This window comes from Nocardioides abyssi, from assembly GCF_030412915.1.
In the GTDB taxonomy this organism is placed as follows: Bacteria; Actinomycetota; Actinomycetes; order Propionibacteriales; family Nocardioidaceae; genus Nocardioides; species Nocardioides abyssi.
In genome coordinates this window covers 1-224714 of the sequence record NZ_JAUHJR010000004.1, presented here as the reverse complement: position 1 = coordinate 224714, position 224714 = coordinate 1, and the positions used below count along the sequence as shown (strand labels likewise).

At 72.9% G+C, this 224714-nt stretch carries 220 protein-coding genes, 2 tRNA genes, 1 pseudogene and 1 riboswitch (1 of these 224 running past the window's edge); of the genes and pseudogenes, 104 read left to right on the top strand and 119 right to left on the bottom strand.

Annotation, left to right across the window (positions count from 1 at the left end; all coding sequences use genetic code 11):
* Positions 1-2140, top strand: the 3' portion of a protein-coding gene (ppsA, locus tag QWY29_RS11945) for a phosphoenolpyruvate synthase (RefSeq protein ID WP_300961111.1). 278 nt of this gene lie to the left of the window's left edge; 2140 of the gene's 2418 nt are visible here — the last part of the coding sequence; its start codon lies beyond the left edge, outside the window; its stop codon occupies positions 2138-2140.
* A 48-nt stretch (positions 2141-2188) separates the two neighbouring features.
* On the opposite strand, the gene mnhG is transcribed toward ppsA, so the two are convergent.
* From mnhG to QWY29_RS11915, 6 genes are read right to left on the bottom strand one after another with little or no spacing between them, the layout of a single operon-like run.
* A complete protein-coding gene (gene mnhG, locus QWY29_RS11940) occupies positions 2189-2554 on the bottom strand; it encodes a monovalent cation/H(+) antiporter subunit G (RefSeq protein WP_300961110.1) in 366 nt (121 codons plus the stop codon).
* A complete protein-coding gene (locus QWY29_RS11935; protein ID WP_300961109.1) occupies positions 2554-2859 on the bottom strand; it encodes an MrpF/PhaF family protein in 306 nt (101 codons plus the stop codon). The genes mnhG and QWY29_RS11935 overlap by 1 nt, the downstream gene beginning before the upstream one ends.
* The gene (locus tag QWY29_RS11930) at positions 2856-3443 is read right to left on the bottom strand and encodes a Na+/H+ antiporter subunit E (protein ID WP_300961108.1); all 588 of its coding nucleotides are present in this window, start codon (positions 3441-3443) and stop codon (positions 2856-2858) included. Before QWY29_RS11930 ends, QWY29_RS11935 begins: the two co-directional genes overlap by 4 nt.
* Positions 3440-5143, bottom strand: coding sequence for a Na+/H+ antiporter subunit D (locus QWY29_RS11925; protein ID WP_300961106.1), 1704 nt, complete (start codon positions 5141-5143; stop codon positions 3440-3442). Before QWY29_RS11925 ends, QWY29_RS11930 begins: the two co-directional genes overlap by 4 nt.
* Entirely contained in the window at positions 5140-5685 is a 546-nt protein-coding gene (locus QWY29_RS11920; RefSeq protein ID WP_300961104.1) for a Na(+)/H(+) antiporter subunit C, read from the bottom strand. The genes QWY29_RS11925 and QWY29_RS11920 overlap by 4 nt, the downstream gene beginning before the upstream one ends.
* Positions 5682-8570, bottom strand: a complete 2889-nt coding sequence (locus QWY29_RS11915) for a Na+/H+ antiporter subunit A (RefSeq protein WP_300961102.1) — start codon at positions 8568-8570, stop codon at positions 5682-5684. The genes QWY29_RS11920 and QWY29_RS11915 overlap by 4 nt, the downstream gene beginning before the upstream one ends.
* A gap of 214 nt (positions 8571-8784) precedes the next feature.
* Between QWY29_RS11915 and QWY29_RS11910 the strand changes: the two genes are divergently transcribed.
* Both QWY29_RS11910 and QWY29_RS11905 read left to right on the top strand, forming a co-directional pair.
* Complete coding sequence (locus tag QWY29_RS11910; RefSeq protein WP_300961100.1) at positions 8785-10545, top strand: GMC oxidoreductase; 1761 nt, start codon at positions 8785-8787, stop codon at positions 10543-10545.
* Positions 10542-11000 (top strand): hypothetical protein, encoded by a 459-nt coding sequence (locus tag QWY29_RS11905; RefSeq protein WP_300961098.1) that lies wholly within the window; start codon positions 10542-10544, stop codon positions 10998-11000. The genes QWY29_RS11910 and QWY29_RS11905 overlap by 4 nt, the downstream gene beginning before the upstream one ends.
* Positions 11001-11171: 171 nt before the next feature.
* On the opposite strand, the gene QWY29_RS11900 is transcribed toward QWY29_RS11905, so the two are convergent.
* Positions 11172-11768: a hypothetical protein gene (locus tag QWY29_RS11900; RefSeq protein ID WP_300961096.1), complete on the bottom strand. Its 597-nt coding sequence runs from the start codon at positions 11766-11768 to the stop codon at positions 11172-11174.
* Positions 11769-11987: 219 nt separating this feature from the next.
* Here QWY29_RS11900 and QWY29_RS11895 point away from each other — a divergent pair, with 219 nt between their 5' ends.
* Together QWY29_RS11895 and QWY29_RS11890 are read left to right on the top strand one after the other, a co-directional pair.
* Positions 11988-14615 (top strand): GNAT family N-acetyltransferase, encoded by a 2628-nt coding sequence (locus tag QWY29_RS11895; protein WP_300961093.1) that lies wholly within the window; start codon positions 11988-11990, stop codon positions 14613-14615.
* 109 nt (positions 14616-14724) lie between these two features.
* Positions 14725-15153, top strand: a complete 429-nt coding sequence (locus QWY29_RS11890) for a pyridoxamine 5'-phosphate oxidase family protein (RefSeq protein WP_300961091.1) — start codon at positions 14725-14727, stop codon at positions 15151-15153.
* 42 nt (positions 15154-15195) lie between these two features.
* On the opposite strand, the gene QWY29_RS11885 is transcribed toward QWY29_RS11890, so the two are convergent.
* The 3 genes from QWY29_RS11885 to QWY29_RS11875 form a co-directional block, all read right to left on the bottom strand.
* The gene (locus QWY29_RS11885) at positions 15196-15735 is read right to left on the bottom strand and encodes a VOC family protein (protein ID WP_300961089.1); all 540 of its coding nucleotides are present in this window, start codon (positions 15733-15735) and stop codon (positions 15196-15198) included.
* A gap of 169 nt (positions 15736-15904) precedes the next feature.
* Positions 15905-16216, bottom strand: coding sequence for a TraR/DksA family transcriptional regulator (locus QWY29_RS11880; protein WP_300961086.1), 312 nt, complete (start codon positions 16214-16216; stop codon positions 15905-15907).
* A gap of 161 nt (positions 16217-16377) precedes the next feature.
* Positions 16378-16545 (bottom strand): hypothetical protein, encoded by a 168-nt coding sequence (locus QWY29_RS11875; RefSeq protein ID WP_300961084.1) that lies wholly within the window; start codon positions 16543-16545, stop codon positions 16378-16380.
* 664 nt (positions 16546-17209) lie between these two features.
* On the opposite strand from QWY29_RS11875, the gene QWY29_RS11870 reads away from it, so the two are divergent.
* From QWY29_RS11870 to QWY29_RS11835, 8 genes are all read left to right on the top strand, one after another.
* Positions 17210-17929, top strand: a complete 720-nt coding sequence (locus QWY29_RS11870; RefSeq protein WP_300961367.1) for a VIT1/CCC1 transporter family protein — start codon at positions 17210-17212, stop codon at positions 17927-17929.
* Between the two features lie 161 nt (positions 17930-18090).
* Positions 18091-18426, top strand: coding sequence for a cupin domain-containing protein (locus tag QWY29_RS11865; RefSeq protein ID WP_300961081.1), 336 nt, complete (start codon positions 18091-18093; stop codon positions 18424-18426).
* Between the two features lie 604 nt (positions 18427-19030).
* Positions 19031-20251, top strand: coding sequence for an MFS transporter (locus QWY29_RS11860; protein WP_300961077.1), 1221 nt, complete (start codon positions 19031-19033; stop codon positions 20249-20251).
* A gap of 80 nt (positions 20252-20331) precedes the next feature.
* Entirely contained in the window at positions 20332-24030 is a 3699-nt protein-coding gene (locus tag QWY29_RS11855; protein WP_300961075.1) for a nitrate reductase subunit alpha, read from the top strand.
* A complete protein-coding gene (narH, locus tag QWY29_RS11850; RefSeq protein WP_300961073.1) occupies positions 24030-25775 on the top strand; it encodes a nitrate reductase subunit beta in 1746 nt (581 codons plus the stop codon). Before QWY29_RS11855 ends, narH begins: the two co-directional genes overlap by 1 nt.
* On the top strand, positions 25772-26497 hold the full coding sequence (narJ, locus tag QWY29_RS11845; protein ID WP_300961071.1) for a nitrate reductase molybdenum cofactor assembly chaperone: 726 nt from the start codon (positions 25772-25774) through the stop codon (positions 26495-26497). The genes narH and narJ overlap by 4 nt, the downstream gene beginning before the upstream one ends.
* Positions 26497-27228, top strand: a complete 732-nt coding sequence (narI, locus tag QWY29_RS11840; RefSeq protein WP_300961070.1) for a respiratory nitrate reductase subunit gamma — start codon at positions 26497-26499, stop codon at positions 27226-27228. The genes narJ and narI overlap by 1 nt, the downstream gene beginning before the upstream one ends.
* Positions 27229-27254: 26 nt before the next feature.
* Complete coding sequence (locus tag QWY29_RS11835; protein ID WP_300961069.1) at positions 27255-27545, top strand: cupin domain-containing protein; 291 nt, start codon at positions 27255-27257, stop codon at positions 27543-27545.
* A gap of 120 nt (positions 27546-27665) precedes the next feature.
* Here QWY29_RS11835 and QWY29_RS11830 read toward each other — a convergent pair.
* Positions 27666-27754 (bottom strand) — tRNA-Leu (locus tag QWY29_RS11830).
* Between the two features lie 78 nt (positions 27755-27832).
* On the opposite strand from QWY29_RS11830, the gene QWY29_RS11825 reads away from it, so the two are divergent.
* Positions 27833-29167 carry a M20/M25/M40 family metallo-hydrolase gene (locus QWY29_RS11825; RefSeq protein WP_300961067.1) on the top strand — a complete coding sequence of 445 codons (1335 nt, stop codon included), beginning with the start codon at positions 27833-27835 and terminating at the stop codon, positions 29165-29167.
* Between the two features lie 14 nt (positions 29168-29181).
* On the opposite strand, the gene QWY29_RS11820 is transcribed toward QWY29_RS11825, so the two are convergent.
* Both QWY29_RS11820 and QWY29_RS11815 read right to left on the bottom strand, forming a co-directional pair.
* Positions 29182-29400 carry a DUF5703 family protein gene (locus tag QWY29_RS11820; protein ID WP_300961066.1) on the bottom strand — a complete coding sequence of 73 codons (219 nt, stop codon included), beginning with the start codon at positions 29398-29400 and terminating at the stop codon, positions 29182-29184.
* 5 nt (positions 29401-29405) lie between these two features.
* Positions 29406-30353 carry an aldo/keto reductase gene (locus QWY29_RS11815; RefSeq protein ID WP_300961065.1) on the bottom strand — a complete coding sequence of 316 codons (948 nt, stop codon included), beginning with the start codon at positions 30351-30353 and terminating at the stop codon, positions 29406-29408.
* 74 nt (positions 30354-30427) lie between these two features.
* On the opposite strand from QWY29_RS11815, the gene QWY29_RS11810 reads away from it, so the two are divergent.
* On the top strand, positions 30428-31252 hold the full coding sequence (locus QWY29_RS11810) for an undecaprenyl-diphosphate phosphatase (protein ID WP_300961064.1): 825 nt from the start codon (positions 30428-30430) through the stop codon (positions 31250-31252).
* Between the two features lie 44 nt (positions 31253-31296).
* On the opposite strand, the gene QWY29_RS11805 is transcribed toward QWY29_RS11810, so the two are convergent.
* Both QWY29_RS11805 and corA read right to left on the bottom strand, forming a co-directional pair.
* Positions 31297-31653, bottom strand: coding sequence for a hypothetical protein (locus QWY29_RS11805; RefSeq protein WP_300961062.1), 357 nt, complete (start codon positions 31651-31653; stop codon positions 31297-31299).
* Positions 31654-31700: 47 nt separating this feature from the next.
* Complete coding sequence (gene corA, locus QWY29_RS11800) at positions 31701-32681, bottom strand: magnesium/cobalt transporter CorA (RefSeq protein ID WP_300961060.1); 981 nt, start codon at positions 32679-32681, stop codon at positions 31701-31703.
* 42 nt (positions 32682-32723) lie between these two features.
* Here corA and QWY29_RS11795 point away from each other — a divergent pair, with 42 nt between their 5' ends.
* From QWY29_RS11795 to mshC, 4 genes are read left to right on the top strand one after another with little or no spacing between them, the layout of a single operon-like run.
* Positions 32724-33458, top strand: a complete 735-nt coding sequence (locus QWY29_RS11795) for a histidine phosphatase family protein (RefSeq protein ID WP_300961058.1) — start codon at positions 32724-32726, stop codon at positions 33456-33458.
* Between the two features lie 58 nt (positions 33459-33516).
* A complete protein-coding gene (locus QWY29_RS11790) occupies positions 33517-34095 on the top strand; it encodes a DUF3090 domain-containing protein (protein WP_300961055.1) in 579 nt (192 codons plus the stop codon).
* Positions 34092-34871 (top strand): SCO1664 family protein, encoded by a 780-nt coding sequence (locus QWY29_RS11785; RefSeq protein WP_300961053.1) that lies wholly within the window; start codon positions 34092-34094, stop codon positions 34869-34871. Before QWY29_RS11790 ends, QWY29_RS11785 begins: the two co-directional genes overlap by 4 nt.
* A 48-nt stretch (positions 34872-34919) precedes the next feature.
* Entirely contained in the window at positions 34920-36158 is a 1239-nt protein-coding gene (gene mshC, locus QWY29_RS11780) for a cysteine--1-D-myo-inosityl 2-amino-2-deoxy-alpha-D-glucopyranoside ligase (RefSeq protein WP_300961051.1), read from the top strand.
* 224 nt (positions 36159-36382) lie between these two features.
* Here mshC and QWY29_RS11775 read toward each other — a convergent pair whose 3' ends face one another.
* The gene (locus QWY29_RS11775) at positions 36383-37246 is read right to left on the bottom strand and encodes a PAC2 family protein (protein WP_300961049.1); all 864 of its coding nucleotides are present in this window, start codon (positions 37244-37246) and stop codon (positions 36383-36385) included.
* A 181-nt stretch (positions 37247-37427) separates the two neighbouring features.
* On the opposite strand from QWY29_RS11775, the gene metH reads away from it, so the two are divergent.
* The 5 genes from metH to QWY29_RS11750 all read left to right on the top strand — a co-directional run bounded on the left by metH (position 37428) and on the right by QWY29_RS11750 (position 44428).
* Positions 37428-41108, top strand: a complete 3681-nt coding sequence (metH, locus tag QWY29_RS11770; protein ID WP_439117424.1) for a methionine synthase — start codon at positions 37428-37430, stop codon at positions 41106-41108.
* Positions 41108-41800, top strand: coding sequence for an HAD family hydrolase (locus tag QWY29_RS11765; RefSeq protein WP_300961044.1), 693 nt, complete (start codon positions 41108-41110; stop codon positions 41798-41800). The genes metH and QWY29_RS11765 overlap by 1 nt, the downstream gene beginning before the upstream one ends.
* Positions 41801-41918: 118 nt before the next feature.
* Positions 41919-42413, top strand: coding sequence for a hypothetical protein (locus QWY29_RS11760; RefSeq protein ID WP_300961042.1), 495 nt, complete (start codon positions 41919-41921; stop codon positions 42411-42413).
* 87 nt (positions 42414-42500) lie between these two features.
* Positions 42501-43805: a sensor histidine kinase gene (locus QWY29_RS11755; protein WP_300961040.1), complete on the top strand. Its 1305-nt coding sequence runs from the start codon at positions 42501-42503 to the stop codon at positions 43803-43805.
* A complete protein-coding gene (locus tag QWY29_RS11750) occupies positions 43802-44428 on the top strand; it encodes a response regulator (protein WP_300961038.1) in 627 nt (208 codons plus the stop codon). The genes QWY29_RS11755 and QWY29_RS11750 overlap by 4 nt, the downstream gene beginning before the upstream one ends.
* Here QWY29_RS11750 and QWY29_RS11745 read toward each other — a convergent pair.
* Positions 44425-45402 (bottom strand): RecB family exonuclease, encoded by a 978-nt coding sequence (locus QWY29_RS11745; protein ID WP_300961036.1) that lies wholly within the window; start codon positions 45400-45402, stop codon positions 44425-44427. The genes QWY29_RS11750 and QWY29_RS11745 overlap by 4 nt on opposite strands.
* A gap of 62 nt (positions 45403-45464) precedes the next feature.
* Here QWY29_RS11745 and QWY29_RS11740 point away from each other — a divergent pair, with 62 nt between their 5' ends.
* From QWY29_RS11740 to arc, 3 genes are all read left to right on the top strand, one after another.
* Positions 45465-46643 (top strand): site-2 protease family protein, encoded by a 1179-nt coding sequence (locus tag QWY29_RS11740; protein WP_300961033.1) that lies wholly within the window; start codon positions 45465-45467, stop codon positions 46641-46643.
* Positions 46644-46653: 10 nt separating this feature from the next.
* Positions 46654-47613, top strand: coding sequence for a tRNA (adenine-N1)-methyltransferase (locus QWY29_RS11735; RefSeq protein WP_300961031.1), 960 nt, complete (start codon positions 46654-46656; stop codon positions 47611-47613).
* A gap of 98 nt (positions 47614-47711) precedes the next feature.
* Positions 47712-49490, top strand: a complete 1779-nt coding sequence (gene arc, locus QWY29_RS11730) for a proteasome ATPase (protein WP_300961028.1) — start codon at positions 47712-47714, stop codon at positions 49488-49490.
* Positions 49491-49716: 226 nt separating this feature from the next.
* On the opposite strand, the gene QWY29_RS11725 is transcribed toward arc, so the two are convergent.
* A complete protein-coding gene (locus tag QWY29_RS11725; RefSeq protein ID WP_300961026.1) occupies positions 49717-50340 on the bottom strand; it encodes a class I SAM-dependent methyltransferase in 624 nt (207 codons plus the stop codon).
* A 40-nt stretch (positions 50341-50380) separates the two neighbouring features.
* Between QWY29_RS11725 and dop the strand changes: the two genes are divergently transcribed.
* The 13 genes from dop (at position 50381) to QWY29_RS11660 (ending at position 63830) form a co-directional block, all read left to right on the top strand.
* On the top strand, positions 50381-51889 hold the full coding sequence (gene dop / locus QWY29_RS11720) for a depupylase/deamidase Dop (RefSeq protein ID WP_300961024.1): 1509 nt from the start codon (positions 50381-50383) through the stop codon (positions 51887-51889).
* Positions 51890-51906: 17 nt separating this feature from the next.
* Positions 51907-52104: a ubiquitin-like protein Pup gene (locus QWY29_RS11715; protein WP_300961022.1), complete on the top strand. Its 198-nt coding sequence runs from the start codon at positions 51907-51909 to the stop codon at positions 52102-52104.
* 3 nt (positions 52105-52107) lie between these two features.
* Positions 52108-52977 carry a proteasome subunit beta gene (gene prcB / locus QWY29_RS11710; RefSeq protein WP_300961020.1) on the top strand — a complete coding sequence of 290 codons (870 nt, stop codon included), beginning with the start codon at positions 52108-52110 and terminating at the stop codon, positions 52975-52977.
* Positions 52974-53756 carry a proteasome subunit alpha gene (prcA, locus tag QWY29_RS11705; protein ID WP_300961017.1) on the top strand — a complete coding sequence of 261 codons (783 nt, stop codon included), beginning with the start codon at positions 52974-52976 and terminating at the stop codon, positions 53754-53756. Before prcB ends, prcA begins: the two co-directional genes overlap by 4 nt.
* A 269-nt stretch (positions 53757-54025) precedes the next feature.
* On the top strand, positions 54026-55387 hold the full coding sequence (pafA, locus tag QWY29_RS11700) for a Pup--protein ligase (RefSeq protein WP_300961015.1): 1362 nt from the start codon (positions 54026-54028) through the stop codon (positions 55385-55387).
* Between the two features lie 118 nt (positions 55388-55505).
* On the top strand, positions 55506-56408 hold the full coding sequence (locus QWY29_RS11695) for an FKBP-type peptidyl-prolyl cis-trans isomerase (RefSeq protein ID WP_300961013.1): 903 nt from the start codon (positions 55506-55508) through the stop codon (positions 56406-56408).
* Positions 56409-56463: 55 nt separating this feature from the next.
* Positions 56464-57462 (top strand): helix-turn-helix transcriptional regulator, encoded by a 999-nt coding sequence (locus QWY29_RS11690; protein WP_300961011.1) that lies wholly within the window; start codon positions 56464-56466, stop codon positions 57460-57462.
* Entirely contained in the window at positions 57459-58589 is a 1131-nt protein-coding gene (locus QWY29_RS11685) for a WYL domain-containing protein (RefSeq protein WP_300961009.1), read from the top strand. The genes QWY29_RS11690 and QWY29_RS11685 overlap by 4 nt, the downstream gene beginning before the upstream one ends.
* Positions 58586-58864, top strand: coding sequence for a Sec-independent protein translocase subunit TatA (gene tatA / locus QWY29_RS11680; protein ID WP_300961006.1), 279 nt, complete (start codon positions 58586-58588; stop codon positions 58862-58864). Before QWY29_RS11685 ends, tatA begins: the two co-directional genes overlap by 4 nt.
* A gap of 12 nt (positions 58865-58876) precedes the next feature.
* Positions 58877-59719, top strand: a complete 843-nt coding sequence (gene tatC / locus QWY29_RS11675; RefSeq protein WP_300961004.1) for a twin-arginine translocase subunit TatC — start codon at positions 58877-58879, stop codon at positions 59717-59719.
* Positions 59716-60135 carry a hypothetical protein gene (locus tag QWY29_RS11670; protein ID WP_300961002.1) on the top strand — a complete coding sequence of 140 codons (420 nt, stop codon included), beginning with the start codon at positions 59716-59718 and terminating at the stop codon, positions 60133-60135. Before tatC ends, QWY29_RS11670 begins: the two co-directional genes overlap by 4 nt.
* Positions 60136-60159: 24 nt before the next feature.
* Positions 60160-61041 carry a diacylglycerol kinase gene (locus QWY29_RS11665; protein WP_300961000.1) on the top strand — a complete coding sequence of 294 codons (882 nt, stop codon included), beginning with the start codon at positions 60160-60162 and terminating at the stop codon, positions 61039-61041.
* Entirely contained in the window at positions 61038-63830 is a 2793-nt protein-coding gene (locus QWY29_RS11660; protein ID WP_300960998.1) for a DEAD/DEAH box helicase, read from the top strand. The genes QWY29_RS11665 and QWY29_RS11660 overlap by 4 nt, the downstream gene beginning before the upstream one ends.
* Before the next feature lie 204 nt (positions 63831-64034).
* On the opposite strand, the gene QWY29_RS11655 is transcribed toward QWY29_RS11660, so the two are convergent.
* Both QWY29_RS11655 and QWY29_RS11650 read right to left on the bottom strand, forming a co-directional pair.
* Positions 64035-64688: an SDR family oxidoreductase gene (locus QWY29_RS11655; protein WP_300960996.1), complete on the bottom strand. Its 654-nt coding sequence runs from the start codon at positions 64686-64688 to the stop codon at positions 64035-64037.
* Positions 64689-64725: 37 nt separating this feature from the next.
* The gene (locus tag QWY29_RS11650; protein WP_300961366.1) at positions 64726-65628 is read right to left on the bottom strand and encodes a 5'-3' exonuclease; all 903 of its coding nucleotides are present in this window, start codon (positions 65626-65628) and stop codon (positions 64726-64728) included.
* Positions 65629-65745: 117 nt separating this feature from the next.
* Here QWY29_RS11650 and QWY29_RS11645 point away from each other — a divergent pair, with 117 nt between their 5' ends.
* Positions 65746-66231: an Lrp/AsnC family transcriptional regulator gene (locus QWY29_RS11645; RefSeq protein ID WP_300960994.1), complete on the top strand. Its 486-nt coding sequence runs from the start codon at positions 65746-65748 to the stop codon at positions 66229-66231.
* A 22-nt stretch (positions 66232-66253) separates the two neighbouring features.
* Here the strand turns inward: QWY29_RS11645 and QWY29_RS11640 are convergent, their stop codons facing one another.
* The 6 genes from QWY29_RS11640 to QWY29_RS11615 all read right to left on the bottom strand — a co-directional run bounded on the left by QWY29_RS11640 (position 66254) and on the right by QWY29_RS11615 (position 72985).
* Positions 66254-66556, bottom strand: a complete 303-nt coding sequence (locus QWY29_RS11640) for a putative endonuclease domain-containing protein (protein WP_300960993.1) — start codon at positions 66554-66556, stop codon at positions 66254-66256.
* Positions 66557-67095: 539 nt separating this feature from the next.
* On the bottom strand, positions 67096-68502 hold the full coding sequence (locus tag QWY29_RS11635; protein ID WP_300960992.1) for a KamA family radical SAM protein: 1407 nt from the start codon (positions 68500-68502) through the stop codon (positions 67096-67098).
* Between the two features lie 59 nt (positions 68503-68561).
* A complete protein-coding gene (locus QWY29_RS11630; protein ID WP_300960990.1) occupies positions 68562-69158 on the bottom strand; it encodes a GNAT family N-acetyltransferase in 597 nt (198 codons plus the stop codon).
* Complete coding sequence (locus QWY29_RS11625) at positions 69155-70774, bottom strand: amidohydrolase (RefSeq protein WP_300960988.1); 1620 nt, start codon at positions 70772-70774, stop codon at positions 69155-69157. The genes QWY29_RS11630 and QWY29_RS11625 overlap by 4 nt, the downstream gene beginning before the upstream one ends.
* On the bottom strand, positions 70771-72246 hold the full coding sequence (locus QWY29_RS11620) for an AMP-binding protein (RefSeq protein ID WP_300960986.1): 1476 nt from the start codon (positions 72244-72246) through the stop codon (positions 70771-70773). The genes QWY29_RS11625 and QWY29_RS11620 overlap by 4 nt, the downstream gene beginning before the upstream one ends.
* Entirely contained in the window at positions 72239-72985 is a 747-nt protein-coding gene (locus QWY29_RS11615; protein WP_300960984.1) for an enoyl-CoA hydratase/isomerase family protein, read from the bottom strand. The genes QWY29_RS11620 and QWY29_RS11615 overlap by 8 nt, the downstream gene beginning before the upstream one ends.
* Positions 72986-73097: 112 nt before the next feature.
* On the opposite strand from QWY29_RS11615, the gene QWY29_RS11610 reads away from it, so the two are divergent.
* The 5 genes from QWY29_RS11610 to QWY29_RS11590 all read left to right on the top strand — a co-directional run bounded on the left by QWY29_RS11610 (position 73098) and on the right by QWY29_RS11590 (position 78711).
* Positions 73098-73703, top strand: a complete 606-nt coding sequence (locus QWY29_RS11610) for a TetR/AcrR family transcriptional regulator (protein ID WP_300960982.1) — start codon at positions 73098-73100, stop codon at positions 73701-73703.
* A 40-nt stretch (positions 73704-73743) separates the two neighbouring features.
* Positions 73744-75432 (top strand): long-chain-fatty-acid--CoA ligase, encoded by a 1689-nt coding sequence (locus QWY29_RS11605; RefSeq protein WP_300960980.1) that lies wholly within the window; start codon positions 73744-73746, stop codon positions 75430-75432.
* A 425-nt stretch (positions 75433-75857) separates the two neighbouring features.
* Complete coding sequence (lnt, locus tag QWY29_RS11600) at positions 75858-77420, top strand: apolipoprotein N-acyltransferase (protein WP_300960978.1); 1563 nt, start codon at positions 75858-75860, stop codon at positions 77418-77420.
* Between the two features lie 23 nt (positions 77421-77443).
* Positions 77444-78172 carry a polyprenol monophosphomannose synthase gene (locus tag QWY29_RS11595; protein ID WP_300961365.1) on the top strand — a complete coding sequence of 243 codons (729 nt, stop codon included), beginning with the start codon at positions 77444-77446 and terminating at the stop codon, positions 78170-78172.
* The gene (locus QWY29_RS11590) at positions 78169-78711 is read left to right on the top strand and encodes an FxsA family protein (RefSeq protein ID WP_300960976.1); all 543 of its coding nucleotides are present in this window, start codon (positions 78169-78171) and stop codon (positions 78709-78711) included. Before QWY29_RS11595 ends, QWY29_RS11590 begins: the two co-directional genes overlap by 4 nt.
* A gap of 50 nt (positions 78712-78761) precedes the next feature.
* Here QWY29_RS11590 and QWY29_RS11585 read toward each other — a convergent pair whose 3' ends face one another.
* From QWY29_RS11585 to QWY29_RS11570, 4 genes are all read right to left on the bottom strand, one after another.
* Positions 78762-79148, bottom strand: coding sequence for an RNA polymerase-binding protein RbpA (locus QWY29_RS11585; RefSeq protein ID WP_300960975.1), 387 nt, complete (start codon positions 79146-79148; stop codon positions 78762-78764).
* A gap of 170 nt (positions 79149-79318) precedes the next feature.
* Positions 79319-80680 carry an MFS transporter gene (locus tag QWY29_RS11580; RefSeq protein WP_300960974.1) on the bottom strand — a complete coding sequence of 454 codons (1362 nt, stop codon included), beginning with the start codon at positions 80678-80680 and terminating at the stop codon, positions 79319-79321.
* Positions 80677-81501, bottom strand: coding sequence for a glycerophosphodiester phosphodiesterase family protein (locus QWY29_RS11575; RefSeq protein ID WP_300960972.1), 825 nt, complete (start codon positions 81499-81501; stop codon positions 80677-80679). Before QWY29_RS11575 ends, QWY29_RS11580 begins: the two co-directional genes overlap by 4 nt.
* A 23-nt stretch (positions 81502-81524) precedes the next feature.
* Positions 81525-83057 (bottom strand): UDP-N-acetylglucosamine 1-carboxyvinyltransferase, encoded by a 1533-nt coding sequence (locus QWY29_RS11570; RefSeq protein WP_300960970.1) that lies wholly within the window; start codon positions 83055-83057, stop codon positions 81525-81527.
* A gap of 100 nt (positions 83058-83157) precedes the next feature.
* Between QWY29_RS11570 and QWY29_RS11565 the strand changes: the two genes are divergently transcribed.
* Together QWY29_RS11565 and QWY29_RS11560 are read left to right on the top strand one after the other, a co-directional pair.
* Complete coding sequence (locus QWY29_RS11565; protein WP_300960969.1) at positions 83158-84189, top strand: zinc-dependent alcohol dehydrogenase family protein; 1032 nt, start codon at positions 83158-83160, stop codon at positions 84187-84189.
* Positions 84186-85877, top strand: a complete 1692-nt coding sequence (locus QWY29_RS11560) for an alkaline phosphatase D family protein (protein ID WP_300960968.1) — start codon at positions 84186-84188, stop codon at positions 85875-85877. The genes QWY29_RS11565 and QWY29_RS11560 overlap by 4 nt, the downstream gene beginning before the upstream one ends.
* Positions 85878-85924: 47 nt before the next feature.
* On the opposite strand, the gene QWY29_RS11555 is transcribed toward QWY29_RS11560, so the two are convergent.
* Positions 85925-86065, bottom strand: coding sequence for a hypothetical protein (locus tag QWY29_RS11555; RefSeq protein ID WP_300960966.1), 141 nt, complete (start codon positions 86063-86065; stop codon positions 85925-85927).
* A 183-nt stretch (positions 86066-86248) separates the two neighbouring features.
* Here QWY29_RS11555 and QWY29_RS11550 point away from each other — a divergent pair, with 183 nt between their 5' ends.
* Positions 86249-87055, top strand: coding sequence for an alpha/beta fold hydrolase (locus QWY29_RS11550; RefSeq protein WP_300960965.1), 807 nt, complete (start codon positions 86249-86251; stop codon positions 87053-87055).
* 91 nt (positions 87056-87146) lie between these two features.
* Here QWY29_RS11550 and QWY29_RS11545 read toward each other — a convergent pair whose 3' ends face one another.
* From QWY29_RS11545 to QWY29_RS11525, 5 genes are all read right to left on the bottom strand, one after another.
* Complete coding sequence (locus tag QWY29_RS11545) at positions 87147-88334, bottom strand: alcohol dehydrogenase catalytic domain-containing protein (protein WP_300960964.1); 1188 nt, start codon at positions 88332-88334, stop codon at positions 87147-87149.
* Between the two features lie 166 nt (positions 88335-88500).
* Entirely contained in the window at positions 88501-90210 is a 1710-nt protein-coding gene (locus QWY29_RS11540) for a dolichyl-phosphate-mannose--protein mannosyltransferase (protein ID WP_300960962.1), read from the bottom strand.
* Between the two features lie 71 nt (positions 90211-90281).
* On the bottom strand, positions 90282-91097 hold the full coding sequence (locus QWY29_RS11535; protein WP_300960961.1) for an SDR family NAD(P)-dependent oxidoreductase: 816 nt from the start codon (positions 91095-91097) through the stop codon (positions 90282-90284).
* Positions 91098-91155: 58 nt separating this feature from the next.
* Positions 91156-91482 carry a hypothetical protein gene (locus QWY29_RS11530; protein ID WP_300960960.1) on the bottom strand — a complete coding sequence of 109 codons (327 nt, stop codon included), beginning with the start codon at positions 91480-91482 and terminating at the stop codon, positions 91156-91158.
* Between the two features lie 92 nt (positions 91483-91574).
* Complete coding sequence (locus QWY29_RS11525) at positions 91575-92759, bottom strand: putative glycoside hydrolase (RefSeq protein ID WP_300960958.1); 1185 nt, start codon at positions 92757-92759, stop codon at positions 91575-91577.
* A gap of 166 nt (positions 92760-92925) precedes the next feature.
* On the opposite strand from QWY29_RS11525, the gene QWY29_RS11520 reads away from it, so the two are divergent.
* The 4 genes from QWY29_RS11520 (at position 92926) to QWY29_RS11505 (ending at position 98238) form a co-directional block, all read left to right on the top strand.
* Positions 92926-93537: a sulfite oxidase-like oxidoreductase gene (locus QWY29_RS11520; RefSeq protein WP_300960956.1), complete on the top strand. Its 612-nt coding sequence runs from the start codon at positions 92926-92928 to the stop codon at positions 93535-93537.
* Positions 93534-94256, top strand: a complete 723-nt coding sequence (locus QWY29_RS11515; RefSeq protein ID WP_300960955.1) for an FAD-binding oxidoreductase — start codon at positions 93534-93536, stop codon at positions 94254-94256. Before QWY29_RS11520 ends, QWY29_RS11515 begins: the two co-directional genes overlap by 4 nt.
* 75 nt (positions 94257-94331) lie before the next feature.
* The gene (locus tag QWY29_RS11510) at positions 94332-96593 is read left to right on the top strand and encodes a catalase (protein ID WP_300960954.1); all 2262 of its coding nucleotides are present in this window, start codon (positions 94332-94334) and stop codon (positions 96591-96593) included.
* Positions 96594-96792: 199 nt separating this feature from the next.
* Positions 96793-98238: an MFS transporter gene (locus tag QWY29_RS11505; RefSeq protein ID WP_300960952.1), complete on the top strand. Its 1446-nt coding sequence runs from the start codon at positions 96793-96795 to the stop codon at positions 98236-98238.
* Here the strand turns inward: QWY29_RS11505 and QWY29_RS11500 are convergent.
* Positions 98225-99013 (bottom strand): sortase domain-containing protein, encoded by a 789-nt coding sequence (locus tag QWY29_RS11500; RefSeq protein ID WP_300960950.1) that lies wholly within the window; start codon positions 99011-99013, stop codon positions 98225-98227. The genes QWY29_RS11505 and QWY29_RS11500 overlap by 14 nt on opposite strands.
* A 45-nt stretch (positions 99014-99058) precedes the next feature.
* Between QWY29_RS11500 and QWY29_RS11495 the strand changes: the two genes are divergently transcribed.
* The 5 genes from QWY29_RS11495 to QWY29_RS11475 are packed head-to-tail and all read left to right on the top strand — an operon-like array spanning position 99059 to position 102310.
* Positions 99059-99280 (top strand): hypothetical protein, encoded by a 222-nt coding sequence (locus QWY29_RS11495; RefSeq protein WP_300960948.1) that lies wholly within the window; start codon positions 99059-99061, stop codon positions 99278-99280.
* On the top strand, positions 99277-99726 hold the full coding sequence (locus QWY29_RS11490; RefSeq protein WP_300960946.1) for a hypothetical protein: 450 nt from the start codon (positions 99277-99279) through the stop codon (positions 99724-99726). Before QWY29_RS11495 ends, QWY29_RS11490 begins: the two co-directional genes overlap by 4 nt.
* A complete protein-coding gene (locus QWY29_RS11485; RefSeq protein WP_300960945.1) occupies positions 99723-100565 on the top strand; it encodes an aldo/keto reductase in 843 nt (280 codons plus the stop codon). The genes QWY29_RS11490 and QWY29_RS11485 overlap by 4 nt, the downstream gene beginning before the upstream one ends.
* Positions 100566-101621, top strand: a complete 1056-nt coding sequence (locus QWY29_RS11480) for an alanine racemase (protein ID WP_300960943.1) — start codon at positions 100566-100568, stop codon at positions 101619-101621.
* A gap of 23 nt (positions 101622-101644) precedes the next feature.
* On the top strand, positions 101645-102310 hold the full coding sequence (locus QWY29_RS11475) for a peptidylprolyl isomerase (RefSeq protein ID WP_300960941.1): 666 nt from the start codon (positions 101645-101647) through the stop codon (positions 102308-102310).
* A gap of 16 nt (positions 102311-102326) precedes the next feature.
* Here QWY29_RS11475 and aqpZ read toward each other — a convergent pair whose 3' ends face one another.
* The 3 genes from aqpZ to QWY29_RS11460 form a co-directional block, all read right to left on the bottom strand.
* Positions 102327-103085 carry an aquaporin Z gene (gene aqpZ, locus QWY29_RS11470; RefSeq protein ID WP_300960940.1) on the bottom strand — a complete coding sequence of 253 codons (759 nt, stop codon included), beginning with the start codon at positions 103083-103085 and terminating at the stop codon, positions 102327-102329.
* 98 nt (positions 103086-103183) lie between these two features.
* The gene (locus QWY29_RS11465; RefSeq protein WP_300960939.1) at positions 103184-103651 is read right to left on the bottom strand and encodes a hypothetical protein; all 468 of its coding nucleotides are present in this window, start codon (positions 103649-103651) and stop codon (positions 103184-103186) included.
* Positions 103652-103689: 38 nt separating this feature from the next.
* The gene (locus tag QWY29_RS11460; protein WP_300960937.1) at positions 103690-104607 is read right to left on the bottom strand and encodes an oxidoreductase; all 918 of its coding nucleotides are present in this window, start codon (positions 104605-104607) and stop codon (positions 103690-103692) included.
* Between the two features lie 108 nt (positions 104608-104715).
* Between QWY29_RS11460 and QWY29_RS11455 the strand changes: the two genes are divergently transcribed.
* Positions 104716-105000, top strand: coding sequence for a Fe-S cluster assembly protein HesB (locus QWY29_RS11455; RefSeq protein WP_300960936.1), 285 nt, complete (start codon positions 104716-104718; stop codon positions 104998-105000).
* Positions 105001-105135: 135 nt separating this feature from the next.
* Positions 105136-106134: an NADP-dependent oxidoreductase gene (locus tag QWY29_RS11450; protein ID WP_300960934.1), complete on the top strand. Its 999-nt coding sequence runs from the start codon at positions 105136-105138 to the stop codon at positions 106132-106134.
* 136 nt (positions 106135-106270) lie between these two features.
* On the opposite strand, the gene QWY29_RS11445 is transcribed toward QWY29_RS11450, so the two are convergent.
* Positions 106271-106474 carry a hypothetical protein gene (locus QWY29_RS11445; protein WP_300960933.1) on the bottom strand — a complete coding sequence of 68 codons (204 nt, stop codon included), beginning with the start codon at positions 106472-106474 and terminating at the stop codon, positions 106271-106273.
* Between the two features lie 22 nt (positions 106475-106496).
* Positions 106497-107237: an AfsR/SARP family transcriptional regulator gene (locus tag QWY29_RS11440; protein ID WP_300960932.1), complete on the bottom strand. Its 741-nt coding sequence runs from the start codon at positions 107235-107237 to the stop codon at positions 106497-106499.
* Between the two features lie 164 nt (positions 107238-107401).
* Here QWY29_RS11440 and QWY29_RS11435 point away from each other — a divergent pair, with 164 nt between their 5' ends.
* The 3 genes from QWY29_RS11435 to QWY29_RS11425 are packed head-to-tail and all read left to right on the top strand — an operon-like array spanning position 107402 to position 109799.
* Positions 107402-108319: a manganese catalase gene (locus QWY29_RS11435; RefSeq protein WP_300960931.1), complete on the top strand. Its 918-nt coding sequence runs from the start codon at positions 107402-107404 to the stop codon at positions 108317-108319.
* Between the two features lie 37 nt (positions 108320-108356).
* Complete coding sequence (locus tag QWY29_RS11430; RefSeq protein WP_300960929.1) at positions 108357-109502, top strand: putative manganese transporter; 1146 nt, start codon at positions 108357-108359, stop codon at positions 109500-109502.
* Between the two features lie 24 nt (positions 109503-109526).
* Positions 109527-109799: a hypothetical protein gene (locus QWY29_RS11425; RefSeq protein WP_300960928.1), complete on the top strand. Its 273-nt coding sequence runs from the start codon at positions 109527-109529 to the stop codon at positions 109797-109799.
* Here QWY29_RS11425 and QWY29_RS11420 read toward each other — a convergent pair.
* Both QWY29_RS11420 and QWY29_RS11415 read right to left on the bottom strand, forming a co-directional pair.
* Positions 109689-110414 (bottom strand): hemerythrin domain-containing protein, encoded by a 726-nt coding sequence (locus QWY29_RS11420; RefSeq protein ID WP_300960926.1) that lies wholly within the window; start codon positions 110412-110414, stop codon positions 109689-109691. The genes QWY29_RS11425 and QWY29_RS11420 overlap by 111 nt on opposite strands.
* Before the next feature lie 300 nt (positions 110415-110714).
* Positions 110715-112439 (bottom strand): SpoIVB peptidase S55 domain-containing protein, encoded by a 1725-nt coding sequence (locus QWY29_RS11415; RefSeq protein ID WP_300960924.1) that lies wholly within the window; start codon positions 112437-112439, stop codon positions 110715-110717.
* A gap of 156 nt (positions 112440-112595) precedes the next feature.
* Here QWY29_RS11415 and pepN point away from each other — a divergent pair, with 156 nt between their 5' ends.
* The 5 genes from pepN to QWY29_RS11390 all read left to right on the top strand — a co-directional run bounded on the left by pepN (position 112596) and on the right by QWY29_RS11390 (position 120326).
* Positions 112596-115049 carry an aminopeptidase N gene (gene pepN / locus QWY29_RS11410; protein WP_300960923.1) on the top strand — a complete coding sequence of 818 codons (2454 nt, stop codon included), beginning with the start codon at positions 112596-112598 and terminating at the stop codon, positions 115047-115049.
* Positions 115046-115882 carry a formate dehydrogenase accessory sulfurtransferase FdhD gene (locus QWY29_RS11405; RefSeq protein WP_300960922.1) on the top strand — a complete coding sequence of 279 codons (837 nt, stop codon included), beginning with the start codon at positions 115046-115048 and terminating at the stop codon, positions 115880-115882. Before pepN ends, QWY29_RS11405 begins: the two co-directional genes overlap by 4 nt.
* Positions 115883-115963: 81 nt before the next feature.
* Positions 115964-117133, top strand: a complete 1170-nt coding sequence (locus QWY29_RS11400; RefSeq protein ID WP_300960921.1) for an exonuclease SbcCD subunit D — start codon at positions 115964-115966, stop codon at positions 117131-117133.
* Positions 117130-120006 (top strand): AAA family ATPase, encoded by a 2877-nt coding sequence (locus QWY29_RS11395; protein ID WP_300960919.1) that lies wholly within the window; start codon positions 117130-117132, stop codon positions 120004-120006. The genes QWY29_RS11400 and QWY29_RS11395 overlap by 4 nt, the downstream gene beginning before the upstream one ends.
* 131 nt (positions 120007-120137) lie before the next feature.
* Complete coding sequence (locus QWY29_RS11390; RefSeq protein WP_300960918.1) at positions 120138-120326, top strand: hypothetical protein; 189 nt, start codon at positions 120138-120140, stop codon at positions 120324-120326.
* Positions 120327-120412: 86 nt separating this feature from the next.
* Here QWY29_RS11390 and QWY29_RS11385 read toward each other — a convergent pair whose 3' ends face one another.
* Complete coding sequence (locus QWY29_RS11385; protein WP_300960917.1) at positions 120413-121102, bottom strand: sulfotransferase family protein; 690 nt, start codon at positions 121100-121102, stop codon at positions 120413-120415.
* Positions 121103-121206: 104 nt separating this feature from the next.
* Here QWY29_RS11385 and QWY29_RS11380 point away from each other — a divergent pair, with 104 nt between their 5' ends.
* The 3 genes from QWY29_RS11380 (at position 121207) to QWY29_RS11370 (ending at position 124914) form a co-directional block, all read left to right on the top strand.
* A complete protein-coding gene (locus QWY29_RS11380; protein WP_300960916.1) occupies positions 121207-122748 on the top strand; it encodes a TldD/PmbA family protein in 1542 nt (513 codons plus the stop codon).
* Position 122749: 1 nt separating this feature from the next.
* Positions 122750-124144: a metallopeptidase TldD-related protein gene (locus tag QWY29_RS11375; RefSeq protein WP_300960915.1), complete on the top strand. Its 1395-nt coding sequence runs from the start codon at positions 122750-122752 to the stop codon at positions 124142-124144.
* 68 nt (positions 124145-124212) lie between these two features.
* On the top strand, positions 124213-124914 hold the full coding sequence (locus QWY29_RS11370; protein WP_300960913.1) for a DUF6281 family protein: 702 nt from the start codon (positions 124213-124215) through the stop codon (positions 124912-124914).
* Between the two features lie 46 nt (positions 124915-124960).
* On the opposite strand, the gene QWY29_RS11365 is transcribed toward QWY29_RS11370, so the two are convergent.
* The gene (locus QWY29_RS11365) at positions 124961-125428 is read right to left on the bottom strand and encodes a YdeI/OmpD-associated family protein (RefSeq protein WP_300960912.1); all 468 of its coding nucleotides are present in this window, start codon (positions 125426-125428) and stop codon (positions 124961-124963) included.
* A gap of 194 nt (positions 125429-125622) precedes the next feature.
* On the opposite strand from QWY29_RS11365, the gene QWY29_RS11360 reads away from it, so the two are divergent.
* Positions 125623-126141, top strand: coding sequence for a hypothetical protein (locus tag QWY29_RS11360; protein WP_300960911.1), 519 nt, complete (start codon positions 125623-125625; stop codon positions 126139-126141).
* Positions 126142-126181: 40 nt separating this feature from the next.
* Here the strand turns inward: QWY29_RS11360 and QWY29_RS11355 are convergent, their stop codons facing one another.
* From QWY29_RS11355 to QWY29_RS11330, 6 genes are all read right to left on the bottom strand, one after another.
* Positions 126182-127552 carry a serine hydrolase domain-containing protein gene (locus QWY29_RS11355; RefSeq protein ID WP_300960910.1) on the bottom strand — a complete coding sequence of 457 codons (1371 nt, stop codon included), beginning with the start codon at positions 127550-127552 and terminating at the stop codon, positions 126182-126184.
* Positions 127553-127565: 13 nt separating this feature from the next.
* Complete coding sequence (gcvP, locus tag QWY29_RS11350) at positions 127566-130454, bottom strand: aminomethyl-transferring glycine dehydrogenase (RefSeq protein ID WP_300960909.1); 2889 nt, start codon at positions 130452-130454, stop codon at positions 127566-127568.
* 71 nt (positions 130455-130525) lie between these two features.
* Positions 130526-130637: riboswitch (glycine riboswitch) on the bottom strand.
* Positions 130638-130743: 106 nt separating this feature from the next.
* On the bottom strand, positions 130744-131343 hold the full coding sequence (locus QWY29_RS11345; protein WP_369292657.1) for a MerR family transcriptional regulator: 600 nt from the start codon (positions 131341-131343) through the stop codon (positions 130744-130746).
* Positions 131344-131547: 204 nt separating this feature from the next.
* The gene (locus QWY29_RS11340; protein ID WP_300955136.1) at positions 131548-132015 is read right to left on the bottom strand and encodes a bifunctional nuclease family protein; all 468 of its coding nucleotides are present in this window, start codon (positions 132013-132015) and stop codon (positions 131548-131550) included.
* 52 nt (positions 132016-132067) lie between these two features.
* The gene (gene ftsR, locus QWY29_RS11335; protein WP_300960907.1) at positions 132068-132820 is read right to left on the bottom strand and encodes a transcriptional regulator FtsR; all 753 of its coding nucleotides are present in this window, start codon (positions 132818-132820) and stop codon (positions 132068-132070) included.
* An 11-nt stretch (positions 132821-132831) separates the two neighbouring features.
* Positions 132832-133359 (bottom strand): double zinc ribbon and FHA domain-containing protein, encoded by a 528-nt coding sequence (locus QWY29_RS11330; RefSeq protein ID WP_300960906.1) that lies wholly within the window; start codon positions 133357-133359, stop codon positions 132832-132834.
* A 306-nt stretch (positions 133360-133665) separates the two neighbouring features.
* Between QWY29_RS11330 and QWY29_RS11325 the strand changes: the two genes are divergently transcribed.
* Positions 133666-134343 (top strand): TasA family protein, encoded by a 678-nt coding sequence (locus QWY29_RS11325; protein WP_300960905.1) that lies wholly within the window; start codon positions 133666-133668, stop codon positions 134341-134343.
* Positions 134344-134448: 105 nt separating this feature from the next.
* Here QWY29_RS11325 and gcvH read toward each other — a convergent pair whose 3' ends face one another.
* The 7 genes from gcvH to QWY29_RS11290 all read right to left on the bottom strand — a co-directional run bounded on the left by gcvH (position 134449) and on the right by QWY29_RS11290 (position 139990).
* Positions 134449-134835: a glycine cleavage system protein GcvH gene (gene gcvH, locus QWY29_RS11320; protein WP_300960904.1), complete on the bottom strand. Its 387-nt coding sequence runs from the start codon at positions 134833-134835 to the stop codon at positions 134449-134451.
* Positions 134836-134886: 51 nt separating this feature from the next.
* Entirely contained in the window at positions 134887-135633 is a 747-nt protein-coding gene (locus QWY29_RS11315; protein WP_300960903.1) for a DUF881 domain-containing protein, read from the bottom strand.
* Positions 135626-135958, bottom strand: a complete 333-nt coding sequence (locus QWY29_RS11310) for a small basic family protein (protein WP_300960902.1) — start codon at positions 135956-135958, stop codon at positions 135626-135628. Before QWY29_RS11310 ends, QWY29_RS11315 begins: the two co-directional genes overlap by 8 nt.
* A complete protein-coding gene (locus tag QWY29_RS11305; protein ID WP_300960901.1) occupies positions 135955-136854 on the bottom strand; it encodes a DUF881 domain-containing protein in 900 nt (299 codons plus the stop codon). The genes QWY29_RS11310 and QWY29_RS11305 overlap by 4 nt, the downstream gene beginning before the upstream one ends.
* Positions 136847-137395 carry a cardiolipin synthase ClsA gene (gene clsA / locus QWY29_RS11300; protein WP_439117423.1) on the bottom strand — a complete coding sequence of 183 codons (549 nt, stop codon included), beginning with the start codon at positions 137393-137395 and terminating at the stop codon, positions 136847-136849. The genes QWY29_RS11305 and clsA overlap by 8 nt, the downstream gene beginning before the upstream one ends.
* A 133-nt stretch (positions 137396-137528) precedes the next feature.
* Positions 137529-138599, bottom strand: coding sequence for a hemolysin family protein (locus QWY29_RS11295; RefSeq protein ID WP_300960899.1), 1071 nt, complete (start codon positions 138597-138599; stop codon positions 137529-137531).
* Positions 138596-139990: a hemolysin family protein gene (locus tag QWY29_RS11290; protein WP_300960898.1), complete on the bottom strand. Its 1395-nt coding sequence runs from the start codon at positions 139988-139990 to the stop codon at positions 138596-138598. Before QWY29_RS11290 ends, QWY29_RS11295 begins: the two co-directional genes overlap by 4 nt.
* 331 nt (positions 139991-140321) lie before the next feature.
* Here QWY29_RS11290 and QWY29_RS11285 point away from each other — a divergent pair, with 331 nt between their 5' ends.
* The 3 genes from QWY29_RS11285 (at position 140322) to QWY29_RS11275 (ending at position 144223) form a co-directional block, all read left to right on the top strand.
* Positions 140322-141818, top strand: a complete 1497-nt coding sequence (locus QWY29_RS11285; protein WP_300960897.1) for a DUF1800 domain-containing protein — start codon at positions 140322-140324, stop codon at positions 141816-141818.
* Between the two features lie 5 nt (positions 141819-141823).
* On the top strand, positions 141824-143083 hold the full coding sequence (locus tag QWY29_RS11280; RefSeq protein WP_300960896.1) for a DUF1501 domain-containing protein: 1260 nt from the start codon (positions 141824-141826) through the stop codon (positions 143081-143083).
* Between the two features lie 90 nt (positions 143084-143173).
* Positions 143174-144223, top strand: coding sequence for an NAD(P)H-dependent amine dehydrogenase family protein (locus tag QWY29_RS11275; RefSeq protein ID WP_300960895.1), 1050 nt, complete (start codon positions 143174-143176; stop codon positions 144221-144223).
* A 189-nt stretch (positions 144224-144412) separates the two neighbouring features.
* Here the strand turns inward: QWY29_RS11275 and QWY29_RS11270 are convergent, their stop codons facing one another.
* The 5 genes from QWY29_RS11270 to QWY29_RS11250 all read right to left on the bottom strand — a co-directional run bounded on the left by QWY29_RS11270 (position 144413) and on the right by QWY29_RS11250 (position 147474).
* Positions 144413-145615 carry a mechanosensitive ion channel family protein gene (locus QWY29_RS11270; RefSeq protein WP_300960894.1) on the bottom strand — a complete coding sequence of 401 codons (1203 nt, stop codon included), beginning with the start codon at positions 145613-145615 and terminating at the stop codon, positions 144413-144415.
* Between the two features lie 109 nt (positions 145616-145724).
* Positions 145725-145928 (bottom strand): hypothetical protein, encoded by a 204-nt coding sequence (locus tag QWY29_RS11265; RefSeq protein ID WP_300960892.1) that lies wholly within the window; start codon positions 145926-145928, stop codon positions 145725-145727.
* A gap of 309 nt (positions 145929-146237) precedes the next feature.
* Positions 146238-146381, bottom strand: a complete 144-nt coding sequence (locus tag QWY29_RS11260; RefSeq protein WP_300960891.1) for a hypothetical protein — start codon at positions 146379-146381, stop codon at positions 146238-146240.
* A gap of 5 nt (positions 146382-146386) precedes the next feature.
* A complete protein-coding gene (locus tag QWY29_RS11255; protein WP_300960889.1) occupies positions 146387-147142 on the bottom strand; it encodes a spermidine synthase in 756 nt (251 codons plus the stop codon).
* Complete coding sequence (locus tag QWY29_RS11250; protein WP_300960888.1) at positions 147139-147474, bottom strand: YnfA family protein; 336 nt, start codon at positions 147472-147474, stop codon at positions 147139-147141. The genes QWY29_RS11255 and QWY29_RS11250 overlap by 4 nt, the downstream gene beginning before the upstream one ends.
* Before the next feature lie 72 nt (positions 147475-147546).
* On the opposite strand from QWY29_RS11250, the gene QWY29_RS11245 reads away from it, so the two are divergent.
* Positions 147547-147834 (top strand): DUF1330 domain-containing protein, encoded by a 288-nt coding sequence (locus QWY29_RS11245; RefSeq protein ID WP_300960887.1) that lies wholly within the window; start codon positions 147547-147549, stop codon positions 147832-147834.
* A gap of 16 nt (positions 147835-147850) precedes the next feature.
* Here QWY29_RS11245 and QWY29_RS11240 read toward each other — a convergent pair whose 3' ends face one another.
* Positions 147851-148141, bottom strand: a complete 291-nt coding sequence (locus tag QWY29_RS11240; protein WP_300960885.1) for a hypothetical protein — start codon at positions 148139-148141, stop codon at positions 147851-147853.
* Between the two features lie 580 nt (positions 148142-148721).
* Between QWY29_RS11240 and QWY29_RS11235 the strand changes: the two genes are divergently transcribed.
* Positions 148722-150152 (top strand): sensor histidine kinase, encoded by a 1431-nt coding sequence (locus QWY29_RS11235; protein WP_300960884.1) that lies wholly within the window; start codon positions 148722-148724, stop codon positions 150150-150152.
* A gap of 74 nt (positions 150153-150226) precedes the next feature.
* Positions 150227-150373, top strand: coding sequence for a hypothetical protein (locus QWY29_RS11230; RefSeq protein ID WP_300960883.1), 147 nt, complete (start codon positions 150227-150229; stop codon positions 150371-150373).
* 11 nt (positions 150374-150384) lie between these two features.
* Here the strand turns inward: QWY29_RS11230 and QWY29_RS11225 are convergent, their stop codons facing one another.
* Positions 150385-151995, bottom strand: coding sequence for a hypothetical protein (locus QWY29_RS11225; protein ID WP_300960882.1), 1611 nt, complete (start codon positions 151993-151995; stop codon positions 150385-150387).
* Positions 151996-152212: 217 nt separating this feature from the next.
* Between QWY29_RS11225 and QWY29_RS11220 the strand changes: the two genes are divergently transcribed.
* The 6 genes from QWY29_RS11220 (at position 152213) to QWY29_RS11195 (ending at position 157871) form a co-directional block, all read left to right on the top strand.
* Positions 152213-153103 carry a hypothetical protein gene (locus QWY29_RS11220; RefSeq protein WP_300960880.1) on the top strand — a complete coding sequence of 297 codons (891 nt, stop codon included), beginning with the start codon at positions 152213-152215 and terminating at the stop codon, positions 153101-153103.
* A 1038-nt stretch (positions 153104-154141) separates the two neighbouring features.
* Positions 154142-154681 carry a F0F1 ATP synthase subunit B gene (locus tag QWY29_RS11215; protein ID WP_302266643.1) on the top strand — a complete coding sequence of 180 codons (540 nt, stop codon included), beginning with the start codon at positions 154142-154144 and terminating at the stop codon, positions 154679-154681.
* 407 nt (positions 154682-155088) lie between these two features.
* Positions 155089-155712, top strand: a complete 624-nt coding sequence (locus tag QWY29_RS11210; RefSeq protein ID WP_300960878.1) for a DsbA family protein — start codon at positions 155089-155091, stop codon at positions 155710-155712.
* A complete protein-coding gene (locus QWY29_RS11205) occupies positions 155709-156479 on the top strand; it encodes a vitamin K epoxide reductase family protein (RefSeq protein WP_300960876.1) in 771 nt (256 codons plus the stop codon). Before QWY29_RS11210 ends, QWY29_RS11205 begins: the two co-directional genes overlap by 4 nt.
* A 13-nt stretch (positions 156480-156492) precedes the next feature.
* Complete coding sequence (locus tag QWY29_RS11200; RefSeq protein ID WP_300961362.1) at positions 156493-157278, top strand: cytochrome c biogenesis CcdA family protein; 786 nt, start codon at positions 156493-156495, stop codon at positions 157276-157278.
* Complete coding sequence (locus QWY29_RS11195) at positions 157275-157871, top strand: TlpA family protein disulfide reductase (RefSeq protein ID WP_300960874.1); 597 nt, start codon at positions 157275-157277, stop codon at positions 157869-157871. The genes QWY29_RS11200 and QWY29_RS11195 overlap by 4 nt, the downstream gene beginning before the upstream one ends.
* Before the next feature lie 309 nt (positions 157872-158180).
* On the opposite strand, the gene QWY29_RS11190 is transcribed toward QWY29_RS11195, so the two are convergent.
* The 6 genes from QWY29_RS11190 to resB form a co-directional block, all read right to left on the bottom strand.
* Positions 158181-159164, bottom strand: a complete 984-nt coding sequence (locus QWY29_RS11190) for a M56 family metallopeptidase (RefSeq protein WP_300960872.1) — start codon at positions 159162-159164, stop codon at positions 158181-158183.
* On the bottom strand, positions 159161-159526 hold the full coding sequence (locus QWY29_RS11185; protein WP_300960870.1) for a BlaI/MecI/CopY family transcriptional regulator: 366 nt from the start codon (positions 159524-159526) through the stop codon (positions 159161-159163). Before QWY29_RS11185 ends, QWY29_RS11190 begins: the two co-directional genes overlap by 4 nt.
* Complete coding sequence (locus QWY29_RS11180) at positions 159523-161568, bottom strand: bifunctional copper resistance protein CopD/cytochrome c oxidase assembly protein (protein ID WP_300960868.1); 2046 nt, start codon at positions 161566-161568, stop codon at positions 159523-159525. The genes QWY29_RS11185 and QWY29_RS11180 overlap by 4 nt, the downstream gene beginning before the upstream one ends.
* A gap of 89 nt (positions 161569-161657) precedes the next feature.
* Entirely contained in the window at positions 161658-162368 is a 711-nt protein-coding gene (locus QWY29_RS11175; RefSeq protein WP_300961361.1) for a copper resistance protein CopC, read from the bottom strand.
* A 211-nt stretch (positions 162369-162579) separates the two neighbouring features.
* The gene (gene ccsB / locus QWY29_RS11170; RefSeq protein WP_300960866.1) at positions 162580-163545 is read right to left on the bottom strand and encodes a c-type cytochrome biogenesis protein CcsB; all 966 of its coding nucleotides are present in this window, start codon (positions 163543-163545) and stop codon (positions 162580-162582) included.
* Positions 163545-165275, bottom strand: coding sequence for a cytochrome c biogenesis protein ResB (resB, locus tag QWY29_RS11165; protein ID WP_300960864.1), 1731 nt, complete (start codon positions 165273-165275; stop codon positions 163545-163547). The genes ccsB and resB overlap by 1 nt, the downstream gene beginning before the upstream one ends.
* Before the next feature lie 38 nt (positions 165276-165313).
* Here resB and lnt (QWY29_RS11160) point away from each other — a divergent pair, with 38 nt between their 5' ends.
* Positions 165314-167122, top strand: coding sequence for an apolipoprotein N-acyltransferase (gene lnt / locus QWY29_RS11160; protein ID WP_336621843.1), 1809 nt, complete (start codon positions 165314-165316; stop codon positions 167120-167122).
* A 536-nt stretch (positions 167123-167658) separates the two neighbouring features.
* Here the strand turns inward: lnt (QWY29_RS11160) and QWY29_RS11155 are convergent.
* The 3 genes from QWY29_RS11155 to QWY29_RS11145 all read right to left on the bottom strand — a co-directional run bounded on the left by QWY29_RS11155 (position 167659) and on the right by QWY29_RS11145 (position 169371).
* Positions 167659-168132, bottom strand: a complete 474-nt coding sequence (locus tag QWY29_RS11155; RefSeq protein ID WP_300960862.1) for a DUF3093 domain-containing protein — start codon at positions 168130-168132, stop codon at positions 167659-167661.
* Between the two features lie 118 nt (positions 168133-168250).
* Positions 168251-169138, bottom strand: coding sequence for a VldE C-terminal domain-containing protein (locus QWY29_RS11150; protein WP_300960861.1), 888 nt, complete (start codon positions 169136-169138; stop codon positions 168251-168253).
* Positions 169135-169371, bottom strand: a complete 237-nt coding sequence (locus QWY29_RS11145; RefSeq protein ID WP_300960859.1) for a hypothetical protein — start codon at positions 169369-169371, stop codon at positions 169135-169137. The genes QWY29_RS11150 and QWY29_RS11145 overlap by 4 nt, the downstream gene beginning before the upstream one ends.
* 502 nt (positions 169372-169873) lie before the next feature.
* On the opposite strand from QWY29_RS11145, the gene QWY29_RS11140 reads away from it, so the two are divergent.
* The 4 genes from QWY29_RS11140 to QWY29_RS11125 all read left to right on the top strand — a co-directional run bounded on the left by QWY29_RS11140 (position 169874) and on the right by QWY29_RS11125 (position 173015).
* Entirely contained in the window at positions 169874-170248 is a 375-nt protein-coding gene (locus QWY29_RS11140; protein ID WP_300960857.1) for an ArsR/SmtB family transcription factor, read from the top strand.
* Entirely contained in the window at positions 170245-171114 is an 870-nt protein-coding gene (locus QWY29_RS11135; RefSeq protein ID WP_300960856.1) for a cation diffusion facilitator family transporter, read from the top strand. The genes QWY29_RS11140 and QWY29_RS11135 overlap by 4 nt, the downstream gene beginning before the upstream one ends.
* A gap of 131 nt (positions 171115-171245) precedes the next feature.
* Positions 171246-172127, top strand: coding sequence for a cation diffusion facilitator family transporter (locus QWY29_RS11130; protein ID WP_300961357.1), 882 nt, complete (start codon positions 171246-171248; stop codon positions 172125-172127).
* A gap of 159 nt (positions 172128-172286) precedes the next feature.
* Positions 172287-173015, top strand: a complete 729-nt coding sequence (locus QWY29_RS11125) for a methyltransferase family protein (RefSeq protein ID WP_300960854.1) — start codon at positions 172287-172289, stop codon at positions 173013-173015.
* 15 nt (positions 173016-173030) lie between these two features.
* Here QWY29_RS11125 and QWY29_RS11120 read toward each other — a convergent pair whose 3' ends face one another.
* The 9 genes from QWY29_RS11120 to QWY29_RS11080 all read right to left on the bottom strand — a co-directional run bounded on the left by QWY29_RS11120 (position 173031) and on the right by QWY29_RS11080 (position 180003).
* Positions 173031-173693, bottom strand: coding sequence for a TlpA disulfide reductase family protein (locus tag QWY29_RS11120; protein WP_300961356.1), 663 nt, complete (start codon positions 173691-173693; stop codon positions 173031-173033).
* Positions 173693-173974, bottom strand: coding sequence for a hypothetical protein (locus QWY29_RS11115; protein ID WP_300960853.1), 282 nt, complete (start codon positions 173972-173974; stop codon positions 173693-173695). Before QWY29_RS11115 ends, QWY29_RS11120 begins: the two co-directional genes overlap by 1 nt.
* Before the next feature lie 2 nt (positions 173975-173976).
* Positions 173977-175467: a hypothetical protein gene (locus QWY29_RS11110; RefSeq protein WP_300960851.1), complete on the bottom strand. Its 1491-nt coding sequence runs from the start codon at positions 175465-175467 to the stop codon at positions 173977-173979.
* Positions 175467-175706 (bottom strand): hypothetical protein, encoded by a 240-nt coding sequence (locus QWY29_RS11105; RefSeq protein ID WP_300960850.1) that lies wholly within the window; start codon positions 175704-175706, stop codon positions 175467-175469. Before QWY29_RS11105 ends, QWY29_RS11110 begins: the two co-directional genes overlap by 1 nt.
* A gap of 358 nt (positions 175707-176064) precedes the next feature.
* Entirely contained in the window at positions 176065-176637 is a 573-nt protein-coding gene (locus QWY29_RS11100) for a vitamin K epoxide reductase family protein (protein ID WP_300960848.1), read from the bottom strand.
* Positions 176638-176763: 126 nt separating this feature from the next.
* On the bottom strand, positions 176764-177501 hold the full coding sequence (locus QWY29_RS11095; RefSeq protein WP_300960847.1) for a DsbA family protein: 738 nt from the start codon (positions 177499-177501) through the stop codon (positions 176764-176766).
* A gap of 193 nt (positions 177502-177694) precedes the next feature.
* On the bottom strand, positions 177695-178441 hold the full coding sequence (locus QWY29_RS11090) for a cytochrome c biogenesis CcdA family protein (RefSeq protein WP_300961355.1): 747 nt from the start codon (positions 178439-178441) through the stop codon (positions 177695-177697).
* Positions 178442-178500: 59 nt separating this feature from the next.
* Positions 178501-179181, bottom strand: a complete 681-nt coding sequence (locus QWY29_RS11085) for a TlpA family protein disulfide reductase (RefSeq protein ID WP_300960846.1) — start codon at positions 179179-179181, stop codon at positions 178501-178503.
* 198 nt (positions 179182-179379) lie between these two features.
* The gene (locus QWY29_RS11080) at positions 179380-180003 is read right to left on the bottom strand and encodes a hypothetical protein (RefSeq protein ID WP_300960844.1); all 624 of its coding nucleotides are present in this window, start codon (positions 180001-180003) and stop codon (positions 179380-179382) included.
* Between the two features lie 293 nt (positions 180004-180296).
* Between QWY29_RS11080 and QWY29_RS11075 the strand changes: the two genes are divergently transcribed.
* From QWY29_RS11075 to QWY29_RS11040, 8 genes are all read left to right on the top strand, one after another.
* Positions 180297-180830 (top strand): DUF6153 family protein, encoded by a 534-nt coding sequence (locus QWY29_RS11075; RefSeq protein ID WP_300960842.1) that lies wholly within the window; start codon positions 180297-180299, stop codon positions 180828-180830.
* A gap of 108 nt (positions 180831-180938) precedes the next feature.
* Entirely contained in the window at positions 180939-181649 is a 711-nt protein-coding gene (locus QWY29_RS11070) for a DUF305 domain-containing protein (RefSeq protein ID WP_300960841.1), read from the top strand.
* Between the two features lie 489 nt (positions 181650-182138).
* A complete protein-coding gene (locus QWY29_RS11065) occupies positions 182139-182354 on the top strand; it encodes a hypothetical protein (RefSeq protein WP_300960840.1) in 216 nt (71 codons plus the stop codon).
* 89 nt (positions 182355-182443) lie between these two features.
* On the top strand, positions 182444-182842 hold the full coding sequence (locus tag QWY29_RS11060) for an ArsR/SmtB family transcription factor (protein WP_300960839.1): 399 nt from the start codon (positions 182444-182446) through the stop codon (positions 182840-182842).
* Complete coding sequence (locus QWY29_RS11055; RefSeq protein WP_300960838.1) at positions 182839-184809, top strand: heavy metal translocating P-type ATPase; 1971 nt, start codon at positions 182839-182841, stop codon at positions 184807-184809. The genes QWY29_RS11060 and QWY29_RS11055 overlap by 4 nt, the downstream gene beginning before the upstream one ends.
* Positions 184806-185345, top strand: a complete 540-nt coding sequence (gene lspA, locus QWY29_RS11050; protein WP_300960836.1) for a signal peptidase II — start codon at positions 184806-184808, stop codon at positions 185343-185345. Before QWY29_RS11055 ends, lspA begins: the two co-directional genes overlap by 4 nt.
* 119 nt (positions 185346-185464) lie before the next feature.
* A complete protein-coding gene (locus tag QWY29_RS11045) occupies positions 185465-186055 on the top strand; it encodes a cadmium resistance transporter (RefSeq protein ID WP_300960835.1) in 591 nt (196 codons plus the stop codon).
* A gap of 13 nt (positions 186056-186068) precedes the next feature.
* Positions 186069-186644: a M48 family metalloprotease gene (locus tag QWY29_RS11040; RefSeq protein WP_300960834.1), complete on the top strand. Its 576-nt coding sequence runs from the start codon at positions 186069-186071 to the stop codon at positions 186642-186644.
* A gap of 653 nt (positions 186645-187297) precedes the next feature.
* On the opposite strand, the gene QWY29_RS11035 is transcribed toward QWY29_RS11040, so the two are convergent.
* Positions 187298-187600, bottom strand: a complete 303-nt coding sequence (locus QWY29_RS11035) for a hypothetical protein (RefSeq protein ID WP_300960833.1) — start codon at positions 187598-187600, stop codon at positions 187298-187300.
* A gap of 37 nt (positions 187601-187637) precedes the next feature.
* A pseudogene (locus QWY29_RS11030) lies at positions 187638-187979 on the bottom strand (heavy metal translocating P-type ATPase); the annotation flags it as partial.
* 149 nt (positions 187980-188128) lie between these two features.
* Between QWY29_RS11030 and QWY29_RS11025 the strand changes: the two are divergent.
* Positions 188129-188392: a hypothetical protein gene (locus QWY29_RS11025; protein WP_300960832.1), complete on the top strand. Its 264-nt coding sequence runs from the start codon at positions 188129-188131 to the stop codon at positions 188390-188392.
* Between the two features lie 83 nt (positions 188393-188475).
* Complete coding sequence (locus QWY29_RS21070; RefSeq protein WP_369292658.1) at positions 188476-188925, top strand: restriction endonuclease; 450 nt, start codon at positions 188476-188478, stop codon at positions 188923-188925.
* On the opposite strand, the gene QWY29_RS11020 is transcribed toward QWY29_RS21070, so the two are convergent.
* The 4 genes from QWY29_RS11020 to QWY29_RS11005 form a co-directional block, all read right to left on the bottom strand.
* Positions 188888-189130, bottom strand: coding sequence for a hypothetical protein (locus QWY29_RS11020; RefSeq protein WP_300960831.1), 243 nt, complete (start codon positions 189128-189130; stop codon positions 188888-188890). The two genes, QWY29_RS21070 and QWY29_RS11020, sit on opposite strands and share 38 nt — an antisense overlap.
* 140 nt (positions 189131-189270) lie before the next feature.
* Positions 189271-189723, bottom strand: a complete 453-nt coding sequence (locus QWY29_RS11015) for a hypothetical protein (RefSeq protein WP_300960830.1) — start codon at positions 189721-189723, stop codon at positions 189271-189273.
* A gap of 72 nt (positions 189724-189795) precedes the next feature.
* A complete protein-coding gene (locus QWY29_RS11010) occupies positions 189796-190317 on the bottom strand; it encodes a hypothetical protein (protein ID WP_300960829.1) in 522 nt (173 codons plus the stop codon).
* Positions 190298-190687: a hypothetical protein gene (locus QWY29_RS11005; RefSeq protein WP_300960828.1), complete on the bottom strand. Its 390-nt coding sequence runs from the start codon at positions 190685-190687 to the stop codon at positions 190298-190300. The genes QWY29_RS11010 and QWY29_RS11005 overlap by 20 nt, the downstream gene beginning before the upstream one ends.
* Before the next feature lie 311 nt (positions 190688-190998).
* On the opposite strand from QWY29_RS11005, the gene mobF reads away from it, so the two are divergent.
* The 3 genes from mobF to QWY29_RS10995 are packed head-to-tail and all read left to right on the top strand — an operon-like array spanning position 190999 to position 194627.
* Complete coding sequence (gene mobF / locus QWY29_RS11000) at positions 190999-192906, top strand: MobF family relaxase (RefSeq protein WP_300960826.1); 1908 nt, start codon at positions 190999-191001, stop codon at positions 192904-192906.
* Between the two features lie 60 nt (positions 192907-192966).
* The gene (locus QWY29_RS21065; RefSeq protein ID WP_369292656.1) at positions 192967-193422 is read left to right on the top strand and encodes a helix-turn-helix transcriptional regulator; all 456 of its coding nucleotides are present in this window, start codon (positions 192967-192969) and stop codon (positions 193420-193422) included.
* A 26-nt stretch (positions 193423-193448) separates the two neighbouring features.
* Positions 193449-194627, top strand: a complete 1179-nt coding sequence (locus tag QWY29_RS10995) for a tyrosine-type recombinase/integrase (protein WP_300960825.1) — start codon at positions 193449-193451, stop codon at positions 194625-194627.
* A 158-nt stretch (positions 194628-194785) separates the two neighbouring features.
* On the opposite strand, the gene QWY29_RS10990 is transcribed toward QWY29_RS10995, so the two are convergent.
* From QWY29_RS10990 to QWY29_RS10855, 28 genes are all read right to left on the bottom strand, one after another.
* Positions 194786-194859: transfer RNA gene (locus QWY29_RS10990), tRNA-Pro, on the bottom strand.
* Between the two features lie 68 nt (positions 194860-194927).
* Positions 194928-196262, bottom strand: coding sequence for a ribosome biogenesis GTPase Der (gene der / locus QWY29_RS10985; protein ID WP_300960824.1), 1335 nt, complete (start codon positions 196260-196262; stop codon positions 194928-194930).
* Positions 196259-197026 carry a lysophospholipid acyltransferase family protein gene (locus QWY29_RS10980; RefSeq protein ID WP_300960823.1) on the bottom strand — a complete coding sequence of 256 codons (768 nt, stop codon included), beginning with the start codon at positions 197024-197026 and terminating at the stop codon, positions 196259-196261. The genes der and QWY29_RS10980 overlap by 4 nt, the downstream gene beginning before the upstream one ends.
* Entirely contained in the window at positions 197023-197730 is a 708-nt protein-coding gene (gene cmk / locus QWY29_RS10975; protein WP_300960822.1) for a (d)CMP kinase, read from the bottom strand. The genes QWY29_RS10980 and cmk overlap by 4 nt, the downstream gene beginning before the upstream one ends.
* Positions 197731-197741: 11 nt before the next feature.
* Positions 197742-198842, bottom strand: a complete 1101-nt coding sequence (locus QWY29_RS10970; protein ID WP_300960821.1) for a prephenate dehydrogenase — start codon at positions 198840-198842, stop codon at positions 197742-197744.
* Positions 198835-199218 (bottom strand): chorismate mutase, encoded by a 384-nt coding sequence (aroH, locus tag QWY29_RS10965; RefSeq protein ID WP_300960820.1) that lies wholly within the window; start codon positions 199216-199218, stop codon positions 198835-198837. The genes QWY29_RS10970 and aroH overlap by 8 nt, the downstream gene beginning before the upstream one ends.
* A gap of 111 nt (positions 199219-199329) precedes the next feature.
* Complete coding sequence (locus tag QWY29_RS10960; protein ID WP_300960819.1) at positions 199330-199770, bottom strand: VOC family protein; 441 nt, start codon at positions 199768-199770, stop codon at positions 199330-199332.
* Between the two features lie 10 nt (positions 199771-199780).
* Complete coding sequence (locus QWY29_RS10955; protein WP_300960817.1) at positions 199781-200575, bottom strand: helix-turn-helix domain-containing protein; 795 nt, start codon at positions 200573-200575, stop codon at positions 199781-199783.
* 40 nt (positions 200576-200615) lie between these two features.
* Positions 200616-201374 (bottom strand): pseudouridine synthase, encoded by a 759-nt coding sequence (locus tag QWY29_RS10950; RefSeq protein ID WP_300960816.1) that lies wholly within the window; start codon positions 201372-201374, stop codon positions 200616-200618.
* Positions 201371-202126, bottom strand: a complete 756-nt coding sequence (gene scpB / locus QWY29_RS10945) for an SMC-Scp complex subunit ScpB (protein ID WP_336621842.1) — start codon at positions 202124-202126, stop codon at positions 201371-201373. Before scpB ends, QWY29_RS10950 begins: the two co-directional genes overlap by 4 nt.
* Positions 202119-202979: a segregation and condensation protein A gene (locus tag QWY29_RS10940; RefSeq protein ID WP_300960815.1), complete on the bottom strand. Its 861-nt coding sequence runs from the start codon at positions 202977-202979 to the stop codon at positions 202119-202121. The genes scpB and QWY29_RS10940 overlap by 8 nt, the downstream gene beginning before the upstream one ends.
* Positions 202980-202986: 7 nt before the next feature.
* Entirely contained in the window at positions 202987-203388 is a 402-nt protein-coding gene (locus tag QWY29_RS10935; RefSeq protein WP_336621841.1) for a hypothetical protein, read from the bottom strand.
* Positions 203385-204290, bottom strand: coding sequence for a ParA family protein (locus QWY29_RS10930; RefSeq protein WP_439117420.1), 906 nt, complete (start codon positions 204288-204290; stop codon positions 203385-203387). Before QWY29_RS10930 ends, QWY29_RS10935 begins: the two co-directional genes overlap by 4 nt.
* 330 nt (positions 204291-204620) lie before the next feature.
* Positions 204621-204911, bottom strand: coding sequence for a GNAT family N-acetyltransferase (locus QWY29_RS10925; RefSeq protein ID WP_300960812.1), 291 nt, complete (start codon positions 204909-204911; stop codon positions 204621-204623).
* A 95-nt stretch (positions 204912-205006) separates the two neighbouring features.
* Entirely contained in the window at positions 205007-206833 is a 1827-nt protein-coding gene (locus QWY29_RS10920; RefSeq protein ID WP_300960811.1) for a glycoside hydrolase family 15 protein, read from the bottom strand.
* Positions 206826-208241, bottom strand: a complete 1416-nt coding sequence (gene zwf, locus QWY29_RS10915; RefSeq protein WP_300960810.1) for a glucose-6-phosphate dehydrogenase — start codon at positions 208239-208241, stop codon at positions 206826-206828. The genes QWY29_RS10920 and zwf overlap by 8 nt, the downstream gene beginning before the upstream one ends.
* A gap of 165 nt (positions 208242-208406) precedes the next feature.
* Complete coding sequence (locus QWY29_RS10910) at positions 208407-211013, bottom strand: DEAD/DEAH box helicase (protein WP_300960809.1); 2607 nt, start codon at positions 211011-211013, stop codon at positions 208407-208409.
* Positions 211013-211954 (bottom strand): site-specific tyrosine recombinase XerD, encoded by a 942-nt coding sequence (gene xerD, locus QWY29_RS10905; RefSeq protein ID WP_300960808.1) that lies wholly within the window; start codon positions 211952-211954, stop codon positions 211013-211015. The genes QWY29_RS10910 and xerD overlap by 1 nt, the downstream gene beginning before the upstream one ends.
* Positions 211955-211980: 26 nt before the next feature.
* Positions 211981-213096 carry an alanine dehydrogenase gene (ald, locus tag QWY29_RS10900; RefSeq protein ID WP_300960806.1) on the bottom strand — a complete coding sequence of 372 codons (1116 nt, stop codon included), beginning with the start codon at positions 213094-213096 and terminating at the stop codon, positions 211981-211983.
* A gap of 73 nt (positions 213097-213169) precedes the next feature.
* Complete coding sequence (locus tag QWY29_RS10895) at positions 213170-213778, bottom strand: NUDIX domain-containing protein (protein ID WP_300960804.1); 609 nt, start codon at positions 213776-213778, stop codon at positions 213170-213172.
* A 243-nt stretch (positions 213779-214021) separates the two neighbouring features.
* Complete coding sequence (gene pyrG / locus QWY29_RS10890) at positions 214022-215719, bottom strand: CTP synthase (protein ID WP_300960802.1); 1698 nt, start codon at positions 215717-215719, stop codon at positions 214022-214024.
* Positions 215720-215750: 31 nt separating this feature from the next.
* Positions 215751-216644 (bottom strand): copper transporter, encoded by an 894-nt coding sequence (locus tag QWY29_RS10885; RefSeq protein WP_300960801.1) that lies wholly within the window; start codon positions 216642-216644, stop codon positions 215751-215753.
* Entirely contained in the window at positions 216641-217825 is a 1185-nt protein-coding gene (gene steA / locus QWY29_RS10880) for a putative cytokinetic ring protein SteA (RefSeq protein WP_300960800.1), read from the bottom strand. Before steA ends, QWY29_RS10885 begins: the two co-directional genes overlap by 4 nt.
* A gap of 270 nt (positions 217826-218095) precedes the next feature.
* Positions 218096-219862 carry a DNA repair protein RecN gene (gene recN / locus QWY29_RS10875; protein ID WP_300960799.1) on the bottom strand — a complete coding sequence of 589 codons (1767 nt, stop codon included), beginning with the start codon at positions 219860-219862 and terminating at the stop codon, positions 218096-218098.
* A gap of 1 nt (position 219863) precedes the next feature.
* Positions 219864-220772, bottom strand: a complete 909-nt coding sequence (locus tag QWY29_RS10870) for an NAD kinase (protein WP_439117422.1) — start codon at positions 220770-220772, stop codon at positions 219864-219866.
* A 32-nt stretch (positions 220773-220804) separates the two neighbouring features.
* Positions 220805-221644 (bottom strand): TlyA family RNA methyltransferase, encoded by an 840-nt coding sequence (locus QWY29_RS10865; protein ID WP_300960797.1) that lies wholly within the window; start codon positions 221642-221644, stop codon positions 220805-220807.
* 4 nt (positions 221645-221648) lie between these two features.
* Positions 221649-221891, bottom strand: coding sequence for a hypothetical protein (locus QWY29_RS10860; protein ID WP_300960796.1), 243 nt, complete (start codon positions 221889-221891; stop codon positions 221649-221651).
* Between the two features lie 10 nt (positions 221892-221901).
* Positions 221902-222915 carry an HAD-IIA family hydrolase gene (locus QWY29_RS10855; RefSeq protein WP_300960795.1) on the bottom strand — a complete coding sequence of 338 codons (1014 nt, stop codon included), beginning with the start codon at positions 222913-222915 and terminating at the stop codon, positions 221902-221904.
* 47 nt (positions 222916-222962) lie between these two features.
* Between QWY29_RS10855 and QWY29_RS10850 the strand changes: the two genes are divergently transcribed.
* Entirely contained in the window at positions 222963-224084 is a 1122-nt protein-coding gene (locus QWY29_RS10850; protein ID WP_300960794.1) for a DUF1015 family protein, read from the top strand.
* Here the strand turns inward: QWY29_RS10850 and QWY29_RS10845 are convergent.
* Positions 224062-224436: a single-stranded DNA-binding protein gene (locus QWY29_RS10845; protein ID WP_300960793.1), complete on the bottom strand. Its 375-nt coding sequence runs from the start codon at positions 224434-224436 to the stop codon at positions 224062-224064. The genes QWY29_RS10850 and QWY29_RS10845 overlap by 23 nt on opposite strands.
* Positions 224437-224714: the final 278 nt, after the last annotated feature.

Here is a 224714-nt window from a genome sequence, read left to right as displayed (position 1 = left end):
CGTGGTGGGCCAGCCGTTCCCCGAGGACCTCGAGGCCGACATCCGCAGCGCGTTCGAGCGGCTCGCCGCGGAGTCGGCGGGCGAGGGCGGCGAGGAGCCGTCGTTCGCCGTGCGCTCCTCGGCCACGGCCGAGGACCTCCCCGACGCGTCGTTCGCGGGCCAGCAGGAGACCTTCCTCAACGTGCGCGGGATCGACGCGGTGCTGACCGCGATCCGCGAGGTCTTCGCCTCGCTCTACAACGACCGGGCGATCGCCTACCGGGTGCACCACGGCTTCGCGCACGCCGACGTCGCTCTGTCGGCCGGCGTCCAGCGGATGGTCCGCTCCGACCTCGCGGCCTCCGGCGTGATGTTCACGATGGACACCGAGTCCGGCTTCACCGACGCGGTGTTCGTGACGTCGGCGTACGGCCTGGGCGAGGGCGTCGTGCAGGGCGCGGTGAACCCCGACGAGTTCTACGTCTACAAGCCGGCGCTGCGGGCCGGCCGGCCGGCGGTGCTCAAGCGCAGCGTGGGCGGCAAGGCGACCAAGATGGTCTACACCGATGACGCCACCGTGGGCCGCACGACCGAGTTCGTCGACGTCGCCCCGGCCGAGGGTCGGCTGCTGTCGCTGACCGACGACGAGGTGCAGGAGCTGGCCCGCCACGCGCTGACCATCGAGGAGCACTACGGGCGCCCGATGGACATCGAGTGGGGCAAGGACGGCCTCGACGGCCAGCTCTACGTGCTGCAGGCGCGCCCCGAGACCGTGCAGTCGCGGCGCACCGGCGCGCTCGAGCGTTACAAGATCGACCGCGCCGTGACCAAGGACGCCGACGTGCTCGTCGAGGGCCGTGCCATCGGCCAGAAGATCGGCGCCGGAGCCGTCCGCGTGCTGACGTCGGTCGACGACATGCACGAGTTCAACTCGGGGGAGGTGCTGGTCGCCGACATGACCGACCCCGACTGGGAGCCGATCATGAAGCGCGCCTCGGCCATCGTCACCAACCGCGGCGGGCGCACCTGCCACGCGGCGATCATCGCCCGCGAGCTCGGCATCCCGGCGGTCGTCGGCACCGGCAGCGCGACCAAGGACCTCGCGGACGGCCGGGCCGTCACGGTCTCCTGCGCCGAGGGTGACACCGGCCTGGTCTACGACGGCGAGCTGGACTTCGACGTCGAGCGCACCGAGCTGGACTCGATGCCCGACATCCCGGTCAAGATCATGATGAACGTCGGCACCCCCGAGCAGGCGTTCGCGTTCTCCCGGCTGCCGCACGCCGGCGTGGGGCTGGCGCGGCTGGAGTTCATCATCAACCGGCAGATCGGGATCCACCCCAAGGCGCTGCTCGACCTCGCCCGCGACCCCGAGTCGCTCCCGGCCGACCTGCGCGCGGAGGTCGAGGAGCTCACGGCGGCGTACGCCGGTCCGCGGGAGTTCTTCGTCCAGCGCGTCGCCGAGGGCGTGGCGACCATCGCCGCGGCGTTCGCGCCGGAGCCGGTCATCGTGCGAATGAGCGACTTCAAGTCCAACGAGTACGCCAACCTCGTCGGCGGCGAGCGCTACGAGCCCGACGAGGAGAACCCGATGATCGGCTACCGCGGCGCGTCGCGGTACCTCTCGGAGGAGTTCGCGGAGTGCTTCGCGATGGAGTGCGAGGCGCTGCGGCACGTGCGCGACGAGATGGGGCTGACCAACGTCAAGATCATGATCCCGTTCGTCCGCACCACCAAGGAGGCGGCCGGCGTCATCGACCTGCTCGGCACCCACGGCCTCGAGCGCGGCAAGAACGACCTGCAGGTCGTGATGATGTGCGAGATCCCGTCGAACGCCGTGATCGCCGACCAGTTCCTCGAGCACTTCGACGGCTTCTCGATCGGCTCCAACGACATGACCCAGCTGACGCTCGGCCTCGACCGCGACTCGGCCCTGGTCGCGGAGTCCTTCGACGAGCGTGACCCGGCCGTGCTGTACATGCTCGAGCTGGCCATCAAGGCCTGCAAGGCGCAGGGCAAGTACGTCGGCATCTGTGGTCAGGGTCCCTCGGACCACCCCGACCTGGCGCGGTGGCTGCTCGACCAGGGGATCGAGTCGATGTCGCTGAACCCCGACACCGTCGTGGACACCTGGCTGCACCTGGCCAAGGCCCAGGACTGACCTGGGCGCCCCGCGGCGCGTCCCGTGGCGCGCCCCGTGGCCTGGGGGTCACGGGGCGCCGCGGGGCTCCTCGTGGGCGTCGCCGTCGCTGAGCTCGTCGACGACCAGCAGGTCGTCGCGGACCTGGCCGGCGCGGAACGACGCCCGGCCGACCATGTGGCTGGAGACGACGCTGGTGGCCATCTGCAGGAGCACCACGAGCAGCAGCATCCCGACGACCGCGGGGTCGCGCAGGCTCAGCGACAGGCCGATGACGACGAGCACGGTGCCGAGCACCTGCGGCTTGGTCGCTGCGTGCATCCGGCTCAGCAGGTCCGGCATCCGCACCTGGCCGATCGCGGCGATCAGCGTCAGCACGGCGCCGAGCAGGATGCAGACGGCGGCGAGCACGTCCACGGGGGTCGTCCAGCTCATCAGGACCTCCCGGTGAAGCGCTCGTCGTCGCCGGTGCCCGGGCGCAGGTCGTCGCTGCGGCTGGCGTAGCGGGCCACGCTGACGGCGCTGACGAACCCGCAGCCGGCCAGCACGACCAGCACCGGCAGGGCGTACGTCGACCCGCTGCTGGCGCTGTAGAGCGCGATCGCGCAGACCGTCACCGCGACGAGGACGTCGAGGGCGACGCTGCGGTCGAGGATGGTCGGGCCCAGGGTCATCCGGACCACGAGCAGGAGCGCAGCGACCAGCAGGATGCCGGCGGCCACCGCCAGGACGACGTTCATCGGCCGACCTCCTCGGGGGCGTCAGGGGCGTGAGGGGCTACCGGGGCATCGGGCGGCAGCGCGCGCAGCACGCGCTGCTCCAGGTCGAGCGCGTCGCGGCGGAAGGCCTCGACGCTCGCCGCGTCGGGCACGTCGAGCACGTGGAGGTAGAGCGTGTGGGTCGACCGCCGCGCCTCGACGACCACCGAGCCGGGGATGAGCGAGAGCATCGAGGCCACCAGCGTCATCACGAAGTCCGAGGAGCTCTCCAGGTCGACCGCCACGACCGCGTTGCGCACCGGGCGGCGGCGCAGCACCACCCCGGAGACCTGGAAGCTCGCGCGCACCACGTCGACGAGGAAGCGACCGACCAGCCGCGCCAGGGCCAGCGGTCGCACACCGGAGGCCAGGTCGATCGGCGGGAGCGGGAACGCGAGGCACACCAGCACCGCCACCAGCACGCCGCCGATGACCAGCAGGGGCGTGACCTCGCCCCACATCGCCAGCCACACCAGCGTCAGCCACAGCACCGCCAGCGGCTGCACGGCGCGGTGGCGGGCCGGCCGGGTGCTCCCGTCGCGCCGGGTGCGCAGGACCGGGCTCACCGGTCCTCACCCGTCAGCACCGAGGTCAGGTAGGGCTCGCGGTCGTGCAGGTCGGTCGCGGCCCGGTCGCAGAAGGCGTAGAGCGGACCGGCCACGACGCTGAGCAGCACGCTGAGGGTCACCAGTGCGGCCGCCGGCGCCAGCATGCCGCCAGGGGAGTGGCGGTTGTCCTCGCCGGCCTCGATCAGGGTGTAGAAGTCGCGGTCGGGCATGTCGTCGTCGCCGAGCCGTCGCGCCTGCTCGATGTCGGCGCGGGACACCGTGCCGCCGGCGGTGTGGACGTGGCCGCGGTGCTCGTGGACCGCACGGGTGTCGTGCCCGGGCACCGGCTCGCCGTCGGGGTCGTCGGTCGCGCCGATCGCCTCGAGCGCCTCGTGGGCCTCCTTCGGCGAGCGCCAGAAGGCGACCGCCCACGTCTTGGAGACGGCGTACAGCGTCAGCAGGCTCGTCAGGGCGCCGCCGGCGACCAGCGTCCACGCCAGCGCGGAGCCGTCGGACTGCGCGGCCTGGAAGAGCCCGACCTTGCCGATGAAGCCGGAGAACGGCGGGATGCCGGCGAGGTTCATCGCCGGGATGAAGAACAGCACCGCCAGCAGCGGCGCGATCCGCGCCAGGCCACCGATCCGCATCAGCGCGGTGCTCCCGGCCCGGCGCTCGACCAGGCCCAGCACCAGGAAGAGCGCGGTCTGGATGGTGATGTGGTGGACGACGTAGAACGTCGTGCCGGCGGTGCCCTCGCGGCTGCCCAGGGCGACGCCGAGCACCAGGTAGCCGATGTGGCTGACCAGCGTGAAGGACAGCATGCGCTTGATGTCGGACTGTGCGACGGCGCCGAGGATCCCGATGAGCATCGTGAGCAGGGCCGCCCACAGCAGCAGGTCGGTCAGCGGGCTGTCGGGGAAGAGCAGGGTCTGCATCCGCAGGATCGCGTAGATGCCCACCTTGGTCAGCAGGCCCGCGAAGACGGCGGTCACCGGCGCCGGTGCGGTCGGGTAGCTGTCGGGCAGCCAGAACGACAGCGGGAAGACCGCCGCCTTGATCGCGAACGTCGTCAGCAGCAGCAGCTGGATCATCAGCGAGACGTGGTCCGGCAGCTCCTCGAGCCGGTCGGCGAGGTCGGCCAGCGTCAGGGTGCCGGTCGCGGCGTAGGTGACCGCGAGGCTGATGAGGAACAGCGTCGAGGACAACAGGTTGACCAGCACGTAGATCGTGCCGGCCCGGATCCGCGTGGCGGTGCCGCCGAGGGTCAGCAGCACGTAGCTGGCGAACAGCAGCATCTCGAAGCTGACGAACAGGTTGAACAGGTCGCCGGCGAGGAACGCGTTGGCCACGCCGGCCACCAGCACGAGGAACGTCGGGTGGTAGACCGAGAGCGGCGCGCCCTCCTCGTCCTCGGTCATGCCCTGGCTGACGGAGTACGCCAGGACCGCCAGCGTCACGATCGCGCTGACCAGCAGCATCAGGGCGGCGAGCCGGTCGGCGACCAGCACGATGCCGAGCCGCTCGGGCCAGGCGCCGATCCAGACCGTCTGCGGACCGTGCTGGTCGGCTTGCACGAGCAGGACCCCGGCGACCGCCACCACGCCGCCGAGCACGGCCAGGCTCAGCCACCGCTGGATGTGGGGGTGCCGGCCCAGGGCCAGCGAGACGCCGGCGCCCAGGATCGGGAGGAGGACGGGAAGGGGGACCAGGGCGTTCACGAGCCGGACCTCTCGGTCTCGGCCGCGTCGGCGCGCAGCGGGTCGCTCTCGGCGGGGTCGCCGGTGCGGGGGTCGAGGCCGACCGGGTCGTCGTCGGGCCCCTGCCCCGGGTCGCCGCTGGAGTCGTCGCCCGGGAAGTCGGAGGTGGTGGCGGTGTACGCCTCGGAGGTGACGTCGATGGTCGCGAGCCGGCGCACGGTGGCGTCCTCCACGTCGTCCTGGACGTCGTCGTGGCCGTTGAGCTGCCAGCTGCGGTAGGCCATGGCGAGCACGAACGCCGTCGTGGCCATCGTGATGACGATGGCGGTGAGCACCATGGCTTGGGGGAGCGGGTCGGCGATGCCGGTGCCGTCGCCGTCCTCGCCGACGATCGGCGCCTTGCCGGCCGGGCCGCCGGCCACGAGGAACCCCAGGCTCACGCCGTTGCCGATCATGACGAGGCCGACGAGCACGCGCGAGAGGCTGCGCTCCAGGAGCAGGTAGACGCCGCTGCCGAGGAGCACAGCGGAGATGACCACCAGGGTCAGGTTGACGTCGGTCACGCGGTGCTCGCCTCCTCGGTCTCGCGCAGGGCGCGCTGGATGTCGCGGTCGATGTGGGACCCGAGCGCGCGGAGCAGGTCGAGGACCAGTCCGACGACGACGAGGTAGACGCCGATGTCGAAGCCGACCGAGGTCACCAGGTGGAGCTTGCCGAGCGGGCCGAGCGGCACGTCGAAGACGGCCGACTGCAGCACCTCGCCGCCGAAGGCCATCGGGATGACGGCCGCCAGCGCGGCGATCGCGAGCCCGGACCCGATGAGCCGCCCCGCGTCGACGGGGGCGGCCTCGTTGAGCTCGTAGCGGCCGCCGGCCAGGTAGCGGACCACCAGCGCCAGGCCGGTGGTCATGCCCGCAGCGAAGCCGCCGCCGGGCGCGTTGTGGCCGGCCAGCAGCAGGTAGATCGAGATGACGACGAGGGTGTGGAAGACCAGCCGCGTCATCACCTCGAAGATGATCGAACGCTTGTCCGGCGGCAGGGTCCGCGACCCGGGCAGCCAGGCGCGGCGGCCGGGCGCGGTCGGGACCTTCGTGACCGAGTCCGGGTAGGGGATCTCGTGGACGCGTCGGATCTCCGAGCCGCGGGTGTTGATGAAGATCAGGCTGGCGACGCCGGTGGCGGCGGTGATGAGGACCGCGATCTCGCCGAGGGTGTCCCAGGCGCGGGTGTCGACCAGGATCACGTTGACGATGTTCTTGCCGCCGCCGTAGTCGACCGCCTCCTGCGGCAGGGCCACGGAGACCGGGTCGGCGGTGCGGGCGGCGGCCGCGACGAGCAGGAAGCCGGCGCTGACCAGGCCGACGGCCACGCCGATCACGGCGCGGACGTAGCGCTGGCGGCTCAGCGGACGGTCGGTGAAGTACTCCGGCAGCCGCCGCAGCGCCAGCACGAAGACCACGACGGTCAGGGTCTCGACCAGCGCCTGGGTCAGCGCGAGGTCCGGCGCCCCGTGGACCACGAAGAGCAGCGCGGTGCCGTAACCGGTCACCCCGACGAGCAGCACGGCGCGGATCCGGCGACGCGAGCGGGCGGTCATGATCGCGGCGACGACCACCACGACGCCGATCACCGCCTGCACCGGGGTGTCCCAGGCGCGGATGCGCAGGTCGCCCAGGCCGCGGAGCATGACCGACCCCGGGACGACGACGACCACGACCAGGATGATGCCGAGGTACGCCGCCGCCGAGCCGCGCTGCACGACACCGGTCAGCTCGACGGCTGCGCGGTCCAGCAGGCGCATGCCGCCGCGGTAGCTGCGCTCGAGGCTCCAGTCGTGGACGAAGCGCGCCTGCAGCTGGGCCACCGGTCGGCGGGCGACGAAGAGCGCGCCGCCGACGACGAGCGAGACGAGGGTGAGCAGCAGCGGCGTGCCGACGCCGTGCCACAGCGTCAGCTCCGGCTCGTGGGCGCCGGGGGGCAGCGTGTCGGCGTGCCCGGCGAGGGCCTCGGTCAGCGGGTGGCCGAGGAAGCCGAGCACCAGCGTCAGCGCCGCCAGCACGACCGGCGCCGCGACGAAGGCCGGGGACGGGCGGTGGACCTCGGCCGGCTCGCCCGCGCACACCTCGAGGTGGTCGCCGAAGGCGCCCCACACGAAGCGGGCGGAGTACGCCGCGGTGAGCACCGAGCCGAGGACGACGCCGGCCACGAGGAGCCAGCCGCTCAGCTGGCCCATCCCGGTGCCGTCGCCCTCCTTGGCCACGTCGAGGAGCGCGACGAGGACGCTCTCCTTGGCGACGTACCCCAGCAGCGGCGGGAGGCCGGCCATCGACGCCGCGGCGATCGTGGCCGCGACCGCGAGGACGGGCATCCGCCGGCCCAGGCCGCTGAGCCGGCGCAGGTCGCGGGTGCCGGTGCTGTGGTCGATGATGCCGACGGTGAGGAACAGCGTGGCCTTGAACAGCGCGTGGGCCAGCAGCAGCGCGAGGCCGGCCATGACCGCGCTGCGGGTGCCGGTGCCGAGCACGAGCACCAGGAAGCCGAGCTGGCTGACGGTTCCGTAGGCGAGCAGCAGCTTGAGGTCGTGCTGGCGCAGGGCGCGGACGCCGCCGAGCACCATCGTCGCGACGCCGAGGGTGAGCAGCACCGCGCGCCACCCGGCGACGCCGGCGAAGGCGGGGGCGAGGAGCGCGACGAGGTAGACGCCGGCCTTGACCATCGACGCCGCGTGCAGGTAGGCGCTGACCGGGGTCGGCGCCGCCATCGCGGCGGGCAGCCAGAAGTGGAAGGGGAGCAGCGCGGACTTGCTGATCGCGCCGATGAGCAGCAGGTGCACCGCGACGGTCACCGCGGTGCCACCGGGCGGATCGGCGAGGATCTCGCTGATCCGGAACGTGCCGGCCTGGTTGCCGAGCACGATCGCGCCGACGAGCATCACCAGGCCGCCGAAGGTGGTCACGACCAGGGCCTGGATCGCGGCGCGGCGGCTGCTGCGGCGATCGGAGTCGTGCCCGATGAGCAGGAACGAGAAGACGGTGGTGAGCTCCCAGAAGACGTAGAGCACCAGGAGGTCGTCGGCCAGGACCAGGCCGAGCATCGCGCCGATGAAGGCCACCAGGACGCCGGCAAACCTCGGCACGCCGGTGTCGTCGTCGTCGAAGTACCACGCGCAGTAGGCGAGGACGAGCGCACCGATCCCCAGCACGATGAGCGCCATCACCCACTGCAGGGTGCTCATCGCGAACGCGAGGTCCATGCCGATCGAGCCGACCCAGGGGTGGACCTCGACCGTCGTGCCGCCGTGGAGCACGTCGGGCGCGCGCCACGCGACGTACCCGGTGCCCGCGAGGGGGACCAGGGCGAGCGCGAGGAAGGAGCGGGGCCCGGTGCGGAGCACCACCCACGGGGACAATGCTGCTGCCGCGAGCAGAGCGGCGATCAGCAGCAGCACAGGGGGGGGTCCTCCCGGGTGGTCCGGCGGCGGGGTGGAGCAGGGGTCCGGTGCCCCCCAGGTTACGGGCGCACGCCTGGTGGTCCGGACCGCAGCGGTCCCGCCGGACCGAAGATGGGTGGTGGACCCCACGTGCGGAGGGCTGCGCCGCGGCCCCGACGAGACGCCCGTCACGCCGCCGGTGGGCGGGCACGGCGACCGGTAGCCTCCGGCCGTGACGAGCGCGAGCACGATCAGCGGCCCTCCCGACCGCGCGGCCCAGGGACCCGTGGGCGGACCGGCAGGCGGGTCGGCAGGCGGACCGGCGGAGCCGGCGTACGACGCCGACGTGGTCGTCGTCGGCAGCGGCTTCGGCGGTGCGGTGTCCGCGCTGCGGCTGACCGAGGCCGGCCACCGCGTGGTCGTGCTGGAGAAGGGCCGCCGGCTCTCCGAGGACGACCTGCTGCGCGCCCGCCGCGACCCGCGGGCCTACCTGTGGCAGCCGTCGGTCGGCATGCGCGGGTTCTTCTGGCAGCGGATCTTCCGCCACATGGCGATCATCGGCGGCACCGGCGTCGGCGGCGGCTCGATCGTGTGGGCCGGCGTGCTGCTCGAGCCGGGCGACGACTTCTACGCCGCGCCCGCGATGACCGCCCTCGGCGTCGACTGGCGCCGCGACCTCGCGCCGCACCTGGCCCGCGCCGCGCGGATGCTCGGCCGGGTCCGCAGCCCCCACCTCGGGCCGATGGACGACCACCTCCGCGCGGCCGCCGAGGCGGTGGGCGCGGGCTCGACCTTCGGGCCGGTGCCGGTGGCGATCCACTTCGGCCACGAGGGCGTCACCGAGCCGGACCCGTTCTTCGGCGGGGAGGGGCCCGACCGCACCGGCTGCCGGCTGTGCGGCGAGTGCCTGCTCGGCTGCCCCTACGGCTCGAAGAACCAGCTGACCCGCAACTACCTCCACCTCGCCGAGCGGTACGGCGCCGAGGTCCGCGCCGAGCAGGAGGTGCACGCTCTCGAGCCGCTGCCGGTCGGTGGCTACCTCGTCCGCACCCGCCACCCGTGGCGGCGTGGCGGGGAGTCGGTCGTCCGCGCCCGCCGGGTCGTGCTCGCCGCCGGTGTCCTCGGCACGCTCGAGCTGCTCCACCGCTGCCGCGACGAGCTCGGCACGCTCCCGCACGTCTCCCCGCGGCTGGGCGAGCACGTCCGCACCAACTCCGAGGCCCTCACCGCGATCCTCCAGCCGCCGGGCGAGGACCTCTCGCGCGGACCGACGATCTCCAGCGACTTCCACCCCGACGAGCGGACGCACACCACCCAGAACCGTTACGTCGGCGGCTGGCACATGCGCTTCCAGGTCGGCCCGTTGGTCGACGACGAGCGGCCGGGCCGCCGGGCACGCCGGACGCTCGCGGCGCTGGCCGCCCGGCCCGGCGCGCAGGCCCGGCTGCTGGCCGCCCGCGGGTTCCTCCAGCGGCTGACCGTGCTGACGACCATGCAGCACCACGACAGCGAGCTCGCGCTCGACCTGCGCCGCTCGCCGCTGCGGCCGTGGCGGCGGGTCCTGCGCTCCCGGCTCACCGGCGGCACGCGCCCGCCGAGCTACCTGCCGGTGGCCAACGAGGTCACCCGCGCGTTCGCCGAGTCCTCCGGCGGCCGGCCGCTCAACCTGCTCGGCGAGTCCGTCGGGGGGCTCTCGATCACCGCGCACATCCTCGGCGGCGCCGTCATGGGCGCCGACCGCGAGCACGGCGTGGTCGACGCCGACCACGAGGTGCACGGCCACCCGGGGCTCTTCGTCGCGGACGCGAGCGTCATCCCGGCCAACCTGGGGGTCAACCCGTCCCTGACGATCACGGCGCTGGCCGAGCGGTTCGCCGAGCGGTTCGCGGCCCGCTTCCCCGCGGCGGTCGCCGGCGGCGTACGACGGGTGCCGGTGGACGCCCGCCCCGCCCCCGGGGAGCCAGCGGCAGCCCCGGCGGAGGTGACCCCATGACGCACTCGGTCCGCTCGCTGCGCCGCGCCTGGTCCGGGCTGCGCCCGCTCGCGCCCGAGGAGGTGCTGGCCGGCGACCTGCGGGCCTCGTTCGTGGCGCCGCTGCGCACCGTCGCACCGCGCGGTCTCGGGCTCATCGGCCTGCGCGCCTGGCACGGCAAGCGCTTCCGCCGCGAGGGCACCGCGCTGGTCGGCGTCAACCTCGTGCGCCGCGATGGTGCGCTGGTCGAGACCCTGCCGATGACCGTGCACCTGGGCGTCTCGCTGCTCGACGGGCTGCCGGCGGTCGTCGTTTCCTACCCACGGTCCGCGCCGCGGCCCTGGCCGTGGGTCCGCGACGAGCTGCGTGCCCTGCCCGACGGGACCGTCGTGGGGATGACCGTCGTCGACCTGCCGGGGCTGCGGTCGCTCGGCGGCACGCCGTTCCTGCTGGTCCCCGGCGGCGGCGCGACCTGATCCGGACCGAGGAAGGTCGCGGAACGGCCGCGGCAGCGACTGGCGTGGCGACCAGCGCGGCGACCAGCGCGGCGACCACAGGACCCGAGCACGCGAACGCCCCGACGCCTCAGGGCGTCGGGGCGTTGCTGTGTCGGGGCGTTGGTGTGTCGGGAGGTTGGTGTCGAGAGGTCAGCGGAGGACGGGGTAGCGGCGGACGAGGCCGGTGCGGGCCCAGGTCCTGCCGAGGCCCCAGGTGTCGCCGGCGGCGAGGGCGCCGAGGACGACGAGGGTGGCGGCGGCGAGGAGGTGGTCGTCGAGGACCGGGTGGTTCTCCGGGGGCAGGACGACGGTCCACATCAGCACGTAGAGCAGGGCGCCGGCGGCTGCGGCGACGCGCATGCCGATGCCGAGGGTGAGGGCGAGGCCGATGCCGAGGAGGCCGACCATGAAGAGGGTGTCGGCCCACCAGGCGCCGGCGATGTTGTTGTAGAGGTCCTTGAAGGGGCCGTCGGCGCCGAAGGCGAGGAAGCCCTCGGTGGGGCTGCCTCCGTTGACCCAGGCGGCGTCGCCGAAGCGGTCCACGGCGCCGGTCTCGTCGCGGCCGGTGCCGAAGCCGAGGGCGAGGAGCTTGTCGAGGAAGGCCCACAGGAAGGTGAGGCCGAAGCCGATGCGGGTCACGGCCAGCGCGCGGGCGGCGAACGGCGTGACGACGCGGTCGGTGGTGCTGACGTCGGTGCCGCCGACGGGCGCGGTGCTGCGGTCGTGGCGGTGTGCGGTGCTGCTCATGTCGGGACCTCGTCGTTCGTCGGGGCGGGCTCGTGCCTGCAGCACCAGCGTGCGCCGACGCCGTCGGGGCGGCCAGGGTCCGAGGTCATCGAGAGGCACGGGACGAAGGTCCCCCTCCGCCGGAGGCCTGTCCGTCGGAGCCCGGATGACCGATGCTGGTGCGATGGCAGACGCGCGCCGACCACGGTCCCGCACCTCGACGCCCGGGCGGACCTCGACGTGACCGTCCCGTCCGAGACCTGGGAGCCCGCCGACGTCCTCCTCGCCGACGGCTGCGTCGCGGTCGTCCGCCCGCTGACCGCGGCGGACGGGCCCGCCCTGCACGCGCTGCACGAGTCGGTCTCGGTCGAGGCGATCCGGCTCCGCTTCTTCAGCCCGTCGCGCGTGGCGGCGCACCGGTACGTCGATCACGTCCTCGCCAGCCCGTCCACCCTCGCGCTCGTCGCCGAGACCGGCGGCGAGCTCCTCGGCCTGGCCACCGCCGAACCGTTCGGGGTCGGCCGGGCGGAGGTCGCCTTCCTGGTCGGTGACGCCGCCCGCGGCCGTGGCGTGGGGACCCTCCTGCTCGAGCACCTCGCCGCGCTCGCGTCCTTCCGGGGGGTCACGGCCTTCGAGGCCGACGTGCTGATGGAGAACCACGCGATGCTCAGCGTGTTCTCCGCGACCGGGCGAGTGGAGGGGCGCGCCTCGGACAGCGGCGTCGTGGTGCTCACGCTCGGGACCCGGGCCGGGGCGCAGGCGACCGCCCGCTCGGACGAGCGTGAGTTCCGTGCCGAGGCCCGGTCGCTCGCGGCTCTGCTGCAGCCACGGGCCGTCGCGGTCGTGGGCGCCGGGACGACCCGGCTGGGCTCCGCGGTGCTGCAGGCTGTCCGCCGCGGCGGGTTCGCCGGTCGCGTGGTCGCCACCCACCCGACGGCGACGCAGGTGGACGGCGTGCCGGCCCACCCGTCGCTGGCAGCGGCCGGGCCCGGGATCGACCTCGTGGTGGCCAGCGCTCCCATGGACACCCTGCCCGACCTGGTCCGGGACGCTGCAGCGGCCGGGGCGCGCGCCGTGGTGGCGCTCCCGACCGACGACGTGGCCGCCGGTGCCGAGCACGACGCCGGGCACGATGCGGCCGTAGCCCGCCGACGGCTCGTCGCCGCCGCCCGCGCCGCCAGCGTCCGGCTGGTGGGCCCGGGCAGTCTCGGCGTGCTGCTCAACGACCCGGCCGTGCGGCTCAACGCGACCTTCCAGGACGTCGTGCCGCCCACCGGCGGACTGGCGCTGGTGAGCCAGTCCGGCGGCGTCGGGATCGCGCTGCTGCGTCGCGCCGCGGAGCGCGGCGTCGGGGTCCACTGCCTGGTCTCGCTCGGGGAGAAGGCGGACGTGTCCAGCAACGATCTGCTGGCCGCGTGGTACGAGGATCCGCAGGTTCGCGCGGCGGGGTTGTACCTGGAGTCCTTCGGCAACGCCGCCCGGTTCGCCCGCTTCGCGCGGCGGTTCGCGCTGCGCAAGCCGCTGCTGGCGGTGCTGGGCGGTCGGTCCCGCGGCGACGGTGGCGGGGTGGGCGTCGACGCGTTGTTCGCGCAGGCGGGGGTGATCGGGTGCCGGAGCACCGCGGAGCTGCTCGGCGTCGCGGCCCTCCTCGCGGAGCAGCCCCTTCCGCGCGGGGCACGGGTCGCCGTCCTGACGAACGCCGGAGGCATGGGCGCCCTCCTCGCGGACGCCGCGGCGGACGCCGGGCTCGACCTGTGTCAGCCGTCGCCCGCGCTGCAGGATCGCCTGGGTGCGCTCGTCGGGTGCAGGGCGGCCGCCACCAACCCGATCGACGCCGGAGCCGCCGGGTCCGCCGAGGTGCTGGGCGACCTGCTCGACGAGCTGCTCGGGTCCGGCGAGGTCGACGCCGTGGCGGTGGCTCCCGTGGCGACCGGACTCACCGACCTCCCGGCGGTCTCGGCGGCCCTGCTCGACGCCCGGGCCCGGCACCCCGACCTCCCGGTCGTCGGCGTGCCGGTGGGCGTACCGCTCGACGGGGCGGCGCCGGGTCCGGGGATCACGGAGTACGACGGCCCGGGCCCGGCGATGGAGGCGCTCGCGCGGGTGGCCCGGTACGCCGCGTGGACGCGCGAGGAGGCGGCGCGGGACACGCCGGCGACGGCGCCCGCGGAGGCGGCCGCGGCGAGGCGGACTGCTCGCGAGCTGCTGGGTCGGCGAGGCAGTGCCTGGCTGGACGGGTCGGACGCGGCGGCGTTGCTGGCGTCGTACGGCCTGGCGTCGGTCGGGGTCCTCGCCCGATCGGCCACCGCCGCCGCACGCAGCGCCTCGGAGGTGGGTCTCCCGGTGGCCGTGAAGGTCGTGGACGCGGGCACCGTGAAGCGGACCGAGGCCGGGCTGGTCCGCACCGGTCTGCGGACCGCGCGCCAGGTGCAGGAGGCGTTCCGGGACTTCCGCGCCGCGGTGGACGGGGCGTGCGAGGTGCTGGTGCAGCCGATGGTGTCCGGCGCGGAGGTGGCGCTCGGCGTCGTGCGCGACCCCGTGCTCGGACCGCTGGTCACCCTCGCCGACAGCGGGGCGTCCCGCGACCGCGACACGACGTTCCTGCTGCCGCCGGTCACCGCAGCTGAAGCACGGCGGGCCGTCGGCTCCCGGCGGTCGGCGACGGACGGCGACGACCTCGACGTCCAGGTCGGGCTCGTCCTGGCGCTGGGCCGGCTCGCGGTCGACGTGCCGGAGGTGGCTGCGCTGCAGCTCGACGCCGTCGTGGACGGTCCGGCCGGGTGCACGGTGGTCGACGCCAAGGTGCGCCTCGCGACCCCGGTGGGGCCCGACGCCGGCGCACCCCGGCAGCTCCGCCGGGCGGACTGAGACGACCCGTCGGGACCTTCGGCCCTGCCGCGGCGGCTCGCGCAGGCGCACGCTGGAGGTCGAGGCCGGCGCACGGGTCCCGGCCACTCGAAGCCACAGGGAGGCAACGATGACCAGGTCGGACCAGGGGACAGCCACGGCGGAGCGGCTCGCCACCGAGGAGTGCTGGGCGCTGCTGGAGTCGGAGACGTTCGGGCGCCTGGCGTACCGCCTCGTCGACGAGGTCCACCTCGTGCCCCTCGACTACGCCGCCGACGGGCACGCGATCCACCTGCGCACCGGGTCGGGCAACAAGCTGCTCGCGGCGGCCCTCGAGTCGGACGTCGCCCTCGAGACCGACTGGCGAGGCGACGGCACCGCGTGGTCCGTGGTGGTCCGCGGGCGGCTGCGCCGGCTCGAGCCGGGGGAGCAGGCCGCGGTCGCACCGCCGGCCCGGCCGTGGCTGGACGAGGTGCCCCACGAGGTGGTCGAGCTGGTCCCCACGAGCGTCGAGGGCCGGCGGTTCACGTGGCCGCCGGAGGTCGCAGCGACGCGCTGAGCGTCACCGCCGGCCGGCGGGCCGTGACGGTGGCCGCGGTCCTCAGGCGTCGGCAGCGGCCCGCTCGAGCTCAGCCACGTCGATCTTGCCCATCTGCAGCATCGCCTCCATCGCGCGGCGGGCACGACCGGGGTCGGGGTCGTCGAGCAGCTCGTTGAGCCGGCGGGGGACGACCTGCCAGGACAGGCCGAACCGGTCCTTCAGCCAGCCGCACGGGCCGGGCTCGCCCCCGTCGGCGAGCAGGTCGTCCCAGAGCCGGTCGACCTCGGCCTGGTCCCCGCACTCCAGCACGAAGGACACCGCCTCGGAGAAGGTGAAGTCCGGGCCGCCGTTAAGGCCCTGCACCCGCCGGCCGACCAGGGTGAGGTCGACGACGAGCACCTGCCCGGCCGGGCCGGCCGGGGTGTCCGCGGGCGACCGCCACACCTTGTCGACGCGGCTGTCGGGCAGCCGGTCGGCATAGAACTCCGCAGCCTGCTCGGCGTCACCGTCGAACCACAGGCACGGGTACATCTCCATGGTCGTCGCGGCGCCCGCCGCGCCGGCCGCCTCGCTGGTCGCTCGGACCGTCTGCTGTGCCATCGTCCCTCCCGGGGTCGTGGACCGCCCCGCGCTCCCGGACCGGACGTCCGGGCCGTCGTGCGACGGTCCCGACAAGGTCGACCCCGTCACCGCGCCGGACTCATCGCGCCCTTGGGCGGGTGGCCGGACCGCGGGCGGGAAGGACGTCGACCCCTGACCCGGGCCCCGCTCAGACGGTGCTGCGGATGCAGGTGCCGCAGCGCTCGGTCCAGGGGCACCGGCGCAGGTCCTGCAGCGCGACCAGGCGGCCGCAGGCGACGCACTCGCCGTACGTCCCGGCGTCCAGGCGGTCGAGCGCCGCGTGCACCTGCCCGAGGATGCGCTGCACGCTCGCGCGGTGGGCGGCCTGCACGACGTCCTCGTCGACACCGGGCGGCGGGAGCGCACCGAGCTGGTGGGTGCGACGGTAAGCCGCCCGCAGCAGCTCCGAGCGCAGCTCGTCGAGGTACGCCCGCTGGGCGCCCACCGGCTTGAGCGTCATGCCGTCACCTCCCGCGTGCGGTCGTCCGCCGGGTCCGGGACGGGGGAGGGTGCGTCGCCGGGCAGCGGCGACGTCGAGGTCGTGTTCATGGGTGCTCCTGGACAGCCGTGGGAGCGCGCCGGTGGTCCGGGCGCGCTGGAGGGCGTGGACGCCGGGTGGCGTCAGAGCTGGGCGGGCGGGGCGCGGTCGACGCTGCGGCGCAGCACGTCGAGGCCGCGGATGCCGCGGGCGACCTCGCCGAGCGCGATCGCGAGGAGGGCGGGGCCCGACGGGACGTGCGACGGCCCGACCGTGACCGCCTGCGCCACCGCCTCGACCGTCCCGACCATGCCGGGACCATAGGCCGCGCCTCGGGGGAAAGCCACTCGTGCCGTAGGCGCCGCAACCGGAGCCGGGTCTCGTCCAAGTGCTGGTCTCGTCCGAGGGGGAGTGGCGCCCCGTCCAGTGGGTTCGGGCCCACGGCCGGCTCGACCGACACCGGGCCCCGGAGACGACAGACGTCCCCGGGCCGTCGCGGTCGAGCCGCGACGTACGGCCCGCCGAGGCGGACCGGCCCGGGGACGTCCGTCCCTGCTACTTCTTGGCCTTCTTCTTCGTGACCTTCGCGGTCGGCTTGCTCCTGACGGTCGTGGTCGCGTGGCCGACCTTGGTGACGGTGACCGTGACGGTGAGGCCCCAGCCCGTCGAGCCGCACCCGTCGACAGCGTCGGAACGAAGTGCCTTCGCGGCCTCTCATCCAAGGACTGAACCGAAGACCGAGTCCTGATCTCGCTGTTGCCGCGTCAGGTGCCCGGGGTGGGTTCCCGTCGAGGCCGGCTCCTCGGCCACTCCGATGACAGCGTTCCTGCGCGGCCGTCGCGTCACCCGTCCGCGGAACCCCGCCGGCGTCGAGTCCCGGACACGTGCGCCGGACCGACGGCGCCTAGCTGGTCAGGCGCTGGCCGCAGGTGGTGGTCACCGCCACCGCCCGCGGCCAGGATGGGGCCCGTGAACATGTCCGACGCCGCCCCTCGTCCCGCAGAGCCGCACGACCCCTCGATCAATGCACGGCTGAACGCGCTTCGGGCCGCGGTGCTCGGCGCGAATGACGGCATCGTCTCGACTGCGGGCCTGGTCATGGGTGTTGCTGGCGCCACGAACGATCGCGGCACGATTGCCGTCGCTGGGCTCGCAGGCCTGGTGGCCGGCGCGATGAGCATGGCGGCGGGTGAGTACGTCTCGGTCAGCACCCAGCGCGACACCGAGCGGGCACTCATCGCCCAGGAGTCGCGCGAGCTGCGGGAGGCGCCCGAGGACGAGCTCGCCGAGCTCGCCCGGCTCTACGAGCACAAGGGTCTCTCTCCCACGCTCGCCCACGACGTGGCGGCCGAGCTCACCGCGGTCGATCCGCTGCGCAGCCACCTCGAGGTGGAGCTGGGGATCGACCCGGACGATCTCACGAACCCGTGGCACGCCGCGTGGGCGTCGATGGCCAGCTTCGTCGTCGGTGCGGCACTGCCACTGCTGACCATCCTGCTGTTCCCGGCGGACCTCCGGGCCCCCCTGACGGTGATCGCCGTCGGTGTCGCGCTGGCCGGCACGGGATACACCGCCGCGCGGGCCGGCGGTGCTCCGCCGCAGCGCGCTGTGCTCCGAAACGTCGCCGGGGGACTGCTCGCCATGGGCATCACCTACGGCGTCGGCACCGTCGTCGGCGGCGCCGGCCTCGTCTAGCTGAGCGCCGCCCGCCGCGGTGGCAGATCTCAGAGAGGTTCTCCACGCGCCGCTCGCGGCACACCGGCTCATCTCGACGGAACTGCGCTGAACGCGGCAGGAGCGGGACGACCTCCCGCGTAGGGCTTGTGGTTGCTGGTGGCGAGCGATGATAGTGACATATGAGCCTGGACCCAGCGGTGTCCAATCATGATGTCTACAAGGTCGTCTTCGAGAACGAACGAGTCCGTGTTCTCGAGTATCGCGACGAACCTGGGCACCGGACGACGCCGCACGAGCACCCGGACAGCGTGATGCACACCATCACGTCCTTTCGCCGTCGGCTGATCGCTCATGGCGAGGAGCGCGAGGTGGACATGCCAGCCGGCTTCACGGGGTGGTTGCCGGCCCAGGAGCATGCGGGCGAGAACATCGGAAACACCCCCACGCACGTGTTGTTCGTGGAGCTCAAGGACGTTGGTGCCGCGGAAGCGACGGAGCACCTCGGTCCGGCCTAGACGAGACGGGCGCGGTCCGCCGATCGCTCTGACCTGCAGGCCGGAGCGCAGTGAGGGGTGCCGGCGAGGCTCTCCGGGTCCAGCGAGACTCAGGACCGGCCGGGCCGATCGATCAGCCCGCGAACCCAGTAGAGGAGCTCGAAGCACTCTGTCCGGTGGATCAGGTCCACGTGTTGCAACGACCGGCTGAGTGGACCCCCTCGCCGCGACCTAGAAGTGGGGACCAGCACCATCCGAGTGCCGCGGACCCGCAGGTGGTCGCTCCCGGCGCAGCTGCCCGGTCCACTGGTCGCGGCGCTCGAGCGGCGTTCTGGCGCTGGTGTTCGCGGAGACCGCCACACCCTGGCTGGGAGACGCGAGGACGACGCGCGCTCGCCGGCGGGATCGCCGTTCGACCCTCGGAAGGTCGGTGGATCGCTGGCTGGTGGGACGCGCTGGCTCCACCACCCGACAGGGCGCAACCGCCCGTGCGAGCACCCGTGACCTCTGCTCGGGCACGACGCGACCACGGTCCCTGCGCGTCCGACACGCAGAACCGCAAGGCTGGACATCTGACGGTCGAGTGGCCAAGGTCACAACCGGGAGGAAAAGGATGGCAACTGCGATGACGACCCCTCGGCGCCGGCAGGGCACCACGTCTCCACTGCTGATGCTGGTCCTGGCGACCGTCGGGTTCGCCGTGAACTTCTGGGCCTGGGCGTTGGTGAGCCCGCTGGGGCCCATGTTCCGCGACCAGGGCACGCTCGGCGAGCTGTCGGAGTCCGACGTCGCTCTGCTGGTCGCGGTCCCGGTGATCGTCGGATCGCTCGGGCGGATCCTGGTCGGGGCCCTGACCGACCGCTACGGCGGCCGGGTGATGTTCCCGCTCGTCTCGGCGGTGACCATCGTGCCGGTCCTCTTCATCGGCTTCGTCGCCCTCGATTCGTACACCCTGCTCCTGGTGGGCGGCTTCTTCCTCGGGATAGGCGGCACCGCCTTCGCGGTCGGCGTCCCCTTCGTGAACGCGTGGTTCCCGCCGGAACGCCGAGGACTGGCCGTCGGCGTGTTCGGCGCCGGCATGGGTGGCACCGCCATCAGCGCCCTGACGACGGTGAAGCTCTACACCGACGTCGGCGACCAGGCCCCGTTCCTCATCACCGCCGTGGTGCTCGCCGTGTACGCCGCCATCGCCTGGCTGGTGCTGCGTGATGCTCCCGGCCGCGTGGTGCCGACCACGAGCCTGGTTGCCCGACTGAGCGCGAACGCCCGCCTCGCCATCACCTGGCAGGCCTGCGTGCTGTACGCGGTGGCGTTCGGCGGCTACGTCGCCTTCTCCGTCTACCTACCGGCCTACCTGAAGACCGCTCACGGACTCACCGCCGCGGACGCCTCGAACCGGATGGCCGGCTTCGTGGTCATCGCGGTCGTCATGCGCCCCGTCGGCGGGTGGCTCTCCGACCGGTTCGGGTCCATCCCGGTGCTGTCGGCGGGGTACGCCATCGTCGTGGTCTGCGCGGCCATCTCCGCAGGAACTCCGCCGCTCGACGGTGCCGGCACCGTCGCCTTCCTGGCCATGGCCGGGGCCCTCGGGGCCGGCAGCGGAGCCACCTTCGCGCTGATCGCCCAGGTGACCGAGCCCGCCCGCGTCGGCGGTGTCACGGGCCTGGTCGGCGCTGCCGGCGGACTCGGAGGGTTCGTGCCGCCGTTGGTCATGGGCTACGTCTACGGCCGCACCGACTCCTACGCCATCGGCTTGATCCTGCTCTCGGTGACCGCCGCACTGACCCTGGTGCTGACGCTCACCGTCGTCCGTCGTACCGCTGCTACGGGAGGAGCCACCGCGTGACCACCGAGACGACCCCCGAGACGACCCCCGATACGACTCCCGGTAGGACCCCTCATTCCAGCAAGGGGACGGGAGGGGGATTGGACGGTGGTCTGGCCGATGCCCTCGTGCGTACTCGACGCTACTTCACCAAGGGCACGGTCTCGGACGACCTGCGCACCTTGACCAAGGCCGGTGGACGCGAGGCCGACGCGTTCTACCGGGACCGGTGGAGCCACGACAAGGTGGTGCGCTCGACGCACGGCGTGAACTGCACCGGGTCGTGCTCGTGGAAGGTCTACGTCAAGGACGGCATCATCACCTGGGAGACCCAGCAGACCGACTACCCCTCGGTCGGCCCGGACTCGCCGGAGTACGAGCCGCGCGGCTGCCCCCGCGGTGCGGCGTTCTCCTGGTACACCTACAGCCCGACGCGAGTGCGTTACCCCTACGTCCGCGGCGTGCTGCTGCAGATGTATCGCGAGGCCAAGAAGCAGCACGGTGATCCGGTCGAGGCGTGGGCTCACGTGGTCGACCACCCGATGCGCGCCAAGGCGTACAAGTCCGCACGTGGCAAGGGCGGCCTGGTCCGCGCCACGTGGGAGGAAGCGACCGAGATGGCCGCCGCCGCCTACGTGCACACCATTCGCAAGTGGGGCCCGGACCGCGTGGCCGGCTTCTCGCCGATCCCTGCGATGTCGATGGTCTCCCACGCGTCGGGCGCCCGGTTCACCTCCATGCTCGGCGGTTCGATGCTGTCGTTCTACGACTGGTACGCCGACCTCCCGGTGGCCTCGCCGCAGATGTTCGGCGACCAGACCGACGTGCCGGAGTCCGGCGACTGGTGGGACGCCGGTTACCTGGTGATGTGGGGCTCGAACGTCCCGGTCACCCGCACGCCGGACGCCCACTGGATGACCGAGGCGCGCTACCGCGGCCAGAAGGTCGTCGTCGTCTCGCCCGACTACGCCGACAACGTCAAGTTCGCCGACGAGTGGCTGGCCATCGCGCCCGGCACCGACGGCGCGCTCGCGATGGCCATGGGCCACGTCGTGCTCAAGGAGTTCTTCGTCGACCGGCAGGTGCCGTCCTTCGTCGACTACACCAAGCGGTTCACCGACCTGCCGCACCTGGTGGCCCTCGAGCGGGTGTCCACCGACGAGGCGGGGGAGGGTTCCTATCGGCCGGGCAAGATGCTGACCGCGGCCGATCTGGTCGAGCATGCCGGGGCCGAGAACGCCCACTTCAAGACCGTCCTGATCGACGCGCGCACCGACCAGCCGGTAGTCCCGAACGGCTCGCTCGGTCACCGGTTCGGTGAGGAGGGAGCGGGTCGGTGGAACCTCGACCTCGGCGACGTCGACCCCCGCCTCTCCCTGCTCCAGGACGGCGGCGAGGCCGTGCTGGTCGAGCTGCCGCGCTTCGACGACCTCGACGGGACCCCCGACTCGTTGCCGCGGGGCGTGCCGGTGCGCCGCATCGGTGACCACCTGGTGACCACGGTCTACGACTTGATGCTCGCCCAGTACGGCGTGGCGCGCGACGGCCTCCCCGGTCGTTGGGCGGCGGGGTACGACGACGCGGCGGCGCCGTACACGCCGGCCTGGCAGGAGGCGATCACCGGCGTCCCGGCCCAGGCCGCCGCCCGGATCGGGCGTGAGTTCGCGCAGAACGCAGAGGAGTCGGGCGGCCGGTCGATGATCCTCATGGGTGCCGGCACCAACCACTACTTCCACTCGGACACGATCTACCGCGGGTTCCTGGCGCTCACCACGCTGACCGGCTGCCAGGGCGTCAACGGCGGCGGGTGGGCCCACTACGTCGGCCAGGAGAAGTGCCGGCCGGTGACGGGGTGGGCCCAGCTCGCGTTCGGATTGGACTGGGTCCGCCCGCCGCGGCAGATGATCCACACCGCCTACTGGTACCTCCACACCGACCAGTTCCGCTACGACACGTTCCCCGCCGACCAGGTCGCCGCGAAGACCGGCAGCGGACGGTTCGCCGGCATGAGCACCGCCGACATCATCGCCAAGAGCGCGCGGATGGGCTGGATGCCGTCGTACCCGACCTTCGACCGCAACCCGCTGGACCTGGCGGACGAGGCGGCCGCGCAGGGGCGGTCGGTCGTCGATCATGTCGTCGACCAGCTGGCTTCGGGCGACCTGCGGTTCGCGGCGGAGGACCCCGACTCGCCGGAGAACTTCCCGCGAGTGCTCGCCATCTGGCGGGCCAACCTGCTCGGTTCGTCCGGCAAGGGCAGCGAGTACTTCCTCAAGCACCTGCTCGGCACCGACAGCTCGCTGCGGGCCACCGAGGCATCCGAGCCTGAGCGACCTGCGGAGGTCGCCTGGCACGCCGAGGCGCCGGAGGGCAAGCTCGACCTGCTCCTCACCCTGGACTTCCGGCAGACGTCCACCACGCTGTTCTCCGACATCGTGCTGCCGGCCGCCACGTGGTACGAGAAGCACGACCTCAACACCACCGACATGCATCCGTTCGTGCACTCGTTCAACCCGGCGATCGCCCCGCCCTGGCAGACCCGCACCGACTGGGACGCCTGGCAGACCATCGCGACGAAGTTCAGCGAGCTGGCCGCGGTCCACCTGGGCACCCGCAAGGACGTCGTGGCGGTGCCGCTGCTGCACGACACCGCGGACGCGATGGCCAACCCGCACGGCGTCGTGCGCGACTGGAAGCTCGGCGAGTGCGACCCGGTGCCGGGCGTGACGATGCCGAAGATCGTCGAGGTCGAGCGCGACTACGCCGCGATCGGCGCGCAGATGCAGGCGCTGGGCCCCCTGATGGAGAAGCTCGGCGCCACGACGAAGGGCATCACCTACGACGTGACCGCGTCGGTCGACTACCTCCGGCACAAGAACGGTGCCGTGCGGGGTGGGCCGGCCGACGGACGGCCGTCGCTCAAGCGCGAGATCCACGCGTGCGAGGCGATCCTCGCGCTGTCGGGCACCACGAACGGCCACCTCGCGACCCAGGGCTTCAAGACGCTGGAGAAGCGCACCGGCACCCTGCTGCACGACCTGGCCGCCGAGCACGAGGGCAAGCAGATCACCTTCGCGGACACCCAGGCGGCGCCGGTCCCGGTCATCACGTCGCCGGAGTGGTCGGGCTCGGAGAGCGGTGGGCGCCGCTACTCGCCGTTCACCATCAACGTCGAGCGGCTCAAGCCGTGGCACACGCTGACCGGCCGGCAGACGTTCTACCTCGACCACGACTGGATCCAGGAGATCGGCGAGTCACTGCCGGTCTACCGGCCACCGCTGAACATGGGCGCCCTCTTCGCCGAACCGGACCTCGGCAGCACCGGCGAGGCGATGGGGGAGCGGACCGTCACCGTGCGTTACCTGACCCCCCACAACAAGTGGTCGATCCACTCGGAGTACCAGGACAACCTGTTCATGCTCTCGCTCTCACGCGGCGGGCAGACGATCTGGATGAGCGACAAGGACGCCGCCAAGGTCGGCGTCGAGGACAACGACTGGATCGAGGCGGTCAACCGCAACGGCGTCGTCGTCGCTCGCGCCATCGTCTCCCACCGGATGCCGGCAGGGACGGTCTACATGCACCACGCCCAGGACCGGCTCATCGACGTCCCCCTTGCGGAGACATCCGGCAAGCGCGGTGGGATCCACAACTCGCTGACGCGAATCCTGGTGAAACCCAGTCACCTCATCGGCGGCTACGCCCAGCTCGCGTTCGCGTTCAACTACCTCGGCCCGACCGGCAACCAGCGTGACGAGGTCACGGTCATCCGCAAGCGGAGCCAGGAGGTGACCTACTGATGAAGGTCATGGCGCAGATGGCGATGGTCATGAACCTCGACAAGTGCATCGGGTGCCACACGTGCTCGGTGACCTGCAAGCAGGCGTGGACCAACCGCACCGGGACCGAGTACGTCTGGTTCAACAACGTCGAGACCCGGCCCGGCCAGGGCTACCCCCGCACGTACGAGGACCAGGAGGAGTGGAAGGGCGGCTGGGAGCTGAACAAGCGCGGCCGGCTCAAGCTCAAGGCGGGCGGCCGGTTCCGCAAGCTGGCCACGATCTTCTCCAACCCCAAGATGCCCTCCATACAGGACTACTACGAGCCCTGGACCTACGACTACTCGACGCTGACCGACGCGCCGGCGCAGGAGCACACCCCGGTGGCCCGCCCGAAGTCCCTGCTGTCGGGCAAGGACATGAAGGTCGAGTGGTCCTCGAACTGGGACGACAACCTCGGCGGCTCGAAGGCCACCGGCGAGCACGACCCGATGCTGGCGAAGATCGGCGACAAGGTGAAGCTCGAGTTCGAGCAGACCTTCATGTTCTACCTGCCGCGCATCTGCGAGCACTGCCTGAACCCCTCGTGCGCCGCGTCCTGCCCCAGCGGGGCGATCTACAAGCGCTCCGAGGACGGCATCGTGCTGGTCGACCAGGACCGTTGCCGAGGCTGGCGCATGTGCGTGTCGGGCTGCCCCTACAAGAAGGTGTACTTCAACCACCGCACCGGCAAGGCCGAGAAGTGCACCTTCTGCTTCCCGCGTATCGAGGTCGGCCTGCCGACCGTGTGTTCCGAGACCTGCGTGGGTCGCCTGCGCTACATCGGGCTCATCCTCTACGACGCCGACAAGGTGCTGGCGGCCGCCGCCACCGAGGACGAGCACGGCCTCTACGACGCTCAGCGAGAGGTGTTCCTGGACCCGAACGATCCGGAGATCCAGCGCGAGGCGGAGAGGGCAGGCATCCCGCGCGACTGGGTGAAAGCGGCGCAACGGTCCCCGATCTACGCCCTGATCAACCGGTTCGAGGTCGCGCTGCCGCTGCACCCGGAGTACCGCACGATGCCGATGGTCTGGTACATCCCGCCGCTCTCGCCGGTCGTCGACGTCGTCCGTGACACCGGCGAGGACGCCGAGGACAAGGGCAACCTGTTCGCCGCCATCGACGCGCTCCGCATCCCGATCGAGTACCTCGCCGAGCTCTTCACCGCCGGGGAGGTCGAACCGGTCGACCGGGTGCTGAAGAAGCTGGCAGCGATGCGGTCCTACATGCGCGACATCAACATGGGTCGCGACCCGAATGGCGAGATCCCCGCGGCGGTCGGCATGAGCGAGGAGGAGATGTACGACATGTACCGCCTCCTCGCCATCGCCAAGTACGACGAGCGGTACGTCATCCCGCCCGCGCATGCCGAGCAGGCGCACGCGCTGGAGGAGATCGCCACCGAGTGCGCAGTCTCGGAGTACGGCGGCGGACAGCAAGGTCCGTTCGGCGAAGGATCCGGGGCGCTGACCCCCATCGCGGTGGAGAACTTCCAGATGCTCCAGGAACGGCAGACCTCCGACACCCTCGCGTCGCCGGCCGACAAGGCGGCCCGCGTGAACCTCCTCAACTGGGACGGCAAGGGCTCGCCGGCCGGACTGTTCCCGCCACGTCCGGACGGACCAGGGCCGGTCGAGGACACCGGTGCCCCCGACACGAGCGACGAAGGTGCCACCGGCCCGGGCGGGACCGGAGGGCTCACCGGAGGGGCTGACCACCGATGAGGTCCCGCACGGCCCTCGGCGCTCCCACCGCCCTGGATGCCCGCCAGCAGGGCCTCACCTGGCAGGTGGCGTCGATCCTGTTGGACTACCCGGACGAGGAGCTGGTCGAGCGGTTGCCGGTCTTCCAGGAAGCGACGCGACACCTACCGCCGGCCGTGGCGGCACCACTTCGGACCTGCGTCGAGCAGCTCGACGGCGTCGGTCTGACCGATCTCGAGGCCGACTACGTCGAGACCTTCGACAACCGGCGTCGGCACAACCTGTTCCTGACCTACTTCGCGCACGGTGACACCCGCAAACGGGGGATGGCGCTGCTGAGGTTCAAGCAGACCTACGTGGCTTCCGGCTTCGATCTCACCGACGCCGAGCTGCCGGACCACCTGTGCGTCGTCCTGGAGTACGCCGCCACCATCGACGCCGAGCGGGGGCGGCAGCTGATGCTCGACCACCGCGCCGGGCTCGAGCTGCTACGGATCTCGCTCGGCGAGGCCGGCTCCCGGTGGGCGGGTGCCGTCGAGGCCGTCACCGCGACGCTCCCGCCGCTGCGGGGCGACGAGCGCGAGGCGGTCCGGCGTCTTGCGGCCGAGGGTCCGCCCGAGGAGGAGGTGGGGCTGACGCCGTACGCCACCCCGGGCTTCGACCCCGGACCGGCGGCGCCCGACGGTCCCACGATGCTGCCGATGCCGGCGTTCCCGGCCCCGTCGACGAGAGGGGTCCACTGATGGACGTCTTCTTGTGGGTCATCGTGCCCTACCTGTGCCTCGCGGTCTTCGCCGTCGGCCACTTCTGGCGCTACCGCTACGACAAGTTCGGCTGGACCACCCGGTCCTCCCAGCTCTACGAGGACCGGCTGTTGCGGTGGGGCAGCCCGTTGTTCCACTTCGGCATGCTCGGCGTGGTCGGCGGGCACGTCATCGGTCTGCTGGTGCCGCGGTCGTGGACGGCCGCCGTGGGGATCGACGACCACCTGTACCACTACATCGCCGTCATCGGGGGGCTCGCCGCCGGCGTCGCGTGCGTCGTCGGGATGGTCATCCTGATCTACCGTCGCCGCACCGTGGGCCCGGTCTTCTCCGCCACCACCGTGATGGACAAGGTCATGTACGCGTTCCTCTTCGTCGTGATCGTGCTGGGCATGTGGAACACCATCGCCGGCTCGATCTTCGCCATCGGCGGGGAGTACCACTACCGCGAGGGCGTCTCGGTCTGGTACCGCTCGTTCCTCGCGTTCCAGCCCGACGCCTCCCTGATGGCCGAGGCGCCGCCCGGTTTCCGGCTGCACGCGATGACGGCGTTCCTGCTCTTCGCGCTGTGGCCGTTCACCCGCCTGGTGCACGTCTTCAGCGCGCCGGTCGGTTACCTGACCCGCCCCTACATCGTCTACCGAAGCCGCGACGAGACCGCGTACAGCAACCGCGCGCCGCGCCGCGGCTGGGACCGGATCTCGCAGTGAGCACCCTTCGATGATCGAGGACCACCATGGACACCACCTCCCTTGACACGCTCGCCGACGAGCACCTCGCCAAGGCCCGTGAGCACAGCGCCGGTCGCAGTGCCCACACCGTGTACGGCGGACAGGGTCACGCTCTGCGGCAGACCCTCATCGCGCTCGTCGCGGGCCGCCGCCTGGGCGAGCACGAGAACCCGGGCGAAGCCACGCTGTACGTCGTGCGCGGCAGGGTGGCCCTGCACGCGGGCGAGGAGACGTGGGAAGGCTCCGCGGGCACCCATGTCGTCATCCCGCAGCAGCACAGCGGCGCCCGGAGGTGATGGCGCCGGTTGCGCTTGGTAGTGCCGGCCGGTCCGGTATGTGCGTCTCTCCAGAAACGACGAATCCCACCGCACGACCTGCCTTTCAGCAGGCCACGCGGTGGGATCGGTCCCACTGACTGGTGTCCGAGGGGGGACTTGAACCCCCACGCCCTAATACGGGCACTAGCACCTCAAGCTAGCGCGTCTGCCAATTCCGCCACCCGGACGAGTGCGGAGAAAAAGTACTACAGAGGTGACGTCCCGACCGAATCGGGCCCCTCACAGGCCGGTGTCATGCTGGGCCCATGACGAGCTCCGAGGCGTCCGACCAGCAGCGCTCCTACGACCCCGCTGCCGAGGTCGTCGAGCTGTGCCGGGACCTGATCCGCATCGACACCTCCAACTACGGCGACGCCGAGGGCCCGGGGGAGCGGAAGGCGGCCGAGCACGTGGCGACGCTGCTCGACGAGGTCGGCATCACCTGCGAGGTCATCGAGTCCGAGCCGGGCCGGACCTCCCTGGTCGCCCGGTGGGGCGGGGCCGACCCGAGCCGCACCGACGCGCTGCTGCTCCACGGCCACCTCGACGTCGTGCCCGCGGCGGCCGAGGACTGGCAGGTCCACCCGTTCTCCGGCGAGGTGCAGGACGGCTACGTGTGGGGCCGCGGCGCGGTCGACATGAAGGACTTCGACGCGATGCTGCTCTCCGTCGTCCGCGCCCGGCAGCGCGCCGAGCAGGTGCCGGACCGGCCGGTGGTGCTCTGCTTCACCGCCGACGAGGAGGCCGGCGGCCACAAGGGCGCCCAGGTCATCGTCGACGAGCACGCCCACCTGCTCGAGGGCGTGACCGAGGCGGTCGGCGAGGTGGGCGGCTTCTCCGCCACGGTCCGCGGCCGCCGCGTCTACCTCATCGAGGCGGCCGAGAAGGGCATGGCCTGGATGAAGCTCACCGCCCGCGGCCGCGCCGGCCACGGCTCGATGATCAACACCGACAACGCCGTCACCCGGCTCACCGGCGCCGTCGCGCGGATCGGCGCGCACCAGTGGCCGGTGCGGCTGACCCCGACGATGGAGGTGCTGCTGGCCACCGTCGCCGACCTGGCCGGCACCGAGGCCACGCCGGAGAACGCGCCCGCCCTCATCGAGGAGTTCGGCGGTGCCGCCCGCATGCTCGGCGCGGTCATCAGCAACACGACCAACCCGACGATGCTCTCGGCCGGCTACAAGGTCAACGTCATCCCGACCGAGGCCACGGCGTACGTCGACGGGCGCTTCCTGCCCGGGTTCGAGGACGAGTTCTTCGCGACGCTGGCCGAGCTGACCGGCGAGGGCGTGGAGATCGAGCACGTCTCGCACCAGCAGCCCTGGGAGACGCCGTACGACGGGGACCTCGTCGCCGCCATGACCCGCTCGCTCCTCGCCGAGGACGACGAGGCGATCGTCGCGCCGTACCTCATGAGCGGCGGCACCGACGCCAAGCACTTCCGCAGGCTGGGCATGCGTTCCTACGGCTTCGCGCCCCTGCGCCTGCCCGCCGACCTCGACTTCACCGCGCTGTTCCACGGTGTCGACGAGCGGGTGCCCGTCGACGCGCTGGAGTTCGGCGCGCGGGTCTTCGACCGGTTCCTCGACCAGGTCTGAGGGCCGGCCCGCCCTCAGGCGGTGCGGATCGCCCGGATGATCCGGCGGCGCAGGATCACCCGGCGGGTGCCGTCGGCGGTGATCCGGACGCGGTCGAGCTCCCAGCCGCCGTGCTCGGCGCGCTCGACCAGCAGCTTGGTGACGACGTTGCGGGAGAACTCGCGGGAGAACGTGACCTTGTCGAACTCCCACTCGACCCCGCGGTTCAGCGGCAGACGGTGGACCCGGGACATGCCGCTCATTCTCCGGACACGTCGTCGAGGGCCGCGACGATCTCGGCTGGCAGGACGAGCCCGTCGGTGCCCAGCGCGCCCCGCAGCTGGGCCGCGGTGCGCGCACCGACGATCGGGGCGGTGACGCCGGGCTGGTCGCGCACCCAGACCAGGGCGACCTCCAGCGGCGTCCAGCCCAGGCCGTCGGCCGCGCGCGCGACGGCCTCGACGATGCCGGCGGAGCGGTCGTCGAGGTAGGTGCCGACGAAGCCCGCGAAGTGCGAGGAGGCGGCGCGGGAGTCCGACGGCGTGCCGGAGCGGTACTTGCCGGTCAGCACCCCACGGCCCAGCGGCGACCAGGGGAGCACCCCGAGGCCCAGCGCCTCGCACGCCGGGAGCACCTCGGCCTCGACGGCGCGGTTGAGCAGGGAGTACTCCACCTGGGTCGAGGCGATGACGGCCCGCCCGGGGACGGCCCGCTGCCAGGTCGCGGCCTGGGCGGTCTGCCAGCCGGTGTAGTTCGAGACCCCGACGTACGACGCCCGCCCGGTCGAGACCGCGAGGTCGAGCGCCGACAGCGTCTCCTCCAGCGGCGTCTCGTCGGACCAGATGTGCACCTGCCACAGGTCGACGTGGTCGACGCCGAGCCGCTTGAGCGACCCGTCGAGGGTGGTGAGCAGGTGGCCGCGGGAGGTGTTGTACTCCCGGCCGCCCCGCCGCGCGCTGATCCCGGCCTTGGTGGCCAGCACGACCTCGTCGCGGGGGACCACGTCACCGAGCAGCGAGCCGATGAGCTCCTCGGACGCGCCGCCGCCGTACCCGGCCGCGGTGTCGAGCAGCGTGCCGCCCGCCTCGGCGAACGCCACGAGCTGGTCGCGCGCCTCGTGCTCGTCGGTGTCGCGACCCCACGTCATCGTGCCCAGCCCCAGGCGCGAGACCTTCAAGCCGGTGGCACCCAGAGACCTGTGCTGCATGCCGACAAGGTAGTGGGCGACGTCTCGTGCGCCGCGTCCGGCTCGCGGGTGCGGTGTCCGTAGGATCGACGCCCGTGTGGGACTTCCTCCAGGCCGTCGTGCTGGGCACGATCCAGGGACTGACCGAGTTCCTCCCGATCTCGAGCAGCGCGCACCTGCGGATCTTCCCCGAGCTCTTCGGGTGGGGCGACCCGGGTGCGGCGTTCACCGCAGTGATCCAGATCGGGACCGAGCTGGCCGTCCTCATCTACTTCCGCCACGACATCTGGCGCATCGCGTCGGCGTGGCTGCGCTCGCTGGTCAGGCCGGAGTACCGCGGCAGCCTGGACGCCCGGATGGGCTGGTTCATCATCATCGGCTCGCTGCCGATCGTCCTGCTGGGCATCGCACTCAAGGACGTCATCGAGTCCGACTTCCGCAGCCTGTGGATCATCGGCACCACGCTCATCGTGCTCGGTGTCGTGCTGGGCGTCGCCGACCGGATGAGCGCGTCGAACAAGACGATCAAGCAGATGAACCTGCGCGACGCCGTCCTCATGGGCCTGGCCCAGGCGTGCGCGCTCGTGCCCGGCGTCAGCCGCTCCGGCGCGACGATCTCGATGGGCCGCGTCCTGGGCTACGAACGCGAGGCCGCCACCCGCTACGCCTTCCTGCTCGCCATCCCTGCCGTCGTCGGCGCCGGCCTCTTCGAGCTCAAGGAGATCCCGCACGGCGACAACACCTACGGGTGGGGACCGACGATCACCGCGACGATCGTCTCCTTCGTCGTGGGGTACGCCGCCATCGCCTGGCTCCTGCGGTACGTCTCGACCCGCTCCTACGCGCCGTTCGTGCTCTACCGCGTCGGGCTCGGCGCGGTGGTGCTCGTCCTCGTCGGCACGGGCGTGCTGGCCGCCTGACCTCCGGGCTGCCCGACCTCCGGGCCGCTCGGGCGGTCGGTAGGTCAGCCGCAGTCGCCGCCGCCCGATCCGCCGCAGTCCCCGCCCGCGCCGCCGGCGTCGACGGGCCCGCCCGCGAACCACGCGCTGCCGCTCGTGCGCCCGCCCGCCGCGCCCGCGCCCCGGCCGGGCAGCGGGGTCACGACGGCGTAGACCAGCACGGCGGCGATGCCGGCGCCCAGCAGACCGAGCAGCGACACCTGCACCACCCGGGCAGTGTCGTCCGCGGTCGCCGCCGCCCACGTGCAGCCGGCCAGCACGACCACGACGAGCAGGGCAGCCAGCGCCCAGGCCGCGCGGGGCCGGGCTGCGGTGCCGATCCCCGTGCCGGTGGCGGTGGCGGTGTCGCGCAGGTCGTCCATGACCAGAGTGTGCGCCGGGTGCCGGCCGTTGACCAGGGGTTCGACGGCTACAACCAGCCGGACCGCTTGAAGAACACCCACAGCACCGCCGAGGACCCGACCATCAGCGACAGGGCGAACACGTAGCCGAAGGTCCAGTGGAGCTCGGGCATGTGGTCGAAGTTCATGCCGTAGACGCCGGCGATGAGCGTCGGTACGACGACCAGGGCGGCGCCTGCGGAGATCTTGCGCATGTCGTCGTTCTGCTGCACCGAAATCCGGGCCACCTGGGCGTCGAACGCCGAGGACAGCAGGGTCTCCAGGTTGTCGACGACCTCGCCGACCTGCGAGAGGTGGTCGAGCACGTCGCGGAAGAACGGCGCCGCCGTCGTGTCGATCCCCTCGACCTCGCCCGCGGCCAGGCGGCGCATCGGCTCGCGCAGCGGCTGGACGGCCCGGCGGACCTCGGCGATCTCGCGCTTGAGCACGTAGATGCGGACCGAGTCGTCGGAGCGCGTGGGGGAGAAGACCGAGTCCTCGACCTCGTCGACGTCCCGCTCCAGCTCGTCGGCGACCTCCCGGTAGGCGTCGACGACGGTGTCGCACACGGCGTACACGACCGCGGAGGGACCGTGGTCGAGCACCGCCTGCCGCGACTCGAGGTACTGACGGGCCGACTGGAGCTCCGAGCCCTCGCCGTGCCGGACGGTGACGACGAAGTCGGGCCCCACGAACAGGTTGATCTCGCCGGTCTCGACCGCGTCGTCGGCGTCGACGTACCAGAGCGTCTTGAGCACGAGGAAGAGGCTGTCGTCGTAGTGCTCGAGCTTCGGCCGCTGGTGGGCCTTGACGGCGTCCTCCACGGCGAGCGGGTGGAGGCCGAAGGCGGCGGCGACCTTGGCCAGCTCCTCCGCGTCGGGCTGGTGCAGGCCGACCCAGACGAAGTCGCCCTCCTCGCGCACCTGCTGGCGCAGCTGCTCGTAGTCGTGGGCGCCGCAGTCGGCGGCCACCCGCGAGCCGTGTCGGTAGAGCGCGCTGTCGACGATCACGCCCGGAACGGTACGACGTGGCGACCAGTAGGGTTCGACGCCATGGCCACCGTGATCCTCGTCCGCCACGGCCGGACGACCGCCAACGCGAGCGGCATGCTCGCCGGTCGGATGCCCGGGGTGAAGCTCGACGCGACCGGTCAGAAGCAGGCCGCCCGCGCCGGGGAGCGGATGAAGGACCTGCCGGTGCACGCGATCGTCAGCAGCCCGCTCGAGCGGTGCCGCCAGACCGCCAAGGCGATCATGGGCGCCCAGAGCCCGCCGCTGACGCTGGTGACCGAGAAGGGCATCACCGAGTGCGACTACGGCGAGTGGCAGGGCCGGCAGCTGCGCGACCTGGCCAAGGAGAAGCTCTGGTCGACCGTGCAGTCCCAGCCGTCGGCGGCGGAGTTCCCCGGCGGTGAGTCGCTGGCCGCGATGCAGGCGCGGGCCGTCGCCGCCGTACGCCGCCACGACGCCGCCGTCGAGGCCGCCCACGGCGCCGGCGCGGTCTGGGTCGCCGTCAGCCACGGCGACATCATCAAGTCCGTGCTGGCCGACGCCCTCGGCATGCACCTCGACCTCTTCCAGCGGATCAACATCGACCCCGCGTCGATCTCGATCGTCCGCTACACCGGCACCCGGCCCTACGTGCTGGCCACCAACACCCACTCCGGGGACCTGTCCTGGCTGGCCCAGAAGCCGGCCCGCAAGGCCCGCACGGGCAAGCGGGCGGCCACCGCCCCGGACGCCGGTGCCGCCGTCGGCGGCGGTGCCGGCCCCTCCGTCGCCTCCTGAGGATCCGGTGGGCGGCCACCGCCCGCGCGGTGCTGGGACGGCCTCATAGGGTGGAGACATGGCACCACTCGTCCACGGGTTCGACCCGCCGGAGCGCTTCGTCACCGGCACCGTCGGGCCTCCGGGGTACCGCACGTTCTTCCTCCAGGCCCGCAGCGGCGTCAAGCTCGTCAGCGTCGCGCTGGAGAAGCAGCAGGTGGCGGCCCTTGCCGAGCGCATCGACGAGCTGCTGGACGAGGTCATGGGCAGCGAGCGCAACACCGCGATGATCCCGGCGGTCGCGCCGCTGGACCTCGAGGACGCCGAGCCGCTGGAGCAGCCGATCGAGGAGGAGTTCCGCGCCGGCACGATGACGCTGTCGTGGGACCCCGACGACGAGCGGGTCGTGATCGAGGTCTTCCCGTTCACCGAGGCCGCCGTGGTCTCGCCCGACCAGGTCGACGAGGACTTCGAGGAGCCCGAGCCCGACGAGGTGCTGCTGGTCCGCATCCCCGCGGGGCTCGCGCGGGCGTTCGTCAAGCGCACCGAGCAGGTGCTCGAGGCCGGCCGTCCGTCCTGCCCCTTCTGCGGGCTGCCGATCGACCCCGACGGCCACCTGTGCGTCCGGGCCAACGGGTTCAAGCGCCGCGACCCGTGACCACCGCCGACGACACCGGCGTGGACCTGCTCGGCGACGAGCTGGTCCTGCACGGCCGGATCATGCCGGCCAGCAACGCGACGTTCCTCGGCGCGATCGGGGACGTCAAGGTCGTCTACAAGCCGGTGGCGGGGGAGCGGCCGCTGTGGGACTTCCCCGACGGCGACCTGGCCTCGCGGGAGGTCGCGGCGTACGCCGTCTCCGAGGCCACGGGGTGGGACGTCGTCCCCGAGACCTGGCTGCGCGAGGGACCGCACGGCCTCGGGATGGTGCAGCGCTGGTGCGAGCCCGACCCCGAGCAGGCGGCGGTGGAGATCGTCGCGCACGGCGAGGTGCCGCCGGGGTTCCTCCACGTCTTCGACGGTGTCGACGGCCGCGACCTGCCGGTCAGCCTGGTCCACGAGGACACCGCGGCGCTCCGGCGGATGGCGGTCTTCGACGTGGTCGTCAACAACGCCGACCGCAAGGGCGGCCACGTGCTCGAGATGGCCGACGGGCACCGCCACGGCGTCGACCACGGCATCGCATTCCACCACGAGCACAAGCTGCGCACCGTGCTGTGGGGCTGGCTGGGCGAGCCGCTGCGCGACGAGGACGTCGAGGTCGTCAGCCGGGTCCGCGCCGCGCTGGGCGGGTCCCTCGGTGACACCCTCGCCCCCCTGCTCACCGACCGGGAGATCACCGCGCTGGAGCGGCGCTGCGCGCGCCTGCTCGACCGCGGCGTGATGCCCGCCCCGCACGGCGAGATGCCCGCGATCCCGTGGCCGCCGTTCTGACCCGACCGCTCGTCGGGGCGCGGCCCCCGGGTCGTTAGGCTGCGGACCATGCGCGCCTGGCCGTCCCCGGAGGTCCCCACCCTGCCCGTGAAGGGTCCCGAGGTGTCGGTCCACGACACCGCGACGGGCGCGCTCGTCGCGACCACCCCGGAGGGGCCCGCACGCATGTACGTCTGCGGGATCACGCCGTACGACGCCACCCACCTGGGCCACGCCGCGACGTACGTCGGCTTCGACCTGCTCAACCGCGCCTGGCGCAACGCCGGCCACGAGGTCCGCTACGTGCAGAACGTCACCGACGTCGACGACCCCCTGCTCGAGCGCGCCACCAAGGTCGGCACCGACTGGGTCGAGCTGGCGGAGCGCGAGACCGAGCTGTTCCGCCAGGACATGACCGCCCTGCGGGTGCTCGCGCCCGACGAGTACATCGGTGCGGTCGAGTCCATCCCGCTCGTGCTCGACGTGATCGAGCGGCTCCAGGCCGCCGGCGCGGTCTACCGCGTCGAGGACGACCTCTACATGTCGGTGACCGCCGACCCGGCCTTCGGGCAGGAGTCCGGCTGGGACCGCGAGACGATGCTGCGGATCTACCCCGAGCGCGGCGGCGACGTCGACCGGCCCGGCAAGAAGGACCCGCTCGACTGCGTCGTGTGGCGCGGTGAGCGCGAGGGCGAGCCCTCGTGGCCCAGCCAGTTCGGCCCCGGCCGGCCCGGCTGGCACGTCGAGTGCACCGCGATCGCGCTGGAGCACCTCGGCGGCGCCTTCGACGTGCAGGGCGGCGGCAGCGACCTGGTCTTCCCGCACCACGAGATGTGCGCCGGCCACGCCCAGGTCGTCGACCCCGGCACCCCGTTCGCCCAGACCTACGTCCACGCCGGGATGGTCGCCTACGACGGCGAGAAGATGTCGAAGTCGCGCGGCAACCTGGTCTTCGTCTCCGCCCTGCGCAACAGCGACGTCGACCCGATGGCGATCCGGCTCGCGCTGCTGCGCCACCACTACCGCGCCGACTGGGAGTGGACCGACGCCGAGCTCTGGGACGCCGTCGACACCCTCGCCGACTGGCGCCGCGCTCTCGCACTCGGCGCCGGCGCCCCCGCCGCCCCGGTCGTCACCGAGGTGCTCGAGGCGCTCGCCGCTGACCTCGACGCCCCTCGCGCCGTCGCCGCCGTCGACCGCTGGGTCCGCGCCACCCTCGGCACCGACGGCCTCGCCGACACCAGCGACCCCGACGCCGCCGTCTCGATCATCGCCGTGCTCGACGCTGCGCTGGGGCTGTCCGTCTGAGCGTCGCCGGGCGGCCGGAGGGGGTGCAGGAGTCACCGGTTAACCGGTGACCCCTGCACATATCGGGGTAGATCTGCCCCGATATGTGCAGGACTGCCCCGATATGTACGGCGACTGCGCGACGACTGCGCGACGGCAGCGCGACGGTCGGCGAGCCGCCGCGGACACGTCGGCCACTCGACGTACGCCGTGCGGGCGCCGCCGTCAGCACCCAGCGGCGGGGATCAGCCCGCGCCGCCGCCGGGCTCGTCACCACGCCGCTTGAGGTACCGCTCGAACTCCCGGGCGATCGCCTCGCCGGAGGCCTCGGGCAGGTCGGTCGTGTCGCGGGTCTCCTCGAGGGCGCGGACGTAGTCGGCGACGTCCTCGTCGTCCTCGGCGAGCTCGTCGACGCCGCGCTCCCAGGCGCGGGCGTCCTCGGCCAGGTCGCCGAGGGGGATCGAGACCTCGAGCAGGTCCTCGAGCTGGCCGACGAGCGCGAGGGTGGCCTTGGGGCACGGCGGCTGCGCGACGTAGTGCGGGACGGCCGCCCAGTAGGAGACGGCGGGGATGTCGAGGCGCACGCAGGCGTCCTGGAAGACCCCGACGATGCCGGTGGGCCCCTCGTAGGTCGACTGCTCGAGCTTGAGCCGATCGACCAGGTCGGGCTCGGTCGCGGTGCCGGTGACGGGGATCGGCCGGGTGTGGGGGGTGTCGGCGAGCAGCGCGCCGAGCGTGACGACCAGCTCGCCGCCGAGGTCGTCGCAGGCGGCGAGCAGCTCGGCGCAGAACTGGCGCCAACGCATGTTGGGCTCGATGCCGCGCACGAGGATGACGTCGCGGTCCAGGTCCGGGGGAGAGGCGATGGCGATCCGGGTGGTGGGCCAGGTGATCCGCCGGTGGCCGAGCTCGTCGGTGCCGACCACGGGCCGGTTGACCTGGAAGTCGTAGAACTCCTCGGGGTCGATCGCGCCGACGACGCGCGCGTTCCAGACCTCCATGAGGTGGTCGACGACCGACGACGCGGCGTCGGCGGCGTCGTTCCAGCCCTCGAAGGCGGCGATGACCACGGGGTCCACCAGGTCGGGCAGGTCGTCGATCTCGATCACCCATCCAGGGTAGTCACGGCCCGGGATTTCACCGGTCGCGACGCCCGGTGCCACGATCTGAGAACCCTGTCCAGCACTCGGACGCTCTTCCTACGCTGGACGCCCCTGCCCGGAAGGAGCTGGCGTGCCCGATCTTGCACCGCCGAACCACCGACCCGACGCCACCGAGGCGCTGACCGCGATGCTGCGGGAACGGGTCATGGTGATCGACGGCGCCATGGGCACCGCGATCCAGCGTGACCGTCCCGACGAGGCCGGCTACCGCGGTGAGCGGTTCGCCGACTGGCCCAGCGACGTCGTCGGCAACAACGACCTGCTCACGATCACCCAGCCGCAGATCATCGAGGCCATCCACCGCGAGTACCTCGAGGCCGGGGCCGACGTGCTGGAGACCAACACCTTCAACGCCAACGCGATCTCGCTCGGCGACTACGGCATGGAGGAGCTCGCCTACGAGCTCAACCTGGAGTCCGCCCGCCTGGCCCGCCGGGCGTGCGACGCCGTCGAGACCCCCGACAAGCCGCGGTACGTCGCCGGCGCGCTCGGTCCGACCACGCGCACGGCCTCAATCTCGCCCGACGTCAACGACCCGGCCACCCGCAACGTGACCTACGACCAGCTCGTGGCGGCGTACACCACCGCCGCCCGCGGCCTCGTCGACGGCGGCGCGGACCTGCTCGTGGTCGAGACGATCTTCGACACCCTCAACGCCAAGGCCGCGATCTTCGCCCTCGAGACGCTCTTCGAGGACCTCGGCCGCCGGTGGCCGGTCATCATCTCCGGCACGATCACCGACGCCTCGGGCCGCACCCTGTCGGGGCAGACGACCGAGGCGTTCTGGAACTCCGTGCGCCACGCCCGTCCGCTCGCGGTCGGCCTCAACTGCGCGCTCGGCGCGAAGGAGATGCGCCCCTACATCGCCGAGCTCAGCCGGGTCGCGGACACGTTCGTGAGCTGCTACCCCAACGCGGGCTTGCCCAACGCGTTCGGCGAGTACGACGAGGCCGCGGAGGAGACCGCCGCCGTCGTCCGCGAGTTCGCCGAGGCCGGCTTCGTCAACCTCGTCGGGGGCTGCTGCGGCACCACCCCCGCCCACATCGGCGCGATCGCCGGGGCCGTCGAGCAGGCGACCCCGCGAGAGGTGCCGACCGCCCGCCCGGCCATGCGGCTCTCGGGCCTCGAGCCGTTCACGATCGACGAGGACTCGTTGTTCGTGAACGTCGGCGAGCGCACCAACATCACCGGCTCGGCCCGCTTCCGCACGCTGATCAAGGACGGCGACTACGACACCGCCCTGTCGGTCGCCGCGCAGCAGGTCGAGAACGGCGCGCAGGTCATCGACATCAACATGGACGAGGGGATGATTGACGGCGTCGCCGCGATGGACCGCTTCACCAAGCTGGTGGCCAGCGAGCCCGACATCAGCCGCGTGCCGGTCATGGTGGACTCCTCGAAGTTCGAGGTGATCGAGGCCGGGCTGAAGAACGTGCAGGGCAAGGCGATCGTCAACTCGATCTCGATGAAGGAGGGCGAGGAGTCGTTCCGCGCCCACGCCCGGCTGTGCCGCAAGTACGGCGCCGCCGCGGTCGTCATGGCCTTCGACGAGGACGGGCAGGCCGACGACCTCGAGCGCCGCAAGGCCATCTGCGGGCGGGCCTACCGGATCCTCGTCGACGAGGTCGGCTTCCCGGCCGAGGACATCATCTTCGACCCGAACGTCTTCGCCGTCGCGACGGGCATCGAGGAGCACGCGTCGTACGGCCTGGACTTCATCGAGGCCACCCGCTGGATCAAGGAGAACCTCCCCGGCGCGAAGGTCTCCGGCGGCATCTCCAACGTCAGCTTCTCCTTCCGCGGCAACAACCCGGTGCGCGAGGCGATCCACGCGGTCTTCCTCTTCCACGCCATCCGCGCCGGGCTCGACATGGGCATCGTCAACGCGGGCGCGCTGGTGGTCTACGACCAGGTCGAGCCGGAGCTGCGCGAGCGGATCGAGGACGTCGTGCTCAACCGGCGTCCCGACGCCGCCGAGCGGCTGCTCGAGATCGCCGAGTCGCACAACCGCAAGGGCGAGGCCGCGGAGGCGACCGCCGAGGAGTGGCGCTCGCTGCCGGTCGGCGAGCGGATCACCCACGCGCTGGTCAAGGGCCTCGACACCCACGTGGAGGCCGACACCGAGGAGCTCCGCCAGGAGATCGCGGCCCGCGGCGGCCGCCCGATCGAGGTGATCGAGGGGCCGCTGATGTCCGGGATGGACGTCGTCGGCGACCTCTTCGGCGCCGGCAAGATGTTCCTGCCGCAGGTGGTGAAGTCGGCGCGGGTCATGAAGAAGGCCGTCGCCTACCTCATCCCGTTCATCGAGCAGGAGAAGCTCGACAACCCCGAGCTCGCGACCGCCAAGGACACCAACGGCACCATCGTCATGGCCACCGTCAAGGGCGACGTCCACGACATCGGCAAGAACATCGTCGGCGTGGTGCTGCAGTGCAACAACTTCGAGGTCATCGACCTCGGGGTGATGGTGCCGGCGCAGAAGATCCTCGACACCGCCGCCGAGGTCGGCGCGGACGTCATCGGGCTCTCCGGGCTGATCACCCCGTCGCTCGACGAGATGGTCTCCGTCGCGACCGAGATGCAGCGGCTGGGCCTGAAGATCCCGCTGCTCATCGGTGGCGCGACCACCTCGCGCGCCCACACCGCGGTCAAGGTGGACCCGCGCTACGACGCCCCGGTCGTCTGGGTCAAGGACGCCTCGCGGTCGGTGCCGACCGTCGCCTCGCTGCTCCACCCCGAGCGCCGCGTGGGGCTGCTCGCCGACCTCAAGGCCGACTACGACTCGCTCCGTGCGCGCCACGCGACCAAGCAGGACCGGCCCCAGCTGACCTACGCCGACGCGTGCGCCAACGCGACGCCGATGGACTGGGAGGGCTACGTGCCGCCCGCACCCAAGCAGGCCGGCGTGCACGTGCTCGACGACTACGACCTCTCCGAGCTGCGGGCCTACATCGACTGGCAGCCGTTCTTCAACGCCTGGGAGATGAAGGGGAAGTTCCCCGACATCCTCAACAACCCCACCACCGGCGAGACCGCCCGCAAGCTGTACGACGACGCGCAGGCCATGCTCGACCGGATGGTCGAGGAGAAGTGGGTCACCGCCCGCGGGGTCTACGGCTTCTTCCCGGCCAACGCCGAGAGCGACGACGTCGTGGTGTGGGACGACGACGAGCGGCGCAGCCGCCGCACGGTGCTGCACCAGCTGCGCCAGCAGGGCGAGCACCGCGCGGGCATCCCCAACCGGTCGCTCGCCGACTACATCGCCCCCGTCGACACCGGTCTCGCCGACCACGTCGGCGCGTTCGCGGTGACGGCCGGGATCGGGCTGCCCGAGCGGGTGCAGCAGTTCCGCGCGGACCTCGACGACTACAGCGCGATCCTCCTCGAGGCGCTCGCCGACCGGCTCGCCGAGGCGTTCGCCGAGCGGCTCCACGAGCGGGTGCGCACCGAGCTGTGGGGCTACGAGCCGGCCGAGGCGCTGACCAACGAGGACCTCATCGCCGAGCGGTACGCCGGCATCCGGCCCGCACCGGGATACCCCGCGTGCCCCGACCACACCGAGAAGCAGACCATCTGGGACCTCCTCGACGTGGAGGCCGGCACCGGGATCCAGCTCACCGAGTCGATGGCGATGTGGCCCGGGGCCTCGGTCTCCGGGATCTACTACAGCCACCCGCAGTCGCAGTACTTCGTCGTCGGCCGGCTCGGCCGCGACCAGGTGGCGGCGTACGCCGAGCGCAAGGGATGGACGCTCGCCGAGGCCGAGCGCTGGCTCTCGCCGAACCTCGGCTACGACCCGGAGGACTGATGGGCGGCCCCACGCGTCCCGCAGCCGTGCTGTGGGACATGGACGGCACGCTCGTCGACACCGAGCCGTACTGGATCGAGACGGAGTTCGCGCTCGCCGAGCGCTTCGGCGGCAGCTGGTCGCAGGAGCACGCGCTCGCGCTGGTCGGCAACGACCTGCTCGTCTCGGCCCGCTACATCCGAGAGCACATGCCGCTCGACCTGCCGCCCGAGGAGATCGTGGAGCTGCTGCTCGACGGCGTCGTGGAGCGGGTACGCCGCAGCGTGCCGTGGTGCCCGGGTGCGCGCGAGCAGCTGGTCGCCCTGGCGGAGGCCGGCGTGCCGTGCGCGCTGGTGACGATGTCGTGGACCCGCTTCGTCGAGCCGATCCTCGAGCAGCTGCCCGAGGGCACGTTCGGGGTGGTCGTGACCGGGGACCGCGTGACCCACGGCAAGCCCCACCCCGAGCCGTACCTCACCGCCGCCGCACGGCTGGGCGTCGACCCCGCCGACTGCCTGGCGGTCGAGGACTCTGCGACGGGAGCGACGTCGGCGGGGGCCGCCGGCTGTGAGGTGCTCGTCGTCCCCAACCACGTCGCCGTGCCGCCGGGGGAGCGGCGCTCGTTCGCCTCCTCCCTCGCCGGGCTCGACCTGGACGCCGTCTGGCACGCCGCCCGGTCGGGCCGGCGCGTGACCATCCCCGCCGCACGCTGAGCCCGCGTAGGCCTTCGTGGTCCTAGTACCTCCGGGCAATGGCGAGGTGCCCGCCGGCCACGCCAGGATGGTGCCTGCTTCGGGGGCGCTGGACTCCCAGCGCCTGGGAGAGGTCCACATGTTCGTCCGTCGCAGTCCCGCCATCGTGCTCGGCCTCGTGCTGGGTGCAGCGGCCCTCGTTCCCGCTCCGGCGGTGGCGAGTGATGGCGGGGCTGCGGAGGACGGGACCCCCGTCCAGAGCACCGTCGTCGCCGACGGCCTCATCCCGACGCCCGGGGCCGACGGCCTTCCGGCCAAGCGGCTGAAGGACACCCAGGACAGTGCGTGGGGCAACTGCCAGGGCAGCAGCAAGGTCAAGCTGCGCACTACAGTCATGAGCAACGCCGAGATCGAGGTCGTCGGCGTGGTCTTCAGCGACGACGACGACGTGTGGTCCTGGAAGTTCAAGCACAACGGTGACTTCTCGTTCATGGGCGAGGTCAAGGCCAAGGACGCGGACCGGTCCTTCCGCATCGTCCGCTTCATGCTCGACCTCAGCGGTGCGGACGACGTGCTCTTCCGTGCGCAGAACGACAAGACCGGCGAGGCCTGCAAGGTCCAGGCCACGGTCTGACGCCGGCCAGGCGGCTGCCTATCCTGTGCGCGCGCCGTCCGGCGCGTAGCGAGAGGTGGCGTGGTGCGGATCCTGCGCAGTCCGGTCGTGCAATTCGTGCTGTTCGCCGTCGTGACGATGGTCGTCATCATCGCGAGCACGAACGCCATCGCGCGTAGCGTCGCCGAGGACGAGGCGATCGCCGAGGCGCGGAACACCACCGAGGTGCTGGCGAGGTCCGTCGTCGAACCGGCACTCGAGGACGCGAAAGATCGAATACTGCAGGGCACACCGCGCGGTTCCGACCTCTTCCTGCAGTTCGCCAGGCGCACGCTCGTCAAGGCGCTGGACGTGCAGAACCCCCTAGCGGTCCGTTTCAACATGTGGCTCGAGGACGGCTACCTGCTCTACTCCAACCAGGGCGGCATCGCCAGCCAGTCCTTCGAGATCGGCCCTGACCGTCGACGCGTCCTCCGTGAGGGCGGTACCGGTTATGAGATCGCGAACCCCAACGACCCGGAGAACTCCGGCCCGAGAGGGCCGGTGTACCCCGAGGTGGGCTTGGCAGAAGAGGACCTCGTGCGTGTGTACACGCCGGTCGAAGTTCGAGGGCAACGGCTCCTCTTCGAGGTCTACTACTCCCTGAACCGGATCCAGGAGCGACGTGGCGAGATCCTGCTGCCGTTCCGGTGGATCACCATCGCCTCCCTGGCCGGGCTGCTCGTCATCGTCACCCCGATCCTCTGGCTCCTAACCCGCCGCCTGACCCGGGCCGGCGAGGAGCGCGAGCGCCTGCTGGTGCACGCGGTCGACGCCTCCGACGCCGAGCGGCGACGCATCGCCCGCGACCTGCACGACGGCGTGGTGCAGGACATCGCCGGCACGACGTTCTCCGTCACGGCCCTGTCCCGCGACCCGGCGGTCCCCGAGCAGGCGCGCGCGACCCTGGACGGCGCGGGCGACAACCTCCGCGACAGCCTGCGCGCGCTGCGCTCCCTCCTGGCCGAGATCCACCCGCCGGACCTCCACGCCGACGGGCTGGAGCCGGCCCTCGGCGACCTCGTCGCGCCCGCCACCAACGCGGGCATCCAGGCGTCGGTCGACGTCAGCGGGGTCGACGGGGCCTCGGACGCGGCCGTCGCCCTGGTCTGGCGCGTCGCCCAGGAGGCGGTGCGCAACGCGCTGCGCCACTCGCAGGCGACGACCGTGGCGGTCACCGTGCGCAGCGTGGACAGCCGGCTGCGGCTCGAGGTGGTCGACGACGGGATCGGCTTCGACCCCGCGGTCTCCGGCCCCGACCGCTACGGTCTCAAGGGCCTGCGCAGCCTGGTCAAGGACATCGGTGGGGAGATCGACGTGATCTCCGCGCCCGGCGCCGGCACGACCGTCCGGATGGAGGTGGCCCAGCAGTGAGCAGCACGCCGATCCGCGTGGTCCTGGTGGACGACCACGCCGTCATCCGCGCCGGCATGGCGCAGCTCCTGGCCGGCACCGACGACATCGAGGTCGTCGGCCAGGCCGAGAACGGCGAGCGCGCCCTCGAGGTCGTCCGCGAGACCGACCCCGACGTGGTGCTGATGGACCTCCAGATGCCCGGCGTCGACGGCGTGACCGCCACCCGCAACATCAAGGCCGCCGGGCTGCGCTCGGACGTGCTGGTGCTGACCTCCTACTCCGACAGCGAGCGGATCGTCGGCGCGCTCGACGCCGGCGCCGTCGGTTACCTGCTCAAGGACGCCGACCCCGACGACGTGCTCGCCGGGATCCGGTCGGTCAGCCGGGGCGAGTCGCCGATCCACCCCCGGGCGGCGCGTGCGCTGCTCGGCGTGCGGTCCGCGCCGCCGCAGGTGCAGCTGACCAGCCGGGAGACCGAGGTGCTGGGCCTGGTCCGCGAGGGGCTCGCCAACAAGCAGATCGCTCGCCGGCTCGACATCAGCGAGCGGACGGTCAAGGCGCACCTCACGTCGGCCTTCGCCCGGATCGGCGTCGTCGACCGCACCCAGGCGGCCCTGTGGGCGGAGCGCAACGGGCTCTAGGCGCCGGACGGCGCCCCAGGATCCACGGCCGCGGCAGAGTCACTGACAACGACATCACCGACAGCCGTCTCGCTGACGACGGCATCCCCGACGGCCACCCCACCGACGCCGGCGTCGCGCACGACGGGCTCGGGCAGCGGGGGAGGAGTGCCGCCCCACTCCGGGCAGAGCGACCGGTGCTGGCACCAGTCGCACAGGCGGCTGCGCCGCGGTCGCCAGTCACCGGTCTCCTCGGCCGACCGGATCGCCCGCCAGATCGCCTCGACCTTGCGCTCGGTCGCGAGCAGGTCCTGCTCGTCGGGGCGGTAGCGCAGGATCTCGCCGTTGCCGAGATAGACCAGCTGGAGGACCGCGGGCACGACCCCGCGGGTGCGCCACACGACGAGGGCGTAGAACTTCATCTGGAACAGCGCGCGCGCCTCGAACCCCGCGGCCGGCGAGCGCCCGGTCTTGTAGTCGACGATGCGGATCGAACCGTCCGGTGCGACGTCGACCCGGTCGACGAATCCGCGCAGCAGGAGCTTGGAGTCCAGGAGGCTCTCGACGTACAGCTCGCGCTCGGCCGGCTCCAGGCGCTGGGGGTCCTCGAGGGTGAAGTAGCGCTCCAGCACCGTCGCGCACGACGCGAGCCAGCGGGTGAGGTCCGGGCCGTCCTCGCCGAGCATCTCCGCCACGTCGGGGCACTCCGCGCGCAGCCGCTCCCACGCCGGCTCGAGCATGGCGTGGGCCTGCTCGGGCGTCCGCTCGACCGCGGGCAGGTCGAAGAGGTCCTCCAGCACCTTGTGCACCACGGTGCCGCGCACCTGGTCCGGCGACGGCGGCTCGGGCAGGCGGTCGACGGTGCGGAACCGGTAGAGCAGCGGGCAGGTCAGGAAGTCGCCCGCGCGACTCGGGGAGAGCGCGCCGAGCACCTCGACGCCGTCGACGGGCGTCGAGACCCACTCGGCGGGTGACGGGGCCTGCTGCACGCTCATGGGCGAGACCCTAGGCGAGCCCACGGACAGTCGCGTCGTGACCGCCCCGATACGCTGAGGTGGTGGCCGACCCCGAACCTCCCGGCGACGGCCGGGCCACCCGAGACAGCCGCCCGACCGGTCCCGCGCGCCGCCCGCCCGGCACCTTCAAGGTCGGCACCATCGCCGGAGCCGACGTCCTCGTGTCGTCATCGTGGTTCATCGTGGCCGCGCTCATCGCCGTGGTCATCGCGCCCCGGGTGGAGCAGGTCGAGCCGGGCCTCGGCGCGCTGAAGTACGTCGCCGGGCTGGCGTTCGCGGTCGTCCTCTACCTCTCGGTGCTGCTCCACGAGGCCTCGCACGCGGTGATGGCCCAGCGCTACGGCTACCCGATCAGCTCGATCACGCTGCACTTCCTCGGCGGCATGACCGCGATCGAGGCAGAGACGACCAAGCCGAAGCAGGAGTTCGCGATCGCCGTGGTCGGCCCGCTGACTTCGCTGGCGGTCGGCGCGGCGGCGTTCGGTCTGTGGTTCGTCACGCCCGACGGCCTGCTGCGCCTCGCGGTGGAGGGCCTGGCGATCGCCAACCTCCTCGTCGGCGTCCTGAACCTCGTCCCGGGCCTCCCGCTGGACGGCGGCCGGGTGCTCAAGGCGGCCGTGTGGGGCGCGACCAAGGACCCCCACCGCGGCACGATCGCCGCGGGCTGGGGCGGCCGCGTCACGGCCGTGCTGGTGCTGCTCTGGCCGCTCGCGCTCGAGCCGCTCCTCGGCGTCCGCGCCGAGCTGCTCGACTTCCTGCTCGCGTTCGTCGTCGGCCTCTTCCTGTGGACCGGGGCGACCGCGGCGATCACCTCGGCCCGGGTGCGCCGACGGCTCCCGCACCTGGTCGCGCGCGACCTCGCTCGCCGCACGCTCGCGGTGCCGGCCGACCTGCCGCTGGCCGAGGCGGTCCGTCGCGCCCAGGACGCCCACGCGGGCAGCCTGGTCACCGTCGACACCGACGGCAGCCCGCTCGGCCTGGTCAACGAGGCCGCCCTGCTCGCGACCCCGGAGGAGCGCCGCCCCTGGCTGGCGACGTCCACCGTCGCCCGCACCATCGAGCCGGGGCTGCGCCTCCCGGTGGGCCTCGCCGGCGAGGAGCTGGTGCGCGCGATCAGCCGCACGCCCGCCACCGAGTACCTCCTGCTCGAGGACGACCGTGTCTACGGCGTCCTGGTCACCGCCGACGTCGATCGCGCGTTCCGCGAGGGTCGCCACTAGGGTTCCGCGCATGTCCGACGCCCTGCCCGACGTGAGCCGTGACGCCTGGTCGGGGGTCCACCGCGGACCCCTCCGCGAGGGGGAGTGGGTGCGGCTGACCGACCAGAAGGGCCGCCGGCACAACTTCGAGCTGGTCCCCGGCAAGCGCTTCTTCTCCAACCGCGGCCACCTCGAGCACGACGAGCTGATCGGCCGCGAGGAGGGCTTCACCGTCACCTCCTCGGCCGGCGGCGAGTACCTCGTGTTCCGGCCGCTGCTCTCGGAGTTCGTCGTCTCGATGCCCCGCGGTGCCGCGGTCGTCTACCCCAAGGACGCCGCGCAGATCGTCGCGATGGCCGACATCTTCCCCGGCGCGCACGTCGTCGAGGCCGGCGTCGGGTCCGGCGCCCTGACCTGCTCGCTGCTGCGCGCTGTCGGCCCGTTCGGCAAGGTCTCCTCCTACGAGCGGCGCGAGGAGTTCGCCGAGGTCGCCCGCAAGAACGTCACCCAGTTCTTCGGCGCCCCCGACGGGCAGACCCACCCCGCCTGGCAGCTCACCCTCGGCGACCTCGCCGAGGCGCTGCCGGCCTCCGGCGAGCGCTGCGACCGGATCATCCTCGACATGCTCGCGCCCTGGGAGTGCCTCGACGCCGCCGCGGACGCCCTGGTCCCCGGCGGGATCGTGTGCGCGTACGTCGCCACGACCACCCAGCTCTCGCGGTTCGTCGAGACCGTGCGGCTCCACGGCGGGTTCACCGAGCCGCAGCCGTGGGAGTCGCTCGTGCGCGACTGGCACGTCGAGGGCCTCGCGGTCCGGCCCGGTCACAAGATGATCGGCCACACGGCGTTCCTGGTGACCGCGCGCCGGATGGCCCCCGGTCAGCGACCGCCGCTGAAGAAGCGCCGCCCCGCGCCGGGTGCCTACGGACCCGACTACCAGGGCCCGCGGCCCCCGGGCGTGCCGGTCGAGGAGACCCCCGCGGAGGACTGACGCGCGCACCGCGTCCGAATCGTGACCCTCGCGGCGATTCGCCCCCTTCCGTCCTCGGGATCCGCGGGTAGGGTCGCTCACCACGAGGAGGTGCGCCGATGACATCCGACATCCCCAGCTCGGGCAGCCGCGCTCAGGACGGTCCCAGCCCCGAGGAGCTCGCGAGCCACGTCCGGTTCCTGGAGGCCGAGGTGACCGACCTCCGCCGCCGGCTGAGCGACTCGCCCTCGCACCACCGTGGCCTGGAGCTCCGGCTCGCCGACGCCCAGCGCTCGCTCGCTGCCGTCACGTCGCAGAACGAGCGACTCGCCAGCACCCTGCGCGAGGCGCGCGACCAGATCATGAAGCTCAAGGAGGAGGTCGACCGGCTCGCCCAGCCGCCGGCCGGCTTCGGCACCTTCCTGGCCCGCAACGAGGACGACTCGGTCGACGTCTTCACCGGTGGTCGCAAGCTGCGCGTCAACGTCAGCCCCACCGTCGACCTCGACACGCTGAGCCGTGGCCAGGAGGTCATGCTCAACGAGGCGCTCAACGTCGTCGCCGCGCTCGAGTTCGAGCAGGTCGGCGAGGTCGTGATGTTCAAGGAGGTGCTCGCCGACGGCGAGCGCGCCCTGGTCATCGCCAACGCCGACGAGGAGCGCGTCGTCCGCCTGGCCGAGCCGCTGCGCGGCGAGACCATCCGGGCCGGAGACAGCCTGCTGCTCGACTCCCGCGCCGGCTACGTCTACGAGAAGGTCCCGAAGTCGGAGGTCGAGGAGCTCGTCCTCGAGGAGGTCCCCGACATCGCCTACGAGTCGATCGGCGGCCTCGGCGGCCAGATCGAGCAGATCCAGGACGCGGTCGAGCTGCCGTACCTCTATCCCGAGCTCTTCCGCGAGCACCAGCTCAAGCCCCCCAAGGGCGTGCTGCTCTACGGCCCTCCCGGCTGCGGCAAGACGCTGATCGCCAAGGCGGTGGCCAACTCTCTGGCCAAGAAGGTCGCCGCGCGGCACGGGACCGACGGGACGGGCCAGGAGGTCAAGTCCTACTTCCTCAACATCAAGGGCCCCGAGCTGCTCAACAAGTACGTCGGCGAGACCGAGCGCCACATCCGCCTGGTCTTCCAGCGGGCCCGCGAGAAGGCCAGCACCGGCACGCCGGTCATCGTGTTCTTCGACGAGATGGACTCCCTGTTCCGCACCCGCGGCTCCGGTGTCTCCTCCGACGTGGAGAACACCATCGTCCCGCAGCTGCTCAGCGAGATCGACGGCGTCGAGCTCCTGGAGAACGTCCTGGTCATCGGCGCCTCCAACCGCGAGGACATGATCGACCCCGCGATCCTGCGCCCCGGCCGCCTGGACGTGAAGATCAAGATCGAGCGCCCGGACGCCGAGTCCGCGCGCGACATCTTCTCCAAGTACCTCACCCCCGACCTGCCGCTGCACGCCGACGACCTGGCGGAGTTCGGGGGGGACCGCGAGGCCACCGTCGCCGGCATGATCCGGGCGACCGTCGAGCGGATGTACGCCGAGACCGAGGAGAACCGCTTCCTCGAGGTCACCTACGCCAACGGCGACAAGGAGGTCCTGTACTTCAAGGACTTCAACTCCGGCGCGATGATCCAGAACATCGTCGACCGCGCGAAGAAGATGGCCATCAAGGACTTCCTCGACCAGCAGCAGCGCGGCCTCCGGGTCGCCCACCTGCTGCAGGCGTGCGTCGACGAGTTCAAGGAGAACGAGGACCTCCCCAACACCACCAACCCCGACGACTGGGCGCGGATCTCGGGCAAGAAGGGGGAGCGGATCGTCTTCATCCGCACCCTCATCAGCGGCAAGCAGGGCACCGAGCCCGGCCGGTCCATCGACACCGTCGCCAACACGGGCCAGTACCTCTGAGGCGTTCACGCCGGGGCCGTTGCGGGTAACGGTCCCGGCGCGGCGGCCACCCCCGAGGCCGCCCGGACAAAGGAGACCCCTGTGCTCAAGATCCTGCTGATCGTCCTCGTCGTGCTCGCGATCCTCTACGTCGCCTCGATGGTGCTCCGCCGCCGCTGAGGCACGACCGCTCCGCCCGCTGGCCGGGCACCGGGCCGACGATCGTCGCCCGGTGCCCGGCCAGTGGTCATCTCGCCACGGCGCGCCCGACGAAGCCGTGCGTCCACGGCCGGGAGACGGCCGGCCCGGGGAGGTCGGACTCCTCGAGGTCCTCGACGACCAGGCCTGCGGCGGCGACCAGGGCCGGGACGTCGCGGCTCAGGTGGCAACCGCCGCACACCGTGCGCTGCACCGGGTCGAGCCGGCGTTGCCAGGTGGCCACCCGCGCGTCCGGCGCCAGGCCGTGCTCGAGGAAGTGGAACGACCCGCCGGGGCGCAGCACGCGGCGTACCTCGGCCAGCGCGAGCGCGGGGTCGGGGATGGTGCAGAGCGTGAACGTCGACAGCACGGCGTCGTACGCCGCGTCGTCGGCGTCGAGCCGCTGGCCGTCGAGGCCGGTCCGCCGCACCGGCACCCGGGCCGCCGCCCGCCGGTCGGCCGACATCCGCCAGGCCAGGTCGGAGGGCTCGACCGCGTCGACGGCGACCACCTCGGGCGGGTAGCAGGGCAGGTTCGCCCCGCTGCCGAACCCGATCTCCAGCACCCGCCCGGCGAGCCCCGTGCAGGCGGCCCCGCGCAGCGCGGTGACCTCCTCGCCGGCCAGCGCGCGGTCGGTGAGGTGGGGGACGACCCGCTCGGTCCACAGACCCATCCGCCCAGCGTAAGCCCGCCGTCCCCGTAGGCTCGGGGACATGAGCGTCCGCCGAGTGATGGGCACCGAGGTCGAGTACGGCATCTCGGTCACCGGCCAGCCGCTGGCCAACCCGATGGTCGCCTCCTCGCAGGTGGTCAACGCCTACGCGTCGGCGACCGCCAAGGCCCGCCGGGCACGGTGGGACTTCGAGGAGGAGTCGCCGCTGCGCGACGCCCGCGGCTTCGACATGTCGCGCCAGGTGGCCGACCCCAGCCAGCTCACCGACGAGGACCTCGGGCTGGCCAACGTCATCCTCACCAACGGGGCGCGGCTCTACGTCGACCACGCCCACCCGGAGTACTCCACGCCCGAGGTGACCACGCCGCTGGACATCGTGCGCTGGGACAAGGCGGGGGAGCAGGTGATGCTCGACGCGCAGCGCCGGGCCGCGCTGCTGCCGGGTGGCGCGCCGATCGCGCTCTACAAGAACAACACCGACGGCAAGGGGGCGTCCTACGGGGCGCACGAGAACTACCTGATGCGCCGGTCCACGCCGTTCGCGGAGATCGTCAAGCACCTCACGCCATTCTTCGTCAGCCGCCAGGTCGTCACCGGCGCCGGCCGCGTCGGCATCGGGCAGGACGGCCGGGAGACCGGCTACCAGATCAGCCAGCGCTCGGACTTCTTCGAGGTCGAGGTCGGCCTCGAGACGACGCTGAAGCGCCCGATCATCAACACCCGCGACGAGCCGCACGCCGACCCGGAGAAGTACCGCCGGCTCCACGTGATCATCGGCGACGCCAACCTCGCCGAGGTGTCGACGTACCTCAAGGTCGGCACGACCGCGCTGGTGCTGGCGATGATCGAGGACCGGTTCATCACCGTGGACCTGTCCGTCGACGGGCCGGTCTCCGCGCTGCGGTCCCTGTCCCACGACCCGACGTTGCGGCAGACGGTCACGCTGCGCGACGGCCGCCGGCTGACCGGGGTGCAGCTGCAGCTGGAGTACCTCGACCTGGCCCGCAAGTACGTCGAGGACCGGTACGGCGCCGACGCCGACCCGCAGACCGTCGACGTGCTGGCCCGCTGGGAGTCGGTGCTGGACCGGCTCGAGCGCGACCCGATGCTGTGCGCCCGCGAGCTGGACTGGGTGGCCAAGCTGCAGCTGCTGGAGTCCTACCGCTCCCGCGACGGGCTGGACTGGGACGACGCCAAGCTCGCGCTGATCGACCTGCAGTACTCCGACATCCGCCCCGAGAAGGGCCTCTACGCCAAGCTGGTCGCGAGCGGCCGGATCGAGCGGCTGCTCGGCCAGGCCGAGGTCGACGACGCCATGCACGACCCGCCGGTCGACACCCGCGCCTACTTCCGCGGTCGCTGCCTGGAGAAGTACGCCGAGCACGTCGCCGCCGCGTCCTGGGACTCGGTGATCTTCGACCTGCCCGGTCGCGAGTCGCTCCAGCGCGTGCCGACGCTCGACCCGCTGCGCGGCACGAAGGCGTCGGTCGGCGCCCTGATCGACCGGTGCCGTACGGCCGAGGACTTGTTCACCGCACTCACCCGCTGACTGAGTAGGTTGATGACATGGCACAGGAGCAGAAGCAGCCGAAGAGGTCCTCGGAGACCGAGGAGGTCGTTGAGACCGCCCCGGAGACCGACGTCGCCGAGCGCAAGGAAGCCCTGGACAACGACGTCGACGACCTCCTCGACGAGATCGACGACGTCCTGGAGACCAACGCCGAGGACTTCGTGAAGTCCTTCATCCAGAAGGGCGGGCAGTAGGCCTTGTCCGATCCCCGTCTGCCCGCTGCCTACCTGCAGCCGGGCGTCTCGTCGTTCGCCGACTTCCTGGCCGCCCAGGCTCCCGACCTGCTGCCGGCGCGCCGGGCGGTGCCTCCGGGCAACGCCGGCGACCTGGCTCCGCACGGCACGACCATCGTCGCCGCGACCTTCCCCGGTGGCGTCGTGATGGCCGGTGACCGCCGCGCCACGATGGGCAACATCATCGCCCAGCGCGACATCGAGAAGGTCTTCCCGGCCGACGAGTTCTCCGCCGTCGGCATCGCCGGCACTGCGGGCCTCGCGGTCGAGATGGTCCGGCTGTTCCAGACCGAGCTCGAGCACTACGAGAAGATCGAGGGCACGACGCTGTCGATGGACGGCAAGGCCAACCGCCTCGCCGCCCTCATCCGCGGCAACCTCGGGATGGCGATGCAGGGCCTCGCGGTCGTGCCGCTCTTCGCCGGCTACGACCTCGCCGCCGACCAGGGCCGGATCTTCAGCTACGACGTCACCGGCGGCCGCTACGAGGAGACCGCGTTCCACTCGGTCGGCTCCGGTTCGCTCTTCGCCCGCGGCGCGCTGAAGAAGCTCTACCGCGACGACCTCAGCGCCGAGGACTGCGTGACGGTCGTCGTCCAGGCGCTCTACGACGCCGCCGACGACGACTCCGCCACCGGCGGCCCCGACCTCGCGCGCCGGATCTTCCCGGTCGTGCAGGTCATCACCGCCGACGGCGGGCGCCGGATGGCCGACGACGACGTCGCGGCGATCGCCGACCGGGTCGTCGCCGGGCGCATGGTCCGCCCCGACGGACCCGCCGCACCGTTGACCGGCCCGACCACCGGCTCCACCACGGGAGGGGACGCCCGATGAGCACGCCGTTCTACGTCTCGCCCGAGCAGCTGATGAAGGACCGGGCCGACTTCGCCCGCAAGGGCATCGCCCGGGGCCGGTCCGTCGTCGCGGTGCAGTACGCCGACGGCGTGCTGTTCGTCTCCGAGAACCCCTCGCAGGCGCTGCACAAGGTCTCCGAGATCTACGACCGGATCGCCTTCGCGGCGGTCGGGCGCTACAACGAGTTCGAGAACCTCCGCATCGCCGGGGTCCGCCTCGCCGACATGCGCGGCTACGCCTACGACCGGCGCGACGTCACCGGCCGTGGGCTCGCCAACGCCTACGCCCAGACGCTCGGCACGATCTTCTCCAGCGGCGGCGAGAAGCCCTACGAGGTGGAGATCTTCGTCGCCGAGATCGGTGACGAGGCCGCCGCGGACCAGGTCTACCGGCTCACCTACGACGGGCAGGTCGCCGACGAGCACGGGTACGCCGTCATGGGCGGCGCCGCCGACGCGGTCACCGCCCACCTCAAGGAGCACTACCGCTCCGGAGCCGCGCTCGAGGAGGCCCTGAAGACGGCCGTCGCCGCGCTCGGCCACACCGAGACCGAGGACCGCGTCATCGCGGTCGACGACCTCGAGGTGGCCGTGCTCGACCGCACCCGCAGCCAGCCGCGGAAGTTCTCCCGGCTCGCGCCGGCCCGGCTCGAGACGCTCCTCGGCGGCCGGGGCGAGACCTCGCCCTCGCAGGTCCACCCCGACCCGGAGCCCCCGGCCGCGGACCCCGAGCCCCCCGTGGCGCCGCCGATCTCCTGATCGACCCACCCGCTGGTTGAGGAAGGCGCGCTAGCGCCTGTCTCGAAACCCGGTGACACCCGCTGGTCGAGCAGCGAGCGCAAGCGAGCGTCGACGAGACCCGGTGAGTGTGGCTGCGGCCCTGCGCCTCTCACCGGGTCTCGTCGACGGTCGGCGCTGGGGCGCCTCCCTGCTCGACCAGCGAGAGCGGCCCTCCTGCTCGACCAGCGGAGGGCGGCGGTCGCCGCGGGTCGCACCCGTGCCGACCATCCGGTGCGTAGTGTTCAGCCATGGACCGCCGGATCTTCGGGATCGAGAACGAGTACGGCGTCACGTGCACGTTCAAGGGCCAGCGTCGGCTCTCGCCCGACGAGGTCGCGCGCTACCTGTTCCGCAAGGTCGTGAGCTGGGGCCGCTCCAGCAACGTCTTCCTGCGCAACGGCGCCCGGCTCTACCTCGACGTGGGCAGCCACCCGGAGTACGCCACGCCCGAGTGCGACGACGTCGTCGAGCTGGTCACCCACGACAAGGCCGGTGAGCGGGTGCTCGAGGGCCTGCTGCTCGACGCCGAGCAGCGGCTGCACGACGAGGGCATCGCCGGCGAGATCTACCTGTTCAAGAACAACACCGACTCCGCCGGCAACTCCTACGGCTGCCACGAGAACTACCTGGTCGGCCGGGCCGGCGAGTTCTCCCGCCTCGCCGACGTGCTCATCCCGTTCCTGGTGACCCGGCAGATCATCGTCGGCGCCGGCAAGGTCACGCACACGCCGCGGGGCGCCGGCTACAGCGTCAGTCAGCGCGCCGAGCACATCTGGGAGGGCGTCTCGAGCGCCACGACCCGGAGCCGGCCGATCATCAACACCCGCGACGAGCCGCACGCGGACGCCGAGAAGTACCGCCGCCTGCACGTCATCGTCGGCGACTCGAACATGAGCGAGACGACGACCCTGCTCAAGGTCGCCAGCTGCGACCTGGTGCTGCGCATGATCGAGGAGGGCGTGGTCATGCGCGACCTCACGATGGAGAACCCGATCCGCGCGATCCGCGAGATCTCCCACGACGTCACCGGCACCCGCAAGGTCCGCCTGGCCAACGGTCGGGAGGCCAGTGCGCTGGAGATCCAGGGGGAGTACCTCTCCAAGGCCCGCGACTTCGTCGACCGCCGCGGCATCAGCACCCCGGTCATCGAGCAGGCGCTGGACCTGTGGGAGCGCGGTCTCAAGGCGATCGAGTCCGACGACCTCGGCCTGGTCGACACCGAGATCGACTGGGTCATCAAGTGGAAGCTGATCGACGCCTACCGCGCCAAGCACGGCCTGCCGCTGGGCCATCCGCGGGTCGCCCAGCTCGACCTGGCGTACCACGACATCCACCGCGGCCGCGGCCTCTACTACCTGCTGGAGAAGCGGGGGAAGGTCGCGCGGGTGACCACCGACCTGAAGATCTTCGAGGCCAAGTCGGTGCCGCCGCAGACCACCCGCGCGCGCCTGCGGGGGGAGTTCATCCGCAAGGCCCAGGAGCGCCGGCGCGACTTCACCGTCGACTGGGTGCACCTCAAGCTCAACGACCAGGCGCAGCGCACGGTGCTGTGCAAGGACCCGTTCCGCGCCCACGACGAGCGGGTGCAGCGCCTCATCGACGGCATGTGAGCCTCCCCCAGGTCCCTCTCAGGGACCGCTTGTAGGGTGAGCGCCGCTCCGACCCCAGATCCCGAAGGTGAACCTCGTGCTCCGACGACTCCGTCGCCCTGCCCTTGTCCTGGTCCCCGTGCTCCTCGCCGCCTCGCTGACCGCGTGCGGCGACGACGAGGGCGGCAGCGGCGCCGGCGGTGACGCGGAGCGCCTCGACGCGGTCGAGGTCTCCGGCGACGTCGGCGAGGAGCCGAAGGTCGAGTGGAAGGGCGTCATGGAGGCCGGCGACATCGAGGCCGAGACCCTCGTTGAGGGCGACGGCGAGGAGCTGGCCGACGGCGACAAGGTCGTCACCCACATCTGGATCGGCAACGGCTTCACCAAGTCCAAGGCCTACAGCACCTACGACGAGGGCGGCGAGCCGCAGACGCTGACGGTCGGCGACGACCTGGCCCCGATCTTCGCCGACGCCCTGGACGGCCAGACGCTCGGCTCCCGCGTCGCCGTGACCGCCTCGGCGGACGAGGCGTTCGGCGAGGTCGGCAACCCCCAGCTCAACATCGCCAACAAGGACACCGTGCTCGTCCTCGTCGACCTCGTCGAGGAGTTCGTGCCGCCGAAGCCCAAGGACGTCGGCGCCGACGAGATGCCGGGCATCGTCTTCGGGCCGAAGGGCGACCCGGTCCGCCTGCGGTTCAAGGGCCTGCCCAAGCCGAAGGCCGACGACGACCTCAAGCGGTACGTCGTCCGCGAGGGCAAGGGCGAGACCCTGACCACCGACAGCACCGTCAAGGCCGACTACCTCGGCATGGTGTACGCCGCGGGCAAGCCGTTCGACGAGTCGTTCTCCAAGAAGCCGGTCGAGTTCTCGCTGCAGCAGGTCGTGCAGGGCTGGACCTACGGCCTCGCCGGCGTGAAGGCGGGCAGCCGCGTCCTGCTCTCGATCCCGCCGGAGCTCGGCTACGGTGACCAGGCGCAGGCCGCCATCCCGGCGGGCAGCACGCTGTACTTCGTCGTCGACATCGTCTCGGCGAAGTGACGCCGGGCCCCGGCCGCCTGCGGCCGGGGCGCACGCCTGCGAGGACGGGGGAGCGATGAGCGGGACGACGGGCAAGAAGACCGAGCGCCTGCTCAACCTGCTCATCATGCTGCTGGTCCAGCGGCGCTACGTGCCCAAGGAGCGGATCCGCTCGATCCTCTACCCGGGCACCAGTGACGAGGCGTTCGAGAAGATGTTCGAGCGCGACAAGGACGAGCTGCGCTCGCTGGGCGTGCCGATCGAGGTCGGCCAGCTCGACGCCTACTTCGACGACGAGCCGGGCTACCGCATCCGCCCCGACGAGTTCGCGCTGCCGGCCATCGACCTCGAGGCAGACGAGGCGTCGGTGATCGCCCTGGCGACCAAGGTGTGGGAGCACGCCCGGCTCGCCGACGCGACGACCGAGGCGGTCCGCAAGCTCGTCGCGCTCGGCGTCCCCGTCGACGTCAGCGCGCTGGACATCGTCGAGCCGCGGCTGAGCGCCGACGAGCCGTCCTTCGACGTCTTCCTCGAGGCCACCACCGAGCGCACGCCGGTGGAGTTCTCCTACCAGCGCAGCGGCGAGACCGCGCCGACGCTGCGCCACCTGCAGCCGTGGGGCGTCGTCCGCTACTCCGGCCGGTGGTACGTCGTCGGGCTCGACACCGACCGCGGTGCCGAGCGGGTCTTCCGGCTCTCCCGCGTGCAGGGCGAGGCGCGTCGCACCGGCGAGCCGGGGTCGTACGACGTCCCGCCGGGCACCGACGTGCGGGCCGTGGCCCGCCGGCTGGCGCCACCTCCGACCAGCGACCGCACCGTGGTGCTGGTGCGCGCGGGCGCCGGGCACGCGCTGCGACGCAACGCCGACGAGGTCGAGACCGGGGTCCCCGGCCCCGACGACCGGACCGCCTGGGACCGGCTGGTCCTGTCCCGCGGCATCCCCGGCGCGGCCGACGAGATCCTCGCCCACGGCGCCGACGTGCTCGTCGAGGAGCCGGCCCGGCTGCGCGAGCAGGTCGTCCAGCGGCTCCGCGCGGCGCTGGCCGCCGACCCGCACCTCGGGCAGGCGTCGTGAGCACGCGGCGTACGCCCGGGCCGGCCAAGCAGCCGGCCAAGCAGCCGGCCAAGCAGCCGGTCAAGCAGCCGGCCAAGCAGCCGGCCAAGCAGCCGGCCAAGCAGCCGGTCAGCGGCGCCAAGGACCAGGTGGCGCGGCTGTTGGCGCTGGTGCCGTACCTCCACGCCCACGGGCAGGTCCGCGTCGACGAGGCGGCGACCGCCCTCGGCGTGGCGCCCGACCAGGTCGTCAAGGACCTCAAGGTGCTGCTCATGGTCGGCCTGCCCGGTGGCTACCCCGACGACCTCATCGACGTCGACCTGGACTCCCTCGAGGGCCCGGAGGCCGACGGCGTCATCCGCATCGCCAACGCCGACTACCTCGCGCGGCCGCTGCGGCTCACGCCGACGGAGGCGACCGCGATCATCGTGGCGCTGCGCGCCCTGCGGGGCGGGGCGGGGGAGGAGACCCGCGGCATCGTCGACCGCGCCCTCGCCAAGCTCGAGGCGGCCGCCGCGGAGGCGGCGCCCCAGGTGGACCCCGGGCTCGACGCGGCCGACGTCGACCTCGCGCTGCGGGCGACCCGGCTGCAGCAGGCGGCCGACGAGCGGCGCCAGGTGCGGATGACCTACTGGGTGCCGAGCCGCGACGAGCAGACCGAGCGCGTCGTGGACCCGCGCGGGGTCGTCAACCACCACGGCTTCTCCTACCTCGACGCCTGGGACCACGGGGCCGAGGCGCCGCGGCTGTTCCGGCTGGACCGCATCCACGAGCTCGAGGTGCTCGACCGGCCGATCGAGACCGAGCCGGCGGCGCCGCGCGACCTCAGCGAGGGCATCTTCAGCCAGGCCGAGGAGACCCGCCGGGTCACCCTGCACCTGGACCCGCCGGCGCGGTGGGTGACGGAGTACTACGCGGTCGAGGAGGTCCGCCCCGCCGCCGACGGCTCGCTCGAGGTCGACCTGGTCGTCGCCGACGAGCGCTGGCTGCTGCGCCTGCTGCTCCGGCTGGCCCCCCATGCGAGGGTGGTCCACCCCCAGGAGCTCACCTCGATGTTCACCGCCGCGGCGCAGGATGCGCTCGGTCTCTACGGGGGCCCGGGCGTAGGATGGCCCGAGCACGACGACCCGGCACCCCAGCACTCGTGAGGACCCTCATGCTCCCGCTCATCGCAGGACTCGGCACCACCGAGCTGCTCATCATCCTGGCCGTGCTGATCCTGCTCTTCGGTGCCTCCAAGCTCCCCGAGCTCGCCCGCGGCAGCGGCCGCGCCCTGCGCATCTTCAAGGCCGAGACCAAGGGCCTGATGGACGACGACGAGGACGAGGGCGCGAAGACCCCCGAGCAGCGCGAGCTCGAGGCTCGTCAGCAGGCCCAGTTGGACGCCGAGACCGAGCGCCAGCGCCGCGGCGACACCGCCTGATCCGGGCTCCGCTTGTCCATCTCCGGGGTCCTCGACCTCTTCCGGGGTCGACCGCACCACCCGGTGGGCGCGGGCGGCCGGATGGCGCTGTCGGACCACCTGCGTGAGCTGCGCGCACGCCTGCTCAAGGCGTCGATCTTCTTCGTCATCGCCTTCGTCATCGGGCTCGTGCTCTACGACCCGTGGCTGCTCGACCTGATCCTCGACCCCTACAACGACGCCCAGGCGGCGCTGCCGGGTGTGGAGACCAAGGCCTACATCGCCTCGGCCGGCGGACCGCTGCTGCTGCAGCTCAAGCTCGCCGGGGTCGCCGCCATCGTCGCCAGCAGCCCGTTCTGGCTCTACCAGATCTGGGCGTTCATCGTGCCCGGCCTGCACGCCCACGAGCGGCGCTGGACCCGCGTCTTCGCCGCCATCGCCGGTCCGATCTTCTTCGTCGGCGTCGGCACCGGCTACTACGTGCTCCCCAAGGGTCTCGAGGTGCTGATCGGCTTCACCCCCGACGGCCTGGAGAACCTCGTCGAGTTCGGTGAGTACTTCGGGTTCTTCACCCGGATGCTGCTGGTCTTCGGCGTCGCCTTCGAGATCCCGCTGTTCGTCATCATGCTCAACCTCGCCGGCGTGGTCAGCGGCAAGGCGCTGGGCCGCTACCGGCCGTGGATCATCATCGGCACGTTCGTCTTCGCGGCCGTCGCCACACCGTCGACCGACCCGTTCTCGATGCTCATGCTCGCCCTGCCGATGCTGCTGCTCTTCGTCGTCGCCGAGGTCGTCGCCCGGCTCGTCGACCGGTCCCGCGGGCGCGGGGCGGACAGCACCGACCAGTGGGACGACGACGCCCTCTCGCCGCTGTGAGCACGCCGCAGGTCCCCTCCGACCTGGCGCCGGTCGACCCCTTCGACCTGCCCGAGTGGCTGGGCGCCGACGAGGTCACCTGGCACCCCGAGTCCGGGGTCCGCACCGGGCACCTGGTCCGCGGCCTGCTGGCCGCGGGGGAGGAGCGGCTCGCCTGCGACCTGCTCGCGGTCGACGAGGCCTGGCCCGCGCCGGTGACCGACGAGCCGGCCCGCCGCCGGGCGCACCAGGCGTGGCGGCACGGCCAGGTCGACGTCGTACGCCGCGACGAGAGGTTGACGCTCGCCGTGCCGGGGACGTCGTTCACCGCCGACCTCGTGCTCGACGCCCTCGAACGCCTGGCCAGGTCGGTCGGGGCGGACCCCGACCGCTACGCGGCCCACCTGCGGATCGGCACCGAACGCCGCTCGCGGTAGGCCGTGCGCCGGTAGGGTCCGCCCGTGGCCGGCAGCTCCCGCGAGATCGCGCTCCTGACGAACCCCACGGCCGGGCAGGGCCGTGGCGGCCGGTACCGCGCAGCCGCGCTGGGCCGGTTCCGCGACGCCGGGCTGGTCGTGCGGGACCTGGTCGGCCGCGACGCCGACGAGGCGCTCGACCTGGCCCGCTCCGCGGTCGCCGACGGCGTCGAGGCGCTGGTGGTCTGCGGCGGCGACGGGATGGCGCACCTGGGCGTGCAGGCGCTCGCCGGCACCGGCACCCCGCTCGGGCTGGTGCCCGCCGGCACGGGCAACGACGTCGCCCGCTACCTCGACATCCCGCGCTCCGACCCGCTCGCCGCGGCCGACCGGGTCATCGCCGGCCGCACCCGCACCATCGACCTGGCCCGGTGCGGCTCGAAGTGGTTCGTGACCGTGCTCGCCGCCGGCTTCGACGCCATCGTCAACGAGCGGGCCAACGCGATGACGTGGCCGCGGGGCCAGATGCGCTACAACCTGGCCACCCTCGCCGAGCTGCGCGTCTTCGAGCCGCTGCCCTACGTGATCGAGGTCGACGGCCGGCGGATCCGCACCGACGCGATGCTCGTCGCGGTCGGCAACGGCCCGTCGTTCGGCGGCGGGCTGCGCATCACCGAGGGCGCCTTGCTCGACGACGGCATGCTGGACGTCGTGATCATCAAGCCGCTGAGCAAGGCGGGCCTGGTGCGTGCCTACCCGCGCCTGTTCAAGGGCACCCACACGCAGCTGCCCCAGTACGAGCACCACCGCGCCCGGACCGTCACGGTCGCGGCGCCCGGGATCGTGTCGTACGCCGACGGCGAGCGGTTCGGCCCGCTGCCCCTGACCGTCGAGGCCGTGCCCGGCGCGCTTACCGTTCTCGCATGAGCGCGGATCAGCACGACGACGACCAGCTCACCCCCGCGCAGCGCTACGCGGCGTACCGCGCCACCAAGCAGCACCCGGTGCTCAAGGACTTCCGCGCGCTCCACGACTTCCCGCTCGACGACTTCCAGGTGCGTGCCTGCGAGCACATCGAGGAGGGCCGCGGCGTGCTCGTCGCGGCGCCCACCGGGTCGGGCAAGACGATCGTCGGCGAGTTCGCGATCCACCTCGCGCTCGCGACCGGCCGCAAGGCGTTCTACACCACGCCGATCAAGGCGCTGTCGAACCAGAAGTACAACGACCTGGTCCGCCGCTACGGCCCCGAGCAGGTCGGCCTGCTGACCGGCGACAACGTCGTCAACGGCGAGGCGCCGATCGTCGTGATGACCACTGAGGTCCTGCGCAACATGCTCTACGCCGGGTCGCGCACCCTCATCGGCCTGGGCTTCGTGGTCATGGACGAGGTGCACTACCTCGCCGACCGCTCCCGCGGCGCGGTGTGGGAGGAGGTCATCATCCACCTGCCCGAGTCGGTCTCGCTGGTCTCGCTGTCGGCGACGGTCTCCAACGCCGAGGAGTTCGGCGAGTGGCTCGAGACCGTCCGCGGCGACACCGCCACGATCGTGGAGGAGAAGCGGCCGGTCCCGCTCTACCAGCACGTCATGGTCGGCCGCCGCCTGCTGGACCTGTTCGCCTCCTCCGACGTCGACGCGGCCGCCGGCTTCGTCAAGGAGGGGGCGCCGGTCAACGACGAGCTGATGAAGGTCGCCCGCGACGACTGGGCCGCCTCGCGGATCAAGGACCGCCGCTCCCCGCGCGGGTCCGGCGCGCGCGGCGCCAAGCAGGTCGGCAACGGCCGGCGGGTGTGGATCCCCAGCCGGTACGACGTCATCGACCGCCTCGAGCGGGAGAACCTGCTGCCGGCGATCGTCTTCATCTTCAGCCGGGTCGGCTGCGACGCGGCCGTCACGCAGTGCCTCAACGCCGGCGTGCGGCTCACCAGCCCGGCCGAGCGCGACGAGATCCACACCTACGTCGAGGAGGCGACCCGTCACCTGGCCAAGGAGGACCTCCACGTCCTCGGCTACCACGACTTCCTCGAGGGGCTCACCCGCGGCGTCGCCGCCCACCACGCCGGCATGCTGCCGGCGTTCAAGCAGTGCGTCGAGGAGCTCTTCCTCCGCGGGCTGTGCAAGGTCGTCTTCGCCACCGAGACGCTCGCGCTGGGCATCAACATGCCGGCCCGCACGGTCGTCATCGAGAAGCTGAGCAAGTGGAACGGCGAGACCCACGCCGACATCACGCCGGGGGAGTACACCCAGCTCACCGGTCGCGCCGGCCGCCGCGGGCTCGACGTCGAGGGCCACGGCGTCGTCATGTGGCAGCCGGGCATGAACCCCCGCGAGCTGGCCGGCCTCGCCTCGACCCGCACCTACCCGCTCCGCTCGTCGTTCCGCCCGTCGTACAACATGGCGGTCAACCTGGTGAACCAGTTCGGCCGCGCCCGCTCGCGCGAGCTGCTCGAGCAGTCCTTCGCCCAGTTCCAGGCCGACAAGGCCGTCGTCGGGCTGGCGCGCCAGCTGCGCAAGAGCGAGGACGCGCTCGACGGCTACCGCGAGGCCGCGCAGTGCCACCTCGGCGACTTCATGGAGTACGCCGCGCTGCGCCGCCGGATCTCCGACGTCGAGAAGGAGGCGAGCCGCTCGCGCCGCCAGGACCGCCGCGACGAGGTCATCGCCTCGCTGGCGCGGCTCAAGGTCGGCGACGTCATCGACGTGCCGTCGGGCAAGTTCGCCGGGTACGCCGTCGTGGTCGACCCCGGCTACAGCGACGAGGGCCCGCGGCCGTACGTCGTGACCCTCGACCGGCAGGCCCGCCGCCTGGCGATGATGGACTTCCAGACGCCCGTCGAGTCGCTCACCCGCCTGCGGGTGCCGCGCAGCTTCAACGGTCGCAACCCGCAGATGCGGCGCGACCTCGCCGCGGCGCTGCGCAACCGCACCCGCGACCTCCCGCCGGCCCCGCTTAGGCGGCGCAAGGGCTCACCGGACTCCGACGTCGACCCGGTGGTCGCCGACCTGCGCGGCCGGCTGAAGGCGCACCCCTGCCACGCCTGCCCCGAGCGCGAGGACCACAGCCGGTGGGCCGAGCGGTACTTCAAGCTCGAGCGGGACGCCCAGACCCTCGCTCGCCGCGTGGAGAACCGGACCAACACCGTCGCCCGCCAGTTCGACCGCGTCTGCGACGTGCTTACCGTGCTCGGCTACCTCGAGGGCGAGGAGGTCACCGACCGCGGCCGGCACCTGATGCGGCTCTACTCCGACATGGACCTGCTCGCCGCCGAGTGCATGCGGCACGGCCTCTGGGACGACCTGACCGCCTCCGAGCTCGCCGCGGTGCTGTCGGTGCTGGTCTTCGAGGCGCGCCGCGCCGACGACCAGTCCTCGCCGCGGATCCCCGGCGGGCGGGTTCGCCCGGTCGTCGAGCGGATGCTGCAGGTCTGGGGCGACCTCGACCGGCTCGAGAAGGACCACCGGCTGGACTTCCTGCGCCAGCCGGACCTGGGCTTCGCGTGGATGGCCTACCGTTGGGCCGAGGGCGACGAGCTCGACGACGTCCTGAGCGCCTCCGAGCTCGCCGCCGGCGACTTCGTCCGCTGGATGAAGCAGCTGCTCGACCTCGCCGGCCAGGTCGCCGACGCCGCCGGCGACACCCCCCTGCGCCGCACGGCCCGCGACGTCGTCAAGCAGTTGCGCCGCGGCGTCGTCGCCTACTCCGCCATCGCCGACTGACCCCGCCGCTGGTCGACCCCTCCGGCTGGTTGAGGAAGGCGCGCAGCGCCTGTCTCGACCCCTCCGGCTGGTTGAGGAAGGCGCGCAGCGCCTGTCCCGACCCCTCCGGCTGGTTGAGGAAGGCGCGCAGCGCCTGTCTCGAAACCCGCCGGGCGGCCCAGGTCGACGGTCCGCCCCGCTGATCGAGCCGGCGCGGGTGCCAGGTCAGGCGGAGGCGACGGCGTCGGCGACGGGGGTAGAGCCGCCGACGAGCTCCCACTGCTTGCCGACGGAGGCGTCGTCGTCGAGGCACGCCGCGAGGACGGCCGCGACGTCGGCGCGGGTGACCTCGCCGCGGTCGACGGACTCGGCCAGGGTGACCGAGCCGGTGGCCGGGTCGTCGGTCAGGGCGCCGGGGCGGATGATCGTCCAGGCCAGCCCGCTCTCCCGCAGGGCGGCGTCGGCGTCGCGCTTGGCCTCGACGTAGGCCCGCCACACGTCCTCGGTGTCGTCGGGCAGGGGCTGGTCGACGCCCATGGCCGAGACCTGGACGAACCGCCGGATGCCGGCACGCTCCGCGCCGGCGATCGACTTCAGCGAGCCCTCGAGGTCGACGGTGCGCTTGCGCTCGATGTTGCCGTCGGCGCCCCCGCCGGCGGCGAAGACGACGGCCTGGCAGCCCTCGAACGCCGCGGCGTAGTCCGCCGCTTCCTGCGCCTCGATGTCGAGCAGGCGCACGACGGCGCCCTGCGACTCGAGCTCCTCGCGGTACTCCTCCTTGCGGACGAGCGCGACCGGCGTGTGGCCGCTCGCGGAGAGGGTGGTGATGAGCTGCTGGGCCACCTTGCCGTGGCCCCCGACGATCGCGATCTGGGTCATGCTCCCCACCGTACGGACGCCTGGGTGAGCGCCGACCTCAGCCGGAGAGGACCGCGGTGAGCCGCTCGACGGGGCTGGTGAGCGCCCACGTCTCGGCCAGCGCGGCGAGCCGCTCGGGGTCCCGCGGCCGGCGGGGGAGCGCGGTGCCGGAGCGGTCGAGGTCGATGTCGCGGGCGACGGCGACCACCCGCGGCGCCACCTCGAGGTAGTCCGCAGCCGCCTTGAGCTTGCCGCGCGGCCCGGGCGCCATCCCGGAGTCAGGGTCGAGGGCCGCCGCCCGGATGCCGGCCATGTCGCCATGGCGCTCGAGCAGGCTGGCCGCGGTCTTCTCACCCACGCCGGCCACCCCCGGCAGCCCGTCGGAGGCGTCCCCGCGGAGCGTGGCGAAGTCGGCGTACTGGTGGGCGTCGATGCCGTACTTGTCGCGCACCCAGCCGTTGGTCACGCGCTCGTGCTTGCCGACGCCGCGGGCGATGTAGAGCACCCGGACGTCGAGCTCGTCGTCGACGAGCTGGAAGAGGTCGCGGTCGCCGGTGACGACGTCGACCGGCTGGCCGGCGCCGGTCGCGAGGGTGCCGATGACGTCGTCGGCCTCGTAGCCGTCGGCGCCGACGACGCGGATGCCGAAGGCCTCCAGCACCTCGCGGATGATCGGGACCTGCACCTCCAGCGGGTCGGGCACCTCCTCGACGTCGGGGGAGCCGGCGACCTCCTCGACCACCCGGTGCGCCTTGTACGACGGCAGCAGGTCGACCCGCCACTGGGGCCGCCAGTCGTTGTCCCAGCAGCAGACCAGGTCGGTCGGGCGGTACTCGTCGACCAGGCGGCTGATGAAGTCCAGCAGGCCGCGGACCGCGTTGACCGGCGTGCCGTCGGGTGCCTTGATCTCCGGCACGCCGAAGAAGGCCCGGAAGTACATCGAGGCGGTGTCGAGGAGCATGAGGCGTCCGGGCGGGGTGGTCACGCGCCGCATCCTGTCAGAGCCGAGTGCCGGCCCCTCCCGCCGATCAGCCCGGTGCGCGCGCGTCGACCCCTGTCGGTGGCTAGGGTGACCGCCGTGAGCACCGGAGACGTCGAGGCAACCGACCGGCACATCCTCGAGCTGCTCGCGACCGACGGGCGGATGTCGTTCACCGACCTCGGCAAGGCGACCGGCCTGTCGACCTCCGCGGTGCACCAGCGCGTCAAGCGGCTCGAGCAGCGCGGCCTGATCCTGGGCTACGGCGCGACCATCGACCACGAGCAGGTCGGCCTGCCGCTGACCGCCTTCATCTCGATCCGCCCGATCGACCCCTCCCAGCCCGACGACTCCCCGGAGCGGCTGAGCGCGATCACCGAGATCGAGTCGTGCTGGTCGGTCGCGGGCGAGGAGTCGTACATCCTCAAGGTCCGCACCGAGACCCCCTCGGCGCTCGAGGGGCTGCTCGCGCGGATCCGGGCCGCCGCCAACGTCAACACGCGCACGACGATCGTGCTCAACACGTTCTACGAGAACCGGCCGGTCAGCGCCGCCGAGCCGGAGACCGACCCCGCCGACGGCTGACGGCACCACGCGCCGGGCTCGGTCATGCGGTGCGGCGTACCGCGCACCCCGGACCGCACGGGCGCACCTCGTCGCGCCAGCCGCGCAACACGAGCAGACGCCCGATCGTGCCCGCCGTGCGGCAGGCGGTGTCGAACACCTGCGACCACCCGAGCCGGACCGTCTGCCGGCCGGTCAGCGCCGCGTCGAGGTCGCGCTCCAGGTCGCGCGCCCGCTGGCGGGCGGAGTCGTGGAACATCCGGCCGTCCAGCTCGACGACGAGGCCGTACGGCGCGTGCTCGACGTCGCGGAGCAGCGGCCGGCCGCCGCCGTCCGTCCCGGGCACCTGCCGGACCGCGGGCGCGGCGCACCCCGATAGCCGGGCGGTGCCTGGACCCGCCGGGAGTGGTCCACGACGAGCTGGACGACCCTGGGGCCGTCCTGCCCCGGCACGACGAGTGCCGACTCCTGGTCCAGCGCTGCCGGCCACGCCGCCAGGACCCCGGCCCACGCCCGCTGGCCCCAGGTGACGGGGCCGGTGTGGTCGACGTACACCCCGGGCAGGACCCGGACCAGCCGCGACCGCCGGACCAGGCGGGCGAGCTCGTGCGGCCGCACGGCCAGCTCGGTCAGCTGCCGACGCGCCACCACGCCGTCCTGGCCCCGGAGCAGCCGCTCGAGGTCACGTGGGTCCACCCGTCCCATCCTGGGCGGCCGGTGCCGCCGCGGCGAGCGCGCGGCACCGGGCCTGTGGACAGGCGACTCGTGGGGAGTCCGTGACGCGCCAGGTGCGTCACCGGCTCCCCGCCAACCGGCTGGAAGGCACGCCCAGCTCCGGCGGGTTTCGAGACAGGCGCTTGCGCGCCTTCCTCAACCAGCCGGCGATCAGGTGAGGGCGAGCTGGGCGTCGAGCCCGGCGCGACGGCGCCACCACTCCTGGCCGGCCTCGGGCAGGGAGTGGATCGGGTCGTAGTAGTCGTAGGTGCGGGTGAGCGCCTCGGGGTCGGTCGCCTCGATCGAGGTCCGGTAGTTCTTCGTCCACCGCGAGATGCCGAGGTCGGTGTCGTACGACGTCACCTGGTGCACCCAGCGCTTGCCGACGAACGGCACGTCGCAGACGATGCGCGGCGTGGCGAAGCCGGGCAGGTAGCCCATGATCGCGGTCTGCAGCCGCTGGGCGTCGGCGAGCGAGACCCGCCAGTGCTCGGCGGCGGGGATCATGTCGCACATGTAGAAGTAGTAGGGCATGACGCCGGCACCGTCGAGCAGCGCGAAGGACAGGTCGAGCAGCGCGTGCGGGTCGGCGTTGACGCCGTCGAGCAGGACGCCCTGGTTGCGCACGTCGCGGACGCCGGCCTCGAGCATCGCCCGCGCCGCGTCGGCGACCAGCGGGGTGACCGAGTGCGCGTGGTTGGCGTGGGTGTGGATCGCCAGCGAGACGCCGCGCGAGCGGGCGAGCCCGGCGACGCGCTCGACACCGGCGCGGACGTCGTCCTGCAGCCAGTGCTGCGGCAGCCCGACCAGCGCCTTGGTGGCGAGGCGGATGTCGCGGATGTTCTCCACGTCGAGCAGGGCGGTCACGAACGCCTCGAGCCGGGGCCAGGGCATGTTCGCCACGTCCCCGCCGGACACGACGACGTCGCGCACCGACGGCGTGCGACGCAGGTAGTCGACCATCGCCTCGAGCCGGTCGTTGGGCTTGGCGAGGAACTTCAGCTTGTCGACCGCGGGCGTGGAGTTGCCGACGAGGTCCATGCGCGTGCAGTGGCCGCAGTACTGCGGGCAGGTCGGCAGGAGCTCGGCCAACACCTTGGTCGGGTAGCGGTGGGTCAGCCCCTCGGCGACCCACATGTCGTGCTCGTGCAGGGAGTCGCGGCTGGCGTAGGGGTGCGAGGGCCAGTCGGTGCGCCGGTCGGAGAAGACCGGGATCATGTAGTGGCGCAGCGGGTCGCCGTAGAACGCCTCGGTCAGCGAGCCGGGGCCGGCCGGGACCGCGTGCGGGACCATCGTGTTCATCATCTGCGGCGGCACGAGCATCGACATCGTGGCCCGCTCCCGCTGGTCGCGCTCGAGGTCGGCGTAGAACCGCTCGTCGAGCAGGTCGCCCATCAGGTCGCGCAGCTGCTTGACGTTCTTGACGCAGTGCGAGCGCTGCCACTGGACCGACTCCCACTCGGCGCGGGTCACCTCGCGCCAGCCGGGGAAGCGGGTCCAGTCGGGCTCGACCAGCTCGACCCGGCGGTACGGGTAGGGCTGGCCGGTCTCCAGGCCGATCGAGGTCTCGATGCTCATGTGAGCACGCTAACGGATGATCTTCGTCATATCCATTCACGCGCCGGAGGATCTCCGGTTCAGACGAGCCCGCTGGCCTCCAACGTCCGGCGCACGACGGCGTCGTCAGCGGCCCGCCCGTAGCGCCAGCGGAACACCCCCTCGACGACGTCGCGCAGCGGCGCCTCGTCGCCGGGGCCCAGCGGGGTGTCCATCAGCAGCAGCCGGGGCGCGTGGCCGTCGTCGTGGGGCGGCTCGTAGTCGCGCACGGGCAGCAGCCGGCCGCCCAGCCGCTCGTAGAAGACGATCCGGCGCTGGTGCTCCTCGACCAGCGCGGGTGAGAGGCCCGGCTCGTCGGGGTCCTCGACGTCCCACACCAGCCGGGTGCGTCCCTCGCCGGCGAGCAGGGCGGTCAGGTGCGCCCACATCGCCGACCCGGTGCCGCGGCCGCGCCGGCCGACGGCGTAGTAGCGCAGGAACGTCCACGACGTCGGGCCGAGGTCGCGCACCAGCGCGAGGCCCGCCGGGCCGTCCTCGTCGACGTAGGTCAGCAGGCGGTCGGCCAGCAGGTCCTCGAAGGGCGCCTGCAGGTCGTCGGGGAAGGCGCCCTCGTAGATCGCCCGCACCGCGGCCAGGTCCGCCGCGCCCAGGGACGCCGCCTCGACCAGCGCGCTCATCCGTGCACCACCCGTCCGCCGAGCACCGTGCGCAGCACCTCGATGTCCTTGATCCGGGTCGGGTCGACGGTGGCCGGGTCGTCGGAGAGCACTGCGAGGTCCGCGAGCCGCCCGGGCAGCACCTGGCCGCGCTCGTGCTCCTGGTGGGAGGCGTACGCCGACCCGAGCGTGTACGCCGTCAGGGCCTCGAGCCCCGTCATCGCCTCCTCGCGGCCCAGCGGCCGACCGCCGTCGGTCGTGCGGTTGACCAGGTCGTGGATGCCGAGCAGCGGGCGACCGTCGACCACGGGGCGGTCCGAGCTGCCGGGGACCACGATCCCGGCGTCGAGCAGCGAGCGGCCCCGGTAGGCCCAGCCGGCCCGCCCGGGGCCGAGCGCCCGCAGCATCCCGTCGCCGATCTCGCCGACGAACCGGCCCTGCGGCACGGGCACGACCCCGAGCGCGGCGGCCCGCGCCACCTGGTCGGGCCGGGAGACGCCGAAGTGCTCGATCCGGTGCCGCACGTCGGGGCGGGGCCAGCGGCGCTGCGCCTCGTCGTACGCGTCGAGGACGAGGTCGATCGCCGCGTCGCCGATCGCGTGGGCGGCGACCCGCCAGCCGGACCGGTGGGCGCCGAGGATGCGGGTGCGCAGGGCGTCGGCGTCGCCCTGGAGGTAGCCGCGGGACCCGGGGGTGTCGGCGAAGTCCTCGGTCAGCGCGCAGGTGTGGCCGATCAGCGACCCGTCGGAGAAGACCTTGACCGGGCCGATCCGCAGCCGGTCGTCGCCGAGGCCGGTGCGGATGCCGAGGTCGATGCCCGCGGTGAGGCCGTCGGTCGGGTGCGCGGGCAGGGGGTGCAGCACGTCGGCGGCGACCATCAGCTCCACGCGCACCGGCAGCCGGTCGGCGTCCCGTGCGGCCTGGTAGGCCGCGACCTCGACCGGGCTCTTGCCGATCCAGCCGCCACCGACCCCGGCCTCGACGACGCTGGTGATGCCCTCGGCGAGGTAGGCGCGCCCGGCGCGCTCGATCGCGTCGACCAGGGTGGCGACGGGGTAGGGGAGGACCAGCGGGGAGAGCAGCGACTGCGCCTGCTCCTGCAGGAGCCCGGTCGGCCGGCCCGCCCCGTCCACGACGACCAACCCGCCCGGCACGTCGGTCGGGGCGTCGGCCAGGCCGAGGTCGGCGAGCACGGCGGAGGAGACGACGCACATGTGGCCCGAGGTGTGCTTGAGCCAGACCCGGCGGCCGCCGGCGGCCCGGTCGAGCGCGTCGCGGTCGGGGTGGGCGCCGATCTTGTTCTCGTCGTAGCCCGCGCCGACGACCCACTCGTCGGGGCCGAGCGTCGCCGCCCGGGCGGCCACCGCGTCGTAGAGGTGGTCGAGCGAGGGCACCCGCAGGTCGACCTCGGCGAGCGCCAGCCCGTGCCAGGCCATGTGGTTGTGCGCGTCGTGGAAGCCCGGCACGACGACCGCGCCGTCCAGGTCGAGCACCCGCCGGGCCGGCACGTCCTCGAGCGCGACGACCCGGCCACCGAGGACCGCGACCGACGACGCGGTCAGCTCGTGGTCGGGTCCGCCGAGCGTGCGCACGCGGGCGTTGGTCAGCAGCAGGTCGGCCTGCAGCGTCCCGCTCACGCGAGCTGCGCCTTCGCGACCCGGTGGGAGGCGGTCAGCGGCAGCTCGTCGCGCACGGCCCACCGCGAGGGCACCTTGAACGCCGCGAGCCGCTCCGCGCACCACGCGCCGAGCACGTCCGGCACGTCCGCCTCGGGGACGCCCGGCACGACGACGTACGCCATGACCTCCTCGCCGCGCACCTCGTCGGGGACGCCGACGACGGCCGCGAGCCGGACCTCGGGATGGCCCATCAGCACCTCCTCGACCTCGTGGGCGGCGACGTTCTCCCCGCTGCGCCGGATCATGTCCTTGAGCCGGCCCTGGAGGAGGACGCGGCCGCGCTCGTCGATCCGCGCCAGGTCGCCGGTGGGGAACCAGCCGTCGCGGAACGGGCTCGGGTGGCCGAGGTAGCCGGTCATCATCCCCGGTCCGCGCAGCCACAGCTCGCCGTCGACGACCTGCGCCTCGCGGTGGCCGGCGGGGCGACCGAGGCTGCCGGTGCCGACCAGCTCGTCGTGGTCCTCGGCGGTGACGCGGATGTCGGCGCCGGTCTCGGTCATGCCGAACGCCTCGTACCACCCGACACCCCAGCGCTCCTCCAGCGCCGCGTGCAGCGACGGCGGGATCGCCGAGCACTGCACCGCGCGCACGCGGTGGTCGCGGTCGGCGGGGTCCGGCGGCATCTTGTGCAGCAGCACCGGCATCGAGGCCAGGCAGTAGAAGTAGGTCACGCCGTGCGCGCGCACCCGGTCCCAGAACGTCGAGGGGTGGAAGCCGTCGAGCACGACGAGGTGGGCGCCGGCGAGCAGCGCGGACACGACGTTCCACTGCGGGTCGACGTAGTGGAACGGCTGCGCGGTGAGCATGACGTCGTCGCCGGTCAGGTGCGGGAACTCCCGCAGCATCGAGCCGCCGAGGGTCGTCCAGTAGTCGTGGGTGAGCAGGCAGCCCTTCGGCCTCCCGGTGGTGCCGGAGGTGTACTGCACGTTGACGACCGCGTCGCGGTCCACCGGCCCCTGGCTGTACGCCGACGCGCCGGCGGGCCCCGCGGCCGGGCGGTCGTCCAGGTCGCCGAGCAGCACCACGCGCGGGGGCCGCTCGAGCCTGTCGAGCACGCCGCGGTGCTCGGCGGTGGTGACCGCCAACCGCACGTCGGCGTCGTCGACGAGGTGCTGGGCGTCGGCGCTGCGGTAGCGCACGTTCAGCGGCACGATCGCCGCGCCGAGCCGCGCGAGCGCCAGCCAGGTCAGCGGGAAGCCCGGCTCGTTGCCGACCATGACCGCCACCCGGTCGCCCGGGCCGACCCCGAGCCCCTGCAGCCCCGCGGCGTACGCCGCCGTCCGCTCCGCCACCTCGGCGAAGGTCAGCCGGGTGGTGCTCCCGTCGGCGGCCTCGAACGTCCACGCCGGCCGGTCCGGCCAGGTGGCGGCCGCGTGCTCGACCGCCGCCACGAGGTCGGTGGGCAGCTGCGCGGAACGGATCTCAGCCACGGACGAACTCCGTGCGCGGGCTGTCGCCCTCGCCCGAGAGGGAGGTGAGGACGGCGTGGTCGACCTCGCGGGCCAGCGCCTCGCCGAAGGTCGCGTCGAGGCCCTGGTCGAGGACCTGCTTGGCCAGGCTGACCGCCAGCGGGGGTCGGTCGGCCAGCCGCCGGGCCAGGTCGAGGGCGACCGTCTCGTGCTCGCCGGGTGCGACGGCGCGGGCCACCATCCCGATCCGGGCCGCCTCGGCACCCGAGACCCGTTCGCCGAGCAGCAGCAGCTCCTTGGCGCGCGCCCAGCCGACGAGGTGGGGGAGGAGCCGCGAGATGCCGCCGGTGACCGAGAGGCCGACGCTCACCTCGGGGAAGCCGAACGCGGCGTCCTCGGTGGCGACGACGACGTCGCAGGCCAGCGCGAACTCGCAGCCGGCGCCGAGCGCGTAGCCGTGCACGGCCGCGACCACCGGGGCAGGGAGCTCGCGCACCAGGCGAGTAACGTCCTGGATCGCCTCGAGCCGGGCGCGGGTCTGCAGCACGGTCTCGACCGGCGGCTCCTCCTTGAGGTCGTGCCCGGCGCAGAACGCCCGGCCGGTGCCGCTCAGCACGACCGCGCGGACCTCCTCGGCCAGCGCGCGCCGCAGTGCCACGACCAGGCCGTCGGTCAGCTCCGCCGTGACGGCGTTGAGCCGCTCCGGCCGGTCCAGGACGATGCGCGCGACCGCCCCGTCGCGCTCGTAGTGGACGACCACCGTCCGCCTCCTCTGCTCCTCGGCCCTGCGTACTTCCGATCGATCGATCGATCGGGCATCCTGACGGTAGGCCGCACCGGGCGGCCGGCACAAGCAGCGGAGGGAGTCCGGCGTGGCGGGAGCGGCCGACCGGGTGCGCGAGGCGGCGCTCGACCTCTTCGCGGAGCGCGGCTTCCACGGCGTCGGCATCCGCCAGCTCGCCGAGCGAGCGGGCCTGTCCTCGGCCTCGCTCTACCACTACATGGGCACCAAGGAGGACCTGCTCGCCGCGATCATGCGCGAGTGCCTCGAGCGGCTGGTGACCGACGCCGAGTCCGCCGCGACCGCGCACGCCGATCCCGTCGACCGGGTCGAGGCACTGGTGCGGGCCCACGTCGTCAGCCACGCCGAGCGGCCGCGGGAGACCCGCGTCGTCGACGGCGAGCTGGCCGCGCTGACGGGGGAGGCCCGGGCCGACGTGGTCGCGCTGCGCGACCGCTACGAGCGGGTCTGGCAGGACGCGATCGACGCCGGTGCGGCTGCCGGGTCGTTCTCGGTCCCCTCGCCCGCGGTCGCCCGCCGGGCGCTGCTGGAGATGTGCAGCGGCGTCGCGCGGTGGTACGACGCTGCCGGACCCCTGTCGCTGGCCGGGCTCGCCGACACCTACGCCGCGCTCGCCCGCCAGCTGCTCGGCGCACCGACGGCACCTCCGGGCGGGCCCGGGCGCCCGCAGGCGTAGCGTGCACAGGTCCGGCACCCGACCCCAGGAGGATCTCCCGTTGACCACCGACACCCCGCCGTGGGCCGGCTCGTACGCACCCGGGGTGCCGCTGCACCTGGACTACCCCGACCGCTCGCTGGTCGACCAGCTCGAGCTCACCGTCGAGCGGCACGCGGACAAGGTCGCGCTGGACTTCCTGGGCCGCACGACGACGTACGCCGGCCTGGCCCACCAGGTCGAGCGCGTCGCCGAGGGCCTGCGCCGGCTCGGCGTCGGGCCGGGCGACCCGGTCGCGCTGCTGATGCCGAACTGCCCGCAGCACGTGGTCGCCTTCCACGCCGTCCTGCGCCTCGGCGCGGTCGTCGTCGAGCACAACCCCCTGTACACCACCGAGGAGCTGCGGGCGCCGTTCGTCGACCACGGCGCCCGGGTGGCCGTCGTGTGGGACAAGGTCGTCCCCGTCGTCGACGCGCTGCGCGAGGCGACCGCGCTGGAGCACGTCGTCGCGGTCGACCTGACCGCCGCGCTGCCGCTGGCCAAGCGGATCGCGCTGCGCCTGCCGGTCGCCAAGGCCCGCACCGCGCGCGCCGAGCTGACCGCTGCGGCGCCGAACGCCGTGCCGTGGGCCGACCTCGCCGGAGCGCCGCCCGTCTCCGGCGACCACCCGCGGCCCTCGCCCGACGACGTCGCGCTGGTGCTCTACACCTCCGGGACGACCGGCACCCCCAAGGGCGCGGAGCTGCGCCACCGCAACCTGGTGGCCAACTGCGTCCAGGGCCGCGCCTGGGTGGGCGGGCTGCGCGAGGGCGAGGAGACCTTCCTCGTCGCGCTGCCGCTCTTCCACGCCTACGGCACCACCGTCTCGGTGCTCCTCGGCGTGATGCTGGGCGCCCGGCTGGTGCTGCTGCCCAAGCCCGACGTCGGCCTCGTCCTCGACGCGGTCGCGCGCCGCGTCCCGACCTTCGTGCCCGCCGTGCCGCCGCTCTACCGCCGGATCGCGGAGGAGGCCGAGCGGCGCGGGACCTCGTTGCAGGGCATCCGCTACGCATTGTCGGGCGCGATGCCGCTGCCCGCCGACCTGGTCGAGCGCTGGGAGGCGGTGACCGGCGGCCTGCTGGTGGAGGGCTACGGCCTCACCGAGACCTCGCCGGTCATCGTCGGCAACCCCATGTCGACGGGCCGGCGACCGGGCGCGATCGGCGTGCCGTTCCCCGACGTCGAGGTCCGGGTGGCTGACCGCGACGACCTGGGCCGCGACGTGCCGCTCGGCGAGCCGGGCGAGCTGCTGGTGCGCGGTCCGCAGGTCTTCGAGGGCTACCGCGACCGGCCCGAGGAGACCGCCGCGGCCTTCCACGACGGCTGGTTCCGCACCGGCGACGTCGTGACCATGAGCGACGACGGGTTCCTCACCGTCGTCGACCGGGTCAAGGAGCTCATCATCACCGGCGGCTTCAACGTCTACCCCAGCGAGGTCGAGGCCGCCCTGCGCGCCCACCCCGACGTCGAGGACGCCGCCGTCGTCGGCGTGCCCGACGGCTCGGGGAGCGAGCAGGTGGTGGCCGCGGTCGTCGCCGCGGAGGGCCGGACCCCCGACCCCGCCGCCCTGGACGTCCACGCCCGCGCCGCGCTCACGCCGTACAAGGTCCCGCGCCGCTACGTCGTGCTCGACGAGCTGCCGACCAACCCGATGGGCAAGGTGCTCCGTCGCGAGGTGCTCGCCGTCGTGCGGGGGCGCGAGGAGGGCTAGACCCGCGGGTCTGGACGACTGGACCGCTCCTCGGCGGGTCGCGGGCGCGACACGCCGTGCGCACGAGGATTTTTCCCCCGGATGGAGGACGCAGGCACCCGCCGTGACCTGCTGCGATGCGCGTCCGTGCAGGTCACCGCGCGGTTGACACGGGGTGGCGCCGCCGGTGAGTGTGTGCCGTCCGCCCAGGCAGATCGAGGCCGCGGACCGACGTCCGAGTGACCGGGCCAGGGGGTGTGGTGCCCAACGCCGCTCCGGCCCTGTTCGCGGAGGTCGGTCCGCACCTCGACGGGCAGACGCGGAGCAGCCCCCGACCCCCCTAGACAACTTCCCGGCACCGGCACCCAGCGGTGGTCGGGATGGCCCGAAGGGGTTCGGGGGCGCTCCGCTGCGCCGCCCCAGGACCGGCCCGATACGGTCGTCCCGTGCTGAAGCGGTGCCTCGCCGCCCTCGCGGGCGGCCTCCTCCTGGCGCTCGCCTTCGAGCCCGTCGCCGCGGCGTACGTCGTGCCCGTCGCCGTCGCGGGCTTCGCGCTCGCCACCCGCGGCCTGCGGGCCCGTTCCGGGTTCGTGGTCGGGCTGGTCTTCGGCGTCGCGTTCTACTTCCCGCATATCCACTGGATGACCGCCGTCGGCACCGACGCCTGGCTGGCCCTCGCGGGGGTCGAGTCGGTCTTCTACGGCCTGCTCGGCGCGGCGGCGGCGTACCTCCACCGCTTGCCCGCCTGGCCGCTGTGGCTGTCGGCGGCGTGGACGACGATGGAGGTCTGGCGCAGCGGCTGGCCGTTCAGCGGGATGCCCTGGGGGCGGCTCGCCTTCGCCGTCGCCGACACACCGGTCGCGCCCGCCCTGGCGTACGTCGGCATGGTCGGCGTGAGCCTGCTGCTGGCGCTGCTGGGCAGCCTGCTGGCGGCGCTCGTCCTCGCGCTCGTGCGGGTGCGGGACCGCGCCCGGGACCGGGCGGTCCTCGCCCACGGCGCCGTGCTCGTCGGGGCCGTCGTGGTGACCGTGCTGCCGGCGCTCGTGCCGTTCTCGGTCGGCGACGACGGGGAGGTGACCGTCGCGGCGGTGCAGGGCGACGTGCCGGGGCCGGGCAACGACATCCTCTACGACTTCCGCGGGGTGACCGACAACCACGTCGAGGCGACGGTCGAGCTCGGCGACGACGTCGCCGCCGGGCGAGCCCCGCGGCCGGACTTCGTCGTGTGGCCGGAGAACTCCACCGCGGTCGACCCCTTCACCGACGCCTCCACCAACGCCGGCATCCGGCGCGCGGTCGAGGCCGTCGACGTGCCCGTGCTCGTCGGCGCGATCGTCGACGCGGGCGAGACCAACGTGCTCAACCAGGGCATCGTGTGGGACCCGGTCACCGGGGCGGGGGAGCGCTACACCAAGTGGCACCCGGTGCCCTACGGGGAGTACATCCCCTTCCGGGAGTTCTTCACCGGCCAGTTCGGCCGGCTGGCGATGATCCCGCGCGACATGATGAGCGGCACCCGGGAGACGCCGCTGCGGATCGCCGGGACCCTGGTCGCGGACGCGATCTGCTTCGACGTCGCCTACGACGACGGCATCCACGCCCAGGTCCGCAACGGCGCCGAGCTGCTCGCCGTGCAGACGTCCAACGCGACGTTCATCGAGACCGACCAGATCGACCAGCAGTTCGCGATCACCCGGCTCCGGGCGATCGAGACCGGACGCACTGTCGTGGTCGCCGCGACCAACGGCGTCTCGGGGATCATCACCCCCGACGGCGAGGTCGTCGCGAGCGCCGCACCGCGCACCCAGGAGGTGCTGGTCGCCGACGTCGGGCTCTGGTCGGGCACCACGCCGGGCGTCCTCGTCGGGCCGTGGGTCGGCCGCGTCTCCGCCGTGCTCACCGGAGTCGGCCTGCTCGTGGCCGTGCTCACGTATCGTCGGCGGCGGGAGACGCCCGTGCCCGCCGGTCCGGCGGGCCGGGGGAGCGAGGAGCAGGAGAGCGTGCGGTGAGGGAGCCCCGGGGCCGGGTCGTCATGGTCGTGCCGACCTACGACGAGGCCGAGAACATCGCCTGGATCATCGGGCGCCTGCGCACCGCCGAGCCGGACGTCGACGTGCTCGTCGTCGACGACTCCTCACCGGACGGCACCGGCGAGATCGCCGACCGGCTCGCCGCGGACGACGACCGGGTGCACGTGCTGCACCGCACGGCCAAGGGCGGTCTCGGCGCGGCGTACCTCCACGGCTTCGCCTGGGCGCTGGAGCAGGGGTACGACGTCATCGGGGAGATGGACGCCGACGGCTCCCACCAGCCCGAGCAGCTGCACCTGCTGCTCGACGCGCTGGACGACGCCGACCTGGTCATCGGGTCGCGCTGGGTGCGTGGGGGATCGGTCGTGAACTGGCCGCGCCGCCGCGAGGCGCTCTCGCGCGGCGGCAACCTCTACGTGCGCCTGCTGCTCGGCGTCAACGTCCGCGACGCCACCGCCGGCTACCGCGTCTTCCGGCGGGCCACGCTGGAGAAGATCGACCTCGCGGCCGTGCGCTCGACCGGCTACGTCTTCCAGACCGACCTGGTCGCCCGCACCCTCGCCGCGGGCCTGCGCGTCGTGGAGGTGCCGATCGAGTTCGTCGAGCGCGAGCGTGGCGACTCCAAGATGAGCGGGGCGGTGGCGACCGAGTCCCTCAAGCGCATCACCCAGTGGGGCCTGGCCGAGCGCCGCGCCCAGGTGCGCCGGGCCTGGCAGCGGTGGCGCGCATGAGCCCCCGTGCGCAGGCCGCTCCGCGGCGGCGGCGCTGGGCCGGGCTGCTGCTCGTCCTCTTCGTCGTCGTGCCTCTCGTCGAGATCTACGCGCTCGTGCAGGTCGGCCAGGTCATCGGTGCCTGGTGGACGATCCTGCTGCTCGTGCTGGACAGCGCCATCGGCGCCTGGCTGGTGCGGCGCGAGGGCGCCCGGGCCTGGACCGCGCTGCGGACCACGACGGCCGCCGGCCGGCTGCCGGCGCGCGAGATCGCGGACGGCGCGCTCGTGCTCATCGGCGGCCTGCTGATGCTCACGCCGGGCTTCGTCTCCGACGCCCTCGGCATCCTGCTCATCCTGCCGCTGACGCGACCGCTGTTCCGCGGGCTGCTGACCTCCGTCGTCGCGCGGCGGCTGGTGCTGCTCGGCCCCGGCATGCCGTTCGGCGCCGGCGGTCCCGCGGCTCCCGGGTCCCCCCGGGCCGGGAACGGCGGGCACCCCCGGAACGACGGACGCCCCGGACCTGATGTGGTCCGGGGCGACGTGGTCGACGAGCCGTAGCCCTCAGCCGGCCGCTGCTGGGTGGCCGCCGGGCTGCGGCGGGGGAGCGGTCAGGCCGAGGCCTTGCGCTTCTTCGCGTTCGCGCGGTGCAGGTGGGCGGGGCCGATCTCGCCGCCGCGCAGCAGCTCGAGGCGCTCCTTGAGGATGTCCTCGAGCTCCTTCTCCGAGCGACGCTCCAGGAGCATGTCCCAGTGCGTGCGGGCCGGCTTCTCGGCCTTCGCCTCGGGCAGGATGCCGGCAGTGCTCAGCGCCTCGGCGCCGCAGCGCGGGCACTCCCAGACCGCCGGGATGTCGGCCTCGACCGACATGGTGATCTCGAACTCGTGCCCCTGCTTGCACCGGTAACCGACCTGCTGGCGGGCGGCGAACTCGATGCCACGCTCGTCCTCGAAGCTCTGGCCCCCGAGCCGCGCTCCCCGCAGTGTGCGCTCTGCCATGAGACGCCTCCCAAAATCCGATGCTCGATGCCTGATACGGCCGTTGACACTCGAAGTGTTCAACGGTACTGAGCCGCCCAACATTCCGACAATCGAGCGGCGTCCGTCACCCCGGTGCCCCTCGCCGGGGCGCCCCACACGGCCAGTCCGGCGCCGAACGGGCCGGGGGCTCAGACGACGGTCGGCATCTCGTTGCCCGCGTCGCGGATGCCCTTCGCGGTGTCCACGCGCAGCAGCAGCAGGCCGCCGACGACGAAGAACAGGATGAGCGCGAAGATCGCCGGCCGGTAGGAGTCGGTGAACTGGTAGACGAGGCCGAAGACGAGCGCCCCGAGCCACGAGGTGCCCCGCTCCATCGCGTGGTAGAAGCTGAAGTACTCCGCCTCCTTGCCGCGCGGGACGAGCAGCGAGAAGTAGGACCGGGCCAGTGCCTGGGTGCCGCCCAGCACGATCCCGATCGCAGCGCCGAGCAGCAGGAACGGCACGAGCGCACCGTCGGGGATGAACAGCGCGGCCGTGACGATCAGGCACCAGATGACCAGGCCGACCAGGATCACCTTCTTCGCCCCGACCCGCCCGGCGGCACGGCCGAACCACAGCGCGCCGCCGATGGCGACGACCTGCACGAGCAGGTAGGTGCCCAGCACGGTGCCGGTCTCGAAGCCGAGCTCCTCCTCGCCGTACACGGCCGCCTGGCCGATGACGGTCTGGATGCCGTCGTTGAAGAAGAGGTACGCCACGAGGAAGGTCAGCGCGACCGGGTACTGCCGCATCCCGCGCAGCGTCACCCACAGCTGGCCGAAGCTGCGCTGCACGACGCCGCCCTCGACCTCCTCGACGTGCATCGGCGGGTGGTTGCGCAGCCGGCGCCACGGGATGAGCGTGAAGCCGGCCCACCACACCGCGGCGGACAGCATGCTCAGCCGCACCGCCATGCCCTCGGAGAGCCCGAAGGTGTCGTGGGCGCTGACGACGACGAAGTTGACCGCCAGCAGCAGCCCGCCGCCGGCGTAGCCGAAGGCCCAGCCGCGGGAGGAGACGCGGTCGCGCTCGCGCTCGTCGGAGATCTGCACCAGGATCGCGTCGTTGAAGACCGCCGCGGCGCCGAAGCAGATGTTGGCGACCAGGAACGCCGCCACGCCCAGCTGCCAGCTGTCCTCGGTGACGAAGAACAGCAGCGCCCCGGCGGCCGCGCCGGCCCACGCGAAGCCGGCCAGCAGGTCCTTCTTGCGCGCGGTGCGGTCGGCGACCGCGCCGAGCAGCGGCAGCATGACCGCCGCGATCAGGGTGGAGGCGGTGATGACGTACGCCGGCAGCGAGCCCGGCGCGAGGCTCAGGCCCAGCAGGGAGACCCGGTCGCCGACCGCGTCCTCCTCGGCCACCGCGATCAGGTAGGGCCCGAAGAGCACGCCGGCCACCGTCGTGGCGAAGGCGCTGTTGGCCCAGTCGTACCAGTACCAGGCGCGCTGCTCGCGGGCCCGGTTCAGCGGCTCGAGGTCGGCGAACGGACGCGGGCCGGGGGTCGGGGTCATGCGGGCTCCCTCCACGGTCCTCGCCACTGGCCGCGCCGGGCGAGCACCTCCTTGAGCAGGTCGGTGCGGTCGGTCATCAGCCCGTCGACGCCACGGTCCAGCAGGACCGTCATCTCCTCGGGGTCGTCGATCGTCCAGACATGCACGTGCTTGCCGGCGGCGTGGGCGCGCCGGACCAGGCCCGGGCTGGTCACCAGCCACCGGCCGCGCCGGTGCGGGACCTGCAGCGCCCCCACCCGCCGGCGCGTGACCAGGTCGGCCAACCGGCCGCTCGGCAGCAGCCGGAAGGCGAGGATCTCCGCCGGCGTGGCCGCGGTCGGCACACGCCCGCCGGTCAGCGAGCGGAACCGGTCGGTGCGCCGCTGGGAGAACGACCCCACGAGCACCCGGTCGTGCGCGTCGTGCTCGGCGACGAACGCGGCCAGGGCGTCCACCGCGCCGTCGGACTTCAGGTCGATGTTGAAGCGCGCCCGCGGGAACGCCTCGAGCAGCGACGCCAGGGTCGGGACCTGCTCGCGCCCGCCGACGAGCGCGCGGCGCACCTCGGCGTACGTCAGGTCACCGATCGCCCCGCGGGCGTCGGTCACCCGGTCCAGCACCGCGTCGTGGAAGGCGAGCAGCACGCCGTCGGCGGTGACGTGGACGTCGGTCTCGAGGTAGTCGTAGCCCAGCGAGACCGCGTGGGCGAAGGCCGCCAGCGTGTTCTCCAGGCCCTCGATCTCCGGGTGGTAGGCGCCGCCACGGTGCGCGTAGGCCAGGACCGCGCCCGGCGTCGCCAGCACCTCGTCGAGGAGGGCGAACCCGGTCCGAGGCGCGGTCACCGGAGCAGTATGTCGACCGTCGCTCAGATGTCGCGGAACGACTCGATGTTGGCGCCGAGCAGGTTGAGCCGCTCGGCGAGGTCCTCGTAGCCGCGGTGGATGACGTAGGTGCTGCGCAGCACCGAGGTGCCCTTGGAGGCGAGCATCGCCAGCAGGATGACGACCGCCGGGCGCAGCGCCGGGGGGCACATGAGCTCCGCGCCGGAGAACGACGTGGGCCCCTCGATCATCACCCGGTGCGGGTCGAGCAGCTTGACGCGGCCGCCGAGCTTGTTGAGGTCGGTGAGGTAGATCGCGCGGTTCTCGTAGACCCAGTCGTGCAGCAGGGTCTGGCCGGTCGCGACCGCCGCGATGACCGCGAAGAACGGCAGGTTGTCGATGTTGAGGCCGGGGAACGGCATCGGGTGGATCTTGTCCAGCGGGGCGTGCAGCACCGACGGGTGGGTGGTGATGTCGACCAGGCGGGTCTGGCCGTTGAGGGCGACGTACTCCTCGGACCGGTCGTAGGAGAAGCCCATCTCCTCCAGCAGCGCCAGCTCGATCTCGAGGAACTCGATCGGCACCCGCTCGATGGTGATCTCCGACTGGGTCACGATCGCGGCCGCGAGCAGCGACATCGCCTCGATCGGGTCCTCGCTGGGGGCGTAGTCGACGTCGACGTCGATCTCGCTGACGCCCGTGACCGTGAGCGTGGTGGTGCCGATGCCGTCGACCTGGACGCCGAGCTTCTGCAGGTAGAAGCAGAGGTCCTGGACCATGTAGTTCGACGAGGCGTTGCGGATGACCGTGGTGCCCGGGTGGAGGGCGGCGGCCATCAGCGCGTTCTCGGTGACGGTGTCGCCGCGCTCGGTCAGCACGATCGGCCGGCCCGGCTCGATCGCCCGGTTGACCTGCGCGTGGTACGAGCCGTCGGTCGCCTTGACCTCGAGGCCGAAGGGGCGCAGCGCGGCCATGTGCGGCTCGACGGTGCGGGTGCCGAGGTCGCAGCCGCCGGCGTACGGCAGCTCGAAGCTGTCCGCGCGGTGCAGCAGCGGGCCGAGGAACATGATGATCGAGCGGGTGCGCCGCGCGGCGACCTCGTCGACCGCGCCGAGCTCGAGCTCGCGCGGCGGGACGATCTCGAGGTCGTTGTCGGCGTTGAGCCAGGTGGTCTGCACGCCGAGGCTGCCGAGCACCTCGAGCAGGCGGTTGACCTCCTCGATGCGGGCGACCTTGCGCAGCGTGGTGCGGCCCCGGTTGAGCAGCGAGGCGCACAGCAGCGCGACGCCGGCGTTCTTGGAGGTCTTGACGTCGATGCGGCCGGACAGCGTCGTGGGGCCGGTCACCCGCAGGTGGGTCGGGCCGGCGCCGAGCGCGACGATCTCGGAGTCCAGCGCCGCGCCGATGCGGGCGATCATCTCCAGGGAGAGGTTCTGCTGGCCCTTCTCGATGCGGTTGATCGCGCTCTGGCTGGTGGAGAGCAGGTCCGCGAGCTGGTGCTGGGTCAGTCCCCGGTGCTTGCGGGCGTCCCGGATGAGGTTCCCGATGCGGCCCTTGTAGTCCTGGGTCTGGGTCATGCCGTCCACGGTAACTCACATGTGAGATAAGGCCGACCCGAGCGTCGCGGGCGTGTCGGGAGCGTCCCGCGGTGACCGGGGGAGGTGCAGGATGAGCGGCATGCGCGCGACGACGATCCACGGCCCCGGCGACATCCGGCTCTCCGAGGTCCCCGACCCCACCATCCTCGAGCCCACCGACGCGATCGTGCGGGTGACCGCGTCGTGCGTGTGCGGCTCGGACCTGTGGCCCTACCGGGGCGAGAGCCCGGTCACCGAGGGCGACACGATCGGCCACGAGTGCATCGGGGTGGTCGCCGAGGTCGGCAGCGAGGTGCGCGACCTGGCCGTCGGCGACTTCGTGGTCGTGCCGTTCGACCACTGCGACGGCACGTGCGCCCACTGCCTGGCCGGCGTGCACTCCGCGTGCGTCAACCTCGGCATGACCACCAGCGGCCAGGGGGAGTACGCCCGCGTGGTCCACGCCGACGGGAGCCTGGTGCGCGTCGACGGGGTGGCCGACGGCGGGGCGCCCGACCCCGCGCTCGTCCCGTCGCTGCTGGCGCTCTCCGACGTGATGCCGACCGGGTGGCACGCCGCCGTGGCGGCGGGCGTCAAGGCCGGTGACACGGTCGTGGTGGTGGGCGACGGCGCCGTGGGGCTCTGCGGCGTGCTCGCCGCGTCCACCATGGGTGCGGAGAAGGTCGTCGTCATGTCGCGGCACGAGCCGCGCCAGCGGATCGCGACCGACTTCGGCGCCACCCACGTCGTCGCGGAGCGTGGCCGCGAGGGGGCCGCGGCGGTCAAGGAGATCACCGGCGGCATCGGTGCCGACGCCGTGCTCGAGTGCGTCGGGACCAGCGACGCGATGGGCACCGCCTTCGCCGTCGCCCGGCCCGGGTCGACCGTTGGCTTCGTCGGCGTGCCGCACGGCGTGGAGCTGCCCGTCGGCCGGATGTTCCAGAAGAACGTCGGCCTCGCCGGCGGCATGGCGCCCGTGCGCCGCTACCTGCCCCAGCTGCTGGACCTCGTGCTGGCCGGCTCGATCGACCCCGGCAAGGTCTTCGACCTCACGCTGCCGCTTGACCAGGTCGCCGAGGCCTACCGGGCGATGGACGAGCGCCGGGCGATCAAGGTGCTCCTCCAGCCGTGAGCGACCTCCGGCTCGGACCGCTCCTGCGGTTCGTCGACGAGACCAGCGCGACCGTGTGGGTGGAGACCGAGCGCGCCGCGCGGGTGACGGTCCGGGCGGGCGCGGCGACGGGGGAGACGCGCACCTTCGCCGTCCACGAGCACCACTACGCCCTGGTCGAGGTCGACGGGCTGCGCCCCGGCACCCGCACGCCGTACGTCGTCGAGCTGGACGGCGCGCAGGTGTGGCCGCCCGCCAACAGCCCTTACCCGGCGCCAGTGATCGGCACCCTCGAGGCGGGCCGGCCGCTGCGGATGCTGTTCGGCTCGTGCCGGGTCAGCGTGTCCCACGACGCCGCGGGCAACGCCCAGCACGGCGTCGACGCGCTGCGCTCCTACGCGCTGCACCTCGCCGGTGACACCAGCTCCGGGGTGGCCGACGACGAGTGGCCGGACCTGGTGCTCTTCCTCGGCGACCAGGTCTACGCCGACGACACCAGCGAGGAGATGAAGGCCTTCATCGAGCAGCGGCGCGACCCGGACCAGGCGCCGTGGCACGAGCTGAAGGACTACGAGGAGTACAGCCACCTCTACCGGCTCGCCTGGGGCGAGGCCGCCAACCGCTGGCTGCTCTCCACGCTGCCCAGCGCGATGATCTTCGACGACCACGACATCCGCGACGACTGGAACACCAGCGCCGACTGGCGTGCGCAGATGGAGGCCACCGACTGGTGGCACGACCGGGTGGTCGGCGGCCTCGGGTCCTACTGGGTCTACCAGCACCTCGGCAACCTCGGCCCCGCCGACCGGGACGCCGACCCGCTGTGGCGGCGGATCCGCGACCACGACGGCGACGACGAGCTCGACGACGAGCTCGACGTCACCGCCGACGTCGACGCGCTCGCCGACCGGGCCGACCAGCAGCCCGACAGCTACCGCTGGAGCTTCTCCCGCGACTTCGACACCCAGGCGCGCCTGGTCGTCGTCGACTCCCGGGCGGCCCGCGTGCTTACCCCCGACCGGCGCTGCATGCTCGACGACGCGGAGATGGAATGGCTCGACCAGCGGATGACCGGCGACGTCGACCACCTCGTCGTGGGCACCTCGCTGCCGTTCCTCCTCGCGCCGGCGCTGCACCACGCCGAGGCGTTCGGCGAGGCGCTGGCCCAGGGCCGGCTGGGGCGGATCTTCAAGCCGTTCGGCGAGTGGGCGCGCCAGGCCGCCGACCTCGAGCACTGGGCGGCGTTCCAGGACGGCTTCCAGCGGGTGGGCCGGATGGTCGTCGAGGTGGCCGCGGGGGAGCGGGGCAGGGCGCCGCGTACCGTCACCTTCCTCTCCGGCGACGTCCACCACAGCTACGTCGCCCTCGCCGAGCCGGACCCGGCCGGCGGTCGCACCGCGCAGAGCGTGATCGTGCAGGCGGTCTGCTCGCCGATCCGCAACCCGCTGCCGCGGTTCATGCAGGCGGCGACCGCGCTGGCGGCGTACGGCAGGGCGCGGCCCACGGGTCGGCTGCTCGGGGGGCGCGTGCCGCGCAGCCCGCTGCGGTGGCGGCTGCCGCGCGGCCCCTGGTACGACAACAACCTGGCCGTGCTCGAGCTGCGTGAGCGCGAGCTGCACCTGGCCTGGTCGCGCGGCGTGGACCGCGGCGAGGCCGAGCGGCCGGTGCTCGAGCAGGTCGCGGCGGTCGACGTGCCGTTCCGGGACTGACGCGCGTCGCACCCGCCGGCGGACCCGGTCAGGTCGGGTCTGCCGGGTCAGCTGCGGACGAGGTCCCGCGTGGGCTGGCAGTCGCAGGTGTCGGAGCAGGCGAGGTAGGTGTGCACGGCGTGGCCGCACTGGCCGCACGGCAGGTCGTGCGAGATCGGTCGGGCGTTGGTCTGGACGGTGTCCCACATGGCGATGACCCCCAAAGTCGTCCCGACGACGGTAGGCCGCTGCACCGGCCTTGTGGGGCACAACACACCGGAGATGACCTGATCAGGTCATCCGCGCCGACCGATCGGGCGCGTGGGCACGCCACCGGGGGTCCGGCCGACCGGCCCGGCGCCGCGGGGGATGGGCCACCTAGGCTGCGGGGCGTGACCACGGAGCCGGACCGCGCGATCCACGACGCCGAGGTGGGAGGACCCGAGGGCGCCCGCACGGTGTTCCTCCACGGGCTCTTCGGCCAGGGCAAGAACTTCACCCAGGCCGCCAAGGCGCTCGTGCCGGACCTGCACTCGTTGCTCGTCGACCTGCCCAACCACGGCCGCTCCGGCTGGACCGACTCGGTGGACTACGTCGACGTCGCCGACGCGGTCGCCGAGCACCTGCGCGGCGGGTTCGCCGCCGACGGGCCCGTGCACGTGGTGGGCCACTCGATGGGCGGCAAGGTCGCCATGGTGCTGGCGCTGCGGCACCCCGAGCTGGTCGACCGGCTCGTCGTCGTCGACATCTCGCCGGTCGACACCGCCGCGGGCGGCGGCACGGGGGAGTTCGAGCACCTGCTCGACAGCCTCGCGCGGCTCGACCTCGCCGCCGTCGTGCGCCGCGCGGACGCCGACCGCCTGCTCGCCGAGGACGTCCCCGACGAGCGGGTCCGCGGGTTCCTCCTGCAGAACCTGCGCTCGCGCGGCCCGGACTTCCGCTGGCAGGCCAACCTGTCGCTGCTGCGCGCCGAGCTGGCGACGATCGGCGGGTTCCCGGAGCTCGGCGCGACCTTCGACCACCCGGTGCTGTGGCTCGCGGGCGAGCGCTCGCCGTACGTCCGACCCGAGCACGACGAGACGATGCGCGAGCTCTTCCCCCGCACCCGGCTGGTCACCGTCAAGGGCGCCGGCCACTGGGTGCACTCCGAGCAGCCGGACGCGTTCGTCTCCGCGCTGCGCGTCTTCCTGACCGCCTGACCACCTGACCGCCTCGCGGGCCCGGACGACCGCGAGCCGGCCGGGTCGGTGTGACCTGGACGGCCCGCGGAGCCAGGGGAGCGAGGGTCGGTCAGGGTCGGAAGACAACCTTGACCATGCCCTCCTCCTTCTTCTGGAAGTGCTCGTAGGCCTGCGGCGCCTCGGCGAGCGGGAGGTGGTGGGTCGCGAACGCGTCGACGCCGAACGGGTCGTCCTCGACGAGCATCTCGAGCAGCTCGCCGGTGTGCGCGCGGACGTTGGCCTGGCCCATCCGCACCTGCACCTGCTTGTCGAAGAGCTGGAACATCGGCATCGGGTCGACGGCGCCGCCGTAGACCCCGGAGATCGACACCGTGCCGCCGCGGCGGACGGCCTCGATCGCGGTGTGCAGCGCGGCGAGGCGGTCGAGGCCGGCGTTCTTGAGCATCGGCTCGGCGATCGCGTCGGGCATCAGGCCGACGAACTTCTGCACGCCCTGGGCGGCGGGGGACCCGTGGGCCTCCATGCCGACGGCGTCGATGACCGAGTCCGCGCCCCGGCCGCCGGTGAGCTCGCGCACCACCGAGGCGACCCCGCCGACCTCGTCGGCCTCGTCGAGGTGGAGCGGCTCGGCGCCGAACGCCTCGACCCGGGCGAGGCGCTCGGGCACCCGGTCGACGCTGATGACGCGGTAGCCGGCGCGCACACCCATCCGGGCGGCCATGTCGCCGATCGGGCCGGCACCCATGACCAGGAGCGTGCCGCCGTCGGGGACGTCGGCGTACTTCAGGCCCTGCCAGGCGGTCGGGAGCACGTCGGAGAGGAAGAGGAACCGGTCGTCGTCGTGCTCGTGCGGCACCTTGACCGGCAGGAAGTTGCCGAAGGGCACGCGCATGTACTCCGCCTGGCCGCCCGGGACCTGGCCGTAGAGCTTGGAGTAGCCGAAGAAGCTGGCGCCGGTGCCGTGCTCGGGGTTCTGGGTCGTCTCGCACTGGCTGTAGAGGTGCCGGTCGCACATCCAGCACGACCCGCAGGAGACGTTGAACGGGACGACGACGCGGTCACCCACGGCGAGCTCGGTGACCTCAGGGCCGATCTCCTCGACGATGCCCATCGGCTCGTGGCCGACGATGTCGCCCGGCTCCATGAACGGCGCCAGCGTCTCGTACAGGTGCAGGTCCGAGCCGCACAGACCGGTCGACGTGACCTTGATGACGACGTCGGTGGGCTCCTGGATCCGAGGGTCGGGAACGTCGGTGACCTGCATGTCGTGCGCGCCCTGCCACGTCACTGCCTTCATCGGGTGGACCGTCCTTCGTGTCGGGTGATGGACCGTCCCGGTGTCCCGTTCACCCCGCTCTCAGCAGCCCGATCCGGATCGCCGATAACTGACATTATGTCAACATGCTCAGATCGGGAGGCGGTGGCGCTCCTCCCCGGCCCACTGCAGGACGACCGCCACTCGGTCAGATCCAGCGCTCGAACCAGATGCGGTCGAGCCACTCGGCGTGCGTCAGCAGGCCGTGGGTGAAGACCGGCCAGAACCACGCGAAGTTGAGCACCACCAGCACGAGGAACGACCCGGACAGCACGACGCCGACGGTGCGTCGCCTGCTCGGCACCCGCGACGGCCCGACCAGCCGGCCCATGGCCAGCACGATCGCCAGCACGACGAACGGCAGCGTCAACGAGACGTAGAACAAGAAGATCGGCCGGTCGTCGTACTGCAGCCACGGCAGCCAGGTCGACGCCGCGCCGACCACCGCGACCCCGGCCCGCCAGTCGCGGGCGCCGACCCAGGTCACCAGCGCGAGCACGAGCGCGACGATGCCGCCCCACCACAGCACCGGCGTGCCGATGAGCAGCACCTGGCGCAGGCAGTCGCTGCCCTCCGGCGCGTCGCAACCGCGGGTGCCGGGCTGGATGTCGACGTCGGCGGCGACGCCGACGGGCCGGTTCATCAGCAGCCACCCCGACGGCTGCGAGGCGTAGGTGTGCTCGCTGCAGTTGAGGTAGTGGGTGTGGAAGGTCAGCAGGTCCTGGTGGTAGCTCCACAGCGACCGCAGCGACTGGACGACCTCCGCCGGGCCCTTCGCGTCCGGCTGGGTGGCGGTCGGCCAGCGGGCGCCGGAGTCGTCGTCGTTGGCCTCGTTGCCGTCGGCGTCGCAGGGACGCTCGGCCTCGAACTGGGTGTACTGCGTCGAGGACAGGCTCTTCTCGTACTCCGCGGCGTGCACCAGCCAGCCCGTCCACGACGCGACGTAGACGACCAGCGCGACCACGACGAGCCAGCCGAACGCCGGCAGCCCGTCGACCACCGCCGAGCGCAGCACCGGCCGCCGCACCCCGCGCGCCTTCCGGGCGCCTGCGCTCCAGGCCCAGACGAGCAGGCCGAACGCCGCGAGCGGGTACGCCGCCGTCCACTTGGTGCCGAGCGCCAGCCCGAAGCAGACCCCGGCCGCGAGCAGCCACGGCCGCCACAGCAGCCCCCGCACCGGCCCCCATCCCGAGGTGACGGGGTCGGGGGCGAGCGCGGCGAGCCGGGCGCGGTACCAGTCCCGGTCGGCCACGACGCAGGCCACGGCGCACAGGGTGAAGAACGCCAGGAAGATGTCGAGCAGCGCGAGCCGCGAGAGCACGAAGTGCAGCCCGTCGAACATCAGCAGCAGGCCGCCGACGACGCCGAGCAGCGTCGAGCGGGTCATCCGCCGCACCAGGCGCACCATGACCAGCACCATCAGGGCGCCGACGACCGCGGAGGCCACCCGCCAGCCGAACGGGTCCATGCCGAAGAGCCGCTCCCCCAGGCCGATCAGCCACTTGCCGACCTCGGGATGGACGATCATCGACGGCTCGGACTCCCACAGGCCGTCGGTGGTGCCGGCGAGGATCGAGTCGTTCGCGTCCTCGACGTACTCCCGCACGTAGCCGTGGTTGGCCAGCGACCACGCGTCCTTGGCGTAGTAGGTCTCGTCGAACTGGAACTGCTTGGGGTCGCCGAGGTTCCACAGCCGCAGCACCAGCGCCAGGAGCGCGACGCCGATCGCCGCGGTCCACCCGACCACCGGGTCCTCGACCCGCGATCGGCCGACGGGGACGCGACGCCCGGTGTTGCCCACCTCGGCGCCCACGTCGGCGCCCACCTCGGCGGTCGCGCCCGTGCGGTCGGAGTTCACGACCCGGACGCTATCGGGGCGGCCCCGCTCCCCCGGTGATCGCCCGGCCCCTGTCCGTCCGTGCCTGGTCCTCAGTGCTTGGTCGCCAGCCGCGAGGTGGCGCGGCCGACCAGCCCGGTGCGCCCCGGGGCGAGGCGTGCGGCGAGGTCGAGCACGCGGGCGTCGGGGCCGACGACCATGCGCGGCTTGTCCTTCTCGATGGCCCGCACGATCGCCTTCGCCACGCGGGACGGCGGCGGCATCAGCGCCGACATCCGCGACGTGCCCAGCTTGGCGATCCGCTGGCCCTCGGCGCCGCGGGCGCTGCTGGTGATGTTGGTGCGGTGGGTGCCCGGGAAGATCGTGCTCACGCCGACGCCGGTCGTGATCAGCTCGCCGCGCAGGCCCTCGGTGAACGACTTCACCGCGCCCTTGGTCAGGGCGTACGTCGCGTTGTGCGGCAGCCCGAGCAGGCCGGTCATGCTCGAGACGTTCACGATGTGCGCCTCGTCCTGCTCCAGCAGCACCGGCAGGAACGCGTGGCAGCCGTGGACGACGCCCCACATGTTCACCCCGACCATCCAGCGCACGTCGTCGAGCTTCTCGTCGGCGAACGCGCCGGCCGACGTGACGCCGGCGTTGTTGACGAGCACGTGCACGGCGCCGTGGACGTCGAGGACCTCCTCCGGCAGCTCGCCCACCCGGTCGGCGTCGGAGACGTCCGCGACGTGTGTCGAGGCGGTGACGCCGGCCGCCCGCACCGCCGCAGCCGTCTGCTCGACGCCGTCGGGGCTGACGTCGACGAGCGCCAGGTGGCACCCGCGGGCCGCGAGCCGTTCGGCGGTCACCCGGCCGATGCCGCTCCCCGCCCCCGTGACGACCGCGACCCGACCGGTGAGCTGGCGCATGCGACTCCCCCATGATTCCTGCGAACGACGACAAAACTAGAACGTGTTATACCACCGCTCAGCCCTGCCGCTTGCGCCGTGCCGCCGCCGTCCCCTCGAACTGCGCCGCGCTCCGTCGCACCAGCGCCTCCGTCGCCGCCGGGTCGGCGTCGTAGGTCGCCAGGAAGACCCGCGCGCCCGCCGCCAGCGCGTCGTCGCCGACCTCGGGGGCCGGGTCGGCGGCGAGCAGGGCGGACTGGAGCGCGTTGCGCACGGCCTGGCGGCCGACGACCAGGCGCCGCTCCCCCGCCCCGTCGAGCGGCCGGACCACGAGCTCGCCGCTGCCCACGTCGTAGGCCAGCCGGTCCGCCGTCGCGCGCCGGAGGTGACCGTCGAGCTCGTCCACCGACCACCCCCGGGCTCGTGCGTGCAGGCGCGGCGGCCCGCGCGGATGGACGACGGTACGACGTGGTGCCCCGGCGCCGCGGCGGAACGTGCTCACCGCCGCCGCAGGACCAGCGCGGTCCGCGGGCGGAGCCGGACGCCGCGGCCGCCGGCCCGGACCTCCCGCGCCCGGGCCGTCGGGTTCACCAGGACCGTGCCCCGCGTGTAATCGCGCCGGTGGACCCCACCGGCGACCACGTGCCGGTCGGTGAGCGGACGGCCCAGCGGCAGGTTCGCCCGGGGCTGGCGGTGCCCGGCGGCGGGCTCCTGGGGGACGTAGATGCTCGCGCCGGTGACGCCGTTCCACGTCAGCAGCCAGGTGGCCCGGTGGTAGACCTGCGCGGCCCGGTCGTGCCGCGACCCGTAGGTGACCGCCAGGAGCGGCACCCGCCGGCGTGCGCACCACGCCGCCATCCGCACCTTCCACCGCCAGTCGGCGCCGCCGAAGCGCGGCCCCGGACCCAGGCCCCACTTGACGAAGTACTCGTTCTCCCAACCCGAGACGTGGCGCGACCAGTCCTGGAGGGTGCTGCGCCAGGTGTCCCACGCGACGGTGACGTTCGGGACGGCGAGGTGGCCCGCGCGTCGCAGCCGGGGCGCGACCCGGGCCAGGAACGAGCTCGTGGCGGCGTACATCGCCTCGTCGGTCGGGATCTGGGTGGAGACCCGCCCGCCGACGGTCGGGTGCGAGAGCGTGGTCAGCGTGTCGTCGAGCAGGACCCCGTCCCACGGGTGCTGCCGCAGCTCGGCGAGGACGTTCGCGGCCCAGGCGTCCTGGTAGTCGCGGCGACCGACGTCGACGGGATGGAGGCCGCGCCAGTCCGCCCACTCCAGGGCCCGGCCCCGGCCGTCGGTGAGCAGCCACCCGCGCCGCTCGGCCTCGGCGAGGCTCACGCCGGTCGAGAAGACCCCCGACTCGTGCGGCTCCCGCACCACGGCCGAGACGTCCTTGTACATCAACACCTTCAGCGCCGGGTTCGCCCGGTGCAGCTCACGCAGCCGCGCGTGCTCCCACGACTGCACCACGACGTAGTCGCCGCGCGCGACCGCCTCTACCGGGGTGCGGTCGAGGTCGCCCCAGTCCAGGGCCAGCGTGCCGGTGCCGGAGGGTCGGTGCGCCCGGGCGGCCGAGGCGGCCGGCTCCCCCGGCCCGGCCACGGGCACGCACCCGATCGGCGTACCGAGGACCAGCACGGCCGCGCCGGAGACCAGCAGGCTGCTCCTGACCGCTCGCGCCATGCTCACTCCCGGGACGTGTGCCGCCGAGCGTGCGCCGCTCCCGTGGTCGCGGAGCCCGGTGAGGGCGAACTTCGTCGACCTTGGGTACGTCGCGCCGCTGCCTAGACTCGGTCGCGCGGCGCCGACCGGACCGCCGCCCGAGCCGCCGCTCGAACGAGGAGGACCCGTGCCCGTCACCCGAGGCTTCTTCCGCAGGCGCGAGCAGGGTCCGGAGGGCCGGATCCCGCCGGGCCAGTACGACACCGGCAGCAGCTGGCCCGTGCTCACCGCCGAGGCCGCCCCGCGGATCCGCCCCGAGGAGTGGTCGATCACCGTCGACGGGCTCGTCGAGGAGCCGACGACCTGGTCGTGGGACGAGGCGCACCGACTGCCGTCGGCGACGTACTCCGGCGACATCCACTGCGTGACGACGTGGACGAAGCTCGACATGGTCTTCCGCGGCATCAGTGTCGACGACCTGCTGGCCGCCGCCCGGCCGCGGCCCGAGGCGCGCTTCGTGCTGGCCCACTCCAGCACGGGCTACACGACCAACCTGCCGCTCGAGGACGTGACCGACGGCAAGGCATGGGTCGTCTGGGAGGCCGAGGGCAAGCCGCTGACCCGCGAGCACGGCGGCCCCGCCCGCCTGCTGGTCCCCCACCTCTACTTCTGGAAGTCGGCCAAGTGGGTCTCCCGCCTCGAGCTGCTCGACGAGGACCAGCAGGGCTTCTGGGAGCGCAACGGCTACCACGACCGCGGCGACCCGTGGCGCGAGCAGCGCTACCAGGGCGACGCGTGAGTGCCGACCGCTCCATCGACGACGTCGTCCCACGCGAGACGACCTGGACCACCGGCACGATCATCACCAAGGAGCAGCCGACGCCGGACCAGGTGCGGCTGCGCCTCCACGTCGACGACCGGCAGGGCCACGACCCGGGGCAGCACTACGTCGTGCGGCTGCGCGCGCCCGACGACTACACCGCGCAGCGGTCCTACTCGGTCGCCTCAGACAACGACGACCCGCTGGTCGAGCTGCTCGTCGAGCGCTTCCCGGACGGCGAGGTCTCCGGGCACCTCGCCGACGTCGCGGAGGTCGGTGACGTGCTGGAGGTCCGCGGGCCGATCGGCAGGTGGTTCCGCTGGGACACCCGCACGCCCGCGGTCTGCCTGGTCGGCGGCACCGGCGTGGTGCCGGCGGTCTCGATGCTGCGCACGGCCCGCCGCCTGGACCGCCGCGACCTGCTGCGGGTGGCCGCCGTGGGCCGCTCCCCCGAGCACCTGCCGTACGCCGCGGAGCTGGCGCGCGCCGGGGCGCTGGTCGCCTACACCCGCCACGACGACGGCGACCGGCCCCGCGGGGTGCCGACGGCCGAGGAGCTCGCGCCGCTGGCCGCGGGTGCGGAGGTGGCCTTCGTCTGCGGGTCGCCGCGCTTCGTCGCGCTCGCCACTCCCCTGCTCATCGGAGCGGGTGTCGACCCCACGACGATCCGCGTGGAGCAGTTCGGCGCCACCGGCTGACGGGCGGCGCGCGCCCCCGTCTGCGGGATGCCCCCTGGGGTAAAGGGGCAGCGACCCACATCGACGGAAGGTGGCATGCACGTGAACCCCAAGGACGCCGCGAGGGCCGCGAAGGACAAGCTGGAGGGCCTGCTCGACGTCACGGTCCCCGGAGTGCCGGGGCCGGCCCCGGCCACGCTCGAGGAGCCGACCACCCCGAAGCCCCCGCTCCCCCCGAAGCCCGACCAGGGCGCGCCGGCGACCGGCACCGCGACGGGCGCGCAGACGGGCGCGCCGCCGACCGCGCGCGCCCAGCAGTCGGCGTACCTCACCAACAGCACCGGCACCCGCCTGCGCGACACCGACCACTCGCTCAAGGCCGGCAGCCGCGGCCCGACGCTGCTGCAGGACCACCACCTGCGCGAGAAGATCACCCACTTCGACCACGAGCGGATCCCCGAGCGCGTCGTCCACGCCCGCGGCGCCGGCGCGCACGGCGTCTTCGAGGGCTACGGCACCGCCGAGTCGGTCTCGATGGCGGGCCTGTTCGCGAAGGGGAGGCGGACGCCGGTCTTCACGCGGTTCTCCACCGTGCTGGGCTCGCGCGGCTCGGCCGACACGGTGCGGGACACCCGCGGCTTCGCGGTGAAGTTCTACACCGAGGAGGGCAACTGGGACCTCGTCGCCAACAACATCCCGGTCTTCTTCATCCAGGACGGCATCAAGTTCCCCGACGTCGTCCACGCCGGCAAGCCGCACCCGGACCGCGAGATCCCACAGGCGCAGAGCGCCCACGACACCTTCTGGGACTTCGTCTCGCTGCACACCGAGGCCCAGCACCACACGATGTGGAACATGTCCGACCGCGGCATCCCGCGCTCCTACCGGATGATGGAGGGCTTCGGCGTCCACACGTTCCGCTGCATCAACGCCGAGGGCGCGACGTCGCTGGTGAAGTTCCACTGGAAGCCGAAGCTCGGCGTCCACTCCCTGACCTGGGAGGAGGCGCAGATGATCAACGGCATCGACCCCGACTTCCACCGCCGCGACCTGTACGACGCCATCGAGGCCGGCGCGCACCCGGAGTGGGAGCTCGGCATCCAGGTCTTCCCCGACGAGCCCGACCAGATGTTCGCCGGCATCGACCTGCTCGACCCGACGAAGATCGTGCCGGAGGAGATCGCGCCGGTGCAGCCGATCGGCAAGCTGACGCTCAACGCGAACCCGACGAACTTCTTCGCCGAGACCGAGCAGGTCGCCTTCCACGTCGGTCACCTCGTGCCGGGCATCGACGTCACCGACGACCCGCTGCTGCAGACGCGGCTGTTCTCCTACGTCGACACCCAGCTCTCGCGGCTGGGCGGGCCGAACTACAACCAGATCCCGGTCAACCGGCCGCACGTGCCGACCAACGACATGTTCCGCGACGGCTTCCACCAGCACGCGGTCCACTCCGGCGTCGCGCCGTACAAGCCGAACTCGCTCGACGGCGGCTGCCCGTTCGCCGCGGGCGCGGACCTGTCGGAGGAGGACACCCGCGCGTTCGTCGAGGCGGCCGTGAAGGTCTCCGAGGCGACCAAGGTGCGGGAGAACCCGGCGTCGTACGACGACCACTACAGCCAGGTGCGCCAGTTCTGGCTGTCGATGACGCCGGTCGAGCAGGAGCACATCATCCGCGCCTACACCTTCGAGCTCGGCAAGTGCTACGAGCAGGCGGTCAAGGAGCGGCAGCTGCAGTCGCTGGCCAACATCGACCCGGTGCTGTGTCAGGAGGTCGCCACCGGCCTCGGCCTGCCCGCGCCCGAGCCGACGATCGAGCTGCAGGACCTCGAGCCGAGCCCGGCGCTCTCGCAGGTCAAGGGACCGTTCCCGCCCGACGGCCGGATGATCGGCATCGTGGTCGACCCCGACGGTGACCTGAGCGGGGTCGACGCCCTGCGCCGCACCATCCACGGCGCCGGGATGGTCCCGCTGCTCATCGGTCCACACGGCGGCACCATCGAGGGCATGCCGGTGCAGCGGACCTTCGCCACCGGCCGCTCGGTCGAGGTCGACGTGCTGCTCGTGGCGGGTGCGCCGAAGCCCGCGCCCGACGCGCTGACCAACCGGGACGCGAAGGCCGGCGCGGCCGGCTCCCCCGCGCTCGACCCGCGCGTCGCGCTGATGGTCCAGGAGTGCCACCGCCACGCCAAGGTGATCGGCGCCTGGGGCGAGGGCGTCACCGCGCTCGCCGGCGCCGGCATCAGCGCCGACGACCCCGGCGTCGTCACCGGCGGGTCCCCCGCCGACGTCTTCACCGGTGTCTCGGAGCAGATGGCCTTCCACCGGGTCTGGGACCGCTTCCCGACCGCCGTCTGAGCGGCGTCTGAGCGGCGCCGTCGGCGTGCAGGGGTCACCGGTGAACCGGTGACCCCTGCACATCTCGGGGCAGATCTACCCCGAGATGTGCAGGACTCCCCTGAGATGTGGGGTGCGGCCGGGATCACACGCCCGCCAGTTGGTTGTCAAAGGCAATCATCTTTACGCTGAGGTCCTCACCGACCGACAAGGAACCTCTGTGCCGAGCCCCACCCGGACCGCCAACCCGCGTCTCGCGATCGCCGTCCTCTGCGTGGGTGGCCTCACCGCCGCCCTGACCCAGACGCTGGTCATCCCCATCCAGAGCGACCTCCCGCGCCTGCTCGCCACCTCCCCGGCCAACGCCGCGTGGGTCGTCACCGTCACCCTGCTGGCGGGCGCGGTCGCGATGCCGATCGCCGGCCGCCTGGCCGACTTGTTCGGCAAGAAGCGGGTCATGGTCGCCAGCGCCGCGCTGCTGGCGTTCGGCTCCGCGCTCGTCGCGCTGTCTTCCACGCTCGTGCCGGTGCTCACCGGCCGCGCTCTCCAGGGCCTGGCGATGGGCTTCATCCCGGTCGGCATCTCGATGATCCGCCAGATCGTGCCGCCGGAGATGGCGGGCAGCGCGGTCGCCGCGATGAGCGCGACGCTCGGCGTCGGCGGGGCCATCGGCCTGCCGCTGTCGGCCTGGATCGTCGAGGTCGGCGACTGGCACGCGCTCTTCTGGGTCTCCACCGCGCTCGCCGTGGTCATCACGGCCCTCACCGCGCTCGCCATCCCCCACGTCCACGACGAGGCGCCCGGCCGGTTCGACTGGGTCGGCGCGATCGGTCTCGCGGTCGGCCTGGTCTCGCTGCTCGTCGGCGTCTCCAAGGCCACGACCTGGGGCTGGGGCGACGCCCGCACCCTCGGCGCGATGGCCGCCGGCGTCGTGGTGCTCCTGGTCTGGGGTGCCTTCGAGATGCGCCAGGCCGAGCCGCTGGTCGACCTCCGCGCCACCGCGAAGCTCCCCGTCCTGATGACCAACATCGCCGCCGTCGCGGTCGGCTTCGGCATGATGGCGCAGGCGATCGTCGTGCCCCAGCTGCTGCAGCTCCCCGAGGCCACCGGCTACGGCCTGGGCCAGTCGATCCTCGCCGCCGGCCTGTGGATGGCCCCGGGCGGCCTGGTGATGATGCTGTTCGCCCCGGTCTCCGGCCGGCTGATCTCCACCATCGGCGCGCGGATCACCCTGATGATCGGCGCGGCCGTCCTCGGTGGCGGCTACCTCGTGGCGTACTTCCTCATGGACGCGCCCTGGCAGCTGCTGCTCGTCTCCTGCATCCTCTCCGCGGGCGTCGGCATCGGGTACGCCGCGATGCCCACGCTCATCCTCGACGCGGTCCCGCCGCGCGAGGCCGGCGCCGCGGTCGGCCTGAACGCCCTGATGCGCTCGGTCGGCACCACGGTCTCGGCCGCCGTCATGGGCACGCTGCTGACCAGCAAGACGATGCCGGTCGGCGACGGGTTCGAGATCCCGACCGAGGGCGCCTTCCAGCTGTGCTTCCTCGTCGGCGCGATCGCCGCGTTCGTCGGTGTCGCGATCGCCGCGACGATCCCCCGTCGCCGCGCCGCCGACGTCGCCGCGGCCGAGGAGCCGGTCGCCGCGGGCGTCAGCGCCGGCTGACGCCGGACCCCGCCGCTCCTGCGCCGACCGGCCGGCTGCGCACGAGCACCCCGATCTTGTCGATGCGGTGCTCGGGGTTGCCGAACCGGTCGGCCCAGTAGTTGCCCACCGCGTGGTCCTCGACCGTGGCGCAGGTCGAGAGCGTGATCATCGGCCGGGTGGGCTGTTCACCGGGCCGTCCTGGCACGGCCGCCCGCTGCGCACGCAGCGAGGCGGCCGAGCGGAACGACGTGCGCCTCGTCGTGGTGACGCGGTAGGTGTACCGCACGCGCCCTGCCTCGACGTGCACCACGTCCCCCCGGCGCAGCTCGGGCAGGCGCTCGAAGGCGCGCGTCGAGGACAGCCGGTGGGCCGTGACCTGGAAGTTGCCGACCCCACCGGGACCGGTGCCCCCGCGCGGGCCGTGCGGGCTCGAGGCGACGCCACGGTCCTGGATCAGGGTCCCCGGGGCGTCGTCGGTCCAGCCGCGGTAGGGCACCACGGCCAGTCCGGTGAGCCCGATCGCCGGCACGGTGAGCCTCGCGCTCCGAGGTCGGCCGTCGGCGGCGACGTACGTCGGGGTCCGCTCGGGCGCCACGAGCCCGGTGGGCGCGGTCCGCTCGGGTCTCTCGGACGGCTGGGCCGACCCGGACGTCGGACCGTCGGCACTGGTCGGGAAGCCGTCGTCCGAGGTGCACGCCGTCAGGCAGACGGCCACGACCAGTGCTGCGACCAGTCCTGCGACCGGTGCTGCCCACCCACCGGGCGCCGCACGGGGACGTGCGCGCACCTCCATGACCCGAGCGTAGGTGGCTCGCGACGAGGTGGGTACAGGTCGCGCATGACCGAGCAGAACGCGAACGAGAAGAACGAAGCCGTCCAGATCATCGTCGACCGGGTCTCCTCCTGGCAGGACGGCGCCACCGAGGGCACCGTCGCCGAGGAGCTGCGCAAGGGCGCCGACGAGGTCGGGGTCTCGCTGAGCGAGAACGAGATCGCCAAGCTCGCCGACGCCATCGAGTCCCGCCACGGGGTGGTCGACGCGAAGAGCGTCCTGTCTTGACCAGCGGCCCCGACGATCGGCACACGCGGCCCGACGGCGTCACCGACGCCACGGTCGAGGCGCTGGGGAAGCTGTCCGAGGCCCTCGAGGCGGTGGAGGCCGCCCGGGGGTTCCTCTACAACTTCCACCGGATGAGCGGCACCGCCGACCTGACCGCCGGCGACGCCGTCGACCTGCTGGAGGAGGCCGGCCACACTGAGCTGGCCGACAAGGTCCGCACCGAGATCATCGGCCGCAACGTCATCGAGGGCCGCTGGACCTTCCAGATCGTCGAGGCGTATGACGACACCTACTACGCGGCGTTCAAGGACGTCGAGCGCGAGGCCCGCGAGGCGCTCGTCGGCGGCCGCCGACACCTGTACGAGGCCGAGATGAAGGAGGACCGCCGCACCCACGGCGCGACCCACCACGAGGCCACCCCCGCCGAGACCCCTCCCGACAAGTGAACGCCCCGCTCCCCGTGCACACGCTGAACGACGGCACCACGCTGCCGGCGATCGGCTTCGGCACCTACCCTCTGAAGGACGAGGAGTGCGTCGCCGCTGTCGTCTCCGCGGTCGACGCCGGCTACCGGCTCATCGACACCGCGGTGAACTACGGCAACGAGCGCGCGGTCGGTGAGGCCATCCGCCGCTCCGGCGTCCCGCGCGGGGAGCTCGTGGTCACCAGCAAGCTTCCGGGCCGCGCCCATGCGTACGACGACGCGGTCGCCAGCGTGCGCGGGTCGCTGGAGGCGCTGGGCCTGGACCGGATCGACCTGCACCTGATCCACTGGCCCAACCCCAGCGTCGGGAAGTACGCCGAGGCGTACCGCGCGCTCGTCGACCTGCAGGCCGAGGGGCTCGTCCGCACCGTCGGGGTCTCGAACTTCACCGAGGCCCACCTCGAGCGGGTCCTCGACGACACGGGGGTCACCCCGGCGGTCAACCAGGTCGAGCTGCACCCCTACTTCCCGCAGGTCGAGATGCGCGCCGTGCACGAGCGCCTCGGCATCCGCACCGAGTCGTGGAGCCCGCTGGGCAAGCGGCAGGCGCCGTTCGCGGAGCCCGTCGTCGCCGAGGCGGCCGCGCGGCACGGAGTCACCCCGGGCCAGGTGGTCCTGCGCTGGCAGCTCCAGCTCGGCAACGTGCCGATCCCGAAGTCCGCGACGCCCGAGCGGCAGCGGCAGAACCTCGACGTCCTCGGCTTCGAGCTGTCCGCGGAGGAGGTCGCGGCCATCACCGGCCTCGGCCGCGCCGACGGCCGGCTCTTCGGCGGTGACCCGGACACCCACGAGGAGATGTAGGTGCCGACCGCGACCCCGTACCTCTGCCTCGACCTCGACCGGTTGCGGCGCAACGTCCGGGTCGCGGCGGAGACGGCCGCGGCCCGGCAGGTCGCGCTGCGTCCGCACGTCAAGACGCACAAGAACCCCGAGATCGCGCGTCTGCAGCTGGTGCACGGCGCCGTCGGCATCACGGTCGCCACGATCGGCGAGGCCGAGCTGTTCGCCCGGCACGGCTGCGAGGACGTCTTCATCGCCTATCCGCTGTGGCTCGACGAGCGCGCCGCCGGACGGGTCCGGGAGCTGACCGAGAAGGCGCGGGTCGCCTTCGCCGTCGACTCCAGCGCCGCCGCCGCCAACGCGGGGCGGCTGCTCGGACGCACCCCGGTGGAGGTGCTCGTCGAGGTCGACAGCGGCCAGCACCGCACGGGCGTGCAGGCCGAGGACGCCGGAGCCGTCGCGGCCACGGCCATGCGCGCCGGGCTCGAGGTCCGCGGGGTCTTCACGTTCCCCGGGCACGCCTACGCACCCGGCGCGGCGGAGGCCGCGGCGCAGGACGAGGCCCGTGCGCTCGCCGCGGCCCGGGCGTCGGTGGAAGCCGCCGGCATCGACGTGCGGGTGGTCAGCGGCGGCTCCACCCCGACCTTCGCGCACACCGACACCTCGGTGGTCACCGAGCTCCGCCCGGGCGTCTACGTCTTCGGCGACGCCCAGCAGTGGGAGCTCGGCACCACCACGCCCGACCGCATCGCGCTGAGCTGCCGGACGACCGTGGTCAGCCACAGCGGCGGCCGGGCCGTGCTCGACGCCGGCAGCAAGCTCCTCGGCGCGGACCGGGCGACCTGGTCGACCGGGCACGGCCGCCTGCCGGCGTACCCCGACGCCCGGGTGGTGCTCGTCGCCGAGAACCGCGCCGTCGTCGACATGGCCGGCGCACCGCTCCCCCGGCTCGGCACCCAGGTCGACGTCGTGCCCAACCACGTCTGCTCCGCAGTCAACCTCGTCGACGACCTGTGGGTCGAGGAGGCCGGCGCGTTGCGACCGTGGCCGGTGGCCGCCCGCGGGCTCAACTGCTGAGCGGGCCGCCTACGATCGGCGCCATGCTCACGCGCCCCCTCGCCGTCCTGGCCACGCTGGCCGCCGTCTCGCTGCTCTCCTCCTGCGGCGACGAGGGGTCGAGCGCCTCGGACGAGCCGCAGGGCGACGGACCGAGCTGCACCTACCGCGAGGACGGCCAGGCCGCGGCCAAGGAGGTCGACCTGCCGCCCAGCACGGCGGCCGTCAGCGGCACCCTCTCGGGCACCATCGAGACCAACATCGGCGACATCGGCCTCGAGCTCGACGCCGACGCCGCGCCGTGCACCGTCAACAGCTTCGTCTCGCTCGCCGAGCAGGGCTACTACGACGACACCACCTGCCACCGGCTCACCACCGCCGCCGCGGGCATCCAGGTCCTCCAGTGCGGCGACCCGACCGCCACCGGCATGGGCGGCCCCGGCTACACCATCGAGGACGAGGTGACCGGCGAGGAGTCCTACCCCGACGGCACGCTCGCCATGGCCCGCACCCAGGCGCCCGACTCGGGCGGCTCGCAGTTCTTCATCGTCTACGGCGACACCCCGCTCCCGCCCGAGTACACCGTCTTCGGCACCGTCGACGACGCCGGCCTGAAGGCCGTCCAGCAGGTCGCGAAGGCCGGCAACGGCCCCGACGGCGTCGCCCCCGCCGAGCCGGTCGACATCTCCGCCGTCACGGTCGCGGACTGACCCGACGCCGGGCCCGTCAGCCCTTGGTGGCGGACTCCAGCGTCGTCGTGGGCTCGTCCCTGCCGGCCACCAGTGCGTACGTCGCGCCGGCGATCAGCGCCCCGAGGACCGGCGCCAGCAGGAACAGCCACAGCTGCGCCAGGGCGTCACCGCCGGCGAAGAGCGCCGGACCGAGGGACCGCGCCGGGTTCACCGACGTGTTCGTGACCGGGATGCTGACCAGGTGGATCAGGGTGAGCGACATCCCGATCGCCAGCGGCGCGAAGCCCTTGGGCGCGCGGGTGTCGGTCACCCCGAGGATGACGTAGAGGAAGACGGCGGTCAGCACGACCTCGAGGACCAGCGCCGCGAGCAGCGAGTATCCGCCGGGCGACCGGTCGCCGTACCCGTTGGTCGCGAAGCCGGACGCGGAGGCCGAGAAGCCGTCCCGGCCCGACGCGACGACCCAGAGGACCGCGGCGGCGGCGACCGCGCCGACGACCTGGGCGACGACGTACGCCGGTGCGTCCCGCCACGCGAACCGCCGACCCATGGCGAGGCCCACGGTCACGGCCGGGTTGAAGTGACCGCCCGACACGTGGCCGACCGCGTAGGCCATCGTCAGCACCGCCAGCCCGAAGGCCAGGGAGACGCCGAGGAAGCCGATCCCCAGGTGGACGTCGTCGGAGACGAACCCGGCCGCGAGGACGGCCGAGCCGCACCCCATCAGCACGAGGACGAACGTGCCGAGGGCCTCGGCGGCGAGACGGTGCGGCATCGGGACCGGACGGGGCATGACGGGCCTCCACGGGCGCTCGACCGGGACGGTCCCGGACCGTCCCGCCACTGTGCACCCCTCCGCGGCCCGCGGCCCGCGACAGCGGCCGGGTTCACCTACGCAGGGGACGAGGAGCGACCGCTGCGTCCGCGCGTCGCCAGGGCGGTGATGCCCAGGAGCATCGTCAGCCCCGTGCCGCCGCCGACGAGCAGGAACAGGAGCCCCACCACCCACAGGCCGGAGTCGTCGGTCGACGCGGCGTGCACCGACCACGGCACCGCGAACCCCACGACCGCCGCCGCGGCGAGCAGGGGCACCGCCCACGGCACGCGCACCAGGACCTGGGCGACGACGCCGGCCGCCGCGACGCACAGTCCGCACCCGACCACCTGCCAGGTGCGGTACGGACCCTGCGCGACACCGTCGACGAGGTGGTACTCGTCGTCCCAGCCCAGCCAGGCGAACCACATCGCTGCGGAGACCAGGGCGAGGCAGACCGCCGCTGCGGCGGTGCGGGCTCCGCGGCGCGGGCGCGGGCCGGCGGGCGCGGTGCCGGCGGGCGCGGTGGCGTCGTCTGCGGGCATGGGGTGAGTCTCGCAGGCCGTCGCGCCCACGTCCCGGGTCAGGCGCACGGGAAGGCGACGCCCGTGAGCTCCTCGGAGCGCTCCCACAGCCGGCGGGCGAGGCCCGGGTCGAGCGCGGCGGGCGCGCGTCGAGCCGTGGTCGGCCAGCCCTGCATCTCGCCGGGGCCGTGCGGACCGACGTAGGTGTTGCCGGGGACGTCCATCGTGGCGGCGTACAACGTCGGGAGGGCGCCCTGCCACGGCTCCATGCCGGCGAGGCGGTGCCCCCACGAGCCGACCCAGGCGAGGGCCGCGCTGCCGGAGCTCGCGGTGATCGCCGTGGCGGTCGAGCCCGGGTGGGCGCCGGTCGCGCGGAGCGTGGACCCGGCAGCGGTCAGGCGCCGCTGGAGCTCGGCGAGGAAGAGCAGGTTCGCGAGCTTGGAGGCGGCGTACGCCGCGTAGGGGCGGTAGGTGCGCCGCTCCCAGGCCAGGTCGTCGGGATCGAGGTCGCCGTGCAGGTGGGCACGGGACCCAGTGACGACGACCCGGTCGGCCAGCCGCGGCAGCAGCAGGTTGCTGAGCGCGAAGTGGCCGAGGTGGTTGGTGGCCAGCGTCGCCTCGAAGCCGTCGACGGTCCGGCCCTCGGGCAGGCCCAGCACGCCGGCGTTGTTGACGAGCACGTCGACCCGGTCGAGGCCGTCGGCGAAGGCCCGCACCGACGACAGGTCGGCCACGTCGAGCACGCGGACCTCGACCCGCCCCTCCGCGCGGCCCGGCAGGTCGGCCGCGACGCGCTCGCCCTTGGCCCGGTCACGCACGGCCAGCACGACCTCGGCACCGGCCGAGCCGAGGGCGCGGGCGACCTCGAGGCCGATGCCGCTGCTGGCCCCGGTGACCACGAACCGGCGGCCGTGCTGGGGCGGCACGTCCCGCCAGCGGGGCACGCGGGACCGGTGGACCTCGGACAGCTTCGGCACGGGCGCCAGCCTCCCACGACACGCCCGGCCCCCGGCGCCGACTTGTGCCATCGCGGCGTCTCCGGAACGGTGGGTCGGGACCTGCACACGATCTGGAGGAGGCGAGCCGTGCTCACCCTCACCGAGAACGCCAGCACCATCGTGAAGGACATCTCCACCCAGCCCGGGCTGCCCGAGACGGCCGGCCTGCGCATCACCTCGGAGTCCGCGACCGAGCCCACGTTCGCCGTCACCGCCGCCCAGGCCGCCGAGCCCGGCGACCAGGTGGTCGAGCAGGCGGGCGCCACGGTCTACCTCGACGAGGCGGCCGCGCTCATGCTCGACGACAAGGTGCTCGACGCCGCCGTCGACCCGACGGGCAAGGTGGAGTTCGCGCTCGGCATCCAGGCCTGAGCCACCCGCTCCACCCGACAGGGCCCCGACCGGATCCGGTCGGGGCCCTGTCGCGTCTCGTCCTGTCCTGTCCTGTCCCGGCCAGTCGCGTCCCCGGCCGGGCGCGGCCACCACCGGGTTGGCAGGATCGGGGCCATGCCCACGACGACCCGAGAGATCCACCTCGCCTCCCGCCCGTCCGGCTGGCCGGTCCCCGAGAACTTCCGGACCGTGACCACCGAGCTCCCCGACCCCGGCCCGGGCCACGTGCTGGTCCGCAACACGGTCCTCTCCGTCGACCCCTACATGCGCGGCCGGATGAACGACACCAAGTCCTACGTCCCGCCCTTCGCGCTCGACGCCCCGCTCGAGGGCGGCGCCGTCGGCGAGGTCGTGGCCTCCGGCGACGACCGCCTCTCCCCCGGCGACACCGTGCTGCACCAGGCCGGGTGGCGCGAGCACGCGTTGCTGCCGGCCGACCAGGTCCGCAAGGTCGACGTCTCGCAGGTCCCCGCCAGCGCCTACCTCGGCGTGCTCGGCATGCCCGGGCTCACGGCGTACGTCGGCCTCACCCGGATCGCGCCGGTCCAGGAGGGCGACACCGTCTTCGTGTCGGGCGCCGCGGGCGCGGTCGGCTCGGTCGCCGGCCAGGTGGCGCGCGAGCTCGGCGCGGCGAAGGTCATCGGCTCGGCCGGCTCGCCGGAGAAGGTGCGCTGGCTGACCGAGGAGCTCGGCTTCGACGCCGCCTTCGACTACCACGACGGATCGGTGGCCGGACAGCTGAAGGAGCACGGCGCGGTCGACGTCTACTTCGACAACGTGGGCGGCGAGCACCTCGAGGCGGCGATCCAGCGGATGGCCGACTTCGGCCGGATCGCCGCGTGCGGGGCGATCGCGTCGTACAACGACACCGAGCCGACCCCCGGCCCGCGCAACATGTTCATGGTCGTGCAGAAGCGGATCAGCCTGCGCGGCTTCATCGTCACCGACCACGGCGACGCGGCGCGCGAGTTCTACGACCGCGCCGGCACCTGGCTCGCCGAGGGCCGGCTGCAGCACCGCGAGACCTTCACCGAGGGTCTCGACAGCACGGTCGACGCCTTCCTCGGCCTGCACCGCGGGGACAACATCGGCAAGATGCTCGTCCGGCTCTGACCGGCCTCTGACCGGCCTCTGACCGGCCTCTGACCGGCCTCTGAGCCGCGCCGGCCGTCGGTTCATCAAGGTATGTCGCCGGACCGCCACTTCCCAGGGTGAGCACACCCAGGGAAGTGGCGGTTCGTCTGCATACCTAGGGGAACCGACGCCCGCCCGCGGCCCGCGGCCCGACCTCGTCGCGGACGTACCACGCCACCCAGGTGACCGGAAAGAACACCCCGGCGACCAGGGCCACGCCCGCGCCGTGGCCGCGACGGCGCTCGCCGACCGCGGTCAGCCCGGCGAGCGCCAGGACGACCGCGCCGGCGACGAGCGCGGCGGCGAGCCCGAGGTCCATGCCGGCCAGTCTCGCGAGCGGCTCAGGCGCTGTCGAGGGGCCGACCCAGCATCGGGCCCACGAGCCGGCGGATGACCGGCGAGGGCGAGAGGCCGAGCTCGTCGGCGAGCAGCCGCCGGTAGTGGTCGTACTGTCGCAGCGCCTCCGCGTGGTTGCCCTCGGCCAGGTGCACCTCGACGACCCGGCGGTGCGCGCTCTCGCGCAACGGCTCTGAGCGGACCGCCTCGAGCGCCGCGCCCAGGGCCTCCTCGTGCCGGCCGTCGACCCGCAGCACCTCCGAGGAGCGCTCGAGCGCGTGCAGCCGCAGCTGCCGGTAGCTCTCCCGCTCCACGTCGAGCCACTCGTCGTGCCAGCCGGGCAGCAGGTCGTCGCGCCACAGCCGGGCCCGCTCCAGGCCCGGCCGCAGTCCCTCCCGCAGCTCGCGCGCGGCCTCCTCGGCCTGCCACAGGTCGACGACCACCTCGTCGTGGAGCCGCACGGCCGTCGACGTGCACTGCACGAGCGTCCGGCCGCGCGGCCGGGGCAGCCGCCACAGGACGGTGCGCAGGCTCGCGGTCGCCCGCGCCGGCTCGGCGTCCGGCCACAGCCGTTCGGCGAGGGCCGTGCGCGAGACCTTGGCCCGCCGGTGCACGACCGCGAGGTGCGCCAGCAGCCGCTGGGCGGGCTTGGGCAGGTCGAGCTCGTCCCCGCCGAAGTGGAGGCAGAAGCCGCCGAGCAGCGACAGCCGCAGCTGCGCGGCCCGGCGACGCCGGGAGGACGGCACAAGGACGGCGCGGGCACGCGACGGCGTACGCCGCGGGGGACGCGCACCCCCACGCCGGCACCGGCGGGGCGGCGTACGCCGTGACCGACGCCGGCGTCACGGCCGGCGGCGAGCGTGGTGCTCATCGGGTGCGACGGACGCACCCTCGAGGAAAGGCGCGACACGTGTACCGACACACCAAGGAGCTGCAGTACAACGTCAAGCCCGAACGGCCCGACGCCCTCTTCGCCGCCAAGCTGCAGGAGCTCGTCGGCGGTCAGTTCGGCGAGATGACCGTGATGATGCAGTACCTCTGGCAGGGCTGGAACTGCCGGATCCCCGGCAAGTACAAGGACATGATCCTCGACATCGGCACCGAGGAGATCGGCCACGTCGAGATGCTCGTGACGATGATGGCCCGCCTGCTCGAGGGCGCCCCGTCCGAGACCCAGGCCGAGGCCGCCGCCGCCAACCCGGCCCTCGCCGCCGTGCTCGGCGGGCAGAACGTCCAGCACGCGATCGTCACCGGCGGCGCCGCGATGCCCACCAACAGCCAGGGCGTGCCGTGGAACGGTGGCTACATCGTCGCCAGCGGCAACCTGCTCGCCGACTTCCGCAGCAACGTCGCTGCCGAGGCGCAGAGCCGGCTGCAGACCGCGCGGGTCTACCAGATGACCGACGACCCGGGCGTCAAGGACACCTTGCAGTTCAACCTCGCCCGGGACACCTTCCACCAGCAGCAGTGGCTGCTCGGCATCGAGCAGCTCATCGAGGACGGCTTCACCGACGGCATCGAGGACTCGCTGGCCGAGGAGGAGAAGGACGAGCCGGGCCGCACGTTCTACAGCTTCCACGAGGGCAGCACCGCCGCCGAGGGCCGCTGGGCCCAGGGCACGACGCTCATCGGGGACAAGGGAATCCAGTTCTCCCCCGGCGTCCAGCTCGGCGACGACGTCAACGAGGTGCCGGCTCCGGACCCGCTGCTCTTCGCGACGTACGACGGCAGCAAGGGCCCCGGCAAGCCCGGCAACGCCGCGGGCGCCTACGGCCAGGGCGCGGAGAACCTGCTGAGCAAGGCCAAGGAGAAGCTCACCGGCGAGTGAGCCGCGAGCCGACCCCACGACCCCGGAGACCGGACCGATGACCGAGCTGCTGCTGCGTCCCCTCGCCGACGCGTTCATGGAGGTCGGCGTGTTCGTCGCCCTCCTGGTGGTGCCCTTCGGCTGGGCGCGCCACCGGTGGGGCCACCGGCTGGACGACGCCCTCGAGCGTCACCGCCGGCTGGGCCCCCTGGTGGCGGCCCTGCTGACGGTGCCGCCGGGGTGCGGCGGCGCGATCATCGTGATGTCGGTCTACGCCCGGGGAGCCGTCAGCTACGGCGCCGCGATCGCCGCGCTCGTCGCCACCATGGACGACGCGTCGTGGGTGCTGCTCGCGGCCGACCCGGTGCTGACGCTGCAGCTGAAGGTGCTGCTGGTCGCCACGGGCGCGGCGACGGGGTACGTCGTGGACGCCGTGGGCATCGCCCCGCGACGTCGCGTCGACGCCGTCGCCCGCCCGACGGCCGCCCCCGTGCCGGTGCCGGCGGGGGTGCCAGTGGGGGTGACGGCACCCGCGCCGGTGCCCGTGGCCGTCGCGTCGGCGGCCGCGCCCGCCCGGCGGCGTACGGTCCTGATGGAGGCGGCCAGCCTCCCCGCCCTGATGTGGCTGCTGCTCGGGGCGGGCGCGACGGTCAGCCTGCCGACGACGTTCGAGCTGGTCGACCCGGCCCAGCTCGGGCACGCCCTGCTCGGCGGCGTCGACCCCTACCTGGCGATCGGGCTGGTCGGCTCGGTGCTGGCGGTCGGGTTCTTCCTGCGGAACGGATGCAAGCTGGCCGACGACACCGTCGACGGCGAGCCCACCTCGATGCAGCAGGTGCTGGCCAAGGGCGCCGACGAGGTGTCGTTCGTGACCGTCTGGGTGGCGATCGCGTACGTCGCGTGGACCCTGCTCACCCACCTGACCGGCTTCGACGGCTCCCAGCTGCCGGTGCTCGGGTTCGCCGGCGTCGTCGTCGGTGCCCTGGTCGGGCTGATCCCCGGCTGCGCCGTGCAGATCGTCTTCGCCGGGTTGTTCCTGGCCGGCGGCATGCCGCTGTCGACCCTCGTCGCGAACACCATCAGCCAGGACGGCGACGCGCTCATCCCGCTGCTGGCGATGGAGCACCGCTCGGCGCTGCTCGCGACCGTGCTCACCACGATCCCGGCGGTGCTCGTCGGATCGCTCCTGCTCGTGCTCAGCTGACCCCGAAACCCGGAGGAAGACCGCATGTCCCACCTCGCCCCGGCCGTCCGGCCGCGCACCAGCGTCACCCACCTGTCCACCACCCGGCTCCACCTGCTGCTCGCCGTCGTCGCCGGCGTGCTCGGCCTGGCCACCGGCACGACCGCGGCCCTCGTGGCGTCGGCGGCCGTGCTCGCGGTGGTGGGGCTACGCGCGTGGGTCGTCCACGGAGGTGCTCGGGTCCTCGCCGACCCGCAGCACGCCCACCCGCTCGACCCGGCCGGCGACCCCGGCCAGGGCCTGGCTCAGGCCGCGTAGCCGGCGCGCGGTCGGGGCGGTGGTCCGCTCTGCGCCGCTGTCGAGCACGTCGCGCGAGCGGTCGATGACGGTCAGCGGCAGGCCGGCCAGCGCGTTGCCCGGTGGGCGCCGCGCGACGGTCGGGTGGGGGCGCGTCGACGCGGTGCGGCGTACCGCCTCCCAGGCGACGCCGAGGGCGCGCAGCCGGGCCGGCGGCACGAGCTCCTGCAGGCGCGGGAGCAGCTCGTCCTCCTCGTCGCGGACGTCCTCGCGCAGCACCTCGACCAGCCGGGCGATGACGGGGCCGCGCTCCTCCTCGGTCAGCTCCTCGGAGTCCAGGGCGACCACGAGGTGGTTGACCTCCTGGTGCTCCTGCTCGACCTGGAGCGTCAACCGCTCCCCCTCGTCGCCGGGGAGGATCCGCCGCAGCGCCGGCCACAGCACCGACTCCTCGGCGAACGCGTGGGGAAGGACCAGTCGGTTGATCTCGCGCAGCACGGCGCGCTGCTCCTGGCCCTCGCTGCCCTCGAGCTGGTGGAGCAGCTCGTCGAGGCGGACGTGGTCGCGGCGCTGACGGTTCAGGATGCTCCACTCGCCACCGAGCTCGGCCACGGTCTGGTGTGCGATCGACGTCATGTCGAGCGGAGTACCCGCCCCGCAGCCGGCCAGTCCCGCCCCGCCCGTCCCCGCTTGCCGGCCTGCTAGCGGCTCCTCCTCGCGTCGGCCCCGGCGGCATGTAACGCGCTGTTCGCCGCTCTATCAGCACGCTGCAGCGTGCCTACAGAGCGGCGAACGGTCCGTTACAAGGGGCCGCAGGCGCTTGCTCTGGCTAGCGCGACCGTGAGCCGCGGGGCTCGTGCAGACGCACGAACGAGCCGGGAGCAGGGTGCTCCCGGCCCGTCCGGCGTGCCGCTGCGCTGCGCGTGCGTCAGGGGGTCACTTGACGACGACGCGGACCCGCTTGGCGCCGTTGACGACGCGGTCGACGGGCCCGACGATCTTGGTGCGCTCGACGTGCTTGCGGCGCTTCTCCAGGGTCAGCTCGACCTCGAGCTCGTCATTGCGGATCATGCCGTCGACGATCTTCTCGGCCTTCGCGACCGAGGTGACGTTGCCGCCGCCGTACATCCAGCCGCCGCCCTGGACCGAGATCCGGCCCTTCATGCCCTTCGCGGAAGCCGGCACCTTCATGGTCAGCGGCTCGTAGGACAGGCCCTCGGCGCCCGCGAGCACCGCGCGCAGCACCAGCGTCGAGCCGGCCTTGGCCTCGGCGCGCTCACCCTTGCCGAGCGGGACCCACCGGCCGCCGCGCTTCTGCTGGATGCCGCGCACGCGGTAGCTGGAGGGATCGTCGCTGACGACCGACTCGCTGGTCACCGAGTCGACGGTGACCCCCGTGATGCGGGTGAGGGCGTAGACCAGGTCGGCCAGCTCGTAGCCGACCTCGCCTGAGATGTCGTAGTCCGAGGCGTAGCGGTCGTCGAAGGCCAGCTCGTAGGCCGACCCGTCGGTGTCGGTGCCGCGGATGGTCCAGCTCATGGTCTCCGAGCCGGGCATGATCGCGTCGACGACCCGGTCGTGGTTGGCAATGATCTGGTAGAAGGTCGTGCCCGCCGCGGCGTTGTCGACGGTGTTGGTCGTCGTGCCGGTGCGGGTGCGGCCCTGGTACGTCGCGGTGTTGCTGATCGTGGTCGCCCGGGGCAGCGCGCCGAGGAACCCGGTGATGCCGGTCAGGTGGTCCTCGGAGACGGTGCCGACCGGTGCGCCGATGTTGGCGACCTTGAAGCCGGGCCCGACGGGGTCGGCCTGGACGTAGATCACCGAGGCCGGGTGCAGGCTCATCGTGGTCTCGCCCTCGAAGGCCATCGGGTGGCCGAAGCCGACCACGCGGCCGTTGCAGACCGAGGTCACGGTCCCCACACCGGCCTGGGTGACGTCGCCGTAGGACAGCGAGGCGGCCATGTTGCCGCCGGCCACGAGGTCCTCGGCGGCGGCGTCCGCGGCGCGGCCGAGGCCGGCCGCCTTCGCGCCCCGAGGCAGGTAGGGCCGGTCCTCGGCGGTGGCCAGCCGCTCGGCGCGCACGCCCGAGACCGCGAGCGGCATCGGCAGCTGGCGGAAGCCCTGGGCGGCCTGGGCGCGAGTGACGCCGGTGGCGCGGGCGATGCTGGCCGCGGCGGCCTTGCCGACCGGCACCCGGGCGGGCGCCTCGGCGAGGTAGTCGTCCATGTCGGCGAACGGGGTGATGCCCGCGACCGCGGAGGGGCCGAAGGAGAGGCCGTAGGCGACCGCGCCGATGAGGCGGCCGTCGGCGGCGTACACCGGCGAGCCGGACATGCCCTGCCAGATGCCGGCCTTCTGCACCTCGGGCATGTCGACCTCGACCATGACCATGTCGAGGTCGGGCCCGATGCCGTCCTCCTGGACGCCGAGGACCTCGCCGGTGAACGGCTCCGGGGTGGTGCCGCGCGTGACGGTCAGGCCCGTGACGGCGTCGCCGGCCGCCAGCTCGTCGACGGGGAAGGCCGGGGCGCAGTCGCCGGCCGGCTCGGCCGAGGTGGCGGGGCCGGCGACCAGCGTGGTGCCGAGCAGCAGGCCGGCTGCGGCGGTGGCCGTGCCGGCCAGGGTGACCAGGGCAGGGCCCCGGCGTCGGATGGTGGTCATGAGTGGGGCTTCCTCCCGGACGTGGGAGCGTGGACACGCTCGCTGCAACCTACGACGCCGCGACGGTCGGTTTGGTTGCCCACGCGGGGCGACGCGCCGCGATCGGGTCCCGATCTCCCTCGAACTGGTGACGGGGGCGCTCCGTAGGGTGGCGCGGTGAGCACCTACCGCAGCCTGCAGCGGACCGAGGCCGAGGCCCGGGCGGCCCTCCTGACGGTCGAGTCGTACGACGTGCGCCTGGACCTCGCCGCGGACGAGTCGACCTTCGCCTCGACCACGACGATCCGCTTCGACTCCCTCGGCGGCCCGACGTTCGTCGACCTCAAGCCGGCGCGGGTGCACCGGGTCGTGCTCAACGGGTCGGCGCTCGACCCCGACGCCCTGGACCGCGGTCGGCTGCCGCTGGAGACCGCGACCGGTCCCAACGAGCTGGTCGTCGAGGCGACGATGCGCTTCCGAAACGACGGCGAGGGGCTGCACCGCAGCGTCGACCCGGTCGACGGCCGGCACTACGTCTACGGCATGTCGTTCATGGACGCCGCGCCCAGCGTCTTCGCCTGCTTCGACCAGCCCGACCTCAAGGCGCCCTACACCGTCACGGTGCTCGCGCCCCACGACTGGACGGTCGTCGGCAACGCGCCGGCCACCAACCCCGAGCCGGGCCTGTGGCACATCGGCCCGACGCAGCCGCTGTCGACGTACTTCGTCACCGTCGTGGCCGGCCCCTACCACCTGGTCCGCGACGAGCACGACGGCATCGCGCTGGGGCTCAGCGCCCGCGCCAGCCTGGCCGGGGCGCTGGAGGCCGACGCCGACGAGCTGATGACGATGACCCGGCAGTGCTTCGACGAGTTCCACCGGCTCTTCGGCATCCGCTACCCGTTCGGCGACTACCACCAGGCGTTCGTGCCGGAGTTCAACGCCGGTGCGATGGAGAACCCCGGCTGCGTCACCTTCCGCGACCAGCTGGTCTTCGACACCCGGGTCACCCGCGGGCTGAAGATGTCGCGCGCCACGACCGTCGCCCACGAGATGGCCCACCAGTGGTTCGGCAACATCGTGACCCCGCGCTGGTGGGACGACCTGTGGCTCAACGAGTCGTTCGCGGAGTACATGGGCGTCCGCGTCACCGCCGACGTCACCGAGTACGCCGACGCCTGGGTCGACAACTCCTACGCCCGCCGCCAGTGGGGACTGACCGCCGACCTCGGGCCGGGCACCCACCCGGTCGCGGGCAACGGCGCCGCCGACGCGGTCTCGGCGCTGCAGGACTTCGACGGCATCTCCTACGCCAAGGGCTCGACGGTGCTGCGCCAGCTGGCCGGCCGGCTCGGCGACGACGTCTTCCTCGCAGGGGTCGTCGACCACCTGGAGTCCCACCGGTTCGGCAACGCCACCATGCACGACCTGTTCGCCAGCTGGGAGCGGGCCGGTGCCGGCGACCTGTCGGCCTTCACCGACCAGTGGCTGCGCACCGCCGGGCCCGACGTGATCGCCCTCGACCGCGCGGCCGGCGTGCTGCGGCGCACCCCGCCCGCCGGCCATCCGGCCGACCGCGCCCACACCCTCCGCGTCGCGGTCGCCCGCGGCGGGCGCTGGGAGGTCGAGCAGGTCACCGTCGAGGGTCCCGAGACGGCGTACGACGCCGGCGACGCGCCCGTCGTCGTCGACCCGTTCAACGACACCTGGGCCGCGGTCGTGCCGGACACCGCGACCGTCACCGCCCTGGCGGACCTCCTCCCCTCGATCACCGACCCGGCGCTGGTCGCCGGGGTGTGGAACAACGTGCGGACCGCCCTGCACCTGGGCTCGGTCGACCCCGCGGCCGTCGTGGACCTGGCGGTCGCCCGCTTCCCGGTCGAGGACACCGGCGACTTCCCCCACGTCGCGGTCCCCCGCCGGACCATCCCCTGGGTCTTCCAGACGCTGGTGCCGCTGGCCCCGGAGGGCTCGATGGAGCGGCTGCACGCGGCGGTGCTGGCCCGGCTCGAGACGCTCGAGCCCGGCTCGGAGGAGCAGCTGGCCGCCTTCCGTGCCGCCATCCGCTCCGCGACCGACCCCGCCGTGCTGCGTGGCTGGCTCGGCACCGCGCCGTCCGGCATCGAGGCCGACCTGGACCTGCGGTGGCGGGTGCTCGTGCGGCTCGCGGTCCTGGGGGCGACCGACGCCGCCGAGCTCGACGCCGAGCTGGCGGCAGCGCCGACCGCGGCCGCCACCGTCGAGCACACGCGTGCCCGCGCGTCCCTGCCCGACGCCGACGCCAAGGCGTGGGCTTGGGCCCGGTTCACCGGCGAGGTCGACGTCCCCAACTACGAGCTGGAGGCGGCCGGTCTCGGGCTGTGGCAGCCCAGCCAGCGCGAGCTGACCGCGCCCTACGTCGAGCGCTACTTCGCCGACCTGCCCGCCACCGCCTCCGTGCGCAGCGGCTGGGTGCTGGCCGACGCCGCCGAGGCGTTCTTCCCCGCGACCTCGATCGAGCGCTCCACGCTCGAGCAAGCACGCGCGCTCCTCGAGGCACCGGACCTCGCCGACCCGCTGCGCCGGCGGCTCGCCGACGGCGCCGACCGGCTCGCCCGGATGCTGGCCGTGGAGGAGGCCCACCCCGCGTGACCACGTCGAGACCCCGCCGCCCGGGACCCACCGTCCGCACCCGCGTGCACGAGCTGCTCGCGGACGGCGAGCGACGCCACGAGGACCGGCTGGCGACCGAGGAGCCGCTCGAGATCCGGCTCGCCTGGCCCGGCTCGCCCGCGCGGCGGGTCTGGGTCACCATGCGCACGCCGGGGAACGACTTCGAGCTGGCCGCCGGCTGGCTGGTCCACGAGGGCCTGGTGCAGGGATCGGGTCATGTCGCGAGCGTGGCGTACTGCACCGACACCGACCTGTCGCCCGAGCAGGAGTTCAACGTCGTCACGGTCATGCTCGACGGTCCGCCGCCGACCGACCCCGGCCACCGCCACGACACCCTCGGGTCGGGGTCGTCGGCCTGCGGGGTCTGCGGCAAGGACTCGGTCGCCTCGGCGCTCACGGTGAGCGCCGCGGCCCGGTGGACGGGCGACCTCCCCACGCCCGACGTCGTACGCCGCCTGCCCGACGTGCTCCGCGAGCAGCAGCGCGTCTTCGAGCGCACCGGCGGGGTGCACGCGGCCGGTCTCTTCACCGCCGACGGGGAGCCGCTGGTGGTGCGCGAGGACGTGGGCCGCCACAACGCGGTGGACAAGGTGACTGGCGCCCGGGTGCTGGCCGGTGCGTCCCCGTCGGGGGCGGTGCTGGTGGTCAGCGGCCGGGCCGGCTTCGAGCTGGTGCAGAAGGCGCTCGCCGCCGGTGTCGGCGCCCTCGCGGCCGTCGGCGCACCCACGAGCCTGTCGGTGCGACTGGCCGGCGAGGCGGGCCTGGTGCTCTACGGGTTCACCTCGGCCCGCCGCTGCGTCCGCTACACCTGAGCCCTGTGATCTCGGGCCCGATCCGGCCCACCCCGGCGTGGGTCCGAGGGACTGTCGGCGCCTCCTCCTACGGTCCTTGCCATGCGCATCCTCCACACCTCCGACTGGCACCTGGGCCGGTCATTCCACCGTGAGGGGATGCTCGGGCACCAGGCGGCCTTCGCCGACCACCTGCTGGAGGTCGTGGCGTCCGAGCGGGTCGACCTCGTGGTGGTCGCGGGCGACGTCTACGACCGCGCGCTGCCCCACGTCGACGCGGTGCGCCTGGCCGACGACGTGCTGGTCCGGCTCGCCGCGTCGCGCGCGAAGGTCGTGGTCTCCAGCGGCAACCACGACAGCGCCCAGCGGCTCGGGTTCAGCTCGCGGCTCATCGACGCCGCCGGCGTGCACATCCGCACCGACCCCGCGGGCGTGGGCACGCCCGTGCTGCTCGAGGACGAGCACGGACCGGTCGCGGTGCACGCGCTGCCCTACCTCGACCCGCACGCCGTCGCCGCGCCGTGGGAGCTCCCCCGCCGCTCGCACGAGGCCGCGCTGGCCGAGGCGATGGTCCGCGTCCGCGCCGACCTCGCCACCCGGTCGGGCACCCGCTCGGTGGTGCTCGCCCACGCGTTCGTCGCCGGCGCGCAGCCCAGCGACTCCGAGCGCGACATCTCCGTCGGCGGTGTGTCGATCGTGCCGACCACCCTGTTCGACGGGATCGACTACGTCGCCCTGGGCCACCTGCACGGGCGGCACACGCTCACCGACCGGGTCCGCTACAGCGGCTCGCCGCTGGCCTACTCCTTCTCCGAGGCCGACGACCGCAAGGGCTCGTGGCTCGTCGACCTCGCCGCGGACGGCTCGGTGACCGCGGAGTACGTCGACGCCCCCGTCCCCCGCCGGCTCGCCCGGCTCACCGGCACGCTCGAGGAGCTGCTGGAGGACCCGCGCCACCGGCCGCACGAGGACTCCTGGGTCCAGGCGACCCTCACCGACGAGGTGCGGCCCCTGCAGGCGATGGAACGGCTGCGGCGGCGCTTCCCGCACGCCCTCGTGCTCGGCTTCGCCACCCCGCCGCCGGGTCTCGGCGTGGCCCCGGCCACCCGCACGGCGGGCCGCACCGACCACGACATCGCCGCGGAGTTCGTCCGCGACCTGCGCGGCACCCCACCGACCGACGCGGAGCGGGCGCTGCTCGACGAGGCGGTCGACGCCTGCTGCGACGACCAGGACCTCGACCGGGCCGTGCTGGGGGTGGGCGCGCGGTGAGGCTGCACGTCCTGGAGGCGACGGCGTTCGGGCCGTTCGCCGAGACCGTCCGCGTCGACTTCGACCACCTCTCGTCGGCCGGCCTGTTCCTGCTCTCCGGCCCGACCGGCGCCGGCAAGACGAGCGTCCTCGACGCCGTCTGCTTCGCGCTGTACGGCGACGTCCCCGGCGACCGCTCGAGCGCCAAGCGCCTGCGCTGCGACGCGGCCGCGCCCGGCGTGGCCCCGCAGGTCACCCTCGAGGCCACGCTCGGCTCGCGCCGGTTCCGCATCGTCCGCTCACCCGCCTGGGAGCGGCCCAAGAAGCGCGGCACCGGCACCACGACCCAGCAGGCCGCGGTCACGCTGACCGAGCTGGTCGGCGGTGCGTGGATCCCGCTGTCCTCCCGGCTCGACGAGACCGGACACCTCGTCTCCGAGCTGCTCGGGATGAACCTCACCCAGTTCACCCAGGTCGCCATGCTCCCCCAGGGACGGTTCCAGGCGTTCCTGCGTGCCCGCTCCGAGGAGCGCCACGAGCTGCTCCAGCGGCTCTTCCGCACCGGCCGCTTCGCCGACGTCGAGCGGTGGCTGCGTGACCGGCGCCTCGACCTGCGCCGTCGCTCGGAGTCCGCGCACCAGGGCGTCGCCGACCTGGCCAGCCGGGTCAGCGAGGTCGTCGGCACCCCCGTGCCGTGGGACGTCCGCGACCTCACCGAGCCCGCCGGCGACGGCTCGCTGCTGGCCTGGACCGACGAGCTCGCCTCCGCCGCCACCACGTCAGCGGCGACGGCCACCGGGGCCGCGGAGACCGCCGGTGCGGCCGAGGCCGGTGCCCGCGAGGCCCTCGAGGCCGGACGCAGGCTGACCGACGAGCGGGCCCGGCTCGACGCTGCCGCCCGGGAGCACCGCCTGCTGCTCGACGAGGCCGCCGCGGTCGCAGCCGACCGCGACGTGCTCGAGGCGGCCCGCCGCGCCGCCGGTGTCGCGCCCGTGCTCCGCCTCGTCGACCAGACGCGCTCCGCCCGCGACGCCGCCGCTCGTGCGGTCGCCTCCCACGACCGGGACGCGCTCGTCGCCGACCTCGACGCCGCGGTCGGCGCGGCGGCCCGGGTCGAGGCGCTGCGCCCGCGGGCCGCCCGGCTCGCCACCCTGCACGCCGAAGCCGGCCGGCTCACCCGCCGCGCCGACCAGCTCCAGGGGCTGACCGCCGCCGCCCGCGCGCGGGCCGAGGCCGTCGAGTGCCGGACCACCCTCGACGCGCTCGACGTGCGGATCAGCGCCCACGCGACGGTCGCCCGCCTGACGAGCGAGCTCGCGTCCGCCCGCGACGCGCTGCACGAGGCGCGCGCGGCCACGATCGCCGCCAAGGAGCACGCCCTCGACGTACGCCGCGCGCGACTGGACAGCATGGCCGCCGAGCTCGCGGGTGCGCTCGCGGCAGGCGCGTGCTGCCCCGTGTGCGGATCCGGCGACCACCCTGCCAAGGCCGTCGCCGGCCCCGACGCCCCGGACGAGCGCGCGGAGAAGGCCGCCCAGCGTGTCGTCGACGACGCGTCGTCCGTCGAGCACCTGCGCGACGTGGAGGTGCGTGAGCTGGTCACCCGCCTGGAGCACGCCCGCGACGCGGCCGGGCCCGAGGACGCGACCGCGCTCGAGGCCGAGCGGTCCGCGCTCGCCGGCACCCTCGACCGCCTGCTCGCCGCCGGCGGGCGCCCGACGAGCGACGCCGCCACCGCATCCCGCGAGCTCGAGCAGCTGGTCACCGAGGCCGCCTCGGTCGAGGCCACCCGTCGCTCGCTCGCCGACGAGGCCGAGCTGCTCGCAACCGAGCTGTCGGAGGCGCTGGCCGACGCCGCGGAGCACACCACCGGCGACCCCGCCGCGGATCTCGACCGCCTGCTGCGGCGCCACCGGACCGCCGAGCAAGAGTGCCGCACGGCGCTCGCAGCGCTGGACCGGCTGGCCGAGGCCGAGCGTGCCGTCGTCGAGGCCGAGACCGCGCTCGCCGATGCGGTCGCGGAGGCCGGCTTCGGCGACGCCGGCGCGGCCGCGGCGGCCCTGCGCGAGCCCGCGGCGTGCACCCGGCTCGAGCAGCGGATCGCCCGCCACGAGCAGCGGCTCGCCGTGGTGACCGAGGTCCTCCGCAGGCCGGGCGCCGAGGAGCTCGCCGCCACCGAGCCGCCCGACCTTGACGGACTCGTCGACGCCCACCGCACCGCGCTCGCCACCCTGCAGGACGCTCGCGCCGACGCGGACCGCTGGTCGACCCGCGCCCACCGCCTGGCCTCGCTCTCCACCGCGCTCGTCGCCGCCCTCGACGACTGGGCGCCGCTGCGCGCCGAGCTGGAGCTGACGACGCGGCTGTGCTCGTTCGTGGAGGGCAAGTCGGCCGACAACCGCCTGCAGATGCGGCTCTCGGCCTACGTCCTGGCCTACCGACTCTCCCAGGTCGTCGCGGCCGCCAACGAGCGGCTCGCCCGGATGAGCGACCAGCGCTACTCCCTCGAGCACACCGGCCGCCGCGGGGCCGGCGAGACCCGCGGCGGGCTCTCGCTGCTGGTGCGCGACGACTGGTCGGGCGAGGCCCGTGACCCGGCGACGCTGTCGGGCGGCGAGACGTTCGTGGTCTCGCTGGCCCTCGCGCTCGGCCTCGCCGACGTCATCACCAACGAGGTCGGCGGCGCGACCCTCGACACGTTGTTCGTCGACGAGGGGTTCGGGTCGCTGGACGCCGACACCCTCGACGACGTCATGGACACCCTCGACTCGCTGCGCGACGGCGGTCGGGTCGTCGGCGTCGTCAGCCACGTCGCCGAGATGCGTGACCGCATCCCCACCCAGCTGCTGGTCGCCAAGTCCCGGCACGGGTCGACCGTGGCCGTGCGCGGCTGAACGAGCCGGTCGGCCCCCAGGTAAGGCCGCGACGCGCCCCCGTCAGCGCCTGGCTACCTCGACGTGCTGCCGCGGGGGCGCCTCGGCGGTCAGAGCCGGAACTGGTCGCCGGCGGGGTCGTCCCCGGCCGGATGGGCAACGCCCACCTCAGCCTCTTCCCCTACGACCCGCTCGCCACCGGCGACGGCGATCTGGTGGTCGCCGCGGGCAACGACGGGACCTGCTCGCGAAGTACCGCTCCAGCTCGCGGAACCCGCCCGGGCTACAGCGCGACCGGCAGCTTCGTCGGCCAGCCGCTGAAACTGTCGGTGGGACGCTGAAGTTTCATCGGCCCACCGTGAGTTTCATCGGGCAGCCGATGAAGCTCACGCCTCCCGCAGCGCCCCGAGGCCGCCGAAAAGGCAGGTCAGCCCAGGCCGGACCAGGCGGAGACGTCGAGCCCCCAGTCGTCGGTGAGGCGACGGGCCTGCGGGCGGTACATGACCTGCAGCGACTCCTTCAGCCCCGGCGTCCAGTCCCAGTCGGCCTGGGAGGACGAGCCGGAGGCCCGCTCGACCTCGACGAGCGGCACGGGGTCCACGCCGACCAGGCGCCACACGTCGTCGACGGCGGCCTGCGGGTCGCGGCGGACGTTCTCGTAGACCATCACGTGCATCCGCTCGCGTCCGACGGCCGCGGCCCAGGCGTCGAGCTGGTCGGCGTAGAAGCCGCTCCAGGTCTGCACCGTGATCGGCACCGGGTAGGGCCACGACTTCCCGCGGGTGGCGGCGAGCCGCATCGCGGAGCGGAAGCGTTCCACCGGGTCGCGCAGGAGCACCAGGATCGGCGCGTCCGGGACGAGTCGGGCGGCGGTGGCCGGCGCGGAGGCGTGGCGCAGCGACTGCGGGGTCCACTCGCCGCGGTGGACGCCGTCGGCGGGGAAGAGGTCGAGGTACTCCGAGGCGTCGACCCGGCCGTCGCCGACCTTGTGCAGCAGCTGCTGCTCCTTCTTGCCGTTGGTGCCGAGCCCGACGGCGGGGTGCTGGGTCAGCAGGTCGGTGAACCAGGTCGTGCCGCTGCGCTGCGCGCCGATGCCCAACCACGCCGGTGAACTCATGGGGAGCACCCTAACGACGCCGGTACGCCGTCGCGGACGGGACGTGGGCGGCCCCCGGAAATGCGGTGGCGCCGCTGTCGGTGACCGGGTCTAGGGTCGCGCCCATGAGCGAGCCGGGCCTCGATCCCACCTTCACCGCCCTCCCCCACCGCGACCTCGGCGAGGTGGCGCTGAGCCGGGCGCGCGAGCTCGGTGCGAGCCACGCGGAGTTCCGGTTCGAGCGGGTGCGCTACCAGCACGTCGGCGTCCGCGACGGGGCGCTCCAAGGCGCCAGCGACGCCGAGGACCTCGGGTTCGCGGTCCGCGTGGTCCACCGCGGCGCGTGGGGCTTCGCGTCCGGCGTCGTGCTCACCCCCGAGGAGGCGGTCCGCGTCGCCGACACGGCCGTCCAGGTCGCCCGGGTCGCCGCTGCGATGACGACGACCCCGGTCGAGCTGGCGCCGGAGCCGACGTACGACGACGTCACCTGGGTCTCCTCCTACGAGGTCGACCCGTTCACCGTGCCGGTGGCCGAGAAGGCCGCCTTGCTCGTCAGCTGGACCGAGCGGCTGCGCCTGGGCGCGGCCGTCGACCACGCCAGCGCGAGCCTCCAGCAGGTCGACGAGCACAAGTACTACGCCGACCTCGCCGGCACGCGCACCACCCAGCGGCGCATCCGGCTGCAGCCGTCGTTCGAGGCGATGGGTGCCGGCGCGGACACCTTCGACTCCATGGCCAGCATCGCGCCACCGGTCGGGCGCGGCTACGAGTACCTCGTGGGCGGCTCCGCCGGGCCGCTGTGGGACTGGGACGCCGAGCTCGCGGAGGTGCCCGAGCTGCTGGCCGAGAAGCTGGCGGCCCCCAGCGTCGAGGCGGGTGACTACGACCTGGTCATCCACCCCTCCAACCTGTGGCTGACCATCCATGAGTCGATCGGCCACGCCACCGAGCTCGACCGGGCCCTGGGCTACGAGGCCAACTACGCCGGGACCAGCTTCGCGACCTACGACCAGCTCGGGTCGCTGCAGTACGGCAGCCCGGTCATGAACGTCACCGGCGACCGCACCGTCGAGCACGGCCTCGCGACCACCGGCTTCGATGACGAGGGCGTGGCGACCCAGCGGTGGGACATCGTCCGCGACGGGGTGCTGGTCGGCTACCAGCTCGACCGACCGATGGCCGCGATGAAGCCCGAGCTCGCCGGCCCCGACCACGCGCAGGGCCGCTCCAACGGCTGCGCGTACGCCGACTCCCCCGGCCACATCCCCATCCAGAGGATGGCCAACGTCTCGCTCCAGCCCGCTCCCGACGGGCCGAGCACTGCGGAGCTGATCAGCCGGGTCGAGCGCGGGCTCTACGTCGTCGGCGACAAGTCGTGGTCGATCGACATGCAGCGCTACAACTTCCAGTTCACCGGCCAGCGCTTCCACGAGATCCGCGACGGCGAGGTCGTCGGGCAGGTGCGCGACGCGGCGTACCAGTCGACCACCACCGACTTCTGGGGCTCGATGGAGGCCGTCGGCGGCCCGCAGACCTGGGTCCTCGGCGGCGCGTTCAACTGCGGCAAGGCCCAGCCCGGGCAGGTCGCCGCCGTCAGCCACGGCTGCCCCACCGCGCTCTTCCGCGGCGTCCGCATCCTCAACACCACCGACGAGGCAGGTCACTGACATGCAGCCCCGGGTCACCCCCCAGTCCCTGGTCGAGCACGCGCTGGCGACCACGATCGCCGACGACTGCGTGGTCATCGTGCGCGACCGCACCAGCGCCAACCTCCGCTGGGCCGGCAACACGCTGACGACCAACGGCGTGATGCACGGCGTCGACGTCACCGTCGTCTCCTTCATCCGCCGCCCCGAGGGCACCGCCACGGGCTCGGTCTCTGGCAGCGCGACCGACCAGGCCCAGATGTCGGCGCTCGTCACCGCCGCCGACGCCGCCGCCCGGGCCGCCTCGCCCGCGGAGGACGCGGCCGAGCTGGTCCGCGACCGGGTCTCGCCCGACTGGGACGACGAGCCGGTCCGCACCGGGATCGAGGTGTACGACGCGTTCGCGCCCGCCCTCGGCGAGGCGTTCGGCCGGGCGGGCGCCGGCGGCCGGGTGCTCTACGGCTTCGTCAACCACGAGCTGACGACCACCTACCTCGGTTCGACCACCGGCCTGCGGCTGCGCCACGCGCAGCCCACGGGCCACTACGGCTGCACCGGCAAGACCGCCGACCTGGGGCTCAGCGCCTGGACCGGCGGCGCGACCCGCGACTTCGCCGACGTCGACGCGCTCGCCATGGAGGCCGAGCTCGAGCGCCGGCTCGGGTGGGGCGAGCGCCGCGTGGACCTGCCCGCAGGCCGCTACGACACCGTGCTGCCCCCGAGCGCCGTCGCCGACCTGATGATCGACGCCTACTGGTACGCCGGCGCGCGGGTCGCCCACGAGGGCCAGTCGGTCTACAGCAAGCGGGGCGGTGGCACGCGCGTCGGCGAACGGATCGCCCGCGAGGGGGTCCACCTGCTCAGCGACCCGGCGTACCCGGGACTGGAGTCCTCGCCGTTCGTCGTCGCCTCCTCCTCGGGGAACGAGTCGTCGGTCTTCGACAACGGTCTGCCGCTCGAGCGCACCGACTGGGTCCGCGACGGCGAGCTGGCCGCGCTGCTGCAGACCCGGCACTCCGCCGCGATGACCGACCTGCCCGTCACCCCGGCGATCGACAACCTGGTGCTCGGCGTCGACGGCGGGACCGGCTCCGCCGAGGACCTCGTCGCCGGGATCGAGCGCGGGCTGCTGCTCACGTGCCTGTGGTACATCCGCGAGGTCGACCCGCAGACCCTCCTGCTCACCGGGCTGACCCGTGACGGTGTGTACCTCGTCGAGGGTGGCGAGATCACCGGTGCGGTCAACAACTTCCGCTGGAACGAGTCCCCCGTCGACCTGCTCCGGCGGTTCACCCACGCCGGCGAGACGGTGCCGAGCTTCAGCCGGGAGTGGGGCGACGACTACTTCAGTCGGACCGCCACCCCGGCCCTGCGGGTGCCGGACTTCAACATGTCGAGCGTCTCGCAGGCGATGTAGCAGCGGTGACCGGCTCGATGCGCCCGGTCCGGCCGGAACCGCTCGGGCGGTCGACGCGTCCGACCGCCGTGCCCCGGAACCCCCTGCTGGCTTCGCGCCAAGCCCGCCGCACGACCCTGGGCCTGGCCGCCGCCCTCGTCGCGGCGGCCGCGCTCACGGCATGCGCCGGCGCGGGCGGCGACGGCTCGGCCTCGTGCGCCGCCGTGCTGGAGATCGACGGCGTCCGCTACTCCGGGTACGGAGACCTGCGCCGGCAGCCGGAGACCACGGGCCGTCGGCTCGACGTGGTCGTGCCCGGCTGCGACGACACCGGCGGGCAGGGCGGTGCCGAGCCGGACCGGGCAGCCTCGGCCGAGGAGCTCGCCGGCGTGGCCGCGGACCGGGCCGTGCTCCTGGACGGCCTGCTCTACGTCCGCGACGGTAGCGACCTCCCAGCGGCGGCGCGGGTGTGGTTCGACCCGGTCAGGTGTGCCCACGCGGGCGAGGCCGAGCTGACCGGGACCTGGCTCGGCGTGACCGGATCGCAGGAGCCCCGCGCCGACGGCGACCTCCGCCCGCCGTACCGGATCGACGTCGCCGTCGCCGACGGCCCCGCGACGTACGCAGGCACGACCGTCACGCTCCGCGTCACCAGCGACACCCAACCGGCCCTCGGCCGCGACGACGTCCGCGACACCCTCTGGACCGGCGGCTCGGTCACGGCCCGGGTCCGCTGCGACGACGGCCGGTTCTCGGTGCTCGCTGTCCGGTCGACCACCCCGGCGGAGTAGGGCGACGCAGGCCCGGCACAGGGACCCCGCCGGGGTGACAGTGCGGCTACCGCTGCCTGCCCGCGGCGAAGAGGCCGACCGCCTTGTCGATCCGCCGCCGGCGGGTGTCCTCCGCCTTGGCGTCCTCGACCTGGCCGACGTGGTAGCGCTGCAGGCTGTTCGACAGGCCGTCGAAGAACGCCCGCACCCCGTTCGCGTCCATCGCCTCGGCGAGGTCGGCGGGGACGTCCACCTCCCGGGGCGTGGTGGCGAGGGTCAGCGTCACCCGGACCGGGTCACCTCCGGCGAGTCCGGTCGCTGCGCGCACCGCGGCGCTGACACCGACCAGGTGCTCCCCACCCATCACGGCGACCGTGCTGCGGTACTCGTAGCCGTTCAGGTCGACATGGACCGGCGGCCGCTTGCCCTGCCCCAGCCGGGCGACCGCCTCCGGCGGCACGACGATGCCGGTGTTGTTGCCGCCGGCGCGCAGCGTCGTCTCGAAGGTCACGCTCGCGGGGTGCTCGGTGCTCATGGGGTCTCCCGTCGCCGCTGCGGCCGACCGCGTCGGCTCCTGGCGGGACGACCGTACGACCGGCCGGGACTCATCGGGGCCCTCTCCGCTCTGCTAGCGCGTGGTCCAGACCAGCCGCGCGGTGCGCAACCGGGACGGGTGGGACGGCGTATCCCCGCTGTCACCCACACACCCCCACAGAAGGCAGCACCACCATGCGCACTCCCCTCGCCCTCGCCGCCGTCGCCACCGCGATCGTCGGCCTCGGCTCCCCCGCCACCGCCCTCACCGCCGACACCGCGGCGTCGGAGACCACCCGCGAGCGCGGCGTGGTCATCGACTGCTCCGGCACCTACCGCGGGGCGGAGACCTACGTCAGCGTCTACGAGAACGACGTCTACGCCAACGTCTTCCAGGTCGTCGTCGGCGACGACGGCCTCGGGAACATCCGCGAGTCCGAGGACGGCTTCGTCGAGAAGAAGCAGGTCCGGGCGACGCTGAAGCTGGCCGGCAAGAAGGTGCTCGTCACCGGCACCGCGAAGCCCTACGGCAAGAAGGTCGTCGTCCACGAGGAGCACGACGACGCCGGTCAGCACATCGTCGTCGACGGCGTCCACCGCAAGCTGCGCACCGACCTGGCGATGCGCTGGAAGGGCCGCACGATCAACCTGACCTGCGACGAGGCGTTCCACTACGACCTGCAGGTCACCAAGACCGACACCACCGGCGACTGACCCCGGCGGTGCAGAGCCGGCACGCGCAGCGGCGTGCCCGTCAGCGACCCGGATGTCCCCCAGGTGCGGGGGCGTCCGGGTCGTACGGCGTCCGGGTCAGCACGAAGGTCGCCACCTCGAGGTGGCTGACGCTCCCGTCCGGGCGCCGGACCACGTGCAGCTCCTCGCCGTGGTGGTAGCCGCGGGTCCCGACGACGCGCCCGTCGACCACGGCGAACCGCCACTTCTCCGCCCCGCCCGGCCCGGTCGCCACGACCTCCCCGTGGCCGGACCCGCCGGGCCCACGCGAACCGCCCTCCAGCGCGAGCACGAACGGCGTGTTGCCCCAGTGCCACGTGCCGAGCACGCCGTCGAGCTCGAGCGGCACGGAGGTCGTCGGCACCCAGGGCAGCGGCAGGGTCGGCTCGCAGGCCTCCAGCTCCTCGAGCAGCACCCGCGCGAGCTCGGACGGCGAGAAGCCGGTCGTCGCCGGCGCCATGACGACCGCGCCGGTCCGCCGCGGCCGGTCGACGAAGCACGCGGCCAGGAAGCCCGGCATCGAGCCGCCGTGGCCGACGAGCGTGCCCGAGCCGCCGCGGAGCAGCTGGAGGCCGAGCCCGTGCGCCGAGGCCAGCGCGTCGCCGGCCGACCCGGACTGGGTGGTCGACGCGGTCGCCAGCCAGGAGGCGTCGAGCACGTCGAGGTGGCCGTCGACCAGGAACGCGGCGTACGCCGCCAGGTCGGCGACCGTCGACCACAGCTGGCCCGCGGGCGCGAGGGCGCGGGTGTCCGTGGCCGGCTCGGCGACCAGCTCGCGGGTGTAGGGGTCGACCGACCAGCCCGAGGCGGCCGGGCCGGTCGGCAGATAGGAGGTCCGGGCCATCCCCAGCGGCTCGAGCACCAGCGAGGCGACGCAGTCCGCCCACGACCGGCCGTGCACGCGCGCGACCAGCTCGCCGAGCAGCGCGTAGCCGAGGTTGGAGTAGTGGAACCGCGACCCCGGCGCGGTCACCGCAGGGGCGGATGCGTGGGCGGCGACGAGCTCGTCGAACGACATCCCGTCGGAGCGCTCCCACCACTCGCCGGCCGGCTCCGCGGCGATGCCCGAGGCGTGGGCCAGCAGCTGGCGCGCCGTCCGGTCGCCGTACGGCACGTCGCCCAGCACGACCGAGACCGGTGCGTCGAGCTCGACCCGCCCGTCACGCACCAGCTGGAGCACGAGCACCCCGGTGAGGGTCTTGGTGATCGAGCCGATCCGGTGCTGCACGTCGGTCGGGTCGTGGCCGGGCACCGGCGGCCCGCCGTACGTCCCGGACCACACGAGCTCGCCGTCGCGCACCACCCCGGCCGTCACCGACGGCAGCCGCCCGCCGGCCTGGGCGCGCGCGAGGTGGACGAGGAGGCGGCGGGCGGTGCTGTCGGCGACGGTCACCGGGCCATCCTGCCTACTCCGCGAACGCCTCGAGCGGCGGGCACGCGCACTGCAGGTTGCGGTCGCCGTAGGCCTGGTCGATCCGGCCGACCGGCGGCCAGTACTTGTCGGGGTCGATCCCGGTCGGGAAGACGGCGAGCTCGCGCGAGTAGGCGCGGTCCCACTCGCCGACCAGCGAGCGCGAGGTGTGCGGCGCCCCGCGCAGCGGCGAGTCCTCGGGGGTCCACTCCCCCGCGGCCACCCGGTCGATCTCGCCCTTGATCGCGATCATCGCCTCGCAGAACCGGTCGATCTCGACGAGGTCCTCGGACTCGGTCGGCTCGACCATCAGCGTGCCCGCCACCGGGAACGACATGGTCGGCGCGTGGAAGCCGTAGTCGACGAGCCGCTTGGCGACGTCGTCGACGCTCACGCCCGTCGCCTTGGTGATGCCGCGGACGTCGAGGATGCACTCGTGCGCGACCAGGTCGCCGTGGCCGCGGTAGAGCACCGGGAAGTGCTCGCCGAGCCGCGCCGCGACGTAGTTGGCCGAGAGCACCGCGCTGGCGGTTGCGCGGGTCAGGCCCGCACCGCCCATCAGCCGCACGTAGGCCCACGAGATCGGCAGGATGCCCGCCGAGCCGTACGGCGCCGCGCTGATCGGGCCGATCCCCGCGCGCTTGGTCTCGTCGGGGTGCATCCCGTGCGAGGGCAGGTACGCCGCCAGGTGCTCGCGCACCGCGACCGGGCCGACCCCCGGCCCACCGCCGCCGTGGGGGATGCAGAAGGTCTTGTGCAGGTTCAGGTGCGACACGTCGCCGCCGAACTCGCCGGGCTTGGCGTGGCCGAGCAGGGCGTTGAGGTTCGCTCCGTCGACGTATACCTGGCCGCCGTGGGCGTGCACGACCTCGCACAGCTCGGTGATGGTGTCCTCGTAGGCGCCGTGCGTCGACGGGTAGGTCACCATGATCGCGGCGAGGTCGTCGGCGTGCTTCTCGCACTGGGCGCGGAGGTCCTCCATGTCGACACCGCCATCCGCAGCGGCCTTGACGACGACCACCCGCATGCCGGCCATCACCGCGGACGCGGCGTTGGTGCCGTGCGCGGAGGACGGGATGAGGCAGACGTCGCGACCGGTGTCGCCGTTGGCGTGGTGGTACCCGCGGATCGCGAGCAGGCCGGCGAGCTCGCCCTGGGACCCGGCGTTGGGCTGGATGGAGACCCGGTCGTAGCCGGTCACCTCGGCCAGCCACCCCTCGAGCTGGTCGACGAGCAGGTGGTAGCCCGCGGCGTCCTCCGCCGGCGCGAACGGGTGGAGGTCGGCGAAGCCCGGCAGCGAGACCGGCTCCATCTCGGTGGTCGCGTTGAGCTTCATCGTGCACGAGCCGAGCGGGATCATGCCGCGGTCCAGCGCGTAGTCGCGCGCGGAGAGCCGGCGCAGGTAGCGCAGCATCTGGGTCTCGCTGCGGTGCGCCTGGAAGGTCTCGTGGGTGAGGAACTCGGTGCGTCGCTCCAGTGCCGCCGGCAGGCCGAGGCCGTCGCCGGCGCCCGCCGCAGGACCCTCCGGCACGCCGAATGCCGTCAGCACCGCCTGCACGTGCGCGGTGGTGGCCGACTCGCCAACGCTCACGCCGACGTGGTCGGCGTCGACCAGGCGCAGGTGCACGCCCGCCTCGCGGGCGGCCGCGACGACGTCCGCCGCCCGGCCGGGCACGCGCGCCAGGACGGTGTCGAAGAACTCGCGGTGCACGACCTCCACGCCGTGCTCACCCAGGGCGCCGGCGATCGTGCGCGCCCGCCCGTGCACCTGCCGCGCGATCCCGCGCAGGCCTTCGGGGCCGTGGTGGACGGCGTACATCGAGGCGACGACCGCGAGCAGCACCTGCGCGGTGCAGATGTTGGAGGTCGCCTTGTCGCGACGGATGTGCTGCTCGCGGGTCTGCAGGGCCAGGCGGTACGCCGGCCGCCCCTCCGCATCGATCGAGACCCCGACCAGGCGGCCCGGCAGGTGCCGCTCGAGGCCGGCGGCGACCGCCATGTAGCCGGCGTGCGGGCCGCCGTAGAACAGCGGGACACCGAACCGCTGCGAGGACCCGACCACGACGTCGGCGCCGAGCTCCCCGGGCGACTCGAGCAGGGTGAGGGCCAGCAGGTCCGCGGCGACGACGGCCAGTCCGCCGCGCTCGTGGACGGCCTCGATGACCGGCCGCGGGTCCAGCACCCGCCCGGACGCTCCGGGGTACTGCACGAGCACGCCGCTGGCGGGCTCGGGCAGGCCGTCGGTGAGGTCCGCGACCACGACCTCGATGCCCATCGCCTCGGCGCGGGTGCGCACGACCTCGATGGTCTGCGGCAGCGCGTCGGCGTCGACGACGAACGGGCCCTCGGCCTTCCCCCCGCTCGTCCTGCCGAGGCCCCGTCGGACCAGGGTCATCGCCTCGGCGGCCGCCGTGCCCTCGTCGAGCAGCGACGCGTTGGCGGTCGGGAGGCCGGTCAGGTCGCCGACGACGGTCTGGAAGTTGATGAGCGCCTCGAGCCGGCCCTGGGAGATCTCCGGCTGGTAGGGCGTGTAGGCGGTGTACCAGCTCGGGTCCTCGAGCACGTTGCGGCGGATCACCGGCGGGGTGATCGTCGAGGAGTAACCCAGGCCGATCATCGCCTCGAGCGGGTTGTTCATCGCCGCGATCGCGCGCAGCTCGCGGGCGGTCGCGTCCTCGGACTGCGCCTGCGGCAGGTCGAGGGCCGCGTCGGTCCGGATGCCGCCGGGGACGGCCGCCTCCATCAGCGACTCGAGCGAGTCGAAGCCGAGCCGCGCGAGCATCGCGGCCTCGTCGGCGGGGCGCAGCCCGATGTGGCGGTCGACGAACGGCAGCGCGCCGTCCAGCTCGGGGAGACGGGGACGGTCGGGGGTGCTGTCTGACATGAGCGGGGCTCCTCGGACGCGGGGTCGGGTGCCTCCCCCTCTGTCACGCCGTCGCTGGTGCTCCAGAGTCGCCTGCCCGCACGGTCCGGGCGCCTGAGAGGTTCCGGGGAGGAATTGCCCCTTCGGCGCTCCGCTGCCGGCCGGGTCGTGCTGGCCGGGCGAAGACTCTCCCGTGCGGGATTGTCAGCGTTGCCGAGGCTACCAGCCGCACCCGCGGCCGCCGGGAACGACGACGGCCCGCCTCCCTCGCGGGTGGCGGGCCGTGGCGTCGTACGTCGGAGGGCCGGTCTCAGCCGATCTTGCGGGCGGCGCGGCGTGCGGCGAGCTCGTCCCCGGCGCTCGGCGCGGCGGCCTCGTCGGCAGCGGTCCGCTCGCTGGGCAGCTCGGCGAGGGTGCCCTCGATCTCGCGCCACACACCGCCGATGGCGATGCCGAAGACGCCCTGGCCGCCCTGGAGCAGGTCGATGACCTCGTCGTTGCTGGTGCACTCGTAGACCGAGGCACCGTCGCTCATCAGCGTGACGCGGGTCAGGTCGTCGGTGCCGCGCTCGCGCAGGTGCTGCACGGCGGTGCGGATCTGCTGCAGCGAGATGCCGGCGTCGAGCAGGCGCTTGATGACCTTGAGCAGCAGGATGTCGCGGAAGGAGTAGAGACGCTGCGAGCCGGAGCCACTGGCGCCGCGCACGGTCGGCTCGACCAGGCCGGTGCGGGCCCAGTAGTCCAGCTGGCGGTAGGTGATCCCGGCGGCGTTGCACGCGGTCGGACCGCGGTAGCCGGTGTCACTGGGCAGGGGCGAGACGTCGTCGGTGAAGAGGAGACCCTGCTCCTCGGCCACCTCGGCCGCGACTGCGGCCTCGGGGTGCTCGCCCTGCTGCTCCTGCTCGTTCACACGGTCCTCCGTGGGTCTACTCCGTTGTGCGTAACTACCCGGGGAAGGTGCTGGGGCCGCGGAGCGCAACCACAACGGTGGAGTTACAACAGAGACAGTTCAAGGTAGGCCTCGGCACGGAGGTCGTCAAAGATGATGGCGGCGTGTCGGAACCCTCAAGTTAAGGTCGAGGGTGAGGCTCCCGCGGTACGCCGACCCGGTGGGTCAGCGGGACTCGAAGTCCTCGGGCGTGACCTGGTCGAGGAACTCGCGGAACTTCTCGACCTCGTCCTCCTGCTCGGCCGGCACGGCGAGCCCGGCCTCGTCGAGGACCTCCTCGGCGCACACGATCCGCGTGCCGGTGCGCAGCGCCAGCGCGATCGAGTCCGACGGGCGGGCGCTCACCTCGGCACCCGAGCCGAAGACCAGCGTCGCGAAGAAGACGCCGTCCTTGACGTCGGTGATGCGGACCTCGGTCAGCTCGTTGCCGGTCGCCTCGAGCACGTCCTTCATCAGGTCGTGGGTCAGCGGTCGCGGGGGCACCACGCCCTGCTGGGCGAAGGCGATCGCCGTGGCCTCGACCGCGCCGATCCAGATCGGCAGGTACCGCTCCCCCGTCACCTCGCGCAGCAGCACGATCGGCTGGTTGGACGGCATCTCCACCCGGACACCCATGACATCGACTTCGCGCACACCTTCACCCTACTCCCGGCCGGTGAGCCCGGCAGGGCCCCGTCGGGCGGGGTCAGGAGGAGCGGAGACCGGCCTTGACGAGGGTCGCGTGCAGGCGCACCGAGAGGGCCGCGATCTCGGAGACGGCCTCCTCCGCGCGGGCCTGCGCGGCGGCGTCCCGGCCCCGCTTGTGGGGCGCGACGACCTGCTCGACCATGCCGACCTCGCGGTCGGCGGCGGTCTTGAACGCCCGCAGGTGGCGCGGCTCGAAGCCGAAGTCGGCCAGCTCGCGCGCGGTCTGGGCGATGACCAGGGCGTCGGTGTCGTAGTGGCCCGTGCCGGGCTTGGCGCTGATCAGGCCGTACTGCTCGAGCTGGCCGAGGAGGTCCTCGGAGATCTCGGCGACCTTGACCAGCTCGCGGCGGGAGAGCCGCATCCCGTCGTGGCGGCGGAACGACTCCGGGCTGGGCAGGCCGTCCGCGGCCAGCGCCACCTTCGGGACCGTGGGGACGACGGGCTCGATCGCCGGCGGCTCGAGGCCGCGGTCGATCGCGTCGAGGTGCTCGCCGATGACCTTCAGCGGCAGGTAGTGGTCGCGCTGCATGCGCAGGACGTAGCGCAGCCGGTCGACGTCCTCGGGCGAGAACTTGCGGTAGCCGGCGGGCGTCCGCTCGGGCTTGATCAGCCCCTTGTCCTCGAGGAACCGGATCTTGGGGATGGTGATGCCCGGGAAGTCCGGACGGAGGTGGTCGAGCACCTCGCCGATGTTCATCCGGGCGCGCGGCGCCCCCGCGGCGCCCGGGGCGGCCGAGCCGATCGAGCTCATGTGCGGACGGCTCAGCCGGCCTGGTGCCCGGCGAAGAACACCAGGCGGTACTTGCCGATCTGGACCTCGTCGCCGTCCTTGAGCTGCACCTTGTCGATGCGGTCGCGGTTGACGTACGTGCCGTTCAGCGAGCCCACGTCGCTCACGGTGAAGGTGTCCCCCGTGCGGTCGAACTGCGCGTGCCGGCGCGAGACGGTGACGTCGTCGAGGAAGATCTCGCTCTCCGGGTGCCGCCCAGCGGTCACCACGTCGGAGTCGAGCAGGAAGCGGCTCCCCGAGCCGGGGCCCCGCTGCACGACGAGCAGCGCGTGGCCGGCCGGCAGCGCGTCCACCGCGGCCGCGTCGACGGGGTTGAGCTGGCGGTCGGAGGTCTCGGTCTTGTCCCCGAGCCCGATCTGGATGGTGGCGGTCGAGTCACCCTGGCCCACCGGCGTCGCCGGCGCCGTGGACTCGTCCGCGGTCACCAGCTTCGTGCCGCACTGCGAGCAGAAGCGGGCGTCGTCGGGGTTCTGCCTGCCACACGCGGTGCAGAACGGCATCGGGCATCCTCCGGGGTCCGGCGTTCGGGCGGTGCTGGGAGTCGTGCTGGGGGTCGTGCTGGGGTGGTGCAACCCTCACCTCGGGGCTGAGGTTGACGGTTGTCCGAACCTATCAGCCGTCGTCGGTCGATCAAGCCGAACGGCGTAGCCGCCGGGCCGCTGCGGGCTCTGGTCGTCTTGCGGGCCTCTTGAGGGAACGTCCGGGATGAGCCGGGGGCTGCCTTGATCCGGGCTCGGCAGAGTTCAGGTCATCAAGCACCACGGCGTCGGAGAGACCGGCGGCCCCCTCCCGAAAGGCTCCCCCCGATGACGAGCTCCACCGGCACCCGCAAGGCCACCACCTCCACCAAGATCTCCCGCAAGAACCGCAGGACCGCCGCCAAGATCGTCGCCTCGGTCGCCCTGGTCGCCGGCGCCGCCTCGGTCGCCGGCCTCGGCACCTTCGGTGCGTTCACCTCCACCACCTCGGCCACCGAGTCCGTCGCGGCCGGCACCATCAAGCTCTCCTCCACCCAGGGCGTCCAGGGCCCCGCCCTCAACGCCACCGGCCTGGTCCCCGGCGACACGGTCCAGCGCGACCTCACCCTGACCCGCGGCGCGACCGACGAGAAGTTCGGCTCGCTGCGCCTGACGACCACCGCGGCCACCGCCAACCTGCTGTCGACCGACGCCACCAACGGCCTGCGCCTCGCGCTCGACCAGTGCTCGGTCCCGTGGGTCAAGGGCACCCCGGTCAGCGCCACCGGCACCACACCGCTGACCTGCCCCGGCACCACCCAGTCCGTCCTCGCCAACAGCCCCGTGGTCCAGGCCAACGTCGACCTCCCCCACGCCCTCACCACGCTCAACGCCGAGACCGGCCGCACCTCCTACCTCAAGGCGACGCTGACCCTGCCGACCGCCGCCGGCAACGACTTCCAGGGCCTGGCCAACACCATCAACCTGACCTTCGACGCCACCCAGCGCGCCAACGAGAACCGCTGACCCCAGCCGTTCCCCAGCCGTCCACCGGCGCACCGCGTCCGGACGCACGAGATCTCGGTCGCCCACCACGGGCGGCCGGGACCTCGTGCGTCCAGCGGGTGCGGGTCAGGCGTCGAGCGAGGCCTCGTACGCCGCGGCGTCCATGAGGGCTTCGACCTCGCCGCTGTCGGCGGGGACGACCTCGAAGAGCCAGCCGCCGCCGTACGGGTCGCTGTTGACCAGCTCGGGCGTCGCGTCCAGCGACTCGTTGCGGGCGACCACCTCGCCGGAGACCGGCGCGTAGACGTCGCTGACCGACTTGGTCGACTCCAGCTCGCCGCAGGTCGAGCCGCCCTCGATGGTCGAACCGACCTCGGGCAGGGAGACGTAGACGATGTCGCCGAGCGCGTCCTGGGCGTAGTGGGTGATGCCCACGCGCACCGACCCCTCGGTCTCGCCGGGGGTGCGCAGCCACTCGTGCTCGCTGGTGTACTTCAGGTCCTCGGGGTACAACGCGGTCTCCCTCGTGGCTCGGTGATCAGGTGGGCGGGTGGTGGCTCGACCCTACTGGCCGGCGGGGTCGAGGTCGGGCGTGGCGTTGTCGGGCTGGAGCGGCTCGCGGACGCTCTCGATGTCCAGCGAGCCGAGCTCCTGGATCTCCACGACCGCACCGGTCTCCTCCAGCTCCGCGACGACGCCGCGAGCGATGGAGATCGCGCCGCTGAGGGTGTCGGGCGCGCCGATGGCGTCCAGGACGTACGGCGGTCCGAGCAGCTCGCCGTCGACGACGAGGCCGCCGGTGGCCTCGGCGAAGGACGACTGGGCGACCAGGCGCACCTTGCCGTTGAGCTGCATCGCCTCGGCGTTGGAGGTGCGCAGCTCCTGGACCAGGTCGATGAAGTCCTGCACCTGCACGGCCGTGTCGGTCTCGGTGATCGTGACGCGGATGCCGGGACCGGTGACCGGGACGGTGCCCGCGAGGATCGCGAGGGTGTCGGCCTGGGTCTGGGCCTCCTCCAACGCGGTGCCGACGCGCCGGGTGTCGGTGCGGAGGTCCTCGCGGGCCTCCTCGAGCCGATCGATCTCGGACTCGGCGCGCTGGGTGGTGCCGGCGAGGCCGTTGAGGACGTCGATGAGGTCCTGCTCGCGGAGGCCGGCGTACGTCGTGTCGACCTCGGTGGCGCGGACCTGGACGATCGCGGCGAACCCGACGAGCGCCAGCAGCACGCCGACGACGACCTGGCTGCGCGAGGGCTTGAGCATCGCGCGCAGCAGCCGGGTCCGTCCGCTCGACGGTGTCGGGTCAGGCATGGAAGAGGTGGCGGCGGATGGCCGCGACGTTGGAGAAGATCCGGATCCCGAGGACCACGATGACGCCGGTGGAGAGCTGGCCGCCCACGCCGAGCTTGTCGCCGAGGTAGACGATCGCCGCGGCGATGACGACGTTGGAGACGAAGGAGACGACGAAGACCTTGTCGTCGAAGATCCCGTCGAGGTAGGCCCGCAGCCCGCCGAAGACCGCGTCGAGCGCGGCGACGACGGCGATCGGCAGGTAGGGCTCGAGGCCGAGCGGGACGTCGGGCTGGAAGATCAGTCCCAGCACGATGCCCACCAGCAGGCCGAGCGCGGCGATCACGGGGTCTCCTCCGGGGTTCGCTTGTCGACGCTCCCGATCGGCTTCGCGGAGCGCAGCTCGCGCAGCCGGGCGGCCGGCAGCGCGAGCCTGTCGTCGTTGTCCATGGCGAAGGCTATGCCGTAGTCCTCCTCCAGCCGCACCATCCACATCCCCTCCGGGGAGTCGAGGAAGCGCGACTGCAGGGTGCGGAGGTCGCCGATGGCCTCCACGCGGTACGGCGGCGACAGGCTCACCTTGTTCACGCGCACCACCAGCCCGGACATCCGGATGGCCGAGAGGGCGGTGAGCCGCTGCCCGTTGATGGCGATCGCCTCGGCGCCGACGCGCCACAGCCCGTTGACCGCGATGCGCAGGTCGATGTCCTTGACCTGGCTGTCGACGATGGCCGTGGGGCCGTCGTCGAGGGTGATGGTGACGCCGGGACCGCTGACCGGGACGAAACCGGTGCGGGTCTGCACGCGGCGCAGGCGGGTGACGGAGGCCTCGTACGACGAGCGGGCGCGCGTGAGCCCGTCGTCGAGCGCCTCGTTGCCCTCGCGCAGGTCGACGATCCGGTCCTGCAGGCTCGCGACCCGCTCGCGCTCGGCGGTCACCCGCCGCACCAGGGTCGCCCGGCTCGCGGCGTCGACGTCCTCGTTGCGCGAGGTCTGCACGAACGCCGTCGTGGCCAGGATCCCGAAGACCGCGACCACCACGGCGGCGACCCGGTGCGGCGTCCGGCTCGGCCGGGCGGGCTGCTCGCCGGCGGTGCGGGCCGCGATCGCGCGGCGCTCGGCGGCGTGCAGGTAGTCCTCGTCCAGGGACTGCTGGGTGATCAGGGTGAGCAGCGGGAGCCGCACCCGGTCCGGCGTCGGCCGGTCGGGCTGGGGCGGGAGGCCGGGGCGCTCCTCAGGCATCGAGCGTCGTCCGTCGCCGGGGCTCGGTGGTGGCCAGCAGCGTGCGCACCTGCCAGGCGTAGAGCAGCCCGGCCCACCAGTACAGGCCGATCCCCCACAGCGCGAACGCCCAGCCCAGCACCTGCGCGAGGGCGGCGACCGTGCCGTCGCCGTCACCGAGGAAGAGCAGCGGGAAGGCGTAGAGCAGGTTGAACGTCGCGGCCTTGCCGAGGAAGTGCACCGGCAGCGCGGTGTAGCCACGGGTGCGCAGGAACGGCACCAGCACCCACAGCAGCAGGTCTCGCAGCGGCAGCGAGACCGCCAGCCACCACGGGATGACGTCGCGCATCGCCAGCCCCACGACCGCGGCCAGGATGTAGAGCCGGTCGGCGATCGGGTCGAGCGCCTGGCCCAGCACGGTCACCTGGTCCCACTTGCGGGCCAGGTAGCCGTCGAGCCAGTCGGTGACGCCGGAGGCCATGAGCACGACCAGCGCCCACACGTCCTCCTCCGGCCCGAGGACCAACCAGAGGAACAGCGGCACCCCGGCCAGCCGGAGCATGCTCAGCACGTTCGGCAGCGTCCACACGCGGTTCGTGCGGGGAGGGTCGGCTGCCACGCGCCACACCCTAACCGCCGCAGCGCCGCCCTCGAAGCAGCAGGTCAGGTGCGGTGCGGCGGGTCGGCCGACCCGGTCAGGACGCGCTCGACGGGCCGGCCACCGGGTCCTCGTGGTGGGCGGCGTCGCGGATCTCCCCCACCAGCTCCTCGAGCACGTCCTCCAGGGTCGCCAGGCCCAGCGTGGCGCCGGTCGTGTCGACGACCCGTGCCATGTGCGCGCCGCGCCGCTGCAGCGTCTCGAGCGCGTCGTGGAGGGACTCATCAGGCGTCACCGGCGCGAAGGGGCGGACCCACTTGTCGTCGACCGGCCGCTCGCGGCGCTCCTCGTCGGGCTCGAGCACGTCCTTGATGTGGAGGTAGCCCACGAGGTCGCCGTCGACCCCCGCGACCGGGAACCGGCTGAAGCCGGTCGCCGCGCACAGCGCCTCGACGTCCGCGGCGGTGGAGCCACGGCGTACGACGGCCAGGGTGTCGGTCGGCATGAGCACCGAGGCGACCGTCTTCTCGGTGAAGCCGAGCGCGCCGGCCAGCCGGTCGTACTCGTCGTCCTCGAGCAGGCCCTCGCCGCGCGACTCCTCGACGAGCGCCGCGACCTCCTCCCGGGTGAACGCGGAGGTCAGCTCGTCCTTGGGCTCCACACGGACCAGTCGCAGGATGCCGTTGGCGCACGCGTTGAGCAGCACGATCAGCGGCTTGAGGACGGTCACGACGCCGAGCATCGGCGGGCCGAGGACGATCGCGGCCCGCTCGGGGCCGGCGATCGCGATGTTCTTGGGCACCATCTCGCCGAGCACGACGTGCAGGTAGGTCACCAGGGTCAGCGCGATGACGAATGCGATCGGGTGGAGGAACGCGTCGGGCGCGCCGAGCGCGTGGATGCCCGGCTCGATCAGGTGCGCGATCGCGGGCTCGCCGACCGCACCGAGGCCGAGCGAGCAGATCGTGATGCCGAGCTGGGCGCCCGCCATCATCAGCGAGACCTGCTCCATGGCGCGCAGCGTCGTGCGCGCCATCCGTGAGCCGGCCTGGGCGTGCGGCTCGACCTGGCTGCGCCGGGCCGAGACCAGGGCGAACTCGGCGCCCACGAAGAACGCGTTGGCCGCGAGGAGCACGACGACGAGCAGGATGCCGGCGGTGTCGCTCATGACCGGTCACCGCCGTCCGTGCGCTCGCCGCGTCGGGACGGGGTGGGGTCGGCCGGCTCGCCCTCGAGCAGGCGCAGCGAGAGCCGGTCGATGCGCAGGCCGTCCATGTGCTCGACGGTCAGCACCGCCAGCTGCTCGCGCGGCTGCTCGGGGTCGCTGAGGTCGGGCACCGGCACCTCGGCGATGTCACCCGAGCTGGGCACCCGGCCGAGCACGCGGAGCACGAGACCGGCGACGGTGTCGTAGTCCTCGTTCTCCGGGAGCGCCACCCCGGTGAGGTCCTCGACCTCGTCGGGGCGCAGCAGGCCGGAGATCAGCCAGGTGCCGTCGCGGCGCTCGCGGACCCGGGAGCTCATCCGGTCGTGCTCGTCGGCGATGTCGCCGACGATCTCCTCGACGACGTCCTCGAGGGTCACGATGCCGGCGTGGCCGCCGTACTCGTCGAGGACGACGGCCATCTGGAAGCTCTCGTTGCGCAGCTGGGCCAGCAGCGGGTCCAGGCGCAGGGTGTCGGGCACGACGATCGGCTTGGCCATCAGGTGCTTGACCTTGGTCGTGCTGCGCTCGTGCAGGGGCAGCGCGACGGCGTTCTTGACGTGCACGGTGCCGACCACGGTGTCCTCGTCGTCGAGGACCGGGAAGCGCGAGTGACCGGTGGAGCGGGCCAGCTCGATGACCGCGGACGCGCGGTCGTTGGCCTCCAGGCTGTGGGTGCGCACGCGCGGTGTCATGATCTCCCCGGCGGTGCGGGTGCCGAACTCCACCGAGCGCTCCATCAGCTCGGCGGTCTCCGCGTCGAGGGTGCCCTCGTCGGCCGAGCGCGCGATCAGCGAGGCGAGCTCCTGGGAGCTCCGCGCGGAGCGCAGCTCCTCCTGCGGCTCGATGCCGAGCCGGCGCACCAGGGCGTTGGCGGAGTTGTTGAGCAACCGGATCGGGCCGCGGTTGACCGCGGTGAACAGCCGCATCGGGCGCTGGGTCGCGCGGGCCACCTGCAGCGGCAGCGCGATCGCGAGGTTCTTCGGCACGAGCTCGCCGAAGAGCATCGTCAGCACCGTGCCGGTCACCAGGCCCAGGGCCACGGCGAGCGGGGAGACGGCGCCGTCCGGCACGCCGAGGGCGGCCAGCGGCTCGTCGATGAGGTCCGCGATCGCCGGCTCGGCCAGGAAGCCGATGCCGAGGTTGGTGACGGTGATGCCGACCTGCGCGCCGGAGAGCTGCGTCGACAGCGAGCGCAGCGCGCTCTGCACGCCGCGGGCGCCGGCGTCGCCGGCAGCGGCGGCCTGGTCGACCTTCGTGCGGTCGACGGTCACGAGCGCGAACTCGGCGGCGACGAAGACGCCACAGGCGACCACGAGCAGGAGGGCGACCGCGAGCAGGAGGAGCGGGGTCATGGGAGCTCTCCGTGGGAGGAGAGCGGGCTACTTTGAGAGCCGTCCATCGGGGGTTCTCTGGGTCCTTGTCGTCTCAGGGCCGGTGAGCCGACCACGATACAGGCGCTCCGCCCGCGTCGCCCAGTCCCAGGTAGCCGGTTGACGGGCCGCTGGCTCACGGGCAGCCGTCGGCCGTTCGCCGGTCGCCCATGGCCCGACCGGACCACGACGCGCCGGAGGGCCGACCGACGCGCCGGAGGCGTCACACGGGTCACACTGGTCCCGGTGGCGGGGGGCTGCCCGCGCCTGCCTGTCCTCGCGACCGGCCCCGCCCGACCCTGGAGCCGCCCCCGTGACCCACGCAGCCAGCCCGGCCCGCAGGGCGTACCGACCTGCGCGCTTCCCGGGCGCACCGTTGCTCGGCACCCAGGCGCGCCACCTCGTCGGCCGCTTCTCGTACGGCGTGACACCGGCGCTCGCTGCCCAGGTGCGCGCCGCGGGTGGTGCGGGCCGTTGGTTCGAGAAGCAGCTCGAGCCGGAGCGGGTGGCCGACCGGCGCGCCGCCGGCGTCCGCGCCTGGTGGTCGAGCCTCGACCGCGGCCCGGCCGAGCTGTGGCAGCGCCAGGAGCGCGAGGTCGAGGGCGGCTGGGAGGTCATGGAGGACTACGCCCGCTGGGCGCTCCTGCGCCGCATCACCTCGCAGCGCCAGGTGCTCGAGGTGATGACCGAGCTGTGGGAGAACCACCTCAACGTCCCGGCCGTCGGCGACGCCCAGTTCACCTACCGCGTCTCCTACGGCGACACGATCCGCCGGCACGCGCTCGGGCGCTTCGACGAGCTGCTGCACGCGGCGATCACCCACCCGGCGATGGGGATCTTCCTCGACAACGCCGTCTCCACCGCGCGGCACCCCAACGAGAACCTCGGGCGCGAGCTGCTCGAGCTGCACACCGTCGGCCGCGGGGAGTACGACGAGGACGACGTGAAGGCGTCCGCCCGGATCCTCACCGGCTACCGGGTCGACCTGTGGGACAGCTGGGAGGCGACGTACTCCCCCCGCGACCACTGGACCGGGCCGGTGCGCGTGATGGGCTTCACCGACCCGAACGCGGACCGCGACGGTCGGCCGGTCGTGCGGCGCTACCTGTCCTACCTCGCCCACCACCCGGCGACGGCCCGGCGGGTCGCCCGCCGGCTCGCGGTCAAGCTCGTCCGCGACGACCCGCCGGCGGCGCTGGTCGAGCGGCTGGCGAAGGTCTACCTCGACAACGACACCGCCATCCGGCCCGTGCTGCGGGCGCTCGTCGCGAGCCCGGAGTTCAAGGCCTCGGTCGGGAGCAAGGTCCGCGACCCCGGCGAGGACCTCGTGGCGACCTACCGCGCGCTCCGCGTCGACCTCGCCCGGCCGCCGGCCGGCCCGGCCGGGGACGAGCACGCCGTGCGGGCGATGCTGTGGCAGGTCGGCAACCTCGGGACCAGCCCCTTCGCCTGGCCGCGTCCCGACGGGCAGCCGATCGACAACGAGTCGTGGTCCTCCCCCTCGCGGGTCATCGCCTCGATGGACCTGCACTGGGTGATGGCCGGCGGCTGGTGGCCCAAGCGTGGCATCACCTACCGCACCCCGGCCCAGTGGCTGCCGCGCAAGCGGATCCGCTTCGACCTGCTCGTCGACCACCTCAGCCAGCAGCTGCTGCACCGCCGCTCGACCGCGCGGCTGCTGCGCGCGTGCTGCGAGGCGTGCGACGTCCGACCAGACGAGGTGGTCAGCGCCGACCACGGGCTGGTCAAGTGGAACTTCCACCGGCTCCTCGGCACCGTCCTCGACACCCCCGCCTACATGACCCGGTGACCACGATGACCACACCTGCCCCCTCCCCCGGCCGCGCCTGCTGCGCCGAGTTCGCCCGCGTCTCGCGCCGCGGCGTCCTCGGCGGCGCGCTCGCCCTCGCCGGAGTCAGCACCGCGATCGGCTCCGCCGTCGTCACGGCCTCCCCGGCCCGCGCGGCCTCCGCCGACTCGGTCCTGGTCGTGCTGTCGCTGCGCGGCGCCGCCGACGGGCTCTCGCTCGTCGTGCCGCACGGCGACCCGGTCTACTACGCCGCCCGCCCCCGGATCGCGGTGCCCGCGGCCAGCCTGCTGGCCAAGGACGACATGTTCGGCCTGCACCCGGCCCTCGCCCCGCTGCTGCCGCTGTGGCGGGCGGGCAAGCTGGCCGCCGTGCACGCGACCGGCCTGCCGGCGCCCAACCGGTCGCACTTCGCCGCGATGGAGGAGGTCGAGGACGCCGACCCCGGCTCGGCGACCCGCCAGGGCTGGCTCAACCGGCTCATCGGCACCGACGCGAACCGCTCCCCGCTCCAGGCGGTCAACCTCGGCGGCGGCGTGGTGCCGACCAGCCTGTACGGCGCGGAGCCGGTCATGTCGACCGGGTCCGTCGACGCCGTCTCGATCCCGGGCGACGACCAGTGGGACACCACCGGCGGCCGGGTGCGCTCGCTGCACACCCTCTGGGACGGCGAGGCCGGACCGCTCGGCCGCGCGGTCGGGTCGGCGTTCGCAGCGGTCGACTCCTTCGGCCCGGTCCGGGCGACGCCGGACCGCGCGGCGGCGTACCCCCGCTCCGACCTGGGCCGGGCACTCGCCGAGGTCGCCCGCGTCGTCCGCGGTGACGTGGGCGTCGAGGTGGTCACCGTCGACCAGGGCGACTGGGACATGCACTCCGACCTCGGCACCCTCCAGTGGGGGCGGATGCGGCGCAACGTCGAGGACCTCGCCGGGTCCGTGGCGGCCTTCTTCACCGACCTGGGCGCGCTCGCCTCGAAGGTCACGCTCGTGACCATCAGCGAGTTCGGGCGGCGCGTCGTCGAGAACGACAGCCTCGGCCTCGACCACGGCTACGGCAACGTCATGCTGCTCGCCGGCGCCGGGGTCAAGGGCGGTCGCTACCACGGCACCTGGCCGGGGCTGTCCGACGGCCTCGACGCCGACCTGCTGGTGACCACCGACTACCGCAGCGTGCTGGCCGAGGTGGTCTCCACCCGGTTCGGTGCGTCGACTGCGAAGGTCTTCCCCGGCTTCCGGCCCGAGACCGTCGGGGTCATGACCTCGCTCTGAGCCTGCTCTGAGGTCGGTCGGGACTCGCCCTGGCCTCGCTCTGGCCGGCACCCTGGACGAGAACACGTTCTACCCGCCACAGTGGCGACCGTGCGCGTCATCCAGTGGGCCACCGGCGGTGTCGGCAAGGCCGCGATCGAGACCCTGCTCCTCCACCCCGACCTCGAGCTCGTGGGGTGCTGGGTGCACTCCGCGGACAAGCACGGCCGCGACGTCGGCGAGCTGGTCGGGCTCGACCCGATCGGCGTGCTCGCGACCTCCAGCAAGGAGGAGGTACTGGCGATGGAGGCCGACTGCGTGCTGTACGCGCCGCTGGTCCCCGACCGCGACGACGTCGCGGCGCTGCTGCGCTCGGGCAAGAACGTCGTCACGCCGGTCGGCTGGTTCTACCCCTCCGAGCGCGACGGCGCACCGCTCGCCGCGGCCTGCGAGGAGGGTGGCACCACCCTGCACGGCACCGGCATCAACCCCGGCGGGATCACCGAGCTGCACCCGCTGATGTTCTCGGCCCTGTCCTCGGCGGTGAGGTTCGTACGGGGCGAGGAGTTCTCCGACATCCGCACCTACGACGCGCCCGACGTGGTGCGCCACATCATGATGTTCGGCGGCCTGCCCGAGGAGGCGATGGGCGGACCGATGCTCGGCCTGCTGACCGGTGGCTTCCGCCAGTCGGTGCGGATGTGCCTGGACGCCCTGGGCTTCAGCAAGGACGCCGAGCTGCGCACCTCCCAGGAGGTCGCGGTCGCCACCGCCCCCATCGACTCCCCCATCGGCACGATCGAGCCCGGCCACGTCGCCGCGCAGCGGTTCGTGTGGGAGGCCGTCGTCCGCGACCGGGTCGTGGTCCGGGTGGCCGTCAACTGGCTGATGGGCGAGGAGCACCTCGACCCGCCGTGGTCCTTCGGGCCCGAGGGCGAGCGGTTCGAGGTCGAGGTGCAGGGCGACCCGCCCGCGCACGTCACGATCCGCGGCTGGCAGCCGGAGTCCGTCGCCGCCGGGCTGGTGCGCAACCCCGGTGTCGTCGCTACCGCGGTGCACTGCGTCAACTCGATCCCCTACGTCGTCGCCGCTCCCCCGGGCATCCGCACCTACCTCGACCTGCCGCTCGTCGCCGGCCGCGCGCACCCCGACCTGGCGTAGCCGGCTCGTCGTCCGTTCGTCGTCCGCACCCGGTTGTCCACAGGCACGCGGGGCCGGGCGGGGTAGTCCGTGACGTTCCGCAGGTCGATCCGGCCGATCGGCCAGCCGAACGTCACGGACTACCCCGCCGTCGGCGCCGTCGGGGACCCGCCGTCCACAGGGCTCAACCGTCAGGGTCGGAGCCGAAGGTCAGCCGTCGGACCCGCCGTCCGCGGAGTCGGCGCCGGGGTCGCCGAGAGGTTCGTCGCGGGACCGGCCACCGCGCCGGTCGGCCCGGGCGTCGGCGGCGTCGTCGCCGTGGAAGAGCCCCGAGGAGGTGTCGTCGGGGCTCGTCGGCCGGACGTCGTACGCCGCGGGCGGCGTCGGCCGGTCGACGAGCTCGACCCGCTGGCGGGGCAGCCCGGCGTCCTCGTGGTCGCGGACCCAGGCGACCAGCTGCTCGCGGACGAGGCAGCGCAGGTCGAACAGGCGGGCCGCGTCGGCGGCGGTGACCAGCGCCCGGACCCGGATCCAGCCGCCGACCGCGTCGGTCACCTGGAGCACCTTGACCCGCCCGTCCCACAGCTCGGTGCGGTCGAGCACGCGGTCGAGCTCGTCGCGCATCGAGGCCACGTCGACGCGCCAGTCGACGTCGAGCTCGACGGCGCCGAGGAGCTCGGAGCGGTGGCGGGTCCAGTTCTGGAAGGGGGTGGTCGTGAAGTAGGTGCACGGCAGCACGAGGCGGCGGTCGTCCCAGGCGCGGACGACGACGTAGCTGAGCGTGATCTCCTCGATCCAGCCCCACTCCTCGTCGACGATGACGACGTCGTCGATGCGCACGGCGTCGCTGAACGCCAGCTGGAGGCCGGCGAAGACGTTGCTCAGCGTGCTCTGCGCCGCGACCGCGGCGACCACGCTCAGCAGGCCGGCCGAGGCGAGCACGCTCGCGCCCACGGCCTCGACGCCCGGGAAGCTGAGCAGGACCGCGCCGGTCACCACGACCACGCCGGCCGCGATCGTGAGCCGGCGGACGATGAGCACCTGGGTGCGCAGCCGACGGGCGTGCCGGTTGTCGGGCACGTCGGTGCGGTTGCGGCGCAGCCCGAGGTCCTCGACGAACAGGACGGCGGCGGTGAGCAGCCAGCCCACCGCGAGGACGGTGAGCACCCGCTCGGTCTGGTGCAGCCAGCCCCAGTCGGCGTCGGCCGAGCGCTCGACCCGGTGCAGCACCGGACGCACCGCCAGCACGAGCACCAGCACGCGGAACGGGATCCGCACCACCCGGTGCAGGTGCGCCGCGGGCTCCCACCGCCGCCCGAGGAGGGTCGCGGCCACCCGGGACAGCGCGATCACGAGCAGCGCGACCGCGAGGGCGGCGCCGCCGGCGGCGAGGTCGTCGCTCCAGCGGTCCACGGCTCAGAGGAGCATCAGCAGCGCGACCACGATCGCGGTCAGCACCAGGGACACCAGGACCGAGCCGAGGCAGCCGAGCCGGTTGCTGAAGAAGAGGAACACGGCTCGCTCAGCTCTCCGGGGCGTTGCGGGAGGGCTGGGCGTCCTGGTCGTCGGCGTCGCGGTTGCCGCCCTCGGCGGCCCCGTCGGTCGCCGGCTCGTCGACGCCCGTGGGGCCGGAGAGCCCGGGGCCGGTCAGCGGCGGCTCGGAGTCCTGGTCGTGCTCGGTCGAGGGGTCGGCGGACGGATCGGTGGACGGGTGCGGGTCGGTCATGCGAGGTCGGTACCCCGACCGCCGGCCGACACGCTGTCGCCCGTCCGGGTGAGCATGTGCGCCCCGAGCGCCGGGCACATCTCCTCGGCACACCGCGGCGGCACCGACCGCTCGTCGAGAGACAAGGACATCCGTGAAGCGAGCACTCCTGCTGTACGTCGTCCGGCTGATGTGGGCAGGTCCCCAGCGCAGCGGCAACTGACGCGACCGACCAGCGCACGACGCGACGAGGCCGTCCCCCGGGCAGGGGGACGGCCTCGTCCGTGCTGTGGTGCGGCTGTGGTGCGGCTCTCGTGCCGCCGGCAGGGGCTAGTGCTTCTTGGTGCCGCCGGAGCGGCGGGACTTGACCTGGTCCACCGCCGACTTGATCTTCGCCTGGTTGTGGGGCTTGCGAGCCTCGTCGTACACCTTCTTGGCCACGCCCAGCAGGGCGGCCGACCTCATGATCTTCATGGGCGTCAGGTACCCCGACCGCCGCCGAACGAGTCGCTCACCCGCTCGTGGTCGAGGACCCGCGCGGCGAGCGGCCCCCCGGAGGCCCGGGCGGCCAGTGCGTCGGCCAGGGAGTCGTCGGGTCCCGCGACGACCGTGAGGTTGCCGGCCCGGCGGGCCCGCAGCGTGGCGGGCTCCGCCGCCACCAGCGTCCGCGGGAAGGCGGTGCGGAGCCCGGCGACGGCATCGCGGGTCGCCGCGAACGGCGCCCGGTCGCTGAGGTTGAGCAGGAACCACCCGCCCGGGGCGAGCACCCGCGCGACGTCGGCGAAGAACGCGGTGGTCACCAGCTCCGCGGGCACCCGCCCGTCGTCGTACGCGTCGAGGACGAGGAGGTCGGCGCAGTCGTCACGGAGGGCGGCGACGCCGGCGCGGCCGTCGATCGGGCGCACCCGGATGCCGCTGCGTCGTGGCAGCGGGACCAGCTCGCGCACGGTCGCGGTCAGCGCCTCGTCCGGCTCCAGGACCACCTGCCAGGACCCGGGGCGGGTGGCGGCGACGTACCGGGGCAGGGTCAGGCCGGCCCCGCCGACGTGGACGACGCGGGTCGGCTCGCCCGCCGGGCGGTGCAGGTCGACGACGTCGCCGAGACGTCGGACGTAGTCGAAGGCCAGGTGGGTGGGGTCGGCGAGGTCGACGTAGGACTGGTCGCGGCCGCCCACCCGCACCAGCCACGTGTCGGGCCGGTCGGCGGGGACGACCTCGTGGTCCGGGCCGCTCACGCGCCGCGCGGGGAGTACATGATGACCGCGACCCCGACCAGGCACAGCAGCGCGCCCGCGACGTCCCAGCGGTCAGGGCGGAAGCCGTCGGCGACCATCCCCCACGCCAGCGAGCCGGCGACGAAGACGCCGCCGTACGCCGCGAGGATGCGGCCGAAGTGGGCGTCCGGCTGGAGCGTGGCGACGAAGCCGTAGGCACCCAGCGCGACCACGCCCGCGCCGACCCACAGCCAGCCGCGGTGCTCGCGGACGCCCTGCCAGACCAGCCACGCGCCGCCGATCTCGGCCACGGCCGCCAGCGCGAAGAGCAGCAAGGAGCGGGCGACGGTCATGGCGTCACGGTAGCGACGCCGGGTCGTGGGACCCGCACGGAGCACGAGGCGGGCCGTGGCAGCATCGCGGTCATGAGCGCCTACTGGATCAGCACGTACGTCGAGGTCACCGACACCCAGAAGCTCGAGGCGTACGCCGTGCTGGCCGGCCCGGCGCTCGTCGGCGCGGGTGGGCGGTTCCTGGCGCGCGGGCTGCCCGAGCAGGTCTACGAGGCCGGCCAGCAGACCCGCACCGTGCTCATCGAGTTCCCCTCGGTCGAGGCGGCCGTGGCCGCGCACGACTCCGCGGCGTACCAGGAGGCGCTCGCCGCCCTCGACGGCGGCGCCGTGCGCGACCTGCGGATCGTCCCCGGAGCCTGACCCGCCGCCGGCCCGGTCAGCCGGCGTGGAACTCGTGCTCGCAGCCGCAGGTCTGCGACCAGCCCTCCGCGTCGGGCACCCACTCCCGGCAGTGCGGCCGCTGACGGAGCAGCCGCCCGACGAGCGCCTCGAAGGACTGCGCCGCCACCCGGTCCTCGTGACCGCACCCCGGGCAGGCCGGCCAGTCGTCGTCCTGGGTCTCGTCCCAGCCCTCGTCCCAGCCCTCCTCCCAGGTGTCGTCCCCACCGTCGTCCCCGCCGTCGCCGACGTCGCTGTCCTGGCCGTTCTTGCCGTCCCCCACGTCCATCGACGCAGGATGCCGTCACGCCGGCCGCACCGGTCACCGGTCCAGACCGGTCCGCGGCGGCATCCGAGGTGGCCGGACCCACCTCGGAGGCTCGCCCGCCCCGACGGATCGGCCTCCCGGATCCCCCACCTGGGAGATGACGGCGCCGGCCGGCCGGGCCATCCTCGAAGAGCCCGGTCCCACCGCCGAGCGCCCTCGCGCAGTCGTTGCCACCCCCCACCCCGGCGACGTGCCTGCCCAGTCGAGCGGCCGCCACGGACGGCCGGTGGGGCCGGGCCCCGTCCGACGCACACGCACCCCAGGTCCTCGTCCGAGGGCCCGAGACCCACCGAATCGAGAAGGAGAGGACTTCCCCAAGATCGGGTACCCGGTGGTCATCCCTGCCGGACCCCGGTCCACCGGGGCCAGGCTGCACCGCATGACCGCGTGGACCCACGGCGTCGCCCGCCCGTACCTCCCGTCCGCTCGAGAGCGCGCAGCCGGCGCCGGGCACCGGTACGATCCAGCACTCCCGGGAGGGTCTCGGAGGTGGTCGATGGTGGTCAGGGGCACGACTGCGAGCGCCCGGAGCATGGTGGCGATGGCCTGCCTCGTCGCGCTGCCCCTCGCGCTGGTGAGCTGGATCGCGCCGAGCGCGCGCACGACGGACCGCGCGACGCTCATGCACGAGCTCACGCTCTACCCGTCGGTGCTCGTCGCCGGCGTGGTCCTCTACGTGTGCTGCCGGCTCGCCGCCAACCCGACCACCTGCTGGTTGACCGCCGGGGTCACCCTGGTCGGCGCCCAGGGCATCGGCCACGCCGCCATCCGGATCGCCCGACCCGCGGCGTTCGGCGAGCACGCCGGCTGGCTGGCCGGGGTGGACCTCGTCATGCAGGTCGTGCTGATCGCGATGACCGTGCTCGCCGCGCGGCACACCCTGCGGGTCGACCCCTTCCTGACCGGGCTCGTGGCCGGGGTCGCGGCCACGGCTGCCCGCCTGGGCGTCCTGGAGCTGCCCTCGCTCGGCCTGTCCGAGACGACCTTCAACAGCCTCCGCGTGCTCCTCTTCGTCGGCCAGGTGGCGGTGGCGCTGCTGCTGGTGCGGCTGCCGCGCAGCCCCATGTGGCTGCGCGCCCGGATCGGCGTGGCGATCGTGCTGCTGGCGCTGAGCCGGCTCGTGGTCACCTTCGGTCCGCTCGAGACGTGGGGGAACACCCTGGCCGTCCTCTGCACCGTGACCGGGACCGCCGTGCTCCTCGACACCGCCTTCCGGATGTTCACCACGCTGGCCCGGCGCCACGGCAACACGGTCCGCGGCCTGCACGACCGCCTCGAGCACCTCGAGGCGGACGTCCGCCACGACCGGGCGCGGCTGCACGAGCTCGGGGCGACCATCGCCGGGATCGCGAACGCCTCGCGCCTGCTGCACGCCCACACCGGGCTGCCCGCCGACCGCCGTCAGGCGCTGGAGCGCACGATCGCCGCCGAGGCCTCCCGGCTCCAGCGCCTGATGGACCGCCGCCACGTCGCCGTCCCGGAGGAGGTCGACCTCGACGACGTCCTGGAGCCGGTGGTGACCACCCACGAGGCCCGGGGACGCGTCATCACCTGGGAGCGGACCGGTGCGACGGCGACCTGTCGCCCCGACGACATCGCCGAGGTGGTCAACATCCTGCTCGAGAACGCGGCCCAGCACGCCGGCACGCCGGCGACCCTGACCGTGGTCCCGCACGGGAACACCGTCGAGGTCGCGGTCACCGACGAGGGTCCCGGGGTGCCCGCGGAGGTCGCGCCGAACCTCTTCGCCTGGGGCAAGCGGGGCGCTGCCTCGACCGGCCAGGGCATCGGCCTGAGCATCGCCCACCGCCTCATGGTCGAGCAGGGCGGCGACCTCCGGCTCGCACCCACCGACCGGACCCGGGGCGCCCGCCTGGTGGCGGTGCTCCCCGCCGCCCCGCGCCGGGAGACCTGCCCGTCGGAGCGCCCGCACGGCGACGCCGCCCGCGCCGACCGGCACGGGGACGCCTAGGCCCTGACCTCGTCCGGCCGCACATCCCTCATTCTGGGGATGGCGCGGCGCGTGACCTGTGCCATCTTCGTGGCGTGACCCCGTGGCCGCTCACCTGGACCCGCCGCGCGCTCGCCTCGACCCAGGCGATCGCCCGACGCAACGCACACGAGGCAGCGCTGGAGTGCCGCCGACGGCGCCTCGAGCGCGAGGCCGTGGACGAGGTGCTCGCCGGGACCTGAGCGCGTCGCGGTCAGCAGCCGGTGTACGTCCTGCGGGCGAGGGCCGGCCCCGAGGTCACCTGGCGACCACGGGAGAGCGACCACCCGCGCTGCCAGTCCGAGTCCACCTGCGCGCCGTCCATCTCCGCGTCGGCGCCGACGAGGCTCAGCCGCGGGACCAGCGCCCGGCCGAGGTGGGCGGCCCGGCCGGTCACGGTGCCGACGGGGACCCCGTCGACGAACCACGTGGTGTGGCGGGGCGCCACCTCCACCGCCATGTTGAACGGCGTCTCCGCGAGGCGTACGCCGCGGAGCCGGCGGGACCAGGCGGCGCCCGCCGCTCGCGACCGGACGCCGATCCCGACGCCCGGCTCCCCCATCACGACGTCGGCGACGACGACCGCGTCGGGCGGGCAGGCGGTCACCGGGGTGCCGACCGGCACCAGGTCGAGGCGGAACCGGAACGGCCGCCGGCCGCGCTCCCAGGCGTGGCCCTGCAGGCGGAACTCCCAGCGCCCCGTCGCCCGCGCGTTGCCCTGCATGGTGGCCGCGGTGGTGCCGCGGTCGCCGTCGCCTGTGTGGCGCAGCTTGCTCTGCAGCACCAGGCCGCCGTTGAACGGCGTGGCCCGTCCGGTGCCGTCGGAGGTGTCCAGCCACGTGCCCCGCGGCCGCGTGCCCTTCGACGGCGGTGAGGTCAGGTCCTGCCCGCGCTCCCAGGCGAAGTCGAAGAGCGTCGCGCCCCACCGGTAGCGCTCCCCCGCCGTCGGCCGGGCCGGGCTCCGGTCGGCGGTCGGCGCGGTGGGCGCAGCCGGCCGGGCGACGGGCGTCCCGGCGGCGACCGGCAGCACCTCGCCGAGCCCCAGGACGGAGAAGTACGCCGGGAACGAGGCGTACCACCCGATCCGGCTGCCCCCGCGGGTCCACCGCTCCTGGCGGGCGCGCAGCACGCGCTGTCCGAGCACCGGCGCACCGACCCGGAACGTCGCGTGGCCGGCGCTGTCGGTGACCCCCCGGTCGATCGTGCGCCAGCGGTCGCCGTCGACCCGCTCCTGCAGCAGGACGGTCCGGCCCGGGATGGGCGGCGGCGTGCCGAGCGCGGACCGGGCCGCGGGCGTGGTGTCCGCGACGACCGTGAACGGCAGCAGCGGGGCGACCGCGTGGAACGGCGAAGCGGCGTCGCGGCCCTGGAGCGACAGGGTGATCTCCTGCGGACGGGCGTTGAACACCCGGCCCCGAGTGGTCACGCCCCCGCCGGCGACGCGGTAGCTGATGCCGAACATCGACGGCGCGGTGAAGGTGAAGTCGAAGCTGCCGTCGGCCGCCGTGCGGAACGTCGAGTCCGGCACGTCGAGCCAGCGGTCGCCCGGGCGGTTCATGTGCGACTGCAGGTGGACCGTGCGGCGGCCGGCCCGCCCCAGGTCGCCACGGAAGCGCACGGCCTGCCCGGCGACGTAGATCGGCGGGCTCACGGTGAGCGTGGCGGCGCGGCGGGCCGACCCGGTGTCGATGGACGAGGCGTCGGTGCCCGCGGCGGAGGAACCGGGGGCACCGGAGGCGGTGAGCGGTACGGCGAGCAGGGCGGGCAGCAGCAGGCCCGCCGCGAGGGCGGCCAGGCGTCGGGAGCGGTGCGGGCGGGCGGTCACCGAGGGAGTGTGCGGTCCGGCGCCGCCGGATCCCGCACGCGTCGTACGAACGACTGGTCCGCCCGGCCCGGACGGGTCAACCCGGTCGTGTCCCCTCGCCCGGCCCCCACCGGCTGGGGCGGGGCGCGCCGCGCGGTATGCCCTGATCGAGGTATGCGCGGCGGCCCTCGCCGTTCCTAGGGTGGCGGGGGCGGCCGACACCCGGAGGGACCACGACGTGCTCGAGACGAGGACCAGTCGCCGGGGCGTGCTCGCCGCCGGGCTGGCCGGCGCCGCCGGGGTCGGTGCGTACGCCGTGGTGGGCCGCGGCGGCGGCGAGCCCGGCGTCGCGGCACCCGGCCGTCCCGCGCCGTCGTACGGCGCGTGCCCGGCCACCGGCGGCACCTCGCTGGAGGCGCAGCGCAGCGTGCTCGCCAAGTGGGGCGCGGGCGCGTGCGTGCGCCAGTTCTTCCCGCACTTCTCGGTCGCCGCTCCGCGCCACCCGGCCGCGTCGCTGGTGCACGCCAGCTGGAAGCCGGCCTCCCCCGCGCTGGTCAGCCCCGCACGCGTCGCGTGGCTCACCTCCGACCTGGTCGAGGGCGACGTCGTCGAGGTCTGGCACGAGGCCGACACCAAGGTCCGCGACGGCGTGCTGTCCCTGGCGCAGGTGGTCGAGACCAAGAACCGCTTCCACGACGTGGTCCGCCAGGTGCGCCCCGACCTGCTGGTCGCCAACACCCTCAGCGGGTGGGAGGCCGACCCGGCCAACGTCGTCACCCGCGGCGACATCGACCGCTGGGCCCGCGTGCGGGCCGACCTGCTGGGGCTGGACCTCGACGGCGCCCACCCCGAGCGTCTCCCCTACCCCGACTTCCACGCGGAGAAGGAGTCGGCGCGGGACTTCGTCGACCGGCACGGGGACTACCGCGGCTGGTGCGTCCCGGAGTTCGGCGCCCCGCGGATCGTCGACGACACCGACGGGTCGGCCCGGGCCCAGTGGCTCCTGGCCTGCGGGATCATGCTGGCCGAGGGAGACGCGGCGTACGTCGCGCTCTTCGAGTACCCCACGGTCCCCGGCTACGAGCTCACCTCGGACGCCGAGCTGGCCGCCTGGCACTCGTTCGTCTGACGTCCGCCGACCCTGCTCGGACAAGCACAGAGGCCGCCCCCGCCACCGGCGGGAACGGCCTCTGACCTGCTACTTCTCGGTCGGGCTGACAGGATTTGAACCTGCGACCCCTTGACGTACGGCGCGTGGAAGTTGTCCGGCCGTCGTCCCTCCATGGTTCTTGACGATGTGTGCTGTGACCTGCGCTGTTACTAACGACGCGACTATGTGAGCCCTCGTCGGTGCTGACGCCTTGCGCTCCTTTTGGACGGTCCACGCTGGGGTTTTCGGGACATAAACGCGCCAGGACTCAAGTCCTACGGGTCTGTCGGCTCGCGGGTCTCGGCTCGGGGGCGTTCAAGGTCGCGGTTCGTTTCGCGGAGCGCAATGGTGACCAGTGGACGGGAGCAAGGCACTCGACGCCGCAATCACGCTCTTCAGCGGTCGCCAGCCCGAGGATCTACTCGAAGCGAAGGAGCGCGCCGGCCTCAAACGCGAGCTGGCCAGCGAGCCTCCGACCACCGGTTAGCGCTCTCGGCCGCAACCCTGGCCCGCAAGGCCAGGTCGACGATCGCGCGCTTGAGGTCCGCCCCGTCGGGCAGTCCGGAGCCCGACTGCGAGGTCATCACGCTCGCCGAGCCCAGCGCGCCGATGCCTCGGCGAGGTTCTCCTACGAGAACACCACCTTGAGCATGGTGCCGTGGCTACCGGGCGGTCGGCAAGGGAGGATCGAACGGGCCAGTGAGGTCGAGCCCGTCGGTGCCACGCCGCCGGGTGAGCTGGTCCGCGCGCACGAAGCCGTAACCGCGGCCGCAACGGCGCCACCAACCATCCCCGGGGGTGGCGTCGCTGCGACGCGACCGCGTACGTCTCAGCGTGCCGAGTTACGGGCTCCCGGGTGGATCGTGGCTGGCGATCGGCGACTCGGGGACCGTCGCTCCGCGGGTGCGGCGCCGCCTTGGCACACGAAGCGGCCCCGCGGGCATCGCCCCAGGCTGCCGGTTATCGTGGTCGCCCACCTACGACGAAGGATCTGGAATGCGAGCACCGTTGACGTCAATGACCTTGAGGGCCAGCGAGGACGGCGAGCTCAATCCTCTCGTGCCGCACCCCATCGAGATCGTCTTGTCGCTCGTGGTGTTTGCGATCCTCTTCTACCTCGCGAGGAAGTTCGTCATACCGGCGTTTGAGGCGGCCTACACCGAGCGCACGCGGACGATCCGTGGCGGCCTCGAGGCGGCCGAGACGCGGCAAGCCGCCGCCGATGCGAAGCTTGCCGACCTGGACAGGCAGCTCGACGAGGCCAGCTATGAGACCGCCCGGATCCGCGAGGAGGCGCGTGAGCAGAGCGCGGCAATTGTCGCCGAGATGCGCGAGCAGGCCGCGGCCGAGTCCGTCCGGATCGTCGAGCACGGCCGAGCCCAGGTGGAGGCCGAGCGTCAGCAGGCGGTGACCTCTTTGCGCGCCGAGGTCGGCACGCTCGCGACGTCGCTTGCCGGTCGGATCGTCGTCGAGTCGTTGGAGAACGATGACCTGCAGCGACGCGTTGTCGACCGTTTCCTTGCCGATCTTGAAGGCGGCCCCGCGGGCCAGAACTGAGCGAGGTTCGCCCTGGCCTGAGAGGTGGTCGGTACGCCGGATCCTGCAAGTCTCGGGCGGACCGGCTCAGCGCGACGCGAATAGTTGCGGCCTCGATTGTCTCGACGCGATCCAGTGCCCTGCTCCGCTAGGACACGGGATCGTTTTCGTCTCAACATCGGTGCGTCGACGACGTTGCCTGGGCGCTGCTGCCTCACCCTGTCGCGCAAAGGCGTGTCCACCACCCCCAAGGGGTCGGCTGGGGGTGCGCGGCGCTCGCGTGCGCGGACCTCGAGCCCGGACGCTCCGGCGACTACCTCTGGTGGCCGGGCTGCCCGCCACCCGCATTGCTACTATGCGCGGTAGTAATCACGGAGAGGTGTCGAGGTTCAATGCGCACACAAACGAAGGTTGCGGCTGTTGCTGCCGTGGCCCTGATCGTCTCGATGGTCGCGGTGTTCTTCGTCGCCCAGCAGCGCGAGAGCGATGGGCCTCGACCGGTCAGTAGCCCGGAACAGGCCAGCGCGGTGGTCCGCGAGGACAGCCGAATCCTCGGCGAGAAGGGGACCAGCGGTACGACGTTCGTGGAGTTCTTGGACTTCGAGTGTGAGGCGTGCGGCGCGGCGTTCCCGGTCGTGGAGGAGCTGAGAGAGAAGTACGCCGGCGAGGTGACTTTTGTCGTGCGCTACTTCCCGCTCCCGGGCCACTTCAACGCCGAACGCGCCGCTCGTGCCGTGGAGGCCGCGGCACGCCAGGGCGAGTTCGAGGCGTTGTACACGAAGATGTACGAGACCCAGTCCTCGTGGGGCGAGGCTCAAGAGCCCCATGACGACCTGTTCCGCGGCTTCGCCGAGGACCTGGGCCTGGACATGGCAAAGTTCGACGCCGACTACGCCTCCAAGGAGGTGGCCGACCGGGTGCAGCGCGACGTCGACGACGGGCTGGCGCTGGGCGTTCAGGGCACGCCGACGTTCTACATCGACGGTCAGCCGTTCCAGCCGCAGAGCATCGAGGACTTCCACACCGCGCTGGATGAGGCGATCAAGAAGTGACCGACGACCGCCCGGGGCGCGGCTCCGGGCTCGGCTCGTCGCATCAGGGCGCCTGGCCCTCGTCGGCGGGCGCCGCGTCCAGCAAGCCCCTCTCGGCTACTGGTCGGCCAGGTCGACCTCGCGCCGTTCGGGCGGACGCCGACCCGGGGCTCGCGAGCGCGCGCGCCGGCGTCGCCGACGCAGCCGACGATCGGCGCCTGGCGTGGGGCTTGTTGGTCGGCGCCGCGCTCGGGCTGGTCGCCTCGGCGGTGCTGCTCGTCGAGCGGCTGCGCCTGGCCGAGGATCCGACCTACGTTCCGTCCTGCAGCCTCAACCCGGTGCTGAGTTGCGGCTCGGTGATGGCCTCAAGCCAGGCATCGCTGCTGGGTTTCCCCAACCCGGTCCTTGGCGTGGGCCTGTTCCCGATCGTGGTCACCACCGCGGTCGTCCTTCTCACGGGGGCACGCCTGCCGCGCTGGTACTGGCTGGGACTGCAGCTGGGCGTAACCGCGGCACTGGCGCTGGTGGGGTGGCTGGTCTTCCAGAGCGTGTACCGCATCGGCGCCCTGTGCCCCTACTGCATGGTCGTGTGGGCGGTGGTGGTGCCGATGTTCTGGTACCTGACGTTGCGCAACGCCAAGTCCGGCGTCTTCGGGGCGCGCCTGGCCCGGAGTCCGGCGCTGCGGGTGGTCCAGGCTTGGCACGCCCCCATTCTGCTGCTGGTTGTCCTCGGCGTGCTTGCGCTCGTCGGGGTGCGGTTCTGGTCGTACTGGTCGACGCTGGTGTGAGGGGCCGGTGACGATGGATCTTGGCGGCGCACAGGGCGCCATCCTCGATGGTTCGATGCTGATCGCGTTGCCGGTTGCGCTGGCGGCGGGCTTGCTGTCGTTCTTCACCCCGTGCTCTTTGCCGCTCGTGCCGGGCTACCTCTCGTACGTGGCCGGCATGGCGGGCGCTGAGTCGGAGGTGACGCGCGAGCTGCGCGGGGGTCGCCCCGCACGTCGGTGGCGCACGGTGACCGGCGCCGGCTTGTTCGTGCTGGGGTTCGCGGTCGTCTTCGCCAGCTACGGGTTGGCGCTTGGCTCGATCGGCGCGCAACTGGCAACCAACCAGGCCCTCATCTGGCGCGTATCTGGGGCGTTGACCATCCTGCTCGGCGTGCTCTTCGCCGGAGTCGCTGGCCAGCTTCCGGTGCTGGGCCGCACCGTCCGGCCTCGTCTGGCGCCCCGGGCCGGCCTGTGGGGTGCGCCATTGCTAGGCGCGGCCTTCGGTGTCGGCTGGACCCCGTGCGTAGGACCGGCTCTGGCGGCGGTATTGACGTTGGCGACCACCTCGGCGACCGCTTCGCGAGGCGCGGTCCTGTCGTTGTTCTACGCCTTCGGTTTGGGAGTGCCGTTCCTTGTGGCGGCGGTGTCCCTGACGCGGTCGATGCGGCTGTTTCGCTGGGTCGGGGCGCACTCGAGGTGGATCACCCGGGGCGGTGGACTGCTGTTGATTGGAGTCGGGGTGTTGCAGGTGAGTGGGGTGTGGGCGGAGCTGGTCGCCCAGCTACAGGCAGTCGTTGCTGGCTGGCAGGCGCCGCTGTGAGCGCCTCCGCCGCGCGAACCAGAGGAATCCTCGCCGGCGTGTTCGGCTGCACGCTGGTGATCCTCCTGGTCCTGGTGATGTTCTGGCCCGACCGATCGCCCGAGGGGGCGTCGGGTGGTCCCGAAGGTGGTGTCGTTCAGCTCTACGACGCCCAGGACCGCGTCGAGTTGGAGCCGTTCTCGGTCCGTACGCTCGGCGGCGCCCAGCTCGACAGGGACGACCTGATCGGAACGGTCACCGTCGTCAACGTTTGGGGGTCGTGGTGCGGGCCGTGCCGCGCAGAGGCGCCGGACCTCGTGGCGGCCGCGTCAGCGGCGCGCGAGCGGGTGAGGTTCGTAGGCATCAACGTGCGGGACAGTCCCGACGCCGCCCGCGCGTTTGAGCGGAAGTTCGAGGTGCCCTACGACAGCGTGCATCCCGACGACAGTGGCGAGGCGATTCTGGCGTTCAACGGGGCCTTGACCGCAGCCGCGGTGCCAACAACCGTCGTGTTGGACGCAGAAGGTGCGGTAGCCGCTCGGGTGGTCGGACCGGTTGACCGGTCCACGCTGGAAGGTCTCATCGACGAGGTCGTCGCTACCTCACCGCGTTGACGGGTACGTCCGGTTGTCGGACCAGCCCGCTACGTCAGGCCCGCTACCTCGGGCCCGCGACAAGGGCCCGCACCATCGTCCGGCTTGCCACTTCTCGTTGCAGACGTCCTGCAGGGTGGTCGCTCGCTGTCAGGCCCCGCGACGCAGACGCTGCCTCCCGCGCGTGCCCGACGGGGGCGCGCCACGACCCCGCTGAGCAGGTGAGTTGTCGGCTGCCGCGCGGCGGACCGGGGGCGGTACGCACGAAGTGGACGTGTGGTCGGTACCCGGCGTGGGCGCGCCAGCCCTCCGTCGGGCCGGGCCGAGAGGTCAGGAGGGTTCGATCGCCAGCGGCGCGATGGCGCAGCAGTCGCGTGTCGCGGCCTCGACGGCGGGGGCCAAGGCGATCGAAACCGGCAACGACAGCACGGCGAGCGCGGCTGCGGCGACCATCGATCCTTGACCTGCGCGGCGGCGTGGGACCGGAGCGGTGAGCCGTCGAACCCGCTGGACTGCGGCGGTGTCGCTGGCGCCCAGGGCGACCTCGGGTCGCGTACCCGTGCCGAGAGCGACCAGCGCTTGGGCGAGGGTGCGTCGCTCGCGCGCGGTCGAGGCGGCATCGTCGGCGGCCATTTCCACGAGGACCGCGATCTCGCGGTGTGCGGCCGCAAAGACGGCAACTCGCGGGAAGGTGGTGCGCAGGGCGTCCGCGCAGGCCAGGGCGAGGTCGTGCCGTGCGCGCAGGTGACGGCGCTCATGGCCCAGGACGAGGTGTCGCTCGTCGTCGGTTAGCAGTGCCAGCGCCGCGGTCGAGAGCACGACAGTGCCGTGACGGTCCGGATGGCCAGCACCGCCGGGCAGGCAGTAGGCCACCGGCTCGGCGTGCTCGATGACGATGAAACCTTCGGGGTGTTGGTGACCCACCAGCGCCAACGCCTTGCGTTGGGCCCGGCGAGCTTGGTCGGCCCGGCGGATCCGCCGGGCGGTGGTCAGGGCGAGCTTGGTGGCGAGGAACGCGACGACGGTGAGCGCAGCGATGCCCGGCCAGGGGCCCAGCGGGGTCGCGTAGTGCTCGATCACCGTGAGCGTGTGGGCTCCGAACAGGTCGGCGACGGCGTATCGCAGCGGCAAGAACGGCAGCGCCAGTGCCACAGCGGCTAAGAACCCGGCCAGGACGACGGAGAACGACAGCGCCTGCCAGGCCAGGATCCCGCAGCGGGGGGCGCGGTTGATCCAGGTCCACCGGCTCAGGGCCGTGGCGCCGCCGCTGCCGGCGGCCACCACGTAGGCCGCCAGGAGCAGCGCGGCGGTCATGAGGGTTCCTCCGCGCGTTCGCTCAACGCTGTCCGCAGCTGCGCGACCTCGCCGGGGTCGAGTGTCTCGACGAACCGCAGGAGCGTGGCGCTGCGGTCGGTGCTGTCGGCCAGCACCTGCCCCAGCAGCTCGGCGGTGTGCTCCTCGCGTGTCGAGGTGGCAGCGTAGAGGTAGGCCCGGCCGTGCTTCTGGCGGCGAACCAGACCCTTGGAGTGCAGGTTGTCCATGACGGTCATGACCGTGGTGTAGGCCAAGGGGCGTTCCTGGACGAGGTCTTCGAGCACGTCGCGGACGGAGACCGGACGGTTCCATGACCACAGGCGCTGCATGACTGCCGCCTCGAGTTGTCCGAGCTGTCTCATCCGCTGCTCTCCTTCGTCGTCGTCTCACCGCTGCTTGTCATGGTAGGCGGTGACGACTGCTTGCCCGCTGCCGAGAGCTGGCGCAGGTAGTCGTTGTACTGCGCCAGTTGTCGTCCGTTCTCGCGGTCCTCGCGCCGGTCGAATCGCCGCCGTTCGCGCCCATCGGCGCGAACCCACGAGATCAGCAGCGCGATCGCCATGACCAAGAGGGGGTACTCGCCCATGCCCCACCCGATGGACGCGCCGAGGTACTGGTCGCCGGCCAGGGTGTCGCCCCAGTCTCGTCCGAGTGCTGCGAACCAGACTTCGGCCAGGATGCGGCTGCTGGACATCAGCGTGACCGAGAACAAGGCGTGGAACCCGAAGGTGATCATCACCAGCAGCGCTCGCAAGGGGTACGGGGGCCGTTGTAGGCCGGGGTCGTCGCCGACGATCACCTCCGCGAACAGGTATCCCGACGCCATGAAGTGCACCGTCATCAGCACGTGGGCGGTGTGCGCTTCCAGCGACGTTTCGAACAGTGAGGAGTAGTAGAACGCGACCATGCCGACGACGAAGAGCGCCGAGGCCACCACGGGATGGCCGAGCAACTGTGCGGGCAGGGAGTGGACTAGTTGCAGCAGCCATTCGCGTGGGCCGCGCGAGCCGTCGGTGCGGCGGCGCAGCGTCCGCAGTGCCAGCGTCACCGGTGTTCCCAGCACCAGGAACGTCGGCACCGCCGTGGCGATGGTCATGTGCTGGACCATGTGCATGCTGAACAGCACGCGCCCGTAGGTGTTCGGGGCGCCGTTGGTTGCCCAGATGAACAACAACCAGCCGGTGACCCACGAGGCGGTGCGCAGCCAGGACCAGGCCACGCCCCGTCGACGCAGCCGGCGCACGCCGACGAGATACCAGGCGATGGCGCCGCCCGCGATTGGCAAGAACAGCGTGTCCAGGCTCCAACGGGTGAACCAGCCTGCCGCGTCCAGCATCGGCGGCATGGCTGTGCCCAGCATGGACTGCGCGGTCGTCAGGGGTTCCTGACCGCCTGCCGGGGCGGGTGGTGCGGTACGACTCAGGGCGACGCCGATGCCGGCGGCGCCCGCCAGGACGACAAGCTCAACGACGACCAAGCGCGCGAAAACGCCGCCGATGCCCTTCCCGGCGCCGCCCTCGCCGCGGATGTCAGCTTTCTGTCCGGTCCGGTCGAGCCGGTCGAGCCGGTCGATGACGTGGTGTCGGTGCCACCATCCGGCTGCGGCGAGGCACGCCACGGCGCCTACCTTCGCGGCCAGCAGCGCGCCGTAGTACGACCACACCGCTCCGGGGCTGGGGAGGCGAAGCCAGGCGCCGGCGAGTCCAGAAGCGCTGACGAGCACCAGGCACCAGCCGGCCAGGACCGAGTACCGGCGAACCACACTCGAAAGGCTCGGTCCGAGCTGCCGCCAGATCAGCGCAACGGCTAGGAGCCCGCCGAACCACACGCTGATGCCGACGAGGTGCATCATCTGCAGGTTCACGGCGTCGTCGTGGTTCAGCGTGCCGGCCGCGTGCCCGGTCAGCGCGATTGGCCACAGCGCCACGAGGGCGATCGCGGCGACGAGCCCAAGGGTGGGGGTCCGCTGGAGCACAGCGGAGCCCACCGCGACCACCGCGGCCAGTGCGGCACCCCAGAGCAGGTACTGGCCCAGCTCATAGGAACGAGCGAAGAACACGACCTCGTTCCAGAACCCGGCCTGGCGGGGGGTGGCGCCTGAGGTGTCGGCGTAAACCAGGGCAAGGAGCGCGCCATCGGCTACAACCCAGGCGGTCGCGCACAGCTGTGCGACCAGCACCAGCCGCCCTCGTACCCCTCGCACCATGTTCTCGTCCTTGCCCGGGTGCGCCGGCGGGACACAGGTCGCAGCCACCACCAGGGCGCCGACCGCACCCATCGCGACCAGGTCGCGCAGCACCTGCACCGTCGGTAGCGCGACCCGGGTGACAACCCCGGGGTCGGGCAGGCCGGGCACGCCCAAGGGCGCCAGTCCGCCGGAGAGTCCGGCGGCCAGCAGCGTCACCGCGACAGCCCAGACCAGGAGCCCGCCGAGCAAGATCGGGGCGCGACGTCGGCCAGCCCCCAACTCGCCGAGGCGGGCAGGCGACGTGGTCACTGGTCCGTCCGGCGGGCCAGGCGAACCGCCGCCAGCACGGCGAGCACCAGCAGGACTGCCAGTGTTCCGCCGGCCAAGAGCACCGCAGCCCAGGGCGTGCCAGTCGAGCCGGACGGGGTCTCGGCGGCGCCGGGGTTAGAGGTTGGCTCTTCGTCGGCGTTGGAGGGCGCCGGTGTGCTCGGCGGTCCTGCGGCGGCCGGCGCCTTGCTGGTCCGAGCGCCGTCGGCACTTTCGCTGGGGCTGTCGGCGGAGTTGCTGCCGGGGTTGCTGCTGGGGTTGTCACCGGCGGGCGTTTGGGTGGCCGCGACCCTCAAGGTGCTCTGGCCCGTCACCGGGTGTCCATCACGCGAGACCACCCGGTAGACAACCGTCCAGTCCTGGGCCCGGTCTGCGGCGACGTTAAGCGAATCGGGGATCGTGGCGATCAGCGTGCTGGTGTTGGCCCCCCGCTGTACCTGCGCACGCACCGCGGGCCCGCCGTCGACGCGCACCGCGACGGTGCTCAGGTCCGGCGTCATCTGCTCGGAGAAGACCAGGGTGATGGTGGTTGGTGGGTCCGGCACGTGGGCGCCGTCGGCCGGGTCGATGAAGATCAGTGCGGTGTGGGCGGCTGCCGGCGCCAATGCCCCGATCAGAACGGCACCAGCCAGCGCGGTGCCGGCCAGCGTCCGCCGCAGCTGTCGGTGCTCGTCCAGCCAGCGGTACATCACTGCCGCAGCCCCCGCAATTGCCCTCCGGACTACCAGTGCCGTCGCTGGGCGGGCGGTGGCTGCAGGATGTGGGGGCATGGCCGTCGTCGGCGCGGGATGCGTCATCGCCGGCCTCGTGCGATCCAGTACATCGCCAGAGCCGTAGCGATGAGTGTGAACAGGCCGATGACCACGGTGGACAGGGTCTGGGAGGTGGCACTCATGTCCCTCATACCCCTGCGTAGGAGTGCAGGCCGGGGATCCACATGTTGACTCCAAAGAAGTTGAACAGGAACGCTGCGAAGCCCGCGAGGGCCAGATAGCCACTGCGGCGACGCCACTTCGCTGTCGACAGGGCGTGTAGGTGGGCTGCGTAGAACACCCAGGTGATGAAGGCCCAGGTCTCCTTGGGGTCCCAGCCCCAGTAGCGGCCCCAGGCGTTCTCGGCCCACACCGCCCCGGCGATGACCGCGAACGTCCAGATCGGGAACGCCACCAGGTGCACGGTTCCGGCGAAGTCGGCGAAGGTGTCCGACGTGCCCGCATCGTTGCCTGCGGCGCCCGGGGCGCGTCGGCGCCGGCTGCTGTCGCTCACCAGGTGCGCGACGGTGGCGACCGCACCCACACAGAACAGGGCACCGGCGACGATGGCAGCAGCGACGTGGACGACCAGCCACCGCGAGTTCAGCACGGGTACGAGATCATCAACCGGGGTGTACAGCGAGGTCACCGAGACGCCGAGCAGGATGAGGATCAGCGCGATCACCCAGGCCGCCAACTGCCCGACGGCGCGCCGGCGCACACTGCCCACCAACACCACAGCGGCGGTCGCTGAGCCGGTGAGTCCGAACTCGTACATGTTGCCCCACGGCACCCGCTGGGCGGCGAGGCCGCGGCAGACGACGGCTGCGATGAGCACGCCGGTCGCGAACGCGAGGATCACCGTCGCTGCTCGCTCGACGCGGCCTGAGCGGCCCGAGCGGCCCGAGGCTGCCGTCGCGTCGAGGTTGTGTTGTGCGGCTAGCTGCTGTGTGGGCTGCGCGGCGGCGGCGGCTGCGGCGGCCGGTTCTGCGGCAGGCTGGCGACGGGCCAAGGCACCAAAGACAGCGAACGCGACTAAAGCGATCCCGAACGCGGCCAGGGCTATGGTGACCAAGGCATCGGAGAGTCGTGCGAGGTCGGCGGCGGAGGTCATCAGGCAGGGTCCTTCGTTGCTGGTGTTGCGGGGATGACTGCGGCGGTGGCTGCGGCGACGATCGCCTCGATTTCCTCGGCGGGCACCGGCCGACGTGCCAGCGACCGGGCCCCGACCTCGAGGGTGACCGCGTCGACCCGGCGCACCCACAGCCGTCGACGCGCCACACCCAACGAAATCGTGAGCCCGAGCAGGAGCAGCACGGCAGCGAACAGGGCGACTTCCTTGCCGGGGTCTCGGGCGACCTGGAAGTTGGCGAACCGCGACACCCCATCGAAGGTCACCGATCCAAGCCCGTTGGGCAGCTCGGCGGTCTGTCCGGGCGCCAGCGAGACGCGCCAGACTTCACCGTCGGGTTCGCGGACCTTCTCGAGGTCGTCGACGTCGAGGGTGAACACCGACTGCGAGGCGCCCTCGTCGAGGCCAAGATCGCCGGTGAACGCTGCCAGCTGAACCCGGGGGTTCACTGCGTTGGGGTAGGCCGAGGTGTCCAAACCTTCTGCGCCGCGGACCGCAGTGGGCAAGAACAAGCCCTGGAGCGCTAACGACGCCGGCCGGGCGTCGGGAACCTTGATGACGCCGTCGGAGGTGAAGTTCTGGTCCATCGGCAGGAAAATGGTGGGCCCCGACATCGCCACGTTGCCCTCCCCGTCCCGCACCGTCAGCTCGGGGGCGTAGCCGTGACCGGTGAGGAAGAACTTCGTGCCGTCGACGTCAAGAGGGCGGTTGGGCCGGATCGCGAAGGTGCCGTCACCGGCTTCCGGGCTGCGGTAGGCCACGGCCGCCTCGAAGTCGCGCGGCTCCCCGAAGCGAGGGCCACTGGTCTCGAAGGAGGCATCGAACCTTTCCAGGGTGAAGTCCAGCGGTTCCAGATCTGCAATATCCGCCCAGGGCGCTGGGGTCAGGGCGTCGTAGGAGGACGCGACGTTGGTGAAGGTCGCGCCTTCGACGACGGCGACGCGGCCCTCGTAGCCGAACAGTCGTCCGCCGGCGACACCGACCAGCAGGACCAGCAATGACAGGTGGAAGCCGAGGTTGCCGAGCTCGCGGAGGTGGCCCTTCTCGGCGCGGACCTCGCCGTCGGCGACCGCGACGCGGAATCGTCGGCCGCGCAGCGCGTCGGAGGCGGCGTCCAGGGCGAGGTCAGCGTCGGCGACCTGAACCAGCTGGTGATGGCTCTCACGGGACAGGCGCCGCGGCGCTGCGGGCGGGGCGGCGCGGTACTCGTGCCACAGCTTGAGACAGCGCGGCAGCACGCAGCCAATCATCGAGATCAGCAGCAGGACGTAGATGGCAGCGAACCACGGCGCGCTGTAGACCTCAAAGAGCCACAGGCGGTCAAGCCATGGGGCTAGGTCGGGATGGTCGCGGAAGTACTGTGGGACCGCCGCGGGGTCGCTGGCCACTCCGCGCTGCGGGAGCAGGGAGCCGGGGATGGCGCAGAGCGCGAGGAGGATCAGCAGCACCACGGCCGTGCGCATGGCGGTCAACCGTCGCCAGCTCCATCGCAGCCACGCGACGAGTTCTCCCGGTGGCGGGTGCGGGTCGGTGGCTGCGGTGGCCGCGGTGCCCCCAGAGTCATCGGGGCCGACGGCGGGGCCCCGGCCGTCTCGCCCATCGGGCTGGTCGAGCTCACTCCGGTCGGCGCCGGCGGCTCGCCCGGTCTCGTCCTTGGTCGCGTCGGCGCCGCTGCTCGGACTGTTCAGCGGGTACGCGCCTTCATCACCCATCCCCGACATACTATCTGCCCTAGTAGAAGGGTGGAGGGGTGGCATCGGGGGCGGGTGGCAAGACGGCGCCGAGGACGGCAGCGGCGCCAGGGGTGTCCCGGCCGGGAAGGTGGGGCGGGAGACGACGCGCGGCCGAGCCGCCCCAAGCAGGGGCGAGGGCGACGTCGCGGCGCGGTGACGCTGCGCCCTTCCACCGCGACGCGCCGTTGTCCGAACCTGTCTGCGTCGGCGTCGCTGCGATCGGCGGCGCGCTGACCGCGTGCGCGTCCCCGCCGTGGTCAGTGCCCCTCCTGGCCCCCCTCGGCGTCGCCTTGTTGTTCTGGGCGTGCCGGGGCCGAGGGGCCGGGTTTGGCGCGGCGATGGGCGTGGTCTTCGGCGCGGTGTGTTTCGGGATCACGCTGTGGTGGCTGGCTGAGTCGATCGCTCCTGTGGCGTGGGTAGCGCTCGCTGGGTTGCAAGCCGGCTGGCTCGGGCTCGCCGGCGCGGGGATATCGCTCGTTGGGCGTCTGCCCGGAGCGCCGCTGTGGGTGGCGTGCGTGTGGACGGCGGCCGAGTTGGCACGGTCGACTCAACCGTGGGGCGGAGTGCCGTGGGCTCGGTTGGGTTACACGGCTGTTGACACGCCGTGGCAGTCGGCACTCGGCGTGCTTGGCGTGAGCGCCACCGGGACGCTGATCGCCCTGATGGGCGCCGTGATGTCGGCCGGCTTGGCCGCACTCGTCGCGGCGGGCCGCGTCCGCGGCAATGGGGGGTCGAACTTCTCCGGTGGGCTGCGTCAGCAGAGCTGGGCGTGGCGGCAGGCAGGCAGCCCGAGCTCCCCGCTGCGCCGCGGACTCACCGCAGCAGCGGGGATCGTCGCACTGGCCGGGGGTGGCGCGGCAACGCAGCCTGGCGGGCAGGCCCAGGCGGCCTCAGAGCTCACCGTGGGGATCGTGCAGGGCGGCGTGCCGGGCTCTGGCACCGAGGTGGCCGCACATCATCGGGCGGTCACGGCTCGCCACCTTGCGCAGACACGGGACCTGATGGGCGCCGGCGCCAACGAGAAGGTCTCGGCGTCCGCGCTCGACCTTCTGGTGTGGCCGGAGAACGCGACCGCAGTCGACCCTGACCGTGACCATACGGCGCGCGAAAGCCTCAAGCTCGCGTCCCGACTGGCCGGCGCACCGTTGCTGGCCGGGTCGATCGTCGATGGAGCCCGCGCCGATGAGGCGTTGAACCAGTCAATCGTATGGACGTCCGCCGGACCGACGGCGCGGTACACCAAGCAGCACCTGGTGCCGTTCGGGGAGTATGTGCCACTTCGGTCCCTGGCTAGCCGCGTTTCGGCGCGCGTGGCGCAGATCCCACGGGACATGCAACCGGGGCCGTCGCCGCAACCGATGTCAGTCGGCGGCACCAAGATCGCTGTTGCCTTGTGTTTCGACGTCGCCTACGACGAGGTGCTTCGTGACCAGGTGGCCCGCGGAGCTGAACTCGCGGTAGTGCAGACCAGCAACGCGATGTTCCTTGGCACTGCGCAACCGGAGCAGCAGTGGGCGATCACGCGCGCGCGGGCAGTGGAGGTGGGCCGCACGGTGATCGTGGCGTCCATCAACGGCATCTCTGGGGTCATCGGCTCCGATGGCACTGTGGCGGAGCAGTTGCCGACCATCGGCGCTCACAGTGCGGTGGTGAGCGTGCCGGCCACTACCCGAACTACCTGGGCGGTCCGGCTGGGTGCGTGGCCCTCGCGGCTCGTGCTCGTCGCCGCGCTCGTCGCGCTGCTGACGGCCTCAGGGCGGGTGTGGCGTCAGACAGGCAGGCTGCTCAGCGGCCGGCCTCCGGGCCCGACTCCTACCAGGCGCTGACGGCTCGCCTGGCAGGTCGTGATTGTGCGCGAAACTGGTCCGGACCAAACGCGCCACACCCTCCGTCAGCGTCCGCCGACGAGCGGTGATGACCGGTGTCGTCCGTTCGCCGCTTGGCCGCAGCGGTCATCACCCTCGGCTCCCAGATGTTGATGAACTCATCGGACGCCGTCGTTTCGACGCCCCGAGCCGCCCGCGACTCGGAGGTCGTAGGCGCCCTGCGAATTCCTGCGGTCCGAGCTCACCCGACCGGCTAGGCCTTCCTGTCTCCGCGGTCCCCGAGGCGGTCGCGGGGTTCCCGGTGCATCGAGCGCGGGCCCCAGCCTCAAGAACGCGCCGCGGCGGCAATCGCCGCCTAAGGGTGTTTCGGCGTCTGGTGCGGCCGCCTCGGGCTGCGCCGCCCGCGCTGGCTGTTGCCCGCGGGCCACCTGGATGCGCCCGCGCGGCCTGTCGTCAAGCAGGACGCAACCGCCACCCCGGCGTTCGTCCACGTCGGCGGTCGTCATGTGGTCTGACGTCACGGCCCTCGCGGTCAGCTAGGAGCTGCTCCGCCTAGACGTGATTGCCGCGGCGAGCCGCTCCGGGTGACGAGTGCTGATCATCCAATACGGGGTGGGGTCGCGTGGATCCGCGATGCCGACGCGGACTGCGTCAGCCAGGTACGGGCGCAGCAACAGGTACGCGCGCGGGTCGGCGTCCCGCCCGGCCAGCAGTCGCGTTTCGTCGCGATCCAGGGCCGTGACCACGCCCAGCAGGTCGACGTCGATGCGCGCTCGGCCGGCCCGCAACACACCGGCGTCTACAGCGACCACAGCCGAACCCCACCCAAGGAGCGGCCCAACGATCGCTGCGACAAGCGCACTGGTCGACGCCCACAGCACGACCGGAGGAACAGCCACCGCTAGAGCGAGCCAGAACGACGCCAACATCAGCCACACGACCAACCACCAACGCATCGGCAGGCGGAGTCGCTCGCGGTAGGGCCTCGTTGCGCGCTTGTCGCCGGTCACCACCGCACGCCTCCACCGGCCGTCCGCTCACCGACGGTCATGCCTAGACTCCGATTCCACGCCCTCAGCGTCACCCCGCCAAGGTGAGGACTGCGCGCGGTGCCGGGCGATCTGATCATCAGTACGTCGTCACGTGGACGTGGTCATAGTGGTTGGCCGTGACCGATCCACGGTCCTCCATACCGCGCCATCCCTCATTGGTTCGCTGCACAGACCAGATGTTTCGAGCATGAATGACGTAAGAGACGCCGAGACGGCCGGCGTTCTCTCGCACAAACCGGGCCACCTCCCACCCCCGGGAGCCGCTGACCATGATGTCGACAGCGATTCCTTGGGCGTGTTCGCCATCGCTTCGCAGGGTTCCGTAGGTAGTGATCTCGGGGAAGGCGGCACACACCGCGCCGTGAACCGCCTTGATGTTGGCGCTTACGGCGGCGGGCACGGAGGTGCCGTTCGAGCACGTGCCGGTCACCGGGGGCTGAGGGCCCGGCTCGTCTTGTTGCAGGTAGCCGGCGGTGACCCACAGCGCGCGGTCATCGACGACTACCTCCTCGCGCCCGAACAAGTCGCGCCCCGTGACAAGCACACTCTCGCCGGCCTCGAGCAGCCCGATCTGCGCTGCGTTCTTCCCGGGTGCGTCCCACAGATTCAGGTCCGCGCGAGCCCACAGCGTGGTGTCGGCGCCGCGAACGGCAGCACGCGTGGCATCGGCCGACAGCAGCCGATCAACCCTGCTGGGCTGGCGTTCGAGTCGCGATGCCGAGCGCGAGACCACCTGATGGCGTTCCTCGGCACGGAGCCAGGACGCACCGATCGCGCCGATGGCTGCGGGTTCGGCGCCACGTCCGGCGGCGGTTGCGGTCGAGTCGTCGACTCCAGGGATGTCGGCAGCACTCACGGCGCCCACCGCAACCACGGCGACCGTGACGCTCGCAGCCAGCGGCGCGCAAACACGACGGCTCAGCGTCAAGGGGCGCCGTTGACGTTTGTGTCGGCCCTGGGTCACGGCTGGTCCTTTCCAACGAGCGACGCTTCGCCGCCGGCGTTGCAATCGCGGTCGGTCAGCACCCTGATCGACGCGCCGGGTTTGATCTTCATGACCATGCTCAGCGCCCCGCCAAGAAGGGGGACGCGCCCACCTCGAGCGCGACGAGGACTGCGAAAACCCCGATCAAGGCCGCAACGCCGATCCATGCCCTGCGATGGCGTCGGGAACTGGCTCAGATTGAAGTCGTTCACGCTTGTCTCCTGGGGCTTCGCAGCACTCAGCCGCGATCATCTGGATTCCTCATCCTCGGAAGGAACCCGAGCATGCATAGCAGTCGGGCGCTGGGGCGGTCGTGGGGCTGGTGCGCAGCCGTGAGCCGCGCGTATGCCCCGGTAGCTGTCGACTTCGCCTACTACTATCATACCTAGTACATGAATCGCGTCGGTGCCGGCCAGGTGGACTGGCGGACGCTATCGCGTGTTTGGCATGTGGCAGTCCGGCGCCTGGGGCTTGGCCTAGGGCAGGTATCGGCCTCCTGAACTCTTGGTCGCCGACATGCACTCGTTCGACCCCGGTCGGCCGCCTCTCGGCAGGAGGTCGCCGTCCGACGTACGGCAGTTGCTCGCCGCTGCGGAACCTTGCCAGTTTGCGCGGCGAACCCGGCCTGGTTGCCGTGGTTGCGGTTCTGCTCGATCCAGACGCCGCTGAGCGGAAGGGTTGTGGAACCACGACAGGCGTCGATAGTATCGCCACATGGCGATAAATGAGTTGGAGGAGCGGCCGGCCGAGTCCGCGGGTCTGTTGGCAGCCGCGGCCCTGTTCCACGGGTTCAGCGATCCGTCGCGGCTGGCGATCCTGCGGCATCTTGCGCTGGGCGAGCACCGGGTGACCGACCTGACGGCCCACGTGGGCCTCGCGCAGTCGACGGTCTCCAAGCACCTGTCGTGCCTCAAGGAGTGCGGGCTGGTCACCTCCCGTCCGCAGGGGCGGGCCTCGATCTTCTCCCTGACACGCCCCGAGGCGCTGATGGAGGTCTGGGCGGCCGCGGAGAAGCTGCTGGATCTCACCGGGGACGCGGTCGCGCTGTGCCCCAACTACGGCGCCGAGACCCTCAAGGACGAGCGATGAGCAACCCGGCCACCACCAGCACTTCCGCGAGCGACACCGTTGAGGCGACGCCGCGGGCGGCGCTGTCCGCCACGGAGGGGGCACGTCTCGGCCGCCGCGCCCAGCTCCTCGCCGGCGCGGCGGTGACCTACAACGTCGTCGAGGCGGTCATCGCCATCGCCGCCGGACTGGCCGCCGGGTCGGTCGCCCTAGTTGGGTTCGGCCTGGACTCGGTGGTCGAGGTCTCCTCGGGCCTCATCATCTTGTGGCAGTTCCGGCATGCCTTGCCGGAGTCGCGCGAACGGCAGGCGCTACGCGCGATGGCGGTCTCTTTCTTCGCGCTGGCCGCCTACGTGACGTTCGAGTCGGTCCGCGCACTGGCGACCGGAAGCGACCCGGACACCTCCACGGTCGGCATCGCCTTGGCGGCCGCGTCCCTCCTCGTGATGCCGTTCCTCTCAGTCGCACAGCGCCGCACCGGACGAGCACTGTCGTCCTCGACCGTGGTGGCCGACTCAACCCAGACACTGCTGTGCACCTACCTGTCCGCGGTGCTGCTGGTGGGGCTGGTGCTGAACGCGACGCTGGGCTGGTCATGGGCCGACCCCATCGCGGGGCTGGTCATCGCTGTCGTCGCGCTTCGCGAGGGCCTCGAGGCCTGGCGTGGTGAGGCCTGCGGCTGCGGCCCCGCCGGCCTCGGCGCAGCAAGCGCGGACGGATGTGGTGGCGGGTGTGGTGCCGGCTGCCAGGACGAATGCTGTCAGACCACCGACATTGCCACTGCGGCAGACCGTCGGGCCCTCCTGCCGCAGGCGATGCCGGCTGGCGGTAGGTCGGATGCCGGAGAGGACGACGGCTGCGGTGCGGGATGCGGGTGCGCACGATGACCGGCACCGGCACCGATGCACAGCGCCGCGACGCCAACCGCCCGTCCGCCCCGTCGGCTACCGGGCCGGCGGCCGGTCCGGTAGGGGGGTCGGCGCGGTCTCAGCACGGGCATTCGCACGCCGCCGCTGACCTGATCGACCATCGCGGCCGGCTGGCCCTGGTCCTGGGGATCACGGTCACGGTGCTGGTCGTCGAGGTGGTCGGCGCGGTCATCTCGGGCAGCCTCGCGCTGCTCGCGGATGCCGCGCACATGCTTACCGACGTCGCCGGCCTCACTCTGGGACTCATCGCCGCGGTCCTGGCCCGCCGCCCGGCGACCCCCGCACGGACCTGGGGCTACCGGCGCGCCGAGGTGCTCGGCGCCGCCGCGCAGGCCGCGGTGCTGCTCGCGGTGGGCATCTACGTCCTGGTCGAGGGTGTGCAGCGGCTGATCTCCCCGCCCGAGGTCACCTCGGGCGCGATGGTCGTCTTCGGCGCCGTTGGCCTGCTCGGCAACCTGATCGGCCTGGCGCTGTTGGCCACCAGCCGCGGCGACAACCTGAACATGCGCGCTGCGTTCCTTGAGGTCGTCAACGACGCGCTCGGCTCCGTCGCGGTCCTGGTCGCGGCCGCCGTGATCGCCACCACCGGGTGGCTTCGCGCCGACGCGATCGCGTCGCTGGTCATAGGGGTGCTCATCATCCCCAGGACGCTGCGCCTGCTCCGGGAGACCATCGACGTGCTGCTGGAGTCGACCCCCCGCGATCTGGACCTGACCATGGTCCGGTCCCGGCTGGAGTCCTTCCCGCACGTGCAAGGCGTGCACGACCTGCACGCGACCCAGGTAGCGACCGCGCTGCCGGTCTTCACCGCGCACGTCGTCGTCGACGACGCCTGCTTCCACGACGGGCACCTCGCCGAGCTGCTCGACGACATCCAGTCGTGCATGGCCGACGAGTTCGACGTCGAGCACTCCACGATCCAGTTCGAGGCCGCCTCGCACGCTGCGCACGAGCCCCACACCCACGCCTGAAACCCCCGGCCCCGCACCCCCTGGGGCAAGCCCCCGCGACGCGACCCGGTCGAGCAGTCGCCCGCTGGCGGGCACGCCCTGCTCCGCGCACCTTCCTCGCGCGCGTCCGCCGGACCGGCGGGCTCACCACCTCTCGGGCCCAACCCAAAGGAGTTCCCGATGTCCGAGCAGTCCCTGTGGCCGGCCACCGCCCTGGTCATCTACGGCGCCTACCTCACCCTCGCGTTCCTGGCGCGAACCTTCCTGCAGTATCGCGCGACCGGTGACGGCGGCTTCCGCGGCATCTCCGGGCGCCCCGGCAGCGTGGAGTGGTTCGCCGGGGTCGGGTTCGTGGTCGCGCTGGTCGCCGGGGTCGCCGGTCCCGTGGCAGCCCTCTTCGGCCTGGGCCCGGTCGCGGCGCTGGAACAACGCTGGGTCGCGGTGACCGGGACTGTCGTCGCGGTCGCCGGGGTGGTCGCCACGCTGCTGGTGCAGGGCCAGATGGGCGCGAGCTGGCGCATCGGCGTCGATGCCTCCGAGCAGACCGCGCTGGTGACCTCCGGCGCGTTCGCTTACGTGCGCAACCCGATCTTCACCGCGATGGCCGCCACCGGCGCCGGCCTCGCGGCAATGACCCCGAACGCGGTGTCCCTGACCGGGTTCGTGCTCCTGCTCGTCGCCCTCGAGCTGCAGGTCCGCGTCGTCGAGGAGCCCTACCTGCTCGCCACCCACACGACAGTCCCCGCCGGCCGCACCGGAAGCGCGACCGGGAGCCCGACCGGGAGCGTGGAGGAGGCGTCCTCGAGCTACGCGACGTACGCCGCCCGGGTTGGCCGGTTCGTGCCCGGCATCGGGCGTATCGGGCGCACGTCGGACACGGGGGCCGTCGGGCCGCGCGCAACCGCCTGAGGGCGGGCCGACCAGCTACTGGGGATGCTGGGCGAGGAGCTCGGCGAGCCTGGTCGGGCTGACGTCGGCCGCCGACTCCAACGGGCCGATGTACGCGGCGACCACCTCACCATCCTCGACCAGCACCGTCGACGGGATCCCGTTCGGGCTCACCGCGGGCGCCAGGGAGCGCATGTACGCCGTCTCCGGGTCCGACCAGTTCGGGTAGGTCACCTCGTAATCGGCGATGAACTCGCGGGCGTACTTGGCGAACCAGTCGACCGAGACACCGATCACCGCGACGTCCCCGCGGCCGGCGATGCCGGTCAACAGCGGCATCTCCTCCCGGCACGGGACACACCAGCTGGCCCAGAAGTTCACCAGCAGCGGCCGGCCCCCAGGCGACCCGGCTGCGCCGCTGACTTCGCTTCCGGCAGGCTTGTTCAAAGGGTCGCCGGGCGGCGCGACGAACTCGACCGGCTCAGCCGGGGCACGCCACCCCAACGACGGCCCGCCCGCCGTCCCGGTTACGTCCCCGTCGCCGGCGGTGTCGAGCGGCGCGCCCGTGCCCAACACCCGGTCCAGCGCCAGGAGCGCCGCCACGACAATAAGGACACTGCCGGCGGCGATGACCAGGCGCCGCAGCCCTCGTCGCTGGCGCGTCGCGGTGGGCTGCGCGTGCGGCTCACTGGGGTTCATCACGGATCCGTCCTGCTCTGGCTGGCCTGGCCGGGCTCCTCGGTGGCCCGGTTCCCGCTGGGTGCCAGCGCGGGGCCCGCGCCGGCACCGCTGTCGTCGTCGCTGTCGTTGCCGTTGTCACCCGATGGACGTCGCAGGACGGCAAACGCGCCGAGCGCCAGGAACTGCCCGAATGCCAGGCCGAGGGTCGCTGCTACCTCGACGGGATGGAGCGGACCCAGGTGCAGCGCCGTTGGCGCCAGCGCCCGGGCGACCTCGGGACGGTGGAGTAGCGCGGTCATGGTCAGGCTCCGAAGAGGAGGTACAGGCCGGCGAACGTGTATAGCACCATGACGCACAGCAGCGGCAGCTGGCCGGTCAGGTGGTGCCGCTTGGGCAGCACCGCGAGCGCCCGGTCATGGGCGGCGATGACACCCAGGACGTGCCCGGTCACGATCGCGAGGACCTTCGTGCTTGCCAGGAACGTCGGATGGTTCGAGAGCCAGTAGTTCACCTCGCCTCCCGCGGTGCCCAGCAGGTTCGCGCCCGTGCCCATCGGGTCGGAAAGCTGAATCAGGGTCTGCTGTCCGAACTCGACGAACAACGTCAGGTAGTGGGCCACCATGTACCCGACGATGATCGGCACCACCGAGTGCGCGAACACTCCGGGCAGCTGCCAGCGGGGCGTGCGTTGGTCGACCCCGGTCGCGGCGGTCGCGGCGGCGAACATCACGCCGACCACGACACACAGGCCGACCAGCACCGCGGTGTTGACCAGCACCATGTTCGCGTCGGTGGACTGGGAGAACCGCAGCCAGAAGTTCCACCCCCGGAAGCTGTCGAACGCGGTCGACCCGAGCAGGATGGCGACCACCGCGACCAGGCCGGGTTCGCCGCGCAGCCCGGCCAGGTTCCGCAGCGGCGAGGCCAGCACGAGCGTCCCGTCGGGGCGCCGCGCCCACACCGAGAGGTGCCCGACCAGCGTGGAGTACACCTCGAACGGGTCCGCCCGGGCGACCCACCGAGTGCCGAACAGCAGGCCGCCCATGACGACGAACACCAAGTACAACGCGAACCACAACCGCACCGGCGCCAGGTAGTTCGCGTCGGGGTAGACCAGCTCGAGCCACACGAACGCGAGCAGGCCCACGGCGGCCGGCCAGTAGCCGACCCACCCGGGCAGCCGCCCGAGCGCCCCGCCGTCGGTCTTGGGTGCGGCATCCCGGCCAGGGGTGTGTCCGGGGACCAGGCCGGCCAGCTGGCCGCGTTCGTCGCGGGTGGCGTGCCGTGCGGGGTCAGCGCCGCGGTTGACCAGGCGGTGGACCAGGAGGTGGATGGTCCGGGCGGGGCTGACCGCCCGGAAGAACGGGCCGAACAGCAGCGAGGCCGGCACGATGCCCACCCACAGCAGCACGAACACGACCCCGAACGTGGGGTTGATCAGCGAGTCCGGCCCGGCGACCGCCGCCCAGACGGTGTAGGCGAAGAAGACCAGCCCAAGGACGCGCAAGCCGGCGGCGAACCCGGCCGAGTCGACCAGTCGCGCCAGCGGCGTCGGCACCCGAATCCCTGCGTCGGCAGACACCACGGACAGCCCCCGGTCGGCCTCACCGGGTGCGGGTGGTGTGTTGGTCCCGCGTCCCACTGCGGGGAGGGGCTGGGTGTAGCGGGGCCTGCGCCAGGCGAAGAGCAGGACGATGAAGGAGATGGTCAGGGCCGCGCTGCCCCCGGCGATCGCCAGGTTCGCCGGGATGGGGAGGTCCGAGGCGCCACCGAGGCCGTGTGCTTGCAGCATCAGCGAACCTCGAGCTGGGCGATGACGATGCCGGTGTCGTGCTCCTCGATGTCGACCGCGCCGGGGTTGTCGACGGCGAGCTCGACGGTCGAGGTGCCGGCCTGGAAGGGGATGACCTGCTCGGGACGGGAGTGCACATGCAGCTCCCCGGACCGGTCGGCGTCGAACGCGAGGGTGAGGGTCTCGCCGACGGCGAGGTCCAGCGACGCGCCGTTCGGTTCGATGTTCGCGCCGCGCACGCGGACATCCAGCACCGGGCCCGCCGGCTCGGTCGGCTCAGCAGCCGGTGTCCTGGTGGACGCCGCGGTGCCGCCGCCCGGAGTCGGCGCGGCGCTCGCGGAGGGACCGGACGCGGAGGCCGAGGCTTCCGGCGCGCCGTCGTCACCGCTGTCCGCGCAGCCGGCGGACAGCAGCGTCGTGGCGGTGGCGAGCGCGGCGAGGCCGAGCCGGCCATGTCGCTGAGGCCGCCCGGGGCGCCCGTTGCGGGTGGTCGCGGTTCGAGGCGTGTGCGAGGGATGGCGGGGCATGAGTTCTCTCTTCGGCGTTGCGGTAGATGTCGTGCGGGAGATGGTTGGCTTCGTCAGCGGCGGGCGCTGATTACAGGACGAGGGAGACCCAGTAGTCCCAGAACCGGTGGGCGACGAGGGCCAGAAGGATGGTGTAAGCGGCGGTGAGGATGACGCCGTGGTTGGCCAGCACCACCCGCCCGGGGGCGCTGTCGCGGGCCCGGGAGCCGAGGTGTCCGCGGTCCAGGTTGGTCAGGGTGACGTACCAAAACAGCGGGACGGTGACCGCCCACACGACCATGCAGTACGGGCACAGGGCGTTGATGCGGTACAGCGACTGGAAGACCAGCCAGCCGATGAAGACGACCGCGAAGGTGACGCCGGCTTGCAGTCCGAGCCAGTACCACCGCGTCAGCCGGGCTCCGGCCAGCAGCGCGGCACCGGTGGCGGCGGCGACCGGGAACGCGGCCAGCCCGATGAGTGGGTTGGGGAATCCGAACAGCTCGGCCTGGTCGGTGCGCATGATCGAGCCGCAGTTCAGGACCGGGTTGATGCTGCACGAGGGCAGGTAGTTCTCATCGGCCAGCAGCGCGAGCTTCTCGACCGTCAGGACGAACGCGGCCAGCGCGCCGACGATGCCGCCGACCAGGAGCAGCCATGGCAAGGTCCGCGCGAACCGCGGCGGCCTGAACCCACCCGGGGCCCCAGGCGGCCAGGCGACGCCGGCCGCCTGGGCGGGTTCCCGTCCTCGTTCCTGAGCCGGGTGGGGCGTCGGTGAAGACATCGCCGTTCAGTCCCCGAGCGCTGCGTCGAGGGCGTCGGTGAAGTCGCCGTAGGTGCGGGGCTCGAGGCGCTCACCGTCGACGAAGAACGTCGGGGTGCCCTGCACCCCGAGCGCGATGCCGTCCTCGACGTCCTTCGCGACGCGCTCGGTCGTGGCCTGGGCGGCGTACGCCTTGTCCCAGGCGGCCATGTCCAGGTCGAGGTCCTCGGCGAAGGAGCGGAACAGGTCATCGAGCGGGACCTGCTGCTCACCCCACTCCTCCTGCGTCTCGTACATCCGCTGGTACATCGCCTCGAACGCGCCCTGCTGGGCGGCGGCCTCCACCGCGCGGGCCGCGCGTTCGGCGTTGAAGTGGCCCGGCAGCGGGAAGAAGCGCGCCACGAACGTGACCCGACCCTCGTACTCGGCGCGCAGCTCCTCGACGAACGGGTACGCGGCCCGGCACGCCTCGCACTCGAAGTCGAGGAACTCCACAAAGGTCACCGAGTCCCCGGCCGCCTCGACCGCATCGACCTGGCTCGCGGCTTCGCGTGCGGAGTTCGCGGTGGAGCCGGCGGGGGCGCCGAGGATGTGGCTCTCGGAGCGGACCAGGCGCGACTCGCCGGCGCTGGTCACGTTGCCGTCGCCCGTGACGTTCCCGTTGGTGGAGTCACCGCCGCGCAGCGCCGCGGCGGTCAGGAGCGCGACGACGAGGACGGCGAACGCGCCGGCCAGGGCGAGGGAGAGCTTGAGCTGTCTGGTCATGAGGCGGAGTCCTTGCTCGCGCGCTGGGACGCGCAGATCGTGCGGGTGGGTGAAGGTGGAGTTGGCGCGCCGGCCGGGCGGCCGGCAGCCGTCTGCGGATCGCGATGCGCGCGCCGGCGCCACGGGCGGCGCGCGGGGTGGCGCAGTGGGTGGCGCGGTGGGTGGCGCGGTGGGTGGCGTGCGGGGCGGGTCATCAGATGGCCACGTAGAACGACGCGGACCAGGACCGGAGCAGGTTGACCCACAGGTCCCAGTAGCCGGTGATGAGCAGGACGCCGACGGCGATCATCATCAGACCGCCGGTGCGGGTCACCCAGGCTTGGTGGCGTCGGACGAAGCTGATGACGCCGAGCATCCGTCGGAACGCGAGGCCGGCGACGATGAACGGCACGCCGAGCCCCAGGGCGTAGGCCAGGGACAGCAGGGCCCCGCGGCCGGCGGTCGCTTCGTTGAGCGACAGCGACATGACCGCGGTCAGCGTGGGTCCGATGCAGGGGGTCCACCCGAGCCCGAACAGGGCGCCGAGCATGGGCGCCGCGGCGAGCCCGACCGCGGGGACCTTGTGGACTCGGACGTCGCGCTGCAGCCACGGCACCAGGCCGAGGAACGCGAGTCCGACCAGGACCGTGACGGAGCCGAGGACGATGTTGATCGTCGTCGCGTGCGCGACCAGCAAGGACCCGAGCTGCCCGAACAGCGCACCGAAGGCGACGAAGACCGCCGCGAACCCGGAGACGAACAGCAACCCGCCCAGCGCCATCCGGCCCCGGCGCGCGTGCTCGAGGTCCGCCCCGGAGAGCCCTGTGGCGTAGGCGAGATAGCCGGGCAGGAGCGGCACGACGCACGGGGAGAAGAACGAGACCAGGCCGGCGATCGCGGCGACCGGCACGGCCAGCAGCAGGGCACCGTCGAACGCGGTCGCCTGGAACCAGTCACCCACGCTCAGCGGCACCGGCCCGCCGGTCACCAGGCCGGCTATGACGCCGACCAGAACGCCGGTCACGAGTCCTGCTCCGCAGCTGTCCGACCGCTCGCCTGAACCTCGTCGACGACACCGACGAGGGTGGCCTTCGTGGTCTCGCCAATGATGCTGGCCGCGACCTGGCCCTGGTCGTCGATGACGACCGTGGAGGGGATGGCGTTCGCGGGCAGGGTGTCGCTGAAGGTCAGGAGAGCCTCGCCCTCATCAACGACCGAGGGGGCGGTGATGCCGTACTCCCGGACGAACGCCTGCGCAGCCCCGGGGCCGGGGTCGCGAACGTTGATGCCGAGGAGTGCGACGGCGTTCTCGCCGGTGTCGGGCAGTTCGGCGTCGGCTTCGACGAGGTCGTCGGCCTCGGCCCGACAGGGCCCGCACAACGATCCCCAGACGTTGACGACGACGGTCTTCCCGGCGCCGTACTCGGCCAGCGTCAGCGACTGACCGTCGAGAGTGCGGCCGGTCAGCTCGGGCAGGGGTTCACGTTCGGCGACGGGCAGGACGGTGACGATCCCGTCGCCGGAGTTGAAGCCCTTCTCGCCGGTGCCCTGGGTCTGGGCGCAGCCGGTCAGCACGAGTGCAGCGAGACTCGTGAGCGCCGTGAGCGCCGCGCCTTCAAGTCCGACTCTGGCTCCAGAGCGTGCCGAGGCGGCAGAAGTGGCGGTGCGGGTGGGTGTGGGCGGGAGGTTGGGGTTGAGCATGGGCGTACGCATTCGGCTCTCTTGCTTGGTCCGAGGGAGGGCACATGAACCCACTGGCGTACACGTTCACCGTGCCTGAGCACCGCGTTCGGGGCCGGCGTTCGGCATGCCCCGACCTGAGGGGGCGACACCGACCGTGGGCGCGCCGGGCGTGGCGAGCGGGTCAGGGTGACGTGACGGCGCGGTGAGGTGCGCTGCTCAGCAGCGGAACACGCACAGTGACGCAGAGGTAGGCCCGTCGGGAACTCGGACGCGGGCCCCGAGCTCAGCAACGGCCGCCACGAGCGCCGCGAACTGGCGGCGCGTGAGGCGCCACCAACGCCGAGAGACCCTCACCGCGAGCAGTAGCGCCGCAAGGGCGGCGGCGAGGACGGCCAGGCACAGCCCGGCCAGCCCGTTGTCATGGCCTCCGTTGTCGGAGACAGACGGCAGATCGACCGCGGCCGCGAACAGCGCCGCGAACGTCGCCGCCGCCTGGGTCACTGCCTGGGCTGCCTGCTGGGCCGCCACCTCGGTCGCCTCGGTCGCGGCGATGACCGGGCCGGCCGCAGAGGCGTGGAGGTCTGATGCGAGGACAGCCGCCGGACCGCTAGCCGCTTGCGGGGCGTCCGCGTCCCCATCGACATGCCCAGCACCCGGGCCGATCAGCGTCGTCGACGCAAGAAGGGCCGCGGGCGAGGCGCAACGTCCCACGCCGGGCGCGTGGTCGGAGAGTCCGTGCATGGCGAACAGCCCGGCGAGCGCCGCGAAGAGGACAAGACCCCGGCTGGCCAGGGCGAGGGTCCATGGCCGCCGGCGAGCGGGGCTCCAGGCGGGTGACATCGCCGCGAAGTCTACCGAGCGGACACGACGAGTCCGTCGTCGCGATGTGCTCCGTCCAGCTAGGTACGCTCCACGACGTTGCCGGCACGGGCCGCGGCACGCTGCAGGGCCGGGCGCCTCGTCCGGCTACCTGGCCGTCCACGCTGTCGGCTCCCGCCGAAAGCCGGGCCGCAGACCGCTGACAGCGGACCGCCGCGGGCTGCGCCGTGACGTGCGGCGGCTACGGCGCCGTCGCGCACGACAGCCGACGGCTGTGACCGGTCGGCGGTTCCGCGCCGCTAGACTCGACGCCGATGATCCGCCGACGCCGACGTGGGCCGCGAGCTGCTGAGCTCGCAGCGCGCTGGTTCGTCCTGTTGGCAGCACTGGTGGGTCTGTTCGCGATGCACGGCCACTCCGACCACGGCACCGGGCCCGCACCCCTGACCACTGCCTCCGCCACCGTGGGGACCGCGAGTGCCGCCGCCGGCGTGGCGAGCGATGCCAGGAGCGCACCCGTCCCCGACGACGCCGCTGGCGCTCATGCGAGCGGGACGCCCGCCGAAGCCACCACCGCGGCCGGCGGATGCGACGGGTCCTGCCACGCCGGCCACGGCGATAACCACCCCGGCGGTCCGAGCGGTGGTGGTCACGACATGGGCCTGATGGGGCTGTGCCTGGCCATCCTCGTCGCCGCTCTTCTCAGCGCGGTCGCCGCCTACGACCACTGGTGGACCGCCTTCCGCCGGACGCTGGGGGCCCTGGTGAGTCGCGTCGCGGTCACTGTCGCCACCAGCCGGGGCCTCGACCCACCGGATCTGCACCGTCTCTCCATCGCTAGGTGCTGAGGGACGCCGCAGCCACCGCCGTCCCCACCAATGAAGGCTGGGTCCCGCGGTGGCGTCGAGACAACCCCTCAGCCCGTTTCACCCACCCCCTTCTCAGGAGAGACACCCATGCTCACCACCCTGCGTAAGCACCGCAGCAGCACCGCCCAAACCGCGCCAGCCGTTCGCCGACCGAGCGCTCGTCGCCGCGGCGTCGCGACGATCGCGGCGCTCGCCCTGACCGCGACGCTCGCCGCGTGCGGAAACGAGGGTCACTCGTCGACCGCGGACCTCTCGGCGACGCAGACCGCATCGAACGGCGACATGTTCAACGGCGCCGACGTCGACTTCGCGACCCAGATGATCCCGCACCACGCCCAGGCCGTGCAGATGGTCGTCATGACCCAAGGCCGCGACCTCTCCCCGGAGGTTCAGGACCTCACCGCGACCATTCGCGACGCCCAGGTCCCCGAGGTCGAGGCCATGACCGACTGGCTGACCGCCTGGGGCCAGGAGATCCCCGAGACGTCGCTGGACCACGCGAACGCCGGCCACGACATGTCCGGCCACTCTGGGTCCGAGGGCGACTCCAACTCCGAGGGCATGAACGGCATGCCGGGGATGATGTCGGACGATGACATGGCCGCCTTGGAGCACGCCTCGGGCGCAGAGTTCGAGCGGATGTGGCTCGAGCTGATGATCGAGCACCACAAGGGCGCGATCGAGATGGCGCAGGTCGAGCAGGAAGACGGTCTGTACCCCGACGCGGTCGCGCTGGCGGAGACCATCGTGTTTGACCAGCAGGCGGAGATCGAGCGGATGGAGGAGCTGCTCGGCTGAGTCCCGCCCGGTAGCTCTGCGTCCGCCCCGCGAGGGGCCGGGCCGGTCGTTTCCCAGCACCGGTAGCGCCCAGCCCTCACCGCTTCTGAGCGTTACCGCGACCGGCCCGGGCCTCCCACGGGAGGGCGACGCGGCATCCGTTCCGGCTCCCGACGAGCCACACACCATGAGCACTTCCCACACCACTCCGAACCACCGCCCGGCGGAGGCCCGCGACGAGGCGCCAACCCGCCGTCGGGCAGCGGTCTCCATCGGAGCCGCGGGCCTCCTGCTGGCCGGCGTCCTCGTGGCCTTCGCGCTCGTCGGCGACGACGGGGACGACTCGCACCACGGCACAGGTGGCCTCGCGGCCGGCGGAGAACCCATCGGCCACATCCACGGCCTCGCGCCGACCGCCGACGGCGGGATGCTGTTCGCGCCCACTTCGGCGTCTTCGCCGTCACCCCGGACGACCAGCTCGAGCCCCACGGCGACCGTCGCTCCGACACCATGGCGTTCACCGACGCCGGCCCGGACACCTACCTCGCCTCAGGCCACCCGACCATCGACGAACGCGACAAGCCGATCAACGCCGGCCTGCTGACCTCCACCGACGGCGGCCACACCTGGCAGGAGACCGCCCTGGCCGGGCAGGTCGACTTCCACGCCCTCGACCACCCGACGGCCGCACGTGAGGCATCGACTCGGTCACCGGCCGGCTCATGACCACCACCGTCACCATCCCGAAACTCTCCTAGCCGTGGCCGCTGTCAGCGGGGGTCGACGATCAATGATCTTGCCGTTATCATCGGTCCATGGCAATGACACCGGAGAACTTCGACCCTGTCCTGCGGCGGGGAGCGGCGCTGTTCCACGGACTCGCCGACCGCAACCGGCTGGCGATCGTGCGCCATCTCGCTCACGGCGAGCGCCGCGTGGTGGATCTGACCCGGGAGCTCGGGCTCGCGCAGGGCACGGTGTCCGGTCACCTCGCCTGCCTGCGCGACTGCGGCCTGATCGTGGGCCGTCCCGAGGGTCGTCAGATGTTCTACTCCATCGCCCACCCCGAGCTGATGGACCTGCTCGGCACCGCCGAGCAGCTCCTTGCCCTGACTGGCGAGACGGTGGAGCTCTGCCCCCGCTACGGCCCCTCCGCTACCGCCGCCGAATCTCATCCCGAAATTCCGACCACCACGAAGGACCCTGGACTGTGACGGACGCTTGCGGCTGCGGCCCCGACGAACCACGCAACGACGACGGAGAGCTGGAGGAGCACGAGCCCGAACGGCTGTGGGAGGTCAGCGAACTCCAGTTCGCCGCTCTCGCTGGGCTTTTCCTGATCGCCGGCTACGCGGCTGACCTCAACGACGCCTCCCGGAGTGTGGTGACCGGGCTGAACGCCATCGCCCTGGCGCTCGGCGCCTGGACCTTCGTTCCCAACACGCTGAGGCGGCTGGCCAAGGGCAAGATCGGCGTCGGCACCCTGATGACGATCGCCGCCGTGGGCGCGGTCATCCTCGGCGAGGTCGCCGAGGCTGCGATGCTGGCCTTCCTCTACTCCATCAGCGAGGGGCTGGAGGAGTACGCCGTGGCCCGCACACGCCGGGGCCTCCGAGCCCTGCTCTCACTGGTCCCGGCCGAGGCCACCCTCCTCCGCGGCGGCAGCCAGGTCACCGTCGCCCCCGCCGAGCTCACCATCGGTGACCTGCTCCTGGTCCGGCCCGGCGAACGGGTCGCGACCGACGGCATCATCCGCACCGGCCGCACCGCCCTGGACGTCTCCGCCCTCACCGGCGAGTCCGTCCCGGTCGAAGCCAGTCCGGGCGACACCGTCTACGCAGGCTCCATCAACGGCACCGGCGTCCTCGAGGTCGAGGTCACCACCACCGCCGAGGACAACTCCCTGGCCCGGATCGTCAACATCGTCGAGGCCGAGCAGTCCCGCAAGGGCGACGCCCAGAGGTTGGCCGACCGCATCGCCAAGCCCTTGGTCCCCGGGATCATGGTCCTCGCCGCCCTCATCGCTGTCGTCGGCAGCCTGCTCGGTGACCCCGCCACCTGGATCGAGCGCGCCCTGGTCGTCCTGGTCGCCGCCTCCCCGTGCGCGCTGGCGATCTCCGTGCCGGTCACGGTGGTCGCCGCCATCGGCGCCGCCAGCCGCATCGGCGCCCTGGTCAAGGGCGGCGCCGCCCTCGAGGCGCTCGGCCGGATCCGGGCCGTGGCCCTGGACAAGACCGGCACCCTGACCCGCAACCAGCCCGCCGTCGTCGATGTAGCCACCGCTCCCGGCCACACCCGCGAGCAGGTCCTCGACATTGCCGCCGCCCTGGAGTCCCGCAGCGAGCACCCCCTCGCGCGCGCCATCCTCGCCGCCGTTCCTGAGCACCGAGATGCCGAGGGCGTCGAGTCCGTCACCGGCGCCGGCCTCACTGGAATCGTCGACGGCCGGCCGGCTCGTCTGGGCCGGCCCGGCTGGATCACGGCCGGCGGGCTCGCCGAGCCGGTGACCCGCATGCAGGAAGCGGGCGCCACCGCGGTGCTGGTGGAGTACGACGGGGCCGTGATCGGCTCCGTCGCCGTCCGCGACGACCTGCGCCCCGAGGCCGCAGAAGTGGTTGCCCGGCTCCGGGCCGGGGGTTACCAGGTCGCCATGCTCACCGGCGACAACGAGCGCACCGCTACCGCCTTGGCCGCACAGGCCGGCATCACCGAGGTGCACGCCGAGCTCCGCCCCGAGGACAAGTCGGCCATCATTCACCGTCTCCGGCAGGACCGACCGACCGCGATGGTCGGTGACGGCGTCAACGACGCCCCCGCCTTGGCCACCGCCGACGTGGGGATCGCGATGGGTGCGATGGGCAGCGACGTGGCGATCGAGACCGCAGACGTCGCCCTGATGGGTGAGGATCTGCGCCACCTGCCGCACAGCCTTACCCACGCCCGCCGCGCCAGGTCGATCATGTTGCAGAACGTGGGCCTCTCCCTCGTCCTGATCGCGATTCTGATCCCCCTGGCCGCCCTCGGCGTCCTTGGGCTTGCCGCGGTCGTCCTCGTCCACGAGATCGCGGAGATCTTCGTGATCGGCAACGGCGTGCGCGCCGGACGCGCCCGCCCGCTTCCCCCGGCACCCGCGAGCAGCACCGCGGTCGAAGCTGTGTCAATGGAAGTCGTGGTCAGGTGAGCCGCGGACTGGCCGACACAACCGCTCCCGCGCGCACCGGTCGCGGAGCGGTATTGGTGGCAGCGGCGACCGTCGCGGCGGTCGACTTGACCGCGAAGGCGATCTCCGAGGCACGGCTCGCCGACTCGACCGTCGATTTCGGGCTGCTCCAGCTGCGACTGGGCTACAACTCCGGCGTCGCGTTCAGCATGGCCGACAACCTGCCAGCCGGGGTGATTGTCGCTGTCACCGCAGCCATCTGCGTGGCGTTTGCTGTCTACGCCTGGTTCCGGGCTCCGAGAGCGGGTCGGATCGAGCGAGTCGCCGGTGGCGCCGTGATCGGCGGGGCGGTCGCCAACGTCATCGACCGCGCCCGCGACGGCGTGGTCACCGACTACCTGCACACCGGGTGGTGGCCCACCTTCAACCTCGCCGACACCTTCCTCGTGGTCGGTTGCATCACGATCGCGTTGGCGCAGGCCCGACCACAACCCACGTTGGCCGGCGACGAACCGACTGCCGCGCACCCCTCCCCCACAGACGCCGGAGATCCCTGACCAGCATCCCGGTGGGGCACTGATAGACCGCGCCGCGGGCGGTTGCCCCAGGCTGCGCCTGGGTCCGCCACCGTCCACGCCCCGTCGCTGTGCCCTTGGCGAAAGGAAACGCACACCACATGATCTCCTCCGCGCTCCAGGCGATCGGCCTCTTCCTGGTCACAAACATCGACGACATTATCGTGTTGTCGCTGTTCTTCGCCCGCGGATCCGGGCAGCGAGGCACCACTGCCAAGATCGTCGCCGGCCAGTACATGGGATTCGGCGGCATCCTCCTCGCCTCCGTCGCGGTGACCCTCGGAGCTGGGCTCTTCCTTCCCGATGAGGCCATTCCGTACTTCGGTCTGATTCCCATGCTGCTGGGTCTGTACGCCGCCTGGCAGGTCTGGCGCAACGGGGACGATGACGACGAGACCATGGCGGAGCGGCCGGTCAGCGCCTGGGTCGTGGCCGCGGTGACATTCGCCAATGGTGGAGACAACATCGGGGTCTACGTCCCGGTGTTTCTCTCCGTCGGCACCGGTGCCCTGGTTGCCTACTGCGTCGTGTTCCTTACCCTTGTCGTCGTCCTGGTGCTGGCCGCGAAGTTCTTGGCCACGCGCGAGCCGGTCGCCGAAGTGCTCCAGCGCTGGGAGCACGTCCTGTTCCCCCTCGTGCTCATCAGCCTGGGCATCGTCATCTTGATCGAAGGCGGCGCGTTCGGCCTATGAGCACAGTTGCCCTGTGCGCGTCGTCGCTATCCCACTGACGAGGCCGCTTGGCTTGCTCCGCCTGACCGTGCGTGGGCTGGGCATCGCCCGGCTGGCGTGGTCTGTCGCCCGTCTGTCCTGGGTGGTGGGGCGGGACCGTCGGCATCAGCGGGAGAATCCGGCACTCGTCGCGCGGCCGAGTGGAGCAATGCCGGGCGTTCTCGTCATCGACCATACCGAGCCGTTGGCGTTCTGCCTGCCGCACGCCTGGCGTGGCCACATCTTCGTCACGACGGCCGCGCTCGCGGTGCTCCCGCACGAGGAGCTGACCGCGGTGCTGGCACACGGGCGTGCCCGTCTGCGGGGCAACACGCCGCGGCGGTCTTCTTCACCCGACTTCTCCGCGAAGCCTTCCCGTTTATGCCGCTGTTCCGGGCCGCAGCCGACGCCGTACCGGGCGCTGGTGGCGACGGCGGCCGACGACGTGGCTGTCCGCCGGACGGACCGGCGCACCGTGGCCTCGGCGCTGCTCCGGCTGGCCGAAGGGTCGGCCCCCGCTACCGCGCTGCGGGCGGCTCGCGAGTCGGCGACCGGGTTCGTCGGTTGCTGATGCCTGCCCCCGGGTCTGGCGGTGACGCGGACGACCTTCATCGGGCTGGGCGGAGATCGGACTGCTGGTGCTGCCGGCGACGCTGGCCGTGTCGGCGTCGGCGGTGGGGGTGTCCGTTCGGGATGCCGGTTTGGGGCCACCCGTTCTCCGCTCAGTCACTGGGCGGTAGGCCCAATTTGGCGCGGTGCTCGGCGAGTTCGCGAGTGAGCGCCTGGATCTCGGCCCGTGCGTCGGCGTCGGCCTGGGGCGTTGCACAGCGGCTGGGCATGGCGCAGATGCCTCGGTGCATGGGTCTGAGGCAAAAGAACCATGTCAGCGCGATCGTGGCGGCTGCGATGAGCGCCGGGACGGTGTACGGCGTCATTGGGCTCGACCTCCAGTCGTGGTCTCGCCGGTGCGGTCTGCCTGTGCGGCGCGCAGCTCGGTGAGCTCGGCGCGGAGCCGGGCGAGGTCGGCTGCGGTGTCGGGCTGGGCGGTTCCTGGGCGGGGTCCCTGCCGTGTCCCTTGCGGGACATGAGCTACATCATCAGGCCCATGCCGACGGGGCAGGCCAGCAGAGGGAGGGCGTTGAGGATCCCTTTCACGGGTCTCCTTCGTTGACGTCTCTCGTGGTCAATGGTGGTGCTCGTCGGCGCGGTAGACGAGGGTGCGGGTCACGAGGTGGTTGGGTCGGTGAGCACTTCGCTGATGATGCGGTCGTGGTGGTCGAGGGTGAGGCGGTCGTACGTCGCCTCGCCGGGGTAGCCGAGCGCGATGGTGCGCTCTACGTCCTTGCGTCCGAGCAGGACCACGACGGGCGCCCGGCCGGAGCCGTAGGGGCCGACGCCGACGTACTCCTCGCCGGGCATCTGCAGCCCGGTCAAGTCACCCGGGCCGGCGCCGGCGTTACTGGTGACCTGCTCATAGACGACGAGGCGCGGCTCGGCGCGGGTGGCGTTGACCGTGGCTTGGAGCACGCCGAGGTCCGCGGTGGCGGGTTAGGCGATAGCGCGGGGCGATGGGGTGCTCCGTGGCGTGCTCGACGGCACCGGCAAGGCGCAGGGCTTCGGCGCGGTCTGCGCCGTCGGAAGTCACGTCGACGAGCCGCATCCGGTGACTGTGCCGGTCTTGTCCAGGACGATGGTGTCCACGCGGCGAGTCGACTCCAGCATTCGGGGCCGCGGATCAGCAGACCGAACCCGGCGCCGCGGCCGGTGCCGACCACGAGTGCGGTCGGCGTGGCCAGCCCGAGGGCGCAGGGGCAGGCCATGATCGGGACGGCGACGGCGGCGGTGAACGCGGCCGAGGCGGAGTAGCCCCCAGGCCGAGCCAGGCGCTGAGTGTGCCCGCGGCCAACAGGTGGGGATGAAGCGTCTACGCATTGTTCTTCGGGGGTGCTGGCGAGCCGGGCATGCACATGGAGCTCTCACTGCCCGGTGCAGCAACAGGCGCATGGTTCGTACCGGGCTCACTGCTTGGTAGAACGGCCCAGAGAACACTGCGGCGTGGACCGCTTGAGCAACGATCACCGCACCGCGACGCTTGCCGGCGACCGCGGGGTGCGTCGCCGACTGGACAAGGTTGCCGACCGCCTATTCGCAGAACTCCCGCCGCACGGGCGTGCGGAGTGGGTGGTGGCGATCAGCACGGGCATGGCACCAGCGCTCGTCGTGGCCACCGACTGTAGGCTTCTGACGCTCTCCATGATCGGCAGGTCGACCCAAGCCAGAGATCGCCCCTTCACCCTCGCGCTGGGGAAGAAACGTTGATCGGCCAGTCGGTCGACGTCTCCGACGCACGCGGGCTGTGCCTCACCCTGCTGCTTCAGGAACCAGACCTCCGCGCGTTGCAGATGACCGGCGGGGCCAGCTCGCGTTCGGGACCCACCACCGAGGCGCCTCCCCCGCCGCCGTCGGCGTCGGCCGATCTCGGGGCTGCTACGGCTCCCCCGCCCGGATCCACCGGCGCGTGGCGATGGGGGCGCCCCGTCATGACCTGGCAAGACGCCGAGTTGCTGGCGGCTGCGCACATGGCCGATCTCGGGTTCAGCGCCGCGACGGTTACGCCAGGCGGAGCAGACGCAGGACTCGACGTCGTTGCGCAAGACGCTGCCGCGCAGGTCAAGTATCACGAGGGCTCCACGGGCCGGCCAGATATTCAGCGACTAATCGGGGCGGCCCACGGCTTCCGGACTCGGATTTTCTACGCCTCGAGCTACACCACCGCGGCGATTTTCGAGGCGGACCGGCTCGGGGTTGCGCTTTTCAGTTCACGCCGGGGGGCTCGTCGTCGCCATCAATGACGCGGCGCGCGGCATTGCGCCGAGATCTCCAGTGCCCGACCAGCGGACTACGTTCGGGGCAATGACCTTCGAGTCGCGGCAGAACCGCGCCATCCGCTGGTCGCAGCAGATCGAGGACGCGACTAAGGTGCCCATCAGCGATCGGAAGCGCCGCGGCGCGAAGCAACTCGTCGAGCGCCAACGAGCGTTGGAACTGATGCAGCATGGCCCTGAGCAACTCAGGGAGAGTGATAACCCTCTCTACAAGAGGCGGCGCAAAGAGCGCACCCTGTCCGAGGGCCGAGAAGACGCTCCAGCAACCAGCAGCCGCGCTCCGCATACAGCTCAAATGAGCCTGCCCGCCGGCTACCGGCGTGGCCGGCGCGGAGGGCGGTTGCTGAGCTTCTGCGGTGGCGGGGGCAGGTCTCGGCCGAGCCGGCGGCGGGCGTCCTCGGCTGCGGCGATGACCGCCTCCTGGGCGAACGTCGAGCGGGCGAGCATCCGGCCGAGCTCCTGACGGTCGGCCACGAGTGCGTCTTCGACCGCCTCGATGGTCGAGGCGGGCAGGTCGTGCTTCTTGTTGAAGCTCTTGCGGGTCACGCTGACCAGGGCGGGATGGTTCTCGCCGGTGGCCGCGAGCTCGGCCCGCTGCTGTGGTGAGCGCTTGGCGTGGAACTCAAGCGCCTGGGCGAGCCATCCGACGAACGAGTCGGGTGAGTCGACGTCGGTGTCCAGGTCGGCGATGTAGGCCGATCGGGCGAGGTCCCACACGCCGGGTTTCCAGTAGATCCCGACCGGGATCGTGGTCTGGCTCGTCACCGGAACAACCCAAGGCCGCCCGAACCATCGACGGTGCAGGCGGCCTTCTGCGTCCGGCTTAGCACCAGGGGGTCAGTTGCTCCCCCAGCAGTTCCTGGAGCCGCGCAAGGTCGTCGGCCACGAGCTGGGGGTCCTCACGCGCCAGGTCGCGCAGTTCCCGCGCCCGCCGACGCGGCCCGCGCGGTCGGCCAACGGGCTGTACGGCAGCCGTCGCAGCACTGACCGCTCACGCCGGTTCTGCGCCGCGCTCGACACGACGACGTGATGGGATGCGATCCGCTGGCACAGCGGGTTGTGACAGCGGTGCCCGAGCAGCCGCGCCTTCGCGGGCGCGTCCACGCCGTGCATGACCGCGTACGCGAACCGGTGGGCGATGATCACCCGCACCGGCGCGTACCAGAACCGGCCATGCCCGCCGCCGTCTGTGCGTTCACGTTCACGCTCGGACCGACCGGCCACGGCGCCGGTCCACAACCGGCACACAGTGCCGGGCACCGTGGCGACCTTCGCCCGGTACCGCGTGAGCACCGCCGGATCGGCGACCGCTGCCGCGACCGCCGCGAGGCCGGCGTCATCAAGCCGCCGAACCGGCACCCGCTCCCCCGCTCTCGGTTGCCACGAGCCCGGCCGTGCCGTCGCCGCCCTGCTCGCCGCCGCCGTCCTCGGCCATGGGCTCACTGGCGAGCCGCCGCAGCCGCGTGGCCTCCCGAACGCTCACCGTGTCCCCGCACGACTCGACGGCCTCACTCAGGGACAGGCCCTCGCGCTCGGTCAACTCCCGCAGCGCAGCACCGGCGCGCTTCTCGGTCTCGGCCACCGCCGCGTCGCGCTCACCGATCGCGACCATGACCTGCTCGGCCAGGTCGATCACCCGGCGCTCTCGCCCCTCGCGCTCCCTGCGCCGCTTCTCGGCCATCTCCCGCGCCGTACGCCGCGCCTGCTGCTTGATCGTCTGCTGACTCATCCGGTCCTCACTCGTGTCGACATGGACTCTCACAGTCACCTAGGACATTTCCCGGACCCCGAGCGATCACCGAACCCCAAACACCTTCAAACCGCTCCCCCAGCCGATCCAGCGCAGCCCGTCCAGCCACCTGATCCGAACCCGACGCCCCAGCCGTCACCGACGCCCCTCAGCGTCCCCCCGGTTTTCCGCGAACTCCCAAGTGCCACACACCTCTTGCATTCTCGGTTCGCCGAATAGAAAGAACACACCAGAAACCCGGCCGAAAGTGATCGCCTGCCACGCGCGCATGCACGTAGGTGACCGTGACGATGAGCCTCCACAAACTGACGGCCGGGTCGGGGTACGACTACCTGACCCGCCAGGTCGCAGCGATGGACGCCACCGACAAGGGCCACACCGGGCTGGCGAGCTACTACATCGAGAAGGGCGAGATGCCCGGCGTGTGGCTCGGCTCGGGCATGGAGGGCGTCGAAGGACTCGACGCCGGCGACATCGTCACCGCCGACCACATGCAGAGTCTGTTCGGCTCCGGACACCACCCGCTGGCCACCCAGCGGACCAAGGAGCTGGACCTGCGCATCGGCCGCGACGAGGCCGGCCGCCCGACCGAGGCCGACTACAAGACCGCGGTCCGCCTCGGCACCCCGTACAAGGTCTACGACAACGACATCAGCCCGTTCCGGATCGAGGTCGCCAAGCGCATCGCGGCCCTCAACGAGGCCGCCGGCCTGCCCGGCGACTGGCCGGTCCCCGCGGCCGACCGCGCCAAGATCCGCACCGAGGTAGCCGCGGAGTTCTTCCGTGCCGAGCACGGCCGCGAGCCGGCCGACGCCCGCGAGCTCGCCGCCACGATCGCCAAGCACTCCCGCCCGAAGACCAACGCGGTGGCCGGCTACGACCTGACCTTCTCCCCGGTCAAGAGCGTCTCGGTGCTGTGGGCGATCTCCGACCCCAAGACCGCCGCGGTGATCGAGCGGGCCCACCAGGCGGCCAGCAAGGACGCCCTGGACTTCATCGAGTCCAAGGCACTGTTCACCCGCCAGGGCACCAACGGCGTGCGCCAGGTCGACGTCCGCGGCCTGATCGCCACCGCGTTCACCCACCGCGACTCCCGCGCCGGCGACCCCGACCTGCACACCCACCACGCCGCCAACGTCGCCCTGCACGACAACGGCCGCGACCGCGTCACCGACGCCCGCGAATCAGGCCGCCGCGTCCAGCTGGCCCAGCACCACTCCCCCTACGCGGTGGCACCCACCGGGGTCTGGGTCGACCGGATGTCCGCGTGCGAGAACACCGCCCGCAGTTACCTGACAGACCGGTTCCCCCACGCTCTCGCCGGCGAGGCCATCCGCCCTGTCGACGACCCCGGCCGACTGGCGCAGGCGCTGGCCAACTGGGACATCCAGTCTCACCGCGCCCTGGCCCGCCACCTCGCGCCGGCCAACGTCCTGCTCATCACCCGCACAGAAGGGCTCATCGCCGGCGCCAGCATGGTCCTCGTCAACTCGGCCGCCACCGCCGGCGTCCTCGAGTTCTCGGAGCGGCTGGTGCCCGCGATCGCCGACGCAGGCCGCTCCTGGAGCAACCTGGCCAGCCGCTGGGGCGACCTGGTTCCCCCGGCCGCCCACCTCGACGAGCCTTTGGCTCGCGCGGCCGCAGAGGTCCGAGCCGCCTATCGCCACATCACCCACGACACCGCCACCCTGGCGACACCAGAGGCCATCGCCGTCTGCCCCGAACTCCCCCAGGCCACCATGGCAAGCCTCCGCGCGATCGAGGCCGGCTCCGAGCTCGCGCACGTCATCGCCGAGAAGGCCGACACCCCCAACCTGACCGGCCCAGCGCGTGCCCTGTCCCGCCGAGCGCACAACGACGTCGAGTCCGGGCTGGCCAGCCCGCCGACCGAGGGCGACGTTGTATGGGTCTCCCCCGCCGACATCCTCGCCCGACGCGTCGTCACGGTGCCCCAGCCGGTCGCGGATGCCTTGCGTTCCGTGAGTACGGCAACCGCATCCGCAGCGTCTGTTGCCGCCACCACGGCGATGCTCGCGCGCTCGAACGACAACAGCCACCTTCCCCCTCGGCCCAACGAGGCAGACACCGCCCACCAAGGCGGCCACGGCGTCACGACATCTTCGCCGAACCACGGCAAGCCATTCGGAGAGCCCCCGGGTGGCATTGATCGCCCAGCGCCTGTCGGACCACTTAGGTGAACGTCAGACGTCACGTGGACTGAGACCACCGAGACCCCAGCAATCCGAAGGAGACACGAGATGACAACGGCAGAGGAAGTACTCAACGTCGGCGGTCACCGACCGCCGCCGGCTCCGGAGAGCGAACGCGGTTCTGAGGACACCATGACGAGCATGAGCGAACGTGCCACGCCGGCGACCGACGGGGCCGGTCCGGCAGAACGCGTCCGGTTCGCCCTCACCCCGGCCACCATGAATATCGATCAAGCGGCCGCCTACATCGGAATCGCAAAGTCGACGCTCTACACGTGGCGCACCCGACGCCCGGGGTTCGGACCACGCGCAGTGAAGGTAGGCAGCGCACTGCGATACCGCCGTTCAGATCTCGATTCGTGGATCGAGGATCATGCCGAGACCCCCGACTTCGAAACCGAGGAGAGCATCGCAAGCGATAATCGAGGCCCTGGGGCCGACCAAGTGACGACGTCCGGGCGGCAAAGCTCCATATCGCGACGGACGCGTCCACGACATCGGTAAAGCACAGACGTCAGTAAGGAACGCCCATGGCTCGCCCCCCGCTGCCCATCGGGACATTTGGGACCATCACGACAAACGAGGTGCGTCCCGGCGTCTACCGCGCAAGAACGCGCTTCCGCGACTTCGACGGCGTCACGCGCGAAGTCAAGGGCACCGGTCGAAGTACCGCCGCAGCAGTGCGAGAACTCAAAGCCAAGATCGCCGATCGAAACGCGCCAACGGGTGACCTCATCGGAACCGACATGCGGATCAGCAAGGTTGCCGAGATCTGGCTCTCGCTATATCGCGCCGAACAGCGCTCCGAAGCAACCACCGCGAACGAGTATCAACGCATCATCGACAACGTCATCAATCCGGCCATTGGCAGCATTCGCCTGCGCGAGGCGACAGCTGGGCGCCTGGAGCGGCTCATCAGATCTCAGGACTCCCACAGCCGCCGCAAGAAGACCAAGACGGTCCTCAAGATGATGTTCGACGCCGCAGTCATCGACGATGCGCTTCCGGCCAACCCGGTCTCCTCCACGTCCCGACTGCGGGGCCAAAAGAAGGAGGTCCAAGCGCTCTCCGTGGACGATCTCAATGCGGTCCGCTCCGCTGTCGACGCCTGGATAAACAAGAAGCGGCCAGGTCCGAAGCCGAACCAGGACATGCCAGACATCGTCGACATGCTGCTCGCCACAGGGTGCCGGATCGGGGAAGTACTCGCGATCCGATGGACAGACATCGACTTGAAGGCCACCCCGCCGACGGTGTCCATCACCGGCACCATCAAGACGGAGACGGGTAAGGGCACCTATCGGAAACACAAGCCGAAGTCGGACGCGTCGAAGCGCACCATCGCGCTACCACCATTTGCCGTCGACGTTCTGATGAGACGGCGACTGGAGCAACGACCCAACCACTACAACGCGGTCTTCGCCACGCGCAACGGCACCTGGCACCAGGTCGGCAACATCGAGCGGAGGTGGCGCACGATCCGCGAAGACACCGGCTTCGACTGGGTGACGCCACACACCTTCCGCAAGACCGTGGCGACCTTGATCAACCGCCTGGTCGACTCCGACACCGCAGCCCGCGTCCTCGGTCACTCCTCAGATGCGATCACCAAGGAGTTCTACATCGAGAAGGACCGGACCACACCCGACGTGACGCACATCCTGCAATCCTTCGCTGGCCGGGCCACAGCGACCGCATCGGACGACTGACTCCGGCTGTTTCGGGTGCCGGCCCGACGTAGGGCTGCCACGCAAGCTGGGTCATCAGCGCGAGAGTTCTCGGGACATAAACGCGACATAAGACGATCCAGTTCAAAAAGCTAACGGCCCCTGATCTGCGTTTCCGCAGGTCAGGGGCCGCTTCTCGGTCGGGCTGACAGGATTTGAACCTGCGACCCCTTGACCCCCAGTCAAGTGCGCTACCAAGCTGCGCCACAGCCCGAGACCCGCCTGAGCGGGCGCGTGAACACTACCGCAGCCGGGGCCTGGGACCGGAATCCGGGTCGCGGGTCAGCGCTTGCGCTTCTCGCGCGGCCGCTGCTGCAGCACGATCGGCGTGCCGACGAAGCCGAACTCCTCGCGGAGCCGGCGCTCGACGTACCGCTCGTAGGAGGCCTCGAGCTTCCCGCTGGTGAACAGGATGAACGTCGGCGGCGAGGTGGAGGCCTGCGTGCCGAAGAGGATCTTCGGCTGCTTGCCGCCGCGCACCGGGTGGGGGTGCTCGGCGACGAGGCGGCCGAGGAAGGTGTTCAGCGCGCCGGTGCCGATCCGGGTCTCCCAGCCCTCCAGCGCCTTGTCCAGGGCCGGGACGAGCCGGTCGACGTGCCAGCCGGTGCGGGCGGTGATGTTGATCCGGGGAGCCCACTGGACCTGCACGAGCTCGCGCTCGATCTCGCGGTCGAGGTAGTAGCGCCGCTCCTCGTCGACCAGGTCCCACTTGTTGAACGCGATGACCAGCGCGCGACCGGCCTCGCGGACGGTCTGCAGGATGCGCACGTCCTGCTCGGAGATCGACTGCGAGCCGTCGAGGACGAGCACGGCGAGCTCGGCGCGGTCGATGGCGGTGCTGGTGCGCAGCGAGGCGTAGTACTCGTGCCCCGAGGCCTCCTTGACCCGTTTGCGGATGCCGGCGGTGTCGATGAACCGCCACTCGCGCCCGCCCAGCTCGACCAGCTCGTCGACAGGGTCGACGGTGGTGCCGGCGACGTTGTCGACGACGACCCGCTCCTCCCCCGCGAGCTTGTTGAGCAGCGAGGACTTGCCGACGTTGGGCTTGCCGACGATCGCGATGCGGCGCGGGCCGCCGACCTCCTCGCCGATCGTCTCGGCCGGCGGCTCGGGCAGCGCGGCCAGGATCGCGTCGAGCATCTCGCCCGAGCCGCGGCCGTGGAGGGCCGAGACCGGGAAGGGCTCGCCGAGCCCGAGGTTCCACAGGCCGTAGGCCTCGGCCTCGGTGCGGGCGTCGTCGACCTTGTTGGCCGCCAGCACGACCGGGCGACCGGACTTGCGCAGGATCCGCACGACCGCCTCGTCGGCGTCGGTGATGCCGACCGTGGCGTCGACGACGAACAGCACCGCGTCGGCCAGGCTCACCGCGATCTCGGCCTGCGCGGCGATCGCCTGCGCGAGACCGCGTGCGTCGGGGTCCCAGCCACCGGTGTCGACGACGGTGAACGCGCGACCGGCCCACGTGGCGTCGTACGACACCCGGTCGCGCGTGACGCCCGGGATGTCCTCGACGACCGCCTCGCGGCGCCCGATGATGCGGTTGACCAGCGTCGACTTGCCGACGTTGGGGCGGCCGACGACGGCCAGGACGGGGACGGGTCCGAGGACCTCGCTCATGGTGCTCCTTGCTCGGTGACCCCGGTGGCGGGGTCGGGTTCGACATCAGTGGCCGGCAACGGACCCGGCAGCTCCAGCCCGGTCGACCTGCGTGCGTGGTCCAGCTGGACCAGCATGTGCTCCCGTAGCAACAACGAGGTCTGCTCGACCTGTTCCCGCCGACGGGGCCAGGGTACGGCGGGGACGGCCCAGGGCTCCCCGAAGCAGATCGCGATCCGGCCGCCGCGGGGCGGCAGCTCCTCCATGTGCGCTCCGGGCGCACGGGTCCCGAAGAACGTCACGGGCACCACAGGGGCGCCGGAGACCAGGGCGAGGTACGCCGCGCCGCGGTGGAACCGGCCCAGCTCGCCGTCGCCGCGGCGGCCCTCGGGGAAGATGCCGACCGCTCCCCCGTCGCGCAGCACCCGCAGGCAGACCTTCACCGCGTGCGGGTCGGGGTGGAACCGGTCGAGCGGCACCTGCCCGGAGGCGACCAGGAAGCGCCCCATGGCGCCCTCGAACATCTCGACCTTGGTCAGCGCGTGCACCGGCCGCGGGGCGAACGCCGCGAGCAGGGGGCCGTCGGCCACGCCGATGTGGTTGGCCGCGAAGACGACCGGTCCGCTCACGGGGACGCCGGCGGCGCCGAGCACGTCGACGGGGTGGCGGCGCCGGACCAGCCAGCGGGCCAGCGGGCGGGCGGAGTGCAGCAGCAGGCGCGACGGGTGCGGGACCTCGTCGCTGCGCGGCCGCTCGCGGTGGGCGGCCGGCTCCGGCCGGGTCACGTCCCGACCCGGTCGACCATGCCGACCACCAGCTCGATCACCTCGTCGAGGGTGTAGCCGGTGGTGTCCACGTGGACGGCGCCGTCGGCCATGACCAGCGGCGCGGTGGCGCGCCCGGAGTCGATGGCGTCGCGCGAGAGCAGCAGCTGCTCGGTGGCCGAGACGTCGGTGGCGCCCTGCTCGGCGGCGCGGCGCGAGGCGCGGGCCGAGGCGTCGGCGGTGAGGTAGAGCTTGACCGGCGCGTCCGGGACGACGACCGAGCCGATGTCCCGGCCCTCGACGACGATCCCCGCCGGCTCGACGTCCGCGGCGATGATCGCGCGCTGCAGCGCGAGCAGGCGGGCGCGGACCTCGGGGACGGTGCTGACCGGGGAGACCGAGCCGGTCACCTCGTCGGTGCGGATGGCCGCGGCGACGTCGGTGCCGTCGACGGTGATGGTCGGCCCGGCCGGGTCGGTGCCGGACTCGATGACCGGCTCGGCGCACCGGGCGGCGACCGCTTCGGCGTCGTGGACGTCGACGCCCTGCTGGAGCATCCACCAGGTCATCGCGCGGAACATCGCGCCGGTGTCGAGGTAGCGCAGGCCCAGCCGGGTGGCCACGCCGCGGCAGGTGCTGGACTTCCCGGAGCCGGAGGTGCCGTCGACGGCGACGACGATCCGGTCGGCGGGGAGGTCGGAGCGGTCCGTGGCGGTGCTGGTCACGGACGCGCAGCCTACCGGTGGGTGGACCAGCCCCGTGATTCCAACGAGCCCAGCAGGTGCTCGGCGCGCGCCTCCTCGACCAGCAGCTCGACCAGACCGGTGGGTCGGCCGGGGTCGTGGTCGATGCGGATGTCCTCGATGTTGACCTCGCTGGCGACCGCGTCGGCCAGCAGCCGCGCGAGCTCGCCCGGGTGGTCGGGCACCGAGACCCACACCGACGCCATCGGCCGGGCGGGGCCGCCGTGCTTGGCCGGGATCACCCGGGTGCCGGCGACACCGTGCTCGAGCACCTGCTCCAGCGCGGCCCGGTCGCCCCGCCCGACGGCGTCGCGCACGCGGTCGAGCTCGGCGCGGACCTCGTCGAGCAGCGCGACCACCGCGTCGGCGTTGGCGCTGACGATCTGCCCGTAGAGCCGAGGGTCGCCGGCGGCCACCCGCGTGACGTCGCGCACGCCCTGGCCCGACAGCGCGAGGTGGTTCTCCGGGCCGTCGGCGAGGCGGCCGGCGACCAGCGCGGAGAGCAGGTGCGGCACGTGGGAGGTGCGCGCCACTGCACGGTCGTGCTCGGCCGGCGTCAACCAGACCGGTACGCCGCCGGCGAGCCGCACCAGCGCCTCGACCGTCTCGACGGCGGCCGGGTCGGAGCCGGCGTGCGGGGTGACGGCCCAGGGCCGGCCGTCGAAGAGCGCGGCGTTGCCGGCGAGCGGCCCGGAGCGCTCGCTGCCCGCCATCGGGTGGCTGCCGACGTACCGCCCGGCACCGGGGTGGTCGGCGACCGCGGCCAGCGGGACGCCCTTGACGCTGCCCACGTCGGTGACGACCGCGCCGGTGCCCTCGGTGGCGTCGAGCGCCGCGAGGAGCACCGTGCCGAGGTGGTCGGGCGGCACGGCGACGACGACCAGGGCGGGCCGGTCGGCGTCGGTGCGCGGGCGGCCGGCGCCGAGGCCGGAGGCGGTGCGGAGGTTCTCGGCCGAGGTGTCGGTCAGCAGCACCTCGAGGCCGGCGCGGCGGCAGGCAAGGCCGAGGGAGGTGCCGAGCAGGCCGGCGCCGACGACCTCGACCGGTCCGGTCAGCTCGGGCAGGCCGGGGCGCGCCCGGTCCTGCTCAGGCATCCGGGACGTCGCGCGTGCGGGTGAGGTCGCGGCGCAGCGCGGCCGCGCCGTGCAGGTAGACGTGGGTGATGTCGGCGCGCGGCAGGTCGGTCTCCACGTGCGCCATCATCCGGACCACTCGCGGCATGGACCGCTCGATCTCGAGCTCGCGGGCGCAGATCAGCGGCACCTCGCCGAAGCCGAGCTGGCGGGCGGCGTACGCCGGGAACTCCGAGACCAGGTCGGAGGTCGCGGTGAAGATCGCCGAGATGAAGTCGTCGACGACCAGGCCGTTGGCCTCCATCACGTCGGTGACCATCTCCGCGACCCGCTCGAGCATGTGGTCGCGCGTGTCCTCCTCGAGCTGGGTGGCACCCCGGACCGCTCGCACCGCCACGTCGTCACTCCTCGTCTCGCGCCGTCGTCCCACGTCGTCGTCCACCTGGTCGTCTCACGTGGTCGTCGATCGGCAAGGCTAGCGGGGCGCGGCGCGCGGGCGGGTCGCGGCTCAGCCCGGCTGGTAGCTGCCGACCGACCAGTGGTTGCCCTCCGGGTCCGCCACGCTGCCGCCGCGCCCGCCGTAGGGCTGCTCCTCCACCGGCCGCAGCACCGTGCCCCCGGCGGCGACGGCGCGGTCGACGACGGCGTCGGGGTCGTCGGCGACGAGGTACGCCGCGCTGGTGCCGGGGTTGTCGACCGCCGCGCCGGGCCGGACCGAGCCGAACATCAGCCCGCCTCCCCCGGGCCAGAGCCACTCCGCGTGCACCACGACGTCGGGGTCGTCCTCGTCGCGGTACGTCGCGTGCTCGACGAACCCGACGGCGCGCAGCCAGTCGATCATCGCCGGGGCGTCCCGGACGGCGAGCGTGTGCCAGAGGCGGATCGTGGCCGCCTGGCCGGTCACGTCGTTCGTGAGGTCCTTCGTGGGGTCGGTCGTCGTCTCGTCCATGGCCCCACCCTCACCCGTGGTCGGCCGGTTGGTCTTGGACGAACGGGAGCTCCTCGGCGATCCACGTGCTCGGCGAGCAGCCTGCGAGCGCCGCCCACTCGCGGGTGAGGTGCGCCTGGTCGGCGTAGCCGCACGCTGCCGCCACGTCGGCGAGCCGGCGCCGGCCCAGCAGGCCACGGGAGCGCTCGAAGCGGCCGAGCCGGTGCAGCTGCTTGGGGCTGAGCCCGGTCTCGGCGCGGACCAGCGTGCCGAGGTGGCGGCGGGAGTAGCCGACGTCGTCCGCGGTCGCGGCGACCGGCACCCCGCGGGTGAGCAGCGCCAGCGCCCGCCCGACCTCCGCCCGCGGTCCGACGGGGTCGCGCTGCCGCAGCCGGTCGGTGAGCGCGGTCGCGACGAGGGCCGTCCACCCGGAGGCGGGCGTCGCCGCGAGCCGCTCGGGCAGGTGCCGCAGCGCCGGCGCGAGCCGTCCGAGGTCGTCCAGGGTCAGCAGCCGACCGGCCAGGTCCCCGGCGGGCAGCCCCAGCAGGGCGCGCGCGCCGAGCGGCGCGAGCGCCAGCTGGACGCCGCGCTGCGTGCCGGTGTGCCGGATGAGCGCCGGCGTGGTGTGCAGGCCGGACACGCTCGACCACGCCACGACCCGGCTGCCCGCGTCGTGGGCCCAGGCGACGTCGAGCGGCTCGTCGGCCGGGAGGACGAGGGTCAGCGTCGTGGACGGCAGGCCGCGGTGGGTCCCCGGCCCGGGCAGCACGACGTCGTACGCCGCCAGCGAGGCGACGTACGGCTCCAGCGCCCGTGGGACCGGCACGCCGCCCACGGTAGGCCGATCCGGCCCCGCCTGTCGCGGGTCAGAGCGAGGCGGAGTCCAGCAGCGCGCCGAGCTCGTCGATGGTCAGCTCGCGCATCCCGCCGGACGGGATGCCGGCCAGCTGCACGGGCCCGATCGCGGTGCGGGTCAGGCGGCGGACCGGGTGCCCGACGTGGTCCAGCAGCCGGCGCACGATCCGGTTGCGGCCCTCGTGGATGACCAGCTCGACGATCGACTTGTCGCGGAACGTCTCGACGACCTTGGCCTTCTTCACCGTCACCGGTCCGTCCTCGAGGGTCACGCCCTCCAGGAGCGCCTTGACCGTGCGGCGGAAGACCTCGCCCTCGACCTCGGCGACGTAGGTCTTGTCGACCTCGTAGGAGGGGTGGGCCATCCGCTGGGCGAAGTCGCCGTCGTTGGTGAGCAGGATCAGCCCGGAGGTGTCGGTGTCGAGCCGGCCGACGTGGAAGAGCCGCTCGGGCCGGTCGTCGACGAGGTCCTGCAGCGTCCGCCGGCCCTCGGGGTCCGACATCGTCGAGACCACGCCGCGCGGCTTGTTCAGCACCAGGTAGACGTGCGCCGAGACCGGCGGCAGCCGCCGGCCCTCCACGCGGATGACCGCGGTGCGCGGGTCGACCTTGGTGCCCAGGCGGGTGACCACCTCGCCGTCGACCTCGACGAACCCCTCGAGCATCAGCTCCTCGCAGCGGCGGCGCGAGGCGACACCGGACTGCGCCAGCAGCTTCTGCAGCCGGATCAGCCCGTCCTCGTCGGTCTGGATCTCCCTCCCGGCGCTCATGCGGGCTCCGTCCCGCCGTCGGGCTCGGTGCCCGGGCCGGTGCCGGGGGCGGGCTGGGGCAGCTCGGGCTCCGGCTCACCCAGCGGGTCGGGGGCCGGGACCGGCTCGGGAGTGGGGGTGCTCATCGCGGACAGCTCGTCCTCCAGGTCGTCCATGTCGGGCAGGTAGGGCGCCAGCTCGGGCAGGTCGTCGAGCGAGGTGACGCCGATCCGCTCGAGGAAGTACCCGGTGGTGCGGTAGAGGTTCGCACCCGTCTCGTGGTCCTGCCCGGCCTCCTCGACCAGGCCGCGGCTGAGCAGGGTGCGCATCACACCGTCGACGTTCACGCCGCGGATCGCCGAGACCCGGGCCCGGGAGACCGGCTGCTTGTAGGCGACGACCGCCAGCGTCTCCAGCGCGGCCTGGGTCAGCCGGGCCTGCTGGCCCTCCAGCACGAACCGCTCGACCACCGGGGCGTAGGCCTCGCGGGTGTAGAACCGCCAGCCGCCGGCCACGTTGCGCAGCTCGAAGCCGCGGTCCTGGTCGTCGTACTCGCGGGCCAGGTCGGCCAGCGCGGCCGTCACCTCCTCGACCGGGCGGCCGACCGCGACGGCCAGGGTGGCGGCGTCCAGCGGCTGGTCGGCGACCATCAGCACGGCCTCCAGCGACGGGCGCAGCGCGGTGAGGGCGACCTCGAGCTGCTCCTCGCCCGACCCGCCCGGCCCGGCCGGTGCTGCCGGCGCCGTCGGTCCCTCGGTGGTGGTCTCACTCATCGCTGCCTCCCTGGGGGGCCGCCTCGGGCGGCGCACCCTCGAACTCGTCGCGGACCAGCTCGTCGACGTCCGTGTCGTCCTCACCGGTCCACCGCACCGTCAGCTCCCCCAGCGGCGTGACCTGGTCGAAGGCGACGGCACCCTCGCGGAAGAGCTCCAGCAGCGACAGGAACCGCGCCACCGTGGTCAACGTGTCGGGGCTGTCCCCGCAGAGCGTGCGGAAGGTCATCGTGCCGCTGCGCCGCAGCCGGTCGACCACGAGGGCGGCCTGCTCGCGCACGCTGACCCGCGGCGCGTGGATGTGCTGGAGGCTGACCTCGGGCGGGCCGGGCTTGGGGGCGAGCGCCCGCGCCGCCAGCGCCGCGAACTGCTCGAGCCCGATGCCGATGAGCACCTCGGGCAGCAGCGTGGCGTACCGCTCCTCCAGCCCCACCGCCCGCGGGTGCCGCAGCGCCTCGCCGGCCAGGCGGGTCTCGAGGACGGCGGCGACCTGCTTGAAGGCCTTGTACTGCAGCAGCCGGGCGAACAGCAGGTCGCGCGCCTCGAGCAGCGCGAGGTCCTCCTCGTCCTCGACGTCGCCCTGGGGCAGCAGGCGCGCGGCCTTGAGGTCGAGCAGGGTGGAGGCGACGAGCAGGAACGACGTGGTCTGCTCGAGGTCCCAGACGCTGCCGCCGGCCTTGACGTGGGCGATGAACTCGTCGGTGACCCGCGAGAGCGCCACCTCGGTGACGTCGAGCTTGTGCTTGGCGATCAGGCTCAGGAGCAGGTCGAAGGGGCCGTCGAAGTTGTCCAGGTGCAGCTCGAAGCCGGCTGCGGGCCCCGGGCCCGCCTCCTCCTGCTCGACGGCCGTCATGCCGGGGTCATCCCTCGGTCAGCCGCCGGACCAGCGCGCTGTCGTCGCCGTGGGCCTCGTAGTCGGCGAGCACCAGCGAGACCGCCTCGCGGACCAGCCGGCCGCGGTCGACGGCGAGGCCCTGCCCGCGGCGCAGCGCGAGGCGGGCGTGCTCGATCTCGAGGAGCTCCTCGGAGGTGACGTAGACCGTCATCTTCTCGTCGTGGCGCACCCGGCCGCTGGGCTTCTTCCGGCCGCCCTTCTGCGGCTCCGCTGCCTGGTCGTGGGGCAGGGCTCCCGGCTGGTCCTCGGGCTGGTCCTCGGGCTGGTCGGGGACCGCCCGGACCGCCTGCTGCGGCTTCGGGGCCGGCGCCTCGCCATCGGGGACGACGGTGGGGCGGAACAGGTCGTCGGCGGAGGGCAGGCTCACGCGTCGGGCCACCGGGCGAGCACCTCCTTGGCGAGCTGGCGGTAGGAGTCGGCGCCGGCGGAGCTCGAGGCGTACGACGTGATCGGCTCGCCGGCGACGGTCGAGTCGGAGAACTTCACGGTGCGGCGGATGACGGTGTGGAAAACCGTGTCGCCCCACGCCTGGACCAGCCGCTCCATGACCTCGCGCGAGTGCAGCGTGCGGCCGTCGAACATCGTGCCGAGCACGCCGTCGATCTCCAGGTCGGGGTTGAGCCGCTCGCGGACCTTGTCGATCGTGGTCTTGAGCAGGGCGACGCCGCGCAGCGCGAAGTACTCGCACTCCAGCGGGATGATCACGCCGTGGCTGGCGGTCAGCGCGTTGACCGTCAGCAGGCCGAGCGAGGGCTGGCAGTCGATGAGCACGACGTCGTACTCGGTCAGCGCGGGCCGCAGCACGCGCTGCAGGGTCTGCTCGCGGGCCACCTCGTGGACCAGCTGCACCTCCGCGGCCGACAGGTCGATGTTGGAGGGCAGCAGGTCCATCCCCGGCACGCCGGAGGGCACCACGACGTCGGTGAGGGTGACGTCGGGCTCCATCAGCAGGTTGTAGACCGTCAGGTCCATCTCGTGCGGGTTGAGCCCGAGTCCGACCGAGAGCGAGCCCTGCGGGTCGAAGTCGACGAGCAGCACCTTGCGGCCCTGCTCGACCAGCGAGGCACCCAGGTTGATGGTCGTCGTGGTCTTGCCGACGCCACCCTTCTGGTTGCACATCGAGACCACCCGGGCGTGGCCGTGCTCGGCCACCGGGCGGGGCTCGGGGATGACCGGCATCGGCCGGCCGGTGGGACCGAGCTTCGGTCCGTCGGCGGCCGGCTTCGCGGGAGCCTGGACGGGACGTTCGAACGGGAGCGGGTCGGTCACGCGGGCATCGTCCTCCACCGGTCCGGCAGGTCGCGCCGGCGGGGTCGGTGTGCGGACCAGGGGCGGCATCTCGGGCGCACCCGAACCGGCGTGGAACCCACCATCGCTCATCTGCTGCTCCTCGTTCCCGACCCACGCCGCGAGGCGGGGACGATTGTCGACATCACGACTTGTGACCGTCCCGCGCACCCTAGGACCGGGCTCCGACGCGCAACAACACGAGCGGGGAAACCCCCAGGCCCGCGGCCCGATCTGTGCACGACGTGTGCACTCGCCCCCGCTCAGGTGCACAGGCCGGAGCGGACCTGTGCACTCATCTGTGGAGAGCGATCAGGCCAGCAGGTCCTGGTAGTCGGGGTGCTTGTCGATCCACCCGGCGATGAACGAGCACTGCGCGACGACCTTCGTCGACCCCTCGCCCCGCACGTCGTCGAGGGCCGTGCGCGCCAGCGCCGACCCGACCCCGCGGCCCTCGAACGCCTCGTCGACGACCGTGTGGGTGAAGGTCACCGCCGAGCCGTCGCGGGTGTACTCGGCGTACCCCGCCTCCTGGCCGTCGAGCTCGGCGACCCAGCGCTGCCCGGCCTCGTCGTTGCGCACCTGCGGCGTCTCGTCAGTCATGCCCGCCACCGTACGGGGCTCTCCTGAGCGGCCTCGTGCTGCTGGGAGAGCGGCCCGGCGCACCCTGGGCAGCACGAGGCCGCCGTCGGGCCGCTTCAGCCGAGGGACTCGTCGAGGTTGGTGGCGGCGCTGATCAGCGAGAGGTGGGTGAAGGCCTGGGGGAAGTTGCCGAGCTGCTCGCCGGTGAGGCCGACCTGCTCGCCGTAGAGGCCGAGGTGGTTGGCGTAGGTGAACATCTTCTCCAGCGCCAGCCGGGCGTCGTCGAGCCGGCCGGCGCGGGTCAGCGCCTCGACGTACCAGAACGAGCACATCGAGAAGGTCCCCTCGCGCCCGTCGACCCCGTCGTCGGTCACCTCCGGCTCGTAGCGGAAGACCAGCGTGTCGGAGACGAGCCGCTCCTCGACCACCGCCAGCGACGAGAGGAACCGCGGGTCGTTGGGCGCCAGCAGCTTGACCATCGGCATCAGCAGCACGCCCGCGTCGACGGTGGTGGCGCCCTCGTGGGCGACGAACGCACCGAGCTCCTCGTCCCAGCAGTCGTCCATGATCCGGCCGTAGATCTCGTCGCGGACCTCCGCCCACCGCGCCAGCTCGCCGGGCAGCCCGCGCTGGCGGGCGGTGCGCATCATCCGCTCCACCGCCACCCAGCACATCAGCCGCGAGACCGTGTGCTTCTGGGTGTCGCCCCGGACCTCCCACATGCCGGCGTCCTCGCGGTCCCAGTTGTCCATCACCCACGACAGCAGCCGGGTCAGGTCGGACCAGGCGTCGTGGCTGATGCCGGGGCCGTACTTGTTGAACAGGTAGACCGAGTCGATCAGCTCGCCGTAGATGTCGAGCTGCAGCTGCCCGGTGGCGGCGTTGCCGACCCGCACCGGCGCGGAGTCGCGGTAGCCGCGCAGGTGGCCCAGCTCGTGCTCCTCGGGGACGTTGCCGTCGATGTCGTAGGCGACCCGCAGCGGACCGAGCTCGTCATCGACGTCCGCGTCCTCCCCCATCCGCTCGGAGAGCCAGGCCATGAAGCGGGCGGCCTCCTCGGTGAAGCCCAGCTTGAGCAGCGCGTAGAGGCTGAACGCCGCGTCGCGGACCCACACGTAGCGGTAGTCCCAGTTGCGGCTGCCCCCGACCTCCTCCGGCAGGCTCGTGGTCGGCGCGGCGATGATCGCGCCCGACGGCTCGTGGGTGAGCAGCTTCAGGGTGAGCGCGGAGCGGTTGACCATCTCCCGCCAACGGCCCACGTACGTCGACTGCGACAGCCAGCCGCGCCAGTACGCCGAGGTCGCCTCGAACAGCTCGTCGGTGTCCAGGTCCTCGCCCGGGTGCACCTCGCCGTCCTCGTCGAGCACCTCGAGCGCGAAGAGCACGTGGTCGCCGGTGGAGACCTCCACCTCCGCGCTCACCGTGCCGCCCTCGACCTCGAGACCGGTCGTCGCGGACAGGCCCAGGCGCACGCCGTCGCCGGTCAGCAGCAGCCCACCCCCGGCCTCGGTGACCTCCACGCCCGCCCGGCCGTAGTCGGGCCGCGCCGTGAGCACCATCCGCAGGCGGGTGGTGCCCCGCACGGCCGCCACGCGGCGTACGACGCGTTGGCGGTGGTCGGGGTCGTCGGGACGCAGCACGGGCATGAAGTCGTGCACCTCGGCGACGCCGTCCTCGGTGTGGAAGCGCGTGATGAGGATGTTGGTGTCGGGCAGGTAGAACTGGTGGGTCGTCGTGGTCTCCCCCACCGGCTCGAGCCGCCACGACCCGGCGTCGGGGTCGAGCAGGGCGCCGAAGACGCTCGGTGAGTCGAAGCGCGGCACGCACAGCCAGTCGATGGTCGCGTGGGTGTCGACGAGGGCGCAGGTGCGCAGGTCGCCGACGAGGCCGTGGTCGGCGATCGGGGGGTACGACGCGCGCTCCCCCGCGGCCGCGTCAGCCACCGAGCCGCCAGCCGCCGTCGGGCATCGCCGAGGCGGCCTCGGGTCCCCACGAGCCCTGCTCGTAGGACTGCAGCGCGGGCGGGTCGTCCAGCAGCGGCTGGCAGACCTGCCAGAGCCGGTCGACCTCGTCGGAGCGGGTGAAGAGCACCTGGTCGCCGCGCATCACGTCCAGCAGGAGCCGCTCGTAGGCCTCCAGCGGCACCGCGTCGGGGAACTCGGTCTCCAGGTCCAGCCGCATCGTGGCGTCCTGGACGAGCATCTCCGGGCCGGGCCGCTTGGCGCGCAGGTCGACCTTGACCTCCGGCTCGTCGGTCAGCTCGAGCACCAGCTCGTGGGGGCACTTCACGTCCTCGAAGAGGGCGTCGTCGGGCTCCTTGAACCGCAGCGTGATCGTGCGGCGCCCCTCGGCGAGCGCCTTGCCGGTGCGGAGGTGGAAGGGCACGCCTCGCCAGCGGTCGTTGTCGATGCGCGCCTCGAGCGCCACGAACGTCTCGACCTGCGAGTCGTCGTCGACGTCGTCCTCGTCGCGGTAGCCGTCGTACTGGCCGAAGACCGTGTGCTCCTTGTCGAAGGGCTGGAGCGCCGCGAACACCTCGGCCTTGGCGTCGCGCAGCGCGTCGGCGCTGAAGTCGCGGGGCCGGTCCATCGCGACGAAGCCGAGGAGCTGGCACAGGTGGGTGGAGATCATGTCGCGCAGGCAGCCGGTGCCCTCGTAGAACCCGCCGCGGCCCTCGAGCCCGAGCTCCTCGGGCACGTCGATCTGGACCGAGGCGATGTCGCGGGCGCACCAGGCGGCCTCGAGCAGCCGGTTGGCGAAGCGCAGCGCGAGGATGTCCTGCACCGCCTCCTTGCCCAGGAAGTGGTCGATGCGGAAGACCGCGTCCTCGTCGACGACGTCCTTCAGCGTGCGGTCCAGCTCGCGGGAGGACTCCAGGTCCAGCCCGAACGGCTTCTCGACCACGAGCCGCGCGCGCTCCACGATCCCCTCGCGGCCGAGCATCCCGATCATCCCCTGCATCGCCGACGGCGGCACGGAGAGGTAGACCAGGCGGCGTACGTCGTCGGTGGACCCGCCCTCGGCCAGGTCCTCCTCCGCCTCCCGCACCGCGGCGGCCAGGTCGGACCCGTCGTCGGCCGACGACGTCTGGAACGACACCCGGCCCACGAGGTCCTCCAGCACCCCGTCGTCGACCTCGTCCACGCTGTCGGTCACCGCGTCCCGCACCAGCCCCTGGAACTCCTCCAGGGAGTCCGGCGCGTGCCGTCCGCTGCCGATCACGGAGTACGCCGCCGGCAACCGCCCGGCGGCCGCGAGCTCGTAGAGCCCGGGGTAGAGCTTGCGCTTGGCGAGGTCGCCGCGGGCTCCGAAGAGCACCAGGACGTGGGGCGTCAGGTCGTTCTCGGTCACACCCCCTCGGTGGCCGACCACCCACCCGACCAAACACCCGCAGGCCCGCCCGGGAGGTTTCGAGACGGGTGCTGCGCAACCTCCTCAACCACCCGAGACTTTCCGGCTGGTTGAGGAAGGCGCGCAGCGCCTGTCTCGAAACCCGCCGCCGGCGGGCAGGACCGCTCAGCCGCCGAGCCGGTGGAACGCCCGCGTCTGGAGCACCAGCTCGCCGGCCTCGTCGGAGGCGTCGAGGTCGACGACGGCGTCGACGACCCAGTCGTGGTTGCCCTCGGGGTCGTGCAGCGTCTGCCGCACGAACCACGCCCGGCCCTCCAGGCCGGACTCGTCGGGCGTGGCCGGCCGGGTCTCCAGCAGGTCGGGCCCGCGGGCGTCGCCGTCGGTGAGCAGCGTGTCGTGCTCGGCGAAGTAGTCCTCGATGCCGGCGTCCCACACCGACCGGGTCACCACGACCTCCAGCGGCGGGTCGGCCCGCTGGGCGTCGGCGCGCTCCATCGCCATCAGCCCGTCCAGGTCGTCGCGGGCGACCAGCTCGACCCGGCGCCACATGGCGTTGCGGATCATCACCCGGAACGCCCGGTCCTGCTTGGAGATCGGCCGCGGGGGCGGCGGGGGCGCGTGCTCAGCGACGTCACGCCGCACGTGGTCGGGATCGCTGAGCGCCTCCCACTCGTCGAGCAGCGAGGAGTCGGTCTGCCGCACGGTCTCGCCCAGCCACTCGACGAGGTCCTCGAGCTCGGGCGTGCGGTGGCTCTCGGGCACGGTCTGGCGCAGCGTGCGGTAGGCGTCGGTGAGGTAGCGCAGCACCAGTCCCTCGGAGCGGGCGAGCTGGTAGCGGGAGACGAAGTCGGTGAACGTCATCCCCTGCTCGTACATCTCGCGGACGATCGACTTCGGCGCCAACGACTCGCTCTGCTCGACCGGCGGCAGCCAGGGGTGCCCCTGGCGGTAGAGCTCGTAGGTCGCCTCGAGCAGCTCGCGCAGCGGCTGGGGCCAGGTGATCTGGTCGAGCAGGGCCATCCGCTCGTCGTACTCCAGGCCGTCGGCCTTCATCTCCGCGACCGCCTCGCCGCGCGCGGCGTGCTGCTGGGCGAAGAGGATCTGTCGCGGCGCCTCCAGGACCGCCTCGACGACCGAGACGATCTCGAGGGTGTGCTCCTCCGCCTCGGGGTCGAGGACGTCCAGGGCGGCCAGCGCGAAGTGCGCGAGCGGCTGGTTCAGGGCGAAGTCCGGCGGCAGGTCGACGGTCAGCACGTAGCGGCGGCCGTGCTCGTCGGGCTCGTCGAGCCGGGTGAGCACGTCGGAGCGCACCAGGCTGCGTGCCAGGCGCAGGGCACGGCGGCTGAGCCGCAGCTGGCTGCGCCGCTCCTCGTGGTTGTCCTGCATCAGCCGGCGCATGACGCCGAAGGCGTCCTCCTCGCGGGCCAGGACGTTGAGCAGCATCGCGTTGTCGACCTTCATCCGGCTGCTCAGCGGCTCCGGCACGCCGGCGACGAGCTTCTCGAAGGTCTGCTCGGTCCACACGACCGCACCCTCGGGTGCCTTCTTCAGCTGGGCCTTGGACTTGCGCTTGGCGCGCTTCTCCTCGCTCATCGCGGCGTTCTTGGCCTCGGCCTTCGCCTTGGCCTTCTCGTTCTCGATGACGTGCTCGGGCGCCTGGACGACGACGTACCCGACGGTGTCGTAGCCCGCGCGGCCCGCGCGCCCGGCGATCTGGAGGAACTCCCGCGAGCGCAGCACCCGCTGCCGCGTGCCGTCGTACTTCGCCAGGCCGGTGAAGAGCACCGTGCGGATCGGCACGTTGATGCCGACGCCCAGGGTGTCGGTGCCGCAGATGACGGTCAGCAGGCCGGCCTGGGCGAGCTGCTCGACCAGCCGGCGGTAGCGCGGCAGCATGCCGGCGTGGTGGACGCCGATCCCCCGCTTGAGCAGCTTGGCGAGGGTCTTGCCGAAGCCCGCGCCGAACCGGAAGCCGGCGAGCCGCTCGGCCAGCGCGTCCTTGTCGGCGCTCTCGATCTTCTTCGCGGAGAGCAGCGACGTGGCGTGCTCGACCGCGGCGGCCTGGGTGAAGTGCACGACGTACGCCGGCGCCTGCCCGGTCGTGACCAGCTCCTCGAGCATGTCCCCCATCGGGGTCAGCGACCAGCTGAAGTGCAGCGGCACGGGCCGCTCGGCCTGGTCGACCAGCGCCGTCGGGCGGCCGTTGCGGCGGGTGAGGTCCTTGGCGAGCGCGCTGACGTCGCCCAGCGTCGCCGACATGAGGACGAACTGCGCCTGCGGCAGCTCCAGCAGCGGCACCTGCCAGGCCCAGCCGCGCTGCGGGTCGCCGTAGTAGTGGAACTCGTCCATGACAACGAGCCCGACGTCGGCGCGCGAGCCCTCGCGTAGCGCGATGTTGGCGAGCACCTCGGCGGTGCAGCAGATGATCGGCGCGTCCGGGTTGACCGCCGCGTCGCCGGTGAGCATGCCGACGTCGTCGGCGCCGAAGACCTCGCACAGCGCGAAGAACTTCTCGCTGACCAGCGCCTTGATCGGGGCGGTGTAGAAGCTGACCCGGTCGGTGGCCAGGGCGGCGGCGTGCGCGGCGGTGGCGACGAGCGACTTGCCGGACCCGGTCGGCGTGGCCAGCACGACGTTGCTGCCGCCGAGCAGCTCGATGACCGCCTCCTCCTGGTGGGGGTACATCTCGAGCCCCTGGGACTCGACCCAGCCGGTGAGGGCGTCGTACACCTCGTCGGGGTCGTCGGTCGTCGGTACGGCGAAGCGGGCCATCAGTCGCGGGCCCGGGGATGGGCGGTCGCGAAGACCTCACGCAGGTTGTCCACGGTGACCAGTGTGTAGACCTGGGTGGTGGTGACCGACGCGTGCCCCAGCAGCTCCTGCACGACGCGCACGTCGGCGCCGCCGTCGAGCAGGTGCGTGGCGAAGGAGTGGCGCAGCGTGTGGGGGCTGACGTCCGCGGTCACGCCGGCCCGTTCGGCGGCCTTGACCAGCACGGCCCAGGCCGACTGGCGCGAGAGCCGGCCGCCGCGGGCGTTGAGGAAGAGCGCGCCGCCGTTGCCGGCCGCGGTGGCGGCCGAGGCCGTCGTCGCGAGCTCCGGGCGGCCGCGCACGAGGTAGGCGTCGACCGCCTCGCGGGCGTAGGAGCCGACCGGCACCAGCCGCTCCTTGCTGCCCTTGCCGCGCAGCAGCACGGTGCCGTCCACGGGGTCGAGGTCGTCGACGTCGAGGCCGACGGCCTCGGAGATCCGGGCGCCGGTGCCGTAGAGCACCTCGAGCAGCGCCCGGTCGCGCAGCGCCAGCGCCGTGCCCGGGGCCCCGGCCGCCTCCAGGATCGCCTCGACGTCGGCGAGCGGCAGCGCCTTGGGCAGCCGCTTGGCCGGCGTCGGCGGCTTGACCCCGCTGGCGGGGTCGACCTGCGCCAGCCCGTCGGCGACCGCGAACTTGTGGAAGCCGCGCACCGCGACGACGGTGCGCGCGGCCGAGGTCGAGCTCAGCGGGGGGTGGTCGGCATCGCCCTCGCGCAGCCGCGCCAGGAACCCCGACACCGTCGCCTCCGTCACCTCCGCCAGGTCAGTGACGCCGAGGCCGTCGAGGTGCTCGAGGTAGCGGCGCAGGTCGCGGCGGTACGACGAGAGCGTGTTGGCCGCCAGGCCGCGCTCCACCGAGAGGTGGTCGAGGTAGGTCCGGACCGCCCGCGCGACCGGGCCCACCTGGCGCTGCTCCTGCTGCTGGGTGCTCAGGCCAGCACCTCGTCGGGGGTGACGGCGTCGATGCCGACGGCCTCGCCGACCGGCTTGTTCGTCAGCCGCCCGGCATGGGTGTTGAGGCCCAGCGCCAGCGACCGGTCCTCGCGGCACGCCTGCTCCCAGCCCTTGCCGGCCAGCGCGACGACGTACGGCAGGGTCGCGTTGGTCAGCGCGTAGGTCGAGGTGTTGGGCACCGCGCCGGGCATGTTTGCCACGCAGTAGAACGTCGAGCCGTGCACCTGGTACGTCGGGTCCGAGTGTGTCGTGGGCCGAGTGTCCTCGAAGCAACCGCCCTGGTCGACCGCGATGTCCACGAGCACCGAGCCGGGCTTCATCGCCGCGACCAGGTCGTTGCTGACGAGCTTGGGTGCGGCGGCGCCGGGGATGAGCACCGCGCCGATGACCAGGTCGGCCTCGGTCACCTGCTGCTCGATCGCGAGCTTGGAGGACGCCAGGCCGTGCACACGGTTGTTGTAGCGCCAGAACGACATCCGCAGCTTGTCGAGGTCGGTGTCGAGCAGCGTGACGTCGGCCCCCATGCCGAGGGCGATGTTGGCGGCGTTCTGGCCTGCGACGCCGGCGCCGATCACGACCACCTTGGCGTTGGCCACACCACCGACGCCGCCGAGCAGCACGCCGCGGCCGCCCTCGGCCTTGAGCAGCGAGTACGCCCCGACCTGGGGTGCCAGGCAGCCCGCCACCTCCGACATCGGGTAGAGCAGCGGCAGCCCGCCCGAGGGCAGCTGCACGGTCTCGTAGGCGATCGCGGTCACCCCGCGCGCCACGAGCTCCTCGGTGAGCGGCTTGTCCGCGGCGAGGTGGAGGTAGGTGAAGAGGGTCAGACCCTCGCGGAGGCGGTGGTACTCCTCCGCGACCGGCTCCTTCACCTTGAGCACCATGTCCGCGGCGGCCCAGGTGTCGTCGGCGTCGGTCACGATGCTGGCGCCCGCGGCCGCGTACTCCTCGTCGGGGATCGACGACCCGACACCCGCACCGGTCTCGACGAGCACCTCGTGCCCGTGCGCGACCAGCTCGTGGACGCCGACGGGGGTGATGGCCACGCGGTACTCGTGGTCCTTGACCTCTCTGGGGACACCGACCTTCACGGGCGCTTCCTGTCTGCCGCGGGTACGCCGCCACCTCGTCGTGACGACGTCGCGACACTACCGCCGCGAGGTGTCACGTGGGTGGCGTCGCGCCGTTCCCCACCAGCCCCCTCGCCTCCGCGAGCAGGACCGCCTGGACCAACGGCCCGTCCGCCACCCGCCCCTCCACGACCGCCGCCCGCAGCTCGGCGAACGGCGCCCAGAAGGTCACCATGTCCGCCTCCTCGTGCTGCAGCACGAAGTCGCCCCGGTCGGTGCTGGTCAGGCCGCGGGCCAGGAACAGGTGCATCACCTCCGCCGAGATCCCCGGCGAGGACCAGGTCGTCCCCAGGTGGGTCCACTCCTGCGCCTCGAGCAGCGCCTCCTCGCGCAGCTCGCGCCGCGCGACGTCCAGCGGGTCCTCCTCGGCCGGCCCGTCCAGCAGACCGGCCGGCAGCTCGACGAACCGCCGTCCCGCCGCGTGGCGGTACTGCTCCAGGCACAGCACCCGGTCCCCGTCGTCGACCGCCAGCACCACCACCGCACCAGGGTGCTCCAGCACGATCCGGCGGAACGGCTCCTCGCCCTCCGCCCCCTCCCGCCGCACCCGGTCGGCCCGCAGCGAGACCACCCAGTCCCCCTCGTAGAGGTAGCTGCTCTCCTCCACCGGCCACCGCTCGGCCCGGTCCTCCAGGTTCACCATGCCCGCGACGCTACCCACCAGCCCACCGCTGCCGCGCCGGAGGACGACTCGCAGGACGGGTACGCCGCGCGGGTCGGGGCCGGAGGCGGACGACGGGCGGGCAGGCCCAATCGTGGTTGGGTCTGGCGGGCCGGAGCGAGGCACGAGCGCAGGCCTGGCAGACCGGGCCTGCCCGTCCGGCGGGAGCCGCAGGCCCCGACCCCCACCCCGGGCGGCACCGCGCACCCACCAGCCGGGGTGGGCTCAGGCGTCGGCCGGCGCCTCGGCGGGGGCGTCGACGTCGATGGGGAACCGCAGCTCGCGCTGCCGCTCGATCGCCGCGCCGACCAGGCCCGCGAAGAGCGGGTGCGGCCGGGTGGGGCGCGAGCGGAGCTCGGGGTGCGCCTGGGTCGAGACGTAGTAGGGGTGCACGTCGCGAGGCAGCTCGACGAACTCCACCAGGTCGTGCTCGGGGTTGGTGCCCGAGAAGACCAGGCCGGCGTCGGCAAGCTGGTCGCGGTAGGCGTTGTTGACCTCGTAGCGGTGACGGTGCCGCTCCTCGATCTCCGCGGCGCCGTACACCTCCCGCACGATCGACCCCTCGGCCAGCGCCGCGGGGTACAGCCCGAGCCGCATCGTGCCGCCCAGGTCGCCCTCGCCCTCGACGTACTCCTTCTGCTCGGCCATCGTCGCGATGACCGGCTCGGCGGTGCCGGGGTCGAACTCGGTGGAGTCGGCGTGCGTCAGGCCGGCGACGTTGCGGGCGTACTCGATGACCATGCACTGCAGGCCCAGGCAGAGCCCGAGCGTCGGGATGCGGTGCGTGCGTGCGTAGGTGAGGGCTCCGAGCTTGCCCTCGAGGCCGCGGATGCCGAAGCCGCCCGGGACGCAGATCGCGTCCACGTCGCTGAGGTGCCGCTGCTGCCCGGCCGCGGTCTGGCACTCGTCGGAGGGCACCCAGCGCAGGTGCACCTTGGCCTCGTGCGCGAAGCCGCCGGCCCGCAGCGCCTCGCCGACGGAGAGGTAGGCGTCGGGGAGGTCGACGTACTTGCCGACGAGCGCGACGGTGACCTCCTCGCGCGGGTGGTGCACGCGGCGCAGCAGGTCGTCCCAGGCGGTCCAGTCGACGTCGCGGAACGGCAGGTCGAGGCGGCGCACGAGGTAGGCGTCGAGGCCCTCGCGGTGCAGCACCTTGGGGATGTCGTAGATCGACGGGGCGTCGGCGCAGGTGATGACCGCCTCCTCGTCGACGTCGCACATCAGGGCGATCTTGCGCTTGATGCTCTCGGGCAGCTCGCGGTCGGCGCGGCACACGACGGCGTCGGGCTGGATGCCGACCTGGCGCAGCGCGGCGACCGAGTGCTGGGTCGGCTTGGTCTTCAGCTCGCCCGAGGGGCCGATGTAGGGCACGAGCGAGACGTGGATGAAGAAGCAGTTGTCGCGACCGACGTCGTGGCGCACCTGCCGCGCGGCCTCGAGGAACGGCAGCGACTCGATGTCGCCGACGGTGCCGCCGACCTCGGTGATGACCACGTCGACGGCGTCGTCGCCCTCGCCGGCCATCGCCCGCACGCGGTCCTTGATCTCGTTGGTGATGTGCGGGATCACCTGGACGGTGTCGCCGAGGTAGTCGCCGCGGCGCTCCTTGGCGATCACGCTGGAGTAGACCTGGCCGGTGGTGACGTTCGCGATCTGGTTCAGGTCGGTGTCGAGGAACCGCTCGTAGTGACCGATGTCGAGGTCGGTCTCGGCCCCGTCGTTGGTCACGAAGACCTCGCCGTGCTGGAACGGGTTCATCGTCCCGGGGTCGACGTTGAGGTACGGGTCGAGCTTCTGCATCGTCACGCGCAGTCCGCGCGAGCGGAGCAGCCGACCGAGGCTGGAGGCCGTCAGACCCTTGCCCAGCGAGGAGGCGACGCCTCCGGTCACGAACACGTGCTTGGTGGGCGTCGGGTTCTTCACGGGACTCCATGCTATCCCAGGAACGGCGAGATCAGCCCAACGGCACGGCGCCGTCTGCTCCGTTCGCGCCGAACTCCCCGCCCTCGCCCGCGAGACGACGCAGGACGGCGAGCACGGTGGTCACCTGGCCGAGCGCGGTCTCGGCGCCGTCGACGGTCGTGACCACGTCCGCCAGTGGCTCGCGTCGCAGCGCCGCGAGGAGCCCGCCGTTGCGGCCCGCGTCGGTCGGGGCGGCCACCACGACGCCGCGCGAGGTCTCCGCCGCACCGCTGAGCAGCCCGTCGAGGACCGCCAGCGTGGCGGGCGTCGGCCCGTCGTCGCCGAGCACCACGAGCACCGCTGGCGCCCTCGGCGTGTCGACGTCGGGCGAGACCACCAGCTCGGCGCCGGCCAGGCTCTGCCGCACGGTGCGGGCGTCCTCCGTCGGGTCGCCGGCCTGCTCGCCGGTCGTCGCCAGCGCGACGCCGAGCAGCTGGCCCATCCGGGCGTACGTCGCCGCGTCGGCGTCCACCACGCCGGCGCCGAGCTCGGCCGCCAGCTGGCTGCCGAGCGTGTCGACCAGCGCCTTCTCCGAGGCCGCCAGCAGCGCGGGGCGCACGTCGTACCGCCCGGTCACCGAGCCGCCCGCGAGCTCCACCTGCTCCGTCAGCCCCGCGACGATGCTGTCGTCGGCGCCGGGCATCGCCAGCACGGCCACGGGCCGGTCGGCCAGCCGGCCGTCGTACAGCTGCTCGGCCGTGGCGGCGGCGAACGTGTCGCCGTAACCCGCCGCCAGCCGCGCCTGCTGGGTCACGGCGCGGGCGGGCGTCGGCTGCCCGTCGTCGCGGCCGAGCTCGCTCAACGGCCCACCGCCGAGGACGACGCCGACGGCCAGGGCCAGGAACACCGCGACGAGGGAGACGACGTGGTGGCGGTAGGTGATCACGGGAGAAGTCCTTGCAGGGTGTCGGAGAGCTGGTCGGCCCACTCCTGGCCGACCGGGGTCACGCCGACGGCCGCCGCGAGCGCGACGAACCCGGCGACCATGACCAGGAGCAGGTGGTGCGGGCGCACGCGCCCGGAGTACAGGTAGGGCACCGCCGCCGCGTCGACGAGCCGCGCGCCCAGCTTGAGCCGCGTCAGGTAGGTGCTGGCGAGGCCGGAGCGCTCGCGGTCGAGGAACTCCTCGAGGCTGGCGCGCATCCCCACGCCGATGACGACCGCGGCGTCGCCGGCACCGGCCAGCAGCAGCGCGGCGTCCTCGGCGGTCGCGTCGGTCTCGATGCGCAGCGGCCTGATCCCGAGCCGGTCGAGCGACTCGACGAGCTCGCCGCCGCTCGTCCCACGTCCGGTGCGCACGACGACGTCGCGAGCCGCCTTCAGCGCGGCGGCGGACGGTACGCCCTCGGGCTCGTCGGCGTCGACGACGACCACGTCCGGGCGCCGGCCGATGTCGCGGACCGCCTCCGCGCTCCGGCCCACGGCCACCACCACCGGCTCCTGCTCACGCAGGTAGGGGCGCAGCCGCACGAGCTCGGCCTCCACGTCGGGGCCGTCGGCGACCACGACGACGGTCCGGCCGGCGATCCGCGTGCCGGGCACCGGCACCCCGATCCCGTGGAGCAGCAGGTCCTGCTCGCGCTGGAGGAAGGCGGTGCTGTTGTGGGTGAAGGACTCCAGCTGGGTCGCGAGGCCCTGCCGCGCGCCGACCAGCTCCGCCTCGACGGTCTCCCGGTCGAGCGCGCGACCGCTGGCGAGCACCCGCCCGCCCCCGGCCCCGTCGTCCTCGAGGACGTTGCCGGCGTGCAGCCGCACCCGGCGGCCGTCGGTCAGCGCGGCCAGCGCGGTGGTCCCGACGCCGTCGACCATCGGCACCCCGGCGCGCAGCAGCACCTCCGGACCGAGGTTCGGGTAGCGGCCGGACACCATCGGCGCGACGTTGACGACCGCCGCGACCTGGGCGTCGACGAGCCGCTGGGCCGTCGCCCGGTCGAGCGCCGAGTGCTCGAGGACCGCGATGTCGCCGGGCCGGAGGCGCGGGAGCAGCACCCGAGGACGTCGCTCCACGCGTGCCGTGCCGGCCACCCCGGGCAGGACGGAGGTCTGCTGTCGGGTGGGGAGTCTCATGACCGATCCATGGTCACAAACCCCGCGGGCCCTCCCCCGCATCACCCGCGGCCGGGCGCGTCGGCGTGGGCGACGTCACCCGCGCCGACCGGACCGTGCACCGGGCTCACTCCGCGGCCATCCCTCCCGCTCCGCGGCCGATGCATCGGCAGGGAAGCGTGTGCATCCCAAGTTAACTTGGGATGCTCCCGACCCCTCCAGCCCCACGAGTCACACCAGTCACACAGTCACACAGGCGCCCAGTGCCTCGGCTGGCGAACAGGCCGCGGGTCAGGCGAGGGCGCGGGCGGTGGAGGCCACCTCGAGAAGCTCCCGGGCGTGCGCCAGGGCGGTGTCGCTCTCGGTCATGCCGGCGAGCATCCGCGAGAGCTCCCGCTCCCGGGCGGCGTCGTCGAGGACCGTCAGCCCGGAGCTGGTGATCGTGCCGTCGTTGGACTTCTCCACCACGACGTGGCGGTCGGCGAACGCCGCGACCTGCGGCAGGTGGGTGACGACCAGCACCTGGGCGGACCGGGCCAGCCGCGCGAGCCGCCGGCCGATCTCGACCGCCGCCGTGCCGCCCACCCCGGCGTCGACCTCGTCGAAGACGAAGGTCGGCACCGGGCTCGTGCCGGCGAGCGCCACCTCGAGGGCGAGCATCACCCGGGAGAGCTCACCGCCGGAGGCACCCTTGTGAAGCGGACGCGGGTCCGAACCGGTGTTCGCCGCGAGCAGCAGCTCGACCTCGTCGACGCCCGAGGAGCCGTAGCGCAGGTGCCGGCCGCCGACCAGCAGCGGGGCGTGGGCTCCGGACGGGCCACCGGGCGCGTCGTCCGGGTCCAGCTCGGTCTGCCGCACCTCCACGGCGATCCGCGCGTGCGGCATCGCCAGCAGGCCGAGCTCCGCGGTGACCTCGTCGGCGAGCCGGCCCGCCGCCTCGGTCCGCGCGGCGCTGAGCGCACCCGCCAGGTCGGCCAGCTCGGCGCGCAGCGCCTCGCGCTCCGAGCGGAGCTCCTCGATCCGCTCGTCGGTGCCGTCGAGCTCGAGCAGCCGCCGCGAGGACGTCTCCGCCCAGGCGAGCACCTCGTCGATGGTCTCGCCGTACTTCCGCGTCAGCGCGGTCAGCGACGCCCGGCGCTCGGAGACCGCGGCCAGCCGGGCGGGGTCGGTCTCGATCCGGGTCGCGTACGACGCCACGTCGGCCGCGACGTCGGAGAGCAGGTAGGTCACCTCGGCGAGCCGGTCGGCGAGCTCGGCGGCCTCCGTGTCGTGCTCGCGCACGCCGTCGAGCGCGGACCGCGCGGCCGAGACCGTGGCCAGGGCGTCGGGCGACCCGTGCTCGCTGGACAACGCCTCCCGTGCCACCTCGGCAGCGGTCCGCAGCGTGTCGGAGAAGCCCAGCCGGGTCTCCTCGGCAGCCAGTGTGGCGTCCTCCCCCGGCTCGGGCGAGACCTGCTCGACCTCGTCGAGCCCGAACCGCAGCAGGTCGGCCTCCCGGGCACGGTCCCGCGCCGAGGCGACGACCTCGCCGAGCTCGCGCTCGGTGGCCTCGAGCCGGGCGTGCACCTCGCGGTACCTGGTCCGCAGACCGGTCACCGCCTCGCCGCCGAACCGGTCCAGCGCCTCGCGCTGCCGGCGCGGCTGCAGCAGCCGGTGCTGGTCGGACTGCCCGTGGACGGCGACCAGCGGCTCGGCGAGCTCCGCGAGGGTCGAGACCGGCACGGTGGCACCGCCGACGTAGGCGCGGGAGCGGCCCTCCGCCGAGACGTTGCGCGCCAGGACCACGCGGTCGTCCTCGACCGCTCCCCCGGCCTCCTCGGCCGCAGCCGCGAAGTCCGGGAGCGTGCGCGCGTCCACCACGCCCTCGACGCGCGCCGCACGTGCACCCGACCGCACGGCACCGCTGTCCGCACGACCGCCGAGCAGCAGCCCGAGGGCGGTCACGATCATCGTCTTGCCGGCGCCGGTCTCGCCGGTGATGACCGTCAGCCCCGGCCCCAGCTCGAGGGTCGAGGAGTCGATGACGCCGAGCGAGCCGATCCGGATCTCCTCGAGCACCTCACGCCTCCCGTCGTCGTCGCTCTGCCTGGCCCCGCCAGCCCTCGACCGGGAGGCCGAACTTGGCCACCAGCCGGTCGGTGAACGGGGAGTCGTGCAGCCGCACCAGCCGCACCGGGTGCTCACCGCGACGCACCTCGATCCGCGCGCCCGGCGGCAGGTCGACCGTGCGCCGACCGTCGCACCACAGCACGCCGGCCCCCTCGGTCCGGGCCAGCACCTCGACGGCGAGCACCGAGGTCGGGGCCACCACCAGCGGGCGGGCGAAGAGCGCGTGCGCGCTGATCGGGACCATGAGCAGCGCCTCGACGCCCGGCCACACGACCGGGCCGCCGGCGCTGAAGTTGTACGCCGTGGAGCCGGTGGGCGTCGCGCACACCACGCCGTCGCAGCCCCACCGCGACAGCGGGCGGCCGTCGACCTCGACGACCACCTCGAGCATCCGCTCGCGGGCGGCCTTCTCCACGCTGGCGTCGTTGACCGCGAAGGTCCGGGTCACCAGCTCGCCGTCGCGCAGCACCCGCACGTCGAGGGTCAGCCGGTCCTCGGCGACGTAGCGCCGCCCGACGACGGCGTCGATCGTCGACTGGACGTCGTCGACCTCCGCCTCGGCGAGGAACCCGACGTGGCCGAGGTTGACCCCCAGCACCGGCGTCCGGCTGGTGTAGGTGATCTCCGCAGCGCGCAGGATCGTGCCGTCGCCGCCGATGACCACCGCGAGCTCGCAGTCGGCGGCCGCACCCTCCTCGGTGGGGACGACCTCGATGGACGGGGAGTACGCCGCCGGGTCCAGCTCCAGGTCGGCCGCCTCGGTCGCGAGCAGCCGCACCACGATCCCGCTCGCGCTCAGCGCCTTGCAGAAGGCGAGCGCGACCTCGCGGGCCTCGGCGCGCCCGGTGTGGGCGATCATGAGGACGCGCCGGGTCGGCGGTGCGGAGGTGGTCACGGATCCACCCTCTCACCGGGCACCGACGACGGCGGTCCGCCGCGCACGACCCTGTGGACCTCGTCGGCATCGATGGTGGCCGGGCCCTTGCGCAGCCACAGGAAGAACTCCACGTTGCCCGACGGCCCCGGCAGCGGGCTGACGGTGACGGCCCGCGCTCCCCAGCCGCGGCGGGCGGCCGCGTCGGCGACGGCCAGCACGGCCTCGGCCCGCAGCCCGACGTCACGCACCACCCCACCCTTGCCGACGCGGTCCTTGCCGACCTCGAACTGCGGCTTGACCATCGGCACCAGGTCACCGTCGTCGGACGTGACGGCGAGGAGCGCGTCCAGCACGAGCTCGAGGGAGATGAACGACAGGTCGCCCACGACGAGGTCGACGGGGCCGCCGATGAGCTCCTGGGAGACCTCGCGGATGTTGGTGCGGTCGTGCACGACCACCCGCTCGTCCTGCTGGAGCCGCCAGGCCAGCTGCCCGTAGCCGACGTCGACGGCCACCACCTGCGCCGCGCCCTGGCGGAGCAGGACGTCGGTGAAGCCGCCGGTCGACGCGCCGGCGTCCAGGCAGCGACGGCCCGCGACCGCGAGGCCGAGAGGCTCGAACGCCGCCAGCGCCCCGGCCAGCTTGTGCCCGCCCCGGGACACGTAGTCCGGACGGTCCGGGTCGGCGGCGACGACCAGCGCGACGTCGGTCGTGACGCCGGTCGCCGGCTTGGTCGCCCGCGCACCCTGCACGGTCACCCGCCCGGCCGCGATCAGCTCGCTGGCGTGCTCGCGGGACCGCGCGAGGCCGCGGCGGACCAGCTCGGCGTCCAGCCGGAGTCGACGAGGGGGCACGACGTCAGGCGGGGTCGGTCGTCGAGGAGGTGGAGGCGGGCGCCGACGGGGTTCCGGCCCGCGGGTCGCCGTCCAGGGCGCGCCGCAGCTCGCCGTGAGCGGTCTCGAAGACACCCACGTGCTCCTCGATCGGCCGCTCCTCGAGCTCCTCGACGGCGGCGAGGACCTCGTCGACCCGCGCGACGCCCGTGCGCACCGGTCCGCTGTCCGCCGCGCCGTCGGCGGGCTGGTCAGGCTCCTGGTCCATGCGGGTGAGGTTACCCGTCACCCTGCCCCGGGGGCCGCAGGCCGCCGGTGTCCGCGGCCTCGCCCGCGGCGTCCAGGTGCGCCCACCCGGCGACCGCGACGGCCCGCCACCAGTCGGCCACCTCGCCGGCTCCCTCGACGGCAAGCCGGCCCTCGACGACGCCGGCCCGCCAGCCGCCGACCTCGCACCGGCCGTCCCCGTCGGTGGCGTCGACCTCGGGGTGCGGCTGGAGCAGGCCGGCCAGGTCGGGGGCGAGGTACGTCGGGCGCTCCTCCGGCGCTGCGGCGACGAGCTCGGCCAGCCCCGTGACGCCGGTCAGCACCAGCAACGACGCGATCCCAGCGGCGCGGGCGCCGGCGATGTCGGTGTCGAGCCGGTCCCCGACCATCAGCGGCCGCTCGCCGCCGACGCGTCGGACGGTCTCGTCGAGCAGCGGACGCTCGGGCTTGCCCGCCACGACGGGATGCACCTCGGCGAACCGGCGCACGGTCTCGACCAGCACGCCGTGCCCCGGGGCCGTGCCGTAGGACGTGGGAATGCTCAGGTCGGTGTTCGAGGCGACCCACCACAGCCCGTCGCGCACCCGCACCGCCGCCTGCATGATCTCGCGCCACAGCACGTCCGGGCCGTAACCGGTCACCAGCGCCTCGGCGTCGTCCTCCACCCCGACCGGCGTCAGCCCGGCGGCGCGCACGGCCTCCTCGAGGCCGGCAGCCCCGAGCAGCACCACCGGCGCGCCCGGCTTCAACCGGTCGGCGAGCAGGCGGGCGGCGGCCTGGGCCGACGTGACGACGTCCTCGGCCGCGGCCGGCACCCCGATCCGCGTGAGGTGCTCGGCCACCGTGCTCGGGGGCCGCGAGGCGTTGTTGGTGATGAACGCCAGGCGCTGACCGGCGCCCCGCGCAGCCTCGAGGTGGGCGGGTGCACCGGGCACGGCGTCCCCACCCACGTAGACCACGCCGTCGAGGTCGAGCATGGCCAGGTCGTGCACCTGGCTGAGCGCGGTCGTGGATGGCTGCAGCACCGTCGCCTCCTTCTGGCGTCGTGGAGCGCGCAGCCTACGATGCGTCGATGGACCCGAGCGCCGTGGTGACCCCGCCGTACGTCGCCGGTCCCTTCGTGCTCGCGCCGTTCCGGGCGTTGATGATGGCTGCGCGCCGGATCGGCGACCCGGCCTCGGCACGCGCCTTCGCCCGCCCCTACAGCGGCGTCCCGGAGCGGCTCGACCAGTGGGAGGACCGTGGGCAGCTGAGCCGTGACGAGGGACCCGCGCTCTACCTGCACGAGTACACCGCCGGCGGGATCACGGTGCGCGGGCTCGTCGGCGTCCTGGACGTCTCCCGCCGGGCCACGACCCGGGCCGAACGGGCCATCTATCCCCACGAGGGCATCCACCCCACGCAGGCCGACGAGCTGGCTGACCGCATGGCCCAGATGGAGCTGAACCCGGCCCCGATCCTGCTGGTGCACCACGGCCGGCCCGAGACGCGGGAGCTGCTGCGCCAGGTCAGGTCCGGCAGCCCGCTGCGCGAGTTCACCGACCGGGCCGGCCAGCAGCATCGCGTCTGGGCCGTGCGCGACCCGGACCTGCAGGCGGTCCTCGCCGAGCAGCTGGCCGGGACCCGCGCGCTCATCGCCGACGGGCACCACCGCTACAGCGCCTACCTGCGCCTGGCCCGACGCGCGCCCGGCTCCGTGGGTGGCGGGCTCGCCATGCTCGTCGACCAGGACGACACCCCCTTGTTCCTCGGGGCCATCCACCGCCTCCTGGTGGGCAGCCGCGTCGAGGACGTCCGTGCGGCCGCCGAGCACGTGGGCCTGCGCTTCGAGCACCTCTCCCCCGGCGCCGCCGTCGACGCCCTGGCTCCCGGCACCCTCGTCGTCACCGACGGCAGCAGCTGGGCGACGCTCCAGGTCCCGGTGACCCCGGACCGGCTCGCCATCGAGGTCCTCCACGAGGACGTCGTCCCTGCGCTGCCGCGCGGCCCCCAGCGGATCGGCTACCACCACTCCGCCGAGGACGTCCTCGCCCACGCCGGCGCAAGCTCCGGGACAGCGGTCCTGGTCCCCGCACCGGCGGTCGACAGCGTGCTGCGGATCGTCGCCGACGACCGGCTGCTCCCCCAGAAGGCAACCTCGTTCCAGCCCAAGCCCAGCGTCGGCGTGCTCATCAGGCAGCTGCACGACGGATGACCCGGGCGGTACGGACCTCCACCTCGGTCCGCGACCCCGCGCCGCCGCCCGCGCGGAAGAACCGCCGACGCAGCGCGCCGGCCACCTCGACCTCGTCCCCGACGCCCCAGGTCGCGATGCTGCGGCGCGGGCGGGCAGCCCACACCGCGCACTCCAGGGCATCGACGGTCTGCTTCGACCTGCTGCGGTCCCCCGTACGGGTCACGGCGAGCCGGAACGTCCAGACGGCGTCACCACTGGGCAGCAGCTTCTCCTCCGGGGCCTGCGTCACCCGTCCGACCAGCCGGACCTCGTTCACGTGCTCCACCCGGCCGTCAGTGGCCGGGACCTTCTCCTTCGTGCGTGCAGACATGCACATCACCTCCGAGCACCACGCTCGGCGCCGGCACCGACGGCGCTGCGGCGCGACCGGTGGTCGTGTGGAAAGTGCTGTCCGAGTCGCACCTGTGGAGAACACGCGGCGGGCGGTACCGAGACGGCCTGCCGGCCCCACCGAGGAACAATTCCCTGGGAAATGCGAAGCGGGGCCATACCCGAAGGTATGGCCCCGCTTGCTAATGGTATGTCCGGCGGCGTCCTACTCTCCCACAACCTCGCGGTTGCAGTACCATCGGCGCTGAAAGGCTTAAC

Excerpts from the sequence above, each read along its gene's own strand:
- mnhG (WP_300961110.1), bottom strand. The coding sequence starts at position 2,554 with ATGAGCTGGACGACCCCCGTGGACGTGCTCGCCGCCGTCTGCATCCTG.
- QWY29_RS11935 (WP_300961109.1), bottom strand. The coding sequence starts at position 2,859 with ATGAACGTCGTCCTGGCGGTGGCCGCCGGCATCCTGCTGGTCGCTGCG.
- QWY29_RS11905 (WP_300961098.1), top strand. The coding sequence starts at position 10,542 with ATGACGCACTCGGTCCGCTCGCTGCGCCGCGCCTGGTCCGGGCTGCGC.
- QWY29_RS11900 (WP_300961096.1), bottom strand. The coding sequence starts at position 11,768 with ATGAGCAGCACCGCACACCGCCACGACCGCAGCACCGCGCCCGTCGGC.
- QWY29_RS11890 (WP_300961091.1), top strand. The coding sequence starts at position 14,725 with ATGACCAGGTCGGACCAGGGGACAGCCACGGCGGAGCGGCTCGCCACC.
- QWY29_RS11885 (WP_300961089.1), bottom strand. The coding sequence starts at position 15,735 with ATGGCACAGCAGACGGTCCGAGCGACCAGCGAGGCGGCCGGCGCGGCG.
- QWY29_RS11880 (WP_300961086.1), bottom strand. The coding sequence starts at position 16,216 with ATGACGCTCAAGCCGGTGGGCGCCCAGCGGGCGTACCTCGACGAGCTG.
- QWY29_RS11875 (WP_300961084.1), bottom strand. The coding sequence starts at position 16,545 with ATGGTCGGGACGGTCGAGGCGGTGGCGCAGGCGGTCACGGTCGGGCCG.
- QWY29_RS11870 (WP_300961367.1), top strand. The coding sequence starts at position 17,210 with ATGTCCGACGCCGCCCCTCGTCCCGCAGAGCCGCACGACCCCTCGATC.
- QWY29_RS11865 (WP_300961081.1), top strand. The coding sequence starts at position 18,091 with ATGAGCCTGGACCCAGCGGTGTCCAATCATGATGTCTACAAGGTCGTC.
- QWY29_RS11860 (WP_300961077.1), top strand. The coding sequence starts at position 19,031 with ATGACGACCCCTCGGCGCCGGCAGGGCACCACGTCTCCACTGCTGATG.
- narH (WP_300961073.1), top strand. The coding sequence starts at position 24,030 with ATGAAGGTCATGGCGCAGATGGCGATGGTCATGAACCTCGACAAGTGC.
- narJ (WP_300961071.1), top strand. The coding sequence starts at position 25,772 with ATGAGGTCCCGCACGGCCCTCGGCGCTCCCACCGCCCTGGATGCCCGC.
- narI (WP_300961070.1), top strand. The coding sequence starts at position 26,497 with ATGGACGTCTTCTTGTGGGTCATCGTGCCCTACCTGTGCCTCGCGGTC.
- QWY29_RS11835 (WP_300961069.1), top strand. The coding sequence starts at position 27,255 with ATGGACACCACCTCCCTTGACACGCTCGCCGACGAGCACCTCGCCAAG.
- QWY29_RS11825 (WP_300961067.1), top strand. The coding sequence starts at position 27,833 with ATGACGAGCTCCGAGGCGTCCGACCAGCAGCGCTCCTACGACCCCGCT.
- QWY29_RS11820 (WP_300961066.1), bottom strand. The coding sequence starts at position 29,400 with ATGTCCCGGGTCCACCGTCTGCCGCTGAACCGCGGGGTCGAGTGGGAG.
- QWY29_RS11815 (WP_300961065.1), bottom strand. The coding sequence starts at position 30,353 with ATGCAGCACAGGTCTCTGGGTGCCACCGGCTTGAAGGTCTCGCGCCTG.
- QWY29_RS11805 (WP_300961062.1), bottom strand. The coding sequence starts at position 31,653 with ATGGACGACCTGCGCGACACCGCCACCGCCACCGGCACGGGGATCGGC.
- QWY29_RS11795 (WP_300961058.1), top strand. The coding sequence starts at position 32,724 with ATGGCCACCGTGATCCTCGTCCGCCACGGCCGGACGACCGCCAACGCG.
- QWY29_RS11790 (WP_300961055.1), top strand. The coding sequence starts at position 33,517 with ATGGCACCACTCGTCCACGGGTTCGACCCGCCGGAGCGCTTCGTCACC.
- mshC (WP_300961051.1), top strand. The coding sequence starts at position 34,920 with ATGCGCGCCTGGCCGTCCCCGGAGGTCCCCACCCTGCCCGTGAAGGGT.
- metH (WP_439117424.1), top strand. The coding sequence starts at position 37,428 with ATGCTGCGGGAACGGGTCATGGTGATCGACGGCGCCATGGGCACCGCG.
- QWY29_RS11765 (WP_300961044.1), top strand. The coding sequence starts at position 41,108 with ATGGGCGGCCCCACGCGTCCCGCAGCCGTGCTGTGGGACATGGACGGC.
- QWY29_RS11760 (WP_300961042.1), top strand. The coding sequence starts at position 41,919 with ATGTTCGTCCGTCGCAGTCCCGCCATCGTGCTCGGCCTCGTGCTGGGT.
- QWY29_RS11745 (WP_300961036.1), bottom strand. The coding sequence starts at position 45,402 with ATGAGCGTGCAGCAGGCCCCGTCACCCGCCGAGTGGGTCTCGACGCCC.
- QWY29_RS11735 (WP_300961031.1), top strand. The coding sequence starts at position 46,654 with ATGTCCGACGCCCTGCCCGACGTGAGCCGTGACGCCTGGTCGGGGGTC.
- arc (WP_300961028.1), top strand. The coding sequence starts at position 47,712 with ATGACATCCGACATCCCCAGCTCGGGCAGCCGCGCTCAGGACGGTCCC.
- QWY29_RS11725 (WP_300961026.1), bottom strand. The coding sequence starts at position 50,340 with ATGGGTCTGTGGACCGAGCGGGTCGTCCCCCACCTCACCGACCGCGCG.
- dop (WP_300961024.1), top strand. The coding sequence starts at position 50,381 with ATGAGCGTCCGCCGAGTGATGGGCACCGAGGTCGAGTACGGCATCTCG.
- QWY29_RS11715 (WP_300961022.1), top strand. The coding sequence starts at position 51,907 with ATGGCACAGGAGCAGAAGCAGCCGAAGAGGTCCTCGGAGACCGAGGAG.
- prcA (WP_300961017.1), top strand. The coding sequence starts at position 52,974 with ATGAGCACGCCGTTCTACGTCTCGCCCGAGCAGCTGATGAAGGACCGG.
- pafA (WP_300961015.1), top strand. The coding sequence starts at position 54,026 with ATGGACCGCCGGATCTTCGGGATCGAGAACGAGTACGGCGTCACGTGC.
- QWY29_RS11690 (WP_300961011.1), top strand. The coding sequence starts at position 56,464 with ATGAGCGGGACGACGGGCAAGAAGACCGAGCGCCTGCTCAACCTGCTC.
- QWY29_RS11660 (WP_300960998.1), top strand. The coding sequence starts at position 61,038 with ATGAGCGCGGATCAGCACGACGACGACCAGCTCACCCCCGCGCAGCGC.
- QWY29_RS11655 (WP_300960996.1), bottom strand. The coding sequence starts at position 64,688 with ATGACCCAGATCGCGATCGTCGGGGGCCACGGCAAGGTGGCCCAGCAG.
- QWY29_RS11650 (WP_300961366.1), bottom strand. The coding sequence starts at position 65,628 with ATGCTCCTCGACACCGCCTCGATGTACTTCCGGGCCTTCTTCGGCGTG.
- QWY29_RS11635 (WP_300960992.1), bottom strand. The coding sequence starts at position 68,502 with ATGAGCATCGAGACCTCGATCGGCCTGGAGACCGGCCAGCCCTACCCG.
- QWY29_RS11630 (WP_300960990.1), bottom strand. The coding sequence starts at position 69,158 with ATGAGCGCGCTGGTCGAGGCGGCGTCCCTGGGCGCGGCGGACCTGGCC.
- QWY29_RS11595 (WP_300961365.1), top strand. The coding sequence starts at position 77,444 with ATGGTCGTGCCGACCTACGACGAGGCCGAGAACATCGCCTGGATCATC.
- QWY29_RS11590 (WP_300960976.1), top strand. The coding sequence starts at position 78,169 with ATGAGCCCCCGTGCGCAGGCCGCTCCGCGGCGGCGGCGCTGGGCCGGG.
- QWY29_RS11585 (WP_300960975.1), bottom strand. The coding sequence starts at position 79,148 with ATGGCAGAGCGCACACTGCGGGGAGCGCGGCTCGGGGGCCAGAGCTTC.
- QWY29_RS11580 (WP_300960974.1), bottom strand. The coding sequence starts at position 80,680 with ATGACCCCGACCCCCGGCCCGCGTCCGTTCGCCGACCTCGAGCCGCTG.
- QWY29_RS11570 (WP_300960970.1), bottom strand. The coding sequence starts at position 83,057 with ATGACCCAGACCCAGGACTACAAGGGCCGCATCGGGAACCTCATCCGG.
- QWY29_RS11565 (WP_300960969.1), top strand. The coding sequence starts at position 83,158 with ATGCGCGCGACGACGATCCACGGCCCCGGCGACATCCGGCTCTCCGAG.
- QWY29_RS11555 (WP_300960966.1), bottom strand. The coding sequence starts at position 86,065 with ATGTGGGACACCGTCCAGACCAACGCCCGACCGATCTCGCACGACCTG.
- QWY29_RS11545 (WP_300960964.1), bottom strand. The coding sequence starts at position 88,334 with ATGAAGGCAGTGACGTGGCAGGGCGCGCACGACATGCAGGTCACCGAC.
- QWY29_RS11535 (WP_300960961.1), bottom strand. The coding sequence starts at position 91,097 with ATGCGCCAGCTCACCGGTCGGGTCGCGGTCGTCACGGGGGCGGGGAGC.
- QWY29_RS11525 (WP_300960958.1), bottom strand. The coding sequence starts at position 92,759 with ATGGCGCGAGCGGTCAGGAGCAGCCTGCTGGTCTCCGGCGCGGCCGTG.
- QWY29_RS11510 (WP_300960954.1), top strand. The coding sequence starts at position 94,332 with ATGCACGTGAACCCCAAGGACGCCGCGAGGGCCGCGAAGGACAAGCTG.
- QWY29_RS11500 (WP_300960950.1), bottom strand. The coding sequence starts at position 99,013 with ATGGAGGTGCGCGCACGTCCCCGTGCGGCGCCCGGTGGGTGGGCAGCA.
- QWY29_RS11495 (WP_300960948.1), top strand. The coding sequence starts at position 99,059 with ATGACCGAGCAGAACGCGAACGAGAAGAACGAAGCCGTCCAGATCATC.
- QWY29_RS11475 (WP_300960941.1), top strand. The coding sequence starts at position 101,645 with ATGCTCACGCGCCCCCTCGCCGTCCTGGCCACGCTGGCCGCCGTCTCG.
- aqpZ (WP_300960940.1), bottom strand. The coding sequence starts at position 103,085 with ATGCCCCGTCCGGTCCCGATGCCGCACCGTCTCGCCGCCGAGGCCCTC.
- QWY29_RS11465 (WP_300960939.1), bottom strand. The coding sequence starts at position 103,651 with ATGCCCGCAGACGACGCCACCGCGCCCGCCGGCACCGCGCCCGCCGGC.
- QWY29_RS11450 (WP_300960934.1), top strand. The coding sequence starts at position 105,136 with ATGCCCACGACGACCCGAGAGATCCACCTCGCCTCCCGCCCGTCCGGC.
- QWY29_RS11445 (WP_300960933.1), bottom strand. The coding sequence starts at position 106,474 with ATGGACCTCGGGCTCGCCGCCGCGCTCGTCGCCGGCGCGGTCGTCCTG.
- QWY29_RS11430 (WP_300960929.1), top strand. The coding sequence starts at position 108,357 with ATGACCGAGCTGCTGCTGCGTCCCCTCGCCGACGCGTTCATGGAGGTC.
- QWY29_RS11425 (WP_300960928.1), top strand. The coding sequence starts at position 109,527 with ATGTCCCACCTCGCCCCGGCCGTCCGGCCGCGCACCAGCGTCACCCAC.
- QWY29_RS11420 (WP_300960926.1), bottom strand. The coding sequence starts at position 110,414 with ATGACGTCGATCGCACACCAGACCGTGGCCGAGCTCGGTGGCGAGTGG.
- QWY29_RS11415 (WP_300960924.1), bottom strand. The coding sequence starts at position 112,439 with ATGACCACCATCCGACGCCGGGGCCCTGCCCTGGTCACCCTGGCCGGC.
- QWY29_RS11400 (WP_300960921.1), top strand. The coding sequence starts at position 115,964 with ATGCGCATCCTCCACACCTCCGACTGGCACCTGGGCCGGTCATTCCAC.
- QWY29_RS11390 (WP_300960918.1), top strand. The coding sequence starts at position 120,138 with ATGGGCAACGCCCACCTCAGCCTCTTCCCCTACGACCCGCTCGCCACC.
- QWY29_RS11385 (WP_300960917.1), bottom strand. The coding sequence starts at position 121,102 with ATGAGTTCACCGGCGTGGTTGGGCATCGGCGCGCAGCGCAGCGGCACG.
- QWY29_RS11380 (WP_300960916.1), top strand. The coding sequence starts at position 121,207 with ATGAGCGAGCCGGGCCTCGATCCCACCTTCACCGCCCTCCCCCACCGC.
- QWY29_RS11375 (WP_300960915.1), top strand. The coding sequence starts at position 122,750 with ATGCAGCCCCGGGTCACCCCCCAGTCCCTGGTCGAGCACGCGCTGGCG.
- QWY29_RS11365 (WP_300960912.1), bottom strand. The coding sequence starts at position 125,428 with ATGAGCACCGAGCACCCCGCGAGCGTGACCTTCGAGACGACGCTGCGC.
- QWY29_RS11360 (WP_300960911.1), top strand. The coding sequence starts at position 125,623 with ATGCGCACTCCCCTCGCCCTCGCCGCCGTCGCCACCGCGATCGTCGGC.
- gcvP (WP_300960909.1), bottom strand. The coding sequence starts at position 130,454 with ATGTCAGACAGCACCCCCGACCGTCCCCGTCTCCCCGAGCTGGACGGC.
- ftsR (WP_300960907.1), bottom strand. The coding sequence starts at position 132,820 with ATGAGCTCGATCGGCTCGGCCGCCCCGGGCGCCGCGGGGGCGCCGCGC.
- QWY29_RS11330 (WP_300960906.1), bottom strand. The coding sequence starts at position 133,359 with ATGCCGTTCTGCACCGCGTGTGGCAGGCAGAACCCCGACGACGCCCGC.
- QWY29_RS11325 (WP_300960905.1), top strand. The coding sequence starts at position 133,666 with ATGACGAGCTCCACCGGCACCCGCAAGGCCACCACCTCCACCAAGATC.
- QWY29_RS11315 (WP_300960903.1), bottom strand. The coding sequence starts at position 135,633 with ATGCCTGACCCGACACCGTCGAGCGGACGGACCCGGCTGCTGCGCGCG.
- QWY29_RS11305 (WP_300960901.1), bottom strand. The coding sequence starts at position 136,854 with ATGCCTGAGGAGCGCCCCGGCCTCCCGCCCCAGCCCGACCGGCCGACG.
- clsA (WP_439117423.1), bottom strand. The coding sequence starts at position 137,395 with ATGCTCCGGCTGGCCGGGGTGCCGCTGTTCCTCTGGTTGGTCCTCGGG.
- QWY29_RS11295 (WP_300960899.1), bottom strand. The coding sequence starts at position 138,599 with ATGAGCGACACCGCCGGCATCCTGCTCGTCGTCGTGCTCCTCGCGGCC.
- QWY29_RS11290 (WP_300960898.1), bottom strand. The coding sequence starts at position 139,990 with ATGACCCCGCTCCTCCTGCTCGCGGTCGCCCTCCTGCTCGTGGTCGCC.
- QWY29_RS11280 (WP_300960896.1), top strand. The coding sequence starts at position 141,824 with ATGACCACACCTGCCCCCTCCCCCGGCCGCGCCTGCTGCGCCGAGTTC.
- QWY29_RS11265 (WP_300960892.1), bottom strand. The coding sequence starts at position 145,928 with ATGACCGACCCGCACCCGTCCACCGATCCGTCCGCCGACCCCTCGACC.
- QWY29_RS11260 (WP_300960891.1), bottom strand. The coding sequence starts at position 146,381 with ATGAAGATCATGAGGTCGGCCGCCCTGCTGGGCGTGGCCAAGAAGGTG.
- QWY29_RS11250 (WP_300960888.1), bottom strand. The coding sequence starts at position 147,474 with ATGACCGTCGCCCGCTCCTTGCTGCTCTTCGCGCTGGCGGCCGTGGCC.
- QWY29_RS11245 (WP_300960887.1), top strand. The coding sequence starts at position 147,547 with ATGAGCGCCTACTGGATCAGCACGTACGTCGAGGTCACCGACACCCAG.
- QWY29_RS11240 (WP_300960885.1), bottom strand. The coding sequence starts at position 148,141 with ATGGACGTGGGGGACGGCAAGAACGGCCAGGACAGCGACGTCGGCGAC.
- QWY29_RS11235 (WP_300960884.1), top strand. The coding sequence starts at position 148,722 with ATGGCCTGCCTCGTCGCGCTGCCCCTCGCGCTGGTGAGCTGGATCGCG.
- QWY29_RS11215 (WP_302266643.1), top strand. The coding sequence starts at position 154,142 with ATGACCTTGAGGGCCAGCGAGGACGGCGAGCTCAATCCTCTCGTGCCG.
- QWY29_RS11200 (WP_300961362.1), top strand. The coding sequence starts at position 156,493 with ATGGATCTTGGCGGCGCACAGGGCGCCATCCTCGATGGTTCGATGCTG.
- QWY29_RS11190 (WP_300960872.1), bottom strand. The coding sequence starts at position 159,164 with ATGACCGCCGCGCTGCTCCTGGCGGCCTACGTGGTGGCCGCCGGCAGC.
- QWY29_RS11185 (WP_300960870.1), bottom strand. The coding sequence starts at position 159,526 with ATGAGACAGCTCGGACAACTCGAGGCGGCAGTCATGCAGCGCCTGTGG.
- QWY29_RS11175 (WP_300961361.1), bottom strand. The coding sequence starts at position 162,368 with ATGTACCGCTGGCTGGACGAGCACCGACAGCTGCGGCGGACGCTGGCC.
- ccsB (WP_300960866.1), bottom strand. The coding sequence starts at position 163,545 with ATGACCTCCGCCGCCGACCTCGCACGACTCTCCGATGCCTTGGTCACC.
- resB (WP_300960864.1), bottom strand. The coding sequence starts at position 165,275 with ATGGGTGATGAAGGCGCGTACCCGCTGAACAGTCCGAGCAGCGGCGCC.
- QWY29_RS11140 (WP_300960857.1), top strand. The coding sequence starts at position 169,874 with ATGGCGATAAATGAGTTGGAGGAGCGGCCGGCCGAGTCCGCGGGTCTG.
- QWY29_RS11135 (WP_300960856.1), top strand. The coding sequence starts at position 170,245 with ATGAGCAACCCGGCCACCACCAGCACTTCCGCGAGCGACACCGTTGAG.
- QWY29_RS11125 (WP_300960854.1), top strand. The coding sequence starts at position 172,287 with ATGTCCGAGCAGTCCCTGTGGCCGGCCACCGCCCTGGTCATCTACGGC.
- QWY29_RS11120 (WP_300961356.1), bottom strand. The coding sequence starts at position 173,693 with ATGAACCCCAGTGAGCCGCACGCGCAGCCCACCGCGACGCGCCAGCGA.
- QWY29_RS11115 (WP_300960853.1), bottom strand. The coding sequence starts at position 173,974 with ATGACCGCGCTACTCCACCGTCCCGAGGTCGCCCGGGCGCTGGCGCCA.
- QWY29_RS11110 (WP_300960851.1), bottom strand. The coding sequence starts at position 175,467 with ATGCTGCAAGCACACGGCCTCGGTGGCGCCTCGGACCTCCCCATCCCG.
- QWY29_RS11095 (WP_300960847.1), bottom strand. The coding sequence starts at position 177,501 with ATGACCAGACAGCTCAAGCTCTCCCTCGCCCTGGCCGGCGCGTTCGCC.
- QWY29_RS11085 (WP_300960846.1), bottom strand. The coding sequence starts at position 179,181 with ATGCTCAACCCCAACCTCCCGCCCACACCCACCCGCACCGCCACTTCT.
- QWY29_RS11080 (WP_300960844.1), bottom strand. The coding sequence starts at position 180,003 with ATGTCACCCGCCTGGAGCCCCGCTCGCCGGCGGCCATGGACCCTCGCC.
- QWY29_RS11075 (WP_300960842.1), top strand. The coding sequence starts at position 180,297 with ATGATCCGCCGACGCCGACGTGGGCCGCGAGCTGCTGAGCTCGCAGCG.
- QWY29_RS11070 (WP_300960841.1), top strand. The coding sequence starts at position 180,939 with ATGCTCACCACCCTGCGTAAGCACCGCAGCAGCACCGCCCAAACCGCG.
- QWY29_RS11065 (WP_300960840.1), top strand. The coding sequence starts at position 182,139 with ATGGCGTTCACCGACGCCGGCCCGGACACCTACCTCGCCTCAGGCCAC.
- QWY29_RS11060 (WP_300960839.1), top strand. The coding sequence starts at position 182,444 with ATGGCAATGACACCGGAGAACTTCGACCCTGTCCTGCGGCGGGGAGCG.
- QWY29_RS11045 (WP_300960835.1), top strand. The coding sequence starts at position 185,465 with ATGATCTCCTCCGCGCTCCAGGCGATCGGCCTCTTCCTGGTCACAAAC.
- QWY29_RS21070 (WP_369292658.1), top strand. The coding sequence starts at position 188,476 with ATGACCGGCGGGGCCAGCTCGCGTTCGGGACCCACCACCGAGGCGCCT.
- QWY29_RS11020 (WP_300960831.1), bottom strand. The coding sequence starts at position 189,130 with ATGCTGCATCAGTTCCAACGCTCGTTGGCGCTCGACGAGTTGCTTCGC.
- QWY29_RS11005 (WP_300960828.1), bottom strand. The coding sequence starts at position 190,687 with ATGAGTCAGCAGACGATCAAGCAGCAGGCGCGGCGTACGGCGCGGGAG.
- mobF (WP_300960826.1), top strand. The coding sequence starts at position 190,999 with ATGAGCCTCCACAAACTGACGGCCGGGTCGGGGTACGACTACCTGACC.
- QWY29_RS21065 (WP_369292656.1), top strand. The coding sequence starts at position 192,967 with ATGACAACGGCAGAGGAAGTACTCAACGTCGGCGGTCACCGACCGCCG.
- QWY29_RS10995 (WP_300960825.1), top strand. The coding sequence starts at position 193,449 with ATGGCTCGCCCCCCGCTGCCCATCGGGACATTTGGGACCATCACGACA.
- der (WP_300960824.1), bottom strand. The coding sequence starts at position 196,262 with ATGAGCGAGGTCCTCGGACCCGTCCCCGTCCTGGCCGTCGTCGGCCGC.
- QWY29_RS10970 (WP_300960821.1), bottom strand. The coding sequence starts at position 198,842 with ATGCCTGAGCAGGACCGGGCGCGCCCCGGCCTGCCCGAGCTGACCGGA.
- QWY29_RS10960 (WP_300960819.1), bottom strand. The coding sequence starts at position 199,770 with ATGGACGAGACGACGACCGACCCCACGAAGGACCTCACGAACGACGTG.
- QWY29_RS10950 (WP_300960816.1), bottom strand. The coding sequence starts at position 201,374 with ATGAGCGCCGGGAGGGAGATCCAGACCGACGAGGACGGGCTGATCCGG.
- scpB (WP_336621842.1), bottom strand. The coding sequence starts at position 202,126 with ATGAGTGAGACCACCACCGAGGGACCGACGGCGCCGGCAGCACCGGCC.
- QWY29_RS10940 (WP_300960815.1), bottom strand. The coding sequence starts at position 202,979 with ATGACGGCCGTCGAGCAGGAGGAGGCGGGCCCGGGGCCCGCAGCCGGC.
- QWY29_RS10925 (WP_300960812.1), bottom strand. The coding sequence starts at position 204,911 with ATGACTGACGAGACGCCGCAGGTGCGCAACGACGAGGCCGGGCAGCGC.
- QWY29_RS10910 (WP_300960809.1), bottom strand. The coding sequence starts at position 211,013 with ATGGCCCGCTTCGCCGTACCGACGACCGACGACCCCGACGAGGTGTAC.
- QWY29_RS10895 (WP_300960804.1), bottom strand. The coding sequence starts at position 213,778 with ATGGTGAACCTGGAGGACCGGGCCGAGCGGTGGCCGGTGGAGGAGAGC.
- steA (WP_300960800.1), bottom strand. The coding sequence starts at position 217,825 with ATGAGACTCCCCACCCGACAGCAGACCTCCGTCCTGCCCGGGGTGGCC.
- QWY29_RS10870 (WP_439117422.1), bottom strand. The coding sequence starts at position 220,772 with ATGATCGCCCACACCGGGCGCGCCGAGGCCCGCGAGGTCGCGCTCGCC.
- QWY29_RS10860 (WP_300960796.1), bottom strand. The coding sequence starts at position 221,891 with ATGGACCAGGAGCCTGACCAGCCCGCCGACGGCGCGGCGGACAGCGGA.
- QWY29_RS10850 (WP_300960794.1), top strand. The coding sequence starts at position 222,963 with ATGGACCCGAGCGCCGTGGTGACCCCGCCGTACGTCGCCGGTCCCTTC.
- QWY29_RS10845 (WP_300960793.1), bottom strand. The coding sequence starts at position 224,436 with ATGTCTGCACGCACGAAGGAGAAGGTCCCGGCCACTGACGGCCGGGTG.